We start from the raw sequence: 188,532 nt of genomic DNA, 5'->3' as shown, positions 1-188,532 counted from the left end.
TTTTGTCGGGCAAGGCATGGTGCGGCACAATCAGACGAGCAAAATCGCCGTGAAGGGACTGGCCGAGAGAGAAGTGCCCGCCAGCATGGCCATCTGGACCCTCAGCTACTCGGCCAGCGGTGATCAACTGCCTGACCTCAATGTGAAGCTGGGCGAGAACGCGACCGCTGTGAAGGAGTTCCTCAAGACCGCAGGCTTTGACGATGCCGACATCGCTCTGCAACCACCCTCCATTCGTGATCATAGCATGGAGACCCGAGACAAGGATGCCCAGGCCCCAGCTGCACGATTCAGCGCTTCGCAGTCCGTTCTGTTACGCACGCAGAAGATCCAGTCGGTCAAGCCGGCGGTTTCGACGACCGGCTCCCTCATGCAGAAGGGTGTGCTGCTCCAATCCATCAGCGACCCGAGGTTCTACTTTGAGGACCTCAACAGCATCAAGCCCGGCATGATCGAGGAAGCGACCAAGAATGCGCGGGTAGCGGGCGAGCAGTTCGCCCGGGATTCGCAGACCGAACTGGGCAAGCTGCTGAATGCCACGCAAGGCAGGTTTCAAATTGATGACCGCGATGCGGCGACACCAGAGCGCAAGATCGTCCGGGTGATTGTGGATGTGGAATACGCGATCAATTGAAGCTCGGTCCAAAGGCAGGAACACCGCCCTAAACAAGCCGCGAAGCACCACCCGTAGAACGAACGTGGCGCAGCCCGCTCGTTCCCCACGAGATCGAAAACAGACTCCCTCCGCGAACCTCACTTCACCGCTGAAGCACCAAACGAGCGCAGCATCATACCCCAGGACAAAGCCGCGAAGCACCCACCCGTAGAACGAACGTGGCGCAGCCCGCTCGTTCCCCACGAGCTCGACAACAAACTCCCTCCGCGAACCTCACTTCACCGCCCTTCTGAAGCCCCAAAGGAGCGCAGCATTATACCCCAGGACAAAGCCGCGAAGCACCCACCCGTAGAACGAACGTGGCGCAGACCGCTCGTTCCCCACGAGCTCGACAACAGAGCTCCTCCACGCCCCCACGCCCTTTTGGAGCCCCAAAGGGGCGCCACAACATAGCCCATAGCAAGACCGCGAAGCGGACGCAGCCCTGGGTTTCCAGCGCACTCCACCAAAATCTCTCAGAGCCCCAGCGGGGCGACAGAAGCCCGGAATCCATAACGGATCACGACCTCTGCATGCCTCCCGGCATCCCCGAATCACAACCGGAGACTCAAACATCCTCCTCCAGGACCTGCATGCCTCTCCGTGCCTCTTCATGTTCTCCACGGCCGAAAAAACACCTCCCACACCTAACCTACATTGCCAAAACCGACCTCAAAAATTCGGCTTCGGCATCTGCGAGCGCAGGATGTTCATCGCACCGTTCAACTCACCACCGGGCTCAATGTTGATCGATCGCGTCGTCACATCACCATTCACCGAACCTTCTCGGCCAATAGTCAGCGGACCATTGCACATGATCGTTCCGGTGATCTTCGCCTGCACGTCCGCCTCATCAGCATAGATCATGTTTAGGAAGGTCACATCCGCGCCTTTTTCCACAATGAACCGCTTGCAGCGGATCTCGCCGATGATGTTCCCCACCGTGCGGAAAACCGCATCACCGGAAGCCTGGATGTTTGCCTCCACGATGCCCTGGCAGCGCAGGTCACGGCAGATCACCAGATCCGTGGAGAGATGACCGCGCTTGCGGATCAGCACGTCACCACGAGTCTTGATGGAATGCGTGGAAGCCATGTTGATCTCCACATCTTCCAGGGAGATCAAAGCACCGCACTGCGGGCAGTTCGCCGAACGCGAGGAGCGGCTGACCTTGAACTTGTGACCACAGTCAAAGCAGTCCGCATCCTTGAAATAAGCATTCTTGTAGACTCCCTGTTCACGCATCTTCTGCAGCGTGCTGGCAGACATCGGCTCCGGAGCCGGAGTCGGTGGCGGCGAGTTTGACTGCGGGCGGCGGATGGCAGGCGCTTCATAGGCGCCGGGCTGGGTGACCGGCGGAGGGATCTCCGTGGGCGGCGACGCCTCCGGGAACAAATCCGTCTGGGCAGGTTCCGCCGCAGGGGAAACCTGCTGCTTGAGGAAGACTCCAAAGCCCCCTTCCTCCTCTTCTTCCTTTGAAACCGGTTTCACAAACTCCTCCTGCTCCTCGGGGGCAGGCGGAGGCGGCTGGGCAGAGGCCACGATGGATTTCAAAACCCCGCTCTTGGCCGGGGGATGGGTCGGCTGGGCAGCCGAAAGCGGTTGAGTGGCTGGCCTCGCCGCAGGGGCGGGTGCCGGAGCCTGGGCCGCAGCCGGGCTCGGAGTTGGAGCGTCCCACGCACTGTTATCTACCCTGCCGCCAGCCCTGCTGACGCCAGATGCCGTGACCTTCCCCCGGTTGACCGAGAGATGAACACCACATTTTTTACAAAAGGTAGAAACAACGAGGCGCGGCTCATACTGAGCCGCGCCACAGGTGGGACAAACCACCTCGATTTGTCCCTTAGGTGGTGCTGGACGATCACTTTTCGGGCCGAAAAGTCCTCGAAACACGAATGGTATGGGTCGCTATTTAGGGTTGAGGGCGAGGGCCGGGGGCAGGCTTGGGGGATTCCGGCTTCTTGCCCACGGAGGACTGACCCATGAAAGTGGCGCCTTCTTCGATGGAAAGCGTGCCTGCGGCGATGTCACCCACGAGGATGGCATTGCTCTTCAGCTCACAGCGCTCGGCCACCACGATGTTTCCCTCGACCTTGCCGAAGATGATCACGGAGCGGGTTTTCACCTCGCCTTTGATCAGGGCGTTCTCACCGATGGTGAGGCTGCCGTCGGAAAGGACTTCACCTTCGATCTTGCCGTCGATGATGAGGTCGTGGGAGAATTTGATCGAGCCTTTGATCTCGACGTCGTTAGCGAGCACGTTTTTACTGGAGGTCATGGAGAAAGAGTTGGAGGGAGCGCGTTGGGGTTGTGCAGCAGGAGCCGCGGTGGAGAGAAGCGGGGCGCGTTCAGCCGCAGGTGCTGGCGCGGGTGCCTCTGCACGCGTGTCCTTGTGCCCGTCGTTGGGTTGTCCGATGATTTGCCTGAGCATGAGGGTCGACTATATGAGGATGGCTAGTTGAGTGTCAACGTTGTGGTGGCTTTTTTTCCGTCACGCTCAAAAGGCGTCCACGGAATGCGCGGATCATGCATTTCCCATGCCAGCAAGGGAAGGAATAACCGTCCATGTTACAGCATCCTTACACAGCCACCACCCCGCAAAACAGCCTTGAGGCGGCATCTGGGGAGCCTTGCAAAACAAGCGTCTGAAAGGGCGGCGCCGAGCGCGGAGACCCCTTTCAGAAAGCAGTTTTGCAGGGGACCACGACCTACCACGCCTTGACGTGCCCCGTCACCGCATCAAACCTCCCCGTTCCATGTCAGAAACTTCCGCCACGCCCGCCTCCCTTGATTTCATCCGTGAAATGATCGCCGCCGATGTCTCGGCTGGCCGCAACGGCGGACAGGTCGTCACCCGCTTTCCCCCGGAGCCGAATGGTTACCTCCACATCGGCCACGCCAAGAGCATCTGCCTGAATTTCGGCCTCAGCCAGGAATACGCCCCGAACTCCCGCTGCCACCTGCGTTTTGATGACACCAATCCCACCAAGGAAGAGGTGGAGTATGTCGACAGCATCCAGGAGGATGTGAAGTGGCTCGGCTTCGACTGGGGGACTAACCTATTTTACGCCAGCGACTACTTTGAGAAGCTCTACGGCTTCGCCATCCAGCTCATCGAAAAAGGTCTCGCTTATGTCGATGACCAGACCCCTGAGCAGATCCGTGAGACACGCGGCACCCTGACCGCTCCCGGCACCCACAGCCCCTTCCGTGATCGCTCCGCCGCGGAGAACAAAGATCTCTTCGCCCGCATGCGTGCCGGTGAGTTCAAGAACGGCGAAAAAGTGCTGCGCGCGAAGATCGACATGGCATCGCCGAACATGAACATGCGGGATCCCATCATCTACCGCATCATGCATGCTCATCATCATCGCACCGGTGATGCCTGGTGCATCTACCCGATGTATGATTACGCGCATCCGCTGAGTGATGCCATCGAGAGCATCACGCACAGCCTTTGCACACTGGAGTTTGAGCACCATCGCCCGCTCTATGAGTGGCTCATCAACAATGTCGATGGACTCCCCGGCCAGCCCTATCAGCGCGAGTTCGCTCGCCTGAACCTCACCTATACGGTGATGAGCAAGCGCAAGCTCCTCCGCCTTGTCAAAGACGGTCTCATGAACGGCTGGGACGATCCCCGCATGCCCACCATCAGCGGCATCCGTCGTCGTGGTTATACTCCCGCCGCCATCCGCACCTTCAGCAAGGCCATCGGCTTAACCAAATATCCGTCATTGACCGAGCTGAACCTGCTCGAGCACTACGTCCGCGAGGACCTGAACAAGATCGCCCGCCGCGTGTATGCCGTGCTGCGCCCCATCAAGGTCGTGCTCACGAACTACCCCGAAGGCCAGAGCGAAAACCTCGAGGTGCCTAACAATCCGGAAAACGAAGCCGACGGCAAACGCCAGGTGCCGCTCAGCCGTGAGATCTACATCGATGCAGATGACTTCATGGAGAACCCTATCCAGGGCTTCCATCGCCTCGTCCCCGGCGGCGAAGTGCGCCTGAAATATGCCTTCTGCATCATCTGCCAGGAAGTCATCAAAGACGCTGAGGGTAACATCACCGAGCTCCGCTGCACCTATGACGATGCCACACGCCACGGCGCCAAGCCCGTCGGCCGCCCGAAGGTCAAAGGCACCATCCACTGGGTCAGCGCCGCTCATGCCGCCGATGTCGAAGTGCGTCTCTACGACAAGCTCTTCACCGTCGAGCAGCCTGATGAAGAAGCCGGCGAAGACGGAGACTTCACCAAGTTCCTGAACCCAGGTTCCTTGGAGACCATCACCGCCAAGATCGAGCCCTCCATCCTCGAAGCCCAGCCCGGCAGCCACTTCCAGTTCGAGCGCGTCGCCTACTTCTTCGCCGACCCCAAAGACAGCCAGCCCGGCAAACCCGTCTTCAACCGCACCGTCCAGTTAAAGGACGGCTTCGTGGTGAAGAAGTGAGGAAGCATTAGTTGAAATGCTGAGGACGCGGAAAGGTAATATTGTGATCAACAGCCTGCAGGATCGCGCGAGCCTTCATGCGATCATCTCTCCTTGGTGGCACTAGCCAGTTCCACAGGGAGAGATGCTGAAGAAGATTCAGTTGATAGGTTCTCGTCACGCTTTTGCCTCCGACCCGACCTGTAACGACTGCTTCAGCTCGGTAGGGCATAGTGACCGGGACCAGACCGAGAACGGGAATCGAAGCTAGCGTCCCCAATCCGCAGGCCGGCAGCGTTTGTATGCGATCAACGCGCTCAATTTTGAACCCGGATGCCTGATGTCCACGCACATATTGGGTCACATAGACCTCGCTGGAACTATCCCGCGGCACGCGCGAGTTCACCCGAGGCAGATGGGGCGCGCTGGAGGCACACGACAACCTCGTCGCGCATGAAGTCAGCGAAAGGCAGGTCAAGACCAAGACAAGTTTGAGATCCATTACGAATCGATCTTCAGAAGCTGCGCTTTGATGGCAAGCAATTCCAGATCGAGAACACCCATGCTAAATAGGACTCGGCGTGACCGAGACCACAGCACCTCGTCTGGCACGGAAGCCGCCTTCAAACTCACCCCCAACAGCCGATTCAATCTGCACCTCGATAGCCCCGTCCTCTCCCTGCGCGAAAACGAGGCCGAAAAGAATGTTCGTGCCAAACTCCTCATCACATCTCTTCAGCCCTTCAAGATCAGCGTCATGAACACCTTCAAAGCGGAACACCACACGATGGTGCTTCTCCGTGATGAAATAGCCTCGCTCATCCACCTCAGACGTCAGGTTCCACCCCTCGACTTCCAGCTCGATGAAATCATCCTGCATCTCCCATCGCAGCAGATAGCCATCATGGAAAGACGGCCACCGGCCAAAGGCCGTCACGACCTGGTCATGATTCCGGAGATAGTCGGGAATAGCGATGCTCATGGCCGAACACCTGCGTTCGAACCCTTCGAATCATCAATCCAGGTCCTCGGTAAACTACGGAATCCAGCAGTCACGACATCGCGGGCAAGCCTCCGGATGGCTTGTTCAGTTTCGCTGGCCGAAGCAAGTTGCTGGTCACTGATGCTTCTTTTTCTGCTCTCAGGTCCCCGGATCATCGCAGGAAAAGGGTACATTCCAACGTGCATTGCCACCAATCGCCCGTTCCGATCTTTGAGACTAAACCAGACCGTGCCGAAGGCAATAACCCCGGTTCCGTTCAAATACTGCTCGTTGCTGAATCCATATTTTTTGACATCTATTTCAAAGATGGATGTCCCCTCAGAAGGGGGTACAACGGAAAGCCCAGGCTGTTGAAGCAGCCTCTCTTTCAATGCCTTCTTCAGCTCATCGGCAAACCAACTGCGGGCCAGGACGTCAAATTTTGCCAAGCCAGGACTAACTGGCGCTGACGCCGCCGATCTGGATGGCATCGCAATCATCGAAGGCATTGGAGCGCCCATGGCAGCTCCTGCTCCTCCAGCCAAAACCGCCCCAATAATGAATTTGGAAAAGTCGCGCTCAACCGGCCACTCGACGTAGTTAGCAAAGGCAACCTTCTCGGAGATAGCTATCTTGCCATGTTCTGAAGTTTTTAGCGTTACGCATGATGCCAGAGAGACAGCGATCGCCAACGTCCCACACAGGCGATGGAAAACCCTAAGTGGCTTGTTTGCATCGGCCGCCGGCGGCCGAATGACATCAGCCCTCCGGTAAGTATTTTCGGCGGGATTCATGCTGGCGCTGAGGTGACTCATGTTGGCAAAAAATGACGTTCTCGATTTCTTTCGTCCCAAGTAAAGCGCTTTGTCCCCCTTGATTAGATGCCTACTTAAAATCGCCGTTTGAGCTTGTCTGGTTACACCAGGCAAATCCCCTGCGAGAACACCCCGCACTTTTCTGTTCTCAACCGGCCCGATTTTGTCTTGAATCGGCTTTTCCGCCCGAACCCTGATTTTCCCCATGATCCCTCGCCTCCCCATCGCTCCGAACGGCCCATCGTTTTCGAAACTCATCTATGGCACCTGGCGCATCCTGGATGATGCAGACACCGCGAATTCGGCGGACCTGCTGAAGCGCTTCCACAAGTGCCTCGAGCTCGGCATCACCACGCTCGACACGGCGGAGATCTACGGCCTCTACAAGGTCGAGGAGTTCATCGGCGAGACCTTGAAGAAGGAGCCCGGCCTGCGCGACAAGTTCGAGATCGTCACGAAGTGCGGCATCTACGTGCCCTGTGACTACCATCCCGATCGCAAAACCGCCTTCTACAATGCGGATGCGGCGCGCATCGTGAAGAGCACGGAGAAATCCCTCCGCCTCATGGGCATCGACCACATCGACCTCCTGCTCGTGCATCGCCCGGACTGGCTCACCAGCGCGGATGAAACCGCCGCAGGCCTCAACAAACTGCTCAAAGAGGGCAAGATCCGCGCCGCCGGTGTCTCGAACTACAACGTGCATCAGTTTGAGCTGCTGAACTCCCGCATGGCCCAGCCGCTAGTCACCAACCAGGTCGAGTTCAGCCTCCTGCACATGGACCCGATCTATGATGGCACGGGTGATCAGTGCCAGCGCCTCGGCATCAAGCCCATGGCCTGGTCACCGCTCGGCAAAGGCGCGCTCATGGACAAGACACAGTCCGCCTCCTCACGCATCCATGCCAAGTGCGCGGAACTCAGCGCCAAGTATGGGGATGCCACGGTGGACCAGCTCGCCTATGCCTGGATCATGGCGCACCCGAGCCAGCCCCTGCCCATCATCGGCACGAACCGGATCGACCGCCTCGTCGCGACCGCCAAATCCGCCGACATCAAGCTCGATCGCGAGGACTGGTATGCCCTGTGGACCGCCGCCAAAGGCCACGGCATTCCGTGATCATATTGCCGGACAGTTGGTTATGCCCTGTCCGGCTCCCGCCATGTCATGAAGCCGCTGCATGCCACCACCCGCGAGCTGCTGGACTTCCTCACCGCCCAGCCCCAGGAGGTCTTTGACCTCGCGGGCCGCATTGACACGCGGCGATATCTTCCGCGCACTTTTCCCGAGCCGCTGCCGCTCATCATCAGCCACCAGCGTTACCCGGGCTATCGCCGCATGGTCGGGGAGAACTGGATGCACTGGCACGACTACTACGAGTGCTTCATCGCCCTCTCAGGCCGCGGTGATTTCCGCGTGGGCCATGATCGCTTCCAGTTTGAGCCGGGCGATGTCGTCCTGGTGGACCCGCTAAAAATCCACGGCGTGATGCAGATGGAGGCCGCGCACACCGCCCTCGTCATCCTCTTCCCTGCCCAGCTCATCACATCCACCGGTGCCCAGCTCGACCAGGGCTTCCTCTCCGCCTGGGATCATCGTGATTCCGATCTCATGCCCGTGCTGCGTGGCAGTGATGCAGGTGCTGCGGATGTCCATGCCGCGCTGCAGGACATGACACACCTTTGGTTTGGCAAAGAGAAAGGCCGTGAGCCCTGGCTGGAGATCAAGCTGCACTTCCTCCGCGTCCTCTTCCAGCTCGGCCAGATCATGAGCAGCGGCCAGCAGACCTCCGCTGTGCCGCTGGATCGTCCCGAACGCGAGCAGCGCCTCCGCCGCGCGCTGGACCACATCTCTCTGCATGCCCACGAGCCGCTCACCCAGCCTGCTGTGGCCAAAGCCGCCGGGATGAGCACCAGCCGCTTCCGCGCCTTCTTCAAAGACACCACCGGCTGGGGCTTCGCCCAGTACGTGCGCGATCTCCGCGTCGAGCGCGCCGCCAAGCTCCTGCGCGAGACTCATGACAGCGTCGCCACCATCGCCCACATGACCGGCTTCGCCGATCAAAGCCACCTCATGCGCTGCTTCAAAGCCAAATATGCCAGCGCACCCCTCGGTTACCGCAGAAAGCATCAGGAGCAGTGATTCAATTTTTGTTAGTTCATAAAGGCTCGTTTCGTCGAAGCTAAGCAGCCATCATCGTCAAGCTGGTTGCGCAGCCAATCAGACTCGCAGGCAAGGCAGTATTGCCTTTGGCTACCTCCTTTTACGCGTCTTTAATCGCATATCTAAAGAGCTTCTGAGCAAGCTCTGAATTTGTCGGTCCTTCGCTATCATTGAGGTCTTTAATCACTTCCAAGAAATAGAAAAAGTCGAAAAGATTACGATACAACATACCTTCCGATTGGAACTCAGTCCGCCCCTCCGTTTCTTCGATGGGGAAAAAGGCAAGCTGTGCTTCCAAGCTCACAGGGGCTTGTGCGTAAATTTCGATCACTTCGGATTCGGCATTCAGCGCTTGCTCGTTGCAGAAGTTTTCGAAGGTTGCGCCTTCGCGGAAGAGCGTAATTAGATCGATCAATTTCATAGCTTCAAATTAACTGCCCTAGTTGCAAAACCACAAGTTCGTCGGAATGCATTGTCTTTCCTGAAGATGCCTCCGTGAAGTTCGCTATCAAGAATTCGCAGAGGGACAGTGCCGCCAATTCTGAAATTGTACTGATTCAACCGATCAGAACAACCCCGCTTACAAATCCATGACATCCAGTGGCGTCCACCGCTCCATCACGAGCGAAATATTCCAATTTTCAGGCGAAACGTCCAAGCCCTGAAAACACGCACCACCTAGTTTCATCGGCACCAACCACCCAACCAAGGTGCCCGAATGAAAACATCGTGCCTCATCCTCTCCGCCGTGGCAGTGCTATGTCCTGCCGTCCCCCTTCTCAGTCAGGCCATTCCAGACTCTCCCGCCATCTGGCGAGAGGTCACCGGGGTGATTAAAAACTACTCAGGGGCCACCTATTTAAACAGCAGCTTCACCCGCCCGCACGTGCCCGGCTACCGCACCACGCTGGACGGCCGCGTCAGCATCTGCGTGGAGGGAGGAGGACCTGACTCCAGCACGCCACGTTACACGCTCTTCATGCCGGAAAAGATGACGGTCCCCTTCCTGCAAAATGCCGCGGGCTCCTATACCATGACGAACACCACCGTGAAGTGGATGGACGGCTATGCGAATGCCGGCGCCAGTCGCTTTCAATACACCGACGGAGTGAAAGGCGTCTCCCATGCCAGCATCTGGGACGAGACACCCGCCACCGTCGATGCCAATGGCAACGACGTCTACAATGTGAAGGTCGTCGTCACCAGCAACACCGGCACCGGCAGCACCGCGCGCACCCAGTTCTTCTCCACGCCGATCCGCATCGTGGTCAGCAATCCGAAGACCACCTCCGCCGCCATCACCTCCATCACCAAGACCGGCACCACCACGGCCAGCATCGAGTTCCCCTTCCAGGCCGGAGCCTTCGAGCCCATGGTCGTGGGTGACGGACGCCTGCTCATCGTGCGTGTCGGCAGTCCCTCCATGACCTGGACAGATCCCGTCACGGGAAATCCCGGCGTCACCTCCGGTCAGGGCTGCGATATTGTCTACTGCTACTACCCGTCAGGCGCCACCGCTGATGCCTCGCAGTGGAACAACTGCGTGCCCATCTCCCACGCGCCTTACGACACGCGCATCAATAATTTGTTCGGCTTCGCTCGTGCTCCTTTCCGCGATACCGAGGGCAATCTCATCCCTGATGGCGAGGACATCGGCGGCTCCTATCCCTGGATGGACCGTCACGCCAAGATCCTCTTCCTCGAGGCTGGATTTGACCGTCTGCATTATTTGGTAGGCACCAATTGGAACAACAGCCGCTACCCCCAGACCGGCGTGCCCGAGGAAACTCCCATCTATGATGTGGAAGACGGCGGCAAGCACCAGTGCGTCTCCGTGATCGGCCTCTGGACCCACGGCAAACTGGTGCAGCTCGACAACTTCCTGAACGACATGGATTACGCCGTCGGCGCCGGTGACACCACCATGGGCCCGCAGTCACGCATGGTCTCCCTCTTCAATCCGAACAGCGGCCCTCTCGGCAACGAAAACGGCAAGCTCCGCCTCGGCTTTGGCCGTGCCACCAAGCAGATGCCTGCGGGCGAAAACGACAACGGCAACATCATCGACTCCATCGAAAACCTCTTCAACTACCGCAAGTGGGCCAAGCCCATGAACCTGCGCGATGTCGCCTGGCTCATGACCGATGGCAAGCAGGCTGACGAAGTCGCTTTTGACGATTACCTCGACCCCGATGCCTTCATCATCGCCCCGATGAATGGCGCGCTCACCTTCGTGAACAGCGGCACGGGAAGCAATTACTACACCCATCACAGCGGCTGGGTCGGCGGCACCACCAATGCCTTCACGAATCCCATCAAGCTGGCAAATGCTGCCACACCTGTCAGCACACGCTGGATCGCTCCGAAGAGCGGCCTCGTCATCGGCGGTGGCCGCCTCGAGCCCGCAGCCACCGGTGGTGTGCATGGCAAAGGTTTCTGGATGAATGGCAGCATCGGCCTCGAGTTCGATGTGCTCGCCCAGCCTGCCGGAGTCAATGTGCGCCAGAAGAGCTGGTACATCGGCATGTTCGCTGACTGCCGCTTCACGGATGACACCACTGAGCGCCGTCTTGTGACTTTCCCGGATGGCAGCAGCATCCGCCTCTATGGCCGCCGCCAGATCATGTATGCAAACACCGCTGGCGTCATCGTGAACCGCATCACCCTGCCCACCGCGCTCGCCACAGTCCCGGCCAATGATCTGGATGATCTCATGCCGCAAAAAGGCTGGGCTCATCTGGCCTTCCAGACCCGTAACAACGGCACCGAGGTGGACTTCCATCTCAACGGCATCCTCTTCCATCGCTGGCGCGATATCTACACCTCCCTCTTCATGCCCACTGTCGGCAAGCTGACCCTCGGCAAGCCCGCCGCCGGCACTGGCATCACCGGTTTCAATGGCTGGGTCGATGAGTTCAAGATGATCGCCCATGCCGTCGATTTCGAAACCTGCTGCAACCACGCCGGCGGCACGCTCGTCGGCCTGCCCAGCGCCTACACCGGTTCTCTGAAAACCCACTTCGCAGATCGCTTCCCCACCTGGGCTCATGATGTGATCTCCAATCACCTCAAGGACTACGGCGAGACCAGCCATCCGAAGTATGCCTGCTTCTACAACTACAAGCAGGACTTCGCCGTGCACACGCAAAACATCCCCGCTGGCACCGTCAGCCTGCGCCAGAGCATCCATTTCCCTGAAGGCCCGCTCTTCCACAATGCGCCACGTCCGCACAGCGTGCAGAACCAGTTTTGCATCACCTGTCATCACACCGCAGGCGCACCCGGCCTCGATCTCGATGCCATCACGCTCGACACCGACTTCCTCGCCAAGGATGACAGCCGCCGCCAGCCCCTGCAGCCACCCCGCCGCATCTATGGCCAGATCCCAGCAGGCCTCATCGACTTCACCGGCCAGCCCACCACCGCCACCACCCTTGGCGCTGGCGGCAAGCTGATCGACGAATGGATGCTCGGCGCCTGGACCGGCCCTGCCACCGTGCAGAGCTGGACCGTGGTCGATGCCACTGGCGAAGAGCTCATGCCACTGACCGCAGGTGCAGTCATTGATCCCGCCAAGATCGGCACCACCAGCTTCAGCATCCGCGCCAACCTCAACAGCGCCCAGGGTTCCGTCGTGCTGCAGCTCGATACCGCTGCCACGAACACTCGTGCTGAGCCACCCTACTCACTCTACGGCACCTCCGGAAATCCGAACGCCACCCAGGTCATGAGCGCAGGCGCCCACACCATCAAGGCCACGCCCACAGGCGGCACCCAGGTCTCCCTGGCCTTCACCGTCGCCAGCGGCACACGCGTGATCGCGGACTACCGCGATGACTTCAAGCCCACCGCTCCCCTGCCCGCCTGGAGCTACTGGTGGAATGCATCTGGCCCCGTGACGAATCCGGACAACTTCCGCGCGCTGAACTGGAGCATCGCCTCCCCCGGCTACATGCTGAATGGTCTCGCCTATCCAGCCACCGGCACGGATTGCAATTACGGCAAGCTGCACAGCACCGGTGGTCATCCAGGCAAGGGCTCCACGCAGCAGGTCGCAGGCTCGCCTGACCGCTTCGTGCTCGCCGCTTACACCGTGAAGCTTGCCGGCTATTATGGCGTCAACAGCAGCTTCGTCACCTCCGGCAGCACCATGGGCAACGGCCTGACACTGCAGGTCTACACAGACACCGCAGGCGGCACCGTCTTCACCAACACCTTCAACAACAACTGCGCTCCCGCCGCCACGCTGAACTTCAACCACAACGTCGGCCTGCTTCAGGTAGGTGACATCATCTACGTCGGCGTCGGCCCGAACACCACAGACGGCAACGACAGCTTCTCGCTGGACTACAGCATCGTCTTCAACCCCACCGCCAATCCGGTTCCATAAGCCTAACTAAAGTTCGTTAAACTCAAAGGCGGCTGGTTCATCCAGCCGCCTTTTTTGTCTCACACCGCCTCCATCACCTTCAGCGAATACCTTCCCTCCTTCAGCCCCAGCTTCACCTTCGCCCCATAGAGCGTGCTCAGCGCCGCACTTGTCAGCACATCCGCTTTCTCCCCTTGGTTCAGCACCTCTCCGTCACGCAGCAAAAAGACGTGCGTGAGGCACGGCAGGATCTCCTCCACATGATGCGTCACCATCACCAAAGAAGGTGCTTCCGGCCACGAGCTGATCTCACTCATCCAGTTCAGGAAGTGTTCACGCGCCACAGGGTCCAGCCCCGCGCACGGCTCGTCCAAAATCAGCACTTCAAACCGCGCCATCAGCGCACGGCAGATCAGGATCTTCTGCTTCTCACCCTGCGAAAGAGTGGCCCACAGAGACTTCTTCAAATGCGCGCAACCTGCGGCTTCGATCAAGCCCGACGCCTGCTTCTTCAGCGAGGCGGAAGGCGGCGTCCATAGATTGAGCTTCGCATCACGTCCGCTCGCCACCACATGCATCACCGGCTCGCCAGGCTCGATGTAGGTCGTCAGCGTGTTCGTCACCAAACCCACGCGTTTGCGCACCTCGCGCCAGTCGCTGTTGCCAAAGACGTCTTCGCCGATCTGGATCTCGCCATCCGTCGCCGGCTCATACCCCGTGATCAGATTGATGAGCGATGTCTTCCCGCAGCCATTCGGCCCCAGGATGCACCAGTGCTCCCCGCGCTTTACCTCCCAGTCGATGCCTTTCAAGATACGGCGTCCCCCACGAACAAACGTGGCGGCTTGAGTGCGGAGCAGAGAATCAGCAGACATGGTCAGGAAACAGAGTCGGGCCCGCTTCGTAGCCCATCCAGCCCACGAGTCCACTGGAGATGAGGATTCAATGCCTGGCCCTGACGTACCACCCCATTCCAATGGGGTGGATGGGAGTCCGATGGAGCTGGAAGCCCCCGCCTATACCGCGTGCCTCAGATCACCCTCACTTCAGCGTCACCCTCCGCGTGAACACAAAATCCGTCTCCTTCGCCTTCGCATGGCACCCTGCGCAGTTCGCCAGCTTGCCCCGCGAGAAGCCCACATGGCCGTCGAAGTAAAAATACTCCCAGTCACCATTCGCGGCATCAAACCCCGCCTCACGCTTGATCATCCCGCCAATGCCCCTCACCACCAGTGTGTCATCCAGCTTCTCCTTCACAATGACGGATCCCACCGGCAGCACCTTCTTGGCGTCCTTGTAGACGGGTGCCGCATTCTCGTTCGCATACAGATGAATAGAGTTCGTGTAGTGTGGCCCATGCGCTGACTTCAGTCTATCGATCATCTCCGGCGTCGGCCTCGAGCAAAGCAGCGACAAGATCGCATTCACCCCATAAGGCTTCTCCGTGAGCCGTGTGTAATTCAGATAAAAGCTCTTCACCGTCTCCTTCGTGATCTTCGGAGCAGAGTCCGCAGCATCAGCCAGAAGCAATCCGGCGACACCGATCATCATACCCAAAATGCTGAGGCCTGTTTTCATGGTGGGCTTCTCTTGAGGGTGGTGCCTGAGACAGGACTCGAACCTGCACTGATTACTCAACCAGATCCTAAGTCTGGCGCGTCTACCAATTCCGCCACTCAGGCATTGAGGGCTGCTGCGCGCCCATGATTCCAGACCATGGGCCGCCTGCAAATGAATTGTCAGCCGGAATGCCCCCTGAAGACATTTCTTGTCCTCGCGGCCCGGCAGGCGTATTTCCGGAAAATGAACCCAGAATTCGGCTCTCTCCATGCCCTGCTCAAACGCAGGATCCAGCTCATCAGCGACCATGAGTTCCGCGATGCTGACGCGACGGGCCATCTCGCCGCCCTCCAGCAGGTCTCCGAGCTCATCACCTCTGAGCACCACCGCCTGAAGCCCATCCTCCCCGGCCGCCTGAACCACTTCCTCCAGCAAGCCAGCTTTTCCAAGGCTCTCGAGTTCATCGAGACCGAGACCAAGGCCCCCGCGAACTACCCGCAGGAGAGCTGAGCGCACTCAGCGTTCGGAGCCCCGCCTTTAGGCGGAATCTTCGAACCTTCACAGTCTCCACGACCATAGTCCAGGAGAGGGCGGTAACGCCATGAGTTGGGCCGAACGGACCGCCGCACTCAGCGTTCGGAGCCCCGCCTTTAGGCGGATTCTTCGAATCTTCGCAGTCTCTCTAGACTCAGCATCATCCCATCCACGTCCGTAGCCCAGGAGAGGGCGGTAACGCCATGAGTTGGGCCGGGCGAACAACGCACCATCAAACATCGGCGAGTTTTTTCGTCCGGTTTTCCTCCCCAAAGCGGGTATCATGAAAGCCCATGACCTCCCACGAGACACGTGCCGCCCAGATCTTCCTCTCCCATCACGACTTCGTGAAGGGCGTGGCGCTGAAGTATGCGCCCTGGCCAGGGCTGATGGATGACATCACCCAGCAGACGTTTTTGGAGTTCATCCGCAAGGAAGACCGCTGGGAGCTGGAGAAGGATCTGCGGCCCCTCCTCGCCACCATGACCCGCCATGTGGCCATGCGCCTCTGGCGGGAGCGCACCCGTGAAAAGCCGGAGGTCGTGCAAAAGCTGGCCGAGCACATCCGCCAGCTCGCCGAGGAGCAGGATGTGGCACCGCGCTATGAGACAGAGGTCGTCATCCTGCGGGATTGCCTGCAAAAGCTCCCGGAGAAAAGTCGCGAGCTCGTCCAGCTCTACTACTACCACGATGTCGGCACACCCGAGATCGCCGGGCAGATGGAGATGAAGGCGGACACCGTCTGCCGTGCCCTCTCCCGTGTGCGCGATAAACTGCGCGAGTGCATCCAGCGTCAGATTCAGAAAGGAGGAGACGCCGCTTATGCGTGAGGAGACTCATGATCCCGAGGTGCTCATCCAGCACTACCTCGAAGACTCCCTGACCGAGTCAGAAGCCGCCGCTCTCATGGACCTGCTGCAGCGTGATCCCGCGCTTTCCACCCGGCTCATGGATCAGCTGCATCTCGATGCCATGCTACGCTCCGAAGGCGCCAGCACCGTGCAGCAGGCACCATCCGTTCCCGCATCGGTTGAATCCCGCGTCATCAGCCCCGTCGCCTCCAAAAAAACACGCTGGCTGCCCATGACCACCGTGGCCGCGTTGGCAGCCTGCGTCACCCTCGCTGGAACCTGGCTTTATAACCTAACGAATGATACCGAAGCCACCAGCAATGCCGTGGCGGTGCTCATGCGTGGAGTCGACGCGAAGTGGGAAGGCCGCGCACTGCAACCAGGAACACCTCTCACCCCTGGCATGCTGCGCTTGAAGAGCGGCATCGCCCAGATCGAGTTCTACCAAGGAGCCCGCGTGACTCTCGAAGGCCCCGCGAACTTCGAGCTCGTGTCCGTCAGCGAAGCCCGCTGCACCTCCGGCAAGCTCAGCGCCCACGTGCCACCACAGGCCAAGGGCTTCCGCATCCAAACCCCGAAAGGCACCGTCGTGGATCTCGGTACGGATTTCGGTCTCGATCTGAACTCGCCCGAAGCTCAAGTCCATGTCTTCAAAGGTGAGGTCGAGCTGCACCCCGATGGCTCGAAAATGCAGCCGCTGAAGGAAGGCGAGGCCGCCCTCTTCTCAGACACCGTGCAGCGTCTCGCCGCCGATCATGGAGCCTTCGCCTCTCTTGGCGATGTGGATGAGCGCACCGCTGAATCCCAGCGAGTCTCGTTTGAGCAATGGTTGCAAAAGAGTACACGCTGGGATGCTGATCCAGCCCTGCTGATCAGGCTCAACTTCCAAGACCCAAGCCACACACGCATTCTGAACAACCATGCGCTAAAGGCCGAACAAGTTCCTGCGGGCAGTATCGTCGGCTGTCAGTGGACGGAAGGCCGCTGGGCAGGCAAACGCGCGCTGGAGTTCCGCAACATTAGCGACCGCGTGCGCCTCAGTATTCCAGGTTATCACGAAGCACTGACGCTGAGCACCTGGGTGCGCATTCACGGCCTCGACCGTGCCTACAACTCCCTCTTCATGGTGGAAGCTTATGCCGACGGCGCGGTGCACTGGCAGATCACCCGCGAGGGCAAACTGCGCCTTGGCATCGCCGGCCGCCTGGGCGCTCATGCACATGACTACGACACCGCTGCTGTCTTCACGCCCGAGATCTTCGGCCAGTGGCTGCACCTCGCCACCTGCATTGATCCCGTGGCTGGAGAAATCCGGCACTACATGAATGGCAAATTGATGGCCCGCGAGGCACGAGACAAATCCTTCCCCATTCGCATGACCGTCGCTGAACTCGGCAATTGGAACAACGGCCAGAAGAACGGCAACGTCGCCATCCGCCACTTCAGCGGCGTGATGGATGAGTTCATGCTCTTCAACCGCGTGCTCAGCGAGGCGGAGATCGCCAAGCTGGCTCATTGAGCATCTGGCGTTTGAACCGGTCTCAGAGTCGTCCATTATTCGGCGGCCTCATGAAGACCACCTTCCTCACCAGTCTCATCCTCACCGTGCTTTCCACGGCGCAGGCAGACTGGCGTGACGAGGCAGGTCTTCCACAACTCCAGGCCGAGCTTGGCGCCGCTTTGCCCACGGGCGCAGGCATTCCGCTCATGATGTCCGAGGCCAGCACCGTCCTCGCAGATCCGCCTACCGTGCCAGCGGTCTATCTTCCGCAGGCCACCACCGGCACCGTAGCCTTTGCAGGCACGGGCAATCTGGCAGGTAAAACCATCACCCCGCATTCCGGTGCCAGCGGAACTTCTGACCATGCCTCCGGCGTGGCAAATCTCTTCTGCGGCACCCAAAGCATGAGCCAGGGAGTCACGAATCTGCATGCCTGGTGGGCGGACGACTTTGCCGGTCAGGTCTATTTCTCCAACCCCATCCCCGCGTTCACAGGCAGCATCCAGAATCATAGTTGGGTAGGCGGAGACGAGGATGAAAATGTGAACCAGGAGTTCATCCGGCGTTTCGACTTCATGGTGAACCGTGATGCGGTGGTGGCCCTCACTCCTCTGAACAATGGCCCGTCCATGGCCAAGTTCCTCGCCAACGCCTACCATGGTATCACCGCAGGCCGCATGGACGGAGGCCACCCGCAGACACACAGCAATCTCGACACGAACGGCCGCATGAAGCCGGACATCGTGGTCAATGCCTCCTACACCAGCACAGCTTCACCTTGTGTCGGTTCCGTGGCCGCTCTGCTTCTCGATGCCATCCGCCCGGGTTTCCCTGATGCGGATGACCCGCGTGTGGTGAAGTCCATCATCCTCAGTGGGGCTTCGAAGAGCAGCCTCCTCGGCTGGAAGCGCGTGAACACCAGCCGCCCCTATGATGAGGTTCTTGGCGCAGGCCAGCTCAATGTGCTGAATGCCTATCACATCCTCGCCGCAGGCCGTCAGGCCGCGAGCAACAGCGTCTCTCGCGGCCTGCGCGGCTGGGATCGCGGCACGAGCAGCGCCTCCTCACCGCACCACTACTTCTTCACGCTTTTGCCTAACCAATGGGGCAGCACCGTCTCCGCCACCCTCACCTGGCATCGCAGCATCACCAGTAGCTACACCGTTTCCACCCTCGCCAATCTGAACCTGCACCTTCGTCACGCCAGCGGCTTCACGGTCGGTGCCGTCGTCGATGAAAGCATCAGCAGCATCGACAACGTCGAGCACCTCTTCCTTCGCAACCTGCCTCCTGGCGAATACGTGCTCGAAGTCAGCGCCAGCAGCAACAGCATCACCTACGGCCTCTCCTGGGAAGTCCAGACCGGCACCGGTCCGCAGCTCAGCGTCACAAGAGACGGCTCGCAGGCCACCATCTCACTCTCGCAGCTCGATCCTCTGAAAACCTACACCATCGAGCACAGTAGCAATCTCACCACCTGGCAGCCCCTGACCACCCTCCGCACCGCCGACACCACTCCCGCGACCACCGCCACCCAGCAAGACACCGTCAGCACCGGCCCCAAATTCTACCGCCTCGCCTGGACACCATAGTCGCCATCGCGCAGCATAGTAGCCATCACACTCCGTGTGATGAGCTGAGGAGCACGCAAACACACCCCGTCACCGAACTCAAAGAGCCCTTCCGAATCAGCGGAGCTTTCTTGGCCTCTTTGAAGCACGACTCCCTTGAGGTCCTACATGGAGAGAGAACCTTTTCGGCGAAAGCAGGCCACACAATCCGCATGCGCTTTCGCACAGACACCCTGGCGTGGACACACGTACGTCATTCGTAGTCGCCGTGCGTTCAGCTCATCACACGGAGTGTGATGGCTACTTTCACGCGATCAGCTTGTCGATGACCTTCGCTCCTTGATTGTCCGTCAAAGAAGCCGCCAGCCCGTTGCGCTTGTAGGTCAGCTTCGTGTGATCCAGGCCAAACAAGTGCAGCAGCGTGGCGTGGTAGTCATAGTGCTTCACTTCATCGATGACCGCCTTGTGACCAAACTCGTCCGTCTCACCATGGACATAACCTTTTTTGAAACCGCCACCCGCCAGCCATGAGCTGAAGCCATAGGTGTTGTGATCGCGCCCCCACTTCTCCGGCCCAGCATCGTTTTGCAGCACCGGCAGACGCCCCATCTCACCACCCCAGTGCACCACAGTGCTGTCCAGCAGCCCGCGTTGCTTGAGATCGATGAGCAGCGCCGCGCTCGGCTGGTCCATCGCCCCGCAGAGCTTCGGCAGAGAGGAAGCGAGCGCACTGTGCTGGTCCCAGGACTGCCCGGCATTCAGCACCTGCACATAGCGCACACCACGCTCCACCAGACGACGCGCGATGAGGCAGCGCGTGGCGTAGTCCTTCGTGATCGGGTTATCCACGCCGTAGAGTTTCTTGATATGCTCAGGCTCGCCGGAAATATCGAGCGCCTCCTTGGCCGCCGTCTGCATCTTTGCAGCCAGCTCATAACTGGAAATGCGCGCCTGCAGATCCAGTTCGCCAGGATGCGCATTCAAATGATCTTCATTGAAGACGCGCAGCAAATCGAGCTGACGCTGCTGCGGTGTTCCAGCGAGTGAAGCCGGCGGATCCAGATTCAAAATGCGCGGCTCGGTCGGCCTGACCAAGGTGCCCTGGTAGAGCGATGGCAGCCAGCCATTCGTGAAATGCTCCCCCTGGAAAGTGGGCAGACCGCCCGGATGCGAGAGCACCATGTAGGAGGGCAGCTCATCCGTCTCGCTGCCGAGACCATAGGTCAGCCAGGAACCGAGCGCCGGACGTCCCGCCACACTGCGGCCCGCATTCATCGCATACAGGCCCTGCGCGTGATTGCTCACGCCGGAGGTCATGGAGCGCACCATGGTGATCTCATCCACCACCTTGCCCAGATTGGGTAGCAGCTCGCTGAGCTCCATGCCGCACTCACCATGCTTCTGGAACTTCCACGGCGAGCCAAAGCACTTCGACGAAGCCTGCGCGAGGTTGTCATACTTGATCTCACCCGGGAACTTCTGGCCGTGATACTTCGTCAGCATCGGCTTCGGATCGAAAAGATCCATCTGCGAAGGACCGCCCATCATGAAGAGGGAGATCATCGCCTTCGCGCGGCCTTCAAAGTGCGGCTTCTTCGGCGTCAGATCATACCGCACATTCGTGTCGATCACCGGCTTCACAGGCGCGCCCAGCAGCCCCTGCTTCTCCAGCAGCGAGGCAAGCGCCAGCGTGCCGAGGCTGTAGCCATTGGCATGCAGGAAGTGACGACGTGAGCAGACTTGAGGACGTTTCATTGCGAAGGGGGCATAGTCATACGGCGGCTCCAGGCCGCATCGTACAGTAGCCATCACACTCCGTGTGATGAGCCGAGGAGTGCGAAAAAACACCCCATCACCAAATTCAAACGGCCCGCCCGAACCAGCGAAGCTTTCTTTATCTGAAGCACGGCAGATTGATGACCTGTGTGAGGTGACGCACTCGAGGCCCGACATAAGCCCACGCGCTTTCGCAAAAATGTCCTCACGTGGATGTCCGGAGGTTTGCTTGTGTAGGCAGTGCGTCCAGCTCATCACACGGAGTGTGATGGCTACTTTGCCTACTTCTCCAGCCACACCGGCTGCGTGTACGCCCCGTTCCCCGCGACATCCCAGACCTCCAGCCTGACCCAGGTGCGCTCCTTCAGGTAGTCGACCGGCATCTTCATCCCGTGGGAGCCGAATTGCTCCGTATCGTTCATATTGACGATATGCCGGGTGACCTTCTGCCCGTCTCCCGAGACAATGACCGCAAAGGCCAGGGGAAAAGTCCACTCGAGATGACCTTCCAGCACCGGATCAGCATCTGCCTTGAGCTTCACCGTCTCACCGCTGGCCTTGCCATCGATGGTGAAATCCGAGATCAGCACCTCACCGGTTGTGGTGAAGAAAGCCCCGCTGCGCAAAGCATCCAGCACCGGCTGCCAGCCATCTTTGAAGTTAGGCAGCTTGTCCAGGCGCAGGTAATTGATGTTCATGTGCGCATAAGTCTCGAAGTCCGTCTCCATGCGGAAGAGATCCGCCTCGCCATGCGCCTGCTTGCGCGCGCCCCAGTTGGACATGTCATCCAGCAGATCCAGCACACGCCAGCCGAGAGTTGGGCGCGAAAGATCCGCCGGCATGGCCTTCCACGCCGCGCCGAGGAAATGCTTCGAGCGGAAGAACTCGCTGTCCTTGTATTTGTCCGGATAGCCGATGGAGGACTTGATCCGCGCATGCGCGGTCCACATAAGACCGTTCTCCTTCTCCATCAGCTCCAGCACATCCCCTGGGTCACCTACGTGATACACGGTGCCGAAGCCTTCCACCTGCTCCGCGAAAGGCTTCCCTCCCTCGCGATTCAGCACCCAGTAAACCGGCTTCGGAAAGAAGCTCAGCCAATGCCCACCGAGATGCACATTCGCCTCCTCACCCGGCAGGATCAGCAACTCCGGATCTGACAGCCGCTCGCATTCACGATGCATGGTGCCGAGTTCCAGAAGGCGTTCATCACGCTTCATCTTCGGCGTCTGCCCGTTATGAAATTCCGCCAGGTGCACGATGTTCACGCCACGTGCCTTAAAGGTCTTCACAAAGCCAGGCACCTCCAGTCCTGCGGGCACTCCAGTCGTGTTCTGCTCCTTCTGCTTTCGCAGATACTCCTTCGTATGCTCGATGTGGTAGTGACTCGTGAAGGTCGAGTGCCCGGGCAGCTTCGGATACCGGTCCGCATGCGTATACTTCGCCACCTCATCCAGCGCTTTCTCGCCACCACCATCCGTAATCAGGCAGAACATGCCCAGCTGCTGCTTCGTGTTCGGTGGCGCATTGAACCAGGGCACAAAGCGCTTGTCTCCGTCATTTGATTGACGGATCCCGATGCCATAGTCCGGCAGCAGCTTTCCATAGTTTCGCCCATACCAAACAAACTTTAGATTAAAAGCTTCATCCAGCGGAAAGAAGAAACGGTGGGGCGCCGGAAACACCGCCAGTGCTCCGCCTTCGCCTTCCGCGACGATTGCCCGTCCGGCCACGGCGAGATTAGAAGCCTCAGCTCCCACATCCAAAGGCGCCCGTTGAACCTGTCCCTGCGTGTCTCGCCACACTGTGGCCTTCCAATCTGGCTTGGCACTCGCCAGTCCCGTGTCATAGACGATCGCGCGCCCATCTTCCTCGGTGGACAACACCGTCTCCATCAGGATCAGCGGGCTGTTGCGATACAAGGTGAACTGCACATGGCCTTTGAAGGGACCCGCCGAAACCTCCGCCACCTGGAGCAGCACTCGGTTTCCATCCTTCAGATCATTGAGCGAGCGCCTGCCAAGCTTCACAGCATAGGTGTCATAGTGCCGCAGCCGCGGGTTGTCGAAGAAGGCCACCCAACCTGCCGGGCTCTTCATGTCCCGGCTGCCCACGGTAAGCAGCGTCACAGGATTCAATCCCTTCACGATGGGCTTCTCTCCCACGCTGATGGATTTGATCAAGGGCTGGTCTTCCTTCAAGCTGAAGACGATCTTGCCACGCTCCTTCTCTGAGATCGGCCAAGACACCTCCGCACTGCCATCCTTGCGCTCAATCACCGCGCCAGAATCCGCAGCCGTGGCGCTGCCAAGACGCAGCACGACTAACAACAGGTGCAAAAAGGAGCGTCTCATGGCTTGGAAAAGTTGCCTTTGAGCATCTCATCCGCCGAGGCAGCCTTGTATTCTCCACTGTTCTCAAAACCCTTTCCAGCCTTGCCATTGGCGAAAGTGATCTTCTGGCCGATGTCACCGCCAAAGCCGATGTTCGTCAGCTTCAATTGCTCGATCTTGTCCTCGGCACGGATGCCTGCCTGCGAATCAAAGATGCCGCATTCCTTCACCGTCACATGCGCTCCACCCCGGCTGCCCGGACCGCGCACACGCAGGGAGATCTGGTTGTTTTGAAACACGCAGTGCGTCACCTCCGCATCTACATTCTCCTTCAGGTTCAGTGCCGCCACATTGTCGATCTGCGCGGGCTGGTTCCAGCCATGCATGTGACAGTTGCGGATGATGAGCTGGCAGCGCGGGCCATCCAGCTTCACCTTCGTGTCCAGCGCATTCTCGCCGGGACGCTGCCCTGCCTTGAAGCTCGCGAGATCAGCGGTGAGCGGACCTGTCCACAGCGTACAGTTCTCGACCACCACCTTGCCGCTGGACTGGCGATCCGGATCAAACTGGATGCAATCTCCCGAGGGATACGAGATGTCACAGTTCCGGATCACCAAATCACCCCAGCGCCCGGAGATGCCATGCGCGTCCTGCTGATCCTCAAAGGTGCCATTCAGCAGATGATGGATGCGGCAGTTCTCAATGACCACCTTGCTGCCAAACACACCGATGCCATTGCCCGCACTGTGCCGGATCTCGCAGTTTCGCAGCGTCACATCATCCGCCGTGATCTTCACCAGGTTCCCGCGCTTCCACTCGCCATCGATGATGAGGTTCTCATACACCCCCGGCTTGGTGATCTCCAGGCGGTTCACCACCTTGGCCCCGGCTGGAGCACCGATGGTGCCCTGCGCGCCGACAGGGGTTTGCGCATGGAGGAGACAAGGGATGAGCAGCAAAAAGAGAGCGGGCTTCATGGCGCTGATAACGCTCATGAAGCCCGCTGGCTGTCTTTTATCTTTACGATAGCTGTCTTACTTCACCTTGTAAGCCTCGACCTCGGAGGTGAAGGCGAAACTGGCCGGGAAGTTGCCCGCCATCTTGTCGTGATGATCCAGATAGGTCAGGCGGATGTAGCGAGCCTCGGCATCCGGGAAGGTGATGCCAGCGCGCGTAGCCTTGCCCAGATCAAACACATGCTTGCCTACCTCTTTGAAGTCCTTGCCATCTGCGCTGACAGACACGGCCACGGTTTTGGTTGAGCCAATCTCCGGTGCGCCCAGGCTGACCAGGTTGATCGTGCGGGCCTGCTTCAGGTCGATGGTCACATGCTTCGGAAACTTCTCCGTGTTGCTCGTGGCATAGCAGTTCGGCGAGAAGGACGCCCAGGAACCGTCGGTGAGACCTGTGTCCCATCCATAGTTATTCTGGTCACTGCTGGTCCAGGTGCAGCCACGGGCAAAGTTCTCGCCCTGGTCAGGATCCACAGGCCAGTGCGTGTGGAAAGCCGTGGCAGGCAGACCGTCCTTGTCCATGAGGTTCGCGATCGCCAGCTTGCTCCAGGCAAAACGGGCACGGCGTGGCTCCGGCACCTTCGCGGAACTGATGATCACGCTGTCACCATCAATCTTCGCCTCGGCGGCCTGGAAGATGCCGTCACGACCGGCCACTTCAAAGTGCGAGAGCGGCTTGCCATCGCGCGAGGCCAGACCGTTGGCCGCATGATCAAACTTCACTCGGATCGTGCCGCCTTCAACAGCATGGCTCGCATAGAGCGGACCATTCGGATCGATCTCACTTTTGCCATAGGTCTTCGACATGGCCCAGAGCGAAAGACGGCGCGCGACTTCCTTTTTCTTAGCGGGATGAATGTCCGGCACCTCGCCGATGTCCGTGATCACCGTCATGCCCGTGTTCGGGATCTCCATGCACTTGCGCTGCGCCTGCCAGAACTGCGGCAGGATCTCCACATTCTCCTCGCCATAGTGGTAGGGCGCGATCTGCACAAAATAGAACGGCAGGTCAGCCTGCTGAAACACACTGCGCCAGGAGGCCAGCAGCGCCTTCGTCTTGTCTGTGTAGACAAAGCCCTCGCCGTGGTTTGACTCGCCCTGATACCAGATGGCTCCGCGAATGGCGAACGGCACCAGCGGATGGATCATCGCATTATAAAGGGCCGTCGGCGTGCCAGAGCCTGCACTGAGCGTGGCAGGCTGGGCAGGCATCGCTGACACCGGCTGCTTCTTCTCCAAAGCCTCACGTGTGGCTTGTGTCCATTTCTCAATCGCCGCGAGATGCTTTTCGTTCGCCGCGCGATAGGCTTCATCACCCGGGCTCTGGGCATGCACACTGGCCGCGAAGTCCTTCAGTTCAGGCACCGCATCGAAACCCGCAGCGGTCGTCCACGGCTCGATCCTCGTGCCACCCCAGGCGCTTTGGATCACACCCACAGGCACCTTGAGCTCTTCATGCAGCTTCAGCCCATAATAATAACCCACGGCGGAAAAGCTGGCGGCACTCTCTGGCGCGCTGCGCGCCCAGGCGGCAGGCACATCATCCTGCGGAGTCAGCGCCACGGTCTTCGGGATCTCGATCAGGCGCAGGTTCGGATGGGTCGTGTTCGGGATGTCCGCCTTGGTGTCAGGCTTCATCTGCATTTCCCATTCCATGTTAGACTGGCCCGAGGCCAGCCACACCTCACCCACTAGCACATCCTGCACACTCACCGTGCCCGCCTTCAGCACTTGTGGCTCGGCATTCGCGGGCATCGGGTCCAGCTTCACCATCCACTTGCCGCTCGCATCAGCCTTCGCGGTCTTCTTCTGACCGGCGAACTCCACCACCACTTCCTCACCCGGCTCTGCCTTGCCCCAGACCGGCACCGCCTTGTCGCGCTGCAGGACCATGTGGTCGGTGAAAATAGACGGCAGCTTCACCGCGGCATGCGCGGACGATAGGGAGATGAGACAGGCAACGAAAAAGGAAGGTTTCATGCAGGGCAGCCTTGTACGGAGCCGCTGCCAAACTTTCCAGGCATTTTCGTGGGAGCGCTAAAATCCCCGCATCACCCCACCGCGCCATCCCCTTCAGCTTCTGCCTCCCAGGTCCGCACCCTGGCATCCAGCCAGAAGGGCAGCAGCGGCACCAGTGAAGCCAGGAAAAGCCCCGCGCCTCGCATCATCGACCACCGTCCTGCCTTCATCGCCAGCGCCAGCGTCAGGCAAAACAGCACAAACAAGACTCCATGAAGCATTCCAACGACCCTCACCGCCATCGGCTCATGCCAGACATACTTCAACGGCATCGCGATACCGAGCAGTATCAGGAAGGAGACAGCCTCGGCAAGAGCCGTGAAACGAAACCAGCGGATGAATGACATGGCAGAAATAGGGGAACACAGACCTAGCCGAACACGGCGCAAGTTTCATGCGATAAAGCATCGCATCCTCACAAGTGCGCAAAATCGGGCCGGTTCAGAACAAGATGTTCTCCACAAACCGCTCCACATGCAGCGGCAGTTTGCGATGCTTGCGAGTGAGAGCCACCACCTCCCTCTCAAAGTGCGCTGCCATGGGCAGAATCACAATGGACTCCTTCCGGCGATACAAGGCCAGCGCACGGCGCGGCACCAGTGCGAGCCCAAAACCTGAAGCAACGAGGTTGATGATGAGGTCAAAGCTATCCAGCTCCATCGCAGGCTGCACGGACAGGTGCTGCCGGCTCATCCAGCGGCGCAGTGCCTTGCCCGTGTTCGTCGTCGCATCCAGCATGAGCCAGGGCTGGGCCTGCAGCCACACCTTCAACCGATCCTGCCTCTTCAGCGGAGCTTTGCCGGCCAGCTCAGCAGGCGCGATGAGTTCAAAGCGATCCTTGAACCGATGCGTGACCCGCACCGTGTCCGGCAGCGGCGAGGGCGGGCAGAGCACACCGATGTCCGTTTCATTCGCATCCAGTGCCGTGAGGATCGTGCTGCTGGGATGATAACTGACCCTGCAGACCACTTCGGGATGGCGCTGATGATTCGCGTGAAACAGACCCGGCATGTGCGCCATGGCCAGCGTGCGTGAAACACTCACCCGCACCTCGGGTTTCGCACTGCCAAAATTCGCATGCAGCCCGTCTAGAGCGGAGGTTACACTGCCAATGAGCCTTGCCGCTTCAGTCGCGAGAAACTTCCCGGCCTCCGTGACCTCCACCGAACGCGTGGTGCGCTGAATCAAGCTCAATCCCAGCCGTTGCTCCAGTGATTGCATCTGCCGGGTCAGGGCACTCGGAGACAAGCCAGCCTCACGCGCGGCTCGCGTGAAACTGCGATGCTTCACCACCAGATGGAACAGGTGCAGGGCATGCAGATCGAAGGGTTTCGTGGAAAGGTATTGTTGCACTGCCTGCAACAATACCTGCATTTAATGAATTTCACGCAATTTTTAGAGTGAGCGAAGAAGGGGCCTCACCCAAACCAACCCACCCGCTTATGGCTGACTTGCTTGACCGACTGCCGCAAAACGTCCCCGGACGTTTCTTCATTGATTCCACCTGCGTCGACTGCGGCATGTGCCCTGAAGACGTCCCCGCCGTTTTTCGTCGGCATGATGAGATTGGCCAGACCTTCGTTCATCACCAACCCGAAACTGCGGAAGAGGTCCAGCTCTGCCTGGAGGCCGTTTCTAACTGCCCTGTGGAGGCGATCGGGGACCTCGAAACCTCCTGATCCCCCTCAACTGCGACCTTGCCGGGAGGCAGAGATTCGTTTTTCGTGGGCTACCACCCATGACTCATCGATTCCTGCCTCTCGTCCTGCTTGCCTCAGGATTTCTCCATGCCCAAGAAGCCGCCACTCCGGCGGACAAGGTCAAAGTCGCCAAGGGCTTCAAGGTCGAGCTCCTCTATTCCGTGCCCAAGGAACAGCAGGGCTCCTGGGTGGCCATGACCCAGGACGACAAAGGTCGCCTCATCTGCAGCGACCAATATGGCGCGATGTATCGTATCACTCCTCCAGCCCTCGATGGAAGCCCAGGCGACACGAAGGTGGAGAAGCTCAGCGTGGACTTCGGCCACTGCCAGGGCCTGCTTTATGCCTTCGGCGCGCTTTACGGCATCGTGAATGACGATGCTTATCAGGGTCGCGGTCTGTATCGCTGCAAGGACACGAATGGCGATGACCAGTTTGATGCGGTGGAGCTTCTGAAAGCCTTCCCAGGCAAGGCTGGCGAGCACGGCCCGCACGGACTTGTGGTCGGTCCAGATGGCAACTCCATCTACTGCGTCAGTGGCAACCAGACTCCTGTCCCGCCGGTGGACGGCAGCCTTGTGCCCCAGAACTGGGCGGAAGATCAATTGCAGCCAATGCTGCTCGGCCGCGGCTTTATGCGTGATGTGCTGGCCCCAGGCGGCTGGGTGGCAAAGACGGATCCCGAAGGCAAGAAATGGGAACTCGTAAACACTGGCACGCGCAACACCTACGACATCGCCTTCAACAAAGGCGGTGATCTCTTCGGCTTCGATGCGGACATGGAGTGGGACACCAGCACGCCGTGGTATCGCCCCACCCGCGTCTGCATGATGCAGAGCGGTGGTGAGTTTGGCTGGCGCACCTGCAGCAAGAAATGGCCGGTGCGCTGGGAAGACAGCCTGCCTCCCGTGGTGGACATCGGCCCAGGATCGCCCACGGGCGTGGCCTTTGGTTATGGCGCGAAGTTCCCAACCAAATATAGCGAAGCGCTCTATATCTGCGACTGGAGCTATGGCAAGATGTATGCCGTGCACCTCACTCCCAATGGCTCCGGCTACACAGGCGTGACGGAGGAGTTCATGAGCGCCTCTCCCCTGCCCCTCACGGATATCGAGGTCTCCAAAAAAGACGGTGCCATGTACGTGAGCGTCGGCGGCCGCAAGGTGCAGTCGGGTCTCTATCGCGTGACCTACGTCGGAGAGGGCAGCATCGTCGAAGATCAGGGCAAACTGACCGGCCCAAGTGCCGAAAACGTGCTGCGCAAAAAGCTGGAGGCCTTCCACGGCAAGCAAGATCCGAAGGCCGTGGAAACCGCCTGGCCAGAGCTGGCCAACGCAGACCGCCTCATCCGCTTTGCCGCACGCATCGCCATCGAGCATCAGCCGCTGGAGCAGTGGCAGGACAAGGCCCTGAATGAAAAAGAACCGCGCACCGCGCTGACCGCCATCATGGCCCTCATCCGCTGCACGAAGAACGCAGACCTCCAGCCAAAGATCATCGCCGCGCTGAACAGCATCGACCTGAAGTCTCTCAAAGGCATCTCCCGCAACACGCTGATCCGTGACTACTGGCTCACCGTCAGCCGTCATGGCGAACCGAAGGACGACCTCGCCAAGAGCATCATCGACCGTCTCAATCCACTCTTCCCGACTCACGACGCCGGCCTCGACCGTGACCTGTGTGAGCTCCTGGTAATGCTTGGGGACAAGGGCATCGTGGCCAAGGCTGAGCCGCTGGTAAATGGCGCCCCGACCCAGGAAGAGCAGATCGACTACGCACGCATCCTGCGCATGGCCACCACCGGCTGGACGAAGGAACTTCGCCGCGACTACTTCCAGTGGTTCCTCCGCGCTGCGAACTACAAGGGCGGCGCTTCCTTTGATCTCTTCATCAATGAGATCAAGGCCAACGCCATCGCCACCATGACAGATGCGGAGAAAGCCGAGATCAAGGACGTGCTCGATGCCAAGCCAGAGCCAAAAGCCCCGAGCTTCACGCTGAAGCCCATGCAGTTTGTGAAGGCCTGGACACTGCCTGAGCTGGAGAAATCCCTCGGCGTGGGCCTTGAAGGCAACCGCAACTTCGCCAATGGCCGCAACATGTTCGGCGCGGCCACCTGCTTTGCCTGCCATCGCTTCAACAACGAAGGCGGCGCCATCGGCCCGGACCTCACCAGCGTGGCAGGCAAATACAGCCCCCGCGACCTTCTGGAGCACGTGCTCGATCCTAACAAAGAGATCAGCGACCAGTATGGCAGCACCGTCTTCACCAAGAAAGACGGCAGCCAAGTTGTGGGCCGCATCGCCAACATGAAGGAAAACATCATGATGGTCTGCACGAACATGATGGACCCAAATAACTTTACCAATGTGGATGCCCGCGACGTGGTAAAAACGGAAGAGAGCAAGATCAGCATGATGCCTCCCGGCCTGCTCTTCATGCTGAAGGAGGACGACATCCTCGACCTCCTGGCCTACCTCCTCAGCAAGGGCAATCCCGAGGACCCGATGTTTGTGAAGTAAACGACGCTGCGTGAATCATTCGCCGCCCATGGTCCTGTAAGACGATGGGCGGCTTTTTTGTGTCTCTTGTTAGGCTTGATCCACCTCACTCCAGCACCCCAGCCCAGTCACTCGGCATGCGCCAGTCGCCGCGTGGTGAGAGGGCCACAGAGCCGACCTTCGGACCATCGGGAATAGAACTGCGCTTGAACTGGTTCTGCGCAAAGCGGCGCAGGAACACCGCGAGCCATTTCTCAATCACCGCCGAGGTATGTTTTTCAGCAAAGGCAATCTGGGCAAGCCAGAGAATCTTTGCCGCAGGGCAGCCATGACGGACGAAGTGGAAGAGGAAGAAATCATGCAGCTCATAGGGCCCCACGGTGTCCTCGGTCTTCTGCTCCATCTGGCCATCCGCGCCCACAGGCAGCAGCTCCGGTGAGATGGGCGTGTCGATGATGTCATGCAGGATCTCGCCGGCTTCCTTGGCATAGAGCTCCGTGGCCGCCCATTCGATGAGGTATTTCACCAGCGTCTTCGGCACCCCGGCATTCACATGGTACATGGACATGTGGTCGCCATTGAAGGTGCACCAGCCCAGCGCGGCTTCCGAGAGATCACCGGTGCCGACAACAATGCCGCCAGTCTGGTTCGCCACATCCATCAGCACCTGCGTGCGCTCGCGGGCCTGCGCATTTTCATAGGTGATGTCATGCTGGCCGGGAGGATGACCGATGTCCGCAAAATGCTGCTCCACGGCCGCGCGGATGCTGATGGTGCGAAGCGGCACGTTCAGCGCCTCAGCGAGCTTCTCGGCATTACTTTTGGTTCGGCTGGTGGTGCCAAAGCCCGGCATGGTGATGGTCAGCGCGGCATCTGCCGGCATGCCGGCACGTTTCAGAGCCTCAATCAGCACCAGCAGTGCCAGCGTGGAATCAAGACCTCCCGAAAGGCCTAGCACGGCCGTCTTGCTTTTGGTTTGGCGGAGACGGCGCGCCAGACCTGTGGCCTGAATGGCAAAGATCTCCTCACACACGGCACGGCGATCCGCCCCGGCAGGAGGCACAAAGGGATGCGCGGCCAGAGGGCGCAGGAGCTTCGCATCCGTGCCACCGCCTTGACCAAGCGTGAAGCTGACCTTGCGGAAGACCGGACGAGATTCGTCATCGCGGAACGACGAGCTTTTGAAGCGCTCATGCTGCAGACGCTGAAGATCCACATCCGCGAGAGCAAACTTGGTTTGGAAAGAGAAGCGTTCCGTCTCACCCAGCAGCACCCCGTTCTCCGTGATGAGACCATGCCCCGAGTAGACGACGTCCGTCGAGGACTCGCCAGCACCGGCACCGGCATAGACATAGGCGGCGAGGCAGCGTGCGCTCTGCTGGCAGACGAGGTTGCGACGGTAAGGAGCCTTGCCCAGCACCTCGTCACTCGCGGAGGGGTTCACCAGCACGGTGGCGCCGGCTAGAGCGGCGTGGCTGCTAGGCGGGATCACCGTCCAAAGGTCCTCGCAGATTTCCACGCCGAGCACGAAGCCCGAGAGATCTTCAGCGGCGAAGACCAAGTCGATGCCGATCGGGATGCCATCTACCTCCGTAGCCCCGAGAGTTGTGGAGGGGGAAAACCAGCGGCGCTCGTAGAACTCACCCGAATTCGGCAGAAAAGTCTTCGGCACCACCCCGAGGATGCGCCCGTCCGCCAGCACAGCGGCCACATTATAAAGACGGCTTTCTGCCACCATCGGCAGGCCCACCACGACCACACAGCCAAGTCCGGCCGTGGTTTCGGCCAGGGTGGTCAGTGTCTCGCGGGCTCTTTTTAACAGAGCCTGATGATGGAAAAGGTCGGCGCAGGAGTAGCCGGTCAGGCTGAGCTCCGGGAAAAGAATGAGGCGCGCACCCTGGGCGGCCAGCGCCCGGGTTTCAGCCTGGAGCACGGCCAGATTCGCCGCCACATCGCCCAGAATCAACGTGGGGGAGACAGTCGCCACCCGGAGGAAACCATGGCTTTCACGGAGGCTGGAGGGGCTGGGCTGGACGGGCATGGAGAAATCTAGCACGGGTTCTCTGAGAGAGGGAAAGAGAAGTTGGGCCCATGGTTCTACCAGGAGATTGAGGCGCCCCTCCGCCGTTGGGCCTTCAAATGTAAGTTCTGCGTCAATCCAGGGGTTAAACCTTGCGGATTATTTTATAATAATTATAATTCAGGACGTCATGGTGAGCCGCTTTATCCTTTGGTCTCTACTTGCGGGGGCCGCCCTCGCAGGCGGGCTCATTGCCCACAAAAGGGGTGTCTGGCACGTCCTGGCCGTGGCGGTTCAGGAGCGCTTGAATGACGAAAGCCAGCGGTATTCCCCCACCCGCTTCCGGGTGGATCTGGTGGACCGGCTGAACTATTCCCGCATGGCGTCGAAGCGAGACGTCCTGCGAGTGGATCCCGAGATGGATGAATGGGTGCAAAAGCACTTCCCATCCATGGTCATTGATGACCTGGATGCCCTGACCAAGAAGATCCAGGAAGCCCTGCCCCGCTACTATCAGGTCTCCGTTTGCACTGCCGAAAGCCCGACGCTGCGGGTGCTTTTGGACGAATTTCAGAGTTTCTCCGACAAGACCGCGTCTGAGATGACCCATCTGGGCATCGCCGTGCGCCCTGCCATGGGCGGCCTGACCCAGCAGGCCCTCGTCGTCGTCGGGCAGCGCCTGCATGACTTCAGCCCGGAAGCCCTGACCGAGAAAAAGGACGAGGCCTTTTTCAGCCGCTGCCTCCATTGCAAGCACCCGCACATCGTCCGCGTCTCGCGTGAGCAAAACAGCCTCGGCCTCGAGTGCCCGGAGTGCCGCCGCACCTATGCGGTCGTGGCTGCGGACTCGGAAAGGAAGTTTCGCTATGTGAACGAGTTCCTCACCGGTTATGCGCCGCCTGCGGTGTTCGCCAAGGACATCTCGCGCATCTATCAGCTCTTCACCATCTGCTCCGCCGTGCATGGAAACTGCATCTACACCCGTGATCCCGGCGTGAAAAAAGATGCCACGGATGCCTGGCAGACCAGCCTGGAAACTCAGCGCCTGGGCCAGGGCGACTGTGAGGACTCCGCGATCTACCTCTGCGACTGGCTGATCTCACGCGGCTACAACGCGCGTGTGGCCCTGGGCCGCTATGGCGACCTCGGCGGCCACGCCTGGGTGGTGGTGAAAATGAATGATGTGGAGTATCTGCTGGAGTCCACAGAGTCCGCTCCAGACCCGCGCGATCCTCCGCTCGTCTCCAAGGTCGGCGCGCGCTATGTGCCTGAGGTGCTGTTTGACCGCTTCGCCCTCTATGTGCGCTCCACGCCCGGCCAGTCCTGGCGCAACAGTGATGGCTATTTCTCCGGCAAGCTCTGGACCCGTATCGAGCCTCGCTCCTTGAATCCTTCCACCGAGCCCCTTCCCGTCAGCAAGCTGACGGCGGACAGTGGCAAGGTGGACCCTTCTAAAATGGCGCGCACCAGCAAGCCAAGTCCTGCCGCGGCCCCCTTCCTCGAACTGGAAGACATCCCGCGTGATGCCGCCGTCTGGCAGATGCCCCTCGCCGTGGGCGCGCAGACAGTGAAGTAATGTTCGTTAGGCTTGACGCGCCTCGGCAGGCTCAGAGAGCCGCTTTCAAAGCCAGCGCTGCCTGCACACCCCGCGTGTAGGCTTCCTCAAAGAGAGCCATGCCGCTCATGTCCGTATGGGCAAAGAAGATGGGCGGCCGGTGAGCCTGCATGAGCTCGCGCTCCTTGCCCCAGAGAAAGCCGGGCCGCGGACGGATCATGCCATGCCCCCAGAGCCAGATGTCCATCTGCTGCACATGCTCGCGCAGATCGGGATGCGGTGCCGAAAACGCACCCAGCACACGCTCCGTCCATTGCGCATGAGTCTGGGTGAGCATCCACTCACGCGACTTCGCCGGCGGTGCCTCGCACAAGGCTTCGTAATGCGTGATCACGGTCTCGATCGGCCTTGAGCGCAGGGTCTGATGATTCGCATTCACATAGCCGAGCGAAGGCCCGCGATAGACCACATTGTCCCAGGCCGGATGGAAACCCGGGCTGGGAGGCAGTTCATCCAGCGTGAGGTTCGCCACCACCCACGGCGCATACTCCAGCCCCGGGATCGGAGTGAGTCCAGGAATAATCCGCTGCGCCACAAACCTCGGCAGCGCACAGATGGCCGCTCGCGCCTGGAAGCGGTTCATCTCCTCATGTTCGCAGTCAAAGGCATCGACCTCGACACCACCGCTTTCCACAGCCTCCATGCGCATCACCAGATGCTGCGCGCGGATCTCAGCATCAATGGCTTTTAAGTGCCCCACCAGCCAGCCATTCCCCTCTTCCCAGGTCAGCACGGTCTCATGCTCCGCATTTGCCGCCTCGCCCGTGCGGCTGGCGAAGTAGTGCAGACCGGCCCAGGCCGATACCTCATGGATGCCGCCACCAAAATCATCCCGGCAGGAGTAATCCACCTGCCAGAGCAGAGCTTCCGCGTTGAAACCCTTTTGGTTCAGCCAGGCGGCCATAGTGAGGGTGTCCAGCTCCAGCGCTTCAGGATCGCGTCTGCTGCGGTCCACAGGCAAAGAGAAGACCTGCTTCACACGCCACTTCTCGATCTCGTCGGCAAAGCGCTTGAACTGCTCACGGCCGTTGGCATCCAGCCCCGCCGTCGGCGAGATGCCTTCGTGCCACTCTCCATGAATGAACAGTCGCTCCTGCGGATCATGGCAGAGAGACATCTCATCATAAATCGGTCGGCCTGCAGCATCATGACCTTTGATGAGGCCGATCTCACCAAAGAACTCCAGCACCTCATGACAGTCCTTTCCTGGCAGCGGCACGTAGTGAGCACCCCATGGATAGGCATTGATGGCATTGCTCTCCGAAAGCGACGTGCCGCCCGCCTTCTCCTCCAGCTCCAGCACCACCACTTTCTCCACGCCTAGCTGCTTCAGCTTCCGCGCCGCCGCGAGCCCTGCCACACCACCCCCGACCACCACGACATCTGCTTTGATCGTGTGCGTAGGTTTCGGCAAAGCCCCCAGCGTGCGCAATCGATGCCCGATCGCATGCCCGCCGCCCACGATCCGTCCAGACACCGTCTGATCACGCGTGCACGACCCCGTGATCAAAGCCGGAGCCACGGCACTGGCAGCAAGGAAGCGTCGGCGGTTCATGACGTAAAACGAATCTCCAGATTCGTTGGCTGGGAGAAGCTCTGGTCCATGGTGAAAGGTGAACTTGGAAAACGAATTTGGAAATTCGTTCTACTTCGCCCACTCGTCCTCAAAATAGCGGACGAGGGCCTGGTTGTTCAGGCGGTTGATCTCGGTTTCCACGCGGGACATGTCAGGTGGAAATTTCGGGAACTGAGCCAGTACCTCTTCGGTCACAAAACGAAGGTCTGGAGGAAGCACGGCCGGGCCTGACAAAGATTGCTTCGAGGCCAAAACAAAACCCCACTCGCCAAAGCTGGGCACCATGGCGTGATAAGGCTCAGTCACGAGCCCGCAGGCGCGCAGCGTGGCATCCACGCACCAGAAAGACTGCCTCGCCACATAGGGGGAAGTGCTCTGCACGACAAGAGCCGCTTCAGGAGACATGCATTTCAGCAGGCGCTGGTAGAAGGTGGTCGTGTAGAGCTTGCCGAGGGAGAAGTTCGAAGGATCCGGGAAGTCGATGATAACAAAATCAAACGGCCCTCGAGCCTCACCGAGCCAGGTGAAGGCATCCGCGTTTTCAATGTGCAAACGCGGACTGCTGAGAGCGCCCGCATTCTGCGCAGTGAGCATCGGTGCACTGGCAAAGAGCTTCGTCATCGCGGGATCCAGATCACAGAGCGTGATGCCTTCAATGCGCGGATAGCGCAGCACCTCACGCGCCGCGAGGCCGTCGCCACCACCGAGGATGAGCACCTTCTTCGCTTGGGGAAGACGCGAGAGCCCAGGATGCACCAGCGCCTCGTGGTAGCGATACTCATCCCGGCTGCTGAACTGCAGATTGCTGTTCAGGAAGAGCCGCAGATCATCCTTCTGCCGGGTGAGGACAATGCGCTGATAAGGCGTGGACTCGGCATAGATCACCGGATCCGCAAAGGCAGCGAGCTCACCCCAGCCCGTGATCACATCTCCCTTCAGTAATCCAAAGAGCAGCACGCCCGTGACACTGAGACCCGTGAACCAAAGTCGACGCGCACCATTGAACTCTCCGCGCAGGAGATGAAGGGCCAGCAAGCCCACGCTGGCATTGATGAGGCCGAATAAAAACGCACTGCGCACCAGCCCAAGATGCGGCACCAGCACGAGCGGGAAGAGCAGCGAGGCCAGCAACGCGCCGATGTAGTCAAAGCTGAATACATTCGACACCAGATCCTTGAAGGCAAAACGCCCCTCCATGATGCGCAGCAGCAGCGGGATCTCCAGCCCGACGAAGCAGCCGATGAGAAACACCAGGCTGTAAAGCGGGATGCGGAAGCTGATCGTCCAGCCAAAGACCAGGAACAGCAGCGCCGCGGAGCAACCGCCGAGCAGCGCGATGAGAAACTCTACCCGGATGAAGGTGCGGATCAGGTTTCCGGTGACAAAGCGCGAGAGCCATGAGCCCACCCCCATGGCAAAGAGATACACTCCGATGATGGTGGAGAACTGCGTGACACTATCACCTAACAAATAAGATGCCAACGTCCCAGCAATCAGCTCATACACCAGCCCGCAGGTGGCGATGGCGAAGACGGAGAGCAGCAGAAGCCAGGGGCGAGGGGCCATGAAAGGACGGATGACGAAGTCCGAAGGGTGGAGACCCGGACTCAACGATGATCTGGAATGCTTCCTCTACTCAATGAATCGCCGCGGCGATGATGAGGCAGATGCCCAGCGCCGCAGCGCCCACGACAACGGCCAGCGCGAGGTTCTTTTCCTCGACGAGCTGTTTCCACAGGTCATAGGGAGTCAGTTTGTCCACGATGATGAAGCCGCCGACAAAGATGACGATGCCGAGGATGGCATAGATGAGGGAGTTGATGAGGATGGCGATGTCCATGGGAGTGCAGGTTGAGCTTGGTGATTACTTGTGAAAGAAGGACCCCCAGCCTCCACTGCTGGAGGAGTAACTGGGCCGGTAACGATAACTCGTGCTGTTGAGGGAGGAACGGCTCAGGCCCGGCCCCAAAAGTGCCCAGCCGTTGATGTTTGCCAGCGCCAGGTAGCCGCAGGACATCAGGGCAATGATGGTGTAGATGGGGTTTCTCATAGGTTAGTCATCACTGCTGACGTAAGGGTTGAAGTCGCTCTCCATCCAGCGCCGCTTCTCAAAGCTGCCGGCACGCAGAAGAGTCCACACCGGCCAGAGGCTGATACCGGCGATGCCCAACCAGAAGTTAGACCAGAAGATGCCGCCATGGCGGACCGTGAAGGTCACATTGGCTGAAGCCAGGGCCGGAGGTGCATCCGGTGTGAGTGCCAGATAGTATTCGCCGGCCGGAATGCCGGTGATGGTGACATTTTGCACATGGTCATCAGGTGCCGTGGTGTAGTTCGTCAGCGGAAAGATCACATCATAACCGCGCTTGGTCGTCGTCTCGACCAGCCTGCCTTTGAGTGCCAGATAAGTATCCTGCGCCAGCACCGAGGCCGCGCTGATATGCAACGGGGCGCGATGACCGGTGACTTTGAAGGTGCCGGTCGTGATGGTCTGGCCGTTCAGCGCAGGCTCATAGCTCGCCTGCACCTGGGCGATGTTCTTTTCCACACCCCAGCCCATGAAGAGGAACTGCAGGATGCAGAAGCCGAGGAGGAGCATCACAAACTTGCCTCGCACATCCTTCCACTTGTGATGATGCGGGTTCGGCTCGTTCAGATAAGGCCCCACAGGCGCTGGCAGCTTGCTGCCATCACGAAGGAAGGCCTTCTGCACCTCCAGGTGATTGATGTATTCGCCTCCAGACCAGGTGATCTCGTTCAATCCCGGCATCACCTCGGACGAAAGCACATGGGGCGGCGCGATGTGGTCGCTCACCGTGGCTCTCTCACCACTTTTGACACGCCAGTAAAACTCGCCCAGCACGTCCGTGGTCGTCACCTCCTCACGGGCGAAGAGCTTGAAATGCTCTCCATTCCAAACCGAGCCTGTGTGATGGCCTGGCAGGATGCTCACGATGGACCAGTGCCCTTTAAAATTCACCAGGAAGCGGAAGCCTAACCAGGGGTTGAACAAGAGATACTCGTCCCATGAGCACCACTTGTCCTTCCGTCGCATGAAGCCCACGACCTCCCAAAGCTCGTTGTTCAGCAGTCCCCGCGCTCCGATGGGCAGCATCAACTTCAGCTTGAGCGTGTTCTTGGACACATTCCCGATCTCCTTCAGATCCGGCGTGGTGGCATCCAGAATGCTCGCACAAGAGCCGCACACGGCGGACATCGTCTGGCCTTCGGCGCGCAGGTTGACGGGCGCACCACACTTCGGGCAGCTCATCGCAGTGCTTTGACGGCGGGTGATCTCCGCATCCTGATCCCAGCCAGGCACCTTGCGCAGCTCGCTGAGGTGCAGCTCATCAAACTGCGCATAGTCACCGCTGAAAAAGGCGCGCTCCCCCTCCACGATCTCGATGGTGCCGAACTGGCCTTTCGGTCCCGTGAGATCCAGACCAAGGCGCGACCACCCCGGCGGAGCGATCATGGGCAGCTCACCCTCGGCGGCGATGCAGCGCGCCTCTTTGACATCCGTGACCTGCCAGGACTCTCCCTGGATGGCCACCATCTTCCCGGCCGCCGTGCGCTCATCGATGCCGTGCAGGCTTACCGTCTGCGGAAAGCTGATCGTGTAGTAGCCCATCACCTCCGCGATCCAGCCAAAGGTGCCATTGCCGAAATCCGCATACCATTCGTTCCAAGAACCATCACCATAGTGCAGCCTCAACCGACCGAGCAGCGTGAATGCCCTGCCCTGCCACTGCCCCTTCGTGCCGAGTTTCAGCGGCGAGAGATCATTCGGCAGCTCTGCCATCTGGCCAAAGGTCGCCACATTGAAGTCTTTCCGCACCACGAGACTGCGGCAGTGCTCGCAAACCGAGGAGATGCTGATCGAGGAGTGAAAGACAACAGGTGCCCCGCACTGCGGACAGTCGTGGCGGCGTGCTGCGGGATGGATCGAAGGATCAGACGGGAGAGAATCCACGATCCCGATTCAAGCGGAGTTACCCCGTGATGACAAATACAAAGCGGACCTCATGTTTCCACGCAGCCCACACCGCGCATCCCTCAGTTCACGGGAATGCGCTCGGTGATGGGGAAGCGCTTGTTCAGCCAGCCAAGGAGGAAGAAGACGCGCAGACGCCAGCGGATGCCAAAGGGCAGCTTCGTGCACCCGGCCAGCACCGCATTGATGGCGCAGACCATGCGGAAGCGGTTGTGCGGCTGGAAGAAAAGCTGCGCAAAATGCAGCTTGTAAAAGTTCTCGATGAACTGCCAGAACTGGCTGATGCGCAGGCGATTGTCCTTCTCGTAGCGTTTCATGCCTTCAGTCAGTGGCTGGCCGAGGTTGAGCGCCTCATGCACGGCCTGCGCCCCCTGCTGACCGCTGGTCATGGCCAGCAGCACGCCACTGGAGAAGATGGGGTCAATGAAGCCCGACGCATCACCGACGCGCACGACCCGCGGAGACACCAGCTTGTCGTTCGTGTAGGAAAAGTCCGTCACCACATGCACCGGGGTCTGCTGCATGGCCTTGTCAAACCGGTCATTCACCACCTTGGTCGTGCTCACCGCATCATCAAAGACCTGCTGCGGCTCTTTGCGCATGGCCTTGAAGTCCGCCGCATCCAGCACCAGGCCCACACTGGTCTTGTTCGCCTCCAGCGGGATGAGCCAGAACCAGGAATTCTCCCGCCGGACAATGAGGATGTCTCCGTATTCCTCGCCCTGCGGCATGTCCACCCCCTCGAAGTGGCCGAAAATGGCGATCTTCTTGTGCCCGGAATAGTACTCACGGCGGGACTCGCGATTGGCGGTGAAGTTGGACAGGCCGCTGGCATCCATGAGGAAGGAGCCTTTCACCTCTTCCTCATCACCCTCCGCCGTGGTGTAGCGGATCGTGACATGGCCGTCATGCACCTGATATTCCTTCACGGTAGCCTCCTCGCGCACCTCGGCTCCGTTTTCACGGGAGTGATTCAGCAAAAGCTGGTCAAACTTCGAGCGCTCCACCTGCACCGCCTGAGGGAACTCAGTGAAGGAGCCTTTGGAGAAATTCAGCCGCACCTTGTGCGAGCCATTGCCCATCAAAAATTGCGCACCCCGCTTCGTGATGAAACCGGCCGACTCGATCTTCTCCCACACTCCGAGGTCATTGAAAATCTTCCGGTTGTAGGGCAGCAGGGACTCTCCCACGTGGAAGCGGGGAAATTTCATCTTCTCCAGCACCAGCACCCGCCGGCCCGCCTGCGCCAGCGTCGTGGCCGCAGTGGACCCCGCAGGACCTCCGCCGATGATGATGGCGTCATAGGTCTGGGAGGCGGAAGATGCGGCGGGGGTATCTGGCATGAGGGCGAGCCATTTTTAACGTTCACGGCCAATGTGCAACCCGGGAGGTGTGGCGCTGCACGAGATGGACGGAAATAATTCTCAATAGCGGGACGGCATAAGTGCCAGACTAAAAGAGCATTTGGATGAATCGCAGCCTCTGCATCAGTATACGTTGTCCATGCACCACACATACGATGCCATTGTCATAGGCGGCGGCCCCGCCGGAGCTAGCTCTTCTGCCATCCTGGCCGAATACGGTCACAACGTGCTGGTGATCGAGCGCGAGAAATTTCCCCGCTATCACATTGGCGAGTCGCTGATCCCCTTCACCTACTACCCGCTGGAGCGCCTGGGGCTGATCGACCGCATGCAGAAGTCCCACTTCGTGAAAAAGTACAGCGTCTGCTTTGTGCCGCCGAACGGCCGCACCAGCCAGCCCTTCTACTTCTTCACCCGCTATGACCGCGAAACCGTGGCCCAGTCCTGGCAGGTGCTGCGCTCGGAGTTTGACAAGATGGTGCTCGATCATGCCCGCGAAAAGGGCGTGGAAGTGCGTGAGCAGACCTCCGTGAAGGAACTGCTGCGTGACGAAAGCGGCCGCGTCATCGGAGTGCGTGCGGTGACGCAGGACGGCCAGGAAGTGGACTTCCATGGCAAGATCACCCTGGACTGTACTGGCAAGGAAGCCTTCACCACCGTCCGCAATGGCTGGCGTGTGCGTGACCCCTACCTGAACAAGGTGGCGGTGTGGACCTACTACAAAGGCTCCCGCCGTCTGGAGGGTGTCGACGAAGGCCAGACCACCGTCGCCTTTGTACAGGACAAGGGCTGGTTCTGGCACATCCCGCAGCATAATGACATGGTCAGCGTGGGCGTGGTGGCAGAAGGCAAATATCTCTCCCGTGATGGCGTGAAGAATCCGAAAGATATCTTCCATCGTGAGGTGGAGGAGAATCTCTGGATCAAAGACTGCCTCTCCGTCGGCGAGCAGGTGGGTGACTACTTCATCACCAGCGAATACACGCATCACGCCAGACACTGTGGCTCGGACGGCCTCCTGCTGGTGGGAGATGCCTTTGCCTTCCTGGATCCCGTGTTCAGCAGCGGCCTCATGTTTGCGCTGAAGAGCGGCGTGCTGGCTGGTGAGGAGATTCACAAAGGACTGGTGGAGGGTGACCTCTCCCCTGCCCGCTTCACTGAGTATGCCCGCGTGTTGCGCGAGGGTGTGGAGAACATGCGCAAGCTTGTCTACGCCTTCTACAATCCGGACTTCAGCTTTGGCCAGCTCATCAAGAAGCACCCGGATGCAGCAGGACCGGTCACCGACTGCCTTAGCGGTGACGTGAACAAGGACTACTCCGTGCTCTGGGATCAGATCCGCGATCTCGTGCCGCTGCCGGAGAATATGCCCCTCGGCGAACCAGCCTTGCGGGCCTAGACGGTCTCATTTCGGACGATGAACAAAAACACCCTCCTCTATCTCCTCACCCTGGCTGTCACCGTGGTGGGGATCATGGGCGTGCTGCACTTCGGTGCCAGCCTTCCCGCACCGGAGGGAGTCGCCGTAGTGGCCCAGGCGACCGCCGCTCCAGCGGCCGGCAGTTCGGTTGTAGGAGCCATGCAGGCGGGGCTGATGGCGAACTTCCATCACCCGCTGAGTCATCTCTTCGTGCAGTTGCTGGTCATCATCATGGCCTCACGCCTTGTGAGCTGGCTCTTTACGCGCATGGGCCAGCCGGGAGTCGTGGGAGAGATGGCGGCGGGCATCCTGCTGGGACCTTCCCTGCTTGGCCTGCTGGCCCCCGAGGCTTTTGCCTTCGTGTTTCCCGCAGACTCGCTGGGCGCGCTAAAACTGCTCAGTCAGGTGGGGGTCTGCCTCTTCATGTTCTCCGTGGGCATGGAACTGGATGTGCGGCAGGTGCGCAGCAAGGCATACACGGCCGTCATGGTCAGCCATGCCAGCATTGTCTTCCCCTATCTGCTCGGGGTTATTTTGGCGTACTTTTTGTTCAGCGGACTGGCAGGTGCTGGAGCTTCCTTCACGGCCTTCGCGCTCTTCATGGGCATCTCCATGAGCATCACCGCCTTTCCGGTGCTGGCGCGCATCCTTCAGGATCGCGGCATGACCAAAACCTTCCTGGGCAGCACGGCCATCACCTGCGCTGCGGTGGATGACGTGACGGCCTGGAGCATCCTGGCCTTTGTCGTCGCCATCGCCCGCGCCACGAGCCTCGCCGGCGCGGCAATGAACCTCATGCTCGCCTTGGCCTTCATCGCCATCATGATCTGGGTGGTGCGGCCTCTCCTGCCACGCTGGCTGGGCCAGTCAGAGATGGCGCGCGAGGAGCCCTCCAAGGGCACTCTGGTCACCACCATCTGTGTGGTGGTGGCTGCCGCGCTCAGCACGGAGGTCATCGGCATCCATGCGTTGTTCGGCTCCTTCATGGCCGGCGCGGTGATGCCTGAGGCCCATGGCTTCCGCCATAAGATCAATGTGCGCATCGAGAACTTCAGCTCGGTGCTGCTACTGCCGCTGTTCTTCGCCTTCACCGGCCTGCGCACGCAGATCGGCCTGCTAAACAGCATGCAGGACTGGCTGCTCTGCCTGCTGATCATCGCCGTCGCCACCCTGGGCAAGCTGGGTGGCAGCGCAGTGATGGCACGCTTCACCGGCATGAACTGGAGTGAATCCCTCCAGCTCGGCGCGCTGATGAACACACGCGGCCTCATGGAGCTCATCGCCCTGAACATTGGCTATGACATGGGCATCCTCTCACCGCGCATCTTCACCATGCTCGTCATCATGGCTCTGGTCACCACCATGCTCACCGGCCCGCTGCTGAGCCTTTTCGGCTCCAAGCAAACGGCGGCAGATGATCTCCGGCAGCCAACTCGTGCTTGAGCGGCCCCTCTTCCCGGTATCCTGTCTTCCCCAATGGATAACACTCTCCTTTCTGATGGTGACAATGCCTACGACGTGGTCGTGATCGGTGGCGCTCTGTCTGGCGCGGCCACCGCCACATTATTGCTGCGTCACAATCCGGGCATCCGGGTGCTCATCGTCGAAAAGGCGGAAAAGCTGGGCCGTCGTGTGGGCGAAGCGACCGTGGAGGTCAGCGCCTTCTTCATGACCAGAGTGCTGGGGATGACCCAATACTTGAATGAGAACCAGATCATGAAGCAGGGGCTGCGCTTCTGGTTCAAAAATGACGAGGTGCAAGGTGTGGCGGATGCCAGCGAACTTGGTCCCAAGTATCTCGCCCGCATCGCCTCCTTCCAGCTCGACCGCTCGACCTTTGACGAGGAGGTGCTGCGCCGCGCCTGTCTCGCCGGAGCTCAGCTGATTCGTCCGGCCACGGTCGCCAATGTGAAGCTGAACTCTGGTGGCGAACAGACGCTGGACGTGAAGCAGGGAGACCAGACCTACCGCGTGCGCTCACGCTGGATCGTGGATGCCTCGGGCATGGCTGCGCTGCTCGCCCGAAAAAATGGCTGGTGGGTGTCCAACACCGAGCATCCCACCGCCGCCTGCTGGTCACGCTGGAAAGGCATCAAGGATTGGGATGGCCGTGAACTGGCGCAGAAATATCCCGAATGGTCCAAGACCGTCTATGGTCTGCGTAACACCGCCACGAACCACATCATCGGTGACGGCTGGTGGAGCTGGTGGATTCCGCTCAAAGGCGGTGACGTGAGCGTGGGTTTCGTCCTCGACCAGCGGCTGGTCGACTTCCCTTCAGATGGCCGCAAGCTGGGCGAACGCCTGAAGGACTTCCTCATGAAGCATCCGGTCGCGCGCGAGATGATCGCTGATGCTGAGTATGACGAGGAGGACATGCACTGGCGCCGCAATCTCGCTTACTACAGCACCACTTTTGCAGGTGACGGCTTTGTGCTCGTGGGGGACGCCGCAGCCTTCATGGATCCCTTCTACAGTCCGGGCATGGACTGGATCTCCTTCACCACCAGCAGCGCCGTGAACCTCATCACTGAGCAGCGCATGGGCAAGCCGATGGTGGAGCGCGTCGTGAAGTACAACCGCGACTTCTCCGTCTGCCACAGCCGCTGGTTCGCGGCGCTCTACAAGGACAAGTATGAGTACATGGGCGAGTTCGACCTCATGAGCCTCGCCTTCCGGCTTGACCTCAGTCTTTACTACTGGGGCGTTGTCGAAGGCCCTTACAATCGTGGTGAGACGGCCCTGTTTGCACCGCCGTTCTCGCCACCGAGCGGCAAGTTCTTTGCCTGGCTGATGAGCAGCTACAACAGCCGTTTCGCGGCCATCGCCCGGCACCGGCGCGCCACGGGCATGCTCGGCAAGAAGAACCGCATGCAGCGCTGCCTCATCCCCGGATTCACGCTGAAGCGGAGCGATACCCTGCGCATCTTCCCCATGCTGGCCGAATGGCTCAAGCTGGAGATCACGGAAGGCTGGCGTAGCTGGGGTGCCCAGCCGGAATACCCCACCAAGCCACAACCTCAGCCCGTCGCTGAACCCATGCCAGCGCCCGCCCCGGCAGTTTCCATGGAGGCTTCGTGAGAAGCGGGGCAGGGTTGTCGCGTTTAATGCTAACCATGTCCCCCGACTCCCGCATTTCCGCGATCTCCATCCTGCTCCTGTCTCTGACAGCACAGGCCGCTGACATCCAGGTCCAACCCAGCCCTTCCGGGAAGCCTCTCGCCGAAGCCATCGCCGCTGCGGCAGCAGGTGACACGCTAACCCTGCAACCCGGCATCTACAACGAACGTGTGCGCGTGGACAAGAAGCTCACCCTCCAAGGCAAGCCCGGAGCCATCCTCGACGGTTCCTCATCTCTCAAAGTGGAATGGTCCGCAGCACCCGACATGCCCGGCGTGTTCATCGCCAAGTCTGACAAGCGCCCCGAGGGTTTGCTGGTGGACGAAAAGTTCATCGCCGAGATCCGCTTTGATCGTGCCGATGAAAAAGGTGACTGGCACTGGCAGACATTGCTCACCAAAGGCACACCACTCACAAGCTTCAAGCAGGTGCGTGCCCTGTGGATGTATCATCCGAAGGAGAAGCAGATCTACGTGCGCTTTGAGAATGATGCATCACCCGCGACTTTGAAGATGTCTGCAATCCTGTCAGACAAAGCCTTGATCGAGATTGCCGCTGAAGGCGTCATCGTCGAAGGACTCACCTTTGCCGCAGGTGTGGATGATGTCCGCCTCACCGAAGGCGCGAAGGACTGCATCGTCCGTCGCTGCAAGATCACCTCCTATGAAGGTGGCGGCATGGTGATCACCGGTGGTGCCTCGAACTGCACCATCGAAGACTGCGACATCACCCGCGGCGCCTTTGAAGAATGGCGTGCGAGCGAGGAGAACCGCCGCGAGAACTACGAGATCTGGCGCATCCACAAAGACGTCGGCAAGTATGACCGTGTGGGCATCGAACTCAATGGCGCCGGCACGCACAACCGTATCCTTCGCAACCATTTCGACCGCGTGTTTGATGGCATCTGCCTCGGCGACTACCGCGCCGAATCACTCGACAAGGAGCTACCTAGCCCCGATCACGGACGCGGCACGGAAATCGCGGAAAACGTCATCGAAAACACCCGTGACTCCGGCATGGAGCTCGGTGTGGGCTGCGTCGATGTGAACGTGCATCACAACACCCTGCGTCACACCCACGGCGGCCTGCGCTTCAAGGTGCCGCGCATCGGTCCCGTCTACATCCATCACAACCGCCTCATCGAGGGCACGCCGTTTAACATTTGGTTCAGCATGGATGCCTCGCCCGCGGAAGGTTACATCTACCACAACACCATCGAAGGCGGCGCTGATGCGGCCCTGGTCTATTCATCGTTCAACAACAAGAGCCGCACCTTCGCCACGCCGAAGTGGCATGTCGTGAACAACCTCGCCATCGGTGTCAAAGACGGCTTCTTCGATCAGCGTAAAGGCACACCACCGCGTGACTTCACCGACAAGAACAACATCAACACCACGGATGCCTCCGCCGCTGTCGATGCCGGAATCGACCTCTCCACCTATCGCAATGGCAAGCCCCTTCCAGGCTGCGAACCCGGCTACTTCAAAAGCAAAGCCCCCGATGCTGGCATGGACGAGCGTTGATCCACTAGTACGTTGTTCACGCTTCAGCGTGTTCAATGAACTTCGAAGCACACGTTGAAGCGTGAACAACATACTTCTGTCAGCGAGCCGCTAGCTGCTTTGGTCCAATTCTATGAAGCACCTCTTCTCAATACTTTTCCTCCTCACCTCCGCGCTCACCTCCGCGCTCACCGCCGCCGAATACCCCATCGCCAAAGTCATCACCAAAACCGGCGGAGAGTATGACGAAACCAAACGCTCCTGGCAGGGCATCCCGGGCATCGAACGCGCCTCCAACGGCCGCCTGTGGGCCACCTGGTATACAGGCGATGTCGGCGAAGGCGCCATCGGCAACTACATGATGGCCGCGACCTGCGAAGACGTGGGCAAGAAATGGTCCAAACCCATCGCCATCCAAGGTCCGAAAGGCATGCGCATTGGCGATCCCTTGCCTTGGATCGATCCCAAAAGCCGCCTCTGGCTTTTCTACACCCAGTTCACCGAGAAGACCGAAACTAGTCCCCTGCTCCGTGCCACCTTTGCCGTTCGTGCCGACGATCCGACACAAGCCGAGCCGCAGTGGTCCGCACCCTTCGTCGTCGCTCCCGATGGCATCCTCTTCGGCAAGCCGATTATTCGTCAGGACGGCGCCTGGATCGCCCCATTCTTCATCAACGGACCTTCCCTCAAGAATGCGGAGATCGCAGGCAAGGAAACCGGGACCCTGATCAGCACGGATGAGGGCACCACCTGGAAATGGCTAGGTGGCACAAGCCTGCCTGAAAACCTGCTAAACTTCAGCGAGGCCACTCTGGCCCAGCGCAAGGACAACAGCCTCTGGATGGTCATCCGCACCTCCGTGGGCCTCTATGAAAGCACATCCAAAGATGGCGGCAAAACCTGGGGCGAAGCCACACCCATGCCTGGCTTTGAGAAAGGTCCCTCCACCCGTGCCTGCATGAGCAAGCTCGCCTCCGGTGCATTCATGCTCGTGTATCACGACGCGCCGCCTAACAAAAACGGTGGTTTTGGCCGTGCCTGTATGACTGTGTGGCTCTCTGATGATGAAGGCCGCACCTGGCCCAAGAAGCTGCTGCTCGATGAACGCTCCGGCGTCTCCTACCCCGACGCCGTGCAGGCTCCCGATGGCCGCATCTTCATCACCTACGATTTGGGACGTTATCGTGCTGGCGACAAAGCCATTCTCGTCAGTGTTCTGCGTGAAGAAGACATTTGCGCCGGCAAGCTCGTGTCCAAGGACGCCAAGCTGAAGATCGTGGCGAACCAATGTTATGCTTATGGCAACCATCCCGATATCCGCGATGAGGAGAAAGTGGCCTCGCAGATGCCCGCCAAGGAGAAGTTTCATCTCTACCTGCTCATCGGTCAGTCCAACATGGCCGGGCGCGGTGTGATGACGGAAGACGATAGCCTTTCAAAGCTCCGCCTTCTGAAATTCTCCCAGCGCAACGCCTGGGCTCCCGGCACCGATCCCCTGCACACCGACAAGCCCGCCGCCGCAGGTGTGGGTCTCGGCACCAGCTTTGCCCGCGAGATGGCGGATGCGGACAAGGAGATCACCGTGGGTGTCATTCCCTGCGCCGTCGGCGGCACCCCGCTGCAGCGCTGGCAGAAAGGTGGAGATCTTTATGAGCAGGCTCTCGTCCGCGCAAAGCTCGCCATGAAGGACGGAACGCTCAAAGGCATCCTCTGGCATCAAGGCGAGGGCGATTCCGGCAAGGAAGAAACCGCCAAGACCTATGGCGCACGCCTTAGCCAGATGATCGCCGACCTGCGCGCCGATCTCGGCGTTGGTGAAGTCCCCTTCGTGGCCGGCAAACTCGGCGAGTTCCTCTCCAACACCACCCGCGATGGCAAGCCCAGCTTCTGGCCCCTGGTGAACGAGCAGATCTCTGCCATCCCCAAGACCGTCCCCAAAACCGCCGTCGTCGAATCCACCGGCCTCCACCACAAAGGCGATGGCGTCCACTTCGACACCCCATCCCTGCGCGAGTTTGGCAGAAGATATGCGAAGGCCATGGCAGGCCTAAAGTAGCCATCACACTCCGTGTGATGAGCTGAGCGCTCCGCCAAAACAAATAACCTCCGAATACCAACGCCGGGAAATTCTTGCGAAAGCGCATGGGCTCACATCGCCTGTCACCGCCCTAAAAATGCTCCTCTCACACAAAACCTCAGCCTCCACGTCTCAAAAAAAAGAAAGCTCCGCTGGTTCGGGCAGGCCTTTTAAGTCTTCTGACAGAGTGCGCTAGAGAAGCCCTCAGCTCGTCACACGGAGTGTGACGGCTACTTTCCATCCGTCCAAACGGCCCTCTCGAATCAGCGAAGCGCATGGGCTCACGTCGCCGTTACGTCGCCCCATGCTTGCTCCACAAAAGATACTCCCCTTGCCGCAGCTGCGCCCTCCGCGGATTCTGCGCCAGGTAATCTAGCAGCCGCTCATACTGAGCCTCATGCCGCACCAGGTGATCAAATGCATCCTGCTGCCAAAACCTTCCATCGGTTCCCAGTATTTCGTTGATCCGTTTGGCAGTGAACCGCTTCCATGATTCACACTGTGCCAGCATTTCAGTTTTCCCCGGAAAACACACGAGGAGGTGAATGTGGTTCGGCATGATGACAAAGCTCAGCATCTCGTATCGATCCCCGTGAAAGCAAAGCAGGCTGTCACTCACGATCATCGCCAGCTCAGGCTGGCGTAACACACAGGTACCGTAGCAGGCATCCAGTTCTTCATGCCAGCGAGTGGTAAAATGGTCATGATACTCAGCCATTTCATCTGGCGGCAGCTCCTGGACTTTGGCCTTCCACCCTTTCTGCGTGGGATCGATGTCATGGGCCACCAGCCAGCGATTACGTTCCGCACGCCACTTGGCCAGCACATCCTTGGGCATTGAATCCTGCGTCCGCCAGGTAACGAAAACCACAGACCCACTCTGCGACCAGTGAGGCAGCTGACGCTGAGTAATCAGTAGATCATCTCGCGGATTGAAGAAACGCATGAGGCCCAGGTTAAGGATTCAGCATGTACACGGCCAGCCCAAAAACAGCACCATGGAAGATTCGATGGTCAGACTGCGACTATGCGCCGATAGTAGCCATCACACTCCGTGTGATGAGCTGAGCGCACTGCCACCACAAACAACCTCCGAACATCAACACCGGGGCATTCGTGCGATAGCGCATGGGTGCTCATCGCCTGTCGCCGCCCCAAAAATACTCCTCCCACACAGAACCTCGGCCACCACGCTTCAACGAAAGAAAGCTTCGCTCGTTCGAGCAGTTCCTTTTTAAATTCGATGACGGAGTGCGCTAGAGAAGCGCTCGGCTCATCACACGGAGTGTGATGGCTACTATTTCATCACCGCCGGCTGCCCCGTGCACTCCAGCACGCTGTGCCAGAGCTCCTGCGTGGGATCTACCTTGCGGCGGCCATGAATGACCAGCTCCAGCGGCAGATGCACAAAGGATCCATGCCAGCGACCTACCAGCATGCCCGTCTTGCCGCCCATCGCGGCATGTACGGCGGACTGGGCGAGACGTGAACAATACACATTGTCCTGCGCATTCGCAGGCACGCTGCGCACGATGTAGCTGGGATCGATGTACTTGAGATTCACCTCCGTCTTGCGGGACTTGAAGTAGCCATTGATGCGATCCTTCAAGAACTGGCCAATGTCACCATACTTTTTGTTACCGCTCGCATCTGTGGCATCACCTGTTTCCATCAGGTGCTGGCCCGCCCCTTCCGCGACCACGATCACCGCATTCCGGCGCTTCAGCAGGCGCAGACGCAGCGATTCCAGTAGTCCGCCATCGCCCTCCAGCTCAAACTTCACCTCGGGAATGAGCACAAAGTCCACATTGCTGCCCGCCAGCGCGGCATAACAAGCGATGAAACCAGAGTCACGCCCCATCAGCTTCACGAGACCGACTCCGTTCACCGCCCCCGTAGCCTCCACATAGGCGCACTTCACGGCCTGTACAGCCGCATCAAAGGCGGTTTCAAAACCAAAGCTCTTGTCGAGAAAGCGGATGTCATTGTCGATCGTCTTCGGGATGCCGACGACGGCCTTCTTCAAGCCACGTCGCTCGATCTCCTTCACGATCTCTGCCGCACCGCGCAGCGTGCCATCACCGCCGATCACAAAAAGGATGTCCACCTTCATGTCTTCCAGCGTGTCCACCATCTCGCCAATGTCCTGCTGGCCACGCGAGCTGCCCAGCAAGGTGCCACCGAAATGATGCGCCTGCTCCACCGAGTTCGGCCGGAGCAGCAGCGGCGTATGACCATAACGCTGAACCAATCCTTCATATCCGTAGCGAAAGCCATAGGTGCGAGCGACTCCATATTGATGATGGCAGCGCATCACGATGCCGCGGATGATGTCATTTAGCCCCGGGCACAATCCACCGCAGGTCACAATGCCCACCGTGGTCTTCGGAGGGTCAAAATAGATCTTCTCACGCGGCCCCGCTTCCTCATAACTGGGCGTGGACACGTCCCTCCCATCCTCAAGCAGATGGCTGTGGTAAAGGATGCGATCGGTCTCCGTTTTAAACGGTGCTTCCACCGTTCCAAAATGGTGCAGAGGCGAAGGAAAACGGCAGGGGCCGAGCGTGGGAATGCTCGTGTCAGGCGGGGCTGGTGTCATGGGCGGCAAGACCCTATGAGCAGGAGAAATGCCAGACTCACCGCCCTGACACTGAATAGATGCTGGTCGCTTACAGCATGGCCATGGCCTTCTTCAGAAGTTTGGGCTGAAGACGGGCAATCTTCAGCAGCATCCGGGCGGCTCCCGTAGGCTGGCGGCGGCCTTGTTCCCACTGATGCAGGGTGCGGACGCTGATGCCCAGCAAATCCGCAAACTCAGATTGTGAAAGCGCCAGCGCATCTCTCGCCTGAGCGGCTTCGGTGCGCTCCTTCCAGCGAGCGGCTTGTTGTTTCTGATGAGCAGCGGCGGACACCTTTACACGCTTGATGGTTCCATCAGGCATTTTAGTGAGCCGCCACACACGCGCGGCGGGCTTTTCACCACGCAAGACCGATCCGGCCTCACGCACAGATTCCATCAGCTCTTCGCCCAAGGAGGAAGACTTGGATGACTTGGCAGTTTTCATAAAAGATGTTGTTCGACTTCGTTTTTGAGTTGTTTCAGCTGCGCCTGTGACAGGTCTTCCATCTCGTTCTTGGCATAGAGATGAAGCAGCAAAATCTGCCCTTCAGCGGTGACATAGTAATAGATGAGCCGCAGGCCGCCGCGCTTGCCACGGCCACTGCCTGCCCAACGGAGTTTGCGGAGCCCGCCACCGCCCGGAATCACAGCCCCAGCTTCAGGCCGCTCCATCAAAGCGATCTGTAGAGCAAGATACTCATCATCGTCTCCAAGCAGACTGATTTTCCGGGCGAATTGACTGAACTCAATAAATTCCACCACACTACTATGCGCCATTGGCGCATGGCTGACAATCTCCTTTTAAACATGCGCCTTGCATTCCTGCGGCTCCTGCCCTGCTTCAGGTGATGGAACCAGCCTTTTCCGATGACCTCCTCCTGCACCTCCGCCGTAACGGCGTCATTGCCGTCTTGATGATCGATCGTGTTGAGGATGCCGTGCCGCTGGCGCGTGCCTTGCTGGCCGGTGGAGTGACCGCCATTGAGCTCACCCTGCGCACTCCTTCGGCCTTGGATTCGCTGCGCCGTATCCATGATGAGGTTCCAGAGATGGTCACAGGCGTGGGCACCATCCTCACGCCGCAGCAGGCGAATGAAGCGCTGGAGGCTGGCGCCAGCTTCGGCGTGGCACCAGGTATGAATCCACGCGTGGTGGCCGAGGCCCGCCGCATCGGCCTCCCCTTTGCTCCTGGCGTCTGCACGCCCACAGACATTGAGCTAGCCGTCGAAGCAGGTTGCAAGCTGCTGAAATTCTTCCCCAGCGAGCCTTCAGGTGGTCTGCCCTACCTGCGCACCATCTCCGCGCCCTTCATGCACCTCGGCGTGCAGTTCATCCCGCTCGGCGGCGTGGGTCCGGCGAATGCAGCGCAGTATTTGAAGGAGCCTTCCGTGCTCGCGCTCGGCGGCTCATGGTTGGCACCGAAGGACCTCATCGCCAAAGGTGACTGGGCGGCCATCACCCAGCTGGCGCGCGAGGCTTCAGAGATCGTCAAACAAGTTCGCCCATGAGTCGCGTCGTCACGTTTGGGGAGATCATGATGCGTCTGGCCACGCCGGGGTTCGCGCGCTTTCAGCAGGCCATGCCGGGCAGTGTAAATGTGACCTTCGCCGGAGCTGAGGCGAGCATCGCCGCCTCTCTGGCCTATCTCGGCGCGGACGCGGCCTTCGTCACGGCCCTGCCAGACCACGCCATCGCGGATGCCTGCATCGCGGATCTGCGCTCCATCGGGGTCGAGACCAAGCACATCCTGCGCACGACGGAAGGTCGCCTGGGCATCTACTTCCTCGAGCACGGCGCGAACCAGCGTGGCGGCAATGTAATCTATGATCGCGAAGGCGCTGCCGTGGCCCTCACGCCGGCCGCCGCCTATGATTGGACAGCCATCTTCACCGGCTGCGAATGGTTTGTGATCTCCGGCATCACGCCCGCGATCTCACGCAATGCGGCCGAGGTAGCTCTGTTTGCCGTTCAGGAGGCTGAGCGACGCGGCATCAAGGTCGTGTGCGATATGAACTACCGCACCAAGCTCTGGCGCTGGGAGCCTTCACTGTCCGCTCGTGACCTTGCTACACGCACCATGAAGGACCTGCTGCGCCACGTGACAGTCTTCGTCGGAGGCATCAGTGATGCCATCGCCATGCTCGGTGTGGATGGCGCGGGAGATCTGCACACGGTGGCCAAACAGATCACCGCCCAGTTCCCGAACCTCACCCACGCGGCCTTCACCCAGCGGGATGGATCCAGCGCTGCTGTGCAGAATTTCAGCGGTGCCCTCTATGAGAAAGCGACGGATGTGCTGCACACCGCGCCGACCTTCTCCATCACGCAGATCATCGACCGCCTGGGCGCGGGCGATGCCTTCACGGCGGGCCTGCTTTTCTCCATCCTCCAAGGCTCCAGTCCAGCCGAAACCATTGCCTTTGCCACCGCCGCAGGCTGCCTGGCGCACTCCATTGAGGGCGACTTCAACTACAGCACCCGGGCCGAGATCGAGGCCCTCATGCAGGGGGATGGTGGCGGCCGGGTCAGCCGATAGGCCGCCCTGTAACCCGCCAAAAGTGACCATTCTCCTGCCAAAGATGATGTTCGGCGGCCTCCCAGGCGGCCTGGAGCAAGACCTGCTCCAGCCTGCCCGTATGCCCTCCCTGTGATCCGTTCCCCCCTCATCGCCCTCGTGATCGCCAGCCCCGTCTGGGCCGGCGAAGCGCTCACGTTTGAAAGACACGTCCGCCCCATCCTGAAGGCGCAGTGCTTCCATTGCCATGGCGAGGACGGCGAAATGAAAGGCGGCCTGGACGTGCGCCTCGCTCGCTTCCTGCTGAAAGGCGGTAAGGAAGGTCCGGCCGTGATCCCCGGCGATGCCGCCAAAAGCCACCTGCTAGAGATGGTAAAGAGTGGTGACATGCCGAAGGGCAAGGCCAAGCTGCCTGCCAAGGACATCGCCACTCTGGAACAGTGGATCGCCCAAGGGGCCAAAACCGCCCGCGTGGAACCTGAGAAGCTCGGACCTGAGCATGCCTTTACCGATGAAGAGCGCGCCTGGTGGGCCTTCCAGCCCATCAAGAAGCCCGCGCTGCCGAAAGCTGCTGCCGAGGCGAATCCGATCGACGGCTTCCTCGCTGACAAGCTGAAGAGCAGCGACCTCACCTTCTCCAAAGAAGCCGATCCGCGCACCCTGATCCGTCGCGCCAGCTTTGACCTCACCGGTCTGCCACCCACCCCTGAGCAGGTGGAGCAGTTTGTAGCGGAATGGGAAGGCCGGGACAAATCCACCTCAGGTCTCAACCCTGCCGAGATCCGTGAAAAAGCCTGGTCATCCCTCACCGCACGTCTGCTCTCCCTGCCCGCCTACGGCGAACGCTGGGGCAGACATTGGCTCGACATCGCTGGTTATGCCGACTCAGATGGTTATACCGACAAAGACATGGTCCGCCCCTGGGCCTGGAAGTATCGTGACTACGTCATCGCCTCACTGAACAAGGACAAGCCCTTCGATGAATTCGTGCGCGAGCAACTCGCCGGAGATGAGATGGTGCCGCTGCCGCATCGCAACCTCAGCGCCGAAGCCATTGAGAAAATCACCGCCACCGGTTTCCTGCGCATGGCTGCTGATGGCACGGGTGCGATGAATGACAAGGCGGCTCAAAACGCCAGCATCGCGGACACGATCAAGATTGTCAGCACGGCCTTCTACGGCATGACCGTCGGCTGCGCGCAGTGCCATGATCATCGTTATGACCCGATCACGCAGGCGGACTACTACCGCATGCGCGCCATCTTTGAGCCAGGCTTCAACACGAAGGCTTGGCGTGCTCCTGCCGGACGCCTCGTTTCACTGCTCACCGACAAAGAAAGAGCCGTCGGTGCGAAGATTGAAGAAGAAGCGAAGAAGCTCGATGCCGCCCGTCTCGCGAAGCAGGAAACCTTCATCAGCGAAGTGCTGGACAAGGAACTGGAAAAAGCCCCGGAAAAAGATCGTGACTCACTGCGCACCGCTTACCGCACCGAAGTGAAGAAGCGCACCCCCGAGCAGGTGAAGCAGTTGAAAGCCTGGCCGCGAATCAACCAGCTCAGCGCTGGCTCGCTGTATCTCTACGATACCACTTACAAGACCAAGTATGCGGCTGATCTGAAAAAGATGACTGAGGATGCCGCCGCCGTGCGCGCCACCAAGCCGAAGGAAGAGTTCCTGCATGCCTTTGAGGAGCAGCCTCTGGCCGCCGACAAGATCCCCGTCACGAATCTCTTCTTCCGCGGCGACATTGAATCGCCCAAGGAAGCCGTGAAGCCCGGTGATCTCACCGTGCTCGCATCGTTCCGCCCCATCGAGATTCCCGAGAAAGACAAAGCTATGCCGACCACCGGCCGTCGTCTGGCCTTTGCGAAGTCCCTCACCGATGGCAAGCATCCGCTGCTAGCTCGTGTGATGGTCAACCAAGTCTGGCTGCGTCACTTCGGCAAAGGCTTGGTGAATTCGCCGAATGACTTCGGCCAGCTCGGCGAGAAGCCCAGCCATCCTGAACTGTTGGACTGGCTCGCCACCGATTTCATGGCGCATGGCTGGAGCATAAAGCATCTGCACAAGCTCATCATGACCAGCCGCGCTTATCGCCAGTCTTCCCAGCGCGATGCCAAGCGTGACCTCATCGATCCAGACAATCGCCTTCTCAGCCGCATGAATGTGCATCGACTGGAGGCCGAGACACTTCGCGATGCCTTCCTCGCTGTCTCCGGCAAGCTGAATCCCAAGATCGGCGGCCAGCCCGTGCCCGTGACCTTCAATGAAGAAGGCCAGGTCATCCTCGGCATCGACACGCGTGACACCGCAGGCCGTCAGACCGGCAAGTTCATCACCATGAATGGTGAGGACTATCGCCGCAGTGTGTACGTGCAGGCACGTCGCAGCACACCTCTGGAGATGTTCGCCGCCTTTGATGCTCCCGCGATGACGGAAGCCAACTGCGCCGTGCGCCCCAACACCACCGTCAGCCCGCAGAGCCTGCTGCTGATGAACAACCTCTACATGCGCGAGCACGCGCAGGACCTCGCCCTGCGTGTCACCAAGGAAGCCGGAGCCGATGTGGAAAAGCAGGTCATGCGCGCCTGGGACCTTGTCCTCAGCCGCAAACCCAGCATGGCTGACGAGCAGGAAGCTGTGACCTTTGTCAAAGCGCAGACCGAGCACTACAAGGTCACTCCGGCGAAGCTCGAGAAAGTCAGCGGCGCTCCAGAGAAGGACAATGCCGCTCCTGAACTGCTCGGCCTCACCGCACTGTGTCATGCGCTGCTGAGCTCGAATGAGTTCCTGTATGTGGACTGATTAATCCCTGCGATCCGCAGCGAGATCATCACACTCTCGCGAGAAAGAAGCCTCTGCCAGCTAGAGAAGTGCTGACAGAGGCTTTGTTTTAACTTCAGGCGCTGCAGGTTTGGTTATGCCTCAGCAGGTGATTCTTTCCGCGTGAACATAAAGAGAGCGACTCCCAGTCCGACCACGGCAGCACCGATGCCGATGGGAAACAGGGCTGTGTCATCCGTGGAGCCATCGACGATGATCGCAGAATCGGGATTTGCGGGCATGTAGCGCACCTGCACCTTGGGGTCGCCGATGGAGTCGCCAGAAACGTGGGCTTTGAAAAAGTCAGCCTTCACTTTGAAGCTCTTTTCGACAGGGGCGGCAGCCCCTTGAGGAGTATAGGCAACGTCGAAGCTGTAGCTGCTGGAGCGGCGTTTTTTGCTCGATTCACCTCCCATGATTTCTCCGGGAACGGTGACACCGCTCTTCTCCATTTCAGCCAGCATCTGCTTGTCTTTATATCCCTCCATGGCGGCGAAGGGGCCGCCAAGGACGGCCAGAATGGAGATGATTTTGAGCTTGGTAGGCGTGGTCATTGAACTTTGTTCTGTTTGAGTTTTGACGGTGCAGCGGAGCTTCTACAAAAGGCACAACATACCCGACAATAATTTTCTTTAGAGCCTCACCTAAAATTCGCCACACACCGTTCCCGACTGGATGATCAGCGCGTATCAAGGAAGACGCCGGATGTGGTTGCGTCGGATCACTGTCTGGCATCTCCATTCCCATGCCGATTTACGAGTTCTACTGTCCGCAAAACAACACCCTCTACCAGTTCCTGGCCCGCAGTTTTGCGGAGCGTGACCAAGTGCCGCAGTGCCCGGACAATGCCGCGTTTCGACTGGAGAAGCGCGTCTCACAGTTCGCGGTCATCGGCAAGGCCAGGGAGGAGAGCGAGGATGATCCGTTTGCCGGCATCGATGAAGGTCGCATGGAAAATCTCATGAATGAAATGGAGAGTGAAATGAGCGCTCTCGACACGGATCATCCCGATCCGCGCCAGCTCGGCCGCTTCATGCGCAAGCTCACGGATGTCATGGGTGACAAAACACCACCCGAACTCCGCGAGGTCGTGAGACGTCTCGAGTCCGGTGAAGACCCGGAGAAACTCGAAGAGCAGTTCGGTAGCTTTGACGAAAACAGCCCCGAAACCGACCCTGTGTTTGCCCAAGTGAAAAAGCTCATCCGTAGCGCCCGCCAGCCCATCCGCGATCCCAAGCTCTACGACATGCGTGACTGGGTAAAGTAGCCATCACACTCCGTGTGATGAACCGAGCGCACGGCCAGCACCAACGATGTCCGCGCATCCCCCCGGAAATTCGTGCGAAAGCGCATGGCCTCACATCACCCACCTGCGCCGGAAAGCTTTCTCCCACGCAAGATCTAGACTTAATGCCGCTAAGCAATCAAGAGTTTGGAGCCTCGAAGAGGCGGCACTCCTCAGCCCAGGCCAACGGCCTGGGAAACGCGCCAACGCAACTTCGGTGACCCGACGCTGAGGCCTGTAGGGCCGACACTCGACGCCGGACATTGCAGCGGCAAATGAACCCGAAGAGTCGAGTGTCGCACCTTCGGCGCTCTGGTTCATGAGCGATTACTCAACGTGCTGAATCCCAGGCCGTTGGCCTGGGCTGAGGAGTCTCGGGCCCTTGGCCCTCAAAGCACCAGATGACTGCCATCTCCTATTGCTTAGCGGCATTAGGTCTAAGCTGCCACAGGCCAGCCAAACAAAGAAAGCTCCGCTGGTTCGAGCACACCTTTCACGTTCGATGATGCAGCGTGTTTTCACACCACTCAGCTCATCACACGGAGTGTGATGGCTACTTTACCAACGGCACCATGATCCGCGAAGGATGCGCCGCATCATGCCAGATCGTGTTCGTGGCGGCACGGGCATCCTTCTGCCAGTCACGCGTCTGCGCGGCCCCGGTCTGTGTGTTGGGCTCATAGAGCGGCGCGCCGGTGCTGGCGAGGGTCACGCGGATGCGATGGCCTTTGGCAAAGATGAGGCTCGTCCAGCCGATGTGCCAGCTCAGTTGTGCAGGCTCACCTGGCATGAGCAAAGTTTGTTTGTCCCAGCCCCCGCGATAGCGGGCCCTCATCGGGTAGTCCATGACCAGGATGCTGCGACCATCGGGATACACATCACTCACACGCAGGAGCACATCCGTGTCCGGCGCGGTGGAGCTGAGCCAGACTTCCGCTTTGACCTCGCCGTTCCATTCCATGGGTTCAGTCAGAGGCTCCGTGGTCCAGGTGCGGACTTCTTTTTGGGTCTCAAAGGCCCTCGCATCCTTCGCGCCAGGAAATGCACGTCCAGCGATCTCCATAGGATGCGCCGGATCAGACTCATACGAGGTGCTGCTCTTCTCCGCCGAGGAAGCCTTCTCGCCTAACAAACCATCTGCCTGCAGATAAAGGCTGCCCGCCTGGGTCTGCGGAGGCCAGTCAGCAGCGCTGCGGTATTCATTCCCAGGAGCACCGGCTTCACCCACGGCACCCATGACATAGTAGCGCACCGTCGGCTCTTTTTCGATGCCGTTGTCCGCGCCTTTGAGCCAGTGATCAAACCAGCGCACCATGTGGTCCACCTCCGGCCAGACGACATTGTCGGGATAAACGAGATCACCCACCTTGCTGCCCTTGTTCAGCCGTCCATGCAGCCAGGGGCCGAGCAGCAGCCACTGCTTCCCGCGCGAGTTCGGCCCGCCCTGATGCTGCCGGCCGATGAAGCTGCCCACACTGCCTTGCACCATGAAGTCATACCAGCTGCCGATGGTGAAACAGGGCACATTCATCTTCGAGAAGTGCAGCGTGCAGTCCTCCGCACGCCAGTAGTCGTCATAGTTCGGGTGCTGGTCCCACTCGGCCAGCAGCGCGTCATTGTCCGCCGGATTACGGCAGTTCGCGCCGAAGTCGGCAAAACGGCCCGGCCGCGTCACCCCGCCGATGCGGTAGCCTTCCTGAAAAAGACTGAGCCCCGTGTCCACCATGTACTGGCAGGTCAGATGCGGTGGCTGCGTCACGGCGAGAAAGTTCTGAGCGAAGCCGCCCTGCGAACTGCCAAACGTGCCCACCTTCCCCGTGCACCAGGGCTGCGAGGCCAGCCACTCACAGGTGTCATAGCCGTCTTTCTTCTCACCCCAGGCCAGGGCGCGGTAGCCCACATAGGTGCCCTCGCTCTCCTGGGAACCGCGGAAGTTCACCATGGCCACCGCGAAACCTCGGCGGGCCAGATCGGCGGAACTCTTGCGCGTTCCCGTGCTGGTGACGTTCGCATAGCGCTGCTCAAACACCGCCGGCCATTGACCCTCGCCCGCTGGAAGATAGAGGTAGGCGGAGAGGTGCACCCCATCCCGCATGGGGATCATCACGTGCTCCTCACGCACCCCGCCGAGGTCCAGAGGCGGCAGGGACGCGGCATCGACCGCCCAGGCGCTCAGAAGAAGGGAGAAAAGCAGGGGCCAGCGCACGTCGGGTCGGGGGAATTTCATGCATGAAATTACGCAGCGGCCGTGCTTTTCCTCACAAGCAGAGAGGGCTGAATTCGTCATTGCCACAAGCGGGCAGGGCATCCACTCTCCGCGCCCATGAGCCAAACCGCCTCTCTCCCCGACCCGAACGCTCCCTGGTACAAGCAACTGACCGGCTACCACTGGTTTGTGCTCATCGTGGCCTCTGCGGCTTGGTTCTTTGACTGCCTGGACCAGCGCCTGTTTTCCCTGGCCCGCGTGCCCGCTCTTGTGGAGCTGATGAAGCAGCCTCCGACGAGCCCTGAACTCCAGGCCTTTGGCAAGGTGGTCACCGCTTGTTTCCTTATTGGTTGGGGCATCGGCGGTCTGATCTTTGGCGCTCTGGGAGACAAGTTTGGCCGTGCCCGGATGCTCACCCTCACCATCTTGATTTACTCAGCCTTCACAGGATTGAGCTACTTCAGCCAGACCAGTCTGGACTTCACCATCTTCCGCTTCCTGACAGGCGTCGGCGTCGGCGGCGTGTTCGGTCTCGCGGTGGCCCTGATCGCTGAAACCGTGCCCAACGGCGCCCGCACCCAGTGCCTCGGCCTGCTGCAGATCCTCTCCACGATCGGCAACATCACCGCCGGCTTCGCCAAGATGGGCATTGATACCCTGGAAGCCAATCACACCATCGTCGCCGGCTCCGGCTGGCGCTGGATGTTCCTCATCGGCGCGGCTCCCGCGCTCATGATCATCTTCACCCGCGGTTACTTGAAGGAGCCTGCCGCCTGGCAGAATCTCAAGGACACCAACCAGCTTCCCAAGGGCAGCATCTTCGCTCCCTATGCCAGCCTGCTGGGAAGCGCCCGCTGGCGGAAAAATCTGATTGTCGGTGCCATCATCGCCAGCACGGGCGTGGTCGGCCTGTGGGCCATCGGCGAGTACGCGGTGGATCTGCAGAAGGTCGTCTTCAAGCAGCATTTCGAGAAGGCTGGCGTGGCTGCTGACAAGATCGCTGGAGAGGTGAACAACGCCATCTCCGTGGCCTATCTCTTCAACATGCTCGGAGCTGCTGTGGGCATGACTCTCTTCACCAACGTGGCGAAGATGGGCCGTCGTCTCGCCTTCTTCCTCGGCTTTGCGGCGGCTCTCACCGCCACCTTCCTGGTCTACTGGAAGATGAGTGATCCTGTCGCTGCCCGCTGGATGATGTTCCTCATGGGTGCCGCGCAGCTCAGCGTGTTCGCCGGATTCGCCATCTATCTGCCGGAGCTCTTCCCCAGCAAGCTGCGCAGCACAGGCACCAGCTTCTGCTACAACCTGGGCCGCTTCGCTGCCGCGGGTGGCAGCTTCTTCTCCGCCACGCTGACCTCCAATGTGTATGGCAAGTTCGCCGCCCAGGATCCTGCGCTGCCTCTGCGCTACGCCGCCATGACCATGTGCGCCATCTTCCTCGTCGGCATCCTGATCCTGCCCTTCGCCCCTGAGACCAAGGGCAAGCCGCTGCCAGAAGATTGAGGCATCTTCCAAGATTGAATCTGGACGACGAATCCCTGGTGGATTCGTCGTTCTTTTTATGAGACTGAACTCCCAGATCACCTCCGCCCATGACACCTGCCGAACTCGCTGCCGCCCCTTCCCTGCCCTCCGGCCTCAGCCCTGAGGCAGAGTCTCTCTGGCATGCGAAGCATGGCAACTGGGAAGCCTCGCACAACATCGCCCAGGACATCCACACGAAGATGGGCTCCTGGATTCATGCGCTGCTGCACGTGATCGAGGGAGATCAATGGAACGCGGATTATTGGTTCGCGAAAGCTGGCAAGCCCTCCCGCAAACCCGCGGAGATCGATGCGCTGTGGCAGGAGATCGCCAGCGTGGTGCTCAAATGAAATGAGATGAACGACGACGTGCCCGAGCAAGAGCCCGTGGAAATCGAGATCACGGATGAGCTCGATCTGCACACCTTCCAGCCTCGGGAAGTCAGTGATCTTCTGGAAGACTATCTCGGCGAGTGCCTGAAGCGCGGCCTGCTGAATGTGCGCGTGATTCATGGCAAAGGCACCGGTGCCCTGCGCATCGGCGTGCATGAGAAGCTGGCGCGCATGGACATCGTGGAAGCCATCACCTGGCCCGCGAGTGCTGACACCGGCGGCTGGGGCGCGACGTGGGTCAGGCTGCGTGCTGTGAAGTAGTCCGCGAGTCCCCTCGCGGCAGTGGCGCGAGCGCTCACCTCATTTCCAAACCAGCGCGAGAGGACTCGCGGACGACATGCGTATTTTCCGGCTCTCGATGAAACTTATTCTGCTCACCCTCCTCGCACCTGCGCTGGCTCTTGCCGCTCCGAAGCCGCTGTTTCAATCCAAGCTCATCACGGACAAGACGCCTAACCACAGCGTGGAGATCGATGTGGATGTCAGCCAGGCGAAGGAGATGTTTCTCGTCGTCACCGATGGTGGCAATGGTTTCGGCGCGGATTGGGCAGACTGGGCTGAGCCACGCCTCATCATGGCCGATGGCAGCGAGAAGAAGCTCACCGAGATCGAATGGAAATCCGCCACCTCTGGTTGGGCTGGCGTGCGCGTGAACTCCAACACCAAAGGTGACCAGCTGCGCAGCGCCGGGCAGGCCATCGAGTATGGCATCGGCACGCATGCGAACAGCGTCATCGCCTTCAACCTGCCTGCGGGGGCGAAACGCTTCAAAGCCCGCGGTGCCCTGGATGAAGGCGGCACGAAGCAAGGCGGCGGCACCAGCGTGGAGTTCCGGGTCTACACGGAAAATCCCGGCCCCATCCAGGCCAGCGCTGAAGGTGGCGCCTCGCATGAGGCGGCGGACTCGCTCGAGCAGCTCACGGTGCATCCCGAACTCACCGTGCAGCTCTTTGCCAGCGAACCCATGATGCTCTCTCCGTCGAGCATCGACATCGATCATCGTGGTCGCGTGTGGGTTTGCGAAGTCGTGAACTACCGCAAGCACAACGGCGAACGCAAAGAGGGAGATCGCATCCTCATCCTCGAAGACACTGATGGTGATGCCAAGGCTGACAAGAGCACCGTCTTCCATCAAGGAGCGGACGTGAACAGCGCTCACGGCATCTGCGTGCTCGGCAACCGCGCGCTCATCTCCTGCGGCGATGACGTGTTCTGGCTCATCGATGACAACGGCGATGACAAGGCCGACCGCAAGGAGCTCATGTTCACGAAGATCGGCGGCGCGCAGCATGACCACGGCATCCACGCCTTCCATTTCGGTCCTGATGGCCGTCTGTATTTTAATTTTGGCAATGCCGGCAAACAGCTCTGCGACAAGGCTGGCAACCTCATCACCGACATCCACGGTGTGAAGTGCACCAACCAGAACAACCGCCCTTATCAGCAAGGCATGGTCTTCCGCTGTGAGCTGGATGGCAGCAATGTCGAAGTACTAGCCTGGAACTTCCGCAACAACTGGGAGGTTGCCGTGGACAGCTTCGGCACGATGTGGCAGTCCGACAACGATGACGATGGCAACAAGGGCGTGCGCATCAACTACGTCATGGAATTCGGCAATTATGGTTATTCCGACGAGATGACCGGCGAAGGCTGGCAGATCCCGCGCATCGGCATCGAGAGCGAAATCCCGCAGCGCCACTGGCACCAAAATGATCCCGGTGTCGTCCCCAATGTGCTCATCACCGGCGCAGGCTCTCCCACCGGCATGCAAATCTATGAAGGCGGCCTGCTGCCCAAGATCTTCCTCGGCCAGCCCATCCATTGCGATGCCGGCCCGAACGTCGTCCGTGCTTATGTGACCCAGCCTGACGGCGCTGGTTATAAGGCCGAGATCACGAACATCCTCGAAGGCACGAAAAACCGCTGGTTCCGTCCCAGCGACGTCGCTGTGGCGCCTGACGGCTCCTTGATCATCGCTGACTGGTATGACCCCGGTGTCGGCGGTCACGGCATGGGTGATGTGACCCGTGGCCGTCTCTTCCGCGTGACCACGAAAGCCGCGGAGAAGTATCAGTCTCCTGGCTTCAAGCTGGAGACTCCTGAAGGTGCCGTGAGTGCCCTGATGTCGCCTAACGAAGAGCAGCGTTACCTCGCATGGAAGGCATTGGAAAAGTTTGGGAAGCAGTCTGTCGCTGCCCTGGAGAAGGCCTTCAACGATACTCGTCTGCCAGCACACTATCGTGCAAGGGCGCTCTGGGCGTTGGAAAGTACTTATGCGCTTCAGCGCGTAAGTTCTCCGAACGCAGCACCCAATACCGAACCACCCGCAGACCAGCTAAAGCTGGAAACTACTTTGGCTGCCGCCCTCGCCGACCCCGATTCGAACATCCACATCACCGCCATCCGCGCCGCCCGCCAGCTCTGGCAGCAGAAGCAGCCGGAGAAGCTGATCGAATTCCTCTCCAAGGTTTCCCCTTCCAGCCAGGCGCCAGAACTCAACCGTGAGCTTTCACTCGCCATCCGCTTTGACAGCTCAGATCAGGCAAATGCTCTCTGGAACAGGCTAACGAGCTCAACAAACGATCATGATCGCTGGGCCTTGGAAGCCTGGGGAATCTCACAAGATCTCCACGCTGAATCACGGTGGGCAGCGCTTCAAAAAGCGGCCGATGTAAAAGTCACCGACCTGGAGAACTGGCGTGCGGCGCTCCACCACCCTGCGCAGGCCACAAGCGTGGGTTTGATGGGCGCCAATGATGTCCTCAAAGTGCACGGACTTCGTGCCCTCCAGCTTCTCTCCTTCAAGCACCGCGAGGAAGTCTCCAAAGCCGCTCTGACCATCTTCCTCAAAGCCGATGCAGACACAGCTCTCGCCGCGACAGCCTTGCTGGACCGAAACACAATCACCTCAAACCCCGAAGCCAAAGCTCGCCTCGACTCCCTGCTGAAGCCCGTCATCGGCAAACCGGAGTTCATTGATCTGGTGCAGCGGCTCAACCTCACCGGGTTCGAACAGGAGCTGGTGGACTACATCACAGCGCATCCAGATGCGGTGGAGTCCGTCACGGCGGCCAAGTTGCTCGCGGCGAATGTCGGCAGGACCGTGGCTTTCCTGACGAAGGCAGACACGGCCTCGGCGAAGAAGCTCATCGCGGCTCTCGGCAAGGTCAGCGACCGCCCCAGCGTGGCCGTGCTGAATCAGGCCTTCTGGCCGGAGAAGCGTGATGATGTGCGCCGTAGCATGATCGAGGCGCTCGCACTCAGCAGTGAAGGCGGACGTTCCATCCTGCGCTGGCAGGGCGAGGGCAAGCTGCCTGAAAACGTGAAAACCACCGCCGCGGTCGCGCTCAGCCGCAGCACGGATGGTGGCCTGCGTGATCAAGCGAGCAAGGACCTGCCGCTGCCTGCGGCACTCGGTGCGGAGAAATTCCCGCCCCTGGCTGATCTCATGAAACTGACCGGCGATGCCGCCAAAGGCCAAGCCATGTTCATGCAGGCAGGCTGCGTGGCCTGTCATCAGGTGAAGGGCCAGTTCATCAACTTCGGTCCGGATCTCACGCAGATTGGCAACAAGCTCAGCAAAGATGGTTTGTTCACCGCTATCCTTTATCCAAGCGCCGCTGTGGAACACAGCTTCGGCGGACTGAACCTCACCACCAAGGAAGGCCAGATCGTGATGGGCTATGTGATCAGCGAGACAGGCGACGAGCTGACCCTGCGCGTGAATGGCGGTGCCACCATGCCCGTCAAGAAGTCAGCCATCACCAAGAAAGAGGAGATGAAAGACTCCCTCATGCCACCCGGACTCGCTGCTGCCATCGGACCTCAAGGCCTGGCGGACCTGGTGGCCTGGCTGCAGACTCTAAAGTAGCCATCACACTCCGTGTGATGAGCTCACGACACAGCCAACACCCACCACTCTCCGAGCATCCCCTTCAGAATGTTCGTGCGCAACCGCATGGCCTCCCATCACCCGCCTCCGCCGAAAAACCCTCCCCGCACCAATCAGCCAAACCAAGAAAGCTCCGCAGCCTCAGCCGTCCCCCTTTAATTCGCTAACCCACGTCGGCTCCTCCTCCCCAGCTCATCACACGGAGTGTGATGGCTACTATGGCCAACCTCGTCGCCTGGCTACAGACATTGAAGCACGATCTCCTCACTTCGGACTCAAGGATACCTCCAGCTTTTCATCCTGTTGGTTCGGCGAAAAGAGCGCTGATTCAAAAGGCTCGTAGCCATCTGCCTCAATGCGCAGCTTGTGCTCGCAACGCATGTCCCAGTTCTCATACTTGAACGTGCCGTCCGCGAACCTCCTCGCCTCATCCTCACGCCAATAGATGTTCTGGCTGGACCGCCTCGTGTCTCCGTGAGTCACCTTGAAGGCTGGCACAGACGCTCCCGTCCGCGCATCCCGCACCGTGCCGGAAAAGCGGATGGCCGGGCGCAGCACCACGATACGCTCTGCATCCGCAGCCTTCAACGGCAGGTCACGCAGGATGTCCACACGGCCGAGGATGGTCCAGCCCACCTCATCGGGCGGAGCGCCTCGCCACTCGAAGCGGCCTTCTGCATCCGTCACAGTTTCAAACCACAGAGTGCGACCATCCTGCCAGCGGTCGGCGACCATGCGCACGTTGGGCAGAGGTGAGCCAGATTCATCCACCACCCTTGCCCTCAAAGTCCGTCCCGTCTCCAGACGCACCACCACAAGCCGCTTCGAAGACTCAGCATTCATGTCGAACTTCATCTTCATCGGTGCAAAGCCATCCGCCTCAAAGGTGAACCATTCCTTGCCCGCTTCATGAACGGGAAGGATCACACGCCCCTCGGCATCGGACTTCGCATTCGGCTCATCATAACGGCCCCAGCGATCCTCGCTCAGCGTCACCCGGCAGCCTTCGATCTTGTTGTTCTTCGTGTCAGAGACCACCGCGTGAAACTCCAGGCCTGAGGTTTTCAAGACCACACGGCTCGTGCCATCGCGAAGCGCATCCACTGTCTGGCCGGTGGCATGCTCGTAGCTCATCGACACGCGCTTGAAACGCGGATGCTCCACCCGGATGCTCAATCCCTTCAAATCCTTGGCAAAGCCGGTCATCGACCATTTTCCTTGCGCATCTGTCTGCACTTTTTGTTCGCCGCGCGAATGCCTGTCAGTGAACACGGACCAGTTTCTGGCCCCTCCCGTATGGGTGATGTTGATGGCGGCACCAGACACAGGCTTGCCCTGCTCATCCACCACCAGGCCACCGATCGGCTTGCCCGCCGGATACAGCTTGGTCTCATACCCATCAGGAAGCTTCAGCGGATCTCCCTGACGCGACCATGACACCATCTGCATCACAAAGCCCGGCTTCATACCCCAGTAGCGCAAGCTCTTCACCTCGTCCTTCGGCAAGGGGATGCGCAGCACGCCCTGCACATCACTGATCAGCTCCTCACGTTTGCCATTGTTGATCTCAAAATGCACCTTCACCGCAGGCACAGCTTTGCCCGTCTCTGAATGTAGAAAGCGTGCCTCCAGCCACTCGCCATGCACAGCCTTGCCATCCGTGGAAACATACGGCGAGGGCTTCTTTTGCGGTAATGCCAGCAGGCCATCAGCAACGCCGGGGATCTTCTCGATCATTGTGATCTGATACTCGTAGTCGATCTGCCCAATGTGAGGGTGACGCCAGTTCCACCGTGCAGGATAGCGTGTGCCATCCGCCATCTGCGCCCATTGCGTCACCTCCCATTCAAAGGAGAGCTTTTCCGGCGTTTTTGTAGACCATTCTCGTCTCAGCGCCAGACCACCGCCCGAGGCATCGATCTCCCAGCGCACACGACGATGATTCAGTTCCTGAAACCTCTCTAGAAACACCCGACCGCTGGCCTCACCGATCTGGTGCGTGTAGAGCCCCCATTTCTTGAATCCTCCATCATGCAACTGACGCAGGCTCTCCACGAGTTCATTCGTCCGGCTCTCCAGCCAGGGTGAAAAGAAATGCTCGCGTGGACCTCTGCCCGCATCTGCATCAGTGATCTCATCACGATCATAGCTCCAGGAGGTCTTGCTATCAGAAGCCTTGGTCATATCTGCGATGTACCAAGGTGCTGCACCATTCGTCCACCGAGCCACTCTCGGCCGGTACTCCACGCGTGACTTTCCGGCGCTCTCATCCACCCATGCCTCGATCATGCTGGGCTGCGGACTGCGTACGGTTTCCTTGCCTTCAAGAGTCCAGCTCTGGGTCATCTTCAGATGGATTTTATCAAGCGAGCGCGCCTGTGCTTCCAACACCGTCAGGCAACGCTCCACCAGTGCTTTCTCCGCCTGGGTCAGTGGCTCGGAAGGCTTCTCCATCTGCATCACCGCCTGCCGCACCTCTACGCCTGCGGCCAGCATGCCGCAGAGGCAGGAGATGATGAGCACCCAGCGAGCTTTTCGGCCAAAATGTGAACTCCGACCAGCTCCGCTCAAGATGGCCTGCACACGCTGATGAATGCCGCTGCGGCCCAGCATGGCCACCCCCGTCGCAGGCACATGAGAGAGTCCACCCGCAGCGATCTCCACCAGCACCTGCGCGTAGTCTGGAGCGCTAATCTCATGCTCTAAAGCGGCCTCGTCCGCACTGTGCTCGGCCTCGGCATTCAGCCGGCGCAGGGCCAGCCAGCAGAACGGGTTCCACCACCACACGGAGGTCGTGACCCACCCAAGCCATTGCCAGGCTCCATCGTGCCGCTCGTGATGCGCCGTCTCATGCAGGCACACGGCGCGGATCTTCGCCTGCGGCCACTCCGCAGCCTCCACTGGCAGCCAGATGCGCGCCTTCCGCCAACCCGTCACCACGGGTGAGACAAGTCCACCCACCAGCCGATGCTCCGTGCCGCTCAGGGCACCCGTCGTATTCCGGCATAACCAATAGTGCCCGCATATCGCCCTAACAACCTTTATGCTGAACACCAGGGCCGCGATGCTCCACCAGATCAGCACCACCCTCTGCTCCACCCGTGCCAGCCAAGGCGTGCGCATCTTCACCAGAGACACTCTGGGTTCCGCATTCGGTGATGAATAGGCGACCAGAGGAGCCACGGGTTTCATCGGAATTGGCCCCACTGACTTCTCTTTCAAGATCTCCAGTGATCGAGCCTGCTGAAAGGTCTGCGCCATCTGGGCAGTCGGAGCCAGCGTCACGCTCGGCCGCCACGCATCCACCATGCCAGGTGCCAGTGCCCACAGCAGCACGCTGGCCAGCGCCACGATGCAGCCACGCCACACCCAGAGACGCATCAGCGCAGGTTTGCTCTTCAAAAAATGCCGCGTCATTGCCCATGCCAGCAGCACGAGCGCCGTGCTCTTCATCGCCGCCGTGATGACAAAGGTCAGCGCCGGGTAAGACATGCCACCGAGCAGCCAGGAATGGATGAAGGTCTGGACGGGATTCATTTTTGACGAGCCTCCTGGATGAGTTTCATGAGTTGATCGGCCTCCTCTTTCGAGAGCTTTGATTTGCGATCCCCGAGCAGCGCCATGGCTGCCGCGCCGACGGAGTTGGAGAAGAAATCCCGCACCATCTGATGCAGAGCGTTCACGCGTGCCTTCTCCGCAGGCAGCGGCAGGCTGTATTCGTCCGTGCGGCCTTGCAGCGTCTTTACCAGCATGGACTTCTCCACCAGCAGGCGGAGGATGGAGCGCACCGCCGAGTAGGTCGGAGCGTCCGGCAGATCCTCCTCGATCTCACGCGCGGTGGCCTTGCCCCGGCGCATCACGATTTCCAGGACCTGACGCTCACGGCGGCTGACGTTTTTGAAAACTTCGTTATCCCACATAGATGTGTTGAAATATCAACACATCGGCAAAGCGTCAAGATTTATGTGCTGAATTTTCAACACATGTTTTAGCAAAGTGGCTGCCTCTGCACTTCGCGGGCCAAAGAGACTGCTTGCAGGCCGGAGGCCCCGACCTCAGACTTCTCACCCACCATGAAAGCCCTCATCACCCTCACCGCTTTTCTCCTCCTTATGACCACCGCCCCTGCTGCTGACGCCCCTTACCGCCATGTCGTGTTCTTTAAATTCAAGGACAGCGCCTCGCCTGAGCAGGTGCAGTCGATCGAGAAGGCATTCATCGAACTGGCCAAGAAGGTGGAGACCGTGAAGAGCTTCGAGTGGGGCACAAATGTCAGCCCGGAGAACATGAACGATGGCTTCACCCACTGCTTCTTCGTGACCTTCGCGGACAAGGCCGGCCTGGAGACCTACCTGCCCCATCCGGCGCACTCCGAGTTCGTCAGCAAGCTGAAGCCCGTCTTGGACAAGGCTTGCGTGCTCGACTACACGGCCCGCTAACGGCTGCGGAGGGACGGCCCATCTGCCCTTTAGGGCTGGTATCTGCCGGCGACCAAATATCCGTCTTGCCTGTGCAAGCCGAATTTAGTAATTCATTTCTATTATGAGCGTCCCCCTCATGCCACGCCGCGCCTTCCTCGCTTCGGCTCTGCCAGCGCTGGCTGGCACGGTTTTAGGTGCTGAGCAAGAAACGCGCCCTGCGCCCTTGGGAATCTCCTTGCAGCAAGAGCCGCTCCGCTATGAGCTGGATGCGCTGGAGCCCTACCTGGACGCGGTTACGCTGAAGCTCCATTACCATGAGTATCACGCGAAGCATCTGGCGGAGTTCCGGCGCACCCTGGATGACGTGGAGCTCTCCGTGGGCAGCGTGACCTCCCTCATGCCCTGCATCAAGAGCATCAAGCGGCCGCCGCAGGTCAGGCAGTCCATCCTGCAGCTCAGCCTGGCGAATTCGCGGCCTGCCACTGGTGTGCAGTCAGAGCTGCCTGAGGATGTGCAAAAGAGCATCCGCCAACATGGTGGAGCGCATGTGAATCACACTATTTTCTGGCGATTCCTGGCTCCGTCAGAAGACACACCGCTGGGGCCCTCGGGACGAGCCTCACAGGCCATTGATGATGAGTTCGGCACCCTGCAGGAGTTCAAGAAGGCTTTTACGGCTGCCGCCATGAAGCATTCCGGCTCCGGCTGGGCCTGGCTGGTCTACCGGCCTGACAAAAAGCTCGTCATCACCACCACTCCGAACGAGGACAATCCTCTGATGAAGGAGTTTGTGGACTGGCGCGAGCACGGTCGCGTGATCCTCGCGCTCGATCTCTGGGAGCACTCCTACTACGCCAAGTATAAGAACAACCGCCGCGCCTATATCGATGCCTGGTGGAAGGTCGTGAACTGGGAGTTTGTGGACAAAGCTCACGCCATCGTGCGGGGCATCTACAATCACTCCTGAGCTGGCCGGGCTGCTGCGGCAGCATCTTTGTCTTTCGTGCAATGTCACCTTCGGTGATGCGTTCACCACGCGCCATGAAACTGATCGCCTGCCTGCTGCTCGCCACCTTCGTCTCCCTGCCTGCTCTGGCCCAAAACGCCAAGAAGGCGAAAAAGGCCCCCAAGGAGGACATCAAGCTCACGTCTGAAGCTGTGAAGACGCGGGAGGTCGTCTACAAAACCACACCGCAGGGTGAGCTGAAGCTGCATGTCTTTTCCCCCTCAGGCGAGGTGCAGGCCGCCGTGCAGCGCCCCTGCGTGGTCTTCTTCTTTGGAGGAGGCTGGAAGAACGGCACCTTCAAGCAGTTCGTGCCGCAGGCCGAATACCTGGCCACGCGCGGCATCGTGGCCGCCTGTGCCGACTACCGCATTTTGAATCAGCACAAGACCCTGCCCGACAAAGCCGTGGAGGACGCCAAAAGCGCCATCCGCTGGGTGCGCGGCCATGCCGTGGAACTCGGCATCGATCCGAACAAGGTCATCGCCTCAGGAGGCTCCGCAGGCGGACATCTCGCTGCCTGCACTGCCCTGGTCAGTGCCTACGATGCCGAGTCGGACGACAAGTCCATCTCCGCCAAGCCGAACGCGATGGTGCTCTTCAATCCAGCGCTGAACATCAGCACCCTCTACAAAGAGCGTGTGACAGGAGAGGCCCTCATGACCCTGGAGATGGCAGAGGCCATCACGCCTAACAGCTTTTTGTCCAAGGACACACCGCCTGCCATCATCTTCTTTGGCACCGCAGACAAGCTGAAGCTCGGTGGAGATGAATATGTGAAGAAGGCTCGCGAGCTGGGCCTGCGCGCCGAAATGTGGTCCGCCAAAGACATGCCTCACGGCTTCTTCAATCGCGAGCCCTGGATCCAGGTGACCGCACGCAAGATGGATGAATTCCTCGCCTCGCTCGGGTATCTCGGTGGCGAGCCTACCTTGAAAGCTCCCGAAGGCGTGCCTTCACTCGACAAGGAGTGATCTTCACTCTTGCTCAAACGCGCACCGCTTCCAAAGCGGCCAGCCTCTCACCGATCGGTGGATGGCTGTAGTGCAGCCACACTTTAAGAGGATGCGGCTGGGGATGCGAGAGATGATCGTGCGACAGTCTTTTCAGTCCCTGCACAAGCGGCTGAGCACTGCCGACCGCCTTGGCCGCATAAGCATCGGCCTGAAACTCATGACGTCGGCTCATCCACAGGCCTAACAAACCCGTGACGATGCCGAGCGGCTGATATAAGATGCCGAAAAGGACCAGCCCCATGCCCACAGGCGTGCCCTGCAAACCGAACGCGGCAAAGAAGTCCGGCGACTTCAGCACCCAGCCCAGCAGCGCCAGCATCACGCCCATCTCCACAAGGCTGAGCGTCATGGTGACGGGCACGTGGCGGCATTTGTTATGCCCGATCTCATGCGCCAGAATGGCCACGATCTCCTCCTTCGTGTGACTCTGCAGCAGCGTGTCAAAAAGCGCGATGCGGCGTGTCTTGCCAAAGCCTGCAAAGAAGGCATTCGCCTTGGAGGAGCGGCGAGAGCCATCCACCACGCTCACTTCCATCACCGGGAAATCCAGCTTCTTCGCCAGCGCAAAGATGGCCTCCTTCAGCTCACCATCTTCCATGGGGCTGAACTTCAGGAAAATCGGCATCAGAAAGCGCGGTGCTAGGAAGGTCATGAGCACGCTGAAGGCCGCCAGAAACAGCCAGGTGTAGAGCGGTGCCAGTGGCTGGTATTGGAAGAACCACACGATCACCCACGCCACCGGCAGACCGATGATCGCCATGAGCGCGAGGCTCTTGATATTGTCGCTAATGAAAGTGCCCACCGTCGTGCGGTTGAAGCCATGCTTCGCCTCCACGCCAAAAGTGTCCCAGGCCGAAAAAGGCAGGCTTAACAAAGTTTGCGCCAGCATGATCACCGCAATCACGATGACACCTGTGGTCACCGGACCAAATCCAAAAGTCTCCGCCTTGGCCTGAATCATCCCAAAGCCCCCGGCCCACCACACGCCAATCAGCGCCGCCAGTGAGACCCCATCCTGGAAGCCGCTCACCTTCGCCCCATCCGCCAGATACTCGCGAATCTTCTCCATCGTCCCCTCCGGAAAGATCTCCGCCAGCCGCCCCGGAATCGGCTTTCCCAGCCGCATCAGATTCAAAAAACGCGAGGCGAGCTCCAGATGAAACACACCGAGCACCGCAATGAGCGCGGCGACGAACCAGGGATTGGAAAGGGTCATGGGATAAAAGGGCCTATTGAGGAAAGCCCGCATCACTCTCATGATGCGGGCTTGGAAGAGTCAAGGGATACGCACAGAGGACTGTGCGAGTCACCTTACTTGCTGTTCTCGGCGAACTGGGCGTCGAAGACGATCTTGCTCGGCGGGAAGTCGAGCTTCTTGACGTAGGCGCAGGATTCGGTGGCACCGAATTCGCGGTCCATGGCGCCGTCTTCCCACTCGACGCTGAGGGGGCCGTTGTAGCCGATGTCGTTCAGGGCGCGGATGATGCGCTCGAACTTGATGTCACCACGACCGACGGACTTGAAGTCCCAGTAACGAGGAGAGGTGTGGAAATCGGTATGACCGCCGAAGACACCGGCTTCGTCACCGAGGTTCCAGGCCACGTCCTTCATGTGCACGTGGAAGATGCGGTCGCTGAACTTGCGGATGAACTTCTCATAGTTCACGCCCTGATAACCGAAGTGGCTCGGGTCATAGTTGAAACCAAAGGCAGGATGGTAATCCACGGCCTGGAGGGCTTTCTCAGCGCTGGCGATGTCGAAGGCGATCTCGGTCGGGTGGACTTCGAGAGCGAACTTCACGCCCTGGTTTTTGTACTCGTCAAAGATGGGGCCCCAGCGGTTGGCGAAGTCCTTGTAACCTGCCTCGATCTGGCCGGGAAGGTTCGGCGGGAAGGAGTAGCAAAGGTGCCAGATGCTGCTGCCGGTGAAACCGTTGACGATGCTGATGCCAAACTGCTTCGCAGCCTTGGCGGTCTTCTTGATCTCGGCGGCAGCGCGCTGACGGACACCTTCCGGATCGCCATCGCCATAGATGTAGGCGGGGAGGATCTGGGCGTGACGCGGGTCGATGTTATCACACACGGCCTGGCCCACCAGGTGGGTGGAGATGGCGAAGCACTTCATGCCGGCGGCATCCAGCTTGGCGCGTTTGGCATCGCAGTAGGCCTGGTCAGCCTTGTCCACTTCGAAATGGTCGCCCCAGCAGCCGAGTTCCACGCCGTCATAGCCGAAGGACTTGGCCTTTTGCACGACGGTGTCGAAGGAAAGGTCGGCCCACTGGCCGGTGAAAAGAGTGACGGGTCTGCCCATGGTGGTTCAGTTTGGTGGTTCGGGGTTCGGATTTGAGGTCGGAAAATCGACGAGGCCGATTCTCGATAGGGCGCTTGGCTTGGCAAGCGAAAGGAAGGCCCAGGTGGCAGGACAGGCACTGAATTCAGGGTTGCACCCCCCTTAGAATGACGCTCCCTTCGCGCCCCCCTCTCTATTTTCCCCATGCAAAGCCTTTGGAACGACTCAGAAGCCGCCACTTTCGGAAACGACCCGCTCGGACAGCGTGTCTACACCAGCCGCCTGCTCGGCCGGAACCCGGAACTCGTCCTCCATGGCGGCGGCAATACCTCGGTCAAAGTGACGGAAAAGGACTTCTTCGGGGACTCCGTGGACCTCTGCTATGTGAAGGGCAGCGGCTGGGATCTGGCCACCATTGAGCGTGCCGGTTTCTCCCCCGTGCGCCAGGAGGCGCTGATCAAGATGTCCAAGCTGGCCACCATGAGCGATGAGGACATGGTCCTGCAGCAGCGCGCGGCGATGACCAACCCAAACGCCCCGGCGGCGAGCATCGAGGCCATCCTGCACGCGATTTTGCCCTTCAAGTTCGTGGACCACAGCCACGCGAATGCCATCTCCGCCCTCACCTGCTCCGCCGATGGCGAGGCCCGCGTGAAGGAGATCTATGGCAACCGAGTGATCATCGTCCCTTATGTGATGCCTGGCTTCATCCTGGCCAAGACGATTGCGGACCTCATTGCCGGACGTGACCTCAAGAAGGAGGGCATCCAGGGCATGGTGCTGCTGAAGCACGGCCTCTTCACTTTCGATGACGATGCGCGCAAGAGCTACGAGCTGCACATCGAGATGGTGACGCAGGCGGAAGAGTATCTGGCGAAGAAGGCTGGCAGTGCGGCCAAGGCTGCCGCAGCCGAGGTCAAACCGGACCTCATGGCGCTGGCAAAGCTGCGCCAGGTCGTCTCGAAGAAGCGTGGTTTCCCGCAGATCGCCCGTCTGAGCACCAGCGCTGCCGCTGTGACCTACTCAACTTTGCCAAACGTGGCTGACAGCGGTGCTCGTGGTCCCCTGACCCCTGACCACAGCATCCGCACGAAGCGCATCCCGGCTGTGCTGGGTGAGGATCATGACGCCAGCGTACAGAAGTTTGCCGATGACTACGCGGCTTACTTCACCAAGCACGCGAACGGCCAGACCATGCTGGATGCCGCGCCACGTTTCGCCATCTGGCCTAACAACGGTGTGGTGAGCTTTGGTGATACACTGAAGGATGCGAACATCGTCGCTGACATTTCCGAAAGCACCGCCGCCACGGTCACTCTCGCCGAACAGACCGGCGGCTGGCAGCCACTGAGCGACAAGGACATCTTTGAGATCGAATACTGGGATCTCGAGCAGGCCAAGCTGCGCAAGGGCCCGGCCCGCAAGGTTCATCAGGGCAAGGTGGCGCTCGTCACCGGTTGTGCCGCAGGCATCGGCTTCGCCATCGCTGAGTCTCTCGCTGAACAAGGCGCGCAGGTCGTGGGTCTGGACATCGACAAAGACATCCCGGAGATCATGAAGAAGATCGGTGCCATCGGCATCGTGGTGAACCTCACCGAGGACCAGCCTGTGCAGGACGCCATCGACTTCGCCGTGCGCGAGTTCGGCGGCATCGACATCGTGGTCAGCAACGCGGGCATCTTCCCGAAGAATGATCCGCTGGACACCATGGTGCAGACGGATTGGGACCGCACCCTCATGATCAACCTCACCAGCCATCAGAAGCTGATGAACAAGGTGATCCCGTATGTGAAGCAGGGCATCGACGCGAGCATCATCTTCGTCGGCAGCCGCAACTTCAAGGCCCCTGGCCCAGGTGCGAGTGCCTACTCCTGCTCCAAGGCCGCTCTCACGCAGCTCTGCCGTGTGGCTGCGCTGGAACTGGCCCCGCACAAGATCCGCGTGAACATCGTGCATCCAGACGCCGTGTTTGACACCAAGCTCTGGACTCCTGAAGCCCTGCTGAAGAGCGCTACCCGCTACAACATGACGGTCGAAGAATACAAGACCAAGAACCTCATGAAGGTGGAGATCAAGAGCAAGGACATCGGCAACATGGTCAGCGCCATGGCCAGCCCTCTGTTCGCGAAAGTCACCGGTGCCCAGATCCCTGTGGATGGCGGCAATGACCGGGTGATTTGATGGAGTCTGGAAAAAACTTTGCCGTGTAGCAAAGAGGGTAACAGACAAGTTTACCCTCAGGAGGATAACAGATTGAATCTGTTATCCTCCTGCGCTCCCAACAAAAATTCTTGCGTGCCTCTTTTTATGTTTAACTTCAGAAGGCATGAAACCCAAGCGCTGCCTCAGGCCCGCATCTCAAGCCCCCGGCATCCAATGGAAGCCTGAGGATTGGTTAACGCTCTGGAAGATCATATTTCCCACTCTTCCTCAACTGGTGAGGAGTTTCGCATGGCTCATCTTTGCCCTAGCATGTTTGATGTATTCTATAGCCACGGAGACTTTCCCGTTTGAGGACCTACTACCGATCTTCAAGAGGTTGGCATTCAAGTAGCGAAGCATCAAAATCAAGCTCATGCCCTTCCCCGAACTCCCTCTCTCCGCGCCTTCGCTGCTGTTTCCGGCGATCTCGTTGCTGATGCTGGCCTACACGAACCGGTTCCTGGGGCTGGCCTCGGTGGTGCGCGGGCTGCATGCGAACTGGAAGAGCACGCAGGAGCCGATCTTGCTGGCGCAGATCCAAAACCTGCGGAGGCGCATCCGCATCATCAAGCACATGCAGACCTTCGGCGTGCTAAGCATCCTCATGTGCGTGGTGAGCATGACGCTGATCTTTTTCAGCCATCAGACGGGTGCGCAGATCACCTTTGGCCTGAGCTTGCTGCTGAAGTTCAGTTCGCTCACACTTTCCCTGGTGGAGATCCAGATGTCCGGCAAGGCGCTGGACATGCTGCTGAGCAATGTCGAATGCCAGGAAGAGTGAGAATGGCCTTGGAGGTCACACAGCCTTTGGTTAGGCTCGTCCCATGAAAATGCTCTGGCTCCTCTGTTTCGCCCTCTTGATGGCCCCGCCCGTCATGTCGGCGGAAACGGGCAGGAAGGAACCAAAGCCTTCCGGCAGGGCGAAGGTTGCGGCGTTGAGCCTGACATCGGCCCAGAGGTATCGCCTGCTGGAGATTCTCAACGAAGGGAACGAGTCCATGCTGCGCTCACTGCCTGGCATCGGAGGCACAAGGGCGCTGGCCATTCAAAAGGCCCGGCCGTATCTCGAAGTCATTGATCTGCTCAAGGCCGAAGGCGTGGGCGAGCAGTCGCTGGTAGACATCGTGGCCCATGCGAAGGCAGGCTTCCCTGTGACGAAAGAGGAGAAGAGCAACACGAAGAAGTCCTGAGTGAGTGGCCAGACTCAGGTCAGCGAGTCACCTGGATGCAGTTCGTCATGGTCACCGACGCATTCGAGATGCGTGGTGAAATGCACCGCCTGTTCCGTGCACTTCATCACCGTGCGTTCGATGTCTGTGGTGATGCGATGCGCCTCACGCAGCGTGATGTCATCCGGAAAGAGGAAGTGCACGTCCACATAATGCACATGACCGGCATTGCGATGACGCAGGGCATGAAAGGTGACCCCGCGCGCCGCTGTCTCACGAGCCAGCGCCTCATCAAGTTGCCGCGTCAGCTCAGGATCCGCGTGATCCATGAGGCCGGCCACGCTCTGGCGCAGCAGATCATAACCAGAAACAAGGATGTTCCCTGCCATGATCAAGCCGCACACCGGATCCCACCAGGCTGCGCCCGTGAGGTGCATGAGCCCAAGCCCCACGATGGCCCCGAGGCTGGTCCAGCCATCCGTCAGCACATGACGGCCGTTTGCCACGAGAATGAGAGACTGCTGCTGGCGTCCCGTGCGGATGAGATACCAGCCTAACCAAGCATTGATCACCACCGTGGACAGCGTGAGCAGCACGCCTGCGCCGAGGTTCGCCACCGTGAGGCCTTCAATCCAGCGATGGATGGACTCATAGATGATGAAAACGGCCGCGAGGATGATGAGCCCGCCTTCGATGCCTGCGGAAAAGAAGGCGATCTTGCTGTGCCCGTAGCGATGATTTTCATCCGCAGGCTGCGCGGCGAGCCAGAGGCTGTAGGCCGCGAAAACGACCGCCGCCACATGCACCACGGACTCCGCCGCATCACCGAGGATGGCCGCGGAACCGGTGAGCAAATACGCGCCCATCTTGATGACGAGCATGACAAAGCCCACGGCCAGTGAAAGCCGCATCGCCCGAGCCTGCGCCTGGTCAGGAACGCTCATGAGAGAAGCACATCACGCACGGACGCGGTATCACTCAGATCCTCCAGGCACAGCCACGGGGAATGCGGACGTAGCGAATCTGCTTTAAAATGGCCGGTGCCAACTGCGAGGCAGCGCGCACCGATGGCATGCGCGCAGGCGATGTCCTTCGGTGTGTCACCGATGACGATCACGTCTGTGGCAGCATATTGACGGCCTGTCTTCTGGCTCATGCGCTGCATGGCCACGGGACCGAGCAGATTGCGGTCCTCCGCATCATCTCCAAAGGCACCATCGACGAAATGAGGATGCAGGCCGAAGCGCTCCAGCTTCATGTGCGCACCACGGCGCACATTGCCAGTGAGCAGACCGATGTCAGCGCGACCATCCGCGACCAAGGTTTGCAAAAGGATTTCGATACCCGGCATCAGCACGCCAGGAAAATCAGCATGAGCGAGACGCCGCTCGAGATGCCCGAGGTAAGTGTCCATGTAGCGCTGCACGGCCTCAGGCTCCATGACACGCCCCACCTGAGTGAAGAGCTCTCTGACTACGCCGCCGTCCGTGGCTCCCGCGAGATTCAGCGGCGGCATGTCCTGCCGGCGGACATTGAAAATCTCCTCCATGGCATCCAGCAAGGACGCACCTCCGGCGCCTCCGGTGTCGAGCAGGGTTCCATCAATATCGAAAAGCAGAAGTCGTGGCATGGTCTGCCTTTAGAAAGGCAGGAAGGCGGCCTCTGAAAGCGGAATCTCGCCCCGGTTTCGTCATGACAGGACACATGACTGCCGCCAAAACACGACAAAGCCCCTGCCTCGCGAAGAGGACAGGGGCCGGAAAGCAACGTAAGCGGCGAGGCTTACTTGACGTGCTGGCTCACATACTTGGTGAGTTCGAACATCGTGGCAGACTTGGCGCCACCGAAGAGAGGCTTCAGTTTGTCGTCAGCGTTGATGTTGCGCTTGTTCTTGGGATCCTGGAGATCGTTCTTCTTGATGTAGTCCCAGATCTTCTTGGTGATCGCGCTGCGAGGCTGCGCGGTGTTACCAACAACTGCAGCGAGCACGGCGTCTGGCTGCACGGGTTTCATGAGGGCGGGGTTTGCTTTGCGAGTAGCTGCTTTTTTGGCCATAGGAACGCCATGCTGACTGTTTTCTCTTTGGTGGTCAATACCTCATCTTAAAGTTTTTTGGGCTTTTCCCCTGGGGAAATGCGAGTTTGAGAAGTCTCGCTGCCATGTCAGACTTGTGCTTGCACCGGGCTGATCATTCAGCACTGAACTGAGCACATGTCTGATTCACCCATCCTCCTTCCTCCCTCCACCATCGGCATTCTTGGCGGCGGCCAGCTCGGCCGCATGCTGACGCTGGAGGCACGGCGCATGGGCTATCGCGTGGCTGTTTTCACGGATGAAAAACCTGGATGTCCGGCCGGCCAGTGGGCAGATGCGGAATACAATGCCGCGTATGATGACAAGCACGCGCTGGAGCGCTTTCTCAGCCGTGTGGATGTGGTGACCGTGGAGTTTGAAAACATTCCGGATGCATGCCTGCAGGCCGTGGAGGCCGTGAGGCCTTTGCGCCCGGGAAGAAAGGCCATCCACACGACGCAGCATCGTGAACGTGAGAAACTTTTTCTGCGCGATCAAGGCATCGCCTGCGCACCATTCCGCATCGTGGAAACACTGGCGCAGCTTGAAGAAGCCGTGAAGGAGTTAGGCCGTCCGTGTGTGATTAAAACCGCTGCTTTTGGTTATGACGGCAAGGGCCAGGCGAAGGTGAATGCGGACACCGATCTCGCGGAAGCCTGGAAGGCCTTTGAAGGTCATCACGCAGTCGTCGAGCAATGGATTCCCTTTGTCGCAGAAGTCTCCGTGGTCGGCGCACGCTCCGTGGATGGCCGCATGGCCGTGCATGGCGTGCTGGAAAACCAGCATGCGCATCACATCCTGGACGTGACCATCGCACCCGCACGTGTCGAGGTGAGCATCACCGACCAGGCGCTGGAACTTTGGGAAGCTGTGGCGGAAGGTCTGGACTATGTCGGCACCATGGCGGTGGAGATGTTTGTGACGGCGGACGGCAAGGTCATGGTGAATGAGATCGCTCCGCGCCCGCACAACAGCGGCCACTACAGCATTGATGCCTGCGTGACGAACCAGTTCCAGCAGCAGCTCCGCGCCATCTGCGGACTCAGCCTGGGTGATCCGAGCCTGCACACCCCGGCGGTGATGATCAATCTGTTAGGTGATGTCTGGCCGGCGGAAAAAACACCGCCGGACTGGAGCGCCGTGCTCATGCATCCGCGTGCCAAGCTGCACCTTTACGGCAAGGCCGAAGCCCGTGCAAAACGCAAGATGGGGCATATCACCGTTCTCGGCGACACCGTGGAAGAAGCGCTGGAAAGCGCCCAGTCCATCAAAACAGGCCTCGGGATGGCCTGAGCGTGCTTTGGAGGGCGCGCTCATTTACAAACTTTTGGGTAGGCCGGACCCTGCTGTTCAGCATCGATGGAATTAGCAAAAAACGCTCGACTTAAGCGTGCTTGATATTTATTTTCGGTTAATTAATCGAAGTTCCAACTTCCGGTTATATTTTCTGCAAATTTCAAATTTCCTGATAGTATCAATGCGCTGAATTAGTCCGTCCCGCATGAGTTTCTCGTTCCGCAGCATGTTTCAAGGCTCTGCTGACTCACTTCAGCAGGACCCTGTCACGCTGCAAGAGGCCCCTGTGCCGGGTGGAGCCCATCCCGGATTCGCTGCGCCTCCACCAATGTCTGCCGTCTCATCCCCACCTCTGAATGCTGCCGCCTCCCCTTTTGGCGCGCCCATGTTCAAAGTCGCTCCCGGCGAAAACGCCACAGGTGCGGGTGTCATCCAGACCTCTCCTTTTGCCGCCGCAGGTGCCAGCGCAGGTACCAATGCCCCTCTGACGGTCGGGGACGTGCTTCCCCAGTTGCCTCCAGAGATTGCCCGGCACGGAGCCCTGCCGCCCGATCAGCCCGTGGCGATCTCCAGCCAGACGATCGATGAAGCGCTGCGCAGCGGGCAGGCTGCCGTGCCCATGTTTGAGATCTACCGGGTCTGTCCGGCCCTGTTTCAGACACCTGTCTCACCGCAGGATCCGCGGATGATCCCGCTGCCTGCCTCGAAGCTCCCACGTCTCATCGCCGCCGCGCAGTCCGGTGGTGCCGTGGGCATGGCGCCGCCGATGCCCATGATGGCTTCCGCGCCGCCCATGAGCGCCTCCCCCTTTGCCATGGCGGCCCAGCCTCCGGGAGGCGGCATGATGATGGAGACATCCCAGCCACCGCCGCTACCTGGCACCACGACACCCAGCGGCATGCTCCTCCCCCCCAAGCGCCAGGGCCCGCCACCGCCGCTTGCCGAGGTGGGTTCCCGGGACGTTTCACCGCAGATTTCCCTTCCAGGAGCCTCCTTCCCCATGAGCCCCTTTGCCCCTGCCGGGGCGGAGCCTCAGGCCCCTTTGGCTCCCGCAGGCCAGCCTTTCGGCATGGCCCCTGGCATGGGAGGCAGTCCCTTCGGTGCGGCTCCCGGTTCAGGACTCTCCTCTCCCTTCATGACCAGACCGGAGACGCCCTCTGAGCCCGCGCAGGCACCTGCGGCAGCTGCTGCATCCCCCTTTGCACCGTCAGGAATGGCACCCGCCTCGCCGTTTTCGGCCCCACAGGCTCCGGCAGCACCGTTGGGTGCGCCAAGTTCCCCCTTCTCAGCTTCACCGCCCCCTCTGCCCGCCGCCCCTCCGGCTTCGTCATCTCCGTTTGGCGCAGTCGCCCCTGCTCAGGGCTCCGGGGTCATGGTCGGCGCATCGCCCTTTGGCAGTTTGTTTGGTGACAAGGCTGTGCCCACCGGCCAGCCAGCGCCTGACGCTCCTGGTGCCGGACCGCGCATGGTCGGCTCCAGCCCCATGGCCATGCCTCAGGCACCCGGCCCCATGGCACCAGCCTCTTCGGGTAGTGCTCCGGTCAGCGGCCCTGTGCGCATCAGCCTCGCCGGCATGCTGAAGGGTTACACAGCGGCGGAACTGGGCTTTGACCCCATGGTCGTGCCAGCCTGGATCACCACCTCCATGCCAGCCAGCGCCGTCAAGGAACTGCTGGGCACGCCCACGCCGCTGGCCCAGCTCGGCTTCCTGGTGGATGGCATCACGGATATCGGCTTCCGGAACGTGCTGAACACAGCTCGACGTGACTTCCAGATCCGTGTCGATCCCGAGCTGCTGCAAACCGCCATCGCAGGCAGCAACGCACCTCCCACGTTGCCAAATCTTTCGGGGCTGGGCCCTTCCGCTCCCTCTCCAGCGCCTCAGGCAGGTCCAGGTCCGGTGATGATGGTCGCCGCCCCCTCTTCGGGTGCCCCGGGTAGTCTGCAAACCTCTGTCATGCGTGTAGAGCCACCACCCGGCTTCGCACCACCATCCCAGCCTGGAGCACCCGCTTCGCCTTTTGGAGCCCCGGCTCCGTCTGCGGATGTGATGACTCCCTCCTTCACCGCCCCTGCCGCGCCGTTGGCAGAGGGCTTCGGAGCTCCTGCGGGAGCTGGCTCTCCCTTTGCCTCGGCGCAGCCCGTGCCTCCGGCTTTCAGCATGCCTGCCGCCGGATCACCTTTCCAGACGCCAGCAGCCCCTCCAGGACTACAGCCACCAGCGGCACCGACCTCATTGCAGGCAGCTTTTGCTCCGCCCCCCTTCGCCCCTGCCCCAGCAGTGGCACCGCCCCAGCCTCAGGCGCAGCCTCAATTTGCCGCCTTCCCCGGCACGCCAGCCGCACCGCCCCAGGACCCGTTTGCAGCACCATTGCCCTCAGGGGTGCCGCTCTTCCAGCCTGCGGCGCAGGCCGCATTCTCACCTCCTGCGGCACCGGCATACCAAGCACCGGCCCTGCCCACGGCTCCGTTTGCTTCGCCGCCTTCGGCACCTTTCGCAGGCGCCCAACCTCCCGCCGCCGGAGCCTCCCTGGCTCCGCCGCCCATGTTCCTGGAGACCACCGTGCTGCCACCCGAGCCCAAACCAGGGCCTCCTTCCGGTTTTCAGACCTTCAGGCCTCCGGCCTCCGATCCGACGGAGAACGGCTTCAGCAGTGATCAACTGCTCGGCCAGATCCAGCCGCCTCATCTGGAGCGCTCCTGGAGTCATGCGGCCGCCGCCGCCGCTTCCGGCCCCCTTTCCCCAGCCGCCGCTCTTGAGCGTTCCGCGGCTCCGGTGATTGACATCCCGGCCACACCCGCTGCCTTCTTTGATCCGGCACCTCCTGAAGCCACGCCCCCGCCCGTGAGGGCATTCGTGCCGCCAGCCTTTGAGGAAAGCGCGCCCCCCTTCCAGCCCCCGGCTGCCTTCCCTGCGCCTGCCCCGACCACCATGCCGGCTGCCAGACCTGCTTCGCGGCCCGCCGCCAATGCAGGTTTTGCCGCCCAGACGAGTCTCGGCGTCCAGACCCACGATGTGAACCCCGACCAGATCATGCTCCGCGCCCTGCTGGACACGGACTGTGATCTCACACCCCAGCGTGTCGTCGAGCTTGCTTGCGGTCTGCCCGGCATCGCCGCCTGCGTCTGCCTGCGTGAAGGTGGCACGGCCATCTCCCATGCCGGCGCGCATAAGCCCCAAGCCCGCGAATTCCAAAAACAGGCCTCCCAGCTCGCCCAGCACCTGCGTGCTCTCGCTCCGCTGATCGGCATTGATGGTGCGGAAACCTTCACCATGAACTCGGGAGACCGCCTCATGACCTTCTGCTTCCCCGAGGGTGCCATCCTTGGTGTCCTGCATGATGCCGAACCCACTCTTGGCCTTCGGGATAAGATAACCTTGATCGCACGCGAGCTTTCCCGCATGATCGTCTGAGCCATGCCCGCCATCGATCCCAAAGCACGCACCATCCGCTTCAAGATCGTCTACTGCGGCACCCCGCTGAGCGGCAAGACCACGAACCTGCGGCAGATCCACGCCAAGCTGGATCCCCAGGGCCGCAGCGATCTCGTGAGCCTCTCCACGTCTCAGGACAGGACGCTCTTCTTTGATTTCCTGGCCGTGGAAAGCAGCGCCCTGCCCGGCTACCGCACCAGCTTCCATCTCTACACCGTTCCTGGCCAGGTCACCTACAATGCCACCCTGCAGCTCGTGCTCCGCCAGGCAGATGGCGTGGTCTTTGTGGCCGACAGCCAGATGGACCGCCAGCGGGACAACATCCACGCTTACCAGTCCCTCGAGGCCAATCTCAGGCTCAACGGCTCCAGCCTCGACCGCCTGCCCACCGTGCTGCAGTACAACAAGCGCGATCTCCCGAACAGCGCCCCGGTCGAATACCTGGAGTTCCTGCTGAACAACCGCCCGGTGCCGCATCTGAGCTTCGAGGCGGATGCCAAGAGCGGTCGCAACGTGCTCGCCACGCTGAATGCCATCACCCAGGGCGTCGTGGCCCAGTTTCAAAAAGCCCAGGAGCAGCACAAGGATGTGCTGCGCGAGGTCGTAGCCGCTTGAGGTGAGGCCGCATGGCATCTCGCCAAAGGACCTACCAGAATGCCACCAAGCCTGCCGGGCTGACCGCCATCTGGCGTGCGCCTTTGGGGATCTTGAAAGACGCAGGCTGATCCAGCAGATCGCCCCAAGCCGTCGCCTCGATGTCTCCATTCACACCGACAGCGAGTCCGGCCACTGCGGCAAACATCTGGACCTGCGTCAGGGTAGGGGGCGGTGCTTTTGCACCTCGATGCGCCTTCAGAAATCCATCATAGAAAGTCAGCACGCCACTGCCCATGGCCTGCACTTCATCAGCTCGCCCATTGACGGACTGCCAGTCGCCTCCAGTGAGGTCACGAGTCCAGATGTCCCCGCCCACCACCCACAGCCAGCCATCGGCACTCAGAGTGGCATCCGGCAAGGAACTGACCTGCGGTGGCTTGAAGAACTCTGCCTTCCCGGGTGTCCGTAAATCCAGCACCATCAGGGTTCCCGAAGTATCCCGTGCCACCACCTTCCCGGGCAGCCCGGACGCAAACAAGTCACGGCAGCCTTCCCGCACAAACTCCATTTGTGCTTCCGCACCACCGTAGATGCGCCACACACGGCGCTGGTCGTCCAGCATCACCACCTCATCAGGAGTTCCCACCAGCTTCCTGACCCTCATCGGCGTCAGGAGAGGCTGCACCACTCCAGGTTTGGCCGCATCCCAAGCCATCAGCGAATCCGATCCGATGAGCGCGACTCCGCCCGTGCGTGTGAGCACCGCCTCCGTCCAGAACTGATTGATGAGCTCGGCTGGAGGATAGCACTCCGGCTTCACCGGCAGCACTGCATGAAGATGAACATGAGGCGTGCCCACCACCGCCGCCATGCCGTAGCTCGCGGTCATCCTGGACCCATCGGCATTGACCATCGTGCGATACGTGTTCGTAGCATCTACCGAGTCACGCAGCGCAGGCCCTCCCTGCGCCACTGACGGTCTCGCTTTTTCATTCTCGGCGTTGCCTCGGCCATTCCAGGGTGGGTCTCCCGCTCCGCTGCTGTCAGCCACCTTTGCAGGTTGGACCTCCTTCACAAACATGGCTGGGGAGATGCCCGGTTGCTTCAGCTTGGCTGCCTTTTGAGGCGAAACCAGAGGCTCCTCCAGCCACCACCAGAGCCCGACAGCCAGCCCGCCAATCAAGATGCCCAGCATCAAGCCCGAAAGAGAGGCCTGAGGGCGATGAGTGATGGAGCGAGAGTAGGCCATCCGCTTAGAGGAGAGGTTCAGCGACCTCACTCAGACTCCTGATAAAGACCTTTGCTCGATCTGGTTCTGATCCATTGCACACTTCCTGCTCCCGTTTTTAGCCTTGCCACCCCGGGGAGAGACGCTACGCTCGACCCCGTTCCCCCCGCCAAATCCACATCCCTTACATGGACAAACGCAAATCGCCCGCCAAGAAGAAAGCCGCCTCCAAGCCAGCCCCCAAACCGAGCGCCAAAGCTTCTTCTTCCTCGAATTTCGACCTCGCCCACATCCGCGAAATCGTCAGCCTCATGGCTGAAAACGACCTGACCATCTTCAACTTTGAAGCTCAGGGCTCCAAACTGGAACTCCGCCGCGGTTCAGACTTTGAAGCAGCCAAGGAACTGCTCAAGAATCTGCCTTCCCACTCTGCCGCGCCTGCCATGACCATCGCAGCACCGGTGGCCGCTGCTCCTGTGGCCGCCATCCCCGCTCCCGCCCTTGCTGGCGCTGCTCCTGCCGCAGCCCCCGCCGCTGCTCCGGCCGGCCCGACCATTAACAGTCCCATGGTTGGAACCTTCTACCGCTCCTCATCTCCCGGTGAGAAAGCCTTCATCAATGTCGGTGACAGCGTGGATGACAACACCACCGTCTGCATCATTGAGGCCATGAAGGTTATGAATGAGATCAAGCCTGAAGGCGTGCGCGGTGTGATCGCCCGCATCCTCGCGGAGGATGGCAAACCCGTTCAATACGGCCAGCCTCTCTTCGAACTCAAAGCCTGACCACCCAGCGTAGAGCCCAGGGCATAGAGTCCGAGAGTCTGGATCCTTCCACCACTCGCTCCTTCCTGTCCCAGGCTCTCCGCATCTTACTCTCTGCCCTTCGCTCTTAGCTCTCCGCTCCCTGCCCATGTTTAAAAAAGTCCTCGTCGCCAACCGTGGTGAGATCGCTGTCCGCATCATCCGCGCCTGCAAAGAACTCGATGTCAAAACCGTCGCCGTTTATTCCGAGGCGGATGTCGATTCCATGCACGTCCACCTCGCTGACGAGGCCATCTGCATCGGCCCAGGCCCCAGCACGGAGAGCTACCTGAAGATCTCCCGCATCATCAGCGCCGCTGAGATCGCGAATGTCGACGCCATCCATCCAGGTTACGGCTTCCTCTCTGAGAAGGCCGAGTTCGCCGACATCTGCGAGCAGTGCAAAATCAAGTTCATCGGGCCCAGCTCCCGCGTCATCTCCACCATGGGTGACAAGAACAGCGCCCGCGCCACTGCCAAGGCCGCCGGCGTGCCCATCACCCCTGGTTCCGATGGCATCATCGAGAACGAGGAGCAGGCCCTCCACTGGGCACGCAAAATTGGTTATCCCGTCATCATCAAGGCCACCGCTGGTGGTGGTGGCCGCGGCATGCGCCCCGTGCTCAACGAGGCCACCCTCATCTCCAGCTTCCAGGCCGCCAGCCTTGAGGCGCTCAAGTGCTTCGGCGATGGCTCCATGTACATGGAGAAGCTCGTCGAAAAGCCCCACCACATCGAGTTTCAGATCGTCGCCGACTCCCACGGCAATGTTGTCCATCTCGGCGAGCGCGACTGCTCCATGCAGCGGCGTAACCAAAAGATCATCGAGGAGTGCCCGAGCCCCAAGATGACCGACGCCCTTCGCAAAAAGATGGGTGATGCCGCCGTCCGCCTCTGCAAAAAGATCGGCTACGAGAACTGCGGCACCATTGAGTTCCTCGTGGATAACAACCGCAAGGACTTCTACTTCATGGAGATGAACACCCGTATCCAGGTGGAGCATCCCATCACCGAGGAAGTCTACGGTTGTGACCTCATCAAGGAGCAGATCCGCATCGCCGCCGGCCTGCCGCTGAGTGAGCACGTGCTGAAGGCCACCGCCCGTGGCCACAGCATCGAGTGCCGCATCAACGCCGAGGACCCGGCCCGCAACTTCGCCCCCAGCCCGGGCAAGATCAATCTCTGGTACACCTCCGGTGGCCGTGGTGTCCGTGTCGACACCCACGTCTACTCCGGTTACGAAGTGCCTCCGTATTATGATTCCATGATCGCCAAGCTCATCGTCACCGGCGCCACGCGTGACATCGCCATCCGCCGCATGCGCCGCGCTTTGGGCGAGTTCACCGTGGAAGGCATCAAGACCACCATTCCGCTGCAGAGCAAGGTGCTCACCACCAGTGATTTCCAGAACGGCCAGTATGACATCACCTGGGTGGAGAATTTCCTCCGCCAGGAAGGCATGAAGAGCTGATCGAAATTTAAATCCTTCACCAAAGCGCGGACCTCACTAGTCCGCGCTTTTTTATGATGAGTGACGAAGCTGACCTGAACCCGTATGCTCCGCCGAAGGCGGAACTGATTCAGGTTGATGCCTCCCTTCCTGGCAAGATGCCTTCGAGCGTGCGATGGACGCTCGTTTATTCGATCTTCATGACGGTCGGATGGGGTGCCACCTCCGGGCGGCTGATTGTCGGAGACAGTCTTTCGAAGCTGCTTGAGGACCCATTTGACACCTTATGGATGTTTCTTGATCTCACTGCCCGTGTTGGATTGTTGGTTGCGCTGACTTTTGGAATGAGACGTCCTTGGGGACACCGGCTGGGAGCCATCACACTCATCGCCACCTGGCTGTTAGGTGTGTTGAGCTTTCTGATGCATCGCATGAGTTTCCTCCGACCCCTCGAGATCGCAATCTCAGCAGGACTCTTCCTCGTCATGTTGCTGCTGGTTTACCAGTTCATCTTCGGCCTCCCCAGCCGGATCTACCACGAACTCGTTTCAGCGAACAGAAACCTGCATGGCTGAGCGAACTAGTCGTCATGGGAAAACTTGTCTTGTTTGCGCATCTTCCGCATTTGCCGGAAGCCGATCAGCTTGCCTTTCTGCTCATCCCACAGACGAAAAGTCAGTGAGCGCAAGCTTGAGACGAGTGTGATGGGTTTGATCTGCTGGAACATGGGGTCAGCTTCATGGCAGCGCTGCAGATTGTAGTTGGGGATCCGGGAACTGAGATGATGGATGTGATGAAAGCCGATGTTTCCCGAAAACCATTGGAGGATCCTGGGCAGCTTGTAGAAAGAGCTTCCCTGCAGCGCTGCCCTGGTGAAGTCCCACTTTTCATCGCGCTCCCAATAGACGTCTTCGAACTGGTGCTGCACATAGAACATCCAGATGCCGATCGCACCCCCGACCATCTCCACGGTGAGATGAAGCAGCAGATAGGTGGTTAGGCCAAAGATCCAGCTCATGACGATCGCCACCGAGAGGATGGCCAGGTTCATCCAATGCACGGAGCGGCGGTCACGCGGGCTCGAGTTGGGAGCCGGGAAACGCTGCGCGATCACAAAGAGGTAGAGCGGCGCAATGCCAAAGAGCACGAAGGGGTTGCGCGCGAGGCGGTAGGCAAAGCGTTTCCAGCGGGAGGACTTGAGATATTCCTCGACGGTCATCGTCCACACGTCCCCCACGCCACGGCGGTCGAGCGCACCCGCGCTGGCGTGATGGATGGAGTGCTCCCACCGCCAGTGATAGTAGGGCGTGAGGGTGAGCACGCCGGTGATGAAGCCCACCACGTCATTGACCCGCCGGGACTTGAAAAATGAACCGTGACCGCAGTCGTGGAAGATGATGAAAATGCGGACGAGAAACATGCCCGCAAGGATGGCGAAAAGAAGTGTCAGCCACCATGACCACGACAAGCTCAGATACATGAGGCACCATAGCAACACGTAGGGACCGAGCGTGTTCACCAACTGCCAGGTCGCACGCCACCGGGATGGTTGCTGATACTTGAGGACAAGCGCCTTCCAAACAGTAACGCCAGGGCTGTTTTTGGGTTCAGTCCCCTTTGAACTCATGGGGCTGTTCATAGATTCTGCTTGAATGAATCGGATAGGGGCGGCTTTACGGATGGCGCATTGCGACTTTGAAATACTCGGCACGCAGAGCAATCTGATGAGATCAGGTTTTGACCCTACGGCAGCCTCAGGAGGCACGCAGAAGGGGGCGAATTCTCTTTTGGATGTTGCTTTCACTTGTCCGGCACCGATAGGCGGGTTGTCACGGGAGTCGCAGCACTCTAATCATTGTGCGAATCATCGTGAATGAACTCGATACATCCCCGGCCGAGGGAGTGCCTGCAACGGATTCATCCGAGGTTTTTCCTATCGTGGGTATCGGTGCCTCGGCAGGCGGACTGGATGCATTACGCAAGCTGCTGCATGGGTTGCCTGCGAACACGGGAATGGGGTTTGTGGTCGTGCAGCATCTTTCGCCGGCCCATGTGAGCAGCCTGACCGAGATTCTGGCTCGTGAGACGACGATGCCAGTCTGCGAGGTGAGTGATGAGCCCAGGGTCGAGCCTAACCATGTTTATATCATTCCCCCGGGTCGTGACATGACTATTGCGAAGGGAAGCCTGGCCCTGCTGCCGCAGGAACGGGCAGGGCTGCGCCGGGGCATTGACCAGTTTTTCCAGTCGCTGGCTGAGGATCGCCAGCACAAGGCGATCGGTGTTGTCCTGTCGGGCGGTGCCAATGACGGCACACAGGGCATTGAGGAAATCAAGGCCGCTGGGGGCATGACGTTTGCCCAGGATGAGAGTGCCTTGCATGGCAGCATGCCGCAAAGCGCAGTCGCCTCAGGCTGTGTGGACTTTGTGCTGTCACCGGAGGACATCGCCGCTGAGATCGCACGCATAGCGCGCCATCCTTATGTGGCCCCTGCCGACCGGGACGATGCCCCCACAGGATCTGAGCGCGCACGCATCGTGCAGATCGTGCAGCGCGCCACAGGCATGGACTTCACCCATTACAAGGCGAACACCATGCAGCGGCGCATCTCCCGCCGGATGATGATGCACAAGCTGGAGACCATACGGGAATATGTGGACTATCTCAGACGGCAGCCGGCGGAGGTACAGGCGCTCTACCAGGACTTGCTGATCGGTGTGACCAGCTTTTTCCGCAATCCTGACGCCTTTGAAGTACTCGCACGAACGGTCTTTACCAGACTGCTGAAGAACCGAAAGTCAGATGATCCGGTGCGCATCTGGGTGCTGGGCTGTTCAACCGGCGAGGAAGCCTATTCATTGGCGATCGCCTTTACTGAGTGTGCTGAGGCGGCACGCAGCCATGTGCCGTTGCAGATTTTCGCCACTGACACGAATGCAAAGAGCATCGACAAGGCGCGGACGGGATTCTATCCACGCAGCATTGCGGCGGATGTCTCCCCGGCGCGGCTGGCACGTTTCTTTGTGGAGGAGGAGCGGGGCTACCGGATCTCGCGGATCATTCGCGAGCGCTGCATTTTCTCCCGGCACAATGCGCTGACCGACCCGCCCTTTTCACGTTTGGACCTCGTCTCATGCCGGAACATGCTCATCTACCTGGAGCCAGTGCTTCAGCAGCGCATCATGCCAATGCTGCACTACGCGCTGAACCCTGAGGGCGGCCTGTGGCTGGGCAGTTCTGAAACGGTGGGCAGCTATCGGACGCTCTTTGAACTGGAGGATGTGCGTCAAAAGATCTTTGTGCGGCTGCCGGGGCCTCCTGCGGCCCGGTTTTCCACTCAGGTGCCGGATCGACTGCCGAACAAGGCCCATGCCCCTCCCACAATGCCACCCCGGGAACCAGAACAGGTGACGCTGCAGCGCAGGGTGGAGCGCCTGCTGCTGGCCAAGTATGCGCCGCCAGCGGTCGTGATCACCGAGGGTATGGAGATCATCCAGTTCTGCGGTGACACCGGGGACTATCTGTCGCCTGCGGCAGGAACCCCCACCCAGAGCTTGTTGAAGATGTTACGCGAAGGTTTGCAGGTCGGCGTTCGCGCCGCCATCCAGCGTGCCATCCTCGAGAAGGGGACAGTGCGTGAGACCGGACTTCGGGTGCGCGGCAGTGAAGGGTATCGGGAGATTGCGGTGGAGGTGATGCCGTTGCAAGCGGGCACCGCAGACCAGGCCGCCTTTGTGGTGATGTTTGACGACGGCGCACGGCCTCTGCGCCATGAGCCGCCGCCACCACCGCCACCCACGGGCAGCGAGGCGGAGGAGATCATCCGCCTGACCCACGAACTCGCCTCCACTCGTGAATATCTGCAGTCGGTGATTGAGCAGCAGGAGGCGGCGAATGAAGAGCTGCAATCGGCCAATGAGGAGGCGCAGTCCACCAATGAGGAGGCGCAGTCCACCAACGAGGAGATGCAGAGCATCAACGAGGAGCTGGAGACCACCAAGGAGGAGATCCAGTCCAGCAACGAGGAACTGTCCACCATCAATGAAGAACTGACAGCGCGCACCCAGGAGATGCAGGTTGCCCGTGACTATGCCGAAAGCATCGTGGCAAGCGTGCGTGTGCCTCTGCTGGTGCTCAACGGAGAACTGCGTGTCAAATCCGCCAGCCGGGCCTTCTATGAGCTGTTTCAGGTGACGCCTGAACTGACGATTGGCAGATGCCTTTACGATCTGGGCAACGGCCAATGGAATATCCTGGAACTACGCCGCCTGCTGGAGTCCATCCTGCCCGGGCAGACTTTGCTCAAAGACTTCGCGGTGAGCCATACCTTTGACGTCATCGGACTGCGACACATGTTGGTGAGCAGTTGTCGGCTTGTGCAGGCCCGTGGGCATGAGCCACTCATCCTTTTGTCCGTGGAGGACGTCACTGAACGCAGAGAGGTCGAAGACGCGCTAGCGGCGCGGATGGACGACCTGGACAAGGCTGACCGCAGCAAGGACGAGTTCCTGGCCATGCTGGCGCATGAGCTGCGCAACCCCCTCGCTCCCTTGCGGAATGCCTTTGAAATCCTGCAATTAGCGGATCTAAGTTCCAAAGAGCATGACAACGCCCAGCGGATGATCGGCCGGCAGATCGACAACATGAGCCGCATGATCGAGGATCTGCTGGATGTCTCTCGGATCACGGAGGGCAAGATTGAACTGCGGAGGCAGCCCGTGTCCCTGGAAAGCATTCTCACAGGTGCAACCAGCATTGTGCGCTCTGCCTGCGCCCGGCATTCACAAAATCTGAGCGTCTTGATGCCGAAGGTGCCAGTCTACCTGGATGCCGATGCCACCCGGCTGGAGCAGGTCTTCTCCAATCTGCTGGGCAATGCCTGCAAATATAGCGGAGATGGCAGCAATATCACCCTGAGCGCGGAACGTGCCGAGGGTGTGGATCCGCCGGAGGTGGTCATTACCGTGCGCGATGATGGCATCGGCATCGCCCCCGACTTGCTGCCGCGGATCTTTGATCTCTTCGTGCAGTCCAGCCGCACTCTGGACCGGACTCACGGAGGGCTCGGCATTGGCCTGACACTGGTGAAGCGGCTGATAGCGCTGCACGATGGAAACGTGGAAGCGCATAGTCAGGGGTTGGGTTACGGCTCGGAGTTCATCGTGCATCTGCCTATCCTGCGTGAGGCACCACCGCCACCACCTGCCTTGAAGGTTCGCGCTCCTCGTGAGCCGCCCCGCCGAATCTTGATCGTGGATGACAACACCGACTCTGCACAAAGCCTCTCCACATTGCAGCGTCGCCGAGGGCATGATACCTGCACCGCCTTTACTGGGCCAGATGCGCTCACCGCAGCCATCGCGTTCACCCCAAAGGTCGTCTTGCTGGACATCGGCCTCCCGGGCATGGATGGCTTTGAGGTTGCCCGTCGGCTTCGCGCCATGCCTGCTCTGGAGGGGGTTCTGCTCCTGGCGATGAGCGGCTACGGCAGCCCTGAAGATCGAAGACAGGCCAAAGAAGCAGGCTTCGACGACTATCTGGTCAGGCCCGTCGACCTGGAACAGTTAAGCCGGCTTTTGCGCGAGGCTCCTGGAGGGAATAACAACGAGTGAGAATCTGTCTGCCGGCCCACCTGATGACTCACGATGCAGCTCAGGTCTTGCTTTGATTCGGGAGAGTCACGCTGTCTCAAAACGATGCCAGGCAAAACCATGCGACAGATGCCCCTTCGTGTTTCAGCCACATCACGGCACTATAAAGAACGCACGGAAGGGTTCCAGCAGCTTCTCGGACGTCAGATTGCGCATGGTGGCATCATCCTGGCGCTGCCACTGAGTCGGGGTCAGGTAGAGGCTGTCGTAACCGGCTTGGGTCATGTCGGCATCCGGCTTCCACAGCCGCAGGCGTGTGGCATTCGCCGGACGGCTGCCGGCGCGGAAACCCCGATCGGTGGTTAGGCCGAGACTCTGCGGAGATTCAACCCCGGCACTGGTGCTGCTGATGAAGACAGTGCCTGTGGATGGCTTCGCGAGAACCTTGACTCCTACCTGACCAGTGAGAAGCAGGCTGACCTCATGGTTGCGCACGTGCATCAGCAGCGCACCGGCTTTCGGAAGAGTGGTATCTTGAGTCCAGCCAGAATTCGTGAGGTGATTCGGAGCAAAGGCATTCGTGGTGGAGTCGAAGCTCAGCAGTCGATCCGCCGCTTCCGCAGTGCCTGAGGTGAAGACATCCGCCGGGAAGAGTTGGCTGACCGTGTGATGAGCACGCACCGCTGCGCGCACAAGCCCCGCAGGCACACTCGTTTTCGTCACAATACTCGTGGAGGTGCTGGTGGTCTCGTCCACTTCATAGCCCAAACCGGTCGCAAGGTCCTCGACATACAGTTCGGTGCTGGCAGGCAGCGTCACCGCCTTGGGCAAAGTAATACCGGCGTCACTGACAGTGACCGTGCCCGCATAGAGCTCAGCTTTTACCAGCGGCATGGAGAAGCTCCGCTGCCCCACTGGGAAGGTTTCGCGACTGTACATCACCGCAGGACTGACGGCCGTGGCTTCAGCAGCGCCATCGAGATTCGCATCCAGCATGACCTTGAGGCGGAACTGGGCGCGGGATTGCAGCACGCCCTCGTCCACGGCGGCATAACGAACGATCTGTCTGCCATCACTACCGATGCTCATCGCTGGCGTGAGGGTGACAGTGCCCCACTCCACACCATCAAGACTGCGCTCAAGCTCGTGACGAATGTCAGTGCGACCAGTCGCGGGACGTGTGAAGAGCACATCCGCATGACCCGCAGCTGTGGTCTCGATGCGAACGCTGCCTGAACCACTGCGACCATCCGCAGGATCCGTGTCGAGGGCATACTCCAGCAAGGCTGGATACAGATCCTGGTCATCCGCACCGGTGTGAGCCGCTGTCCAGGTTGCATAAGTCGCAGGTGCGGAGGAGGAACTCGAAGAGCCAGACATGCCGCCCTGACGTTCACGCTGAGCCAGCGGGAAGCCGCTGCCATTCGTGCTGATGACGCCGAGGTCCAACGTCATGTCGCTGTTGGAGTCCGTGTCGTCATCGACGAATCCTTCAAAGCCGCTCTCCGCCGTGCCTGCAGGCTCGCTTCCTGGAGTCAGGATGAAGACTGCTGTGCTGGCTCCGGTGGTGGTCGGTGTGGCCGCCGCCAGGAGATCCTGGCCCGAGTCATCGTCACCCGCGACCACGTTCGCCATGGGCCGCGTGCTGGCCAGCGCCTCGCCTGTGGCGAACTGGTTCGCTGGAATGTGCAGGAAGTAGCTGCCTGGATTCAGGCCGGTGATGAGGTAGCGACCATTGTGGTCCGAGACCGCCGCCCCTGCAGGTGTGGAGGTCACTGCGGCTCCCTGCGGGAAGATCTGCACCAGCACATTTTCCCAGCCTTCATTCAGGTCGAAATTGCCGTCCGCATTCACATCCACATACACCAGGTTGCCCACAGACATGAGGGCATGCAGACCGAAGTCGACGGTGAAGTTGGTGTCAGGGTTCGTGTCACCATCGGTGGTGGATTCCGTGCCGAGCGCCAGGGTCACAATCGGGCTGAAGAGAGCGGTGCCAGATCCGCCGGGTTGCGCGCCATTGTTGTCATTGTCATCCGCGTTGTCCGCGGTGTCTGGAGTGCCGCTGGTGTTCTCGAAGCCCGCCGGAGGTGTGACCTTGACGAAGTAGGTGCCGGGCAGCAGGTCCGTGAAGCTGTAAGCACCGCTGGCAGGAGTGGTGATACTGCTGCCGACCTGCACATCGTCTCCGGTGTTGACCGTGTTATCCGCGCCGGGGCGGAAAAGCTGCACGGTGGCTCCGGTCACGCCGGGCTCGCCAGCATCCACCACGCCGTCATTGTCGCTGTCCTGCCAGACCAGGTTGCCGATTGTCAGCACACGCACCTGCACGGTGTAGGCCAGCGTGCCTGCGCATCCATAACTGTCCTGGGCACGCAGCGTGAAGGAGCTGCTGCCAAGAGTCGTCGGCGTACCGCTCACCACAGCCGTCGTCGCATTCAACGTCAGTCCGGCAGGCAGTGCACCACTGCTCACACTCCAGGTGTAAGGCCCAGTGCCGCCGCTGGCCGCAAAGGTCTGCGTGTAAGCCGTGTTGCGATACATTTGGTCAGGCGCGGCAGGCGTGATGCTGATCACCGGGCAGACAGGAGTCATGCTGAAGGAGCGTGAGCCGACACAGGTGTTCGCATCCGTGGCGCGCAGGGTGAAGCTCGCCGTCGTGGTGTTCGTCGGCATGCCGCTGATGGTGCCGGTGGCCGTGTTCAGCGTGGCCCAGGCGGGCAGAGCGCCGCTGCTCACGCTCCAGGTGTAAGGCCCGGTGCCGCCTGAGGCTGACATCGTCTGGCTGTAAGCCGTGCCGACCGTGGCTGTGGGCAGTGAGGAAGGAGTCACCGCGATGGTCGGGCAGTAGATGGTGATCAGATGATCCTCCACCTCGCCCATACCGCTCGCGCCGCTGATGCCTGGGGTGCTGGTGCTCGTGAGCCTGAAGCGCGCGCCTCGCAGGCCCGGGATGGCAGCGGCCGGGACGGTAAAGTTCACCGTGCGCGCCGAACCGTTCGTGCCCGTGGCAATGAGGACATCCGCGGCGATCTGCTCGCCGGCATCCAGGACGTCGTTGTCATTGTTGAAATCCACCCAGCCATTGAGGTAGGCGTTCGCACCGCTCTGGTTCGTCACCGTCACCGTCAGGCTGCTGGCAGCGCCGAGATTATAACCTGCGGCCAAAGTCACGCCATCCTCGTCATCACTGGCGGTGGCATCATCACCACTGGCAGCGGCATTGCGCGTTGAAACATATTCAGTGTCCGCCAGCGGTCCCATGCGCAGGTTGCTGCTCTGCAGGCTGCTCGCATCCGCCAGGCCGATCCAGTCACCGAAGTCCGTCACTGGCACAGCCAGCGTGGTCACATAGTCCTCCACCTCGCCAATGCCGGACAGGCCTGTGATGCCAGGACTGAGGGTGGAGGTGAGACGAACACGGACAACGATGGTGGTCCCTGTCACTGCCGCCGCCGGCACCGTGAAGTTGATGGGGAAGCTGCCGGCATTGGTGCTGTCAGCCACGTTGACGTTGGTGGCGATCTGCTCGCCCGGGTCGGACACGCTGCCGTTGCCATTGAAGTCAATCCACGTGTTGAGGTAAGCCACCGCGCCGCTGGTGTTGGTGGCAGTCACAGTGATGGTGCCCGGCGCGCCAGCCGTCATCACCGGAATGTTCACGCCGTCTTCGTCATCGGTGGCGGTGATGTCGTCACCCGTCGCCGTGCTGTTCATGGTGGAGTTGTACTCAGTGTCCACCGTGGCACCCAGGCGCAGCGCATTGCTGGCGGTGCTGCTGGCATTGGCCAGCACGTTGGTGTCGCCATAATCCAGCGGCGGTGTGGCGATGTTGGTGATGTAGTCCTCCACCTCGCCATTGCCGGACAGGCCCGTGGCTCCAGGATTGTTCGTGGAGGTCAGGCGCACACGCAGGCCAAGGTTCACCGAGGTGACCGCAGTGGGCGGCACAGTGAAGTCGAGGTTCTGAGTGGCTGCATTCGTGCCGCTGGCAATGCTCAGGCTGGCGATCACATTCTCACCCGAATCCGCAAACGAGCCGTTGTTGTTGAAATCAATCCAAACATTCAGGTAGGCCGCGCTGCCACTGGTATTGGTGACCACCACGGGAAGGGTGGCTGGTGCGCCGGCGGTCATCGCAGGCACGGTGACGCCGTCCTCGTCATCACTGCCAGTTGCGTCATCACCCAGGGCGGCCGCATTGAGAGTCGGCGCATACTCAGTGTCTGTGAGTGTGCCGATCTTGAGGTTGCTGTCCACCGTGCTGCTGGCACTGGCCACGCCCTGGAAGTCACCAAAGTCTGTCGTCGGCGCGGCAACGGTCACGACATAGTCTTCAATCTCACCAGGAGTGCCCAGGATGCCCGTGGCTACAGCACCGCTGACCGTGACGAGACGCGCGCGCAGGCCCAGATTCGTGCCCGTCACTGCATTCGCCGGGACACTGATGCTCGGGCTGATGGCCGCGTTGCTGCTGCCATTGGCCACGGCAAGGTTGGACACCACCAGCTCACCACTGTCTGTGAGGATTCCATTGTTGTTAAAGTCGATCCAGACATTGAGGAAGGCGCCGGAGCCCGTGAGGTTCGTCACGGTCATGGGCAGCGGCAGGGTCTGGCCTGCAATCATGGCGGGAACCGTGACACCGTCCTCGTCATCACTGCCGGTGATGTCATCTCCCGTGGCCGCCGCATTGGTGGTGGCGCTGAACTCCGCATCCACCAGCGCTCCGAGGCGCAGGGAGGTGCTGACCGCATTGCTGGCCGAACCAAAAAGAGTGAAATCACCAAAGTCCGTGGTCGGAGCAGCCAGATTGACAATGTAATCTTCCACCTCGCCATTGCCGGACAGACCAGTGGAGCCCGGGCCGCTGGTGGAGGTGAGGCGCACACGCACGCCGAGATTGATGCCCGTCACAGCATTGGCAGGCACGGTGAAGCTCAGGTTCTGGGTGGCTCCGCTGCTGCCATTGGCGATGCTGACATTGCTGGCCACCTGCTCGCCACTGTCAGTGAGCACGCCGTTGTTGTTGTAGTCGATCCAGGCATTGAGGAAGGCAGCGCTGCCGCTGGTGTTCGTGACCGTGACCGGCAGCGTGACGGGAGCACCTGCCGTCATGGCCGGGATGGCCACACCATCTTCGTCATCACTGCCGGTGGTATCATCACCTGTGGCCAGAGTGTTGGCTGTCTGGAGATACTCAGCATCCGTCAAAGCACCGATCTTCAGGGTGCTGTCACGCGTGCTGCTGGCCGAACCAAAAACAGAGAAGTCACCGAAGTCCGTGGTCGGCGCGGCGATGGTGACCGCGTAGTCCTCAATCTCACCTGCGAGAGCGTTGGAGCCTGTGGGGCCGAGACCGCTCGGAGCACTCAGGCGGAATCGCGCCCCCAGAACCACGCCTGTGGTCGCTCCTGGCGGCACGGTGACATTGAGATTGGTCACGGCGTTGGTCGCTCCGGTGGCAATGAGAATGTTCGTGGCGACCTGCTCGCCGCCGTCGGTGATCAGACCGTTGTTGTTCCAGTCGATCCAGGCATTGAGGAAGCCATTGGCTCCGGTGCCGTTCGTGATGGTCACAGGGATCACCACGCTTTGTCCGGCGATCATGGACGGCATGACCACGCCGTCTTCGTCATCACTGCCCGTCGTGTCATCACCGCTGCCCGTGGCATTGCGCGTGGAGCTGAATTCCGTGTCCAGCAAATCACCCATGCGCAGGGCGGGATTGGCTCCCTGGGAAGCATCCGCAAAGCCGCTGAAGTCACCGAAGTCCGTCGTCGGCGCCTGGATGTTCACGATGTAGTCTTCCACCTCGCCATTGCCCGCGGCACCCGTCGGCGCCGCACCGCTGGTGCTGGTCAGGCGCACGCGCACCCCCACGTTCACCCCGGTCAGGGCGGTCGCTGGAATGGTGACATTGAGATTCTGCGTGGCGGAGCTTGTGCCAGGGGAGACGACCGCGTCAGACACGATCTGCTCGCCAATGTCAGCCAGTGAGCCATTGTTGTTAAAGTCGATCCAGGCACTCAGGAAGACATCCGCGCCGCTGGTGTTGGTAACGATGACCGGGATCGTGGCCGGAGCTCCAGCCATCATGGCTGGCAGGGTCACGCCGTCCTCATCATCACTCCCGACGGTGTCATCTCCCGTGGCCGCGGCATTCTTTGTCGCGGCATATTCCACATCCGTGAGCGCCCCCAGGCGGACCTGGCTGGTCACCGTGCTGCTTGCATCGGCAAAGAGATTGAAGTCACCCAGGTCCGTGGTCGGCGCGGCGATGGTGACAGCGTAGTCTTCCACCTCACCCACGCCACCACTGCCACCCACACCGGGGCTGATGTCTGAGGTGAGACGTGCGCGGACACCGGTGCTCACGCCCGTCGTTGCAGCCGGTGGCACAGTGAAGCTCACGCTCACGGTGTTTCCATTGACGCCATTGTTCACTCCGCCATTGCTCATCACCTGCTCACCGCTGTCCGTGAACAAGCCGTTGTTGTTAAAGTCCACCCACACATTGAGGTAGCCCTGGCCGCCTGAGGTGTTCGTCACACTCACGCCGATGGACACCGGTGCCCCCGCAATCATGGCGGGGATGGTGACGCCGTCTTCATCATCATTGCCCGTGATGTTGTCGCCTGTGGCCGTGGCATTGCGCGTGGAGGCATACTCGGTGTCCACAGAAGCGCCCAGACGCAGGTTGGAGCTCGCTGTGTTGGAGACATCCACATACCCGCTGTGATCACCAAAGTCCGTCAAGGGCGCGAGGATGACCACCTGATGGTCCTCCACCTCGCCCGTGCCGAAGCCGCCGGTGGCCGCGGCGCCACTGGTGGAGGTCACACGGAAGCGTGTGCCGATGCTCGCCGCGGCCGTGACAGCGTTCGTTGGCACGGTGAAGCTGACATTGACATTCCCATTCGTGCCGGTGGGCACTACTTGATTGATGGCGATCTGCTCACCGCTGTCCGTGAGCACGCCATTGTTGTTGAAGTCGATCCAGGCATTGAGGAAACCAGCGGAGCCTGTGCTGTTGAAGACGCTCACCGGCAGCACCACGGGCTGGCCTGCGGTCAGGGAGGGGAAGGTCACGGCATCTTCGTCATCGCTGCCAGTCGTGTCATCACCACTGGCCAGGCTGTTCCGCGTGGAGGCACCTTCCACGTCCACGGTGGCGCCCAGGCGCAGATTCGTGTCGGCCGTGGAGAAGGCATCGGCAAAGTCGTTGTCATCACCAAAGTCCGTGACGGGTGCGATGATGGTCGTCGTGTAGTCCTCCACCTCGCCATTGCCCACCGCGCCCGAGGGCGCCGCTCCGCTGCTGCTGGTGAGGCGCACACGCACACCGGCCGTGCCCAGAGAGGCGCCAGGAGGCACGGAGAAGGTCACATTTTGAGCACTGTTGGTCACGCCATTGGCAATGCTCACACTGCTGGCGATCTGCTCACCGCTGTCCGTGATCACACCGTTGCGATTGAAGTCGATCCAGGCACTGAGGAAGGCCGGCGCGCCGCTGGTGTTCGTCACGGTCACATTGAAGCTGTTGCCCACGGATCCTGCGGTGATGGAGGCTGGCACAGAGGCCCCGTCCTCATCATCCACGCCGGTGCTGTCATCTCCGCCAGCCGTGCTGTTGGCAGGATTGCTCGTCTCAGCATCAGTCAACGCGCCGATGCGCAGCGTGCTCACCATGGAGCTCGAGGCCGAGGCCAGCCCGTCATAGTCACCGTAGTCCATGGCGGTGATGATGCTGGTCACATAGTCCTCGATCTCACCGATGCCACCTGCGGTGGTAGGTGTTGTCGTGCTGCTGTTCGTCAAACGTACACGCACACCGCGCGCTGTGCCGGCACTTGCAGCCACAGGCACCGTGAAAGTGATGTTCTGCATCGTGCTGGAGGCACCGGAAGTGATCGTGCGCACCGGCTCCAGACGCTCGCCGCCGCTGGTGAGCAGCGCATTGTCAAAGGTGCCGTCGTTGTTGAAGTCGATCCAGGCATGCAGGAAGGCATTGGAGCCGGTGTTGTTGAGCACAGCGACAGGGATGGTGGTGCTCACCGTCTGCATCATGGAAGCTGGCACCGCGGCACCATCTTCGTCACTGCCAGCCAGGTCGTCCGCAGTGGCAGTCGCATCCGGCGTCACCGTCGCTTCCGCATCGAAAGTCGCGCCGATCCTGAGATTGCTGTCCTGGGTGTTAAAGGCCGTGGTGGTGGCGGCACCGGAACCATTCCAGTCACCAAAGTCACGGTCTGGAGCCGTGATGGTGAGGGAATGATCCTCCACCTCACCCTGCGTGGTTCCAGGGAAGACGTTGCTGAAGCCAGGAGACGTGCTGTTGGTCAGCCGGGCACGTAGCGGAATGGTCCCTGTGACCGTGACCACAGGCGGCGTGACATTCAGCACTTGGTTGGAGTTGCTCGTGGCTGCCGCGATGCTGGTGTTCGTGGCGATCTGCTCGCCAGAGTCGATCACGCCGTTGTTGTTCCAGTCCGTCCACACATTCAGGTAGGCCGCCGAGGCACTGCTGTTCGTGAGATTGACGGTGATCGTGCCGCCCTGCCCCGCACGCAGTGTGCTCTGGGTCACGCCATCCTCGTCATCCGTGCCGTTGGTGTCATCCGCATTCGCCGTGGCATTCGCGGTCATCGCCGCTTCCGCATCCGCTGCCAGAGCACCAAGTTTCAGATTGCTGTTCGCGATGCTGGTGGCCTGCGGGAAGGTGCTCTGGTCACCAAAGTCAATGTTAGGCGCCGTGATGGTGATGAGATGATCCTCCACCTCGCCATTGCCCAGGGCACCTGCCAGTCCAGCGCCTGTGACACTGGTGATGCGGGCGCGCAGGGGCAACGTGCCGGCCGCCGTGATCACCGGAGGTGTCACCGTCAGCACCTGGTTCGCGCCATTCGTATTATTGGCGATCGAGACATTCGTGGCGATCTGCTCGCCCGAGTCAGCATTGTTGTCGCGGTCCCAGTCTGCCCACACATTCAGGTAGGCCACCGCACCACTGGTGTTGGTGACATTCACCGTGATCGTGCCGCTCTGGCCCGCGCGCAGCGTGCCATGGGTCACACCATCCTCATCGTCCGTGCCGGTGGTGTCGTCACCGTTCGCGGTGGCGTTCGTGTTGGTGGAGAGCTCCGTGTCAGGAGCCAGCGCGCCGAGCTTCAGAGTGCTATTAAAGATGCTGCTGGCGGTGCCGAAACCATTGAAGTCACCGTAGTCCGTGTTCGGAAGGATCGTGACACTATACGCAGTTGTGCCGATACAGCCGTTTGCATCCGTGGCGCGCATTGTAAAGGCCTGCGTCTCCGGCGTGGTCGGTGTGCCGGTGAGCGCGCCTGTCGAGGCATTCAGGCTCAAGCCTGCGGGCAAGCTTCCGCTGGCCACGGCATACGCATAGGAAGCAAGCCCGCCGGAAGCAGTGAGAGTCTGCGAATAAGCCACACCCACCATGCCGCCGCTGAGACTTCCCGGATTCAGAGTGATGACCGGGCAGACACGCACCGTCATAGCCAGGGTCCCGGCACAACCGTAGTTATCCTGGGCGCGGAAGGTGATGCTGACGCCAGCACCATTCGTGGCGGTCGGGGTGCCGCTGAGGACGCCAGCACTGCTCAGGCTCAAGCCCGCAGGCAGCGTGCCGCTGCTCACCGTCCAGCTGTAAGCCGCGGTTCCACCGCTTGCCGTGAGTGTCTGAGAATAGGCTGAGCCCAAGGTGGCATTCGGCAGCGTCGCAGGCGTGATGGCAATGACCGGACAGGCAGGCGTGAGCAGGTAGGAGCGTGACCCCGAGCAGCCATTCGCATCCGTGGCGCGGATGGTAAAGCTGGCAGACGCCGTGCTGCTCGGCATGCCGCTGATGACACCCGTGCCGCCATTCAGCGTGGCCCAGGCAGGAAGCGCACCACTGCTGACGGAGTAGGTGATGGCACCATAACCACCGGTGGAGATCATCGTCTGGCTGTAAGCCGTGCCGACGACTGCCGCAGCCAGGGAGGAGGGGCTCACGGTGATGGTCGGACAGGCGATCGTCACGACATAGTCTTCCACCTCACCCAGGCCAGAGACGCCTGTCGCAGTGGTTGACATTAAATTAGTTAGGCGGAAGCGCACCCCGCGCTCAGTCCCGAGGCTGGCCGTGGCAGGAACGGTGAAGGTGATGTTCTGCGTCGTCTGTGAGGTGCCGGTTGCGATAGTGCGGGCCGCTTCCAGACGTTCACCGCCCGAGGTGACGAGCGTATTGTTGAAGGCTCCGTCGTTGTTAAAGTCAATCCACGCATGCAGATAGGCCGAGGCACCGGTGTTGTTGTAGACCGCGACCGGAATCGTGGCGCTGGTGGCCTGCTGGATCGAGGCAGGCATGGTCACACCGTCTTCATCGTCCGAACTGCCGGTGGCCGTGGTGTCATCCACCGTGGCAGCAGCATTTGGAGTGACGTTGGTCTCGGCATCCACCGTGGCCCCGAGACGCAGGTTGATGTCAGCCGTGCTGCTGGTCGTCAGTGTGAGCGCGCCAGCACCATTCCAGTCACCGAAGTCCTGGGTGGGGATCACGCGGAAGCCGAAGTCGATGGTGTCCTCATTGGAGCCTGTGCCGGAAGGCTCCGCGCCCAGCGTCAGCGTGATGAGCGGTGAGACCACCTGGCTTCCCTGCCCTGCTGTCTGGGATCCGTTGTTGTCATTGTTGACGCTGTTATCCGCGGCAGTGACCACACCGGAAGCCAGCGGGAAGGCGGGAGGCGGAGTCGGGATGCGCACATAGTACACACCCGGCGGGACATCCGTGAACTGGTAGAAGCCGCCATTGTAACTGACAGCATCCGCCACCTTGGAATCATCACCGGCGCCGTTTTCACGCGTGCCATTGAGACCCGGGAACCAGAGCTCCACGGCCACGCCATCGATGCCCGCCTCGCCGGCATCCCTCGTGCCATTGTTGTTGGCATCATCCCAGATGAGATCCCCGACCGTGAGCACAGGGGAGACCTCCGTGCGGATGGCGTAGGCGCCGGACTCGTCCGTTTCCAGCCATCCTTGGTTAGGCCAGCCAGCGTCCAGCGCGGTGATGCGTCCGGCGGCATCATAGGTCCAGGTGCCGTTGTCCATGGGGTGGAAGCACACACCAGCGCGGCCGTAGAACTTGGCGCCGGTCCAGGCGGGCTTGTTCGTCACCACGGCCCAGTTGCTGGCGTTGTTCAGGCGGGCTGTGTTGAGCTGGAAGCGGAAGCGCACCGCCGTCCCAGTCTCCGTGACCCCCAGGTTCATCACGTCAGAGGCATTGATCCCGGTGCCCGCGTTGGAGATGAGGCAGTTCGCCGTGGTCTGCCAGCTCCGTTCCTCCAGGGAGGCAGTGTGCTTGTACACCGTGAGCTTCGGAGAGCTGCGCGTGATGCCATTCACATAAATGATGGCCGTGTTGTCAGAGTGAGGAGCCCCTCCAGGAGAGACACAGATCCAGAACGAGTCCACCTTCTTGCTGTTCTTCTGGTCAAAGGTCACGTCCATGGTGAGACGCTCCTTGTCCGAATCAAAGATCATGTCCCAATCCGTGATCGAGAACAGGGCGCCGCTGTTACCGTTGTTGTAACCGTAGTCCCAGTTCTGGTCAGGGGAGATCTCTTCCACCGCGCTGAAATTGGCGTTCTGGTCGAGGTCCTTCATGTTGAAGTGGAAGGCTCCGGCAACCACCTGCTTGCTGCCATCAAAGGCAAAGTCGATCGTCATGTCGCCATTGCTGTCAGCTGCATCATCCTCCGTGCCGTAGAAGCCGCCTTCCGCTGTGCTGGTCGGCTCACCACCGGCGCTGAGTGCGAAGACATGGCTGGCGATGCCGTTGGTGAAGGGTGTGGTCGAATCCACACCGCTGTCAGCGCTGCCCGTGGTGCTGTTGTCATCCTTCTGATCATCCGTGGGAGTGGTGGTCTGCACGAACGACAGGCGCCCTTCCAGCACACCACCCATGCTAAATTCAGAAGCAGGGATCTTCACATAGTATGAGCCCGGGCTGACGTGATTGAACCGATAACGGCCAATGTCTGGCGTGGTGTCGGAATAGGTCACCTGCAGACCGCCATCCGCGGTATCACCCACCAGGCGGAAGCCCTCATCCCAGGCTGTCAATGCACCGCGCTTTGCCCACACTTCGAAGCCACCACCGCCGGTGTTTTCAAAGCCCAGGAACTCAATGGTGTGAAGCCCTGGAGCCAGCACCAGACTGCCAGCAGCATCTCGCGAGGCATGAACACCGTCATCCTTGATGAGGAGGCTGCCATCAATCTTCAGACGAGCACCGTCGTTCGCATTGATGATGAAGGTGTAGGTGTCACCGCTGACGATGTTCAACGTGCCTGAAGCCTGCAGGACCACGTTTTCCATGCTGCCGTTTGGCAGGAGCTTGCCATTGCCCTCATGGCCATAGTCCTGAACGCCATTATTGGCCGTGCTGGTGACGTAGTTGATGAAATCCGTCGTGCCGGTCCAAAGCGAAGTGCGGTTGGTTCCGGCGAGCACGGACTCCGCTGTGGTCAGAGTCTGCACAGCCACAGATGCCTTGGCCTGCTGCAGGCGCCAGCCTGCGACCTGTCCCTGGGCAGTCGTGGTCGTCTCCTGGACGAGAACGTTGGAGTTGTTGAAGAGCTGCACGCGCACACCTCCCGCACCTGCGTCTCCACTGTCATAGCGACCGTTGTTGTTGTTATCCAGGAAGACAAGGTTGCCGACGGTGAGCTTCTGCGCAGGCCGCAAGCCGAAGTCGATGGTGTTCTCCACGTTGGTGGATCCGGAAGATCCGGGCTCGGCATTCGCCATGAGCGTGATGACCGGACTGTAGATGGAGGTGTATTCACCACCGGGCTGAGAGCCGTTGTTGTCATTGGCCACACCATTGTCCGCCGTGACCACACTCGTGCAGGTCGTGGGGAAGGCGGCGCTCGGAGTGACACGCACATAGTACTTTCCAGGGGAGGTGATGTTGAAGCTGTACACGCCTGACGCATTGGTGGCCGTGGTTGCCACAAAGGTGTCAGCATTCATTCCTGTCCCGCCGATGGCACCGTCTGCTCCTGGGGTGTAAAGATCGACGACGATCGCAGAGATTGGATCTTCATCGCCGATACCAAGCAGGTTGCCTGTCGAGAAAAGCCCGTTGTTATTCGCATCATTCCAGGCAAGCCCGCTCAGAGTGATGCTAGTGGCCCTGCGGAAGCTCAGGTCCACGGTGAGATCACCGTTGTTATCGACCGCATTATCCGTGGTCTTGTTGGCCCCCAGTTCCACGCCTGCATCGACGGGCTCGCCATTCTCCGTGAGCGTGATCACACCCGTGCTGATGCCACTGACCGCCGGGAAGGCTGCATCGACACCGTTTTCATCCACCTGGTCATCCGCCACGGCATCACCACCTGCGCCTGCAATGGAGACCTTGCCCGCCAGCGGTCCACCGGTTTGGAATTCAGAAGGAGGAACATGGACGAAATAGCGTCCGGCGCTCAAGCCCGTGAACGCATACTGACCACCGCCCGTGGAAAGCACTGCGGAGGCAGGTGTGTCCGTGAGCGGATTCTTACCTTCCGCAAAGAGATAGAGGAGGACGTTGTCCACGCCTTCGCCCGAATCAAAATTGCCGTCGTTGTTCGTGTCCGAGAAGACCATGTTACCGATGGTCATGCTGCTGCTGCACGGTGTCTCAGTGGCGACCGCATCCGAGGTGTAAGTGGCCATGTAGTTCCACCAGGAGCTGTCCGGAGTGTTACGCGGCCAGGAGGTGAGCTTGCCTTCCGTGTTGTAAGTCGGAGCGCTGGCGAGATCGTAGAAGTGGCCCCAGATGCCAGTGGTCGCGCCCATGCTCACACCCTCCCAGGTGGCCGGATCAATGCCGTAGCTGGTCCACAGATTGCCATTGTTCACGCTGCTCATGCTGGCGCTGACACTGACCGTGAGCGCAGCCCCCGCTTCATTGACCGTGATCGTGCAGAAGTCGGGATGGGTGATGCTGCTTTCCAGAAGCTGGCCTGGAGTGAAGTAGCTGGTCTGGCCGCCATCCGGCCCCTGATACTTCATCACCGTGACCTTGGGAGACATCCGGTCATACACATCCACATACATGATGGCGGCGCGGTTGTCGGCATCAGGCACCGGACCATCGGTGAGCAGGATGTAGAAGCCCCGCACCTTCTTTCCAGACCACTGATTGAAGATGTACTGCATGTCCAGGCGCTGTGTGCGCGTGTCATAGGCGAACTGCGCCCGGTCGATGTGGGCGATGCTGCCACCAAAGACGAGGTTGGTGCTCTGCGTGGTGCCATTGAGCTTCTGGATCAGCGGGATGCCATCTCGGTCCGTGTCAATGATGCGCACATAGTAGCAGCTTTCCTGCTCCGTGAGGAAACCCAGGTCCACGGTGAGATCCACATCACTGTCCGTGGCATCATCACTAGTGCCCGAGATACCGGTCTCACCGCCGCTGTTGACCGGCTCACCTCCGACAGCGAGCTGCAGGGTGCTGGTGCGCACACCTGTGGCTTCTGGTGTCGGAACATCGATGCCATTGTCCGCACCGCCGACCACGCCATCATCATCCACCGCCGAATAGGCGGGAGATCCGTTCAAGATGGATTTGTAGCCATAAAGAGGCCGCCCGGAGCGGAACTCACTGGCGGGGATCTTCACATAATAACTGCCCGGAGAGATGCCATCAAACAGGTAGCGGCCACCCGAGGCATTGTCCGTGTAGGACATCGCCAGGCCGCCATTCACTGTGTCACCCACCTGCTTGAAGTTCGTGCTCCAGACAGAGAACGTACCCGAGCGGGCATACAACTCTACCGCACCACCTGAGACACCCCAGTAGACCATCTCGATCGGATAGGTGCCTGCATTCAGAGTGATCGTGCCAAAACGATCCGCCGAGCTGTGAAGCGCCGACTCATCCACGATGACATCCTGATTATTCACGCGCAGACGGCCACCACCATCCAGCGTCATGCCGAAGCTATAGGCACCCGTGGTGGGAATGGTCACGGTACCGATGGCGCGCACCGCGTAGTTGACATCGACACCGTCCGGGAAGGCAGCATTGCCAGTCGTGAAGCGGCCATCCGTGCCGCCGGGGTTCATGTAGTTGATCTTGCTCGCGGAGCCTATCCAAAAGTCTGTCTGGGCAGTGCCATCGAAGACAGCGAGAGCCTGCGCGTAGGTCCTGATCTGCGAGGAGCTCTTCACCTGCCGCACCTCAAACCCGGTCAGGCTGGAACTGCTGGTCGTGGTGGTATTCGCGATGAGGGTGTTCGTGGAATTGAAAAGCTGCACCGTCACGCCGCTCACACCAGTGTCAGCAGCCCCGAAGTTGCTGGACTTGTCACTATCAATGTAGACGAGGTTGCCCACGCTCAAACCGCGGAACACACCGAAGTCCACGCTGAAGTCGGTGTCGTTGTCCGTGTCACCATCATTGGTAGGCTCGGCATCCACCGCGAGGTTGATGATGGGGCTGTACAGCGGCGTGCCTCTGCCGCCGGGCTGCGCGCCGTTGTTGTCATTGTCAGAGCGGTCATCAGCGCTGTCCGGAACACCACCCGTGAGGAAGTGCGTGGCCGGAGGTGTGACCTTCACATAGTAGTTCCCTGGATCCAGGGCGGTGAAGCTGTACGCACCCGTGGCAGTCGTGGTGAGGGTGCTGCCGATCTTTGTGTCCGCATTCCCCCCACTGCCGCCGATGGCATTGTCCGCGCCAGGAGAATACAATTCCACCTGCGCACCCGCGAGCCCGCCTTCGCCCGCATCCTTCACGCCGTCATTGTCCAGGTCATCCCACACGAGGTTGCCGATGGAGAGCGTGGGCGCTGCCATGTCTCCGGTTAGGCCCACGTCATCCAGCAGCACGACCGGCGACTGGTAGCCATCATACCCGTGATCATAATAGAAGTAGATTTCGAACGACACCTCACGGCTCCCATATTTGGCCGTGGTGGCATTGATGGCCGTGTCCAGCGTGCTCAGGTCCCACCAGAGGGTGCGGAACTGCGGCTGGTTGGCGGCCTGCATGGCCTGGTAGTAAATCGAGGTGATTTCCACGGTGCTGCCTGTCCAGCGCTGCACCACCCCGCTGTTGTTCGTGTAGTAGGCGTAGAGGCGCGCGTAGCGCGGCCCCAGCGCACCGTCATTGACCATGTCATCCTTCATCCAGCGCAGCATGTCCGCCTTGAAGGCGCGCAGGTTCCCGGCAGCGGTGGCACGGAAGGTCGTGGAGAACTGCAGCACATTGGGATCGCCCGTCGTCACATAAGAAGTGGGCGGGATGGAGGCCGTGTTCGCGCTCGGCGTCACGGCGAAGCGCCAGCTCGTGGAGGTGCTGGCCGGATCCGTGATATGCAGGAGACTGTTGCGCGTAGCGGTGTAGTTGCTCCCCACTTCCCAACCGCTGAACCCGCGCATCTCACCGGAGGCACCACGGTCCAGAGTGATGGGCGTGCCGCTCGCGGCAGCGGTACCTTCAGCGTAGAGGCTGGTCTTCAAGACACTGTTTCGCGTATCAAATCCCCACGTCACCTCGCTCAGCGTGGAAGACATCGTGGTGGGACCCTGCACCGCATCCGCCGTGGTATCGCTGTCATAGGTGAAGTAAGCCAGGTTGGATCCGGTGGGTGATGCAGGCGTGGCTCCAATGGTGAGGCTGAAGGCGCGATCCGCTGTCGTGGAGCCAGTGGCGCGAATGGTAAAGTTATAGGTGCCCGCGGCAGCCGTCGGTGTGCCGAGAATGTTACCACTGCTCAGGCTGAGACCGGTGGGGATGGATCCCGACACCAATGAGTAAGTGTAGGAAGCCACGTTGCCGCTGCCGGCCTGGAGACGCACAAAATAAGGACGGCTGACCTGGGCCGCAGGCAGCGTGGCCGCAGTCATCCAGCCGATGGATCCGGTCACGGCCGAGTCCGCGAGCAGCTTCACGTTATCGACGTTGATCTTGTTGCTGGCACTCGATCCACCGAAGAACTGAAGCTCAAGAAGATAGGTCTTCCCGCTCATGGCAGTGATGGTGGGCAGGGTGTCACCCGCGGAGCCAGAGCCGGCGATCGTCACGTTCACGGCACTGGACCAGGTGGTGGTGCTGGCAGCGGCATTGATGGTCACCACCGGCGAGTAGCGGCGCTTATAAGTGGTGCCGTCAAACCAGGTGAGACAGGCGCGCACGCTGTTGGGCGAGGTGCTGGAAGGACGCTGATAGGTGAACTGGGCCGCCAGCGCGGTGAGCGTGAACTGGCTGTTAGGCCCGAGGCTGAAACGCGACCACACCGTGGGTCCGGAGAGGGTCGGGTTCAGGCTGGTGCGGGTGGCGCTGGCCCAGCCGCTGGTTTCCGTGGTCGGCCAGTTGTTGTATTCCACAAACTGGGTGCTGTTGCCGCTGGTGTTGTACCTCGGCACCGTCGTCATCTGGTTGCCCGCGAAGAAGAGCGGGTCCCCGGCCACGATGTTGTTATGCCGGGTCGTCGGCGTCATCTGGAAGGTGGTGCTGGCCCCAAACTGCCAGTCCAGCATGGTGGTGCTCTGGGCATAGGCCTCCCCGCAGGCAGCGAGGGCGGCCACCATCAGGGAGAAGAGGCGAAGCAAACGGAACATGCGGGAGTCTCAGAACATCAGGAGAAGCGGCAGCCAGGAAGGGCAGGTAGGCGGGACAACGACAATTTTATATAGAATTTATAAAAAATATCGCAGATTTAATTTTTATCGAGTCCATAATCAAGAAACAAAGCTATAAATTTAATACATTTTAAGCTTTTCTGCCATTTCGGCTCTTTTCGTCCCGCGCTTTACTTCTTCCCCGCTCTCGGCTGGGATAGACGGCATGAATCACCTTTGGCGTATCCGCGGCACCGACCACGACCTCTCCCAGCGCGGCATGATCATGGGCATCGTCAATGTGACACCAGATTCCTTTTCTGACGGCGGGAAGTTCCTGGATGCTGGCCGCGCGGTGGAACATGCCCTCCGGCTTGTGGAAGAAGGCGCGGACATCCTGGACATCGGCGGCGAGTCCACCCGCCCCGGCGCCGACCCCGTGGAGGAGGCAGAGGAACTCCGCCGCGTCCTCCCCGTGATCCGCACGCTCCGCTCCGTGACGAAGACCCTGATCTCCATCGACACCATGAAGGGTGCCGTGGCCCGGGCTGCGCTGGACGCCGGCGCGGACATCATCAATGACGTCACCGGCCTGCGGGGTGATCCCGCCATGTCTCACGTGGCCTCAGAATGCGATGCTGGCCTGGTGGTGATGCACATGACCGGCACCCCGCGCACCATGCAGCAGAAGCCCGAGTATGTGGATGTGGTCGCAGACGTGTCCGCCCACTTCGCCGAGCGGCTCCACACGCTGGAGAGTACCGGCATCGACCCGAAGCGCATCGCGCTCGATCCTGGTTTCGGCTTCGGCAAGACCCTGGAGCACAATATCTCCCTCGTGCGTGCCCTGCCCCGCCTCGCCGAAATCGGCCGCCCTCTGCTCGTCGGTGTGTCACGCAAGAGCATGATCGCCCGACTTCTCGAGGAAGATGGTCTCGAAACCCGCGAATGGCCCACCGTGGCCCTCACTTCCCACATGCGCGAACTCGGCGCACGAGTGTTCCGCGTGCATGAGGTGAAGCCCAATGTGCATGCGCTGCGCATGACCGAGGCAATCGCCACCCATGCTTGAACGTGGAGATGGTTCCTCTTCAGAACATCTGCGCCCATCTGCGGTTAATTTCAGGAATCAATTCAACGCCGCATAGATGGCGATCGCGATGAAGATCGCACTCATGATGAGTGAGCGCCTGCCATTCAGTGTCATCGCTGGATGATCGTTCAGGGAAGAGGCCGTGGGATTTCCCGGACTGTAAAAGACATCCACCTCCGTCCCCGGAGGATACTTCGCCACCTGATCCTCCGCAGACCCCTGGCCTCCGGAAACGGAGACGGTCACGGGGCTGTCTGAGCCGACCGTGTTGTGATAGGTCTGCCCGTCCACCTCATAGCTGAACTCGATCACCGGCTTGTAGAAAGTTCGTGCGCTCCCTGAGTCTGAAATGGATTCGCGATACGCCTCCACCTTGCTGGAAACAATCCGCCCCGGGCTGCGCAGCCATGCCTCCGTTTTCGTGGGATGCAGCGCATGGTAGATCCCAGCCGCCAGCGAGAGCAGTCCGAGCAACCCGAACACCAGCACGACTCCTGGATGACTCGCCTGCGGGAAGAGCGAGTGCAGAAAGACGCTCATGGGCTTGTCACTCATGAACCAGGCCACACCGAGGCCATACAGCAGCACCACCATGGCTGTGCCAGTCCAGAGGCACCCCAGCCCCACCGGCGGATCGCGCTCCAGCACACACTCCTTCGGATTCGCGGGATCATAATACACCGGCACCTCGGCTCCCACGGGATAGCGCTTCAGCACCTGGTCCACGTTGTCCGCCGGGGCGATTCCTGCGCTAATGCGCTCACCGCGTATTTTTTCCGAACCCACTTTGAATTCATAGTGCACCAGCGGCTTGTTCTTCACCTGGGTGGTGTCCCCTTCAAAGCGATGCCGCACCACATCCACCTCGGACCGGGTGATGCGTGCCCTGCTCTCCAGCCACTTCGCCGCCCGCTTCACACGCAGCGTCACATAGATCATCAATCCCAGGAAGGCCAGGGGCGGTGCCATGATGAAGAGCGCGGTCTTGATGGCAATGCCCTCTCCCTCCGTCATGTAGAGCAGCATGGTCAGGGCTGTGGCCAGCACGCCTAACAATGCCCCGATGGGCAGACGCGAACTCTTCCACTGTAAAAGCAGCAGCACCAGACCTGTCGCCAGAATGAGTCCGGCCACGATGCTTTGCACCCGCTTGATGGCTGCCATCTTCTCATTTGGCACAGGCCAGGCCGCAGGTGCGCTGCTGATGTCAAAGATCTCGCCCGGGCCCTCGCGCTTGAACTCCATCAGCAGGGTCTGAACCATCTCCTCACGCTGCGCCAGAGCCTCCTTGCTGCTGCCTGACTTGATGGTCATGACCGCATCACGCGTGCTTTGCTGGGGATTCGCCTCAGTCGTCAGCTCGGCTGGAATCCTCAGCGTGTCCCTGGCCGTCTTGAAGGCGCGCAGCACACGCGCATCATCCTTCTCCACCGTGGTGCGGAGTGTTGCCTGGGTCACCATTTCTGACGCGGCAAAGGAGGCCACAAAGTCCTGAGTCTGCCAGACAATGGTCGCCAGGGCCAGCACGCCCAAAAACGTGAAGAGCATCTTCTGAAACCGTAGCATCACCCGGAAACCGGGTTGTTCCTTGTTCATAAGAGTGACGGGATTTCCCGAACATCTGTCAGCCAGCCCAAAATGCAATCAGCAGCCCGTAACAGGTTTGTTCATGCCCGAAAAGCACTGGCAGCAGGAACGGGACCTGTGGCAGAGTCTCCGCGACCCATGAACTTGCTCCCCAGAATCTCCATGACTGCTCTGCTCGTCATGGGCCTCGCAGCCTTCGCCCGGTCGGCGGACTGGGCCATGTTTGGCGGCAATGCGCAGCATACGGCCATCTCCATGGTGCAGGGACGGCCGCTGACACAGCTCCTCTGGCAGACTCCTGTGGACCTGAATCCCGGCGCCTACACCCACTACGGCACCCCCACGATCACCGCGGGAAACACGGTGATTGTCCCCGTGACCACCGGCACGGGAAACAACTTCGTGGTGCAGGGCCGGCGCGGCTTTGACGGCAGCCTGCTCTGGACCATGGCCACGGACTACATCGCTCCAAGCTCCATCTGGCGGCCTAACTTCTCCCCCATGCTGGTGAAGAAAGCGCCTAACACCTATCGCGTGTATGTACCCGCCGCAGGTGGCACGCTGAACTGGCGTGATCATGCGGACCAGGCCGTGGCCACCGCGACAGGCAAGCTGGCCTTCTTCGACAACTCCCCCGGCCTAACGGCTTATCTGGCCAACAAAGCCACCTATGATGCGAATGTGAAGATCAACACGCCGGTCACGAGTGACACAGCGGGTAACATCTACTTCGGCTTCCAGGTCATCGGGAGCACGCCGCTCCTGGCTCAAGGCGGCGGCATCGCCCGCATCTCGGCCAGTGGTGTTGGCAGTTACGCGGCCGCCAGCACCGTCTCGGGTTACATCCAGACAGCGCTGAACGCGGCTCCTGCGCTCAGCCTGGATGAAACGAAGCTCTATGTGGTCTTCAGCAATGGCGGCGACTACGGCAGCAACACCGAGGGCAAGCTGGTGCGTCTGGAGGCATCAACTCTCACACCTCTGACCTCCAGTGCACAGCTTAACGGCGTGCTCGGCATCGCCACCTCATCGCCCACCATCGGCCCTGATGGCGATGTCTATTTCGGTATCAACAATGACAGCTACAGCCGCGGCCGTTTGCTTCACTACTCAGCCGATCTTTTCACCACGAAACTCATCGGCGGCTTCGGCTGGGACACCACGGCGGCGGTGGTGCCATCTAGCATTGTTCCTGGTTATACCTCGTCTGCAGGCTCCGCCTACCTGCTCTTCACCAAGTACAACAGCTACTACTTCGTCGGCGGCTTGAACAAGATCGCCATCCTGGATCCCAATGTCTCGCAGATCAATCCGCTGACCGGCGAGACCGACATGAAGGAGGTCATGACGCTTGTGAGCCCGATGGGTAACAACGATGAATGGTGCATCAACAGCACCGCGGTCGACGTCCCCGGCAAAGCCATCTACGTCAACAATGAGGACGGACACATCTACCGCTGGGACTTGGTGAACAACACCTACACCAGCCTGCAAGTCGCCAGCGTGGGCCTGCAGCCTTACACGCCGACCGTTATTGGTCCCGATGGCACCGTCTACGCCATCGCCCGCGGCATCCTCTTCGCCGCCGGCGCACGGCCCGCTGTCGACCTGCCAGTGACGACAGCAACGCAGAGCAGCACCGATCTCGTCTTCAGCTTCCAGCGCACCCGCCCCGACCTAACGTATATTACCGAAACCTCCACGGATCTCATGAACTGGACTCATGTGATTACCTATCCAGGTGCTGCGGGAGCTGCGGGAGCTGCGACGACGGTGACACAACCTATCCTCCCTCCCCCCGCCAGAGCCTTCCTGCGCCTTCGAGTCTACTAACGCAGTCGCGAAGCGTCCTGGAGCGCGGTGGCAGAGAGGCACGGAGCAGCCGTGCCTCGTCGACACCGCTCGCGTGCGCACGCCACGTCTGCGTGTTATGGAAGCATTCACTGCGCACCTAGCGGTGTCACGCTTGAGCGCTTTCCACCGCACTCCGGGACGCTCCGCGACTTCCACGTCACTTCCACCAAATCAAGATCGGGCGCTGCCCGCACCTCTTGATCTGGGAGGCATCTCTGCTCTCCACAGCGCCAGCACTCAACGGCATCAGCTCAGCCTTCAGAAAGGCCTTCCCTGAATCCACGGATGAGATGCCCACATCCTCCTTCGTCGCATGCCACGCGGCCCAGACAACAGGTTCGCCTTCTTTCTCCGGGGTGAACTCATAGATGTAGCCTTCATCCAAGGACGCTTTGATCACACGATTGAATCGATAGTCCCGTAGAGACTTCAGCATCCAGGCCACGGCATGATAAGCGGGCTTCGGTTCATAGTTTCGTGTGAGACCTGAGGCGGCATGCAGTTTCGGCTCGTCCTTGTCATTGAAGAAATAGACGAAAGCTTTGTCGATATTCATAGCCGAGAAGAGGAAGAAGGAGCGCACCAGATAGCGGGCCTGTTCTTCATCCGTGCTGTCTGTCCACTTCGCCCACTCACCTTTGGGATCCGGTGTCTTCGAGCTCGCATCCCAGCCGAACTCGGTGACCCACACCTTCTTGTCAGGTGCATTCTGGTCACGCCAGTTCAAGAGGTCCTGGATGCTGCTGAGATAGGGCACCTTCGGGTTCTCCGGATAAGTGCGCTTCCACACCGGCCACTGCTCCGCGATGGCATAGCGATGGATCTGCAGCACATCATAGAGCGCCGCGCGATCCTTGAACATCGGAGCCGACTTCCAATAACGATCACTCTTCCCCGCCTCGACATTGCTGGTGACGATCTTGACCTTTGGGTTTGCGGCACGGATGCCCTTCGCCATCGCATCAAACAGCTCGAGATACGCCTCGTCCGTATAAAGCCCCGGCTCGTTGCCGATCTCGATGCTTTCCACAAACGGCCACTTGCCGCCGGGGCCGAACTCCTTGGCAAAGCTGGCTGCATAAGCCTCGGCATCTTTGGCCGGACTCTTCCAACTGTCCTTCATCTCATCGAGCATGAGGCAGACGTTGATATGCAGCCCTGAGCCCTTCCAGGAGCCATAGACCTTCTCCCATGAGACCTTGTTTTTCGCGAAGGGCCACGTGGGCAGCGTGCTTGTGTCCTTCGCCAAGTCCCAGGGCACGGGATGATAATCACGCACCCAGGTGCAGACCGGTGCATAGAGCTCCGGCTTGAAGGTGACCGTGTGTCCGCACACACCCACGAAGTCGCGGAACAGCGGCGCTTGATCCTTGGCACCTGCTGAGGCTGCCAGAAAGAGAAGGAGGGAGGAGAGCAAGCGGATCATTGGGAAACAACAGACGTCGACCGCCGCACGTTTCAATCAGCACTTGATCCAGGAGGCACACCTCCCAACGTGTCACGTTCTCGACGTCCTCATCCTCCAACCTACCAATCATGTCCTTCCGCCACACTCTTGGTTCGCTTCTTTTCATCCTGCTCAGCCCTGTCATCAGCCATGCGGAGCAGTTTGTGCTCTTTGACGTGACCTTCACCTTCACGCAGGAAGATGCGCTGAACTCCAAGCCCAGCCAATCCCACTACTATGTGAAGAGTGACCGCCTGAATCCCGAGCGCCCGAAGGACTGGACGAGCCCGGTCGACTATCGCAACGGCACCGTGCATCTGCGGCTCGAGGTGCTGGAGAAGCCCGCGGGCGACCAGCCCACTTCCTGGAGCGTCTGCTACATCCCTTACAAAGGGCAGAACCATGGTTATGGCTGCATCGGCACAGGTGCGTATTCCAAAGCGGGCCTGATTGAGAAGGATCTCTCCATGACGACCTTCTGGCAGAACAACGACATCATCTGGAGCGAGGGCATCAAGGAGATGCATCTGGTGCTCAAGGACGATCACAACCTGCACGCCCATAAGCGCCCTGACCCTGAAAAGTTCTTCCCCACCAAAGTGCGCATGACGCTGATCCAGGTCTCCAAAGGAGCGACCTATGATCCGAAGCTGGTCACTGAGCTGCAAAAATAGGTCAGGGCTTGCCTGACAAAGCACTCCGCAAAATGAACCATCCCAAAGCAAACGGCAGCAGCGGCAAAAGCGCGAAGAGATAGGCTCCGCCGTAACCGCGCTTCAAGACGACATCCGCCGGATCGCGCGGATCATACCAGCACGGAACTTGAGCACCGACCGTCCACTCCTGGAACTCTTTCTCCAACTGCGCCTTGCCGCCGCCGACACGTAGCGATGAGCCCGTGTCATAGCCAGTGGAGAGCATGTCCCGCCCCTGCACCACGTAACGCAGCGCGAATTCAGGCTTGGCCACATCCGACGACCGTGAGGTCCCTCCGGTGGTGCGCGACTGGCTGTTCACGGTGTGATGCACCACGCGCCGTCCGACGATTGTCGCCGTGGAGGCAGTCCATTCATTCAGCACACGATAGTCACGCCAGGCCATTCCGGCAAACACCAGCCAGAAGCCGATGGCGACCATGATGGCCACCACACCGGCACGCGGGCTGAAGAAACCCCGGCGACCTCCGACCATCACTCCCGTCAGCGCCACGGCGAAGGAGGTGACCACCAACCAGATGACCGTGACGACGCCTGCTGAAGTCAGTCCCCCGCCGGTGTTGCCCGACTCTTGAGGTGAACGGCGTGTGTCGACCGTGATCGTCCGGTGCACCCAGGCTTCCGACATCGTGTGGAAGTGAGCCAGATGCATGCTGACGGAAAGCGCATCTCCTGCTGAGTCACGAGGAGCCAGCACCCTCATCTCTACTTTTCGTTCGGCGCCGGCAGCCAGCGAAATCGAGGCGGTGATCGTCCTCTCATCGTGATCCAGCTGCGCATCATCGAGCCCCTTGAGCTCCACCAGATACCCCTGAGCGGCCACTGAATGCGCACATAAGTCACCTCAGAAGGCTGATCTCCGCGATTGCGCAGCACCAGCTGGAACTGGGCAACCCCACCCTCGACCACAGGCTGGTTCGCCACCGTGATCTCGGAGGCGGTGAAGTCTGGCTTGGCCTGGAGAGGCAGCGCCCACACCAGCAGAAGCAGCAGGCAGCCTTTTCCTAGAAGGCCTCGCCAGCTTGGCGAAAATGCGTCTTGGAGATTCATAGAGTCAGGCAGGCGCAGTCAACGCCGGGGAGGAGGTATCGGCCTAACTCTTCACACTTTCAAGCCACTCAATGCGGCTGCGCAAGCGGCGCTGGCGCTCCTCATTCGGAGTCGGATACAGGATGGGATACCAGGCCGTCATCACCGCAGCTCGGCCGATGAGGCTTTGATGCAATGCTTGTTCGTCCACGGGGCCATAAGCTTCAAGGATGGCATTCACTGTAGCCTGGTCTTCATCGAGCAGCTTCGCATTCCAGATGATGGAGGCCACGTCCCACTCCACGGGACCGGCGAAGGTATCCTCCCAGTCTGTCCAAAGCAGACCGCGTGTGGTGTTCATGAGGTTGCCCATGTGCGCATCACCATGCAGAGGCTGATGCGGATAGGCGCTCAGCACCTCAATGGACTTCGTGAGATGATCACGCAGCAGCTGCTGAGTAGCCGCAGGAAAGAGCTCTCGCTCATCGAGGATGGCGATGCTTTCCGTGAGGATGGCCAGCTCCGGCAGAGGCTCTGCGAAGCGGCTCATGATCTCATGGCATTGACGCAGCGTGCGGCCGATCTCCTGCGGCTCTGGCTCGGCCTCGATCCGCGTCACGAATTCCCAAAAATTCATGGGATATCCCAGATGCTCATGCGGACCTGGAGGCAGATCTGGATGCAGCGGGATAACCGGCGCACCATGCACCGTGAGATGATGCGCGATGGCATTTTCCCGAGCGAACCATTCCGTGCCCTGGCGCGGGCCATCACGATCCTGCACCACACGTGCCACCAGCGTCTCTGTCAGCCGCACGACGAGCGTGCTGCTGTTCTGCAGGATGTCACATCGATCCGGCGTGATGCCGTGGGCAATGGCAGTTTCCGTGGCGGCACGGAGCGGAAGTTCAGGGTCGGGCATGGGCGACGCACAGGAGCGTGCTCGCCCATGCGCGCACGGCTTTTCTCAATGAGGCAGTCCAAAAAGGAAGTAGGCCGTGCACAGCAGCGCCAGCACGATCATGCCTCCGTTCAGCTCGCGCACACGGCCCGTGGCGATCTTCAGCAGCGGATGCACCACAAAGCCTGCGGTGAGACCATTGGCGATGTTGTAGGTGAAGAGCATCATCACGATGGTCACGAAGGCAGGGGCCCATTCGGTGAGATCATCAAAGTCGATGCGCCGTACCGAGCCGACCATGAGCACACCGACCGCGATCAAGGCAGGACCATAAGCAAAGCGAAGCTGCTGCAACGGTTCGATGAGCGGGATAAAGAACAGCGAGAGCGCAAACAAACCTGCCGTGACCAAGGCGGCCAGCCCTGTACGAGCGCCTTCACTGATGCCTGTGGCGGATTCGATATACGCACCGCTGGTCGAGGTGCCAATCAGGCCGCTGAACATGCAGGTCAGCGCATCCACCAGCATGGGCTTCTGCACCTCGGGCAGGTTGCCTTTTTCATCCAGCATATCCGCAGCTGCACCGAGGCCGGTCAAGGTGGCGAGGGTATCGAGAAAGCTCATCAAAAACAGCGTGAGCAGCACCGGCAGAAAGCTAAGCTTCAGCACGCTGGCGATGTCCAGCTTGAAGGCGATGGCGCTGAGGTTGTAGTCACCGGTGAAGGGCAGAGCGACGATGGCCTTGGGTGCTGTTCCGAAGCCGAGCAGCCATCCGGCCAGGGCCGTGACCACAATGCCGAGGAGCAGCGCCCCACGCACACGGCGGATCATGAGCACCATCATCAAGATGAAGCCACCGATAGCCAGCAGCACCTGCGGATCATGCAGATGCCCGAGCTTCACCGGCACCGCCGGCGCGATGAAAAGACCCTGCGCAGTCGTCTGCAAAGACTGCGCTGGCATGCCCGCCACAAAGCTGGTGACAACACCCGTCTCATACAGGCCGATGAAGGCCAGGAACAGGCCGATCCCCACCGCGAAGCTGTGCTTCAAACCCGCAGGCACCGCATTCGCCAGCCATCCACGCAGCCCGATGATGGTGATGATCAAAAACAGCACGCCACTGACAAACACCGCACCGAGCCGCTGCTCCCAGCCAATGCCCAATGTGGCCAAACCAAAAGCAATAAAAGCATTCTCCCCCATGTAAGGCGCCACGGCGATAGGTCGGTTCGCAATCAAGCCCATCAGTGCGCATCCCACCACCGCAGTGAGGATGGTGGCGACCGTGCCAGGCCCGACGGGGATACCCGCGAAGCTGAGGATGGCCGGGTTCACCACGATGATGTAGGCCATGGTCACAAAGGTGGTCAGGCCGCCCAGAACCTCCCTGCGCAGGGAGCTGCCACGCTCATGAAGCTTGAAGAAATCCGCCATGCGGGCCATGAGGAGCGCGCGGAGATGCGTGTGCAATCACAAACTCGCCACCTCAGCGTGCAGGTGCCTCACAGGGCAGAAACTGCACCGCATCCGCGATGACCACTCTGTTGGGCTCGGTGCCTTCGTTCGACACACGCACCCAGCCCGCGCGACCTGCCTCAAACCGGAACTTGCCGAGTGATCGAAACAGTCGGTCATGTTCAGGCTCTTCCTGTAAATTGATCCGAAGCGTGGTGTCAGCCTCCGCGTGATGAATGGTCACCGGCGCATTCGCCGATCGGCGCACATTGTAACAATGCGCGAACCTCACCTCATACCATCCTGCTTTGGCTAGTGTGGGAGTGAAGGTGACGGACTTGCTCCCCTTCCCTGCCTTCATGTCATGCAGATAACCGAGGCCGACATACGGTGGCGTGTGCGTGGAATACTGCCACTCACCCACCAGTTCTGCCGCCGTTTCGTCCACCACGATGCCGGGCAGTGAAGCTGGATCCGCCACGATGAACTTCACCATTTCCGGCCGATCCACCTCTCCGGGAGGGTGGATGTTCTTCAAGGCCTTCGGATGAGGCACCAAAGTCACATCGGCAGCCAAGGCTGCGCAGAGTGCAGACATGCCGATGGTGATGGCGAGCTTGTGTTTCATGCGATGATTCAACTGCAGGAATCCCAATACCTTTCACCACAGAGGACACGGAGGAGCACAGAGGACTTTGAATCAAAACCTCTGTGTTCCTCTGTGGTAGTCATGGGTGGCGTCACGACGATGAACTACCGCAAGGGAGCTGCTGGAAGGTTCAGGACCTTGCGCAGCATGGGTTCAAGCCCGCGTGCGTAGAGGAACATGCCGTAGCTGTTGGCATGGCGTGCATCGGAGAGTGCATCCGCTTGATCCGGGGAGATCAGATCGAGGCCATCGACATAGTGGATGTTCTTGTCACCGGCCTTCTGCTTCTCCTCGACGAGGCGTGGGATGAGCTTCCGCTTTTCGAGTTGATAATGTCCCATGCGGCTGCCGAAGACTTCGGAAGGATTGTAATAGGGTCCGGTGACTACAATAGGTGTTTCAGGATGCTTCGCGCGGATGATGGCGATGAACTCGGGGAAGGTCTTCTCATACACTTCCGGCGGCGGATTGGCCCAGTAGTCGACGACATACACGGCGGCGGGGATCTCCGCCACAGCACGTGCCAGGGCAGGTTCGCCGAGACCATTCCCTGAGAAACCGAGGTTCACAAAATCCATGTTCAACCAGCGCCCGACGAAGCACGGAAACGCCACACCTGGATTCGATGCCTGCGCGCCCTGAGTGATGCTGGAGCCATAGTAGACGATAGGCTTCTCATTCGAATAAGCGTGCGCCGCTTCCAGCTTCGCGCCTTCATCGAGCGTGATCTCTTTTACCACGGTCGGTGCTCCGCTGGGCAGGTAGATCTCTACATCCCGCATCACTCTTTCCACACCCAGGGTGAATTTCTTTTCCAACACTTTTTGTTCGTCTGGAAGAGCACTTCCGAGATAGCGGCCATCCGAATACACATCCACACCGATCAGGGCGACAGGCGGTGAGTAAGAGAGCTTGTAGTTCCCTGTGGTGGCGGAGATGCCGAGGTCGATTGTGTCCGTGCGGAAGCGCAGCCGCACGCCTGCCGGAGCCTGTGAGAGCTGCCATACCTTCGAGGGCATCTCTGCTTTCAAGCGGTCGGGAAAGCGCTGGAGTTTCGGCTGCTCCTTCCACCAGCCGAGGCCGCTCACCGTGATGCGTGGATCAGGAAACTTGATGTGCTGCACCGGCGGATCTGCCGCAATGGCGCTGCCTGCGAGCAGAGAGATGAAAAGACAGCGGCGGAGCGTGGAGGCGGAGAGCATGCGTCAAGAAAAACGCCGGTGCCCGGCCATCTCACTCACGGGTTGTGCTGGTCACATGCCTTCACCAGCATACCTGCCTCGGTGGATGCCCAGCGCACCCGCCAGCCCGAGATCTCTGTGGCATACTCCCGGTTGCCATCTTCGTGATAGGCGGGCTGCGGTTGCAAGGCCAGGGATTGATCAATGATGACCCGCACCTCATCAGGCACGCGGCTCTCGCACTCCCAGATGACGGGCACCCTGGCAGGCACGGCATCCGCAAAGCCGCTGCGCGCGTCCGGAATCGAGTCTGCATAGCGCACGTAGGGTTTGATGTCGAACACGGGCGTTCCATCCACCAGGTCCACACCTGAGACGAACAAACGCGGTGCCATGTCACCCTCAAGCTCCACGCGGTCCAGTTTTACCACGCTTAAGGTTAGCCTGTTGGGCCGGAAGGGAGAGCGCGTGGCGAAGACACCACGCCGTTCATTGCCGCCAAGTCGCGGAGGCCGAACGGTGAGAGACGTCGGCTCTTCCTTCACCAGATGAAACTGCGTGATCAACCACAGGTGGCTGAAGGCCTCGATGCCGCGCACGGCTTCCACACGACGATACGCCGGCTCGAACTCGATGATGCCCCACGCATCCGGCGCGAGTCCGGACTGCCGCGGCACCCCGAACTTGTCCGTGTAGCAGGTCCGCAGCGTGGCGATGACATTCAGCGAGATCATGCGCCAACTAGTGCGTGGCCTTCGCCACAGCAAGAAGGAAACTCGAGGCCTAGCGCAGGCGCTTCAGCACCTCATGCGCGTGGTCCCAGAAGAGCTGCAGGTTCTTTCCATCCAGGTCGCTACGAAAGCGGCAGCAGACCCAGCCATCGCCGATGAACCAGGATTCAAACTTTGGCGAGCGCTCCAGCACTGCCAGCATTTCTGGTGTCAGCACACGCGTGGCGGTTTCCACACTGCCGTAGAGCGCCCAGATCTTGTGAAGGGCTTCCATGCCCGGCACGGTGGCCTCATGCTTCCGCCAAGCGCGGCGTTGCAGCCGGCCTGTCTTGCGGAGATGGCAGCCAGGCAGTAGACCGAGCCCCTCTGGCAAATCTGGATGCGTGGCAGGCCAGGCGAGACCCGTGAACTGATGGACCTGGTGGGTTTTGCCGCCGCCGGTGGTGTATAGGTATTCCCATGCGGCCATGCGGCTGCCTTCCTCACCGCGAAGAGCCAGCCACTGCACAGCCTCGGAGCCACGATCCATCTCCATGTAGCTCATCACCTTTTCCATGGATTGCCAAAAGGAAGTTTTCGTCTCTGGCTTCGGCTCCATGGAGGCCATAAATCCGAGAGATTCGAGCGTGGCCGACACGCCCAGGAGCCGTTGACGATTCAACCGCGCGAAACGCCACCGGCCAAAAATGATCGAGAGGCAAAGCGGCACAGCAGCCGGCACGAGCACCCAGGCCTGCAACTTCTTTTCCCACCCAAGACTGTACATAAGCCACATCACGGGCAACTGTCCCGCCAGGCCAAAAAGGACAACCGTCAGCCACATCAAGGTGTGCTGGTTCGCCTGACGATATGCAGCTTTCATGAGTGGTAATCAAAGGCAGCCATCCAAGGTCGCAACATGGAAAAGACAGCGCCCGACAGCTACTGTGCTCATTTCCCAAACAACTGAGGTCTATCATCCTCGAACTCGCTCATGAGCATGACACAGGCCGCTTGATAAACACCATCTTGTCCCGTCAGGAAGTCCCCGCAGATCACAGGGCCGTCAGTCAGCAGCAGCCCAAAGGAAAAGACATTCTGGCTTGAGATCACAGCCTGGACCATCTGCCCAGAGACGGTCTGACTGAGCTCGGTGTCGATCACAAGGCCATTGTCATCGACACCATCGGCATAATACTCCAGCTCACTCTCAAGATCGGCAGAGTTCAACAGAACCGCAGTGCCGTCACCAAAGTGAACCAGACAGTCCCGCGTTCCTACATCACCTTTCCACGTCAGCGGCGTTGAAGAGACATGCTTGATACCCTTGCCGACCAAAATCGGAGCAAGTTTCTGTATGTTCAGCAAAGTCTTCACGACTAACAAAGAATTGGATTTTCATCCACTGACTATTTTACACTCCACAAGCCACCTCGAGCACTTTCGTGGCTTCCTTGGCACCGAATTGCCAGACGGTGGTAGCGCCGCCTTCGTAGTATTCGGAGCTCAGGATGACCTCCATCTTTCCATCGCCATCCAGGTCCAGGATGGCGCTCACCTGATGCAGGTTCGGCGCGTTGAACTCCTTCGACTTCTCGTAGAACTCACCATCGAGGATCTGGGTGTGCACCTTGCCATCGATGACACGGCGCAGGGCGACGAAGGAGTAATTGCCAGCGCTGGCGGAGGTGGGCACGTCACCGAGTCCCTCGCTGGTCTTGTAATGCGTGGCGGAGAGCAGCACCTCCTCATTGCCATCTCCATCCAGATCCGTGCGCAGATGCTGCGTGATCTTCACCGTGGGTTTGCGGATTCCCTGGCTGACGAGAATGTCGCTCACGGCCTTGATGTAGACTTCGAGCGTGTTGGAAGATGCCTTCACGGGCCGTGGCATCGGCTCCCAGCTGGCCGCGATGGCGATGCCATCCTTTTCGATCTCAGGCTCCACCTCGGCGCTCCAGACATCCATGCAAACGTCCTCCATGGCAGCGGCCTTTTTAGCAGTGAGCTTTCCGCTTTCACCGTTCAGGGTGAAGATGCGAAAGGGCGTATTCGGCTTCATGGCCTTGCCGGCCTTCTGCGTGCCCAGCCACTTTCCCTCCGCATGACCGCCAATGACGTAAAGAGTGGGAAGCTCGAGAAAGATCGCAGGCTCCGCAGCGGTCACGCTGAGGGCAGGAGCAAGCAGCACAGCAGAAAGAAGCAAAAGCGTTTTCACGCTTACCCGTAGGTCTTAAGTCCTGGACCGGCAAGCTTCTCCTTCAGTCCGGACTACTGCTTTAGCAGCAGACTTTTTGCCTGGCCACCTCATGACCCACCATGGCCAATGTGGCGATGGCAGCGGTCTCGGCGCGGAGGATGAGAGGGCCCAGCGTGATCGGCTGAAAGGCGGCCTCTTGTGCAGCAGCTTCCTCGTCGGCCGTGAAGTCCCCTTCCGGGCCGATCAGGATGAAGATGGGCTGCGCAGCGCTGAAGGTGATCTCATGCAGGCGGCGCGAGTGCTCGCTCAAAGCAGGAATGAGACGTGTGGTTTCTGCGGGCAGCCTGGAAAGCAGATCCGTGAAGGCCCGAGGCCGCTCCAGGACAGGCACCCAGGGGGTGTGGCACTGCTTCGCAGACTCGATCATGTGGCGCTGCCACTTGTGCAGCTTCTTTTCCAGATGGTCGCCACTGAGATGCACGATGGTGCGGGCAGTGATCACAGGCAGCACACTGGCGGCTCCGAGCTCGGTGGCCTTTTCCAGCAGCCACTCGAAAGGCTCGGCTTTAATCATGGCAGGCAGGAGATGGATCTCCTGCCTGCGTGACTCATGATGCACCAGAGAGTCGACGCGCGCTTTGACCGCACTTTTGGATAGGCTGGTGATGGTGGCGGTGGCCACACGACCCTGCCCATCAAAGACCTCGATCACATCCCCCACGTCTTTCCGCAACACGCGGGCGCAGTGCGCAGCCTCATCTCCCGTCAGCGTGAGCTGATCCGGCTGCCATTGGCTGGCGGGGAGATGAAAGCGGCTCAAGGACATGGGAGAGAATGACGAAATCCGAATGGCCTAGTGACGAAAGAATGACGAAGCCCGAAAAGGAGCGATGACCAGCCCAAGACCTTCCCGAAGTTAGTCACTGGGCATTCCTTCGTCATTCGGATTTAGTCATTCGTCATGCTACTCACGCTCCGCGGAGCTTGGAGACATCGTAAAGGCTCATCATGGAGGCGAGCACCTCGTCACGACGGCCCTGCTTGAGCGCATCGAAGGTGGTGTGGTTGCCTTCCTTGAAGGTGAAGTGGCCGCTGCGCGTGCGGCGCAGGTCAGTGAGATGCGCACCGCAGCCGAGCTTCTGGCCGATGTCATGCGCATAGGTGCGGACATAGAAGCCCTTGCTGCAGACGATGCGGAAGTCCACCTCAGGCACGGCCACGCGGTTGATCTCGTGCGCATACACACGGACGAAGCGCGGCTCGCGCACGACCTCCTGGCCTTTGCGGGCCAGCTTGTGCAAAGGAACGCCATTGATCTTGATGGCGCTGACCATGGGCGGCATCTGATAGAAATCTCCCTGGAAAGCTTTAAAGGCCGTCTTGACCTCCTCATCGCTGAAGGCAGGCACGGGCTTTTCCTCCAGCACCTCGCCTTCGCGGTCCTGGGTGTTCGTGGTCTGGCCCAGTTTCAGCGTGCCAGTGTATTCCTTGTCCTCGCTCATGAGCAGGTCGGAGAGCTTCGTGCCCGTGCCGATGACCAGGATGAGCATGCCGGTGGCCATGGGGTCCAGCGTGCCGCAGTGGCCGATTTTTTTCATGTTGAGGCAGCGGCGGGCCACGGCCACGACATCGTGAGATGTCATGTCAGGACCTTTATCCACCAGGAGGACGCCGTTAAGCGAGTCGTCGGACTTCATGTTCGAGGGCATTTAAAAAAGTGTCTGCGGCCGCTTCGATGGGGCCTTTCATCCGCGCACCAGCCGCGAGGCGGTGTCCACCGCCGCCGAACTGGGCGCACACGGCGGAGACATCCAGCCGGGAATCTTTGGAGCGTGAGGAGACGCGGATCTTGCCATCCGGCAGCTCCTCAAAAATAACGGCGCTGATCACGCTGTCGATCATGCGCAGGGTGTCGATGATGCCTTCCGTGTCACCGGACTCCATCTTCACCTCGTCCATGAGCGTTTGCTTGAGGTTCCAGCTCACGATGCGGCCGTCAGCGCGGAACTGCATCTCATTGAGCATGGAGCGCATGAGGGCCAGACGGCGCGCCGGGTAAGTCTGGTAAAGCATCTGCGCCAGATAGGCCGTGTCGAGTCCCTCCTTCATCATCTCCGCGGCGATCTCATGCGTGCGCGCCGTGGTGCTGGGGAACTGAAAGGAACCGGTGTCCGTGCTGATAGCGGTGAAGAGATGCTGCAGCACGGAGTCCGTGATGGGAAAGCCGCCTTCTTTGATCAACTCATAGACAATCTGGCCCACCGCAGGCTGGGAGCCATCCACATGGTTCAGATGACCATAGCCGGGATTGGTGGGGTGATGGTCGATGTTCACCAGCAGCGGCGCGACACCCAGGGCTGCCTTCGTGGCTGCACCCACACGCTCATGCGTGGCCGTGTCCACTGCGATAGCGCAGTCGATGTCCAGCGTGTCATAGGGCGGCTGCAAAACCGTGCCTGTTTCTGGCAGGAAGGTGAGATTGGAAGGCACGCCATCCTCCAGCAGCGCATAGACGGTCTTGCCCATGGCACGCAGGCTGAGCGCGAGGCCGAGCACGGAGCCGACCGCGTCACCATCCGGACGCACATGCGCGGCGATGGCGATGCGCTGCGCGGAGCGCAGGGCAGCGGCGATTTCTGAGAGGGTGTGGGCCGGACGGGACATGGGGGGTGAGCAGAAAGCACTTCACGCCTCCCGTGCAAGAGGAAGATGCTCTTCCCGCAGGGAGCCGACATTCGTGTTGCACGCGTATGACGCTATGAGATACCCTCGAAACACATGGATAACCCCCCTCCATCTTCGGCTTCACGTCCGGCAGGCTTTGCCACCATTGCGCTCGCCTCTGCCGCAGGGGTGATCGTCGCCTCGCGCATGGGCCGCCCGGCCCTGGCGCTGGCCGCTGGTCTGGCCCTGGCCTGGTGGAAGAAGCGCCAGCAGGTGCCCGCGCACCGGCCCGCAGCACCTCAGGCCCCCATCTCTCGCGAACCAGCCCCGGTCATGATGCCGGCTCCGGTGACCCAGGAGCTACCTCCGACCTCCCCGGAACTGCCACCAACCCTCCTTACGCCACCCGCAGAGCCTGTGGTGATGGAATCGGCACCCGCACCCGCGCCGATGTTTGCCTTCGAGCCCGCATCCCTGCCCGAGCCGGTGGCTTTTTTTGAGTCCACCCCGCCACTGCCCGCCGAGCCAGTGGTGAATGAATTCGCCTTCGCGCCTCCACCTGAACCGGAAACAGCGCCCACGTTCGCACCTTCACCTTTCACCCCCTCGCCTTTCTCGACGGCCTTTGAGCCGCCTCCGCCTGATCCGGTCGCCGCCACTTACGAGGCGCCTCCCATTCCAACCCTGGAATCGCTGGCTGCCTCATTTGTGCCCACGTCTCCCTTCGCGGAACCAGAAGCACCCGCCGCAGATCTTGATCCCGCACCACCGCTCGCCTTCCCCATCGCCCCGGTGCGGACCGAGGCCCCGCTGGCAGATGCCTGGAACGATCTGCGTGCCGCCCTGAATCCCTCACTCGCTGGAAAAAGTCCGAAGAGCGAGCCGCTGCCCGCCTTCCCCAGCCCGGATGAACCTCTGGCAAACGCGCCCGCAACACCGCTGCCGCGCATCCAGGCCCCGGAGATGCCAGAGATGTACATTTTTCCGCCCTCCTCCCCCCTGCTCGACACGCTGGATGAGGACGAGCCGCTGCCCACCTTCGCTGACGCCTCCGCCGAAGCACCCACCGCTCCGTTCACCTATGCACAGATGCCGGCCATGCCGGACCTGAATGTGTTTCCTGCCTCCTCCCCTCTGATTGATGCCGAGGCCCCGGGCGAAGACACCCCGGCCCCTCAACCACATCATCCACCCGCGCCGGCCTACGACTCTCTGCACTACATCCCCCAGCCCACCCACGAGCCCGTGGGTGAGATTCCGGACGAGGTGCACCTGCCCGGCATGACCGACGAGGAAACCGCCGCCGCCATGGCCGAGTCCGGCTTCCTGGTGACGGATCCTGAAGTCGCCGCGGAACCTGTCACACCGCAGTTCGTGCACGCCTTCGCACCACCAGCGATTGTGCCGCATGCGCCTCCCACCAGCGAGGGACATGTGCCCGCCACTGAGGGCAGCCATCCCCCCGCTGAACCCGTCGACATCCCACGCGAGGCCCAGGTCAAAAAATCCTTCTTTGATTGGCTGCGTAGTTAGTTAGGCCAATCAAACCGCGCTCCTCAAGTACGTTGTTCACGCTTCAGCGTGTGCTTGGGTTTTCTTGATCACTATCTAATCCGGGTTTCTTTTCGCCTCGGAAACATTTCCGTCCTCGAAACTGATGGAAAGCCACCATTTATCTCTCGAAAAAAGCGGCACGGACGAATGCCGACCTAGATCATACTGAAGAAATGAATCCCCGATCTCTCGGTCGGGTGAACCGAGCAGACGCAACACGTCATCCCTGGACGGCTGGTGCGCATTCAAGTGAACAATCAGAGCTTTAGATAACTTGTACCGTTCCTGCGCGGAGCTTTGCTCCCAGCCCGATCTCCACTGATCCATGTCCAGGATTGTCTTCTCTTGTCCATAGTATGCCATTCCAGCCGCCAGCAGAAGTGATGCAGCAGCGACATAGATTGTAGCTCGGCGTTTGGGTGGCATGGCTGCAGTTCACTCAGGCGATTTGCGAGATCTTGGCTGTCTCCTCCCGAACTACCTCCTCTTCTTCAGCCCCCACCCCGCCAGCACAATCCCAATGACGCTATGCGCCACCAGCGCGATCACCGCCGTCAGAGGCGTGGCGAACCACGTGCGAACGAAGTGAGTCATCGGCTCGAAAACAGCGGAGCCTGAGAGCGTGTCCACACTGCCTGACCAGCCATAGTAGGCCGTGATGAAAGGCTGGAGTACAAACCCAGCCGGGCGCGGGAACCCTAGAATGGCCCCTGCCAGCAGCACGTTCGCTGCCCAGAGCTTCCAGGCACTCGCTTGCGCGCGATCCACATGACGGCTCCACGCGGAGATGGCCAGGCACAGGCTGCCGAAGGCCACGCCGCTGAGCACCAGGAGCACCACACGAATGCCATCATTCCCGGGCAGATGACCGCCCATCAGATCTGTCAGCAGCACCAGCGCCAGACCTTGGGCGATCACCAGCGGCGTGAGGAAGCCGAGCTTCGCCACCAGATACGCAAGACCACGCAGTCCGGCAATGCGCTCGCGCTCAAACAGCACGCGTTCAGCCGCGATCTCGCGCGCTGCGAGGCGCAGGCTCACCACCATGAACAGCAGCACCTGCACCCAGAGGATCATGGCGCAGGTGTAGGCGGCCGGCCAGAGCACCTCCGGGAGATGATTCTGGTTCCGCATCTCTGACATGTAGCCGGTGTTCGGCGCCATGAGCAGCATCGCCACCAAAGGCCCAACCAAAAGCATGGCTAGATATTCCAGCCATTCACGTTGTGCGCGCCGCCACAGGGTCCAGCGCCGGCGGACCAGATGCAGGGTCTGCGCCATGAAGGACGGCAGAGGCAGGGCTGATGAATAATCGACTTCGGCTTTGGAAGCAGGCTTGGGTGCCTCAGGCTCAGGCGCGGCCACATTCTCAGTTCCATCATCATCGCCCTCCGCACCCGGCTGGGCCCTGGCTTTTTCCTCCGCTGGCTCACCCAAGTCACCCAGCTTGAACGCTTCATAGTACTGCACGCGGTGGCGCGACCAGGACTCACCCCAGCGGTCCGCCGGCCGCTTGGCCAGGCGTGGATACAGCTCCTCCACCGTGGTGATGCTGAAATAATGCGGCACGGCCCGGGCCGGCCCATGAAAGCACACATGCCCCTCATGCAGCACCACCACCGAATCATAAGAGGCCAGATTTCCCAGCGTCTGGCTGGCATGGATGACGATGCGGCCCGGCAGATCCGAGACCACCCACTTCAGCAGGGCCGTCAGCTCCTGCGCAGACTTCACGTCCAGCCCGTCCGCAAACTCATCACAGAGCACCAGCGGCGCGTCACTCACCAGGGCCAGAGCCAGCTTCAAACGCCGCCGCTGTGCCAGGTTGAGCGTGCTCACACGATGGGCGGCCACCATCTCAAGCCCCACACCGACGAGCAAATGAGACACACGGTCCGTGCGAGCATCATTGGTTTGGCCGCCCACCCGCAGGAAATGCGCGCTCATGAGAGATTCACGCACCGTGAGCACTTCTGAAAGCCCTTCATCCGTCGACGCCACCAGCGCGATCTGGTTCGGATGCACCGGCACCACCGCCGTGTCATGCCCCTGGAAGCGGATCGTTCCCGTGGCAGGCAGCTCCAGGCCTGCGAGCAGGCGGATGAGCGTGCTCTTGCCGCTGCCTGCCGCTCCCACGATGCCCAGCACATGCCCCGGCGGCACCGCAAGACTCACACCTTGCAGCACGGGCTCGGCGGATGACTTCGTCTTCGCAGGAAGATGGGAGAGATTCAGGACATCAAGCATGCAGCCACCAAAGCACAGGATGTGCCGCCCGCTCAACTGACAACTCACTCTCACTGCATCGGCAGCCTGAGATCGAGGGTCTTGCCCTCGCGCAGCACCTTCACCGGCACCTCATCGCCTTTAAAGTGGTCCTGCATGAGATGGCCGTGCAGGCGGCTCTCCGTCATGCGCTCCCTGCGTCCACCCACTTCAATCAGCACATCATCCTTCATGAAACCGGCATTCTTCGCCACGGCATGTGGCCCATGCATGCCGAGTCCTTTCACCCAAAGCGCCATGCCATCCGTGCCGAGGTTGCGCTGCTTCCGCTCCTCGTCGGTGAGGTCGAGCATGTTCAAACCACCCGCGGCCATCGCGCGCAGGGACCACGCGGAGGCACGGCCCGAGGTGTCCGTCTTTTTCCGCCAGCCTGCAGGCAGATCCAGCGTGAGCTTGGTCTCCTCACCGCCGCGCTTCACCAGCACCTCATGCCTGGCGCTTTCACCGGTGCGATGCAGCACCCAGGCCACATCCGCCACGGATACCAGCGGCTGTCCCGCCATCTTGATGATCTCATCTCCGGCCTTGAAGCCAGCTTTGTCCGCGATGCTGTCCGCCGTGACCGCGCTGACCTGCGCGATCTGGTCCCCGGCCAAACTCATGCCGATGGTCTCCGGCGCGGGCATGGGAAAAACCCACTCATCCGGCACGGACTTGCGCTTGTCACGATACGAGGTGCGCATGGCATCACCCACCATGTGGCAGTGGATGCAACTGCCCACCACCTTGCCATTCCAGTCCAGGTCACGCTTGTAGCGCTCCGCCAGCTTCGGCATGTCTGTCGGACTCACAAAGGGAATGGGGGCCGGTTGCTTGAGAGCGAGCTCAGCCTTGTTCGCGGGATAACCTTTGTGGACGCTCAACGCGGCCTCCAGCGCCTTTTTGTATCCTACCAAAGTTTGATCCGCCGAGTTCTTCTGATGCGTCCATGAGCCGTAGCGGCCATATACCGTGCCATCACCATTGAAGAAGAGCGTGGAGAAGGACAGATCGTAGTCGAACTGGAACTTTGTGAGGTCCAGAGAGTTGGCATTCATCACCCGCACACAGACAAACTGGTCTAACAAAGAAGAGAGAGAATCACTCTCCATGAGCACCGCCGTGTCCAGGCCCATGCAGGCCAGGCAGGGCACGCAGCGCATAACCACCAGCACCGGCTTTCCGGTGAGCTGCGCCTGCTTGAAGGCGCTGTCCAGATCGTTATACGCCCAGCGTTTGTCATGCTCCATCCGCGCCTTGTCAGCACGCACAGCGCCTTCACGATCTTTGACGGATTCGGCCTGCGCCAACGAGAAGGCAACAAGGGTGGAAAGGAGGAGTCGTTTCATGGTGGTCAGACTGACAAAACGCCCCTCTTTCAGCAAGCTTCTTCGCCTGTTTGTAAGATTTGTTAAGACTCGGTAAACTGTCGCGACATCGTCTCATTTCGTGAGTTGTTAGGCTGCGTCACGCCCACCTCTACACCACCATGAAACTGCGTCCCGTTCTCACCACTCTGGCGTCCAGTCTCGCCATCATCGCCACGGCTCTGGAAGCCCCTCAAGTGCGCATCACCGAGGCCAATGGCAAGCGCATCATCCAGTCCAACGGCATTCCTGATCATGAGGCGGGCCAGTTTCCTAATGCAGGCAATCCGCACACCATCGAGGCGCAGAAGCATGAGTTTCGCATGCCCCTCACGCCCCGTGCCTCCACGCGGCCTCAGGAGGCCCGCGGCGCCTTCTTTGGCGTGGCGGTGAATGGCGTGCCCTTTGAAGCCGGCACGGCGGAGTTTTGGAATGGCATGCGCGAGTGGAACTACGAGGCCAAGAGCGGCAAGATCAATCTCGGCCTGGATCAAAACGATGCGCACGTGCAGCCGGGCGGTGTCTATCACTATCACGGACTGCCCACAGGCCTCATCGCCAGACTCGGTGGTGGCGGCAGCTTGATGGTTCACATTGGCTGGGCGGCGGACGGATTTCCCATCTATGCCGGCGGCGATGCAAAAACGCAGCGCTCCAGCTATCAATTGAAGAAAGGCACCCGCCCCAGCGGCAATCGCGGTCCCGGTGGCACCTATGACGGCACCTTCACCGCTGACTATGAGTATGTGCCACGCTCAGGAGATCTGGACGAATGCAATGGTCACGTGGGCCCGACACCCGATCACCCGGAAGGCATTTATCACTACGTGGTCACCGCGGAGTTCCCCTACATGGGCCGGCAGTGGCGTGGGGAGCCTGACAGCAGCTTCATGAAACAGGGTGGCCCTCCCGGCGGTGGTCGTGGTGGACCTCCGGGAGGCGGTCCGCCAAGGCGCGGACGTCGTGGTGGCCCCGGGGGCCCGCCACCTCCAGGCTTCGGACCTCCCCCACCTGGATTTGGTCCTCCCGGGTTCGGACCTCCTCCCGGAGCCTAACTAAAAAGCTAGTCATTTGAAGCCAGCTCTGAGTGAGCTGGCTTTTCATTTTTCCACCCTAATCTTTCTACAAAACCTTCAGACCTTCTTCAACACCAGCACGATGTCCGCGTAGCTGTCATCCAGCTTGCGCGGCTCCGAGATGTCATAGGTAAAATCGTAGCACTCCACCAACTTGAGAGAAGGCACCTTCCTCAACAGCGCACGGACCTGCGCAGCATTGTAGGTGCGGAACTGCCACTTCGTCTCCTGGGTATGCGTGCGGCCTGCATGAGTGATCTGCAGACGTGTGCGCAGGTTTTCGAGACGTGTCTTGCGATCCGCGACCCAGGTGTGCGTGTTGCAGACGACGCGAATGCCATCGCGTTCCGCAGCCCAGCGCTCGTGCTCTTCCTCACTCCTTTCATAGTCGGTCAGATGAATGCCGAGCACAAAGAGTCCCCCAGGCTTCAGACAGTCCGCCACACGCTGGATGCACGCGGCGGCATCACGCTCCGTATGCAGATATTTGAAGCTGCTGACGAGGCAGTGCGCGAAGTCAAAGGCCTGGGCTTTCGGCAGTGTGAAGCTCTGCATCCAATCCTCCCACATGCGAGCTTTCAGACCTTCGCGCTTCAGACGCTCGCGGGCAAAATCCAGCATGCGCGCATTGCCATCGAAGCCACTGACCTTCCAACCACGCTTCGCCATCTCCAGCACCAAACGGCCGCTGCCGCAGGCGGGTTCGAGAAGCTGGCGTGACTTGCCGCCGGGGCCGTGAAGATCATAAACCCCTTCGAGAAAGCGGCCTTCACGCGGCGTGTCGGCATCAAAGATGATGTCGTAGTAGAGCGGCGTGTCATACCAGTCGCGTTGTTCGGGCATGGAGGCTGTCAAAGGTGTTTCGCGGCCCTTTGTCAATCCTCGCCATCGCATATCTGCGCACATGACATACTAAAGTCATCCTGGGGGAGATCACGCGGCCGGATCGGCAAGATCAGCCCATCTACGCCGTAGGTTTGCAGTGCAACGATGCCTGCCCATTGCCTTTCTGACCTCCTGCGTTTTCGCCGGGGCGCTTTCGGCTGCGGACAGGCCGGTGAGTTTTGCGCATGATGTGATGCCGCTGCTGACGAAGGCAGGCTGTGCTTCCGGCAACTGCCACGCAAAGCCCGAGGGTCAAAACAACTTCAAGCTCTCCGTGTTCGGCTATGACCCGAAACTGGACTACTACGAGATCATCCGCGATGACCGCGGACGGCGCGTGCTTTTCTCCGCGCCGGAGGAAAGCCTGCTGCTGAAGAAGGCCACCGGTGCCGTGCCGCATGAAGGTGGCGCGCGCATGAACCCGAAGGATGCGGCCTACCAAACAGTGCTTCAATGGATTCAACAGGGCGCTCCCTATGCGCTGGAAAACGAGGCGAAGCTGGATAGCGTGACCGTGGAACCGCGTGAGCAGAGCTACAAGAAGAGCGCCGAGCAGGCCCTGAAGGTCACCGCCAAGTATTCCGATGGCAGCACACGGGATGTCACGGACATGACCGAATATCTTTCCCAGGACAAGGAGATGGCCGCCGTGGACGAGCACGGCCATGTCAAAGTCGGCACGCTCAGCGGCGAAGGCGTGATCGTGGTGCGCTACATGGGTCTGGTGGATGTGGCGCGCATCACCGTGCCTGCGGAGAAAAGCTACCCCGCCGAACGCTATGCCAGGCTGCCGGTGAACAATGAGATCGACCGCCTCGTCCATGAAAAGCATCAAAAGTTAGGCCTGCTGCCTTCCGCCACCTGCGCGGACGAGGAGTTCCTGCGTCGGGCCTCGCTGGACTTGATCGGCAAACTGCCCTCCGCCGAGATGGCAAAGCGTTTCATCGCCGACACCCGCAGTGACAAGCGCGAGCGCATCGTCGACGAGTTGCTGAACGATTCCAATTACGCCGATCACTGGGCCGTGAAGTGGGGAGATCTCATCCGCCCGAATCCATCCCGCGTCGGTGTGAAGCCCGTGTATCTTTTGGACACCTGGCTGCGCGACAGCTTCCGCCAGAACAAGCCCTATCACCAGATGATCAAGGAGCTGCTCACCGCCGAGGGCAGCAGCCATGAATACGGACCCGTGGCCGTTTTCCGTGACAAGCGCGACCCCGTGGACACCAGCGGCTTCGTGAGCCAGATCTTCCTTGGTGTGCGCCTGGACTGCGCGAAGTGCCACCATCACCCGAGCGAAAAATGGACGCAGGAGGACTATTACCAGCTCGCCGCCTTCTTTGGCCAGATGAAGCGCAAGGGCCAGGGCATCTCCGCCCCCATCTCCGGCGAGCCTGAATACTGGTGGTATGGCGGCAAGGGCGAGGTCACCCATCCCATCACGGATGTGGTCATGACACCGAAGCCACCGGATGGCCCTGAGATGCCCTATGTGGAAGGTCAGGATCCGCGTGTGGCACTCACCGACTGGATGGCGGCCAGCAGCAATCCCTTCTTTGCCAAGGCCATCGTCAACCGCATCTGGTCAGACTTCCTTGGCCGCGGCATCGTGGACCCCGTGGATGACTTCCGCGTCTCGAACCCGCCCACGAACGAAGCCCTGCTGGAGTGGCTGGCCTCGGATTTCACCGCGCATGGTTACGACTTGAAGCATCTCATGCGCACCATCGTGAGCTCGCGCACCTACCAGCTCAGCACGCAGCCTAACGAAACCAATGTCACGGACACGAAGAACTACTCCCGGGGTCTCAAACGGCGTCTCGCCGCCGAGGTGCTGCTGGATGCCGTGAGTGATGTCACCGGCCTGCGGGACAGCTTCAGCGGCCTGCCGCCGAACTCACGCGCCGTGCAGACGTGGAACCACAAGCTGGACAGTGATTTCCTCGATGCCTTCGGCCGTCCCAATGCCAGCCAGGAGTGCCCCTGCGAGCGCGAGCGCAAACCCAGCGTGGTGCAGGCCCTGCACCTCATGAACAGCAACAGCCTGCAAACCAAGCTGGCCAGCAAGGAAGGCCAGATCTCCAAACTGGTGAAGAGCGACCTGCCCGAACCAAAGTTGGTGAACGAAGTCTACCTCGCCACCTACAACCGTCTCCCCAGCGCCCCCGAGCTGCAGACCGCGCTCAAGTTCTTCAGCACCCCCGGCGCCACCCGCCAGACCGCCACCGAAGACCTCGCCTGGGCCCTGATCAACTCCGCCGAGTTTGTGTTTAACCACTAGGCAGAGCTTTGGGGGCCTAACTTCTTTTAGGCTTGCTCCCGAAAGAGAATCCGGGCAGTCTCCGCAATACATTGTATATGCATCTTCCGGCTTATTCTCGCCTCCCCGCCGTTCTTTCAGCAGTCCGCCGCAACTGCGCTTCTCATTTCCGGAAGGCTTTGGCGTGGGCATGCCTCGCGATGACTTTCCAGACCGGAGCCTCTTACTCTCAAGCGCCAGACGCGCCCGAGATCAGGGTCTCGTACAACGGCCTGGAAATCGTCAACGGAGACTCGACTCCCAATCCCTACGATAACACGGAGATTTTCATGACCGTCAACGATCTGTCCTGGCGCGTCTTCACCGTACATAACACCGGCACAGCTCCACTGACGGTGGGAAATGTCACCCTCGCGGGCCCTGATGCAGGACTCTTCAGCATCAGCCAGCAGCCGGTTTCTCCAGTGCCTCCGAACGGCAGCACGAGCTTTGAGATCCGCATCACTCCCCCGGGCAACGGGCCTTACAATGCCAGTGTTAACTTCAGTAATGATGACTCGGACGAGAATCCCTATTCATTCAGCATTCGCGGCGTCGTGCCACCTCCTGCCCCCCAGAACCTTTATCTCTCCGGCCAGCACGGGTTCACCGAGGGCAATTTTCCTGGAACGGTTGTGAGCGAAGCTTACACACTGTATTCCCGAGAGCTCTACACCTACACCCTCGTGCCGGGGTATCAGGACACTGACAACGCCGCTTTTGTTATCTCAGGCAACCGATTGTGCCTGAAGGGCGTGGCTGACTATGAGCAGAAGAACAGATACTTTGTGCGTATCCGCGCCAGCCCGACTGGGCAGCCTGAGAATTTCCTCGAGAGAAGCTTCGAGATTCCAATCGAGGATGTGGTTGATGAAACAGCTTTCCAGGTGGCTCAGCAGGCTTATTTCAAAGCTCACAACACCGGAGCAGGAGACAAATTGGGGTACTCCGTCGCTGTCTCGGGAAACACGGTCGTTGTCGGTGCCCCTGCTGAGGACAGCAGTTCCACCGGCGTGAACAGCACGTCCGATGAGGCTGCCACAGATTCAGGCGCGGCCTACGTCTTTGTCTATGATCAGGGGGCATGGACCCAGCAGGCCTATCTCAAAGCGGGCAATGCTGGTGCTAACGACCAGTTTGGCTACGCGGTGGCGATCTCAGGAGACACACTTGTTGTTGGAGCACCTTTTGAGGACAGCGCTTCCGGCACACCAGATGAGAGCGCGGAGAATGCGGGAGCAGCCTATGTCTTCACCCGCAGCGCCGGTGCCTGGAGCCAGGCAGCTTACCTCAAAGCCAGTCATCCTGGCGCCGATGACCGGTTTGGCAGCGCAGTGGGTGCGGCAGGAAAAACGGTGGTGGTGGGCGCCTGGGGCGAGGACGGCAGCGCCACGGGAGTCAATGGCACTCCCGACAACAACGCGACCGACGCCGGAGCGGCTTACATCTTCAGCCGTGCCGAAGCCAATGGTGCATGGATACAGCAGGCCTATCTCAAAGCTGGCAACACAGGTGCTGGAGATCAGTTTGGCTGGTCGGTCGCGGTGTCCGAGGACACTGTGGTCATCGGCGCGCCCAAGGAGGACAGCAGCCTCACAGGTGTGAATGCTGCCTTCAACGAGAATGCTGCCAACGCCGGCGCTGCCTACGTCTTCACACGCTCTGGCGGAACATGGGGACAACAGGCCTATCTCAAGGCTGGCAATGCCGGGGCCTCCGATGCATTTGGTTGGGCAGTGGCGGCTTCAGGAGACTCGCTGATTGTCGGCGCTCCTAACGAGAACACGGGCAATGGCGTGATCAACGGCGCGACGAATGAGCTCGCGCCCAGCAATGGCGCGGCCTATGTCTTTGTGCGGAACTCCGCACAATGGACTCAGGAGGCATTTTTGAAGACGGGTTACACTGGAGTGAACGTGCAGGGCGGCTACTCCGTCGGCCTGTCTGGAGACACCGCAGTCATGGGCATCCCAAGAGACTCTTTCGAGGCCAAAGGGGTTGTGGTCAGTGGGTCTTACGTCACGCCCGGACAAACAGCCAGCGGCGCGGCCCGCGTCTTTAAACGGACGAATGGCACCTGGGGCTGGCAGAACTATGTGAAAGCCAACAACTGTCATAAGGATGACAGGTTTGGCGCTGCAGTCGCTGTGTCAGGGGACACGGTTATCATGACGGCTCCGGAAGAAGACAACAGTGGTACGGGCATGAACACCTTTCCCAATCTGGAAGCCGCGCTCTCAGGCGCTGGCTACATCTATCGAGTGCCTCACACGACCGAGATCGCTGTCTCTGGAAACGGCACTTACATCACGAATGGTGATATAAGTCCGGCGCTCGCCGATCACACGGACTATGGAGCCGTCCCAGTAGCTGGGGCGCAGAGCCTCCACACCTTCACCGTGCGAAACACCGGCACCGCACCGCTGACACTCGGAGAGCCTATCCTCAGCGGGCCTCAGGCCGATGATTTCAGTGTTTCCGTCCCCCTTCCTTCGAGCGTCCCCGCCGCAGATAGTGTGACCTTCCAGGTGATGTTTGATCCGGGTGCCACCGGCCTCCGCAGTGCCACTCTAAGCCTGGCAAACGGTGACGCGAATGAGAGCCCGTTTGTCTTCAACATCCAGGGCAGCGGGACTGACCATCAAATCGCTGTCTCAGGAAACAGTGTCAACATCGCCCGCAGTGACACCACTCCCTCATTGAATGACCACACGGATCACGGTGTGGTGGCCGTGGGGATGGAAAGCCGTGTCCGGACCTTCACCGTGCAGTGTCTCGGCACCACACCGCTGACCTTGGGTTCCATCGTGCTTTCAGACAATAGTGCCGGAGCTTTCAGCATCACGGCGCAGCCTTCCGCCTCTGTCGCCGCCGGAAGTAGCACCACCTTCCAGATCACCTTCAACCCGCAGTCCGCGGGGGCGCATGAGGCGACCGTGAGCATCGGCAATGATGCGGGAGATCACGCTCCGTTCACTTTTTCCATCCGGGGGCATGGCATCGTGACTGCCCAGATGGCTCAAACGATCACGTTCAACCTGCCGGCCGCCATCTATGCCAACCAAGGACCTGTGGTGCTTTCGGCTCAGGCCAGCTCAGGTTTGCCAGTCATCTTCAGCATCGCCTCCGGACCAGCCACCATCGATGGTGATATGCTGACTCTGAATGACGTGGGCACCGTGAAGATCAACGCCACCCAGCCGGGTGATGACAACTACAAGGCTGCGCCCGTCGTGAGCAAAACCCTTCGTGTAGAGCTGGCACCTTCCACCGCCCGGCTGGTGGATCTGCTGCATGTCTATGATGGCGAGCCTCATGCGGCACGAGTGCTGGGTGGCACGGGTGAGATCGTGCTCCACTACACGGTGAACAAAGTCGCCACGACCACAGCGCCCGTGAACGCCGGAACGTATGCCGTGAAAGCCATCGTCGGAGGCAAGACGCTCACGGGAAGCCTGGTGATCGCCAAAGTGCCGCTGCAGGTGATCCCTGACAGTCATCGCCGCTTCATCGGCCAGGATAATCCACCACTCACCGTGAGATATGCGGGCTTTGTCGGTGAGGACACCGAGAACTCCGCCTTTGCACTGCCCGGCGCGAAGCGCCCTGTGCTCAGCACGAGTGCGAAAACCGCCAGCCCCGGCGGCGTGTATCCTATCAAGGCCACTGGTGCCGCTCTGACCAACTACCTTCCTGTCTATGTGAATGGCAGCCTCTTCGTGGAAACCTTTGCAGGCCCGTATGAAGCCCTGCTGGAGAGCACCAACCATCTGCCTGGGGCCAAGGTGGAATTCGCTGTCGCAGCCAGCAGCGCCACGCTGAGCGGCAAGCTGACTGTGCCCGGAGAGCCCGCTCCCTTGAGCTTCACCGGCACGCTGACGGTGGATGCCGAAAACGAAAAGGCCACGGGTTCCATCAAGCCTGTCGTCAAGGGCAGCAACACCTATGCGGTGACCTTTGAACTGCCATTGAAAGCTGATTTCGAATCAGAACTGCGCATCAACTCCACACTCACCGCGCAGACGGCGGAAGGCCGGAGGCTATGGGTGCCGGCAACGTCTCAGCAAACTTTGTTCGCGGGCGAGCATACCATGATCCTGGCCCCAGCATTGCCTGCAGGGCCGGATGTGCCCGCAGGCTCTGGTCACGCGACGGCCAAGATTGACAGCAAGGCGGTGCTGAAGATTGCCGGGAAGCTGGCAGACGGCACCACGCTCACGGCCTCGCTTCTGCCGGACGAGCATGTGGGTTACCGGCTCTTCGCCCAGCCCTATGCGCGTGCTGGCAGCTACCTCGCAGGCTGGCTGGACTTCGAGGAGCATCCCCAGCTAACCAACCGTGTTTATGTTCCTGCGTCCGCAGGTTGTGATCTGTGCTGGGCCAAGGATGGCCGTGCCGCGGATAAATCCTATCGCGATGACTTCGGCCCGGTGCTCACGCGGGTGACGGTGGATCCGTGGATCGTGCCGGGCAAGACAGCGACGCTCGCCTCCCTGCTCGGACTGCCCGGTGACGGAACCTTCGGCGTGGCTCACAGCGGCTTTGCCAGCGCATCCCTGCTCAATCTTCCCCTGGAGGCAAAGCTCAATGCCGCGAACAAGGTCACCATCACTTCACCCGTCACGGTGCCCGCCAACCTAACCAAATGGACGGCCACTATCACCGCCGCCACGGGTGTTTTCAGCGGCAGCTTTGAACTCGTGGATGCCGGCAAAAAGCGCACGGTCCCCATTTCCGGCGTGCTGCGCCAGGCGCACGGCACCGGCGGCGCTATCGGAGCCGGACACACTTTGGTGCCCGCACTCCCGACCGCATCTTCCAACGAAACCATTTCCGGAGCCATCCAGTTTACCCCTTGAGGATTCAGGAGGGACAAGCTGCGAGCCTAACGTACGTTGTTCGCGCTTTAGCGTGTTCAATGAACTTCCAATCCCACGCTGAAGCGTGAACAACGCACTTGTGGCACGACCTTCACCGAGGCTTCCGATGTGTCTCAATGGCGACAACAGCATGCTCACGCTCGATGCAAGGTCCCGAGAGCGCCAGGATCTGCTCGGCCTCGGGAGTGTGGTGCCCACGCGAAGCCCAGGCACCCGCAGCACTCGCGGCAAACGAATCCCGCAGCGGTCCTTCCGGCAGGCTGAGGGCCGCATTGCGAATGTCTGCGACGAGCTTGGTCTGCCCGCTCATCGCCTTGCCAATGATCCCGCTGGCAGCCTGGAGATCGGCGCGGTTCGCATGCTGCTGGAGCCAGTGCAAGGCGTTCGCCGGCTGCGTGTTGGCGAAGACGGTCACCCAGCCTTCCATCACCCGCACACGCTCGGCCTGATCTGGCAGTTGCAGAATCCGGTCCAGCGCCTGGGCGGGGTCAATCCCGGCCTTGCCGTGGCGGGAGACGAGCTCGAAAAGCTGTTCTCGCAGATAAGGGTTCTCCTCCATGAAGGCCGCCTCCAGCGCCCTCTTCGGATCCTTCCGTGCCCACGCCTCGGCGATGGATTCGAGCGCCTTTCCCCGCAGGAATGGATCCTCAAGCCCCTTCGTCCATGCCACATAGTTGGTTGGGCTTTTGTCGGCGCATAGACTGAGCAGCGACTGGATGCCCGCCTCCTGTAGCACCGTGTCTTTGCTCATCGAGACCACATGCTGCCAGGCGGCCGCCTCATCCACCTTCACCCATTCGGTCAGAATGGCGCGCAGCGCACGGTCCTTCATCTGCGGTGAGGGAATGCCTTCCAGAGCCGCCAGGGCGCCCGCACGATCCAGCAGTGCCCAGCGCTCAAACAGATACCTCATCAGACGCAAGCGGACATCCGGGAAACGACAGCCCAAGTAGCGCCGCAGTGCGGCGGGAAGCTCTGACTGGGACATTTTCTGGATCAGGGCGATCTCATTCGGCCATGTCTCCGGACTCAGCGGGTTCAACTCTATTCCAGACGGCTTGCCCGGAGAGGCTTTGGCAGCCTGCGTGCCTGTCACTGCCAGAGTCTTCGCATGGGTCGCAGTGTCTTTCACCCTGGCCGGTGCCTGGGCAGCTTCGCCAGAGACCAGCCAGTAGCCCGCGCAGACCGCCAGGCCATGCAGAAGCACTTGGAAGACAAGCTTCATCGCACCACCTCCAGTCCGTTGCTCCTGAAAAACGCGGCACGCTGCTCCGGACTCAGGATCTGCGCTGCTTCATCACCTCGCAGCCAGGCCAGCGCAGCAGCGCGATCCGTGGAAAGCCACGCGTTCACATGCCGCCGGAAATGTCCTTCGCGCATCTTTCCAGATTCGATCTGCGCATCGAGCAGAATCCCTCGAACTGGGTCGTCGACGCCAGCGATCCAGGCATAGCCGCCGAGCAATTCAGCGCGCCTGGCGGGATCTGATTCCGCCGCGATGTACGCTTCGGCCTCCGCGGGTGCAAGGCGGGTCATGTTCACGGCGAGCACCCACTCGGTCGAGACAGCCTCTCCGTCAGGCTTTAGATTGAGTCCGGCCAGCATGGCCGAGGTGTTTGACCACGAGCCAAGCTCATCCACAGAGCCGGCCAGTCCCTCGGCAAGGAAAGCACGCCCCCGGTCATCCAGCTTGGCTGCAAAGGCCAGCACCCGTTCCGCCGGCAGACGCGAGAGACCCAGGCCCGTGTTGTGCAGGGGGAATTTCTTCAACTGCTCCGCAGGCATCCCCTCCAGACAGCGCATCGCATCATCCGCATCATCGGAGGCCCATTGGAAGAATAATTGGTTAAGCATCCTCGATCTGGCATCGCCCTCCGGCAGACTGAGAAGAAGGCGCGCCAGCACTCGCGGCTCCATGCGCCGGTAGTTCCGCAGCAGTTGCTCCGCCATGTCCAGCCGCTGCTCCAGCGTCAGCCCCGCCTCCTGACGAAAAAGCAGCTCCGCCGCCTCAAAATCCCCCTTCTCCATCTGCCGCTTCACCCACTCCATGGAGGCCGTGACACTGACAAAAGGCGGTGGTTTGGATGGCAACTCCTTGACTGAGGTGACGGCAGCGGGCGCAGGAGAGGCCTCAGATGATTTAGCAGACTCTGGATTTTGCGCAGGCTGCTTCCAGCTTCCCATCACCGCTCCCAGCATGGCGCATAAGGCAGTGGTGAGCAGGGTTCGAAGGGTGGAAGGCATTCAGGAGCTTCAACGTGCGAGTCGGCAGCGCCTTGGGTCGAGGTTTGACCTTGTTGCCAGATCTGGTATGGACTATGTATTGCAATCCGATCGCCAAGGGCACGCCCGTGTTGCATCATTATGCTGTCCGAACCTAGGAAACAGGTTCCTTGGCTTTTGCCAGTGGAGCCCTCATCGACAGACATCAAAAGACTTTCATGCCTCACTTCCGTTATTGTGTTTATTCCCTCGCCTCAGTTGCGCTCCGCCGGCTTCTAGTGGGTCTTCTCTGTATGTCAGGCATTGCGGAAGCAGTGGCGCTGGAGCCCGAAATCTCTGTGACCGGAAATGGCATCAGCATTGTGAACGGTGACATGGTCCCGACGGTGGACGATCACACAGACTTTGGGGACGTCCCGGCCGAGGCAGCAAGCGTGATCCGAACCTTCACCATTCATAACGATGGCACGGCCACACTACAGCCAGGGTCGGTGAAAGTGACCGGAGGCGTGCCAGCGAGTGAATTCACCGTGTCCCAGCAGCCAGCGCCTTCCGTGCTGCCCGGGGAGAGCACCATATTTCAGATCTCCTGCCAGCCTGGCCTGCTAGGTTTGCGCACTGCCACGGTAAGCTTCAGCAGCAATGACGTCGATGAGGCTGCCTTCAGCTTTGCCATCAGAGCACGGAGCACCGGCCCTGAGCCTTTGCTTTCAGGTAACGGACAGAACATCATCCACTGGGATTATACTCCAAGGCCTGAAGACCATACAAATTTTGGCAGCACTGCTGTGGGGGTAGGCAGCATCACCCGCACCTTCACTCTCCAGAACATCGGTGAGTCGGATCTCACGGTCGCCAGCGTGCTTTTCACTTCGGGAAACGCCAGCGTCTTCTCCCTATCCCGGGCTCCAGCCAGCTTGGTGCCGCCTGGAGGAAGCACCACGTTCGACCTGACGTTCACGTCCACCAGATCCATGGTTGCTTCAGCCACCGTCACGATCACGACGAACGGCGTCAACACCCCCGGCTACATGTTCAATATCCAAGCCATCGCCTCGGGTGCCGAGATTGGCGTCACCGGTGATTTGCGGGATATCGTGAACGGAGACAGCACTCCATATACGTTCGACAACACAGACTTTGGGAACGTGGTCATCACAGGTTCTTCTGTCCGCGGGTATTTAATTCGCAACTATGGCAGTCAACCGCTCACGCTAAGCGACATCACTATAACAGGGGCTCACGCGGGTGATTTCAGCATCACCCAAATGCCTAGCAGCCCGATTTCCTCCCTCGATACAGTCATCTACGGGCTTGGAATCCAGTTCAAACCTACGATCGTTGGCACACGCAGCGCGATCGTGACCATTGGCAACAATGACTATGATGAGAACCCTTTCACCTTCAGCATTCAGGGCACGGGCACCAATCTGGCTCCCACGAACATCACGCTAGGCAACAGCAGCATCGCAGAGGCCAACTTCCCAGGCACCCTTGTGGGCCAATTCGCGGCTACGGATCCCGACGCCGGACAAAGCCATGTCTTCAGCCTGGTCGCGGGGGCTGGCGACGAGGGTAATTCCGCCTTTGCCATTTCCGGCAACCGTCTGCTGGCAAGAGTGGCAACAGACTTTGAAACCCAGAACAGCTACAGCATCCGCATGCGTGTGGAGGACAATGCCAATCCTCCCCTCGCGTTTGAGAAGAAGTTCACGATTACCGTCACAGATGTAAACGAGGCGGCGCTCGCAATCGCCCAAAAGGCCTTCTTCAAGGGCAGTAACACAGAGGCTGGAGACTGGTTCGGCGGCTCCGTATCAGTGTCCGGAGATACCGTGGTGGTGGGAGCAAAACTTGAAGACAGCAGCAGCGCAGGTGTGAACAGCACGCCGGATGAAGGAGCTACCGCTGCAGGGGCTGCCTATGTGTTTGTGCGCGCCGATGGCGTCTGGACACAACAGGCTTACCTGAAGGCCAGCAACCCTGGGGTTCATGATTGGTTCGGTGCCTCCGTGGCCATCTCTGGAAATACGATCATCATCGGTGCCCCTGATGAGCGAAGCAGCAGCACAGGTGTGAACAGTTTGCCTAACGACAATGCCCCAGGTGCCGGAGCGGCCTATATCTTCGCACGCCAAGACGGGATATGGACTCAGCAGGCGTACCTCAAGGCCAGCAATAGCGGCACTACTGATCGCTTCGGCAGTGATGTGGCCATCTCCGGAGACTCTGTGATCGTGGGAGCCTATGGGGAGGACAGCAGCACTTCCGGTGTAAACAGTGCTCCCAATGAGGGAGCGGCCTCCTCAGGCGCGGCCTATATTTTCACGCGTAGCGGTGGAACATGGATTCAGGAAGCCTACCTGAAAGCCAGTTTCCCGCGCACGAATGACTTCGCGGGCAGCAGCGTGGCCATTTCCGGTGACACTGCGGTCATGGGAGTGCCTTATGACGACAGCGATGCGACCGGAGTGAATGGTGTGGCGATGTATGCTTCAGAGGGTGATTCTGGTGCCGTCTATGTTTTCAAGCGAGGAACCTCAGGAACGTGGTCCCAGGAGGCCTATATCAAAGCGAGCAACCGGGAGTCCGTAGATGGATTCGGTTCCTCGGTGGCCATGTCTGGAAGCACCTTGATCGTGGGAGCTCCCAATGAGGGAAGCAGCACCAAAGGCGTAAACAGCACGCCAAACGACAATACCCCGGGTGCCGGAGCGGCCTACATTTTCACCCGGCAGGCTGGCCTTTGGAGCCAGCAGGCCTATCTCAAAGCCAGCAACACCGGATATGATGACAAGTTTGGCAGAGTGGCTGTTTCCGGAGACACCGCCGTGGTCGGGGCAGGAGGTGAAGACAACATCAACATCGGGGTGAATGGCTTTGAAAACTACGAAGGCGCGGCAAACTCTGGAGCGGCCTACATCTTCAAACGCACGGGAACCACCTGGGCCCAGCAAGCCTATGTTAAATCTCATAATACGGGAGCTGGCGACTACTTCGGCGGTGCGGAGACACAGCCCGTAGGCTCGGTTGCTGTGTCCGGGGAGCACGTCCTGATTGGCGCTCAGTCCGAAGACAGCAGCACGACCAGCATCAATGGCATGCCCGATGAACTGGCCGCCGACGCAGGCGCCGCCTATGCATACAACACCCCTTTGTCACTCGAACTGGCCCTCTCTGGCAATGATGTCCAAATCACCGATGGTGACACCACGCCGTCACTGGCGGACCATACTCAGTTTGGCGATGTCTCGACGGTGTTTGGCAGCCTGACCCGCACGTTTGTGCTGCAAAACATGGGCACAGTTTCGCTCACCCTCAACGACTTCGTGGTCTCCGGAGTCCATGCGGGTGATTTCACGCTGTCTCAGCTGCCTGCCACATCGCTGGCTGGCGGGGACATCACGCTGCTGAGGGTGACTTTCAGCCCCAGCGGAATTGGGCTGCGAAATGCGACACTGAGATTTACTTCCAACGACGCAGACGAAGGCGCTTTCAATTTCAACCTCCAAGGCAACGGTGTGGAGGCGGACGTCGAAGTGAGAGGAAACTCCGTTTTCATTTCCAACGGTGATGCCACTCCTTCACTGGCGAATGGCACTGACTTTGGCAGAGCGGTTTGGGGAGCCGGGCCGGTGGAGCACACCTTTGTCATCAGCAACGTGGGGTCGAGCAACCTTGAAATCAGCAATCTGACCATCACCGGTTCTCAGGCGGCGCATTTCAGGCTTCACAAGGACCCGTCCTCCACCGTGATGCCCGGATCCGGCACCACCTTTGAAATTTGGTATCTTCCTGACGTTGGCGTGCAACGCGCCACGGTGAGTTTCACCACCAATGATCCCGATGAACAGAGCTACAGCTTTGAAGTCTGGGGTTCAGGCTACATGGGGACACGCTCAGCCCAGACGGTGACCTTCAACCCGCCTGCCACGCTTTTTGTTAACCAGGGACCGCTGTCCCTCTCCGCGAGCGCGAGCTCAGGACTGCCTGTGACGTTCTCCATCGTCTCCGGCCCGGCCACGCTTCAAAGCGGCAACGTGCTGACGCTGACGGGGACTGGCTCTGTCAAGATCAGTGCAAGCCAGACCGGGAACAGCGGCTACAGGGAAGCTCCAACCCTCACGAAGGCGATCGTCATCAAGCCAGTTCCTACTGCGCCTATGCTCGTGGATCTCAACCAGACCTACAATGGCTTGCCACGGAGCGTGAGCGTGATCGGTGCGAGCAGTGCGCCAGTCATCACCTATACGATCAACAAGGCAGCCACAAACTCGCCGCCGGTGAATGCAGGCAGCTACCCGGTCAAAGTCGTGGTTGATGGCAAAACGCTCGCCGGCAGTCTGGTAATCGCCAAGGCGCCGCTGCTAGTGGCCACAGACAGTCATCGCCGCTTCATCGGCCAGGCGAATCCTGCGCTGACCGTCAACTATTCTGGCTTTGCAGGCAATGACACCGAGAGCTCGGTGTTCGCTGCGACCGGTGCGAAGCGTCCGATCCTGAAAACCACGGCCACTCCCGCCAGCGCAGGCGGTTTGTATCCCATCACAGCTTCAGGGGCGGTGATGCTCAACTATGTGCCGGTGTATGCCAATGGTCAGATGCTGGTGGAAACCTTTGCAGGTGCCTATGAGGCCCTGCTGACGGGCACGGACACTCTCCCTGCGGCTAAAGTGGAGTTCACCGTGACAGCCAGCAGCACTGCGCTGAGCGGCAAGCTCACGGTGCCCGGAGAGGCCGCCCCCATGTCCTTCAACGGCACGCTGATGGTGAACAGCGGAGAGGAGAAGGCGACCGGTGCCATCAAGCCCGTCACCAAAAACGGCAAGACTTATGCAGTCACCTTTGACCTGCCCTTCGGCATGGATTTCCAGTCTCAAATGCGCATCAACGATGTGCTGACAGCGGAGACGCATGATGGCAAAAAGATCTACACTCCACCTGCCGGAAGGACGCTCTACGACATCGGTGCCTACACGATGATCCTGGCTACGGCATTGCCTGCAGGCTCAGACGTTCCCGCAGGCTCCGGCCACGCCACGGTCACCATTGACAGCAAACTGGTCCTGAAAGTCGCTGGTCGTCTGGCGGACGGCACCACGCTCACGGCATCTCTTCAACCGAACGGGTATGTGGAGCTTGGATACCAGCTCTTTGCCCAGCCCTATGCGCGGGCAGGCAGTTACCTCGCAGGCTGGCTGGATTTTGAAAATCATCCGGGGCCGCTCTCGCAGCGCTACATCCCGGCTTCCGCAGGTTGTGATTTCGCCTGGGCCAAGACAGGCCGCGCCACGGACAAATCTTACCGCGATGACTTCGGCCCCGTGCTCACACGAATGACGGTGGATCCATGGATTCCGCCCACCAAGACAGAGACTCTCGCCTCGTTGCTGGGACTCTCTGGAACCCCAACCTTGGACGTTTCTCACGGCGGCTTTGGCAGCGCTGCGGTCGGCAACCTGCCGGTGGAAGTGACGCTCAACGCAGCCAACAAACTGGTGGTGACACAGGCCACGAACAGCACGAAATGGACAGCTACCATCACTCCTGCCACGGGAGCTTTCGCCGGCAGCTTTGAACTGCTGGATGCCGGTAAGAAACGGACGGTGCCCTTCACTGGCGTGCTGCGCCAGCCACACGGAACTGGCGGCAGGCTGGGTGCAGGACATGCCCTCGTGCCAGCCCTGCCGACTGACCTAACCAATGAAACGATCTCCGGCGCGGTTCGGTTTGATCCGTAAATCTCCGGAGATGAGAATAAAAAAGCGGCAGGCTGATGCCTGCCGCTTCGAGATGGATGTTTGAATCAAGAGCCTGAACTTACCAAGACAGCGCCAGATCCCAGCGCTTGGCCAGGTCGAGGAGGTCGTCGCGCATGGGCCATTCGTCGGGGCGGGGTTCCTGGCCGGCGTGGCGGGCGCTGGCGCCTTTCAGGGTCATGCAGCCGGTGTTGTCACCGATCTGGCGGATGGTTTCGATCTCATCCTTGGTTAGGCATTGCTCGGGCAGCGCGGCGAGCTCGTCCAGCTTGCTCTCGATGCTGCGGGAGTCTTCACCGTGCTCCTGGATCAGGGTCGGGACGACGCTCTTCACGGCGGTGTTTCCGAGGGTCCAGAGGCAGGCGAACTGCAGCATGGTAAGGCCGTGCTTTTCAGCGATGGGGCGCACCTTCTCGAGCTTCTCCACGGCATGGTCGATCCAGCCGGCGGGGCGGTGGGTGCGGTGGTCGCCGTCACGGAACTTGTGGCCGGGTTTCACGTCGTCATGGAAGAGGCCGCCGTAGTCGACGACGCGGGCCATGATATCGACCTTGTTTTTCTCGGCAGCGGCGAGCACGTGCTGGCCGGGCCAGGGCTCGAAAGGGTTCAGGATGATCATCGCCCAGTCCATGCGGTCGCCGAAGCGCTCGAAGCATTCGATCATGTCGAGGGTGAAACCGTTCGCCGGGCCGGGGGCGATGCCGAGGCGGTCGGTGAGGCCCTGATCCTTGAGAGCGGTGAAGGCATCCCACACCTTCTCGCTGGTGTAGGCGATGCTGTCCGGATTGTGCAGCATGAGGAGGTCGAACTTGGAGGTCTGGCAGCGCTCCAGGCTCTTTTCAGCGGCCATCTTGAGGTAGTCGTAATACTGGTCCGGGCCGCGCAGGGCAGGATCGGTAAAACGAGGATAGCCGCGGGAACCCTGGCGGATGCCCTCATAGATGTCATGGCCGATGATGCCGACGAGGCTGTATTCCTCACGCGGGATGCCTTTCAGCGCCTCGCCCAGGAGGGAATCTGCGCGGCCGACGCCGTAGACGTCCGCAGTGACGAAGGTGCGCACGCCTTTCTCAAAAGAGAGGCGCATGAGCTGCTTGTAGTGCTCCTCGGAAAGCTGCTCTCCATAATGCATGAAGCGGCCACCACTCCAGGTGCCGTAGGCGGTTCGGGTCAGGTTCATCGTCGGATCAGGTTGGGGGGAAGAGTTGGCCGGCAGGCTGTTAGCGGTGACTCAGTTTAGGTGGAGGAAAACGGGTGGCAAGTGGCGGCTGCTGCCTGAACAACTCGCGCGTCCAGGATGCCAAGAAACGCCAAAGGCAGGCCTTTCGGCCTGCCTTCAGGTATTGGGGGAAAATGAAATGGACGGCTGATTAGATCAGGCCGGCTTCCTTGAGCACTTTGAAGGCACCGTTCTTGTTCACGGTCTTCAGGGCGCGTGCGCTGAGCTTCACGGTCACGAACTTGGCCAGTTCTGGCACCCAAATACGCTTCGTGCGAAGGTTCGGCAGGATGATGCGCTTCACGCGCTTCGTGATATGCTTACCGATACCGCCTTCTTTCTTGGCTTTACCGCTGCGATGAATGTGGTGGCCGCGCGTGACGGTGACTCCGGTAACTTGACAAACTTTGGCCATAAGGTGCTTGGGGCTGGGTGTTCGGGGGGAAAAGGGTCGCGAGATTAACCGACGCTCAGACTTCGTCAACCGGGGATTTGGGTTGTTCACAAGTAACGTTCCCAGTTCAGGGTTCTGAGTTCACGGTTGAGAGGAGAGGCCTGTAGTTATGCACTGAAAACTGGGAACCGCGAACGGAGAACCGGGGACTCTCCAAATATTTTACTTCGGTCCGCCTAAATAATCCGTATACAATCCGCTTCCCCGCCATGCCTGCCAGACTTCTCTTTTCCCTGCTGCTCGCCCTCTCCGTGCTCTCCCCTTCCCTGGTCTCTGCCCAGGAGCCGGACCTCCGCCTGAAGCTGGAGCGGGCCTACGCCCAGTGGCGGGCTGCCGTGGAGGCGCGAGACGCGAAGGCCTGGGCCTCGGCGATCACCATGCACCGGCAGATCATCACCCGGAACACGGTCGTCAGCCAGGGGCTGGCCTTCCCGAAGACAGTCTTTGAGACGATGATGGCCCCTGCTGACACGCGGAACCTTCGCCTGCTGGAGGCCCAGGGCGTGGGTGACACCGCCCATTTGCTGTATTTCGGCCAGGTGAACATGGGCGGGGCGCCGGAGCAGATCCCGCATAACCTGCTGATGCTAAAATTTTTCCGCCAGAACGGCGTGTGGAAGTTTGACAGCAACAAGCTGATCCAGCTCGCCAGCCAGCCAGAACTGCGGTCCAAGCTGCTGCGCAATGAGCCTGCCGATTTCCTGGATCTGCCAGAGTTCACCCCGCCCGGCACGCCTCCGGCCACGCCGGAGATCTGCCCGGTGCCAGACCATATCACCGGCTGCACCGTGCAGGCAGTAGGCTATGACGTGGAGATCAAGGTGAACGGCTACGACCACTTTGCCGCAGATGGTGTGCTAAAATTCTTCATCCTCGGCGGCCTGCGCAATGGCAGCAATCAGGTGACCGTCTCCGCGACCCCGCTGGACGTGCCAAAGGATGTCACGAGATCCTTGGAGATCGATTTCTTCACCAAGCCGAGGAGCGCTGGAGAGCAGGGGCAGCGCGTGTTTCACTACGAACTGGCGAACCATGAGGGCAAGTCCACAAAGACCTCGACCTGGACACTCCCCATGCCTGCGGCGCAGGAAATGAGCGTGAAGGACACGGGCAAGAAGTGATTGGAGACATTTTTCGTTAGGCCATGCTCTCACTTTCCACTTCCTGGCTCAGCCCTCGTCATATGGAAGGGCGTGACATCGCCCGCGAAGCCCGTGAGATGGGTTTTGAATGGATCGAGGTGAGCCATGGCACGAAGATCTCCCAGCTCCCCGGCCTGCTGGATGCCGTGAAGGCGGGCGAGATCAAGATCAGCAGCCTGCACAATTTCTGCCCCGCGCCCGTGGAGGTCATGATGGACGCTCCGGACGCCTTTGAGTTCACCTCGCCCAAGGCCTGGGAAAGGGAACGAGCCATCAACCTAACCAAAAAGACGATCGAGATGGCCACGCGCTTCCGCACGGATCTCGTGGTCGTGCATGTCGGCAGCGTGCCCATGAAGTCCATCACGATGCAGTTGGAAAAGATCGTCCAGGACGGCGGTCTCTACTCCAAGGAGTTCACCGAGCTGAAACTGCAGCTCGTCGCCGCCAGGGACAAGGCCAGCAAGGAGCACATGGACCGCATCCGCGCCGCGCTGGCTGAACTCCTGCCTGAGTGCGAAAAGTATCGCGTCCGTCTCGGCATCGAGACCCGCAGCCACTACGAGCAGATCCCGAACCAGCGTGAGATGGCCATCCTCATGCAGGAATACCACGACTGCCCCTGGATCGGCTCCTGGCATGATTTTGGTCACGTGCAGCGCCAGGCCAACCTCGCCCTCCTGGACCATGAGATCTACCTCAGCGAGATCGTCCCGCATCTCATCGGCTGCCACGTGCATGATGTACAGTGGCCCATCCGCGATCACCGCACGCCGCTGACGGCTGGTGGTGTGGCCTTTGAAAAATTGCTGCCGATGGTGCGCCCCGAAGTCCCCCTCATCTGGGAACTCGCCCCCAGCCAGAAACGCGAGCAGATCCTCGAAGCGCTAGCGAAATGGAAGAGCTTGTTTCCTGCTCATGCGGCGTGAGGACTAGCTCACAGTTCCGGTCAAGCTGCCGCCTTATGCTTGGCAGCGTTCTTTCTTTTGATGGCCGCCTTGGCCAGCTCGTGACTGCTCTGCAAGTTGAGCCAGAACCGGGCGCTGGTTCCGAGCGCCTCGCCAAGAAGGATCGCCGTTTCCGCCGTGATGGCGCGCTGGCCTCGGATGATTTCATTGATACGCATGCGTCCGACCCGCATTTTGGCCGCAAGAGCCGCCTGGGAGAGCCCGAGAGGAGCCATAAATTCTTCCAGGAGGATCACACCAGGCAAAACGGATGCAGGACCCAAGGGAATGATGTGCTTCGTTTTCATAAGATGATTAATGATAATCTGTGATTTCGACATTGAGCGCCTTGCCGTCCCGCCAGTTGAAGCAAAGTCTCCACTGGCCGTTGATTCGAATGCTGTGCTGTCCTGAACGATTTCCTTTCAATGCCTCCAGACGATTGCCGGGAGGAACGCGCAAGTCATCGATCTCCTCAGCCGCATCCAGCATCGCCAGCTTTCGCAAGGCTACCGAAGCGATCATGGCAAATCGCTTATTGCGTCCAGTCAGCCAAAGCTGGGCGGTGTCTTTGCAGAGGAAGGAATCGATCACTCCCAGCAAATGTATCGCCGAGCGATACAAGGTCAATCGAATTGAACGTGGGTTGAATGCATATCGCGAGGCTTGGAGACGCGCTTTTCAAGGCCGAGCGCCTGGAGACATTGGAAGTTTGCCCTCGACGGCGCGTTTCACTCCGGCTAATCCAGCCCAACCCCATGAAAAAAGCCATTCTTCCCCTGATCCTGCTCGCCACGGCGGCAGCGTATTTTGTCAAAGCTGCGGACAATGCCCCGAAGCCGCTGCGCGTGCTGCTCGTCGCGGGTGGTTGCTGCCATGAGTATGACAAGCAGACCACGGCGCTGAAGGAGAGCATTGAGGGCAAGCTGAACGCGGTCGTCGATGTGGCTTACAATCCGGATAAGAGCACGAAGGCCACCTTCGAGATCTACAAGTCCAAGGACTGGGCCAAGGACTTTGATGTCATCATCCATGACGAATGCTCCGCTGATGTCACAGATCCCGCTTATGTGGCGAACATCCTGAACGCGCACAAGGCTGGCGTGCCCGCGCTGAACCTGCACTGCGCCATGCACAGCTATCGCTGGGGCAATTTCCGCGAGCCGGTGAAGGCAGGCGCGGACAATGCAGGCTGGTATGAAATGCTCGGCCTGCAGTCCACTGGTCACGGCCCGCAGCAACCGATCGAGATCAGCTTCACGGCGAAGGATCACCCAATCACCCAGGGTCTGGAAAACTGGACCACCATCAATGAAGAGCTATACAACAACATCCAGGTCCTCACCGGCACCCCGCTCGCCAGCGGCAAGCAAATCGTGCCACCGAAGGTGAAGAAGGGCGAAACTCCTCCGCCCGATGCCAAGTCCACGGAAGCCAACGCTGTGGTGGTCTGGACCAATGAATACGGCCCGAACAAGACCCGCATCTTCAGCACCACCATCGGCCACAACACGGACACGGTGAAGGACGAGCGCTATGTGAAGCTCATCACCCGCGCCCTCCTCTGGACCACCGGCAAGCTCAGCGCCGATGGCAAGGCTGCGGACGGTTACGCGAAATAAGACGGTTCCAAACTTGAATGAAGGATGGCATGTGGCGGCTGCGTTTGCAGCCGCCAACCTACCATGAAGCGACTGCTCCTCCTCGCGTGCCTCCTTTTTTCCTCCAGCCTTCACCACGCTGCGTTTTCGGCTGACAGGCCTAACATTCTTTGGCTCACCAGTGAGGACCACGGCCCGCAGATGGGCTGCTATGGTGATACCTATGCCACCACACCGAATGTGGACGCGCTGGCCGCGAAGGGCATGCTCTTCAACAAGTGCTGGTCCAACGGACCTGTCTGCGCCGCAGCCCGCACCACCATCATCATGGGCATGTATCCGCCCTCCACCGGTGGCGAGCACATGCGCAGCATGACGCAGATGCCCAAGGGCACAAAGATGTATCCGCAGCTGCTGCGCGAGGCCGGCTACTTCTGCACGAACAACAGCAAGGAGGACTACAATCTCGCGAAGACCAAGGAAACCTGGGACGAGTCCTCTGGCAACGCACACTGGAAGAAGCGCAAGGACGGCCAGCCCTTCTTTGCCATCTTCAACGAGACCTGCAGCCACGAGAGCCAGATCCGCACCCGGCCGCATGAGCAGGTGCATGATCCGAAAGGCGTGCGTGTGCCCGCCTACCATCCAGACACACCTGAAGTCAGGCAGGACTGGGCGCAATACTATGACCAGGTCACCCTGGCAGATGCCAGCGCTGGCAAACGTCTGAAGGAACTGGAAGCCGCAGGCCTCGCCGAGGACACCATCATCTTCTACTATGCGGACCACGGCAGTGGCATGCCGCGCAGCAAGCGCTGGCCCTGCAACAGCGGCCTGCATGTGCCCTTGGTCGTCTACTTCCCGCCGAAGTGGCAGCATCTCGCGCCGAAAGAATACAAGACCGGTGGCAAATCAGACCGCCTCGTCAGCTTCGTGGATCTCGCCCCTACCCTGCTCAGCATCATCGGCGTGCAGCCGCCGGAGTGGATGCAGGGACACGCCTTCGCCGGCAAATTCCAGAGCGAGCCGCAACCCTTTATCTATGGCTTCCGCGGTCGCATGGATGAGCGCTACGACGCCGTGCGCAGCGTCACCGATGGCCGCTATGTCTATGTGCGGAATTTCATGCCGCATCTCTCGCAAGCCCAGCACGTGAGTTATCAGTTCCAGACACCCACCACGCAGGTCTGGCGCAAGCTCTACGATGAGGGCAAGACCACGCCCGAGCAGTCCATCTTCTGGACTCAGCCCAAGGCCGCCGAGGAGCTCTACGATCTGCAATCTGACCGCGATGAAGTGCACAACCTCGCGGACAAGCCCGAGCATGCGGAGGTGCTCGCCAAGATGCGCCAGGCCCAGGAATCCCTCGCCGTAAAAATCCGTGACGTCGGTCTGCTCCCCGAAGGAGAGATGCATCAGCGTGCCGAAGGCACCACGCCCTATGACATGGCGCATGATGACGAGCTCTACCCCATGCAGCGTGTGCTCAGCGTCGCAGGTGCGGCTTCATCCATGAAGCCAGAGTTGAATGCCGAGCTGAAGACCGCTTTCACGGACAAAGACAGCGCCATCCGCCACTGGGCCGCCATGGGCGCGCTGATGCGTGGCAAAGTCGGTGTGGAGCAACTGCACGCCGAGTTGCTAAACGCCGCCAAGGACAGCTCCACCTATGTGCAGATCCCCGCGAACTGGGCGCTGGCGAAACACGGCAGCGATGCCGAGCGCACCGCCGCCCTCACCGCTCTCGTCAGCCTCGCGGACTGGAGCAAGCACAACGTCTTCACCTGCATGAGCGCGCTGTGCGCCATCGGTGATCTTGGAGATGCCGCCAAGCCTGCGGTCGAGGACCTGAAGAAGCTGCCCACCAAGGGTGAATCCCCTGATCCACGCTTCAACAGCTACGTGTCCCGGCTCCTCGCTGACCTCACCGGCAGCACTCCCGAGTTCGAGCCGGATGCCACACCGAAAGCAGAGATGCCCCAAGGCAAAAAGAAGAAGGGCAAGGGGAAGAAGAAAGTCGAGTAACTTTCGTTAGGTCACGGAGTCTTGATCTTCGCGAAGCGTCCTGGAGTGCGCCGGTCCTCCGGCGCTCTCGAAGTCCTGACGAGCAACTTCGCGCAGACTTGATGCGAAGGCCTATTGAGGTCATTCCATGTTTTGAAACTCGCAAATCACTCGCTCCGGCAAAAGCGCCAGAGGACTGGCGCACTCCAGGACGCTACCGCGACTTCCACGTCACACCAAGCTCTCGCCACCTACTCGGACTTCGGTGCCGCAGTAGGTGCGGGCGCGCTCGCGGGAGGCATCGGCAAAGCTTTCGGCACGTTCGGCGGCGGTGTTTTGACAGGGGCAGGCTTCGGAGCCTCTTCCTTCGGTTTGAACGACTCGAACACAAGCGCGCCCTTGAGGGCATCCACGGCGCGCTCGATCTGCTTGTCGCCTAGATTCGCGATCTCGATGGCCGCAGCCTCACCCGTGCTGTGGTTCACACGCCACTTGGCCACGCGGATCTCCTCCTCAGTGCTTAAAACAGACACAATGTTAGGCTCCACACCGTGCTCATGAATGGTGCGGTGGCTCGGCGTGTAGTATTTGGCGATGGTGAGGCGCATGGCAGCACCGTTCTTCATCGGGATGATGCTCTGCACGCTGCCTTTGCCAAAGCTCGTGGTGCCCACGACGATGGCGCGCTTCAAATCCTGCAGCGCACCTGCGGTGATCTCCGCCGCGCTCGCACTGGCATGATTGATCAGCACAGCCATGGGATAGCGGCGCGGCTTCTTCCCCTCACGAGACGGCGTGCGATAAGGAGGCGGATTCTGCGAGGCGATGCGCCCTTCAGTGGTCACCACCACTGTTCCCTCGGGAAGGAACTCGCCGCAAACCGCCACCGCGCTATCCAGCAGGCCGCCAGGGTTGTTGCGCATGTCCAGCACAAAGGCCTGCATGCCCTGCTTCTCCAGGTTGTCCAGCGCATCACTCAGATCATCCGCCGTGGCCTGGGTGAACTCGGAGACACGGGCATAACCAATTTTATACTCACCTGCCAGCTTCGGGGTGAAGAGCATGGCATCATGCACGGAGGTCTCGCTCAATGTCTCACGCACCATGTTGAATTCCAGGAACTGCTTCGTGCCCGGACGGCGGATGGTGAGCTTCAGGGACTCGCCCGCCTTGCCGCTGAGCAGCTGGATGGCCTCTGCCACGCCCACGCTGTCTGTGAGCACGTCATTGATGCGCACCATCTGGTCTCCGGCCAGCACCCCCGCATGAGCGGCGGGCCCGTCTTCACGCACGCTGACGATGGTGAGCGTGCCTTCACGCAGCGCCACGCTGATGCCCACGCCTTCAGACTCATCCGCCTGCTCGCGACGCATGTCCTCAAAGAGACTCTTGCCCATGTATTCGCAGTGCGGGTCGAGCTTTCGCAGCATGCCTTCGAGCGCACCTTCCACCAGCGCCTCATAGGTGATCTGCGATTCGTTCACGTAACTCTGGCGGATCGTTTCCATCGCCCGCGTGAGCAGCTCCATCTGACGATAGGCATCATTCGGCGGCGGTTTCACCGGCGCATCCTTCGGCTTCTCCGCGGCTGGTTTTGGCGGAGCAGGATCGTCCTTCACTTGGGCCGGAGGCTTCGCAGGAACAGGAGCAGCGGGAGGCGGTGTGCCGGGCGCAGGAGCCGGAGGCGTGACGGCAGAAGTCACCGCGCGGAGAGGTGATCCCGCAAGGAGACAGAGACTGAGGGCCAAAAAACTGCGCATGCGCGGAGTTTGCATGATTCTGAAACGAGGGACAGAGCAAAAATCGTGCGAGGTGCATGCCACTTGCCACCGCGCCAGGTTTGCGCTCCATTTTAGGTGCTTTGCCCCCCTCGCTCTGCCCAGACTGCTCCCGCCCGCTGCCCTCAGGGTCAGCCGGTTTCTGCCCCTACTGCATGCTGCGCGGTGGTTTGGACGCGGAAGAGATGGACACGCCCACCTTTGATGTCCTGGACACGTCCCACGACCTGAGGGAGGAGAACCTGGAAACCTCCCTCATGGGACGGTACAAGCTCGGCTCGAAACTCGGCGGCGGTGGCTCCGGAGTGGTCTTCAAAGCCCGCCAGAGCCTGCCGGTGCAGCGTGAGGTGGTGATCAAAGTGCTGCGCGGCCAGGTGAATACCACGCCCATCATCGCCCGCTTCGAAATGGAGCGCCAAGCCCTGGCCATGATGGACCATCCTGGCATCGCCCGCGTGCTGGATGCGGGCGAGACGGTGGATGGCCGTCTCTTCTTTGCCATGGAGCGTGCGGACGGCACCTCCATCACCAGCTATGTTCGGCAGACCTCGCCGGTGTTGCGGGACAGGCTGCGGCTTTTCATCGCCGTCTGTGAGGCGGTGCATCATGCGCATCAAAAAGGCGTCATTCATCGTGACCTGAAGCCGGCGAACATTCTCGTCACAGTCGAAAACGGCATCCCGAAACCGAAGGTGGTCGACTTCGGTCTCGCCCGGGCTCTGGAAGCCCGCGCGCTGGGGAAACATGTCATCTTCACCCTGCATGACCAGATTATTGGCACGCCCGGCTACATCAGCCCTGAGCAGGCGGAGCATGGCGGCGCTGCCGCAGATGTGCGCGGAGATGTGTATGCTCTCGGCGCCCTGCTTTACGAGATGCTCACCGGCACCGCCGCGGTGGATCAGAAATCACTCATCGGGAAACCCATGGAGGTGGCGCTGCGCGCGGCGATAGAGCAGCCTCTCGTTCCGCCTTCGGCCCGGGACCGGAACCTGCGTGGTGACCTGGATGCCATCGTGCTGAAGGCGCTCGCGATCGATCCCAACCAACGTTACGCCAGCGCCGAGGCACTGGCCTCGGACGTGCAGCGTCATCTGAATGACTGGCCAGTGAGTGCCCGCGCACGCGGGATGCTTTATCTCCTGGGCAAGTGGATGCGCCGCTATCGCTGGGCGGTGGCAGCGGGCACCGTGGCGCTGGCCGCGGCGGCCCCCAAGGGCTGGCACTTTCTACAGCAATACCGCCAGCAACAGCAAGAGCATGCGCTGGAGGTGCAGCAGCGCTCTGCGCGCCTCCATAACAGCAGCCGGAAATATTTCCATGATGCGCGCCTGCTCAGCGAGCGCGGTCGCAACAGCGATGCCATCGCACATCTGGCCTTCGCCTTGCGTGAAGATCCACAGAATGGCACCGCCGCCACCTACCTCTCGGCGCTGCTCATGCAGTCGCACCTCGGGCATCGCTCATCCATGACTCTGAGCGTGAAGCCCGGCTGGGAGCACATCATGCATGTGGCCGTGAATGCACAGCACCGGGTGGCCGTGGCCGTGTGCAGTGGTGACAAGGAAAAGCCTGACCTCATCATGCGCTGGAGCCTCGATGTCAGCCAGGGCACCGAGAATGCTGCCACCGAGCTCGGACTGCCGGCAGGACTGAAAATCAGCGCCGTGCAGACCAGCTCAGATGATGGCTTCCTCATCCTGGGATTCACGGATGGGTCACTAGCGCGTTATGACATCGGCGCGGCAGCCTTTCTGCAATTTGAGGACAAGCTCACGGAGAGTGTGGCCGCGCTGGCCATCAGCGGTCATGGAGAATTTGTCATGGCCGCAGCCAACCCGAAAGCAGGCGGAGCGGAGACGAGACTCTGGGACATCGCCCAAGGCAAGCCTGCCGCTGCTGTGCGACCTCTCATCGAGCCAGTGCAGAAGATGGTCATCGATGAGAAGGCTAAGAATGTGGTCGTGGCCCATGGACGTGCGCTGTCACTGCTGGATCCGCGTGGCACTGGGGACATCCACGCCCCGCGTGGTGTCTCAGATGGCTTTATTTCTACCCTCTCCGTGAATCCGCAGGGCACGCTGGTGGCCGTGGGCCTGTGGAACGGGCTCATTCAAGTCTACGAGACATCGAATCATCTCCTGCCCCTCGGCGCGCCGCTGGTCTCCACGGCTCCGATCACCGACACGGGTTTCAATGCGGATGGCGAGGTGCTGCTCACGGGAGATTCAAATGGTGTCGTGATGACCTGGAACGCCCGTGAGATGCGCCCGCTGGATGCCGGGGAGAAACTGAACGGCGGCATCCGCCTCTGCCGCATGACCGGCGGGCCACAGCCCATGACCCTGGCCATCAGCGAGCGCGGTGATCTGCGCCTCTGGCAGCAGGACGGCCAGACGGTGAGCGCTCATCAAAGCCAGCAACTGGTGGATCTCTGCGCCGCGAGCCACGACGGCAGCTTAACCATCGATGTGCAAGCACGAGAAGCCGCGCTGGAGGTCTGGGAGCTGCACGCGAGCATGCTCCAGCCGCGCGTATGGAAGGATCCCGTGCCGGAGGCCGCCGGCGCTCTGACAGCCTCGGCCGGGCAGGCTGGAGAATCCGAGCTCATGCTGAAGAGTGCGCAGCGCACCTTCACCTGTGACCCCGACCACCAGGTGCATGTCACGGAGACGGTCAGCGGACGACAGGTGTGTGAAAATCTCCGTCATGACGCGCCCGTGCAGCATCTCGCCCTCACGCCGGATGGCAGGTCGCTCATCACCATCACCACGGAGGGCGCGCATCGCGTGTGGGATACCCTGACCGGAGACCCTCTCACCCCAACTCTCAAGCGCAACGAACGCGCGACCGCTGTTCAACCTCTGGCGGGTGGCAGCGGTTATCTGTACCGTCGTGAAAACGGCACGTGGATGCAGCTTCCACTGCCCGCGCGCATCCCAGAAGCGCCCGCGTGGTTCATCGACTTCGCCGAAGCGCGCTGCAGCAAGCGGCTGCATGCGGATGGCACAGCCACGTCCATCCCACGCGAAAAGCAGGCGGACATTGTCAAAGCCCTGCCTGAGTCAGAGATGAGCCCGCTCGCACGACTGGCACGCTGGCTCAGGAAACGTCCCGCAGAGCGCAGTGAATGGCCGCAGTGATGTCACTTGTGACGGCGGATGACGTAGCCAACGAATAGCAAAAAGCACATCAGCAGAATGATGAGCTCAAGGGGGTGGCTCATCCAGTAGGGTTGCTTGACGGCATCTGACTCTTTGGATGCGGGCTTCGGCTCCTCGGCCTTGAAAATATCTTCCACAGCATACCCCGTGTCATAGAGGTAGTCGGGTTCGCTCATCGAAAAAGGAACCTGCGTCATCAGATCATCCTGCGCATAGGTGGCTTCGATGCTCCCCAGCGGACCCGTCTGCCGCCAGATGTCAAAGCCGAGCCACACATCCGCCAGCACAGGCTTGGCCTCCTGCGTGAAGACAATGTCCACATAGCGCACAGGATAGTCTGCCTCCGCTGCGATGTGTTTTCCCTCTACCGCAGGCCAGACGCACTCAAAGGGGCTTGCCGTGCCCAGCGTGGCCTCTTTCTCATTCACTTGCACCTGGATGTGCTTGTTGAGGTAGTCGAGCAAAGCAGTCCTCGAAGACTCGATCTCAACCTGGTCGATCTGCCGGTCGTTGTTCGCATCCATGCCAGGCGCGAAGCGTGTGAGGCTCAGCAGGTTGAAGGTGAAGCGCATCTCCACCCTCTGCCGCTCCACCTTCACCTTCAGATAGCTGATGTCCGAGGGATGCGCCCGCGCCGTAGGAATGACGAATGACGAAGCAAGAATGACGAAGGCCCATAGCAGCCAGCCGCAGCGGTAAGGCGCTGAAAGATGGGGACTGGGGGCAGTGAGCATGAAACAAATGACAGCAGAAGTAATGAAGACGCAAAAGAGCGGATTCACCGGCGTTCTCTTCCGCCCCATGAAACCTCTCCAACTGCTCCTTTCTCTCAGTCTTCTCTCCTCGGCAGCCCTCGCCGCCGACTACTCCCGCGTCATTTTTGCCGATGATTTCTCCGGCGAGGGTTTTGGCAAGGCCTGGGGCCACTACAAAAGCTCCAGCGTGGTGAAGGACGGCATGCTTGTGGGCATCACGGCTCCGACCTCCGATCACAGCGCGGTGGATAACATCCGCCTCGAGGGCGAGCGCGACCTGGAAGTGACGGTGAAGTTCCGCTTCGTGAGCGACAAGGCGAAGAGCTTCAATGTCTGGTTTGATGACAAGAACTACAAAGGTTCCCACGCCGGTCACATCTGCCAGGCCACCATCAGCCCCACCGGCGTGCAGGTGGCAGATGCCAAGACGGGCGGCTTTGATCTCGCCAATGGTCTCTATGACCGCAAGAAGGCCAACCAGCTCACCGAAGATGAAAAGAAGATGCTGGCCACGAAGGTGCAGCGCTTCCCGGCGAAGCTCACGCTTCAAGACTGGCACACACTGGTGGTGCAGACCGAGGGCGATGAGATCCGCGTCAGCATCGACGGACAAGCCGTGGGAAGCTTCAAGTCTCCTGGCATCAATCATGACACCAAGAGCCTCGTCAGCCTGACCACGAACGCCATCGACGTGCATTACGACGACTTCAGTCTCAAGGGTGTGGCCAAGCCCTGATGCCTCATGCGTCTGCTTGCTGCCATCTTCTGCCTGATCACCCTCAGCGCTCCCGCTGCGGAGCGCTGGGTTTATCTGGACAACGATCACGTCCGACTCGGCGTGAACATGAGCGCCGGGGCCTGCGTGGGCTGGTTTTCCCACTCCGGCTCCAAAGATAATTTGCTGAATGCCTATGACGTGGGCCGCTATCTCCAGCAGTCCTACTATGGCGACACGGATGGCAGCGACTGGAACGGCAAACCCTGGCGCTACAATCCCGTGCAGGGCGGCTCTTGGAAGAACGAGCCGGCGCTCGTGCTGAATTCTCGCGAATCACCTAACGAAATTTACGCCAAAATGCATCCACGCCATTGGGCCACGGGTGCTCTTCTCAAAGAAGTCACGTTGGAGCAGTGGCTGCGTCTCGAGGGCGGCTTGGCTCGTTTGAAGTTCAAGATGAGCTACAGTGGGGACAAAGAGCACAAGCCCTATCACCAGGAGCTTCCGGCGCTCTTTGTGAAGCCTGCGCTCGATACCCTGGTCTACATTAGCAAGGACGGCCAGCTCACCCGCAAGCAACCCGGCTTTCCAAATGAGATGATCCAGTTCAGCGAGCCCTGGCTGGCCTGGGTGGATGCCAAGGACAGCGGCCTCGGCATCCTCTGCCCGCATGCGCACGAAGCCACCTGCTACCGTGTGCGCGAGGGGAACAAGGGCGATGTCAGCTACGCCGCGCCACTCCAGACCTTCGCGCTGAAGCCTGGCCTCGTTTTTGAATACGAAGTCGTGCTCGCCATCGGCAATGTGGAGCAGATTCGCAGTGTGTTTGGCAAACTGCGGGAAGCCTCAAGCTCCCGGTGACACCACATCCTTGTCATCCTGTAGATAGGTCCGGCCTTTGTAAAACATGGCGACGAAGACGAATATCACCGTGGTGACGGCCATGCACTTGACAAAGAACCAGTAGTACCCAGCGCCTGTTAGGCTGCTTGCGATACCAGCTTTCTCAATCGACTTGTTGACCAACGAGGTGAAGGTGTTGCCCAAGCCGACACCGAAGTAATACAGCGCCATGATGAAGGACTTTAGCCGCGCAGGAGCCTGTGTGTAACTGAACTCAAGAGAGGTAATGGAGATCATGATCTCCGCCCCTGTGATCAAGACATAGGCGAGTACCTGCCACCAAATGCTCGGTTTTTCGCCGGCGGCAATCCAGCTCTCCACCAAGGCCGGGATTACAAAGGAAACTGCGGCCACAGCAAAGCCGATGCAAATCTTCCGCAGTGGAGTGAGCTGATAGACACGGTTGGTCCACGGATAGATTACGAGGGAGAAAAGAGGGATCATCACCAGCACTAGCAGCGGGTTCACTGCCTGGATCTGGTCAGGCAGCACCTCGATTCCAAACATGTGCAGGTCCATTCTCGTTGCTTGCGCCACCCATCGAGAAGCAGTTTGATCAAAGAGGCTCCAGAACATGGCAATGAAGAGGAAGATCATCACCAGTCCTGCCAGAGAACGCAGCACCGCAGGCCGAAGGAGCTCTTCCATGAACATTTTCGGTTGAGGGGGAATGTGGGCGAAGCTGTTCCTTCCCATCCAAAACATGACCGTTGCAATGAACATGAGGATCCCCGGCACCCCGAAGGCTACATGAGGCCCGTAGTGCTTCATCAACCATGGAGTCAGCAGGGTGGAGAAGAACGAGCCAAAGTTAATGGAGAAATAAAACCAGTTATAGATCCTGGGCAACAAACGTGAATTTCCGGAACCAAATTGATCTCCAACATGAGACGCGACACAGGGTTTGATTCCGCCAGCACCGAGCGCCACGCACGCAAGACCCCAAAACAGGCCGGTGCGTGTATGATCAATGGCCAGAATGAGATGTCCCAGGCAGTATAGCATGGAGAGGGAAATGATCGTTCGATACTTCCCTAGCCATAAGTCCGCGATCAATCCACCAATGAGCGGTGTGTAGTACACGGCCGCCATGTAGTAATGCATCCACGTCGAAGCCTCGGCTTCACTCATGATATCCTTGGCTCCACCATGAGTCATCAATGACTGGGTCATGAAGATCATCAGGATCGTCCGCATCCCATAGAAGCTGAACCGCTCCGCCAGCTCGTTGCCGATGATGTAAGGGATGCCGGGCGGCATCGTGGTCAGGGGGGCGGGGCTGGTGCGGTAGGACATGCGATTGTTAGGGCAGGAGCAAGAACGGCCCCAGGTTGTTCAATATAGTGGAAAAAGTGTCAATATTTAAGATTTGGTATGAAAGCCAATCTCTCGCTTGGGTTTGCCGGGCGGTTCTGGTGGCAGCGTAAGCAGCGGACGTAGCTTCTGGTAAATGTCCCGCAGTGAAGCATCATGAATGAGCAGGGTATGGTCGATCTCCGCCAGCCGCTTGAGGATCGTCTGGTTGGCTGCCAGCTTTTCCCGGATCTCAACGAACGCCCGGATGACATACACACTCATCGCCACCGCTCGGTCACTGTTCAAAATCGAGGCCGCCATGAGGGCTCCATGCTCGGTGAAGACTCGAGGTGGATATCGCCTGCCGCCATGCTCTGAACTTGAGGTCACAGATTGTGACCTCAAGTGAAGCCATTCCTCCCCTGAGAGCACGAAGGAGAAATCATCAGGGAACCTGGAGAGGTTTCTCTTTACCGCCTGATTGAACGCCTTGGTGGGCACTTCATACAGAGCCGCCAGGTCAGAATCCAGCAGCACACGCTGCCCGCGCACAGTGATAATGGGTATTTCCAAGGTCTTTTTCGCCGCCATCTCTGATTCACACCAAAAATTCCGTGTATTGACAAGCTCTCCCTGGCTCTGGCACCGCCGTTTCCGAGGCCCGTCAAGGGACTTAATTTCTCCCCTCAAAACTCTTCATCTTGCTGCGGTCGTCACGTCTCGCTAACTCAGCGTTTCCAACCCGGCGCGCCGCGCCACAACCCCTTTCCTCCAAATGTCTGCCGCTGCTGAACTGAACATCAATGTCGCCCACGTCGAACGCGTGGCGAAGGAACTGAACATCAAGGCCATCCAGGTCGGTGCCACCGCCAAGCTGCTCGCCGATGGTGCCACGGTGCCCTTCATCTCCCGCTATCGTAAGGAAGCCACCGGCATGCTGGACGAGGTGCAGATCCAGAACGTGAAGGACCGCATGGAGCAGCTGGTGGTCCTGGATGACCGCCGCGCCGCCATCGTGAAGTCCCTGGAGGAGCGCAAGCTCATGACGGACGTGCTTCGCGCGAAGATCGAGAAGGCCGAGACGATCAACGTCCTGGAAGACATCTTTGCCCCCTTCCGTCCAAAGCGCCGCACGCGTGCCACGATCGCCAAAGAGAAAGGTCTGGAGCCTCTCGCCGACTTCATCGAGGCGAACATGCTCACCGCCGGTGCGGACCTCGCTTCCGAAGCTGCGAAGCTGGTGAATCCAGATCATGAGAATGAAGAGCTGCGCGTGAAAGATGCGAACGATGCTCTTGCCGGTGCTCGCGATATCATCGCCGAGCGCATCAGCGACAATGCCGAGGCTCGTGCGGCTCTGCGTAAGCTCTTCGCCGATCAAGGCACCGTGGTTTCCAAGGTCATGTATGGCAAAGACAAGGACGAGGAAGCACAGAAGTTCCGCGACTACTTCGACTGGACCGAGCCGCTCAAGTCCATCCCCAGCCACCGAATGCTGGCCATCCGCCGTGGTGAGAAAGAAGGCTACCTGCTCATGCGCATTCAGCCGCCGGAAGAGACCGCTGTGCAGATCGTCACCATGATGTTCACGAAGGGCGGCAATGCCTGCACCGAGCAGATGAAGCTAGCCAGCGCCGACAGCTACAAGCGCCTGCTCAGCTCCAGCATGGAGACCGAGTTCCGTCTCGACTCCAAGAAGAAGGCGGACGCGGATGCCGTGAAGGTCTTCGCCGACAACCTGCGCGAGCTCCTCATGGCCGCACCTCTCGGTCAGAAGCGTCTGCTCGGCATTGACCCAGGCTTCCGCACCGGCTGCAAAACCGTGGTGCTCGATGCGCAGGGCCAGCTTCTCTTCAATGACGTCATTTATCTGCTCGGTGAAGGCAACAGCCTCATGCACGCGAAGACTCTCGTGCTGAACTTGGTCGAGCGCTTCAAGATCGAAGCCATCGCCATCGGCAATGGCACCGCCAGCCGCGAGACCGAAGGCTTCATCAACAAGATCGGTGTGCCAAAACACATCCCCGTCATCATGGTGAATGAAAGCGGCGCCTCCATCTACAGCGCCAGCGAGGTCGCTCGTGAGGAGTTCCCGAACCATGACGTCACCGTGCGTGGCGCCGTCTCCATTGGCCGTCGTCTCATGGATCCTCTCGCGGAGCTTGTGAAGCTGGATCCAAAGTCTATCGGCGTGGGCCAGTATCAGCACGATGTGGATCAGAAGCAGCTCAAAGACGGTCTGGACAACATCGTCATCAGTTGCGTGAACAATGTCGGCGTGGAGGTGAACACCGCCTCGAAGCAGCTCCTCAGCTATGTGTCCGGCCTGAACAGCACGCATGCGGCAAACATCGTGGCCTTCCGCAATGAGAACGGCCCGTTCAAGTCCCGCAAAGACCTCATGAAGGTCCCGCGCCTCGGTGACAAAGCCTTTGAGCAGGCCGCGGGCTTCCTGCGCATCCGTGATGCCGGTCATCCGCTGGACTCCAGCGCCGTGCATCCAGAGCGCTATCCGCTGGTGGAAAAGATGGCCGCTGACCTCGGCTGCACCGTCGCCGAACTCATGGGCAAGGCGGACCTTCGCCAGAAGCTCGACTTGAAAAAGTATGTCAGCACGGACGTCGGTCTCCCGACGCTGCAGGACATCATGAACGAGCTCGCCAAGCCTGGTCGCGACCCGCGTAAGCAGTTTGAAGTCTTCAAGTTCCAGGAAGGTGTGAACGAGATGAAGGACCTGCAGGTGGGCATGAAGCTCCCCGGCGTGGTCACGAACGTCACCGCCTTCGGTGCCTTCATCGACGTTGGCGTGCACCAGGACGGCCTGGCCCACGTCAGCCAGCTCAGCGACAGCTTCGTGCGTGATGCTGCGGAAGCCGTGAAGGTCGGCCAGCGAGTCATGGCCACGGTCATGGAAGTCGATATCCAGCGCAAGCGCATCGCCCTCAGCCTGAAATCGAAGCCTGACTTCGAGCGCAAACAGGGTGGCGGAGGTGGCGGCGGACCACGTCCCGCAGGCCAGGGTGCTGGTGGCGGCCAGGGTCGTCCCGGCGGCGGTGGTGGTCAGGGCGGCGGCAATCGCTCCGGCGGTGGCGGCTTTAACAACAACCCCTTCGGCAATCTCGGCGGCGGCGGCAGCAGCGGTGGAGGTGGTGGCGACTGGTTCAGCGCCGCCTCAGCCAAAGGCAAGAAATGATCGTTTGTTAGGCTCTTTATCAAGGGCGAGGAGAGGCATGGAGCAGCCGTGCCTCTCCGGCGCGCATGCGCTGACTTTTCATTCACAAGTCATTCAGTGCGCACACAGATGCGCCGCGCTCAATCCCTCTCGACGGCGCTGCCAGGTCTTCGAATTTCAGAAAGGCCTTCCGATCTAACTCAACGGAAAGGTCACCTCTTCACAGGCCCGGCGGCCGCTTGGACACTGGCTTGCCGCCCACCTTCTTGGCGTTCCCCTCGGGCTTGTTCGGGTCAAAATACTCACCACCGGCGATCTGGATCAGGCCCTTGTCCGTCTGCTGCATCATCGGGCGGCCGTTCTTCTCGTCCGAGTAGTAGGCCAGCTTCGCCAGCTTGCCGTCCGGGGCCACCACGGCATAGGCAAAGACATGCGCCTGTGCCATGAAGAGGACGTTAAGCTGGTTCTGTGAGTCCAGGGTGATCTGCGGATCATGGATCATGCTCAGCGGGCCCAGGCGATACGTATTCAGCCTCGTCTCCGTGCGGTCATCGATCAGCCGCACATAGAGGGACGTGCTGTCAAAGTCGCGGAAGATATGGAGTGCATAGCGGCGAGCGGCGCCCGCGTCCTTCATGCCCTCGGGCACGCCGAAGCTGCGCTCCCACATGGGCTTGTTGTCGATGATGCTGAAGCGCGTGCGGTCGCTTTCATAGTGGGTGCCGCTCTTGGAATCCAGGATGCGCGCCTTGATCGCATAGTTGCCCATGTCGGCGGGGGCGTACGCATTCGTGACCACCACCTTCTGCTGCACCGTGCCACCGGCGGGCACCTGCAGCAGGTCAGAGCCGTCCACATCCATCTGCGCCAGGGAGTTGCCAGCGCCGCTCAGAATTTCAAAGGAGAGCCAGTCTGCGCGTCCCGGGCCACCGAGCACGGCCGTGGTGCCGCTGCGGTTCGTGATCTGCACGGTCGCGGTGATCCCCTCCAGCGCCATGAAATTGGAGCGCGGCAGCTTCAGGGAGATTTCATACTGGCCACGGGCCTGGACGGCGCAGAGGCAGAGGGTCAGAAAGACAAAAAAACGCATGGCGGGGGGAATCGGGGGGGATTTGCCGGGATTGAAGCCAAAAACCGGGCAAAAGGGAATACTAAAGTGAAGGGGCACCTGACCGGTCGGAAATGGACCGGGACAGATGCCCCCAGAGGAATGTCGAAACGAAGCCTTATACCAGGCACTCCGCGATCTGCACCGCGTTCAGCGCCGCGCCTTTCAGGAGCTGGTCACCGACCACCCAGAAGGACAGGCCGTTGTCCAGGGCGCAGTCCACACGGAGACGGCCTACCGCGCAGTTGTCGCGTCCGGCGATGTCCAGGGCCAGTGGGTAGACCTTGCCAGCAGGATCGTCCAGCACGTCCAGGCCGGGGGCCTTGCTGAGCACCTCGCGGGCGGCTTCCACCGTCACGGGCTTTTCGAACTCGGCGCTGATGGCGATGCTGTGGCTGCGGAAGACGGGGATGCGCACGCAGGTCACGGAGGCGCGGAAGTCCGGGTGATGCATGATCTTCCGGCCCTCGTTCTCCATCTTCATCTCCTCTTTCGTGTAGCCACTCTCGAGGAAGCTGTCCACGTGGGGGATGGCGTTGAAGGCGATCTGGTGCGGGTAGACGTGCGGCTTGCTGTCCAGCTTGGCAGCATCCCAGGCGCGGTTCTCAGCGGCCCATTCGCGGGACTGGTTCGCCAGTTCCTCGATGGCCTGCGCGCCCGTTCCGGACACGGCCTGATAGCTGCTGGCAAAGATGCGCTTCACGCCGAAGGCCTGATGCAGCGGATACAGCGCCATCAGGGAGATGGCGGTGGTGCAGTTCGGATTGGCGATGATGCCCTTGTGGGTCTTCACGTCTGCCGCATTGATCTCCGGCACCACCAGCGGGGTGCTCGGGTCCTGGCGGAAGTAGGAGGAATTGTCCACCACCACGGCTCCGGCCTTCACCGCATGCGGGGCGAAGTCGCGCGAGATGCCGCCGCCCGCGCTGAAGAGGGCGATGTCCACACCGGCAAAGCTGTCTGGAGTGAGCTCTTTAATGGTCACGTCCTCACCTTTGAATTTCATCTTCTTTCCGGCGCTGCGGGCGCTAGCGAGAAGGGTGAGCTGGCCGACGGGGAAACCGCGCTGTTCCAGACAGCGCAGCATTTCCACACCCACCGCTCCGGTGGCGCCGACGACCGCGACATGCTTGAGATTGCTCATGGTCTTTGTCTGATGTGTGTTTGTTGCTTGGGTTTGGGAAGGGGCGTTTTGGCTAAAAGACCCCGAAAAAGGGCGCGCAAACTAGGGTCGATCTCCAGGAATGCAAGGACGGGGCGGGCCTGCCGGAAATCCGCCCCTGGGCAGGCACGGACCGCACCCAACCCGCCCGTCTGGTGTTGAAGATTCCCGCCATGAAGCTTCCACCCCTTCTCCTGCTCGCCCTCACCCTGGCCAGCCCGATCTGCCTTCTCAGCCAGTCCGCAGATGCACCGATCGACTTTGACAAGGCCAGGCAGCTTTTTGAAAAGCGCCAGGGTGGCGGCACCCTCAGCGAGGAGGAAACCGCCTATGTCCGCAAGGCCATGGCGACCCGTGAGAGCGAGGGCAAAGGAGGCCAGCAGCCCGGCGAAGCCATCGACTGGCCCCGTGCGCAGGATCTCATCCGCCGGGAGCAGGGCGGTGAAAAGCTCAGCCCCGAGGACCAGAAATACCTCGACCGCGCCAAGGAGATGCGCCGCCGGGCTGGAGGTGGTGGTGGCAGTCCAGGTGGTGGTGGCCGTGGCGGCCAGGCGAACCAGCGCAAGGCCCCGGAGTCCATGACCCCGCTGACGGACATGACCGCCGAGGCCCGCTACGAGGGCGAGGACGGCGGCCTCTATGGCAAGGGCAGCAACGAACCTCCTGCGGAGCTGCAAAAGTCCGCCGAGGCAGCCCTGGCCCAGATCCAGCCCCTGAATGCCGAGGGCAAGCCGGCGGCGGACGGCAAGGTCGTCTTTGTCTCCATCAGCATGTCAAACGCCACCCAGGAGTTCTCCGTCTTCAAGCGCATTGCGGACGGGGACCCGCGCAAGTCAGGCAAGCTCACCATCGTGGACTGTGCCCAAGGTGGCCAGACCATGGCCGCCTGGGCACCTCCAGACGGCCGCCCCTGGCCGGAAGCCATGCGGCGGCTGGAGACGTCCGGCGTCACACCGCAACAGGTGCAGGTGGCCTGGGTGAAGCTGGCCAATGCCGGCCCCTCCGGTGCCAAGACCGACCATCTCAAAATCCTGGAGGCAGACACCATCAAGGTCCTGCATAACCTTAGAGACCGCTTCCCGAACCTGCGCATCGCCTACCTCGGCAGCCGCATCTACGGCGGCTATGCCACCACCGGCTTGAACCCCGAGCCCTACGCCTATGAGGGCGCCTTTGCCGTGCGCCACCTCATCCAGCAGCAGATCAGCGGAGACGAGGCCCTGGCCACCGCCAAATCACCCCTGCTCCTCTGGGGCCCCTACCTCTGGTCCGAAGGCGAGAAAGGCCGCAAGACCGACGACCTCAAATATGTCAAAGACGACTTCGGCGGCGATGGCACCCATCCCAGTGACCCAGGCCGCCAGAAAGTGGCCAAGCAACTGCTCGAGTTCTTCGCCACGAGTCCGTTGTCAAAAAGTTGGTTCGCCGAAAAGTAAATGATCAGAGTGACGCCCGCGCCCGCTCACGTTGGGAGCCCCGCCTTTAGGCGGTCAGGGTGCACTGGAGCAACGAGCCCCCCAGCACCTTTGGAGCGCGAGTGCCCCCACTCCAGACCTTTCATCCGCCCCGCAAGGCCGAACGCCCAACTCCGGACTCCGACTTCAGCCTTCCGGACTACTCCTCCGCCTTTTTCTTCTCACCCTTCTTTTTGTTAGCCCCCTTCGCCGCCGGCGGTGGAGGTGCAGGCAGATCATCTCCCGGTTGATTCGCAAACCGCCACGGATCCTCCAGTCGACGCATCTCAGACAGCAGCAGCGCCTGCATCTCCTTCAGCTTCTCCGCATGCGCGGGGTCTGCGGCCAGATTCGTCTGCAGTGGTTCCTTCCTGCCGTGCTCCTTCAGATACTCCTCCGGGTTCACCGCCAGATTGAAAAGCTGCGTCTCCTTCACCCCACGGTCCGGGGCCTCATACTGCACCAGCTTCCAGTCACCCTGCTTCACCGTGCGCATGCCTGGTTTGCTGCCACCGGCATAGGCCCCATAAAGCACCTCGCGGATCACCTTCTTCTGCCCTTCCAGCACCGGCTTGAAGCTTGTGCCCTCATTGCTCTCTGGCGCTTGAATCCCCGCCAGATCACAAAGCGTGGCCAGGATATCCAAAAGGTAAATGTTTCCCTCCACACGTGATCCGGCCTGGATGCCCGGGCCTTTCACGATGAAGGGCACGCGCCACGCATGCTGATACAGGTTCTGTTTCCCCATCAGCCCGTGGTGGCCGATCGAGATGCCGTGGTCCGCCGTGTAGATGATGTAGGTGTTCTCCAGCTCGCCCATCTCCTTCAGCTTCTCCAGCACGCGGCCGATCTGGATGTCAATGTTCTCGCTGCACGCATACTGGCGGCCGATCTCATTGCGGATGCTCGCCTCATCACGATGCTTCCACACCCCGCTCACCTCCACCTCGTCACGCACATCGATATGCGTGTTATCAAAAGGGTGCTTCGCCAGATAGTTGTCCGGCAGCGGCGGCTGTTTTGAATGCTCTGAAGGCGGCGTGTTCGGATCCGTGTGGTTCGTCGCGCCATATTTCGCCAGCAGTTCCGGCCTTCCATCACGCGTGTCATGCGGATGTGAGAACCCGAAGTCGATGAGGAAAGGCTTCCGCTCCGTGTCCTTCGTGGCCGCGCGCTCATTCAGGTAGTTCATCACCTGGTCACCATGCCAGGTGCTGCCACTCTCGTTGTCGCCGCCGCGCTTCGTCGCATCACGGCGCACGGTGAATAGTTTGTTAGCCGCCTCGTAGCTGTTGCCCATCTTGCACGTGCGCATCGTCGCATAGCCAGCACGGTTAAACACGGCTGGCATTGTGTTCTGCTCCAGGTTCGGCGGGCTCGTCTTCGCCCCCCACGGCGAGACCGGCAGATGCCACACCGTGCGCCCGCACATGATCATGTGCCGCGAAGGCGTGCACACCGCGCCCATCGAAGATCCCATGTGATACGCCCCATCGAAGACCATCCCCTCCTTCGCCAGCTTGTCCAGGTTCGGCGTCTCCAGCGTCGACTTCGGGTTATACATCTTCAGATCAAACGCCGACTGGTCATCCACCAGGATGAAAAGAATGTTCGGCCGCGCCGCGAGGCCCGAGGGTGCGGAAAGCATCAAGACTCCAAACACAGCCAGGAGAGTCAAAACAGGTCGGAAGAAACACATGCGCTCTCAACGGCCCAGGCACCCCGAATACTTCACCGAAATCGCAATACCTGCCGCGAGCATCCCACACCTTTACTTCGCACTTTGCGCATTTGCCTCCCTGTCCCGCTTCTGCGCTGCTTCGTGGATCAGTTCCTTCGCCTTCTTGAGCCTCTCCGGCCACACAAAGCGCGGTGCCTTCGCCGGATCATACCCTTCCAGATGTCCCGTGAGCCTTGTCACAGGCTTCGTGTACTTGAGCTGCGTGTCACCAAACACCTCACGGCACAGCGCCGCCAGCCCAGGATCATACTCCAGCAGCTCCGCGCGCGTGTTCACCTGGTTGTGATCGTGATCATTCTCGCGGTTGTTATCGAACCACGACTGCACGCCCTCGGCGAAATACTCGTGATGATTCACGCTTGCATACTTGCCCTTCCACAAGCCCGCCTTCATCGCCGCTTTATAAGCAGCCTTTACACGCGTGTCAAAGGTCGCATCCACATTCGCCATGCCACGCAGATGAATGTTGTGCGCGAACTCATGGATGAAGATGCATTCGGTCGGGTAAGGATCGCCTTCATACCCCAGCAGATTTTCTTCCGCGCAGGAGCAGAAAGGATCCGTGGCGCTGCCGCCCATGCCACGCGCCCGCGCATCACGATAATCCTTCGCCGGACCTCATCAAACTCGGGCACCGGCTGCTTCCCCAGCCATGCAAACTCCGGCTGGTCCGTGGTGAACTCATCATGCGCCAGAATGCACAGACGTGATCCGCTGGCGATCATTGCCGCGCGCACATCTGGCCTCTAGGTGAGCATCAGGTCCGCCAGATACACCGCCTCCTTCAGCGCATAGGGATTCAGCCTCGCCGAACCAACGATGGGATAACCACCCGCGTCCGCCCGCTGCGTGTAAAAGCGCGGCACGCCATCCGCCGCCTCAGGATCATAGCGAAATCCCTGCACCTTCACCTGGCACACCACGCCTGTTTCCCTCTTCCCGTCCACGATCACAAAGCGATGCCCAATCGTCGTCCCAATGATGCGGTCTTCGCCAGCCTCGATCTTGCCGTTCGGCACCCGATGCCCGTCCTCCATCTCCCAATAGATCTCCACCGCCTTCGGCCCCGCATTCAGGATCTGCAACTGCGGCCGGTCCAGCCCGAAAGCTGGCATTCCAAGGAGCAGCAAAGCGAGGGATATCATTTTCATGCAAAGCGATCCGGCGAAACCAAATCCAGCGCCACCGGCGATGCCTCGCCTTCGATCAAACCGGCCACGATCTTCCCCGTCGCGGGCGCCAGGCTCAGTCCCATCATCGCGTGACCCGTGGCCACGGTGAGATTCTTCCAGCGTTGTGTTCTACCGATGTAAGGCATGCCGTCCGGCGAGACCGGACGCAGCCCGCTCCACGGCGTCACCTCGGCAAAGTCACGTTCATCAAAGGCCGGGAAATACTGTGGAAAGGCCCGTGTGATGCCGCGCACACGCCGCTGGGTGACGCTTTCATCCATGCCGGCCATCTCCATGGTGCCGCCCACGCGCAGTGTGCCGTCCATCGGTGTCACCGCCAGCCGCGCCTCCGTGCAGATGCTGCACAGGTCCGGAAGCTGCTTGGGGTTCGTCAGCGTCAGGCTGTAGCCCTTGCCCGCCTGCATCGGGATTTTTAGGCCTAGTTCCTTCGCCATCTCCGCTGACCACACGCCGCCGCACAGGACCACCTCCTGAAGCTTGATCCGGCCACGAGATGTCTTGAGCATGCGCAGAGCATCTCCCTCCATCTCAAAGCCCTGAATCTCTGTCTCCCACAAAAAGCTCACCCCCAGCCGAACCAATTCTGCTTCAAGCGCCGCGATGAACCGCGCCGGAGACAGATGGCAGTCTTTGGGGAAATACACACTGCCGCACACGTCCATGGTCACGTTAGGATCTAGTGCCGCCGTGGCCTTCGCATCCAGCACCTCCGCAGGAATGCCCAGTGCACGGGCCTTTTCCGCCATGTGCGCCTCGTCATCCAGAGTCTCCTGCTTCTTGCACAGCATCAGCAGCCCCTTCTGCACCAGGCCAAAGTCCAGCCCCATCTCCGCAAAGCACTCACGGCTCAGCAGGCTGAGATCTCGCAGCACCGGCGCAGTCGCATTCACGCGTGATTGAGAGGCTGCCTTCCAGAAATGCATGCCCCAGTTCATGAGGTCCGCGTCCAGCCTCGGCTTGATGTAAAAGGGCGACTCTGGATTCCACATCCATTTCAGCCCGAGAGCCACCATGCCTGGCGCCGCCAGTGGAATGAAGTGACTCGGCACCACCATCCCCGCATTGCCAAAGGAGCAGCCATCACGCTGCCGCGTCTTCCTTTCAATGACTGAGACCGTCATGCCTCTCCGTGCGCAATAAAGCGCCGTGCAGAGGCCGATGACCCCTGCGCCGAGAATGGTGACTTGCGAAGGCATGCCCGGAGCATGCGCAATCCTCCTCACTCGTCTTGCACAATCACCGTCTGCCCGCTGAGATTTCAGACAAACGCTACTCCAGCGCCTCTCCCGAAGTCTCCCTCCTGAGCCATTCCTCCATTCTCAGTTTTCCATTCTCCATTCCTCCATGGCTGAGGTCCATTTTCCCAAATCCACACCCACCACTGCGAATTCAGACAAGCCGTCCGTATCATCCTCCTTCAAGCTCCGCTCATCTAGATGACCAGCCTCTTCTCCCAACTCCTAGCTCTCACTCTCCTCACCAGCTCATTGCTCGCGGACTCACCACGCCGCGAGATGTTTCCCGGCGAGCCCACCCTTCAGGATCTCGACCGTGCCCGCGCCATGCTGGAGAGCTGGGAAAAAGACGCTCCGCAGAAAACCAAACGGCTCATGCGCATCTGCTACTGGTCTCCGCAGGACCGCGAGCCGCAGCCCGACTACCGCGCCCGCCTGACCCGCGTCATGCAGCACATCCAGGCTTTCTATTTGCGCGAGATGACTGCCTGGGGCTTCCCCGGCCGCAGCATCCAGCTCGATCTCGAAGAAGATGGCCTCCTGCATCTCCACATGGTCAAAGGTACACTCAAGTCTGAGGAGTGCAGCGAGGCCGATGGCAAGGACGGCCGGGAGATCCGCAAGGACTGCCTCAAGGCACTCAGCGAAGCCGGTATCGATGGCGAAAAAGAGACCCTCGTCATCTTCTGCAACCTTGCCGATTGGGACGCGACGAACCGCATCATGAGCCACCACAGCCCTTACTATGCCAGTGGCAACAGCCAGGGCGGCACCGCCTGGCAGGTGGACTCACCACTGCTCGACTCAGCCCTGCTCCCGGTCCGCGATCAGCATCTGCAGGATCGCCAATATGGCCGCATCTCTCTCGGCAAGTATAACAGCATCTTTGTTGGCGGCGTCTGCCATGAGCTCGGTCATGCATTGGGCCTCCCACACTGCAAAGAGTGCGCGCCAGCCCGCCGTCTCCGCGGCACCGCCCTCATGGGCTCCGGCAACCGCACCTATGGCAATGAACTGCGTGGTGAAGACAAAGGCTCCTTCCTCTCCCTCCCGCATGCCTTGAAGCTCGCCGCGCATCCGCAGTTCTCCGGCAGCGTGAAGCAGATTGCCGCACCGTTAAAGGCCGCCTTTGATGACTGGCAGCTCAAACCCGCCTCCGATGGCCTCCATGTCACCGCCTCTCTGAAATCTGATCTCCCCGTGCATACCGTGCTCGCTTATGCCGACCCCGCCGGTGGCGGCGACTACGATAGCGAGATCGCCGCCGCCATCCCGGATGACAAAGGCAGCATCAGCCTCACTCTACCCATTCCCGAACACAAGAAGACCACCACCGCCCTGCATTTTGTGGCTGTCGCCGTGAATGGTGCTGCCACCGCCGGAGTCTGGTCATCTCAAGGTCTCACGATGAATGCCCGCATCACCGAAGGGGGTGCCTATGATGTGTCCAGAGCCGTGCAGAAGCTCGAGTTCGACAAGCAGTGGCCTAACTTCAAGAGTGGTCATATCAACGAAGAACAGCTTTCCAAGCTCCACCCCGATGTGCAGGCGCTCATCCGCCGCCTCCGAGCACCCGATACCGCGAACGACAAACCATCTCCCGCGGCTACTCCTACCACGATTCACACGCTCGTCCTCTCCGATGCGGCGCCCTTAAAGGCCTCCACCGGCTGGAGCGGCGTGCACTATGATCGCACTCCGGAAGGCGGCCCGCTCATCGGCCCTGAAGGTTTGATCAATCACGGCCTCTACGCTCATGCCGACTCCACCTATGAGTATGATCTCGGCGGCCAGTGGCAGACCCTCACCGGCAGCGCCTGCCTGCTCGAAAAAGGCTACGGCCCCGTCGAAGCCACCATCCTCGGTGATGGCCGCGAGCTCTGGAAATCTCCTACCCTCAAGTCCGGCGATACTCAGTCCTTCAAGATCGACGTGCAAGGCATGCAGAAACTCACCCTCCGCATCCAGGGAAAAGACGGCATCTCCGGTGCCTGGGGCGCTTGGGCCGAGCCCACTTTGGAAAGAGCGAAGTAATCTTCATCACTTCACCTTCCAGATCTTCACATCATCGATCCACACCGTCGCTGGAATCAGAAAGCTGAACCAGCGCTTCATCGGATGCGCATAGCCTTCCGAACGATGCTTAGCGATCAGCTTGCCATCCATGGTTAGGCGCATCTCATCGCCCTCGGTGATCAGGATCAGTTCATGCCACTCCGTGTCAGCCTTGTAGGGCGCCACGATCGTCTTGGTCTTATACAGTGCTTCCAGGTCCGCAGGCACCTTCTCCTTCTTCGCCAGCGCCTCGTCACGACGCTTCTTGTTCTCCAGATTCATGATGCCCGTTTTGTGATCGATCAAGGTCACGGACGACTGCCTCACCACGCCGTAGCAGAGATGTCCGGCATGCACGCCCTTCAGCTCACGATCCACAAAGCCGAGCTGCAGGGTCTCGTCCTTGCTCAGCCCAGGAAACCTAAAGCGAACCGCCGCACCGCCATCGGTAAAGCCAGCCTCGTGATGAATATGCGCCGCATGTTTCGCCTCCACCGTCGCGCTGCTCACCTTCAGGATGCCCTCGTCCAGATCTGCCTGCTTGATCTTGGGCGCACGATTCGCCGTCGCGCTGTTCCACCCATTGCCGATCGCCCCCGCCAGATTCCCATCCTCCTCCCGCTCGAAAGTTTCATGGAAGATCAGAGTGGCATTCTTCTCCAGCCAGGCCGTGGAATCCTGGGCGAGGGCGGAAACGGTGAGGAGGGCGGAAAGCAGAAAGATGCGCATGCGCTATCTCATACGCATTGAAACACACAGGCCAAGCGCAGTGTGATAATCAATCGTCAGAGTCAACTCCAGCGGCGGCAAACGCAGCGCCCAGCATGACCCTGAAGTTTGCTTGAGTTCCCTGCGCCGACAGAGCCTGGTTCGCAATCAACCAGTCGTCGATAGCACGACCTAGCACATGCCTCCCGAAGAGGTTGTAGATGGCATAATAGGCAAACGTCACCTCATCCGGGAAAACCAAACCTTCGTCCTGCATCGCGGCGATGGGCTCGCCATAGCGTGATTTCACTTTTTCGACGTCTTTGCCTTCGATAACACAGCGCAGTGCCGCTGCAGGTAGTGAAACGTCAACGACCTGTCGAGTGCCACAAACTGTTTCCACATAGGCCATGGCTGGATTCTTCTCACAATGACGTTCCCAGACTCTGATAGCCTCAGTACAAAGCCACAGTTGAATCTGTTTCCGGACTTCCAGCGGCAGGTCATTGAAGCGATCAATCATGATGAGATGACTGAGATTCGAATAATCACTTCTCCTTCTCCAGCCTCTTCCGCCACCTCGGCTCTTCCTTCTCCAGCACTTCCTTCGGACGCGTGGTGAAGAAATCATAGGCCACCTTGTTCTTCGCGGCCATCTCCCCAAAGCTATTGTAGACGATGCCGTCCTGCGCCCCGGCGAAGATGGGCTTGCCCGTTGTCAGATCGTAGAAGCGCGCCCAGATCACCTCGGTGGAAGCTTCATCGGTAACATAATCGGTCTTGCCGGCGTCATTCTTGATCTTGCGCAGGTTCGTGATGCGATGCGCATCAAACCACTTCAGCGCCGCCTCGATCATCGCCACGGTCTCCGGCGTGGTCGGACCGCTGCGCATGAGAAACTTCACCAGGTTCGCCGACTCCGCGCCGCTGAGTGACGGCGGCTCCTTCGCCCGTGCCTTCACTGGTTCCAGCGTCAGCGGATGATGCTGCGCGCACCACACGGTGGGCTGCCCATTGATCTTCACCTGCATGGCGGCATAACAAGCAATGCCGCGATCAAAGGCTGCCTTCGCTCTTTCCTTCAGCGCCGCATCGGCAAAGGCGAAATGATTGTCCCCTTCCGCCAGATCATGCAGCAACTCCAGCACATGCGTCATCGCATCATCATTCAGCGTGATGGCTTCATGATAGCCGGTCTCCACTGGATAATTCTGCGGCCAGCCGCCATTCGGATACTGCGCAGCAAAAACATACTCCAGCCCTTTCATCAGCGCCGCCTTCACATCCTCACGCTTCGTCGCCGTGAAGACCGCCGCCAGAAACTTGAGCTGCTCCGTGGTGGTGCGATTATCAAACGTTCCGCAGTAGTGCCAGGCATTGCCGGTCTGCGAGGTCCATTGCGTGCCTGGCTGGCGTGTCCCGGCGGCATAGTCCACCGCCTTCGACCATCCACCCGTCGGTGTCTGGTAGCTGATCACCACCTCGGCGATCTTTTGGTTAGCCGCATCCGCAAAGGTCTCCACCGCTGCGTCCATGTCCGGCTCGAACTCGCCGCTGTTTCCCGGTGCTGGCTTCGGCTTCTCCAGCCCCGCCTTCTGGCTCTCCTCCGCCAGGATGCGCCGCTCAGTCACCGCAAACTCCCGGGATTTCGCCAGGTAGCCCGTCCACGCCCCCTTCTCCGCCTCCGGCAGCTTCGCGATCAGCTCATCCGTGAGCATCGTGAAAGGCTTGTCGTCGGCTGCAAAGCTCGTCAGAGCCAACAAGCAGATCAAGGAGGCGAGAAAGGGCAGTTTCATGGCTGGATAATCATATATGATCCACAGATCCACCCCTTGTCATGCCCTAAAACGTGAAAAGATGTGCAGGTGCCTATCTAACCGAGGCTCACTTCTTTGCCGGTGCCGTCGCCTTGAACTTGGCCATGAGTTCCTGGAACTTCTTGTTCACTTCCTTGTATTCCGGGCTCTTGCGATCCAGTTTCGCACGTTGCGCGGAGAGCGCTTTGATCTCCGTGGCCAGAGCGCGGCGATCTTCCAGCGCCTTCGCGGTGCCGCTGTCCACCTTGGCTTCCACATCGTCCCAGTCATCCGTGCGGAAGATGGAGGCGGGCAGGCCCTCGCTGTTCACCAGGTTCGCACCCTCTGGATTCGCGGCCCAGGCATAGCGCACGGCCACGGGGGCTTTCACCTCAGGGCTGCTCACGATGACACTGTCCGTGCCATCGATCTTCGCCTCGGCCCAGTGCCAGACTTTGTCGGCTCCGGCGATCTCAAATCGCTTCAGTGGTCCACCATCGCGTGATTTCAGGCCCGTGCCGCTCTGGTCAAAGGTCACACGGATGGTTGCATCATTGGTTACGCTTCTTTTGAAGAGTGGTCCGGAGTAAACAAGGCTCTTGCCATAGTCCTTCGCCAGTGCCCAGCGCGCGAGACGTTCGCCCGGATCCTTCTTGTTCTTCGGGTGAATGTCATTGGCCTCGCCCACATCATTGATGATGGCCATGCCGGTCTTCGGCGTGGTGCCCAGCACCAGGCGCATGCGGTCCTGGCACAGCGCCCATGGATCTGGCGTGCCCGGGGCCGTGGAGGGCGCGTGGAAGTTCGCCAGCTGCATGTAGTAGAAGGAGAACTCATCGCCCCAGCGCTTGCGCCAGTCACCGATCATCAGCGGCAGCGTCTGGTCATACGGCACGGCTCCAGGCTTCGCATTGCCCTCGCCCTGATACCAGATGGCCCCGCGCATGGTATAGCCAACGAAAGGATGAATCATCGCCGCGTAGAGCACGCCCGGCTTGCCTTCCGTGAGCAGCGGGCGCTTCGGTGCCTCGGGCTTCTTCGGCAGGCGCTTGCGTTCCTCAGCGGACTTGCCCTTCGCCGCGGCCATCGTCTCCTTCCACTTCGCCAGGCTCACTTCATAGGCGGCCTTGGCTTTCTCGGGGTCATACTCCTTGTCCGCTTTCAAGGTCGCCTCCACCATCGCCTTCGTGCCAGCCAGTGTGCTCAGCGCTTCACGACTGGTAAAAGTCTCCACCGGCTTGCCTCCCCAGGCCGACTTGATCACACCCACCGGCACACCGAGCTCGAGATGCAGCTTCCGCGCAAAGAAGAACGCCACTGCCGAAAAGCCTGGCACCGTTTCCGGTCTCGAAGCTGCCCATGTGCCCTCGATGTCTTCCTGATTGTCCTCCGCCGTCACCAGCGGCGCATTGAACATGCGCAGCGCTGGCAGCTTCGTCTCGGCGATGAGCCCCGCGTATTCCGGCGAGCGACCCACCGTGTAAAACATGTTTGACTGCCCCGAGGCAAACCACACCTCACCGACGAGCACATCCTGAATCGTGATCTTGTCCTTCCCCGCCGAGATCGTCAGCACTGCCCCGGTCGTATCCGCAGTACCGGTCTCGATCTGTGCCCGCCACTTCCCATCGGCTCCCGCTTTCGCCGAAGCCGACTTGCCCTTGAAGGAAATACTCACCTCCACCCCTGCATCCGCCTTCCCCCACACCGCCGCCGCCCGTTCCCGCTGCAGCACCATATGATCCGAGAAAAAATGCGGCACACTCAGTTCAGCGAGCAGCAGACCCGGAGAGAGAACAAGAAGAGGAAAAATGAAACGGAGCATTTTCGCTCAACGTCGCGTCGCGGCCCATGTTTCGAGGTTTGTAGGGATTCAATCTCCATCAATCAGATGCCTCCCTCATTAGCGGAAACACCCGGAGTGCAGGTGATCATTACATCAAAAGGAAGCGGCAGCCCGGAATCCGTGAGCAAAACATTAGCCGGATGGATGTCCCACACGTCAAAGCCATCCTTGCGAACAGAGAGGGAATCTGCATACCCCAGCCCTCTCCAAGGTAAGACCTCAAAACCGGCCTGGATCAGCGCATGTTCCAATTCTTCCAGCGTGGCTTTCTGACCCTGGACATGAGGCTGAGTGGTGACGATGCGCCAGTCGTGACCTTGTGGATTCCAAAGGCCGATGAGTCGCACCTCATCGCCAAACAAATGATTCTGCCAGATCATCCGCTGTAGATAATCCAGGGGCAGGGCATTGTGCAGCCAGGGACGGCCTTCCGTCCAGCTTACGGTGTATCCAGCCAGATTGGGCTTGGTATATTTCCACCAAAGTCCGGTGCCCTCATCGTGACGCACGTCGTGCTCGCGACCTCCGTCCCTTTCAGGTGGATGAAAGTCCAGTGGAAGAATCAGGCCGTGCGTTTCGGCCCAGGCACGGAAGGCTGCCCACTCGTTTTCGGGACGGTCGAAGTCGTCCTCCCCATGAGATGATCCATCTGTGCGTAGGCACGTTCGGAGGTGACTCGCGGCATCTTGGAGCGAATCTCTCGGAGCATGGCGGACAGTTGTTGGAAGCTCATCTTCGATGGGAGACAATGATCCTTGATCCGGTGACATGGGCAACTTGATTTTTTCCAGGGCTGTCATCAGAGAAGCCTCCCCGCCGATCATTGCCTCTGCCGCATCGACCTCACGCAAAGATCCCATGCACCACCTCGCCATACACATCGGTGAGGCGGAAGTCGCGGCCGGCGTAGCGGTAGGTGAGCTTGAGGTGGTCGATGCCGAGCAGGTGCAGGATGGTGGCGTGCAGGTCGTGCATGTGGACTTTGTCCTTCACGGCGTAGTAGCCGAAGTCATCCGTCTCGCCGTAGGCGATGCCGGACTTCACACCGCCGCCGGCCATCCACATGGTGAAGCCTTGCGGATTGTGATCGCGACCGTTCGCGCCCTGCACGATGGGCGTGCGGCCGAACTCGCCGCCCCAAACCACCAGTGTGTCTTCGAGCAGGCCGCGCTGCTTCAAGTCAGCGAGCAGGCCTGCGATGGGACGATCCACGGCGGCGGCATTTTTCGTGTGGCCTTTGACGAGCTCGGAGTGCTGGTCCCACACGTTGGGCGTGCTGACCTGGATGTAGCGCACACCGGCCTCGGCGAAGCGGCGCGCGAGCAGGCACTGGCGGCCGTAGTTGTCCGTCACGGCATCACCGATGCCATACAGCGCCTTGATGTGCGCGGGTTCGTTCTCGATGTCCATGACGAGCGGTGCCTCGCGCTGCATGCGAAAGGCCAGCTCCATGCTCTGGATCATGCCTTCCACAGGGGCATGGCGCGTGCGCTCGAAGTGCTCGCGATTCATCGCCTGCAGCAGGTCCAGTTTGCGTGATTGATCCGCGGCATCCGCGCCTGCATTCAGGAAGCGGAAGGTGGCATCCTTGCCCAGCTTGCCGCTGCGGCCCACGGTGGTGCCTTGATGCGCGGCAGGGAGGAAGGCGGAGCCGTAATTGCGAGGTCCGCCATGCGTGGCGGGCGGGCTGATGCTGACAAAGGCTGGCAGGTCCGCGTTCTCGCTGCCGAGACCGTAGCTGATCCAGGAGCCGATGGATGGCCTAACAAAATTATCCGCACCCGTGTGGATCATGCACACGGCCTGGCCGTGGGACTGGCCCTTGCTCTGCATGGAGCGGATCACGCAGAGGTCATCGAGCCGCTTGGAGACTTCCGGAAACAACTCGCTGCCCCAAAGACCTGCCTCACCGTGCTGCTGAAACTTCCACGGCGAGCCGAGCAGCTTCGCCTGGCTGGCGGAGGAAGGGTCCAGATTCTTCGCGGGAGCAAAGGGCAGCTTCTTGCCGTCCAGTTCCTGGAGCTTCGGCTTGTAATCAAAGGTGTCCACCTGCGAGGGACCTCCCTGCATGAAGAGAAAGATCACGCGCTTTGCCCTCGGCGTGTGATGCAGCCCGCGTGGCAGGCTGGCAGCTGTGGCGATGCCATTCAGGGCGAGGGCTCCGAAGCCGCAGGCGGCTGACTGCAAGGCATGACGACGGGTGATGAGCGGCGTGGAATTCATGGCGTCATTCGAGGAAGAGAAACTCCGTGGAGGCAAGCAGCACATGCGCGAGATCAGCCAGGGCCTTCTCGCGATCTGTGCCGCTTTGATCAATGAAAGCCTGCGCACGTTTCGCAGCGGCATCTTCAGGCGCATGTCCCAGGAT

The 188,532-nt window shown here is 60.2% G+C and carries 133 protein-coding genes and 1 tRNA gene (1 of these 134 cut by a window edge); 56 read left to right on the top strand and 78 right to left on the bottom strand.

The window, feature by feature from the left end:
* On the top strand, window positions 1–634 hold a 634-nt coding region (locus tag BGE01nite_RS04990; RefSeq protein ID WP_146849164.1), incomplete at its 5' end, for an SIMPL domain-containing protein.
* 693 nt (window positions 635–1,327) lie between these two features.
* Here the strand turns inward: BGE01nite_RS04990 and BGE01nite_RS04985 are convergent.
* Window positions 1,328–2,209: a polymer-forming cytoskeletal protein gene (locus BGE01nite_RS04985; protein WP_146849163.1), complete on the bottom strand. Its 882-nt coding sequence runs from the start codon at window positions 2,207–2,209 to the stop codon at window positions 1,328–1,330.
* 358 nt (window positions 2,210–2,567) lie between these two features.
* On the bottom strand, window positions 2,568–2,933 hold the full coding sequence (locus BGE01nite_RS04980; protein ID WP_146849171.1) for a bactofilin family protein: 366 nt from the start codon (window positions 2,931–2,933) through the stop codon (window positions 2,568–2,570).
* 478 nt (window positions 2,934–3,411) lie between these two features.
* On the opposite strand from BGE01nite_RS04980, the gene BGE01nite_RS04975 reads away from it, so the two are divergent.
* On the top strand, window positions 3,412–5,109 hold the full coding sequence (locus BGE01nite_RS04975) for a glutamine--tRNA ligase/YqeY domain fusion protein (protein WP_146849162.1): 1,698 nt from the start codon (window positions 3,412–3,414) through the stop codon (window positions 5,107–5,109).
* Between the two features lie 544 nt (window positions 5,110–5,653).
* On the opposite strand, the gene BGE01nite_RS04970 is transcribed toward BGE01nite_RS04975, so the two are convergent.
* Window positions 5,654–6,070, bottom strand: a complete 417-nt coding sequence (locus BGE01nite_RS04970; protein WP_146849161.1) for a hypothetical protein — start codon at window positions 6,068–6,070, stop codon at window positions 5,654–5,656.
* Window positions 6,067–6,864, bottom strand: coding sequence for a hypothetical protein (locus BGE01nite_RS04965; RefSeq protein WP_146849160.1), 798 nt, complete (start codon window positions 6,862–6,864; stop codon window positions 6,067–6,069). Before BGE01nite_RS04965 ends, BGE01nite_RS04970 begins: the two co-directional genes overlap by 4 nt.
* 226 nt (window positions 6,865–7,090) lie before the next feature.
* Between BGE01nite_RS04965 and BGE01nite_RS04960 the strand changes: the two genes are divergently transcribed.
* Together BGE01nite_RS04960 and BGE01nite_RS04955 are read left to right on the top strand one after the other, a co-directional pair.
* Window positions 7,091–8,005 (top strand): aldo/keto reductase, encoded by a 915-nt coding sequence (locus BGE01nite_RS04960; RefSeq protein WP_146849159.1) that lies wholly within the window; start codon window positions 7,091–7,093, stop codon window positions 8,003–8,005.
* A gap of 48 nt (window positions 8,006–8,053) precedes the next feature.
* The gene (locus BGE01nite_RS04955; RefSeq protein WP_146849158.1) at window positions 8,054–9,028 is read left to right on the top strand and encodes an AraC family transcriptional regulator; all 975 of its coding nucleotides are present in this window, start codon (window positions 8,054–8,056) and stop codon (window positions 9,026–9,028) included.
* A 121-nt stretch (window positions 9,029–9,149) separates the two neighbouring features.
* On the opposite strand, the gene BGE01nite_RS04950 is transcribed toward BGE01nite_RS04955, so the two are convergent.
* Window positions 9,150–9,470 carry a hypothetical protein gene (locus tag BGE01nite_RS04950; RefSeq protein WP_146849157.1) on the bottom strand — a complete coding sequence of 107 codons (321 nt, stop codon included), beginning with the start codon at window positions 9,468–9,470 and terminating at the stop codon, window positions 9,150–9,152.
* A gap of 297 nt (window positions 9,471–9,767) precedes the next feature.
* On the opposite strand from BGE01nite_RS04950, the gene BGE01nite_RS04945 reads away from it, so the two are divergent.
* Window positions 9,768–13,439, top strand: coding sequence for a hypothetical protein (locus tag BGE01nite_RS04945; RefSeq protein WP_146849156.1), 3,672 nt, complete (start codon window positions 9,768–9,770; stop codon window positions 13,437–13,439).
* Between the two features lie 59 nt (window positions 13,440–13,498).
* Here the strand turns inward: BGE01nite_RS04945 and BGE01nite_RS04940 are convergent, their stop codons facing one another.
* From BGE01nite_RS04940 to BGE01nite_RS04930, 3 genes are all read right to left on the bottom strand, one after another.
* Window positions 13,499–14,293, bottom strand: a complete 795-nt coding sequence (locus BGE01nite_RS04940) for an ABC transporter ATP-binding protein (RefSeq protein ID WP_146849155.1) — start codon at window positions 14,291–14,293, stop codon at window positions 13,499–13,501.
* A gap of 166 nt (window positions 14,294–14,459) precedes the next feature.
* On the bottom strand, window positions 14,460–14,996 hold the full coding sequence (locus BGE01nite_RS04935) for a cytochrome P460 family protein (protein WP_146849154.1): 537 nt from the start codon (window positions 14,994–14,996) through the stop codon (window positions 14,460–14,462).
* 19 nt (window positions 14,997–15,015) lie between these two features.
* Window positions 15,016–15,100: transfer RNA gene (locus BGE01nite_RS04930), tRNA-Leu, on the bottom strand.
* Window positions 15,101–15,221: 121 nt separating this feature from the next.
* Here BGE01nite_RS04930 and BGE01nite_RS04925 point away from each other — a divergent pair.
* The 4 genes from BGE01nite_RS04925 (at window position 15,222) to BGE01nite_RS04910 (ending at window position 19,456) form a co-directional block, all read left to right on the top strand.
* Window positions 15,222–15,488 (top strand): hypothetical protein, encoded by a 267-nt coding sequence (locus BGE01nite_RS04925; protein WP_146849153.1) that lies wholly within the window; start codon window positions 15,222–15,224, stop codon window positions 15,486–15,488.
* 317 nt (window positions 15,489–15,805) lie between these two features.
* Window positions 15,806–16,342 (top strand): RNA polymerase sigma factor, encoded by a 537-nt coding sequence (locus BGE01nite_RS04920; RefSeq protein WP_146849152.1) that lies wholly within the window; start codon window positions 15,806–15,808, stop codon window positions 16,340–16,342.
* Window positions 16,335–17,882, top strand: coding sequence for a LamG-like jellyroll fold domain-containing protein (locus BGE01nite_RS04915; RefSeq protein ID WP_146849151.1), 1,548 nt, complete (start codon window positions 16,335–16,337; stop codon window positions 17,880–17,882). The genes BGE01nite_RS04920 and BGE01nite_RS04915 overlap by 8 nt, the downstream gene beginning before the upstream one ends.
* 50 nt (window positions 17,883–17,932) lie before the next feature.
* Window positions 17,933–19,456, top strand: a complete 1,524-nt coding sequence (locus tag BGE01nite_RS04910) for a hypothetical protein (RefSeq protein WP_146849150.1) — start codon at window positions 17,933–17,935, stop codon at window positions 19,454–19,456.
* 285 nt (window positions 19,457–19,741) lie between these two features.
* Here the strand turns inward: BGE01nite_RS04910 and BGE01nite_RS04905 are convergent, their stop codons facing one another.
* The 6 genes from BGE01nite_RS04905 to BGE01nite_RS04880 form a co-directional block, all read right to left on the bottom strand.
* Window positions 19,742–21,190, bottom strand: a complete 1,449-nt coding sequence (locus tag BGE01nite_RS04905) for a DUF1501 domain-containing protein (protein WP_146849149.1) — start codon at window positions 21,188–21,190, stop codon at window positions 19,742–19,744.
* A gap of 302 nt (window positions 21,191–21,492) precedes the next feature.
* Window positions 21,493–23,565, bottom strand: a complete 2,073-nt coding sequence (locus BGE01nite_RS04900) for a CehA/McbA family metallohydrolase domain-containing protein (protein ID WP_146849148.1) — start codon at window positions 23,563–23,565, stop codon at window positions 21,493–21,495.
* The gene (locus BGE01nite_RS04895) at window positions 23,562–24,521 is read right to left on the bottom strand and encodes a right-handed parallel beta-helix repeat-containing protein (RefSeq protein ID WP_170266594.1); all 960 of its coding nucleotides are present in this window, start codon (window positions 24,519–24,521) and stop codon (window positions 23,562–23,564) included. Before BGE01nite_RS04895 ends, BGE01nite_RS04900 begins: the two co-directional genes overlap by 4 nt.
* A gap of 57 nt (window positions 24,522–24,578) precedes the next feature.
* Complete coding sequence (locus tag BGE01nite_RS04890; RefSeq protein WP_146849146.1) at window positions 24,579–26,537, bottom strand: sialate O-acetylesterase; 1,959 nt, start codon at window positions 26,535–26,537, stop codon at window positions 24,579–24,581.
* 71 nt (window positions 26,538–26,608) lie between these two features.
* Window positions 26,609–26,923, bottom strand: a complete 315-nt coding sequence (locus BGE01nite_RS04885) for a DUF3817 domain-containing protein (protein WP_146849145.1) — start codon at window positions 26,921–26,923, stop codon at window positions 26,609–26,611.
* A gap of 94 nt (window positions 26,924–27,017) precedes the next feature.
* Window positions 27,018–27,929, bottom strand: a complete 912-nt coding sequence (locus tag BGE01nite_RS04880) for a LysR family transcriptional regulator (protein ID WP_146849144.1) — start codon at window positions 27,927–27,929, stop codon at window positions 27,018–27,020.
* An 89-nt stretch (window positions 27,930–28,018) separates the two neighbouring features.
* Here BGE01nite_RS04880 and BGE01nite_RS04875 point away from each other — a divergent pair, with 89 nt between their 5' ends.
* Window positions 28,019–28,255 (top strand): ferredoxin, encoded by a 237-nt coding sequence (locus BGE01nite_RS04875; protein WP_146849143.1) that lies wholly within the window; start codon window positions 28,019–28,021, stop codon window positions 28,253–28,255.
* A 59-nt stretch (window positions 28,256–28,314) separates the two neighbouring features.
* Window positions 28,315–30,798, top strand: coding sequence for a c-type cytochrome (locus BGE01nite_RS04870; protein ID WP_146849142.1), 2,484 nt, complete (start codon window positions 28,315–28,317; stop codon window positions 30,796–30,798).
* Window positions 30,799–30,883: 85 nt separating this feature from the next.
* Here BGE01nite_RS04870 and BGE01nite_RS04865 read toward each other — a convergent pair whose 3' ends face one another.
* Complete coding sequence (locus BGE01nite_RS04865) at window positions 30,884–32,818, bottom strand: NAD(+) synthase (protein WP_146849141.1); 1,935 nt, start codon at window positions 32,816–32,818, stop codon at window positions 30,884–30,886.
* Between the two features lie 169 nt (window positions 32,819–32,987).
* On the opposite strand from BGE01nite_RS04865, the gene BGE01nite_RS04860 reads away from it, so the two are divergent.
* A complete protein-coding gene (locus tag BGE01nite_RS04860; RefSeq protein WP_170266593.1) occupies window positions 32,988–34,373 on the top strand; it encodes a transglutaminase domain-containing protein in 1,386 nt (461 codons plus the stop codon).
* Between the two features lie 31 nt (window positions 34,374–34,404).
* Here BGE01nite_RS04860 and BGE01nite_RS04855 read toward each other — a convergent pair whose 3' ends face one another.
* The 6 genes from BGE01nite_RS04855 to BGE01nite_RS04830 form a co-directional block, all read right to left on the bottom strand.
* Window positions 34,405–35,967, bottom strand: coding sequence for an FAD-dependent oxidoreductase (locus BGE01nite_RS04855; RefSeq protein ID WP_146849139.1), 1,563 nt, complete (start codon window positions 35,965–35,967; stop codon window positions 34,405–34,407).
* A 90-nt stretch (window positions 35,968–36,057) separates the two neighbouring features.
* Window positions 36,058–37,554 carry a polyamine aminopropyltransferase gene (locus BGE01nite_RS04850; RefSeq protein WP_146849138.1) on the bottom strand — a complete coding sequence of 499 codons (1,497 nt, stop codon included), beginning with the start codon at window positions 37,552–37,554 and terminating at the stop codon, window positions 36,058–36,060.
* 70 nt (window positions 37,555–37,624) lie between these two features.
* Window positions 37,625–37,828 carry a DUF350 domain-containing protein gene (locus BGE01nite_RS04845; RefSeq protein WP_146849137.1) on the bottom strand — a complete coding sequence of 68 codons (204 nt, stop codon included), beginning with the start codon at window positions 37,826–37,828 and terminating at the stop codon, window positions 37,625–37,627.
* Between the two features lie 24 nt (window positions 37,829–37,852).
* Window positions 37,853–38,038 (bottom strand): hypothetical protein, encoded by a 186-nt coding sequence (locus tag BGE01nite_RS04840; RefSeq protein WP_146849136.1) that lies wholly within the window; start codon window positions 38,036–38,038, stop codon window positions 37,853–37,855.
* 3 nt (window positions 38,039–38,041) lie between these two features.
* Complete coding sequence (locus tag BGE01nite_RS04835) at window positions 38,042–39,961, bottom strand: DUF4178 domain-containing protein (protein WP_146849135.1); 1,920 nt, start codon at window positions 39,959–39,961, stop codon at window positions 38,042–38,044.
* 83 nt (window positions 39,962–40,044) lie between these two features.
* Window positions 40,045–41,325, bottom strand: a complete 1,281-nt coding sequence (locus BGE01nite_RS04830) for an NAD(P)/FAD-dependent oxidoreductase (protein WP_146849134.1) — start codon at window positions 41,323–41,325, stop codon at window positions 40,045–40,047.
* A 160-nt stretch (window positions 41,326–41,485) separates the two neighbouring features.
* Here BGE01nite_RS04830 and BGE01nite_RS04825 point away from each other — a divergent pair, with 160 nt between their 5' ends.
* The 5 genes from BGE01nite_RS04825 to BGE01nite_RS04805 all read left to right on the top strand — a co-directional run bounded on the left by BGE01nite_RS04825 (window position 41,486) and on the right by BGE01nite_RS04805 (window position 49,444).
* Window positions 41,486–42,745 carry an NAD(P)/FAD-dependent oxidoreductase gene (locus BGE01nite_RS04825; RefSeq protein WP_146849133.1) on the top strand — a complete coding sequence of 420 codons (1,260 nt, stop codon included), beginning with the start codon at window positions 41,486–41,488 and terminating at the stop codon, window positions 42,743–42,745.
* 18 nt (window positions 42,746–42,763) lie between these two features.
* The gene (locus BGE01nite_RS04820; protein ID WP_146849132.1) at window positions 42,764–44,209 is read left to right on the top strand and encodes a cation:proton antiporter; all 1,446 of its coding nucleotides are present in this window, start codon (window positions 42,764–42,766) and stop codon (window positions 44,207–44,209) included.
* A 33-nt stretch (window positions 44,210–44,242) separates the two neighbouring features.
* Window positions 44,243–45,847 carry an NAD(P)/FAD-dependent oxidoreductase gene (locus BGE01nite_RS04815; RefSeq protein ID WP_146849131.1) on the top strand — a complete coding sequence of 535 codons (1,605 nt, stop codon included), beginning with the start codon at window positions 44,243–44,245 and terminating at the stop codon, window positions 45,845–45,847.
* A 35-nt stretch (window positions 45,848–45,882) separates the two neighbouring features.
* Entirely contained in the window at window positions 45,883–47,409 is a 1,527-nt protein-coding gene (locus BGE01nite_RS04810; RefSeq protein WP_146849130.1) for a right-handed parallel beta-helix repeat-containing protein, read from the top strand.
* A 112-nt stretch (window positions 47,410–47,521) separates the two neighbouring features.
* Window positions 47,522–49,444: a sialate O-acetylesterase gene (locus BGE01nite_RS04805; protein WP_146849129.1), complete on the top strand. Its 1,923-nt coding sequence runs from the start codon at window positions 47,522–47,524 to the stop codon at window positions 49,442–49,444.
* 313 nt (window positions 49,445–49,757) lie between these two features.
* On the opposite strand, the gene BGE01nite_RS04800 is transcribed toward BGE01nite_RS04805, so the two are convergent.
* From BGE01nite_RS04800 to BGE01nite_RS04785, 4 genes are all read right to left on the bottom strand, one after another.
* Window positions 49,758–50,411, bottom strand: a complete 654-nt coding sequence (locus BGE01nite_RS04800) for a transposase (RefSeq protein WP_146849128.1) — start codon at window positions 50,409–50,411, stop codon at window positions 49,758–49,760.
* A 351-nt stretch (window positions 50,412–50,762) separates the two neighbouring features.
* Window positions 50,763–52,064 (bottom strand): ATP-dependent 6-phosphofructokinase, encoded by a 1,302-nt coding sequence (locus tag BGE01nite_RS04795; protein WP_146849127.1) that lies wholly within the window; start codon window positions 52,062–52,064, stop codon window positions 50,763–50,765.
* Between the two features lie 70 nt (window positions 52,065–52,134).
* Window positions 52,135–52,530 carry a helix-turn-helix domain-containing protein gene (locus tag BGE01nite_RS04790; RefSeq protein ID WP_218032897.1) on the bottom strand — a complete coding sequence of 132 codons (396 nt, stop codon included), beginning with the start codon at window positions 52,528–52,530 and terminating at the stop codon, window positions 52,135–52,137.
* A complete protein-coding gene (locus BGE01nite_RS04785; RefSeq protein ID WP_218032896.1) occupies window positions 52,527–52,844 on the bottom strand; it encodes a type II toxin-antitoxin system RelE/ParE family toxin in 318 nt (105 codons plus the stop codon). Before BGE01nite_RS04785 ends, BGE01nite_RS04790 begins: the two co-directional genes overlap by 4 nt.
* Before the next feature lie 89 nt (window positions 52,845–52,933).
* On the opposite strand from BGE01nite_RS04785, the gene BGE01nite_RS04780 reads away from it, so the two are divergent.
* The 3 genes from BGE01nite_RS04780 (at window position 52,934) to BGE01nite_RS04770 (ending at window position 57,405) form a co-directional block, all read left to right on the top strand.
* Complete coding sequence (locus BGE01nite_RS04780; RefSeq protein WP_146849126.1) at window positions 52,934–53,593, top strand: bifunctional 4-hydroxy-2-oxoglutarate aldolase/2-dehydro-3-deoxy-phosphogluconate aldolase; 660 nt, start codon at window positions 52,934–52,936, stop codon at window positions 53,591–53,593.
* Window positions 53,590–54,621: a sugar kinase gene (locus BGE01nite_RS04775; RefSeq protein WP_146849125.1), complete on the top strand. Its 1,032-nt coding sequence runs from the start codon at window positions 53,590–53,592 to the stop codon at window positions 54,619–54,621. The genes BGE01nite_RS04780 and BGE01nite_RS04775 overlap by 4 nt, the downstream gene beginning before the upstream one ends.
* A 111-nt stretch (window positions 54,622–54,732) precedes the next feature.
* Window positions 54,733–57,405, top strand: a complete 2,673-nt coding sequence (locus BGE01nite_RS04770) for a PSD1 and planctomycete cytochrome C domain-containing protein (protein ID WP_246145666.1) — start codon at window positions 54,733–54,735, stop codon at window positions 57,403–57,405.
* A 113-nt stretch (window positions 57,406–57,518) separates the two neighbouring features.
* Here BGE01nite_RS04770 and BGE01nite_RS04765 read toward each other — a convergent pair whose 3' ends face one another.
* Window positions 57,519–57,977 carry a DUF3592 domain-containing protein gene (locus tag BGE01nite_RS04765; RefSeq protein WP_146849124.1) on the bottom strand — a complete coding sequence of 153 codons (459 nt, stop codon included), beginning with the start codon at window positions 57,975–57,977 and terminating at the stop codon, window positions 57,519–57,521.
* Between the two features lie 191 nt (window positions 57,978–58,168).
* Here BGE01nite_RS04765 and BGE01nite_RS04760 point away from each other — a divergent pair, with 191 nt between their 5' ends.
* On the top strand, window positions 58,169–58,690 hold the full coding sequence (locus BGE01nite_RS04760) for an FmdB family zinc ribbon protein (RefSeq protein ID WP_146849123.1): 522 nt from the start codon (window positions 58,169–58,171) through the stop codon (window positions 58,688–58,690).
* 571 nt (window positions 58,691–59,261) lie between these two features.
* On the opposite strand, the gene BGE01nite_RS04755 is transcribed toward BGE01nite_RS04760, so the two are convergent.
* Window positions 59,262–60,935, bottom strand: a complete 1,674-nt coding sequence (locus BGE01nite_RS04755) for a CocE/NonD family hydrolase (protein ID WP_146849122.1) — start codon at window positions 60,933–60,935, stop codon at window positions 59,262–59,264.
* Between the two features lie 96 nt (window positions 60,936–61,031).
* Here BGE01nite_RS04755 and BGE01nite_RS04750 point away from each other — a divergent pair, with 96 nt between their 5' ends.
* The 4 genes from BGE01nite_RS04750 to BGE01nite_RS04735 all read left to right on the top strand — a co-directional run bounded on the left by BGE01nite_RS04750 (window position 61,032) and on the right by BGE01nite_RS04735 (window position 66,701).
* Window positions 61,032–62,417 carry an MFS transporter gene (locus BGE01nite_RS04750; RefSeq protein WP_146849121.1) on the top strand — a complete coding sequence of 462 codons (1,386 nt, stop codon included), beginning with the start codon at window positions 61,032–61,034 and terminating at the stop codon, window positions 62,415–62,417.
* A gap of 89 nt (window positions 62,418–62,506) precedes the next feature.
* A complete protein-coding gene (locus BGE01nite_RS04745) occupies window positions 62,507–62,788 on the top strand; it encodes a hypothetical protein (RefSeq protein ID WP_146849120.1) in 282 nt (93 codons plus the stop codon).
* Between the two features lie 6 nt (window positions 62,789–62,794).
* Complete coding sequence (locus tag BGE01nite_RS04740) at window positions 62,795–63,091, top strand: Smr/MutS family protein (RefSeq protein ID WP_146849119.1); 297 nt, start codon at window positions 62,795–62,797, stop codon at window positions 63,089–63,091.
* A gap of 97 nt (window positions 63,092–63,188) precedes the next feature.
* Entirely contained in the window at window positions 63,189–66,701 is a 3,513-nt protein-coding gene (locus BGE01nite_RS04735) for a PVC-type heme-binding CxxCH protein (RefSeq protein ID WP_170266592.1), read from the top strand.
* A 285-nt stretch (window positions 66,702–66,986) separates the two neighbouring features.
* Here BGE01nite_RS04735 and BGE01nite_RS04730 read toward each other — a convergent pair whose 3' ends face one another.
* Both BGE01nite_RS04730 and BGE01nite_RS04725 read right to left on the bottom strand, forming a co-directional pair.
* Complete coding sequence (locus BGE01nite_RS04730) at window positions 66,987–70,259, bottom strand: M56 family metallopeptidase (RefSeq protein ID WP_146849117.1); 3,273 nt, start codon at window positions 70,257–70,259, stop codon at window positions 66,987–66,989.
* Window positions 70,256–70,642: a BlaI/MecI/CopY family transcriptional regulator gene (locus BGE01nite_RS04725; protein WP_146849116.1), complete on the bottom strand. Its 387-nt coding sequence runs from the start codon at window positions 70,640–70,642 to the stop codon at window positions 70,256–70,258. The genes BGE01nite_RS04730 and BGE01nite_RS04725 overlap by 4 nt, the downstream gene beginning before the upstream one ends.
* 153 nt (window positions 70,643–70,795) lie before the next feature.
* On the opposite strand from BGE01nite_RS04725, the gene BGE01nite_RS04720 reads away from it, so the two are divergent.
* The 3 genes from BGE01nite_RS04720 to BGE01nite_RS04710 all read left to right on the top strand — a co-directional run bounded on the left by BGE01nite_RS04720 (window position 70,796) and on the right by BGE01nite_RS04710 (window position 73,120).
* Complete coding sequence (locus BGE01nite_RS04720; RefSeq protein ID WP_146849115.1) at window positions 70,796–71,161, top strand: Dabb family protein; 366 nt, start codon at window positions 70,796–70,798, stop codon at window positions 71,159–71,161.
* A 103-nt stretch (window positions 71,162–71,264) separates the two neighbouring features.
* Window positions 71,265–72,110: a superoxide dismutase gene (locus tag BGE01nite_RS04715; protein WP_246145665.1), complete on the top strand. Its 846-nt coding sequence runs from the start codon at window positions 71,265–71,267 to the stop codon at window positions 72,108–72,110.
* A 74-nt stretch (window positions 72,111–72,184) separates the two neighbouring features.
* Window positions 72,185–73,120, top strand: a complete 936-nt coding sequence (locus tag BGE01nite_RS04710) for an alpha/beta hydrolase (RefSeq protein ID WP_170266591.1) — start codon at window positions 72,185–72,187, stop codon at window positions 73,118–73,120.
* Between the two features lie 13 nt (window positions 73,121–73,133).
* Here BGE01nite_RS04710 and BGE01nite_RS04705 read toward each other — a convergent pair whose 3' ends face one another.
* Together BGE01nite_RS04705 and BGE01nite_RS04700 are read right to left on the bottom strand one after the other, a co-directional pair.
* Window positions 73,134–74,378 carry a M48 family metallopeptidase gene (locus BGE01nite_RS04705; RefSeq protein WP_170266590.1) on the bottom strand — a complete coding sequence of 415 codons (1,245 nt, stop codon included), beginning with the start codon at window positions 74,376–74,378 and terminating at the stop codon, window positions 73,134–73,136.
* 95 nt (window positions 74,379–74,473) lie between these two features.
* Window positions 74,474–75,472 carry a sugar phosphate isomerase/epimerase family protein gene (locus BGE01nite_RS04700; protein WP_146849112.1) on the bottom strand — a complete coding sequence of 333 codons (999 nt, stop codon included), beginning with the start codon at window positions 75,470–75,472 and terminating at the stop codon, window positions 74,474–74,476.
* A 183-nt stretch (window positions 75,473–75,655) separates the two neighbouring features.
* Here BGE01nite_RS04700 and BGE01nite_RS04695 point away from each other — a divergent pair, with 183 nt between their 5' ends.
* The 3 genes from BGE01nite_RS04695 (at window position 75,656) to BGE01nite_RS04685 (ending at window position 78,843) form a co-directional block, all read left to right on the top strand.
* The gene (locus tag BGE01nite_RS04695; RefSeq protein ID WP_146849111.1) at window positions 75,656–77,632 is read left to right on the top strand and encodes a bifunctional aldolase/short-chain dehydrogenase; all 1,977 of its coding nucleotides are present in this window, start codon (window positions 75,656–75,658) and stop codon (window positions 77,630–77,632) included.
* 394 nt (window positions 77,633–78,026) lie between these two features.
* Entirely contained in the window at window positions 78,027–78,434 is a 408-nt protein-coding gene (locus BGE01nite_RS04690; RefSeq protein ID WP_146849110.1) for a DUF2721 domain-containing protein, read from the top strand.
* Between the two features lie 43 nt (window positions 78,435–78,477).
* The gene (locus BGE01nite_RS04685; protein ID WP_170266589.1) at window positions 78,478–78,843 is read left to right on the top strand and encodes a ComEA family DNA-binding protein; all 366 of its coding nucleotides are present in this window, start codon (window positions 78,478–78,480) and stop codon (window positions 78,841–78,843) included.
* A gap of 14 nt (window positions 78,844–78,857) precedes the next feature.
* Here the strand turns inward: BGE01nite_RS04685 and BGE01nite_RS04680 are convergent, their stop codons facing one another.
* From BGE01nite_RS04680 to BGE01nite_RS04670, 3 genes are all read right to left on the bottom strand, one after another.
* Window positions 78,858–79,766 (bottom strand): cation diffusion facilitator family transporter, encoded by a 909-nt coding sequence (locus tag BGE01nite_RS04680; RefSeq protein ID WP_146849108.1) that lies wholly within the window; start codon window positions 79,764–79,766, stop codon window positions 78,858–78,860.
* Window positions 79,763–80,452 (bottom strand): HAD hydrolase-like protein, encoded by a 690-nt coding sequence (locus BGE01nite_RS04675; protein ID WP_146849107.1) that lies wholly within the window; start codon window positions 80,450–80,452, stop codon window positions 79,763–79,765. The genes BGE01nite_RS04680 and BGE01nite_RS04675 overlap by 4 nt, the downstream gene beginning before the upstream one ends.
* A gap of 152 nt (window positions 80,453–80,604) precedes the next feature.
* Entirely contained in the window at window positions 80,605–80,835 is a 231-nt protein-coding gene (locus BGE01nite_RS04670; protein WP_246145664.1) for an SWIB/MDM2 domain-containing protein, read from the bottom strand.
* A gap of 198 nt (window positions 80,836–81,033) precedes the next feature.
* Here BGE01nite_RS04670 and BGE01nite_RS04665 point away from each other — a divergent pair, with 198 nt between their 5' ends.
* The 3 genes from BGE01nite_RS04665 to BGE01nite_RS04655 all read left to right on the top strand — a co-directional run bounded on the left by BGE01nite_RS04665 (window position 81,034) and on the right by BGE01nite_RS04655 (window position 86,242).
* On the top strand, window positions 81,034–82,188 hold the full coding sequence (locus BGE01nite_RS04665; RefSeq protein ID WP_146849105.1) for a 5-(carboxyamino)imidazole ribonucleotide synthase: 1,155 nt from the start codon (window positions 81,034–81,036) through the stop codon (window positions 82,186–82,188).
* A gap of 331 nt (window positions 82,189–82,519) precedes the next feature.
* Window positions 82,520–85,606 (top strand): hypothetical protein, encoded by a 3,087-nt coding sequence (locus tag BGE01nite_RS04660; RefSeq protein ID WP_170266588.1) that lies wholly within the window; start codon window positions 82,520–82,522, stop codon window positions 85,604–85,606.
* 3 nt (window positions 85,607–85,609) lie between these two features.
* Window positions 85,610–86,242 carry a GTP-binding protein gene (locus BGE01nite_RS04655; RefSeq protein ID WP_146849103.1) on the top strand — a complete coding sequence of 211 codons (633 nt, stop codon included), beginning with the start codon at window positions 85,610–85,612 and terminating at the stop codon, window positions 86,240–86,242.
* A gap of 31 nt (window positions 86,243–86,273) precedes the next feature.
* Here BGE01nite_RS04655 and BGE01nite_RS04650 read toward each other — a convergent pair whose 3' ends face one another.
* Window positions 86,274–87,473, bottom strand: a complete 1,200-nt coding sequence (locus tag BGE01nite_RS04650) for a hypothetical protein (protein ID WP_146849102.1) — start codon at window positions 87,471–87,473, stop codon at window positions 86,274–86,276.
* A gap of 167 nt (window positions 87,474–87,640) precedes the next feature.
* Here BGE01nite_RS04650 and accB point away from each other — a divergent pair, with 167 nt between their 5' ends.
* From accB to BGE01nite_RS04635, 3 genes are all read left to right on the top strand, one after another.
* Window positions 87,641–88,237 (top strand): acetyl-CoA carboxylase biotin carboxyl carrier protein, encoded by a 597-nt coding sequence (gene accB / locus BGE01nite_RS04645; RefSeq protein WP_146849101.1) that lies wholly within the window; start codon window positions 87,641–87,643, stop codon window positions 88,235–88,237.
* A 127-nt stretch (window positions 88,238–88,364) separates the two neighbouring features.
* A complete protein-coding gene (gene accC, locus BGE01nite_RS04640; protein ID WP_146849100.1) occupies window positions 88,365–89,726 on the top strand; it encodes an acetyl-CoA carboxylase biotin carboxylase subunit in 1,362 nt (453 codons plus the stop codon).
* A gap of 149 nt (window positions 89,727–89,875) precedes the next feature.
* Window positions 89,876–90,280, top strand: a complete 405-nt coding sequence (locus BGE01nite_RS04635) for a hypothetical protein (RefSeq protein ID WP_218032895.1) — start codon at window positions 89,876–89,878, stop codon at window positions 90,278–90,280.
* A 5-nt stretch (window positions 90,281–90,285) separates the two neighbouring features.
* Here BGE01nite_RS04635 and BGE01nite_RS04630 read toward each other — a convergent pair whose 3' ends face one another.
* Window positions 90,286–91,332, bottom strand: a complete 1,047-nt coding sequence (locus BGE01nite_RS04630) for a fatty acid desaturase (RefSeq protein ID WP_146849098.1) — start codon at window positions 91,330–91,332, stop codon at window positions 90,286–90,288.
* Between the two features lie 242 nt (window positions 91,333–91,574).
* Between BGE01nite_RS04630 and BGE01nite_RS04625 the strand changes: the two genes are divergently transcribed.
* Window positions 91,575–95,318 (top strand): chemotaxis protein CheB, encoded by a 3,744-nt coding sequence (locus tag BGE01nite_RS04625; RefSeq protein ID WP_146849097.1) that lies wholly within the window; start codon window positions 91,575–91,577, stop codon window positions 95,316–95,318.
* Window positions 95,319–95,450: 132 nt separating this feature from the next.
* Here the strand turns inward: BGE01nite_RS04625 and BGE01nite_RS04620 are convergent, their stop codons facing one another.
* Window positions 95,451–112,916 (bottom strand): GEVED domain-containing protein, encoded by a 17,466-nt coding sequence (locus BGE01nite_RS04620; RefSeq protein ID WP_146849096.1) that lies wholly within the window; start codon window positions 112,914–112,916, stop codon window positions 95,451–95,453.
* A gap of 226 nt (window positions 112,917–113,142) precedes the next feature.
* Between BGE01nite_RS04620 and folP the strand changes: the two genes are divergently transcribed.
* Entirely contained in the window at window positions 113,143–113,988 is an 846-nt protein-coding gene (gene folP / locus BGE01nite_RS04615; protein ID WP_146849095.1) for a dihydropteroate synthase, read from the top strand.
* A gap of 57 nt (window positions 113,989–114,045) precedes the next feature.
* Here folP and BGE01nite_RS04610 read toward each other — a convergent pair whose 3' ends face one another.
* Window positions 114,046–115,605: a DUF3592 domain-containing protein gene (locus tag BGE01nite_RS04610; RefSeq protein ID WP_146849094.1), complete on the bottom strand. Its 1,560-nt coding sequence runs from the start codon at window positions 115,603–115,605 to the stop codon at window positions 114,046–114,048.
* Window positions 115,606–115,758: 153 nt separating this feature from the next.
* On the opposite strand from BGE01nite_RS04610, the gene BGE01nite_RS04605 reads away from it, so the two are divergent.
* Complete coding sequence (locus BGE01nite_RS04605; RefSeq protein WP_146849093.1) at window positions 115,759–117,429, top strand: hypothetical protein; 1,671 nt, start codon at window positions 115,759–115,761, stop codon at window positions 117,427–117,429.
* Between the two features lie 178 nt (window positions 117,430–117,607).
* Here the strand turns inward: BGE01nite_RS04605 and BGE01nite_RS04600 are convergent, their stop codons facing one another.
* Complete coding sequence (locus BGE01nite_RS04600; RefSeq protein ID WP_146849092.1) at window positions 117,608–118,876, bottom strand: glycoside hydrolase family protein; 1,269 nt, start codon at window positions 118,874–118,876, stop codon at window positions 117,608–117,610.
* Window positions 118,877–118,986: 110 nt separating this feature from the next.
* Between BGE01nite_RS04600 and BGE01nite_RS04595 the strand changes: the two genes are divergently transcribed.
* Window positions 118,987–119,571 carry a hypothetical protein gene (locus BGE01nite_RS04595; RefSeq protein ID WP_146849091.1) on the top strand — a complete coding sequence of 195 codons (585 nt, stop codon included), beginning with the start codon at window positions 118,987–118,989 and terminating at the stop codon, window positions 119,569–119,571.
* A gap of 1 nt (window position 119,572) precedes the next feature.
* Here the strand turns inward: BGE01nite_RS04595 and BGE01nite_RS04590 are convergent, their stop codons facing one another.
* The 12 genes from BGE01nite_RS04590 to BGE01nite_RS04535 form a co-directional block, all read right to left on the bottom strand.
* A complete protein-coding gene (locus BGE01nite_RS04590) occupies window positions 119,573–120,436 on the bottom strand; it encodes a DUF3592 domain-containing protein (RefSeq protein WP_146849090.1) in 864 nt (287 codons plus the stop codon).
* A gap of 270 nt (window positions 120,437–120,706) precedes the next feature.
* Window positions 120,707–121,564 carry a phosphotransferase gene (locus BGE01nite_RS04585; protein ID WP_146849089.1) on the bottom strand — a complete coding sequence of 286 codons (858 nt, stop codon included), beginning with the start codon at window positions 121,562–121,564 and terminating at the stop codon, window positions 120,707–120,709.
* Window positions 121,565–121,609: 45 nt separating this feature from the next.
* The gene (locus BGE01nite_RS04580) at window positions 121,610–123,016 is read right to left on the bottom strand and encodes an NCS2 family permease (protein ID WP_218032893.1); all 1,407 of its coding nucleotides are present in this window, start codon (window positions 123,014–123,016) and stop codon (window positions 121,610–121,612) included.
* 16 nt (window positions 123,017–123,032) lie between these two features.
* Window positions 123,033–123,629 (bottom strand): golvesin C-terminal-like domain-containing protein, encoded by a 597-nt coding sequence (locus BGE01nite_RS04575; RefSeq protein ID WP_146849088.1) that lies wholly within the window; start codon window positions 123,627–123,629, stop codon window positions 123,033–123,035.
* 125 nt (window positions 123,630–123,754) lie between these two features.
* Window positions 123,755–124,852 carry an SGNH/GDSL hydrolase family protein gene (locus tag BGE01nite_RS04570; RefSeq protein ID WP_146849087.1) on the bottom strand — a complete coding sequence of 366 codons (1,098 nt, stop codon included), beginning with the start codon at window positions 124,850–124,852 and terminating at the stop codon, window positions 123,755–123,757.
* A 35-nt stretch (window positions 124,853–124,887) separates the two neighbouring features.
* Window positions 124,888–125,565 (bottom strand): tRNA (N6-threonylcarbamoyladenosine(37)-N6)-methyltransferase TrmO, encoded by a 678-nt coding sequence (gene tsaA, locus BGE01nite_RS04565; protein ID WP_146849086.1) that lies wholly within the window; start codon window positions 125,563–125,565, stop codon window positions 124,888–124,890.
* Between the two features lie 49 nt (window positions 125,566–125,614).
* Entirely contained in the window at window positions 125,615–126,424 is an 810-nt protein-coding gene (locus tag BGE01nite_RS04560; protein WP_146849085.1) for a hypothetical protein, read from the bottom strand.
* Window positions 126,425–126,492: 68 nt separating this feature from the next.
* Window positions 126,493–126,918 carry a hypothetical protein gene (locus tag BGE01nite_RS04555; RefSeq protein ID WP_146849084.1) on the bottom strand — a complete coding sequence of 142 codons (426 nt, stop codon included), beginning with the start codon at window positions 126,916–126,918 and terminating at the stop codon, window positions 126,493–126,495.
* A 37-nt stretch (window positions 126,919–126,955) separates the two neighbouring features.
* Window positions 126,956–127,759, bottom strand: coding sequence for a hypothetical protein (locus BGE01nite_RS04550; RefSeq protein ID WP_146849083.1), 804 nt, complete (start codon window positions 127,757–127,759; stop codon window positions 126,956–126,958).
* Window positions 127,760–127,820: 61 nt separating this feature from the next.
* Complete coding sequence (locus tag BGE01nite_RS04545) at window positions 127,821–128,567, bottom strand: 16S rRNA (uracil(1498)-N(3))-methyltransferase (protein WP_146849082.1); 747 nt, start codon at window positions 128,565–128,567, stop codon at window positions 127,821–127,823.
* A 142-nt stretch (window positions 128,568–128,709) separates the two neighbouring features.
* A complete protein-coding gene (gene truB, locus BGE01nite_RS04540) occupies window positions 128,710–129,438 on the bottom strand; it encodes a tRNA pseudouridine(55) synthase TruB (RefSeq protein ID WP_146849081.1) in 729 nt (242 codons plus the stop codon).
* Entirely contained in the window at window positions 129,416–130,405 is a 990-nt protein-coding gene (locus BGE01nite_RS04535) for a DHH family phosphoesterase (protein ID WP_146849080.1), read from the bottom strand. Before BGE01nite_RS04535 ends, truB begins: the two co-directional genes overlap by 23 nt.
* A gap of 114 nt (window positions 130,406–130,519) precedes the next feature.
* On the opposite strand from BGE01nite_RS04535, the gene BGE01nite_RS04530 reads away from it, so the two are divergent.
* Window positions 130,520–131,938, top strand: coding sequence for a hypothetical protein (locus tag BGE01nite_RS04530; protein WP_146849079.1), 1,419 nt, complete (start codon window positions 130,520–130,522; stop codon window positions 131,936–131,938).
* A gap of 75 nt (window positions 131,939–132,013) precedes the next feature.
* Here the strand turns inward: BGE01nite_RS04530 and BGE01nite_RS04525 are convergent, their stop codons facing one another.
* Genes BGE01nite_RS04525 through BGE01nite_RS04515 form a run of 3 tightly spaced genes read right to left on the bottom strand, consistent with a single transcriptional unit; the run spans window position 132,014 to window position 135,573 of the window.
* A complete protein-coding gene (locus tag BGE01nite_RS04525) occupies window positions 132,014–132,385 on the bottom strand; it encodes a hypothetical protein (protein WP_146849078.1) in 372 nt (123 codons plus the stop codon).
* A gap of 51 nt (window positions 132,386–132,436) precedes the next feature.
* Window positions 132,437–134,206 (bottom strand): ATP-binding cassette domain-containing protein, encoded by a 1,770-nt coding sequence (locus BGE01nite_RS04520; RefSeq protein WP_146849077.1) that lies wholly within the window; start codon window positions 134,204–134,206, stop codon window positions 132,437–132,439.
* Window positions 134,207–134,256: 50 nt separating this feature from the next.
* Window positions 134,257–135,573: a Trx7/PDZ domain-containing (seleno)protein gene (locus BGE01nite_RS04515; protein ID WP_146849076.1), complete on the bottom strand. Its 1,317-nt coding sequence runs from the start codon at window positions 135,571–135,573 to the stop codon at window positions 134,257–134,259.
* Between the two features lie 140 nt (window positions 135,574–135,713).
* Between BGE01nite_RS04515 and BGE01nite_RS04510 the strand changes: the two genes are divergently transcribed.
* Complete coding sequence (locus BGE01nite_RS04510; RefSeq protein ID WP_146849075.1) at window positions 135,714–136,646, top strand: YHYH protein; 933 nt, start codon at window positions 135,714–135,716, stop codon at window positions 136,644–136,646.
* Between the two features lie 78 nt (window positions 136,647–136,724).
* Here the strand turns inward: BGE01nite_RS04510 and BGE01nite_RS04505 are convergent, their stop codons facing one another.
* Window positions 136,725–137,510: a class I SAM-dependent methyltransferase gene (locus tag BGE01nite_RS04505; RefSeq protein WP_170266586.1), complete on the bottom strand. Its 786-nt coding sequence runs from the start codon at window positions 137,508–137,510 to the stop codon at window positions 136,725–136,727.
* A gap of 139 nt (window positions 137,511–137,649) precedes the next feature.
* Here BGE01nite_RS04505 and BGE01nite_RS04500 point away from each other — a divergent pair, with 139 nt between their 5' ends.
* On the top strand, window positions 137,650–139,833 hold the full coding sequence (locus BGE01nite_RS04500; RefSeq protein ID WP_146849073.1) for a DUF1549 and DUF1553 domain-containing protein: 2,184 nt from the start codon (window positions 137,650–137,652) through the stop codon (window positions 139,831–139,833).
* 77 nt (window positions 139,834–139,910) lie between these two features.
* Complete coding sequence (locus BGE01nite_RS04495; RefSeq protein ID WP_146849072.1) at window positions 139,911–144,710, top strand: choice-of-anchor D domain-containing protein; 4,800 nt, start codon at window positions 139,911–139,913, stop codon at window positions 144,708–144,710.
* 112 nt (window positions 144,711–144,822) lie between these two features.
* Here BGE01nite_RS04495 and BGE01nite_RS04490 read toward each other — a convergent pair whose 3' ends face one another.
* Both BGE01nite_RS04490 and BGE01nite_RS04485 read right to left on the bottom strand, forming a co-directional pair.
* A complete protein-coding gene (locus BGE01nite_RS04490; protein ID WP_146849071.1) occupies window positions 144,823–145,956 on the bottom strand; it encodes a hypothetical protein in 1,134 nt (377 codons plus the stop codon).
* Window positions 145,953–146,975 carry a hypothetical protein gene (locus BGE01nite_RS04485; RefSeq protein ID WP_146849070.1) on the bottom strand — a complete coding sequence of 341 codons (1,023 nt, stop codon included), beginning with the start codon at window positions 146,973–146,975 and terminating at the stop codon, window positions 145,953–145,955. Before BGE01nite_RS04485 ends, BGE01nite_RS04490 begins: the two co-directional genes overlap by 4 nt.
* A gap of 272 nt (window positions 146,976–147,247) precedes the next feature.
* Between BGE01nite_RS04485 and BGE01nite_RS04480 the strand changes: the two genes are divergently transcribed.
* Window positions 147,248–152,695, top strand: coding sequence for a choice-of-anchor D domain-containing protein (locus BGE01nite_RS04480; RefSeq protein WP_170266583.1), 5,448 nt, complete (start codon window positions 147,248–147,250; stop codon window positions 152,693–152,695).
* Between the two features lie 79 nt (window positions 152,696–152,774).
* Here BGE01nite_RS04480 and BGE01nite_RS04475 read toward each other — a convergent pair whose 3' ends face one another.
* Both BGE01nite_RS04475 and rpmB read right to left on the bottom strand, forming a co-directional pair.
* Window positions 152,775–153,893, bottom strand: coding sequence for an aldo/keto reductase (locus BGE01nite_RS04475; RefSeq protein WP_146849068.1), 1,119 nt, complete (start codon window positions 153,891–153,893; stop codon window positions 152,775–152,777).
* A 190-nt stretch (window positions 153,894–154,083) separates the two neighbouring features.
* On the bottom strand, window positions 154,084–154,347 hold the full coding sequence (gene rpmB, locus BGE01nite_RS04470) for a 50S ribosomal protein L28 (RefSeq protein WP_146849067.1): 264 nt from the start codon (window positions 154,345–154,347) through the stop codon (window positions 154,084–154,086).
* Window positions 154,348–154,595: 248 nt separating this feature from the next.
* On the opposite strand from rpmB, the gene BGE01nite_RS04465 reads away from it, so the two are divergent.
* Window positions 154,596–155,507 (top strand): hypothetical protein, encoded by a 912-nt coding sequence (locus BGE01nite_RS04465; RefSeq protein WP_146849066.1) that lies wholly within the window; start codon window positions 154,596–154,598, stop codon window positions 155,505–155,507.
* Between the two features lie 23 nt (window positions 155,508–155,530).
* The gene (locus tag BGE01nite_RS04460; protein ID WP_146849065.1) at window positions 155,531–156,457 is read left to right on the top strand and encodes a sugar phosphate isomerase/epimerase family protein; all 927 of its coding nucleotides are present in this window, start codon (window positions 155,531–155,533) and stop codon (window positions 156,455–156,457) included.
* Between the two features lie 20 nt (window positions 156,458–156,477).
* On the opposite strand, the gene BGE01nite_RS04455 is transcribed toward BGE01nite_RS04460, so the two are convergent.
* Together BGE01nite_RS04455 and BGE01nite_RS04450 are read right to left on the bottom strand one after the other, a co-directional pair.
* Entirely contained in the window at window positions 156,478–156,783 is a 306-nt protein-coding gene (locus tag BGE01nite_RS04455; RefSeq protein WP_146849064.1) for a HigA family addiction module antitoxin, read from the bottom strand.
* Window positions 156,784–156,790: 7 nt separating this feature from the next.
* Window positions 156,791–157,069, bottom strand: a complete 279-nt coding sequence (locus BGE01nite_RS04450; RefSeq protein ID WP_146849063.1) for a type II toxin-antitoxin system RelE/ParE family toxin — start codon at window positions 157,067–157,069, stop codon at window positions 156,791–156,793.
* 164 nt (window positions 157,070–157,233) lie between these two features.
* On the opposite strand from BGE01nite_RS04450, the gene BGE01nite_RS04445 reads away from it, so the two are divergent.
* Both BGE01nite_RS04445 and BGE01nite_RS04440 read left to right on the top strand, forming a co-directional pair.
* Complete coding sequence (locus BGE01nite_RS04445) at window positions 157,234–158,097, top strand: ThuA domain-containing protein (RefSeq protein WP_146849062.1); 864 nt, start codon at window positions 157,234–157,236, stop codon at window positions 158,095–158,097.
* 63 nt (window positions 158,098–158,160) lie between these two features.
* The gene (locus BGE01nite_RS04440) at window positions 158,161–160,101 is read left to right on the top strand and encodes a sulfatase-like hydrolase/transferase (protein WP_146849061.1); all 1,941 of its coding nucleotides are present in this window, start codon (window positions 158,161–158,163) and stop codon (window positions 160,099–160,101) included.
* Window positions 160,102–160,331: 230 nt separating this feature from the next.
* Here BGE01nite_RS04440 and BGE01nite_RS04435 read toward each other — a convergent pair whose 3' ends face one another.
* A complete protein-coding gene (locus BGE01nite_RS04435) occupies window positions 160,332–161,855 on the bottom strand; it encodes a S41 family peptidase (RefSeq protein WP_170266582.1) in 1,524 nt (507 codons plus the stop codon).
* Between the two features lie 188 nt (window positions 161,856–162,043).
* On the opposite strand from BGE01nite_RS04435, the gene BGE01nite_RS04430 reads away from it, so the two are divergent.
* Window positions 162,044–165,001, top strand: a complete 2,958-nt coding sequence (locus BGE01nite_RS04430) for a WD40 repeat domain-containing serine/threonine protein kinase (protein ID WP_170266581.1) — start codon at window positions 162,044–162,046, stop codon at window positions 164,999–165,001.
* 2 nt (window positions 165,002–165,003) lie between these two features.
* On the opposite strand, the gene BGE01nite_RS04425 is transcribed toward BGE01nite_RS04430, so the two are convergent.
* Window positions 165,004–165,756, bottom strand: coding sequence for a hypothetical protein (locus tag BGE01nite_RS04425; RefSeq protein WP_146849058.1), 753 nt, complete (start codon window positions 165,754–165,756; stop codon window positions 165,004–165,006).
* Window positions 165,757–165,823: 67 nt separating this feature from the next.
* Between BGE01nite_RS04425 and BGE01nite_RS04420 the strand changes: the two genes are divergently transcribed.
* The gene (locus BGE01nite_RS04420; RefSeq protein ID WP_146849057.1) at window positions 165,824–166,513 is read left to right on the top strand and encodes a hypothetical protein; all 690 of its coding nucleotides are present in this window, start codon (window positions 165,824–165,826) and stop codon (window positions 166,511–166,513) included.
* Between the two features lie 6 nt (window positions 166,514–166,519).
* Window positions 166,520–167,356, top strand: coding sequence for a hypothetical protein (locus BGE01nite_RS04415; RefSeq protein ID WP_146849056.1), 837 nt, complete (start codon window positions 166,520–166,522; stop codon window positions 167,354–167,356).
* Here the strand turns inward: BGE01nite_RS04415 and BGE01nite_RS04410 are convergent.
* Window positions 167,342–168,694, bottom strand: coding sequence for a POT family MFS transporter (locus BGE01nite_RS04410; protein WP_146849055.1), 1,353 nt, complete (start codon window positions 168,692–168,694; stop codon window positions 167,342–167,344). The genes BGE01nite_RS04415 and BGE01nite_RS04410 overlap by 15 nt on opposite strands.
* Window positions 168,695–168,760: 66 nt before the next feature.
* Window positions 168,761–169,285 carry an ORF6N domain-containing protein gene (locus BGE01nite_RS04405; protein WP_146849054.1) on the bottom strand — a complete coding sequence of 175 codons (525 nt, stop codon included), beginning with the start codon at window positions 169,283–169,285 and terminating at the stop codon, window positions 168,761–168,763.
* Window positions 169,286–169,469: 184 nt separating this feature from the next.
* On the opposite strand from BGE01nite_RS04405, the gene BGE01nite_RS04400 reads away from it, so the two are divergent.
* A complete protein-coding gene (locus BGE01nite_RS04400; protein WP_146849053.1) occupies window positions 169,470–171,887 on the top strand; it encodes a Tex family protein in 2,418 nt (805 codons plus the stop codon).
* A gap of 199 nt (window positions 171,888–172,086) precedes the next feature.
* Here the strand turns inward: BGE01nite_RS04400 and BGE01nite_RS04395 are convergent, their stop codons facing one another.
* Both BGE01nite_RS04395 and BGE01nite_RS04390 read right to left on the bottom strand, forming a co-directional pair.
* Window positions 172,087–172,956, bottom strand: coding sequence for a hypothetical protein (locus tag BGE01nite_RS04395; RefSeq protein WP_146849052.1), 870 nt, complete (start codon window positions 172,954–172,956; stop codon window positions 172,087–172,089).
* A 136-nt stretch (window positions 172,957–173,092) separates the two neighbouring features.
* Entirely contained in the window at window positions 173,093–174,118 is a 1,026-nt protein-coding gene (locus BGE01nite_RS04390; protein WP_146849051.1) for an aspartate-semialdehyde dehydrogenase, read from the bottom strand.
* Between the two features lie 191 nt (window positions 174,119–174,309).
* Here BGE01nite_RS04390 and BGE01nite_RS04385 point away from each other — a divergent pair, with 191 nt between their 5' ends.
* A complete protein-coding gene (locus tag BGE01nite_RS04385) occupies window positions 174,310–175,572 on the top strand; it encodes a hypothetical protein (protein WP_146849050.1) in 1,263 nt (420 codons plus the stop codon).
* Window positions 175,573–175,750: 178 nt separating this feature from the next.
* On the opposite strand, the gene BGE01nite_RS04380 is transcribed toward BGE01nite_RS04385, so the two are convergent.
* From BGE01nite_RS04380 to BGE01nite_RS04365, 4 genes are all read right to left on the bottom strand, one after another.
* Window positions 175,751–177,289: a sulfatase family protein gene (locus BGE01nite_RS04380; RefSeq protein WP_146849049.1), complete on the bottom strand. Its 1,539-nt coding sequence runs from the start codon at window positions 177,287–177,289 to the stop codon at window positions 175,751–175,753.
* Window positions 177,290–177,361: 72 nt separating this feature from the next.
* Window positions 177,362–177,910 carry a hypothetical protein gene (locus BGE01nite_RS04375; protein WP_146849048.1) on the bottom strand — a complete coding sequence of 183 codons (549 nt, stop codon included), beginning with the start codon at window positions 177,908–177,910 and terminating at the stop codon, window positions 177,362–177,364.
* Between the two features lie 167 nt (window positions 177,911–178,077).
* Window positions 178,078–178,482, bottom strand: coding sequence for a hypothetical protein (locus tag BGE01nite_RS04370; protein ID WP_146849047.1), 405 nt, complete (start codon window positions 178,480–178,482; stop codon window positions 178,078–178,080).
* Window positions 178,479–179,720, bottom strand: a complete 1,242-nt coding sequence (locus BGE01nite_RS04365; protein WP_146849046.1) for an NAD(P)/FAD-dependent oxidoreductase — start codon at window positions 179,718–179,720, stop codon at window positions 178,479–178,481. Before BGE01nite_RS04365 ends, BGE01nite_RS04370 begins: the two co-directional genes overlap by 4 nt.
* A 240-nt stretch (window positions 179,721–179,960) precedes the next feature.
* On the opposite strand from BGE01nite_RS04365, the gene BGE01nite_RS04360 reads away from it, so the two are divergent.
* Window positions 179,961–181,793, top strand: a complete 1,833-nt coding sequence (locus BGE01nite_RS04360; protein ID WP_146849045.1) for an NPCBM/NEW2 domain-containing protein — start codon at window positions 179,961–179,963, stop codon at window positions 181,791–181,793.
* 6 nt (window positions 181,794–181,799) lie between these two features.
* On the opposite strand, the gene BGE01nite_RS04355 is transcribed toward BGE01nite_RS04360, so the two are convergent.
* The 7 genes from BGE01nite_RS04355 to BGE01nite_RS04325 form a co-directional block, all read right to left on the bottom strand.
* Window positions 181,800–182,543 carry a hypothetical protein gene (locus tag BGE01nite_RS04355; protein WP_146849044.1) on the bottom strand — a complete coding sequence of 248 codons (744 nt, stop codon included), beginning with the start codon at window positions 182,541–182,543 and terminating at the stop codon, window positions 181,800–181,802.
* A 49-nt stretch (window positions 182,544–182,592) separates the two neighbouring features.
* Entirely contained in the window at window positions 182,593–183,045 is a 453-nt protein-coding gene (locus BGE01nite_RS04350; protein WP_146849043.1) for a hypothetical protein, read from the bottom strand.
* A 25-nt stretch (window positions 183,046–183,070) separates the two neighbouring features.
* A complete protein-coding gene (pelA, locus tag BGE01nite_RS04345) occupies window positions 183,071–184,318 on the bottom strand; it encodes a pectate lyase (RefSeq protein ID WP_146849042.1) in 1,248 nt (415 codons plus the stop codon).
* 88 nt (window positions 184,319–184,406) lie between these two features.
* Complete coding sequence (locus tag BGE01nite_RS04340; protein ID WP_146849041.1) at window positions 184,407–186,143, bottom strand: sialate O-acetylesterase; 1,737 nt, start codon at window positions 186,141–186,143, stop codon at window positions 184,407–184,409.
* A 62-nt stretch (window positions 186,144–186,205) separates the two neighbouring features.
* Window positions 186,206–187,015: a hypothetical protein gene (locus BGE01nite_RS04335; protein ID WP_146849040.1), complete on the bottom strand. Its 810-nt coding sequence runs from the start codon at window positions 187,013–187,015 to the stop codon at window positions 186,206–186,208.
* Window positions 187,008–188,387: a DUF1501 domain-containing protein gene (locus BGE01nite_RS04330; RefSeq protein WP_146849039.1), complete on the bottom strand. Its 1,380-nt coding sequence runs from the start codon at window positions 188,385–188,387 to the stop codon at window positions 187,008–187,010. The genes BGE01nite_RS04335 and BGE01nite_RS04330 overlap by 8 nt, the downstream gene beginning before the upstream one ends.
* Window positions 188,388–188,391: 4 nt before the next feature.
* A protein-coding gene (locus BGE01nite_RS04325) for a DUF1553 domain-containing protein (protein ID WP_146849038.1) crosses the window boundary here: on the bottom strand, window positions 188,392–188,532 show its 3' portion. It continues 2,661 nt past the right edge of the window; 141 of the gene's 2,802 nt are visible here — the last part of the coding sequence; the start codon falls outside the window, past its right edge; its stop codon occupies window positions 188,392–188,394.

It is taken from the genome of Prosthecobacter gellanilyticus (assembly GCF_007992435.1).
Taxonomy (GTDB): domain Bacteria; phylum Verrucomicrobiota; class Verrucomicrobiia; order Verrucomicrobiales; family Verrucomicrobiaceae; genus Prosthecobacter; species Prosthecobacter gellanilyticus.
Note: the sequence above shows the minus strand (reverse complement) of the source record. Positions and strands in the feature narration are given on the sequence as shown.

What these genes read in the sequence shown, in the direction of transcription:
- BGE01nite_RS04425 (WP_146849058.1), bottom strand. Translation starts at nt 165,756, where the DNA reads ATGCTCACTGCCCCCAGTCCCCATCTTTCAGCGCCTTACCGCTGCGGC.
- BGE01nite_RS04695 (WP_146849111.1), top strand. Translation starts at nt 75,656, where the DNA reads ATGCAAAGCCTTTGGAACGACTCAGAAGCCGCCACTTTCGGAAACGAC.
- BGE01nite_RS04860 (WP_170266593.1), top strand. Translation starts at nt 32,988, where the DNA reads ATGGTGAGCCGCTTTATCCTTTGGTCTCTACTTGCGGGGGCCGCCCTC.
- BGE01nite_RS04720 (WP_146849115.1), top strand. Translation starts at nt 70,796, where the DNA reads ATGAAAGCCCTCATCACCCTCACCGCTTTTCTCCTCCTTATGACCACC.
- BGE01nite_RS04375 (WP_146849048.1), bottom strand. Translation starts at nt 177,910, where the DNA reads ATGGGCGGCAGCGCCACGGATCCTTTCTGCTCCTGCGCGGAAGAAAAT.
- BGE01nite_RS04755 (WP_146849122.1), bottom strand. Translation starts at nt 60,935, where the DNA reads ATGAAATTCCCCCGACCCGACGTGCGCTGGCCCCTGCTTTTCTCCCTT.
- truB (WP_146849081.1), bottom strand. Translation starts at nt 129,438, where the DNA reads ATGAAGTCCGACGACTCGCTTAACGGCGTCCTCCTGGTGGATAAAGGT.
- BGE01nite_RS04945 (WP_146849156.1), top strand. Translation starts at nt 9,768, where the DNA reads ATGAAAACATCGTGCCTCATCCTCTCCGCCGTGGCAGTGCTATGTCCT.
- BGE01nite_RS04360 (WP_146849045.1), top strand. Translation starts at nt 179,961, where the DNA reads ATGACCAGCCTCTTCTCCCAACTCCTAGCTCTCACTCTCCTCACCAGC.
- BGE01nite_RS04605 (WP_146849093.1), top strand. Translation starts at nt 115,759, where the DNA reads ATGACTGCTCTGCTCGTCATGGGCCTCGCAGCCTTCGCCCGGTCGGCG.
- BGE01nite_RS04855 (WP_146849139.1), bottom strand. Translation starts at nt 35,967, where the DNA reads ATGAACCGCCGACGCTTCCTTGCTGCCAGTGCCGTGGCTCCGGCTTTG.
- BGE01nite_RS04815 (WP_146849131.1), top strand. Translation starts at nt 44,243, where the DNA reads ATGGATAACACTCTCCTTTCTGATGGTGACAATGCCTACGACGTGGTC.
- BGE01nite_RS04895 (WP_170266594.1), bottom strand. Translation starts at nt 24,521, where the DNA reads ATGAAGCCCGCTCTCTTTTTGCTGCTCATCCCTTGTCTCCTCCATGCG.
- BGE01nite_RS04410 (WP_146849055.1), bottom strand. Translation starts at nt 168,694, where the DNA reads ATGTCCTACCGCACCAGCCCCGCCCCCCTGACCACGATGCCGCCCGGC.
- BGE01nite_RS04825 (WP_146849133.1), top strand. Translation starts at nt 41,486, where the DNA reads ATGCACCACACATACGATGCCATTGTCATAGGCGGCGGCCCCGCCGGA.
- BGE01nite_RS04805 (WP_146849129.1), top strand. Translation starts at nt 47,522, where the DNA reads ATGAAGCACCTCTTCTCAATACTTTTCCTCCTCACCTCCGCGCTCACC.
- BGE01nite_RS04445 (WP_146849062.1), top strand. Translation starts at nt 157,234, where the DNA reads ATGAAAAAAGCCATTCTTCCCCTGATCCTGCTCGCCACGGCGGCAGCG.
- BGE01nite_RS04950 (WP_146849157.1), bottom strand. Translation starts at nt 9,470, where the DNA reads ATGAAATTGATCGATCTAATTACGCTCTTCCGCGAAGGCGCAACCTTC.
- BGE01nite_RS04910 (WP_146849150.1), top strand. Translation starts at nt 17,933, where the DNA reads ATGAAGACCACCTTCCTCACCAGTCTCATCCTCACCGTGCTTTCCACG.
- BGE01nite_RS04420 (WP_146849057.1), top strand. Translation starts at nt 165,824, where the DNA reads ATGAAACCTCTCCAACTGCTCCTTTCTCTCAGTCTTCTCTCCTCGGCA.
- BGE01nite_RS04630 (WP_146849098.1), bottom strand. Translation starts at nt 91,332, where the DNA reads ATGAGTTCAAAGGGGACTGAACCCAAAAACAGCCCTGGCGTTACTGTT.
- BGE01nite_RS04715 (WP_246145665.1), top strand. Translation starts at nt 71,265, where the DNA reads ATGAGCGTCCCCCTCATGCCACGCCGCGCCTTCCTCGCTTCGGCTCTG.
- BGE01nite_RS04745 (WP_146849120.1), top strand. Translation starts at nt 62,507, where the DNA reads ATGACACCTGCCGAACTCGCTGCCGCCCCTTCCCTGCCCTCCGGCCTC.
- BGE01nite_RS04800 (WP_146849128.1), bottom strand. Translation starts at nt 50,411, where the DNA reads ATGCGTTTCTTCAATCCGCGAGATGATCTACTGATTACTCAGCGTCAG.
- BGE01nite_RS04670 (WP_246145664.1), bottom strand. Translation starts at nt 80,835, where the DNA reads ATGAAACCCGTGCAGCCAGACGCCGTGCTCGCTGCAGTTGTTGGTAAC.
- BGE01nite_RS04575 (WP_146849088.1), bottom strand. Translation starts at nt 123,629, where the DNA reads ATGAAACACAAGCTCGCCATCACCATCGGCATGTCTGCACTCTGCGCA.
- BGE01nite_RS04970 (WP_146849161.1), bottom strand. Translation starts at nt 6,070, where the DNA reads ATGAGCATCGCTATTCCCGACTATCTCCGGAATCATGACCAGGTCGTG.
- BGE01nite_RS04490 (WP_146849071.1), bottom strand. Translation starts at nt 145,956, where the DNA reads ATGAAGCTTGTCTTCCAAGTGCTTCTGCATGGCCTGGCGGTCTGCGCG.
- BGE01nite_RS04365 (WP_146849046.1), bottom strand. Translation starts at nt 179,720, where the DNA reads ATGCCTTCGCAAGTCACCATTCTCGGCGCAGGGGTCATCGGCCTCTGC.
- BGE01nite_RS04710 (WP_170266591.1), top strand. Translation starts at nt 72,185, where the DNA reads ATGAAACTGATCGCCTGCCTGCTGCTCGCCACCTTCGTCTCCCTGCCT.
- folP (WP_146849095.1), top strand. Translation starts at nt 113,143, where the DNA reads ATGAATCACCTTTGGCGTATCCGCGGCACCGACCACGACCTCTCCCAG.
- BGE01nite_RS04510 (WP_146849075.1), top strand. Translation starts at nt 135,714, where the DNA reads ATGAAACTGCGTCCCGTTCTCACCACTCTGGCGTCCAGTCTCGCCATC.
- BGE01nite_RS04455 (WP_146849064.1), bottom strand. Translation starts at nt 156,783, where the DNA reads ATGAAAACGAAGCACATCATTCCCTTGGGTCCTGCATCCGTTTTGCCT.
- BGE01nite_RS04965 (WP_146849160.1), bottom strand. Translation starts at nt 6,864, where the DNA reads ATGAATCCCGCCGAAAATACTTACCGGAGGGCTGATGTCATTCGGCCG.
- BGE01nite_RS04850 (WP_146849138.1), bottom strand. Translation starts at nt 37,554, where the DNA reads ATGGCCCCTCGCCCCTGGCTTCTGCTGCTCTCCGTCTTCGCCATCGCC.
- BGE01nite_RS04395 (WP_146849052.1), bottom strand. Translation starts at nt 172,956, where the DNA reads ATGCGTTTTTTTGTCTTTCTGACCCTCTGCCTCTGCGCCGTCCAGGCC.
- BGE01nite_RS04980 (WP_146849171.1), bottom strand. Translation starts at nt 2,933, where the DNA reads ATGACCTCCAGTAAAAACGTGCTCGCTAACGACGTCGAGATCAAAGGC.
- BGE01nite_RS04680 (WP_146849108.1), bottom strand. Translation starts at nt 79,766, where the DNA reads ATGAGCGTTCCTGACCAGGCGCAGGCTCGGGCGATGCGGCTTTCACTG.
- BGE01nite_RS04915 (WP_146849151.1), top strand. Translation starts at nt 16,335, where the DNA reads ATGCGTGAGGAGACTCATGATCCCGAGGTGCTCATCCAGCACTACCTC.
- BGE01nite_RS04485 (WP_146849070.1), bottom strand. Translation starts at nt 146,975, where the DNA reads ATGCCTTCCACCCTTCGAACCCTGCTCACCACTGCCTTATGCGCCATG.
- BGE01nite_RS04760 (WP_146849123.1), top strand. Translation starts at nt 58,169, where the DNA reads ATGCCGATTTACGAGTTCTACTGTCCGCAAAACAACACCCTCTACCAG.
- BGE01nite_RS04545 (WP_146849082.1), bottom strand. Translation starts at nt 128,567, where the DNA reads ATGTCCTTGAGCCGCTTTCATCTCCCCGCCAGCCAATGGCAGCCGGAT.
- BGE01nite_RS04380 (WP_146849049.1), bottom strand. Translation starts at nt 177,289, where the DNA reads ATGTGTTTCTTCCGACCTGTTTTGACTCTCCTGGCTGTGTTTGGAGTC.
- rpmB (WP_146849067.1), bottom strand. Translation starts at nt 154,347, where the DNA reads ATGGCCAAAGTTTGTCAAGTTACCGGAGTCACCGTCACGCGCGGCCAC.
- BGE01nite_RS04465 (WP_146849066.1), top strand. Translation starts at nt 154,596, where the DNA reads ATGCCTGCCAGACTTCTCTTTTCCCTGCTGCTCGCCCTCTCCGTGCTC.
- BGE01nite_RS04960 (WP_146849159.1), top strand. Translation starts at nt 7,091, where the DNA reads ATGATCCCTCGCCTCCCCATCGCTCCGAACGGCCCATCGTTTTCGAAA.
- BGE01nite_RS04650 (WP_146849102.1), bottom strand. Translation starts at nt 87,473, where the DNA reads ATGGCCTACTCTCGCTCCATCACTCATCGCCCTCAGGCCTCTCTTTCG.
- BGE01nite_RS04920 (WP_146849152.1), top strand. Translation starts at nt 15,806, where the DNA reads ATGACCTCCCACGAGACACGTGCCGCCCAGATCTTCCTCTCCCATCAC.
- BGE01nite_RS04340 (WP_146849041.1), bottom strand. Translation starts at nt 186,143, where the DNA reads ATGCTCCGTTTCATTTTTCCTCTTCTTGTTCTCTCTCCGGGTCTGCTG.
- BGE01nite_RS04515 (WP_146849076.1), bottom strand. Translation starts at nt 135,573, where the DNA reads ATGAAACGACTCCTCCTTTCCACCCTTGTTGCCTTCTCGTTGGCGCAG.
- BGE01nite_RS04700 (WP_146849112.1), bottom strand. Translation starts at nt 75,472, where the DNA reads ATGGGCAGACCCGTCACTCTTTTCACCGGCCAGTGGGCCGACCTTTCC.
- accC (WP_146849100.1), top strand. Translation starts at nt 88,365, where the DNA reads ATGTTTAAAAAAGTCCTCGTCGCCAACCGTGGTGAGATCGCTGTCCGC.
- BGE01nite_RS04870 (WP_146849142.1), top strand. Translation starts at nt 28,315, where the DNA reads ATGACTCATCGATTCCTGCCTCTCGTCCTGCTTGCCTCAGGATTTCTC.
- BGE01nite_RS04570 (WP_146849087.1), bottom strand. Translation starts at nt 124,852, where the DNA reads ATGCTCTCCGCCTCCACGCTCCGCCGCTGTCTTTTCATCTCTCTGCTC.
- BGE01nite_RS04955 (WP_146849158.1), top strand. Translation starts at nt 8,054, where the DNA reads ATGAAGCCGCTGCATGCCACCACCCGCGAGCTGCTGGACTTCCTCACC.
- BGE01nite_RS04905 (WP_146849149.1), bottom strand. Translation starts at nt 21,190, where the DNA reads ATGAAACGTCCTCAAGTCTGCTCACGTCGTCACTTCCTGCATGCCAAT.
- pelA (WP_146849042.1), bottom strand. Translation starts at nt 184,318, where the DNA reads ATGAAACTGCCCTTTCTCGCCTCCTTGATCTGCTTGTTGGCTCTGACG.
- BGE01nite_RS04730 (WP_146849117.1), bottom strand. Translation starts at nt 70,259, where the DNA reads ATGAATCCCGTCCAGACCTTCATCCATTCCTGGCTGCTCGGTGGCATG.
- BGE01nite_RS04865 (WP_146849141.1), bottom strand. Translation starts at nt 32,818, where the DNA reads ATGCCCGTCCAGCCCAGCCCCTCCAGCCTCCGTGAAAGCCATGGTTTC.
- BGE01nite_RS04495 (WP_146849072.1), top strand. Translation starts at nt 139,911, where the DNA reads ATGCATCTTCCGGCTTATTCTCGCCTCCCCGCCGTTCTTTCAGCAGTC.
- BGE01nite_RS04560 (WP_146849085.1), bottom strand. Translation starts at nt 126,424, where the DNA reads ATGAAAGCTGCATATCGTCAGGCGAACCAGCACACCTTGATGTGGCTG.
- BGE01nite_RS04585 (WP_146849089.1), bottom strand. Translation starts at nt 121,564, where the DNA reads ATGCCCGACCCTGAACTTCCGCTCCGTGCCGCCACGGAAACTGCCATT.
- BGE01nite_RS04795 (WP_146849127.1), bottom strand. Translation starts at nt 52,064, where the DNA reads ATGACACCAGCCCCGCCTGACACGAGCATTCCCACGCTCGGCCCCTGC.
- BGE01nite_RS04610 (WP_146849094.1), bottom strand. Translation starts at nt 115,605, where the DNA reads ATGAACAAGGAACAACCCGGTTTCCGGGTGATGCTACGGTTTCAGAAG.
- BGE01nite_RS04845 (WP_146849137.1), bottom strand. Translation starts at nt 37,828, where the DNA reads ATGGACATCGCCATCCTCATCAACTCCCTCATCTATGCCATCCTCGGC.
- BGE01nite_RS04460 (WP_146849065.1), top strand. Translation starts at nt 155,531, where the DNA reads ATGCTCTCACTTTCCACTTCCTGGCTCAGCCCTCGTCATATGGAAGGG.
- BGE01nite_RS04900 (WP_146849148.1), bottom strand. Translation starts at nt 23,565, where the DNA reads ATGAGACGCTCCTTTTTGCACCTGTTGTTAGTCGTGCTGCGTCTTGGC.
- BGE01nite_RS04530 (WP_146849079.1), top strand. Translation starts at nt 130,520, where the DNA reads ATGGATAACCCCCCTCCATCTTCGGCTTCACGTCCGGCAGGCTTTGCC.
- BGE01nite_RS04875 (WP_146849143.1), top strand. Translation starts at nt 28,019, where the DNA reads ATGGCTGACTTGCTTGACCGACTGCCGCAAAACGTCCCCGGACGTTTC.
- BGE01nite_RS04890 (WP_146849146.1), bottom strand. Translation starts at nt 26,537, where the DNA reads ATGAAACCTTCCTTTTTCGTTGCCTGTCTCATCTCCCTATCGTCCGCG.
- BGE01nite_RS04440 (WP_146849061.1), top strand. Translation starts at nt 158,161, where the DNA reads ATGAAGCGACTGCTCCTCCTCGCGTGCCTCCTTTTTTCCTCCAGCCTT.
- BGE01nite_RS04940 (WP_146849155.1), bottom strand. Translation starts at nt 14,293, where the DNA reads ATGTCTGCTGATTCTCTGCTCCGCACTCAAGCCGCCACGTTTGTTCGT.
- BGE01nite_RS04975 (WP_146849162.1), top strand. Translation starts at nt 3,412, where the DNA reads ATGTCAGAAACTTCCGCCACGCCCGCCTCCCTTGATTTCATCCGTGAA.
- BGE01nite_RS04735 (WP_170266592.1), top strand. Translation starts at nt 63,189, where the DNA reads ATGAAACTTATTCTGCTCACCCTCCTCGCACCTGCGCTGGCTCTTGCC.
- BGE01nite_RS04725 (WP_146849116.1), bottom strand. Translation starts at nt 70,642, where the DNA reads ATGTGGGATAACGAAGTTTTCAAAAACGTCAGCCGCCGTGAGCGTCAG.
- BGE01nite_RS04350 (WP_146849043.1), bottom strand. Translation starts at nt 183,045, where the DNA reads ATGATTGATCGCTTCAATGACCTGCCGCTGGAAGTCCGGAAACAGATT.
- BGE01nite_RS04765 (WP_146849124.1), bottom strand. Translation starts at nt 57,977, where the DNA reads ATGACCACGCCTACCAAGCTCAAAATCATCTCCATTCTGGCCGTCCTT.
- BGE01nite_RS04415 (WP_146849056.1), top strand. Translation starts at nt 166,520, where the DNA reads ATGCGTCTGCTTGCTGCCATCTTCTGCCTGATCACCCTCAGCGCTCCC.
- BGE01nite_RS04330 (WP_146849039.1), bottom strand. Translation starts at nt 188,387, where the DNA reads ATGAATTCCACGCCGCTCATCACCCGTCGTCATGCCTTGCAGTCAGCC.
- BGE01nite_RS04790 (WP_218032897.1), bottom strand. Translation starts at nt 52,530, where the DNA reads ATGAAAACTGCCAAGTCATCCAAGTCTTCCTCCTTGGGCGAAGAGCTG.
- BGE01nite_RS04775 (WP_146849125.1), top strand. Translation starts at nt 53,590, where the DNA reads ATGAGTCGCGTCGTCACGTTTGGGGAGATCATGATGCGTCTGGCCACG.
- BGE01nite_RS04750 (WP_146849121.1), top strand. Translation starts at nt 61,032, where the DNA reads ATGAGCCAAACCGCCTCTCTCCCCGACCCGAACGCTCCCTGGTACAAG.
- BGE01nite_RS04475 (WP_146849068.1), bottom strand. Translation starts at nt 153,893, where the DNA reads ATGAACCTGACCCGAACCGCCTACGGCACCTGGAGTGGTGGCCGCTTC.
- BGE01nite_RS04370 (WP_146849047.1), bottom strand. Translation starts at nt 178,482, where the DNA reads ATGAAAATGATATCCCTCGCTTTGCTGCTCCTTGGAATGCCAGCTTTC.
- BGE01nite_RS04505 (WP_170266586.1), bottom strand. Translation starts at nt 137,510, where the DNA reads ATGCCCGAACAACGCGACTGGTATGACACGCCGCTCTACTACGACATC.
- BGE01nite_RS04810 (WP_146849130.1), top strand. Translation starts at nt 45,883, where the DNA reads ATGTCCCCCGACTCCCGCATTTCCGCGATCTCCATCCTGCTCCTGTCT.
- BGE01nite_RS04390 (WP_146849051.1), bottom strand. Translation starts at nt 174,118, where the DNA reads ATGAGCAATCTCAAGCATGTCGCGGTCGTCGGCGCCACCGGAGCGGTG.
- BGE01nite_RS04690 (WP_146849110.1), top strand. Translation starts at nt 78,027, where the DNA reads ATGCCCTTCCCCGAACTCCCTCTCTCCGCGCCTTCGCTGCTGTTTCCG.
- BGE01nite_RS04595 (WP_146849091.1), top strand. Translation starts at nt 118,987, where the DNA reads ATGTCCTTCCGCCACACTCTTGGTTCGCTTCTTTTCATCCTGCTCAGC.
- BGE01nite_RS04660 (WP_170266588.1), top strand. Translation starts at nt 82,520, where the DNA reads ATGTCTGCCGTCTCATCCCCACCTCTGAATGCTGCCGCCTCCCCTTTT.
- BGE01nite_RS04885 (WP_146849145.1), bottom strand. Translation starts at nt 26,923, where the DNA reads ATGTCATTCATCCGCTGGTTTCGTTTCACGGCTCTTGCCGAGGCTGTC.
- BGE01nite_RS04685 (WP_170266589.1), top strand. Translation starts at nt 78,478, where the DNA reads ATGAAAATGCTCTGGCTCCTCTGTTTCGCCCTCTTGATGGCCCCGCCC.
- tsaA (WP_146849086.1), bottom strand. Translation starts at nt 125,565, where the DNA reads ATGATCTCGCTGAATGTCATCGCCACGCTGCGGACCTGCTACACGGAC.
- BGE01nite_RS04740 (WP_146849119.1), top strand. Translation starts at nt 62,795, where the DNA reads ATGAACGACGACGTGCCCGAGCAAGAGCCCGTGGAAATCGAGATCACG.
- BGE01nite_RS04925 (WP_146849153.1), top strand. Translation starts at nt 15,222, where the DNA reads ATGAACCCAGAATTCGGCTCTCTCCATGCCCTGCTCAAACGCAGGATC.
- BGE01nite_RS04535 (WP_146849080.1), bottom strand. Translation starts at nt 130,405, where the DNA reads ATGTCCCGTCCGGCCCACACCCTCTCAGAAATCGCCGCTGCCCTGCGC.
- BGE01nite_RS04385 (WP_146849050.1), top strand. Translation starts at nt 174,310, where the DNA reads ATGAAGCTTCCACCCCTTCTCCTGCTCGCCCTCACCCTGGCCAGCCCG.
- BGE01nite_RS04840 (WP_146849136.1), bottom strand. Translation starts at nt 38,038, where the DNA reads ATGAGAAACCCCATCTACACCATCATTGCCCTGATGTCCTGCGGCTAC.
- BGE01nite_RS04400 (WP_146849053.1), top strand. Translation starts at nt 169,470, where the DNA reads ATGTCTGCCGCTGCTGAACTGAACATCAATGTCGCCCACGTCGAACGC.
- accB (WP_146849101.1), top strand. Translation starts at nt 87,641, where the DNA reads ATGGACAAACGCAAATCGCCCGCCAAGAAGAAAGCCGCCTCCAAGCCA.
- BGE01nite_RS04780 (WP_146849126.1), top strand. Translation starts at nt 52,934, where the DNA reads ATGGAACCAGCCTTTTCCGATGACCTCCTCCTGCACCTCCGCCGTAAC.
- BGE01nite_RS04620 (WP_146849096.1), bottom strand. Translation starts at nt 112,916, where the DNA reads ATGTTCCGTTTGCTTCGCCTCTTCTCCCTGATGGTGGCCGCCCTCGCT.
- BGE01nite_RS04665 (WP_146849105.1), top strand. Translation starts at nt 81,034, where the DNA reads ATGTCTGATTCACCCATCCTCCTTCCTCCCTCCACCATCGGCATTCTT.
- BGE01nite_RS04430 (WP_170266581.1), top strand. Translation starts at nt 162,044, where the DNA reads ATGGACACGCCCACCTTTGATGTCCTGGACACGTCCCACGACCTGAGG.
- BGE01nite_RS04675 (WP_146849107.1), bottom strand. Translation starts at nt 80,452, where the DNA reads ATGCCACGACTTCTGCTTTTCGATATTGATGGAACCCTGCTCGACACC.
- BGE01nite_RS04355 (WP_146849044.1), bottom strand. Translation starts at nt 182,543, where the DNA reads ATGCGCATCTTTCTGCTTTCCGCCCTCCTCACCGTTTCCGCCCTCGCC.
- BGE01nite_RS04935 (WP_146849154.1), bottom strand. Translation starts at nt 14,996, where the DNA reads ATGAAAACAGGCCTCAGCATTTTGGGTATGATGATCGGTGTCGCCGGA.
- BGE01nite_RS04405 (WP_146849054.1), bottom strand. Translation starts at nt 169,285, where the DNA reads ATGGCGGCGAAAAAGACCTTGGAAATACCCATTATCACTGTGCGCGGG.
- BGE01nite_RS04480 (WP_170266583.1), top strand. Translation starts at nt 147,248, where the DNA reads ATGTCAGGCATTGCGGAAGCAGTGGCGCTGGAGCCCGAAATCTCTGTG.
- BGE01nite_RS04600 (WP_146849092.1), bottom strand. Translation starts at nt 118,876, where the DNA reads ATGATCCGCTTGCTCTCCTCCCTCCTTCTCTTTCTGGCAGCCTCAGCA.
- BGE01nite_RS04820 (WP_146849132.1), top strand. Translation starts at nt 42,764, where the DNA reads ATGAACAAAAACACCCTCCTCTATCTCCTCACCCTGGCTGTCACCGTG.
- BGE01nite_RS04520 (WP_146849077.1), bottom strand. Translation starts at nt 134,206, where the DNA reads ATGCTTGATGTCCTGAATCTCTCCCATCTTCCTGCGAAGACGAAGTCA.
- BGE01nite_RS04655 (WP_146849103.1), top strand. Translation starts at nt 85,610, where the DNA reads ATGCCCGCCATCGATCCCAAAGCACGCACCATCCGCTTCAAGATCGTC.
- BGE01nite_RS04830 (WP_146849134.1), bottom strand. Translation starts at nt 41,325, where the DNA reads ATGCCAGATACCCCCGCCGCATCTTCCGCCTCCCAGACCTATGACGCC.
- BGE01nite_RS04705 (WP_170266590.1), bottom strand. Translation starts at nt 74,378, where the DNA reads ATGACCCTTTCCAATCCCTGGTTCGTCGCCGCGCTCATTGCGGTGCTC.
- BGE01nite_RS04435 (WP_170266582.1), bottom strand. Translation starts at nt 161,855, where the DNA reads ATGCAAACTCCGCGCATGCGCAGTTTTTTGGCCCTCAGTCTCTGTCTC.
- BGE01nite_RS04525 (WP_146849078.1), bottom strand. Translation starts at nt 132,385, where the DNA reads ATGCCACCCAAACGCCGAGCTACAATCTATGTCGCTGCTGCATCACTT.